This is a genomic window from Pedobacter nanyangensis (assembly GCF_003313505.1).
GTDB classification, from domain to species: domain Bacteria; phylum Bacteroidota; class Bacteroidia; order Sphingobacteriales; family Sphingobacteriaceae; genus Pedobacter; species Pedobacter nanyangensis.
The window spans coordinates 288,358-519,043 of the sequence record NZ_QMHO01000001.1 but is presented as its reverse complement, the minus strand read 5'-3'; the positions used below and the strand labels follow the sequence as shown (position 1 = coordinate 519,043).

The window sequence follows — 230,686 nt, the reverse complement described above, 5'->3', positions numbered from 1 at the left end:
CTATTTTACGATATTCATAGGCTTCTTTATTCTCCTGCACATTTTTCAGGTGCAGATCTAGCGGAGCTCCGCCAATATATAAGTTCCCGATGATCACCTTATAGCCTCCCGCCTTGGCCAATCCATAAAGATATTGCTCCAATGCGTCTTCAGAAAAGCTGTTGCCTATGGCCAAAATTCTAATCACACTATCCTTATTAGGCCGCTCTAGGCTTACATGCCCTAAATCATGGGCTTGTACGTATTGGCTACCAATGGTTAAAAAGCATATCGTTGCGAGAAAACAAACAAACTGCTTTTTGAAAAATCTAATATTCATCTTTTAAAATTTAGGGTTATCGCTAACTTATATATAAAATCGTTTACGGCCAATCTTTTCCAAAAAACAAGCTTCAAAGGATTAAAATTGCATCTCCTTTGGATAAAATAATATCTGGTTTCGCCAGCCATATTTTACCTGAGCTCGATTGATAACCACTTGTAGTTAACCTTCAAATCTGATGCTGCAATAAATTAACTCCGTTAAGCATGCCAAGGTTCGGTTTGCTTCGCCGCTACTTCGTGGTCAACATGTACAGAACGTTGATTTAGCGTCTTCCCGATTTTATTTCGGGATTAGCCATATAATAATCGAACTCAGATTATATTATTTCTTTAACGTACTTTCGAACAGCTTGAATATCCGCTTGTACTCATCTGTCCAGCTGCTGGGCTCTACAAAGCCATGGTCTTCTACCGGATATACGGCCAATTCCCAGTTATCTTTTCCCAGCTCGATCAACCGCTGGCTTAAGCGTACAATATCCTGGAAATGCACATTCACGTCAACCATACCGTGCAGCATTACCAAATCGCCTTTAAGTTTGTTGGCGAAATAAATTGGTGAGCTTTTTTTATAGGCCTCGGGATCATTAAATGGTTCGTTAAGAATGTTTGAGGTATAGCCGTGGTTATAATGCGCCCAATCCGTTACCGATCGGAGCGCCGCTCCCGCCCTAAAGGTATCTGATTCGTTGAAAAGTGCCATTAGGGTGATAAAGCCACCATAAGATCCGCCGTATAAACCTACGTTTTTAGGATTAACCCCATATTTTTCTACCAACATTTTCACGCCGTCTACCTGATCGGTCAAATCTTTTCCGCCCATGTGGCGATAAATTCCAGTGCGGTGGTTACGCCCATAGCCTGAGCTTGCCGTGTAGTCAATATCAATCACGGTATAGCCATTATCGGCCAGCAGGTTATTGAACATGTATTCCCTGAAATATTGGCTCCACCAGTAGTGCACATTTTGCAGGTAGCCCGCTCCGTGCACAAATACCACCGCAGGCTTATTGGGATGCGGGTTTTTAGCAGGGTAAACCCGGGCATACACTTCATCGCCGTAGCGGTTTTTAAATGATACCAGATCAGGCTGACGCCATTGGTAGCTGTCAAATTCTGCTGAAGTAGATTGGGTTACTTTTACGGCTTTTGCTCCGGGTTTGTTGGCTTGGATATAGAGCTCCCAAGGTTTATCCATGTACGAATAATTGATGGCCAACCATTTCTCATCAGGTGACAGGGTTACTTCGTTACCGCCTTTCATACTGGTAATTTGCACCAAATCGCCTCCGTTTACCCCAATTTTGTAGAAATGGGTAATGCCGGGATGCGCTTTGTTCCCGCTGATGTAAAAAGTGCTTTTATCTTTAGAGAGCTGCACTTGCTGAACTTCCCATTTTCCCGAGGTCAGTTGTTTTTTTTCTCCAGTATTCACATTGTAGGTGTATAGATGCGAGTAGCCCGTGGCTTCACTTTGGAAATAGAACCGCTGATTGTCGATCCATCTTACCTCTCTGCTGATGCCTGGGCCACCTACCCAAGCTTCGTCACGCTGGCGATCAATTAATGTTAGTTTGCCCGTTGAGGGATCCAATTTCAAGATCCAGAAATCTTTATTGTCCTGTGCCCGGCCGGTCACTACCGCAAAAGAACCACTTTCATTCCAGTTCACTACGCTCAGGTTTACCTTTCTATCTTCGTTCTTTTTGGTTCTTTCCTCCAATTGTTTGGGATAATCTTTTACATAGTCTGGCAAATCTTTAATGCCCGGAATTTGTGAAACATTTACAGCATAAACTGAATCTTTATCCAAGTCCAAAACATAGGTAATACTGGTAGACAACGTTTCTCCTACTTTGGTACGGCCGTTAATATCTTCGGTATAGCCCGAAGCGGTTACATAATTGGGCACAATGGTGTTTTTGTTTCCAACGGCTTGCTTGATCAATCGATAGCTTACAAATTTACCGTTTGGGCTAACGGTTAAGCCCGCCATAAAATCTTCTTCTAAATAAATAGGTTTAATGGTTCTGGCTGGCGCCGAGCTGGCTGTAGGAGCGCCAAAACGTCTTCCACCACCGGCACCTCTGTTTGTGCCTTCGGCATTTCGCTTTTTGATAATATCGAACAATGCGGTTTGGTCGTTCCTTAGCCAAGTATCTTGCTGCGAACCGCCTGTTGAACGGGCTGGGCCTTTACCCAAGGGCATGCCAAAACCTTCTTGTTTTCCTTTGATGAAATTGGTCAGTTGTTTTAGTTCGCCGGTAGACAAGTTCAACTGATACACATTTTCTGAGCGTTGAAAAACGATGTCGTTGTTGTACAAAAACCTGGCGTTGCTTTCCCGCTCCATGGTATTGGTAAGACGGGTTTCTTTTTTGGCTTTGAAGTTTGAAAGGTAAAGATCACCTCCTTTTTCCATCAGGCCCAGGGATTTGTCTTTATTGTAGGCGTAGTTGAGCACCGCATTTTTATCTGCTTCTTCATTTTCCGCTTTATCTATCTTTAAGCTCGCTACATTTACTTTGTAGGGCTGTGCCTTATCTTTATTTTCAGGGTTCCAGTTAAAGAAAACCGTTTTACTATCTGCTGACCAGCGATAGGCTTCGGGCGAAGTTCCCATCCACTTGGGGTCACGCATAATTTTTTGAACGGTTAATGGCGCCAGTTGCTGTGCCGATGCACCTAGCCACATAGAGAGGGTTAAAAATGCAATATATCTTTTCATGATGCTGTATTTCTAGTTTGATTTACTTGCTAATCCGCCTTTTTTGCTATTCACGTTCACGGTGAATTTAGCTCCGCCTTTTACCAGCCATCTTACGGTTACATAAGAGTTGCCTGGGATATTTTCTACCCTGATATTGGTTGGGTCTAACTTTTGCTCGGTCGTAATCCCCAAATCACGGTTATTCACTACCATTCCCGCAACCACAGTTCCACCGGTTAGCGAAATGATATCCGGGATTTCAATATTGTTTTTAATGTCTTGGCTGGAGTGGGTTGGGATCATCCGTAAATTACTAACTACTGCGGTAACCTGTTTTAGTCCTGCTCCAATTTCTTTCACCTCAATTTCGTCAACACTCAATTTTGGTGTATTGTAGGCGTGGAAGACACTAAAAGCCATGTTTCGGTGTGCGTCGCTTTCCAGCAAAAAGCCTGGATGTAAGCGGGTGTAAGTTTTTTTGAAACCTCCTATCTCAATATCTCCGTATTGGGGGTGTTTATAGGGTTTCCAGTCTACAAAAGCATCTTTCATTAGCAAATCCTTGTCGAAACTGTAGAGCTGATCCTGGGTGTTATCTGCGCCTGCCTTATTGTACATGGCATAGCCGGTCCAAAGTTCATTGGAGAAGGTGTAAATTCCCCGTCCGCCGTAAAACCAATCCAACTCCCCACCAAAAACCGAATACAGATCTTTATAAACCACTAAGTAACGATAACCTGGTAACAATTCTTCGCCTTTTTTACCAAGGGCATCATATACCCGCACATCTTGTGCGTTGTAGGTATCCACATCTTCTGCCGCTCCTGGGCCACGCAAAATCATGCCGCCATTGTTGTGGTAAGATTGTGCCGCAGCAATGTTGGGGTGTTTCATCACGAAATCTACCACCGCACGGTTCTCGGGAATAGAGAAAGGATATTTATAGGCGCCACCTTGAATGTAGTTCGGCTGCCAGTTCCAGCCCCAATCGCGGTTAGGGTCATAGGCGCCTTCACCATCCTCGTTCACCAGGCCATCGCCATCATTATCAATCCCTTCGGAACCCAAAAGCTCATATTCTCCTTTTTCATCGTAGCCTACCACAATCATTCTTCGTGGATCGCTTGGGTCTACCTTATAACGGCCGTTCGGATTTTTACGGCGCATCATGGTGATGTGCCCATCGCCATCCAGGTCGTCAAAACCATCTTCATTATCTGCGCCATCCCTATCGTTGTCAATAGGAATTAAACCTGTGCGTGGGGAATGTGCGGTGTTGGCTTTATGGATAAAACTATCCCTGGCGTCAGGGTTGATGGTGGGCACGATGTAAAAGGTTTTATCGGCTAAAAGCGACTGCACCATTTGGTTGTTGGCCGCAAACATTTCTACCAAATACCAAGCCGTGTACAGCGCAAATTCACTTCCCTGTATCTCATTAGAGTGGATATTCCCGTCAATGTACATGGCCGGTTTTTGATCGGCATTGCCCACCTTATGGTCGCTGATGCTCATGACCCAAAGATCTTTGCCCTGGTAAGATTTCCCGATGGTTTCTAACTTGATCAGGTTGGGGTGGGCTGCTGCCAGCTTTTTACAGATTTCCGTAATGGCCGCATAATCGTGATACCGGTTCCAGCTGATGGGCACTTTTGGGTTTGGTGGCGTACCTACTGCCGCTAATATATTTTCTGGTTTTTGAGCTTTTAAGGTTACGGCACACAAAATCACCGCAGCCATTAGCATGTATTTCTTCATCGTCATCTGTTCTGTTCGATTAAAGTGTAACCTCTATTGATTTGTTTCCTGTGGTTGGACAACCTGCATCAATGGTAATTTTTCCATTGCCCTTGATCAGCCAGGTTAATTCTCTAAACTCCTTGCCCTGCAAACTGTCGATGGTTTGGCTCTTACGGCCACTTACCACTTCTTGCCCATTTTTGGCGTTCACTTTTACGGCAATCTTTTTAAGAAAATAACTACGGTCGCCTATTTTGGTATAGGTAGACAGATCACCGGCATTAAGCAGCTGCAGTGTTACCCGTGTTAGCCCATCGGCTACTTTCTCGGTTTTGAGGTTCACAAATTCAATTTGAGGTGCCATGGCAGCAAGGGCTACCAAAAAATCGGTATGCTTGGCTACAATATTGTCTACCAACTTGTACGGCGGGTTGTTAAGCACGAAAGGATCTATCCCGCCTATTTCAACGGTTTTTCCGTTAAAATCTGGGTGCGAAACCGCTTTCCACGGGGTGTAGGTATCGGTAATTCCTTCCTTAGCCGCCCAACGTAAATAGGCTGCCACAGGATCATCATTGGTAAATTTCCTTTCTTTCTTCGCCGAATCTGGCGCTACTTTTGGCACCCACCATCCCGGAGTACTGAAACTCAAACGGCCATAATGAAAATAAGCCCACTGCGAAAAATCACCCGGTTCTGCCTGTGTTTTGGGAGCCTCTTTGGTTTTAGTGATTTTATTGTAACGTTCAGAAACCAACGCATTAGATTTTACATCGGCTTCAAACCAACTGGTGATTACTCTCTTACTCAAACCCGCTGGATTAAATGCCACAGGCGATGAAAGGTTGTTCATTGGTCCGAAGGTGACTACGGCATATACATTGAAGGCATCAAAAAGAAAGTCGAACAACGCCCTGTTCTCTTTTTCAGAAACCGCATACTCTCCTGCTCCGGGAACAAAATTCTTATAATTAAAGCTTGCGTTTTTATTGAAATTCACCCCGCCTTCTCCATCTTCGTTAAACAGTCCGTCTTTATCGTTATCCGTTCCTTCCTGCAAAAGAAGATATGCGCCATTTTCGCCTTTGGCAGCATCGGCCAAAATCAGCGAACGGGGATCGTCTGGGTTCAATTTGTATTTTCCTGTGGCATCTTTCACGCGCATCCAGGTAATTTTACCGTTGCCATCTAAATCGTCAAACCCGTCTTCGTTCATCCTGCCGTCACGGTCATCATCGGTTTTGGTAGCATTGCCACTGCGTTCGTATTTCAGCTTTGCAAAATACTGCTCGGTAGCATCGGGGCTCATGTTTGGAAATACGTAAAAGGTTTGTTTGTTCAACAGGTTTTTAACGCTATCGGTGTTTGAGCTTGCCAATAGTTTTTCGGCAAAGCCGATGGCCATTTCTACACCTAAAAGATGTTTGCCATCGACCCCGCCAACCACAGCAATAGCCGGTTTCTGATCAGCGTTTTGAGCGCCCAGGGTGAGCATCCAAATGTCTTTTCCACCAAGCGTTTGGGTAAGTGTTCTTGATTTGATTAAGCTGGGATATTTGCTGGTCAACGTTTTGATCCGCTGGGCCAAGCTGGCGCTGTTGCTATAGTTTTGCGTTGATTGGGCAAAGGAACTAAGCGTAACAGCCCAAAAAAATAATTGGGATAGGTAAAGCTTTTTCTTCATTTTGGTTACGGTTATGCATGCAAGTTATGCAAAAAAGTGCTGGGCTAGCGCAGCCCAAAACAAGATGTTACAAATGTTACAGACGGCAAGGAGCTACCTGATGATTTTGCCTGCTTTATCTATCGTTACGTTAAATGGAGGCATATAATCCTGCAGCAACACGGCGAGTTCGCGTCGCGAAATTTGTCGCCCCAGCTCAAATTTTGAAGTAAAACCATAAGTTGTCTTCCATTTTTTCTCCACCTCTTTAAGTGTACTTTCCGCGGCTTTGTTCCCTACATAACAAATCATATCCAGGGCATTTCCAAGGGTAATGATCTCGCTTTTATGGTCATCAAACCAAATTTGGGCCTTGTAGTAATGCTCTTTGATAGGCTCCTTAATTTCAGCGGTGCTCACCAGTTTTTCGCCATTAAAAAGCAGTTTGCCGTTGGTTTCATCGGCCTTGATCACCCCGGAAACACCTACCATTTGGATAGATTTCCAATTGGCATCTTTTATGCCCACATCCACAAAAGGCATCAGGTTACTGTTATGGGCAATCAGCTCGCCCTGTATTTTCTTCAGGTTTGATTCGGAGGTTCTTAGATCAAAAAATCCAGCGTAGGCCGCTACCGCACCTGCCGCCTGGCCCAACAACATGCTTGAGGCATCGCTCACGTAAACCAAATTCTCCTGCGTAGGCATTAATAACTGGTACAATGAAAAAAAGGTGCTCGTACTGCCGCTAATTTGCTTACCTACCGCAACATTGGTTTTGTAGATGGGGTTTTGATAGCTGAGCTTTTCCCAAGTTCCCCCTGCCGAGGCATCAATTTTTAGGGCGGCGTTCAGTTTTTGATCAGCCACGTTTATGAAAATCTCGGGCCTAATGGTTTTACCGTCCGACAATTTAAACACCCAGCCCTTGCCCGATCTGTCTGCCTTTATCCACTGCACATTTTTGATGACCGTTAGGTTTTTAATGCTGTCCGTCCATTGAGTTAACACTTGATTGGCCGTTTGCTTATCAAACTGTACTTCGCCAATACTATCGTTCAACGGTTTAAGCTTCTTCACCTTACTTAAAAAAGTAGCCTGCACGCCAGAGTGCAGATCTTTCCCTATGGGCTCAATATCAAAGCCCCCTGCCTGCAACAACAATATTGTTTTAACATTAGATTGCGCTGCCTGTATGGCTGCCGCTACGGCAGCATTGCTATTTCCAATCACAAAAACATCTGGTTTGATGGTTTGCGCCCTTAGCTGAAACGACAGGAAGAATACGGAAAATAGAAACAGATACTTTTTCATGGTGTTATAACATGTGGTACTACGCTACTAATTTGCCGATAATTATAAGAAGTTTTATCGGGGTTTAACTATATTTAACAATTATTCTTCCACTTTGTGAGCTATGAACAGGATTGGCTGCGTTTTTAAAAATCAGCAGGCGCATCATTTTGCGCTAAGGCAAACTAATGCCGCAGAGCGAATTGAACAGCTCCGGAAGCTTAAGGCGGCGATAGCAGAAAATGAAGACGACATTTTCTTGGCCCTGTACAAAGACTTGGCCAAGAACCGTTTTGAAGCCGCCGTTACCGAGGTTTTTTTCATTTATGGGGAGATTGATTTCGCCATTAAAAACCTTAGTAGCTGGATGGCGCCCAAGCGCATGGGCAAAACGCTGAGCAATCCTTTGGCGAAAAACAGAATCTACTACGAACCGAAAGGCATTTGCTTGATTATCGCCCCGTGGAACTATCCTTTTCAGCTGGTAATGTCACCGTTGATTTCGGCCATTGCCGCAGGAAACTGTGTAATGCTGAAACCTTCGGAACTTAGCCCTGCAACCAGCAAAATCATCAGTAAAATTATACTGAATACTTTTGAGGAAGAACAAATTGCCTGTATTGAAGGCAATGCCGAGATTGCAAAGCAGCTTTTAGAGCTCCCATTTGACCATATTTTTTTTACGGGAAGTACTGAAATTGGTAAAGTAGTGATGAGCGCTGCGGCCAAGAATCTTACCTCGGTAACGCTTGAATTAGGCGGAAAGTCTCCAACCATTATTGATAAGGACGTGAATTTAGCCAAAGCGGCACAAAAAATTGCTTGGGGCAAGCTGGTTAATGCAGGCCAAACCTGCATCGCTCCGGATTATATTTTAATCCACCAGGATTTAGTTGATGAGTTTGTGGGTTTGTTTAAGCGATTTGCCAGCGAAATGTATTTTAAGGCAAAGGAGGAAATTGACCCAAAGGTTTATGGTAAAATCATCAACAAAAGGCACTTTGATAGACTGGAAAATTTGGTGAGCGATGCAATGGAAAAGGGGGCAAGGATCAATTGGGGCGGCAAGTCTGACGAAAAGATGCAGCGCATTTATCCCGTCATCTTAACACAGGTGCCATTAGAAGCACAAGTGATGAACGAAGAAATCTTCGGCCCCATTTTACCGATCATTCCTTACCACAATTTAAGCGAAGCCATTGATTTTGTGAACCGAAAAACCAAACCTTTGGCCCTGTATATTTTTAGCAAAAACGATAAGAACATCAAGAAAATCATTAAATCAACCAGCGCTGGTGGCACCTGCGTTAACGATGTTTTGGTACATATTGCCAATCCAAAACTTCCTTTTGGCGGCGTAAACCATAGCGGAACAGGCAGTAGCCATGGGTTTTTCGGGTTTAAAAATTTCTCGCACGAACGTAGCGTAGTGGCACAACGATCGCTTGATTTTAACCGCCTGGTTTATCCTCCTTACACCACCAAACAGTGGGTACTCAAACTATTGAGAAAAATCATGTAACTTCAAACCAAACAGATCATGAAGAAATTACTCTTTGGCTTCATCCTTTTTACCCTGGCCGCTGCTGCTTCGGCACAAAAACCAAGCCTGAAATCTTTCGATTTTTTGCTCGGAAGATGGGAAATGAAAACCAAAAATGGAAAGATTGTGGAACGCTGGCAATTGCACAAAGATAGCCTTACAGGCCAATCCCATCGGTTTAAAGACACCGGTGATAGCATTTTAACGGAATCTATTGTGCTCAAAAAAATCAAAGGCGAATGGACTTTCTGCGTAACGGGCTACGAGAAAAACAATGAGGGCATTACCCATTTCAAATTAATAAACAATCAAAACAACACCTTCACCTTCGAGAACAAACAGCATGATTTCCCGCAACAAATTGTTTATCAAAATAAAGGAAAAGCAGAGCTACTCGCTTGGATTGAGGGAGATATGGGCGGAAAGCGCAGAAAAATAGCGTTCCCTTATAAAAAAGTGAACTAAGTTTTTCCAGATGTAACCAAACAGGTTCCGATTTCAGTAGAACCTGGAGAATTGCTAAGGCCGGAGATAATGAAAAACAACAAAACGCTTTTTCCGAACTTCCGTTAAACTAAGCCACCTTCACTGAGGTCATGGTCAACGAGCCGCCCACGGCTTTGTCGTTAAATAAAAACGCCTGTTCCCCCTGCTGCTGTAAGCCTAAGGTATACATTAAAGGTAAATAGTGCTCGGGCGTAGGCACTGCCAAACGTACGTCGCTGCCCATTTGTTCAAACTTAATAAGTGCTTGATGATCATGATTGAGAATGGCTGCTTTGAATTTTTCACTGGCTTCCAACGCCCAATCATAGCCCCCGCCATTAATCATTTCCCAGCTTAGCATGCGCAGGTTGTGCACCATGTTACCACTTCCCAAAATCAAAACCCCTTTTCTTCGCAGGGCGGATAATTCCCTGGCCAAATCGTAATGATATTGCGCACCCTTGCTAAAATCAATACTGAGCTGTAGCACGGGGATATCGGCATTGGGATACATATGCCTAATGACGGTCCAAGCCCCATGATCCAAGCCCCAGTCATGATCTAAAGCTACAGAGCTAGCAGTAATTAAGCCCGCAGTTTCTTTTGCCAATTCGGGATTGCCTGGCGCTGGATATTGCACATCAAACAACGCTTGCGGGAAGCCTCCAAAATCATGAATGGTTGGTGGAAAATCCATTGCGGTAATTTTAGTGCCCAACGTAAACCAATGAGCCGAAACCACTAAAACCGCAGCAGGCCGTGGAATGGACTTGGCCATATTTGCCCAGCCGTTACTAAATTCGTTTACCTCAATACCATTCATTGGTGAACCGTGCCCCATGAAAAGTACAGGCATTAAATCGCTTTGCGCTAAATTAGAGGTAAATGTTTTGAATTGATTTAGTGTGTCCATTGCTTTCGCTTTAACCGCAGATGTTCGCAAAAAAATTACAGATCTTAAGGGTTAACTTTGATTTACCTTATCTGCGAACATCTGTGGGAAAATATTCTATTGCTTCGCTTGTGCAAACTGCAAATTCAAGACAATGTTTACATCTTTTGCAACACCTGCACCAGTTGGGTCGTATTTGATATTGTAGTCTAACCGGTTGATGGTTGTAGAAGCAGAAAATCCAACTTTGGCATTTCCTTTTTGGTCTTTTGCGGCGCCGCCATAAACTACGGTAAAAGTAACATCTTTAGTGACGTCGCGGATGGTTAATTTACCAGTAAGCGCATAGGTATTACCTTTCACTTTCTTGAATGCAGTACTTACAAAAGTCATTTTAGGGAACTTTTCTGCATTAAAGAAGTCGTCTGACTTCAAGTGATTATCACGCATATCTACGCTAGTGTTAATACTTGCTACATCTACAGAAAAATTGATCTTCGCATCGGTAAAATCAGCTTTCGAGGAAGTAAATTCGCCCGTAAATTTTTTGAAAGCACCGTCTACAAGTGAAATTCCAGAATGTTTAACCGAGAAATTCACAAAGGAGTGCATCGGATCAACTTTCCATTGAGTTTGGGCAAACGTCGCTACGCTTAAGCTCGTCGCCAATAAAAATAAGAATAATCGCTTCATGGCTATTGTCTTTTTGTTAATGAACACAAAGCTACAACAGCAAATTCATGAAAAGGTTGATGTATGATAAGAAAGTAACTTAGACCTGATCCAGCGTTTTTCGCTTCAAATCTTGCTTGAACTCAGACGGTGTTATCCCTGTTTCCTTTTTAAACTGTGCCGACAAATGGGCAACACTGCTATAATTTAACTGGAAGGCAATTTCGCTCAAGGTCAGTTCACCATAGCTCAAAAGCTCCTTCACCCTTTCTATTTTTTGTTGAATGTAGTAATGTTCAATGGTATTCTTTTCTTCGGCAGAAAAAACACTGCTCAAACTAGAATAATCCGTATTTAATTTGCTGGCCAGAAAATCAGAAAGGTTCACTTTCAGTGATTCCTTGGTGTGGTGTACCAAGTCTACCACCGCTCCCTTGATTTGTGCAACCAGCATCTTCCTTTTGTCTTCCAACAATTCAAAACCAAGGTTTTCCAAAGCTAGCTTCACACGCTGATACTGTTCGTTGCTGAGCTCCTTTTCATCCAACTCCACCTCTCCCAGGGTGATGGTTTTTGTTTTAAGGCCCAGCTTTTCGAAAACATCACTTACCGCCATATTACAGCGGTTGCATACCATATTTTTAATGTAAAGCTTCATTAATCACTAAAGTAGATAATAAATTCTACAGCTTAAAATCGGGAAGAATAATTCAACTTTACTTAGACAATGATTTGCTTTTTAAATAACTTAGCACCAAACCAATTCTCATGAAAAAACTGTTGCTATTTTGTGCAGTGTTACTTTGCCAAGTAACTTTTGCCGCAAAGCCTAAATATCAATATATTAAAATTAGTACTGGCAAAGGCGAGTGTATTGTAAGGCTTTATAACGAAACCCCATTGCACCGCGATAATTTTTTGAAGCTCGCTAAAGAGGGCTACTATAATGGCACTATTTTCCATCGGGTAATCAAAGATTTTATGATTCAGGGCGGTGATCCCGATTCGAAAAATGCCACACCCGAAGCTACCCTGGGCAATGGAGGCCCGGAATACAAAATTCCGGCAGAGTTTCGCGATAGTATCTTTCACAAAAAAGGCGTTTTGGCCGCGGCAAGGGACAACAATCCCGAAAAAGCATCAAGCGGGAGCCAGTTTTATCTGGTACAGGGCAAAGTTTTAACCGACGAGCAACTGAACAACATTGAAAAGAACCGGTTAAAACATCAAATTCCCGCTTATCAAAGGGAAATTTACAAAACCATTGGCGGCACGCCACATCTGGACAGAAACTACACCGCTTATGGCGAAGTAGTTAAGGGAATAGAAATGATAGATGCCATTGCCAGCGTAGAAACTGGAGAGGCCAACCGCCCCAAAGAAGATGTGAAAATGACCGTTACCGTTCTTAAAAAGCGGGAAGCGAGAAAACTGGAAAAGGAATTAAAAAAGGCAGAAGCTAAGAAATAATGGAACCATCAGGGTTTTTCAAACCACAACGTGGTACGAACAAACATGGTCGGCTTCATCACCATTGAAAAATTTTTATAGAGATGAAAATAATATCATATAATGTTAACGGCATTCGTGCAGCGGCCACCAAAGGACTTTTTACTTGGCTACAAGCTACCGATGCAGATATGGTTTGCCTACAGGAAGTAAAAGCGCTTAAGGAACAAATTCCCGATATTTTGGCGCTTATTGAGCAATTGGGCTATCACCACTACTGGTTTCCGGCCGAGAAAAAAGGATATAGTGGCGTAGCCATCCTTACCAAGATAAAGCCTAACCACGTAGAATATGGTTGCGGTGAACAGTGGATTGATGCGGAAGGCAGGGTGTTAAGGGCCGATTTTGATGGCTTTTCGTTAATGAGCTTATACATGCCTTCGGGTTCAAGCGGCGACGAAAGACAAGCGAAGAAATATGAGTTCATGGCTTTCTTTAATGGCTATATCGACGAACTGAGGAGGACCCATCCAAACTTGATCATTTCTGGAGACTATAATATTTGCCACAAGGCGATAGACATTCACAACCCGAAATCCAATGCCAATTCCTCTGGGTTTTTACCCGAAGAAAGGGAATGGATGGAGCTTTTCATTAATAATGGCTTTATTGATTCTTTCCGTCATTTTAACCAAGATCCGCACCACTATACCTGGTGGAGCTACCGTGCCGGTGCCAGGGGCAAGAACTTGGGTTGGCGTATCGATTATCATTTAACCACCAAAGCATTGGAAAACCGCTTGAAAAATGTACGCATTTTACCTGATGCCTTGCATAGCGACCATTGCCCTATTTTACTGGAGTTAGCGTAAAAGGTTAATTGGTTAGGCGTTGAAACTGTTTAACAATTAACCAATTTTACAATTCAAACAATTAACCAATGTTAATCACCAATATCAAAGCCCTTGTTGGCGTACATCCAAAGGAAACAAGTTTTCTTCGCGGCAGCAAATTAAACCAGCTTCCTGTTCTAGAAAACGCCTGGCTGTTGTTAGAGAATGGCTTAATCAAGGATTTTGGGCCAATGGAGAGCGTTCCTTCTTCAGGTGCAAAATTTGAAACGCTAAATGCCAAAGGTCGTTTTGTATTCCCTTCCTGGTGCGACAGCCACACGCATATTGTGTTTGCAGCCCCTCGCGAAGAAGAATTTGCCCTAAAAATTGCAGGTAAAACCTACGAGGAAATTGCCGCAGCCGGTGGAGGCATTCTAAACTCGGCCAACAAATTACAGCAAGCTACCGAGGATGAACTATTTGAAAGCGCCAGCGTCCGTTTAAGCGACATGATTAAACAGGGCACAGGCGCCTTGGAAATCAAGAGTGGTTATGGTTTAACGGTAGAAAGCGAGCTGAAAATGCTTCGTGTAATTCAGCGCCTTAAGGCTGCATTTCCGATTCCCATTAAAGCAAGCTTGTTGGCGGCTCATGCCTATCCAGCAGAGTTTAAAGAGAACCACAAAGGCTATATTGATCTAATCATCAATGAGTTGATTCCGCAGGTAGCCCACGAAAACCTGGCGGATTATATCGACGCTTTTTGCGAAAAAGGCTTCTTCTCGTTAGAAGAAACGGCCCTCATTTTAGAAGCCGCAGCAAAATATGGCCTTAAACCTAAAATCCACGCCAATCAACTTTCGGTTTCTGGCGCCGTACAATTGGGCGTTAAGCACCAGGCCATTTCTGTTGACCATTTGGAAGAAACCGATGAAGAAGTACTCACAGCATTAAGCAAAAGCAACACCATTGCCACGCTTTTGCCTTCTTGCTCATTTTACATCAATATTCCTTTTGCCAACGCCAAGGGGCTCATTGAACACAATGCCATTGTTGCGCTAGCAAGCGACTATAATCCTGGCTCAACACCTTCTGGCAATATGAATTTTGTGGTTTCTTTAGGCTGCATTAAGCTAAAAATGACTCCTGAACAAGCCATTAATGCTGCTACCATTAACGGTGCTGCGGCAATGGAATTGAGCGAACAGGTGGGCAGTATCGCCATTGGCAAAAAAGCAAACCTGATGATCACCAGACCGATGACTTCATTGGCATATTTACCTTATAGTTTTGGTCAAAGCCAAATAGAAACGGTAATTTTAAATGGGAAAATTTACCATGACTAGTTTCAAAATATTTTCGCAAAGCGACATTCTAAACCTGGTGAATACCCGCAAGGGAGAAACCAAGCTTGGCGAAAGGGTAGCGTGCCTTGGGGAGCGGAAGGCCATCTCTACAGTTTCTTTGAAAAGATCTTCTGCCAAATTTGTGCTTTTAGGCATTCCCGAGGATATTGGCGTAAGGGCTAATTATGGAATTGGTGGCGCAGATACCGCATGGAAACCTGCTTTGAAAGCGTTTTTAAACCTGCAACAAAACCCTTTCCTAAGGGGCGAAGATGTTTTGGTACTAGGCGAGTTTGAAATTTCAGAAAATTCCTCTACCGATGTTGTTGTACTAAGAAATTCAGTAAAGGAAATTGATGATTTGGTGTTTCCCATTATTCAAACCATTGTACTAGCGGGAAAAACCCCTATTGTGGTTGGGGGAGGGCACAACAATTGCTATCCCATTCTTAAAGGGGCCTCTTTAGCAAAAGGAGGAGCAATAAACGTGCTCAATATTGATGCGCATACCGATTTGCGTGACCCCGGCGAGGGCAGACATAGCGGGAACGGCTTTAGTACGGCAGTGATGGATGGCTTTTTGGAGCAGTATCGGATCTTTGGCTTGCATCAAAACTATGTGGGCGAATCCCAGTTGGATTTTATTGCAGCAAATGGCAACATTAAGGCCGCATATTTCGACGATTTACTGTCCAGCGGAGAAGAACCCGCATCAGCCCTACAAACACTCTTAAATGGCGTAAAATTGCCTTTGGGCCTAGAGATTGATTTGGACAGCATCATCGGGATGCTTTCCAGTGCAGCCACCCCTACGGGTTTTTCCCTAAATGAAGTCCGTAATTTGATATTAACCGCCCGAAAAGAATTTTGCTACTTACATCTCTGCGAAGGTGCAGTGCAATTAAAAGACGGCAGAAGTGAAGCAACCACAGGCAAAGCCATGGCCTACTTGATCAGTGATTTCATTAAAGCTCTTCGTCCTCGTAACGCTGGGCAGCCTTCATCATAATTTCCATCTCCGCCAGTTGCGATTTGGTCAAAGGCTCTTCCTGCTCCTGCATTTCAAAAATAGCAATCATCGTTTCTTCGTATTGCTTTGCGGTCGTTATTCTAAGATCCTTTTCCATAACAAAGTTGAGAAATGAACTCAAAGGTATAAAAAAGATTTAAAGCTTCGTTATTTCAAGCTAATCCGCCGTATTGGGGGTTTTACCGCAAAGGAATAAGAAGACCCGCAAAGGACGCAAAGACAATAGGCCCTACCAATGGTAAATCTGTTTTGGCGTAATGCAAATGTCTAACGTGATGTCGTCCTGATGTACATCTGAGATTTCCTCAGGCAGCATACCAAATAGCGAAATGCCTACTTTTTTGGTTTTAATTTCCGACAGAAAGCGATCGTAAAACCCTTTTCCGTAACCTACGCGGTAACCTCTTTGGTCAAAGGCCAGCAATGGCACCAATACCATGTCTATTTCGCCTTTGAAAACCTCGGTGGTTTGTGGCTCGGGAATATGATAGTGATTTGCTTTTAAATCCTCTTTTTGATAGGGGTGATGGCTCATCGAATGGTCATTAAAGTTAGACCGAGAGACGACAATGCTCATTTTTGGATGATTTTCCTGCAACCAGTCAATCAAAAGAAACGTATCAGGTTCCCGCTTTTCCACAATGGGCAAGAAGACATGGATGCTGTTAATGCCAGAAAAATCGAGTGTTTTAAATTGCGCCAAAAGTAGTTGGTTCAACACCAAAAAATCCTCGTCCGTAAGTTCGGCTCGCCGTTTTAAGTTCTGTTTTCTAATGACAGCTTTAAGCATTGTGGTGTTTAATATCGATTAATTTTTCAATCCAAGTTTGGAAGCAAGAAGTTTATCGTGAATAGCTGAAAGATTGCTTCGAGCCTCGCAATGACGGGTTAACGTTGATGGCTAAGGTATAAAAAAAAGATGGCTTCGGGAACCACTCCGAAGCCACAATCAACCTAAACCTAAAACTAAACTATGAAAATTTATTTTACTCTTTCGATGTAATCCCCTGTTCTGGTATCAACCTTAACTTTATCGCCTTGGTTAATGAACATTGGTACACGTATTTCAACTCCAGTTTCAACCGTTGCATACTTTTGTGCGTTAGTTGAAGTATTGCCTTTTACTGCAGGCTCAGTGTAGGTAATTTCCAACTCTACGTTTTGAGGCAATTGAGCCATAATTGGTTCTTCGCTTTCGAAAGCTACAATTACGTTCATTCCTTCTTTTAAGAACTTAACACCTTCGCCAAATAAAAACTTAGGTACGTTATATTGTTCGTATGTAGTGTTGTCCATAATTACCAAGAAAGTACCATCTTCGTACAAATATTGATAATCGTTGGTTTCTACACGGCAAATTTCTACCTCTTCATCAACGCGGAAACGGTACTCAACCAGTTTACCAGTTTTTACGTTACGCATTTTTGCCTGATAGAAAGCTCTTAAATTTCCTGGCGTACGGTGAATAAACTCTTCTACCTGTACCAAATCTCCGTTGAAGCGAAGAATATTTCCATTTTTAATATCAGATGCTTTTGCCATTTTCTTTTGAAATTTACGCCTATCTTTTAGGCCTCATTTCGTGCCGCAAAGGTATAGACTATTTTTTAATTAAACAATAGTGATTTTAAAATATTTTTTTAAAGTGCTTTTAAGTCGTTTATAGCCAGTTTTGCGCACTTTTATCATATTAATTTTACTTTTTATAATCTAAAATATTGAGCTGATGCTTACAAAATTCGTACTCATAAGCTTGGTTAGAGCCTACCAAAACCATTCTGTTCTTGGTCCATTTCTCGATCAGGCCTAAATACCAATCGGTTCCCTGGGCATCTAAATTAGAGGTGGGTTCATCCAGCACCAAAATAGGTGTATCTGCACATACCGCCAAGGCCAATTTTGTTCTTTGCTTCATCCCAGAGGAAAAATATTTCAAAGGTTTATCTTGCGCTTTGCTTAGAGCGAGTATTTCGAGTACTGCGGCTGCATCAAATCCCTTTTGATAGTTTTTAAACTTAAAGTGAAAGTCTATCGTCTCCTGTAAGGTAAATTCCTCCACTAAATCCAGGTAAGGCGCTGCCAGGCTGATATGACTAAAAATATGCTCCGGGAGGATTTCCTGGTCTTCGGCATAGGTGATTTTGCCCTCTGAAGGGGTCAGGCTTCCCAAAAGAACGCTCAATAAGGTAGATTTTCCTGAGCCGTTTGGGCCCAAGATGGCATATCGCTGTCCCTGGGCAAAAGTATAGCTGATTTCTCTAAAGATCCACTCTTTATTAAACCTCCTACCTAAATGCTCAAGGGTAATACGCATGCCTATTAGTTTCCTGAGCCGAAACCCCTCATTACGCCGCGGTTAGAGTTGCGGATGAAATCAACGATCTCGTCACGAATTTCAGTAGGTTGAAATTCTGCCTCAATCATGTCCAATGCTTTGGTTACGTTGTTGTTTTTCACAAAAAGTACACGATAAATCTCTTGGATTTCATTGATCTGCTCTGAAGAAAATCCTCTGCGGCGCAGCCCTACGGAGTTGATTCCCACATAGGAAAGTGGTTCACGGGCAGCTTTTACATAAGGTGGAACATCTTTACGTACCAAAGAACCTCCGGTAACAAAAGCATGCGAGCCTACTTTAACAAACTGATGGATAGCCACCAGGCCTGCCAAAACCACATAATCGCCAATGGTAATATGCCCTGCAAGGGTGGTGCTGTTTGAAAATATACAGTTATTTCCTACGTAGCAATCATGGGCGATGTGTGAGTAGGCCTGTATCAAGCAGTTGCTGCCCACTACGGTACGCCATTTATCTTTGGTGCCCCTGTTAATGGTTACGCATTCCCTAATCGTGGTGTTGTCGCCAATTTCGGCGGTGGTAATTTCTCCCGCAAATTTTAAGTCCTGAGGAATTCCGGAAATGACCGAGCCTGGAAAAATACGGCAATTTTTGCCAATTCGGGCGCCATCCATAATCACGACGTTGGATCCAATCCAAGTGCCTTCTCCAATCTCTACATCCTTATGTATCACTGCGAAAGGTTCTACGACTACGTTGTCGGCAATTTTTGCCTGCGGATGTATATATGCTAGGGGTTGTATCATTTTGCGGTTTCGCTATCTTTTACTTTAACTATTTGCGCCATCATTTCGGCTTCCACGGCTATTCTATCACCAACCATTCCCACTCCTTTCATTTGTGCAATTCCCCTACGGATAGGCTCTACCAGATCACACCTGAAAACGATGGTGTCTCCTGGGGTTACCTGTGACCTAAAGCGAACATTGTCGATTTTAAGGAAGTAGGTAAGGTAGTTTTCAGGGTCAGGAACGGTACTTAACACCAAAATTCCGCCGGTTTGAGCCATGGCTTCTACCTGCAATACTCCGGGGAATACCGGAGCGCCAGGAAAATGGCCTTTGAAAAACTCTTCGTTCATGGTCACGTTTTTAACGCCCACCACGTGGGTTTTCGAAAGCTCCATCACTTTGTCTAGAAACAAAAACGGCTGTCTGTGTGGTAAAATCTTCATGATATCCACCACATCAAAAAGCGGTTTAGCGTTTACATCGTATGCGGTTGTTTTCTTTTTACCTTTATCTTTTTTAATTGCGGCTTTAATTTTCTTGGCAAATGCCACATTAGCGGCATGGCCTGGTCTTGCAGCCATGATATGGCCTTTCAGGTGCACGCCTACCAAAGCCAGATCACCAATCATATCCAGTAGCTTATGGCGGGCTGGTTCATTTTGATAGCGAAGCTCCATATTGTTCAAAATACCTTGTGGCGCAACGTCAATTTCTTCTCTATTGAATATTTTTGCCAGGTGCCTCAATTCGTCTTGGGTAACTTCCTTATCTACAATAACGATGGCATTGTTTAAATCGCCGCCCTTAATAAGATTGTGTTGTAACTGGTATTCTAATTCATGCAGGAAACAAAAAGTACGGCAAGAAGCGATTTCTTTTTTGAACTCTCCAATACTGGTGATCCCGGCGTGCTGGCTGCCCAACACTGGGGAGTTGTAGTCAATCATGCAGGTAAAGCGGTAGTCGTCCAACGGCATCGCTACAATTTCTACACTCCGCTCTGGTTCAGCATAGGTGATGTTATGTGGAATGGTATAGTACTCTCTATCTGCATTTTGCAACGCAACCCCAACCTCCTCTAATACCTCAATAAATTTGATGGAGCTCCCATCCATAATGGGTGTTTCGGGGCCATTAACTTTGATCAGAACGTTATCCAGGTCCATTCCCACCAGGGAAGCCATAACGTGCTCTACGGTACTAACGCTAGCGCCGTTTTGCGAAATGGTGGTTCCTCTGGCTGTGTCGGTTACATTATCACAGTCTGCATCAATAACTGGTTCTCCGGGCAAATCCACACGCTGAAATTTAAAACCGTGGTTTTCTGGTGCCGGGCAAAAAGTCAAGGTTACATTTGCTCCGGTATGAAGTCCAACGCCTTTAACCGAGATTTCGCCTTTAATAGTTCTTTGCTTAACGTTCATTATCCTGTTTGTGTTGTTGTCAATTTCTCAATGATAGCAGTAAGATCTGCTATCTTAGCTTCTAGTTCTCTTACTCTTTTGTCAACTTCTGGCAGTTTTTTAAATATCACGGTTGAGCGCATCCATTCCTTTAAAGGTTGGGCCGGACTTCCATGCCATTGCTTGTTTTCTTCGGTATCAAAATTTATCCCTGCCTGCGCACCCACTTGGGTTCTTTTGCCCAAATTAAGGTGTCCAGCAATGCCAACCTGCCCACCAATTACTGAGTTTTCTCCCAATTTGGTGCTGCCGGAAATTCCGCTCTGCGCCGCCACTACCGAGTTTGCGCCTACCTCAACGTTGTGCGCAATTTGGATCAGGTTATCTAGCTTAACGCCCTTGCGTACGTAGGTAGATCCCATTGTTGCCCGGTCGATAGTTGTATTTGCACCAATTTCTACATCATCTTCTATCACCACATTTCCTATTTGGGCTATTTTATTATAGGAGCCATCAGCTTGAGGCGCAAAGCCAAAGCCATCGCTTCCTACCACTGCATTTGCATGGATAATTACCCTATTGCCTACCACGGTGTGCTTATAAAGCTTAACCCCCGGAAAAATGATCCCATCAGTGCCCACCTTAGTATCGGCGCCGATGTAGGTTTGAGCATATATTTTGGTATTGTCTCCAATCTCTACATTGCTATCAATACAACAAAACGGCCCCACGTATACATTTTGGCCAATTTTTGCCGAGGGATGGACATAGGATGAATTGTGTATCCCAACCTCATCCTGGCTCATGTTAACCACTTCGTTGTATTTGTCTAACAAAACGGAAAAAGCGCTGTAAGGGTCTTTTACCTTAACCAAGGTACTTTTTACGGGTTGCACCGGCACAAAGTCTTGGGAAACAATGACCACAGATGCTTCTGTTTTATAGAGATAATTCTCGTATTTGGGGTTGGATAAAAAGCAAAGGGAGCCAGCAGCGCCATCCTCTATTTTAGAAAGCGTACTCACTTGAGCGTTTTCATCGCCTTCTATGGTTCCATTTAAAAATTCGCCTATCTGCTTGGCAGTAAATTGCATCCTACAAAGTTAAATGTTAAATTGATATGAACAAATTGTCACGCTTCAATATTGATGAGTTCAAATAACGAGAAAATTAGCTCGTTATTTTGTTAAAAAAAGCTAAATATCTCTTACGTAGCACAGTATATATTTTTTAACCGTTCTATCCAATGATTCTAAATTAGACAAATCTGAGGCTTTTGCGATATCAGACAGTGTCCCATTTTTCATTAAAATGTTAATATTGCTGCTCTCGGCGTTATAAGCCCTATTGGTAATAGTATCTGTAAAAACAAAGTATGAAAGATCATCTTCTCCTACATCCAAAGCCTGGGCGGTTCTAAGCGCTAATTTTTCTACTCTTTCCGGATCTGGCGGTTCGTTGCTAATTTCAACCTTGTAAAGCTGGCGGGCGCTAAGCATTCTGCATAACTTGGCCAGGATGTGATCGTCATTATCGGCCCAAACCTTGATAGAGGCATAAATATCCTGATCATCCAGTTTCGCAAATTGTGCCAAATGGAGGTCTTCCTCAAAAAAATTAGCGCTGCTAACATCATTCTGAAGGAAATGCTGAAGTGCGGGCGTAGCAAAAAGTACCTGCCCCCTTGAGGTAAGCGCTTTGGCCCTTTCCAAAATCTTCACCAGAAGCTGTTCTCCGGCAATTACGGTTTTATGGAGATACACCTGCCAGTACATCAATCTTCGGGCTATCAAAAATTTTTCTACGGAATAAATTCCTTTCTCCTCTACCACCAATTGGTCATCAACCACATTAAACATTTTGATGATGCGGTCAAAACTAATTACTCCCTCGCTTACCCCGGTGTAAAAACTGTCGCGGTTAAGATAATCCATCCGGTCAAGATCAACCTGCCCGGAAATGAGCTGGCAGAAAAATTTCCGTGGGTATTGCCCTTTAAATATGCTGATGGCCTTATTTAACCGTCCGCCAAATTGTTCATTCAGCTTGTTCATCATCAACAACGAGATGTCTTCGTGCTTAATTCCCTGGGCCAAAGTGTGCTCTAAGGCGTGCGAAAAAGGGCCATGGCCAATATCGTGCAATAAAATAGCAATGTTTGCTGCCTCTTCTTCGTCGGGGCTAATGTCATGTCCCTTACTTTTGAGCACTTCAAGTGCCAGGCTCATCAGGTGCATCGCTCCTAGGGCATGGTGAAATCTGGTGTTCAATGCCCCTGGATAAACAATATGCGTCATGGCCAACTGCTTAATATACCTTAAGCGCTGAAAGTAGGGATGCGAAATGAGGTCAAAAACAAGTTCCGAGGGTATGGTAATGAAACCGTAAACGGGGTCGTTGATGATTTTCTTTTTATTCATTCTTTAATTTGTTGGAACGTTGAAAAAGTTAGGAGGTTGGAACGTTGTCAACCGCAAACTAAAAACTGCCAACTTTATTTATTGCGGTACAAAAATTGCTATTTTTATCGACAGTAAAAAAGCCTAACGCTTTTTAATCTTTTAATTTACAAAAAAAGGATACAACATGCAGGAAACCAAGATATTATGGGCAGATGACGAAATTAACCTACTGAAACCGCATATTTTGTTGCTGAACGAAAAAGGCTACGCCGTGAGCACTTTCACCAACGGCAACGATGCGTTAGAAGCATTTGCAAAAGAACATTTTGACTTGGTTTTTTTGGATGAGAATATGCCTGGCCTTACAGGATTAGAAACGCTTTCGGCCATTAAAAACATTCGGTCTGATGTGCCCGTGGTGCTGATTACCAAAAGTGAAGAGGAGAATTTGATGGAAGATGCCATCGGTTCAAAAATAGACGACTACCTGATCAAGCCCGTAAATCCCAAGCAGGTACTGCTGACCATTAAGAAATTGATTGACAATAAAAGGTTGGTAAGTGCCAAAACATCTTCCGCATATCAGCAAGATTTTAGGCGACTGGGGATGACCCTGAATGATAAATTAAGCTACGATGAGTGGGTGGATGTGTACAAAAAACTGGTTTTTTGGGAACTGGAACTGGAGAAATTGGATGACCCCCAAATGCACGAAATATTAACCATGCAAAAGGCAGAGGCCAACATGCAATTCTCTAAATTTGTAGAAAACCACTACCTGGACTGGATTAACGGCAGCGCCGATGCGCCTTTGTTCTCACATGAATTATTGAAGAAAAAGGTATTTCCGCTAATCAACAATACCAGTCCCGTGTTTTTTATCTTAATCGATAATTTAAGATATGACCAGTGGAAAATCATCAACCCATTAATCAGCGAGTATTTCCGTTTAGAGGAAGAAGATACTTATTCTAGTATTTTACCTACGGCAACGCAATATGCCAGAAATGCCATCTTCTCGGGGCTTACCCCCTTGGATATGGAAAAAAGATTTCCTTCCTTATGGCAAAATGACGATGATGAGGGCGGTAAAAACCTACACGAAGAAACGTTTTTAGAGGATCAGATTAAACGCTCGTTAAGGAAGGACTGTAAATTTAGCTATCACAAAATACTTACTTTTGACCAAGGAAAAGATCTTGTAGATCAGGTGAACAATTTGATGCATAACGACTTTAATGCGATTGTTTTCAATTTTGTGGATATGCTTTCCCATGCCCGAACCGATATGCAGATGATTAGGGAACTTGCCAATGACGATGCGGCCTACAGATCGTTAACCCTATCGTGGTTTGAACACTCGCCCTTACTGGACCTGATCAAGAAACTTTCGCAAAAAAGGGTTAAATTAGTGATCACCACTGACCACGGCACCATCCGCGTAAAAACACCGAGCAAGGTAATTGGCGACAGAAGCACCAACACCAATTTGCGCTACAAACAGGGTAAAAACCTAAATTATAACCCTAAGGAAGTATTTTTGATTAAAAACCCGCATGAGGCCAAATTACCCAAAATAAATATCAGCTCTAATTATATCTTTGCCAAAGAAGACCAATACTTTGTTTACCAGAACAATTACAACCAGTTTGTGAATTATTATAACGAAACTTTCCAACATGGCGGTATTTCGATGGAAGAAATGATTATCCCCATTGTAACTTATAGTGCCAGATAAATGCAGCTAACCATTAATACTCCCGGCGAACTACCCAAAGTAGCCCAAGCGCTTGTTAATTATGCCAACGGTCAAAAATTTTTCGTTTTTGAAGGAGAAATGGCCGCGGGAAAAACCACCTTTATTAAAGCTTTTTGTGAAGCTTTGGGCGTTAGCGATGTGGTGAGCAGCCCTACTTTTTCTATTGTTAACGAATATGAAAGTAATCAAGGGCCGGTGTACCATTTTGATTTTTACAGGCTTAAAAACCTGCAAGAGGCTTACGACATTGGCTACGAGGAATATTTTTATAGCGACAGCTATTGTTTGATAGAATGGCCGTCGAAAGTAGACGCGTTACTTCCCGAAGAATATATTAAAGTTCAAATAACGGTTACCGACCATGAACAACGGTTATTTGAATTTTCAAAAGTGGTAGAATAGTTCCTCTTTTTCGGTTTTAATCATAATTATCCTTTCACTTCGGTAGTAAGCATCGAAAGGAAACACACACAGGTCCCCCTTTGGCTATCAAGTAAGTTGTGCTGTTCCGCAAAACACTGCCTACAAAATATTTATTTTTAAAACAGCTTCAGTAAAACAACTATTTTTTATGATACATAATTGGTTGAGACGACCAAAGGAAGGGAATAAGCCCACCAGGCAAATGTTGAATAAAGATGTTACTGTCAATAACTTTTTGTATCTTCAATGCTCAAAACCACACCATAAATAATGGCTACAGGACTTCGCGACGAAATGGCGGCCATTGCTCAAAGAGGGTTATTGCAAACCCAAGAAGCAATGCTAGAAACCGGAAAGAAAAGCAACAGTTTGTTTATTGGCATTCCAAAAGAAAAATCCTACCAGGAGTGTAGGATTGCCTTAACTCCGCTATCCGTTGCGCTTTTGGTAAATAATGGCCACAAGGTTGTTTTAGAAGCCGGTGCGGGAGATGGCGCAAATTTCAGCGACAAAGATTACAGCGAGCAGGGCGCTCAAATTTCTTTCAACAAAAAAGATGTTTGGGCGGCAGATATTATCGTTAAAATTGCCCCGCCAACACTAGAGGAAATTGGCCTAATGCACAAAGGCCAAACCCTGATTTCGGCCCTGCAAATTGGCACCCTAAAAGCCGAGGTGCTTAAAGGTTTGCTGAACAAGAAAATTAATGCCCTCTGTTTTGAGAACATCCGCGATGAGGGGAATGTACTTACCGTGGTACGGGCCATGAGCGAAATTGTTGGGGCAACCTCTATTTTTATTGCAGCCGAGTACTTAAGCAGCGCCTTTGGCGGAAAAGGCTTGATGCTAGGAGGGTTTACGGGCGTGCCCCCTACCGAAATTGTAATTTTAGGAGCAGGTACCGTAGGCGAGTACGCAGCCCGAACAGCCCTTTCCCTGGGCGCCGAAGTAAAGGTTTTTGACAGTTCGATATTTAAGCTGAGAAGGCTACAGAATAATCTGGGAAGTAGGGTTTTTACCTCGGTAATGCAGCCCATTGTATTGGCTAAAGCCATTACCACCTGCGATGTAGTGATTGGGGCCATCAGATCTGACCACGGCCGAAGCCCCTGTGTAGTAATGGAAGAAACTGTAGCCAAAATGAAACCACACTCGGTGGTTGTTGATGTGAGCATTGACCAGGGCGGTTGTTTTGAAACCTCAGAAGTGACCAACCATAAAGATCCTATTTTTGTGAAGCATGATGTAATCCATTACTGCGTGCCAAATATTGCCTCAAGGGTGCCGCGTACCGCTTCATACGCCTTAACGAACATCTTTGCCCCTATTTTGGTGGATATTGGCGATATGGGCGGACTAATGAACATGGTTTGGAGCAAACCAGGAATTAGAGAGGGCCTATATTGTTACCAAGGGCATTTAACCAATAAAGATTTGGCAACCATGTATAACCTGCCTTATAAAGATTTAGAATTATTGGTACTTTCCAATCAATAGGCCATGAAAAAAAATCTGCTATTTGTCCTTTTCCTTAGCCTTAGTTTAAGTGCCTGTGCGCAAAAAAACGGCCAAAATAAATATGGCCTCAAAATCATCAGTGATTTTAAAACCTACCAGGCCCAGGTGGCCAAAAACCCTAATTTGGAGCTGGTTGAGATTAAAAAAGCCATTCCCGATGTAGTTCTGGATATTCGCTATGCAACCAAAAACAACTTCATGGGCCAAACCATGTACAAACAGGCCCGGGCTTTTGCACGCAGGCCGGTGGTTGAAAAACTAAAGCTGATCCAGATCGAGCTAAAGAAAAAGGGCTACGGACTTAAAATATACGACGGTTATCGCCCTTATGCCGTAACGGTATCGTTTTACGAAAAAGCTAGCGACAAAAATTTTGTGGCCAATCCAGCCAAAGGCTCCAAACATAATAGGGGTTGTGCCGTGGATTTGAGCATTATTGATTTAAAAACGGGCAAGGATGTTCCCATGCCAACTCCTTATGATAGCTTTGAGCCCGCCGCAGCTCCTCATTACAATGAGCTGCCTGCTCCTATCATCAAAAACCGCGATTTCTTGATCAACACCATGCAAGCCCATGGCTTTAAGGTAATTTACAACGAGTGGTGGCACTTCGATTTCCTTGGCTGGCAGGATTATGACCTAATGGATATCCCTTTCGAAAAACTATAGCTGCTCTTGCTTGCTTTTTGCGCCGTACTTTTCGGTTTTTACTTCCGCCTTATCTCCCTTAATGGTTAAAGAAAACAGATAGTCGTACTCGTCATCTGCGATAGAAGGCACGGGGCGTTTTGCTCCAAAAGCTTCTATCAGTTCCAAAACCGTATTAGAATGTCCCACAATCAATATTTTTTTGCCTGCGGCGTTAGCTTTTAGCGATTTAACCAATTGCGCTCCTTTAGCCGGGTCATAGGTTTGAATACTGATGCCCGTAATATCTGCCAAAGGAAAACCGGTCAGTTTGGTTCGTTTGTAATCGGTAGAATAAATCGTATCCAACCGTTGGCTTTTTAGCACTTTTTTTAGTGCCTCTGCACGCTGAGCCCCTGCATCAGACAGTTCGGGGTCTTTATCCTTAGGATCTGAAGTGTCTTTTTCGGCGTGCCTAACAATCCAAACTTTCAGTGTTTTTTGAGCATGGGCCATTTGCTGCAACCCAAACAACAAAACAAATGCAAATATCAATTTCTTCATTTCCAATTAATTTAAAGCCCTAATCCTTACGCCTGTGTTTACAAAGCCGAAATCAATTTTAAAATATCGGGATCATTATGCCAGCTCGACAGTACAATCCGATTTAAAATTTTTCCGTTCTTATCAGGATATGGGAAAGACGAAATTAAAATTTTTTCTTCCAACAATTGCCGTTCTACATGGTCCTGTTTACATAAAAATACCGGAAATTTATCCACAAAGTGCCATAAGGATTGATTAGGCAATAGTTCAGCAAATTTTTTTACGTTATGCTGAAGTTTTTCATAGGCTTTTTGGTAAATCTCATCTGCCCTGATCAATGCGTATAGACCCGCCGCTGCTGGCGGTGAAGCGCCATAAAATTCATCGCTTTGTTTGAGTTCCTGAATGGCTTGTTTTGAGCCCAAAACCACGCCGGCATCTAGTCCGAGCGCCTTGGCCATTGATGCCACAACAACCAGCTCAACGTGCCCAAGTTTGGGAACACCTGTAAACACTCCGGTTCCCGCATTAAGGATGCCGATACCGTGCGAATCGTCGATGATTAAAACAATTTTTTTATCTGGATTGATGTTCGATATAAAACTGAAATCATAAATTTCTGGGTAAAGATTGTTCATCGAATTGCTCAATAAAACCCATTTTTCAGCTTTGCTGGAATTGATTTCCTCAACTATTTGCCTGCTCCAATCTTCAAATTCCAGCCTGTTTTCGGGATCTCCATGCAACCAAATAGCGGGGTGGCTGTTGGGCGCATACCTGATGTTGCCAAAAGCGGCATAGTGTTGCACGACCAGCTTTGCGGCCAAATATCCGCTGGAGCTGATCAGGGCTGCTTGAGCGCCAAATTTTTGCGCAGCAAACGCTTCGGCTTCATCATATATCCCCAATTGTACGTTGTTGCCCCTGCTTGTTCCGTTGTTAAGGCCATAACGCGATATGCCCTCCATGTATCGTTTGATAAATTCCTGATTTTGGGGAATCCCCAGATAGGCTGTTCCGCCAAAATAAAGGTACTTGCTTTCGTTAACGGCAATTGTTGCAGATAACTTTTGGTCTAGTTGGTTAAATGGTTGCTTAAAATTCATCAATCGTTTCGGCTCGGTTTATAGTTTGTTACTTTGATATTGGCTCATCAGGCTATCCGCCAAAACCATTTATTAAATCAAAATAATCGTGTTTCCATGGCTTGTAATTTGGCGCTTAGCAGTATAAAGGATCCTAAGCAACTCATACTCAAAGCTAAAAAATCTTTTTTAAAAGCGATCATGTACAAATGTCATAATCCTAACCATTTCTTTTCTTACCTCGGCGGTTGGTTGCACGTAATTGTTGTTCATAAAAGAATAATACAACAACTTGCCTTTTTTGGTAATCAGATATCCGCTTTGATTATGTACTCCAGAGAGCGTGCCTGTTTTGCCGTACACAAACGGCGTATCGGTTTTGGCGTAAGCGTTTCTCAATGTTCCGCTTTTGCCTCCGGCCGGCAGCATGCTGAAAAGCCTTTGTTGGTTGTTCACTTCATGGTAAATCATATCCAAAAGTTTGATGATAGATCTTGGTGTAAACAAATTGCCCCTTGATAGTCCAGAGCCGTCTACCCATTTGGGCTGATCGGGCAGGTCTTTGAGGTATCGTTCCTTAACTAAAGCAATTACCTTGGAAGCATTCATTTCTATCCCCAGCTGATCGGCATAGGTAAGCAATAGTTGCTCCGCCACAAAATTGTCGGAAGGCAGCATCAGTTGCCTAAAAACATCGTCGCTCTTGGCGCTATAAACCGTTTTTGCGTTGGCAGGAAGGGTTTCGCTAATTACCTGGACCTCCTTTTTCAGCGTATCTGCAAGCAGGGCCAAAGTGATATTGGTTCCCGTTTTAAAGGGTATTTGCTGCTCGTAACTTGCAGAAATTTTTACTGGCGGAAAATGAAATTTATTGCTTAGGAACTCTCGCTTAACCTCAAATCTTGTCGCCTTGCTGCTACTGTCAATCACAAAGCAAGCATTAAAAATGGCGGGCGAAACCTTCATTTCTCCTGCCTGTTTTGAAGTAATCAGCACCACATTGTCAAACAAGGGAAGTTCGGTAATTTCTGGCTGGTAGTAATCGTTGTAATCATCCCAGCTCCAGCCGTTTCCAAAAAAATTCCCGGTATATCGTCCTGCGGCGAAAAACAACTTTTTATGGGTGTTTTTTAGTAATTGAATTGCTTTTGTGCCTTTCACCACGGTATGCAACAGCGAAGGATCACCGGTTCCCCAAAAGATGAGCGAATCGCCACGTTCCACATATCTTAATGAGGGGATAGAATCGGGGGTGATTTTTAGCCCGGCATAAAAGGTAAATAGCTTGGTATTAGAGGCGGGCGTAAAATACTTGTCGGCATCTTTTTCCAAAACCATCTCCTTTGTGGCGGGATCATACAAAGCAAATCCAACTTGATATTTACCCAGCATTTGGGAGTTTTTGATCTCCTTTGAAACCTTTTTGGAGATTATTTGATTGGGTTTACATGAGTAAACTAAAGAAACAACAACAAGCAGCCCATTAATTATTACGCTTTTTAGTTTGATTTTATCCATAAGAAATTTGCAACCTGCACACTACCGCAACAGCAATAGTTTGGTTGATTTTACTTTTAAAATTTATACAAGTGTACACTAATTTATTAATTTAGTTTCATGAACCATGGCAAACCAAAAATACATTTCCACTTTTTAAGTGCTTTTTTGGTATCGTTATGCCTCTTTTTAAGTCCCTGGAGAGTTAATGGGCAAGAATTTAAATTTACCACCGACCGAAAACAACAGACCATCAGTTTCAGTCTCATCAAAAATCTTATTATTATTCCAATTTATATTAACGGAAAAGGTCCTTTTGATTTTGTTTTGGATACTGGTGTAAATCCCATGCTGGTTACCGATTCTACTTTAAAAGAAAGTTTAAAAGTGCCATACGTACGCAACGTTAAAATTGGCGGTTATGGAAATTTTGATGGTGTAGACGCTTTTTTGGGTGCTACCAATGTAACTATAGGCGAAGCAGAAGGAGAAAACATTCCGACGGTTTTCCTTAAAAACGACGTGTTGTCCTTAAGCGGCCATGTAGGCAAAAAAATATACGGGCTAATTGGCTTTAACTTTTTCAACAGTTTTGTGGTAAAGATTAACTATAGCTATAAATCTTTGAGGTTTACCTCTCCCGAAAAAAAAACCAAGCCCAAGGGGGAAAAAATCCCCATAGAGCTTTTTGAAAACAAGCCCTACGTGAAACTGGATATCGTTCAGGCAGGTTTGGGCACAAGAACGATAAGAACTTTGGTTGATTGCGGGGCCAGCCATCCTATTTCCCTAGAATCGTTGGCCTTAAAGCCATTTCCGCTACCAAAGTTCACGATACAGGCCAATTTGGGGAATGGATTGACCGGCCCCATAAATGGCAGAATGGGGAGAATTGAGCATTTGAAATTAGGCAGTTTCGTTTTAAACGACGTATTGGCCAATTATCCGGAATATCGAATTGACTCTGTTGCAAAACAGGAAAGAAATGCCAATTTGGGCGCCGAAATCCTTGGAAGGTTCAATATCACCTACGATTACCGAAATTTGTGCATGTACCTAAAAAAAAATGAGCGGTTTAACCATCCTTTTGAACATGACATGGCCGGTATTGAGCTCTATACTGAAAGTGGTCCTCCGTCGCGAACCATAATTTCCGCGATTGAACCCGACTCGCCTGCCGAGCAAATAGGCTTAAAAGAGGGCGATGAAATTTTGACCATCAACTTTAAAAAGATAGATGACTATCCAATGGGGGAAGTTGGCAATATCCTTAAGGCCAAAAATGGCTATAGTGTAATTATTGAAATTTGGAGGGACAAATCCTTTATGATCAAATTATTAAAACTTAAAAAACGCATATAAACCCAAAGATGAAAGCTATTTTCCGTGTGTTCCTATTAACGCTCATTTCGTGCCACGTTTATGCCCAAAATGCGGATTCGCTTAACTTTTCAAAAGCCAAATGGCAAAAAACTTCCGTTGCAAGGAAAACCAAACTTTTCACCCATCAATTTGCAGACAGCAGTTTATTTGCGGCCAATCAGTACATCAGCTTTGTAGAAATTAAAAACCACAAAAAAGCTCCTGGTTTTTTTATTGGCCATGATAAAAAAGAACTGATCAAAACCTCTGCATTTGCACAAAAATATCAAGCCATCGCTGTAATAAACGGCACTTTTTTCGATATCAAAAATGGTGGCTCAGTTGATTTTCTGAAAGTAAACGATACCATCATCAATCAAAACAGAGAAGAAAAAAACAAGGTCCGTGCCCTGCACCAACGTGCCGCCATTGTAATCAACAACCATTTGCTCCACATCAAAAAGTGGGACAGCACAAACACTTGGGAAAATAATCTCACCGACAAAAATATCATGCTCAGCGGGCCGCTCCTGATCCTCAACCACGAGCAAGAGAAGCTAGATTCGGTTCCGTTCAACAAACTGCGCCATCCACGTACAGCTTTGGGCATTAAACCCAATGGTACGGTACTAATGCTCACCGTTGATGGCAGGCAGCAAAATTCGGCCGGCATGAGCCTTTTTGAGCTCGCCAAAATCATGAAGTGGTTGGGTTGCAGCAGCGCCATCAATTTGGACGGAGGCGGATCAACCACCCTCTGGGTAAAAGGATATGGCGAAAATGGCGTGGTAAACCATCCGTCTGACAACAAAAAATGGGATCATGAAGGCGAAAGAAAAGTTGCCAACGTTATTTATATCAAAGCCAAACCATAACTTTGTGCCGCTATTTATTCCCTTTATTTGCAAATGAGCTTTAAACAATCCTTTTTTATTGCCGCTTTACTTTCCCTTGCCCTATACGCCTGCAACAGTAAACCCGAAAAGAAGACCACAGAAAAAAACAGCTCCGCTTCCGCAGAAAGCCTTACTTTTAGAGATGTGGATGGTGTTCGTTTTTATGAAGTAAAACGAAGGTTTAGCAATGGCCTTTCTTTCAATAAAGATGGCTTTATGCTGGTTCCTACCTGGATTTTAGAATACAAAGCGCCGGACACCATGCTGGCCTACAGCCCCGAAAAAAGGGGAATGGAAGCCTTTTACCTACAATTTGATCATGGCAGAGTGTACAATTTTGCCAGAGAGTTTTTCAGGGTAAAAATGATTGCCAAGGACAGCTTGGTATTACAACGTTTACAGGTAGACGCCCGGGTAATTTCCAAGGGAGAAGTGTCTGATGTGAACTGTACCTATTATACCAGGGACTACATAGAGAAAGTACTGAAAACAACCATTGGCGAGCTACAAAGGCCCAGCAAAGCCGATACCGCCTTTATCAAAAAGCTATCCGCCGCCACCTACAGGCATCCCGCAAATCCGGATACGGCTTTTGCGGCAACCGAACCGGTAGTTTTTGAACCCAACAGCAAAAATGTAAAAGTGGAAAAGCTTGCCTACGCAGACAGTGCCCAGGCCAAAAAATCATACGCCTATATGTATCCCGAGTACCGGATCGAAATCAACAAATCCTACAAGGCTTTTCGCTACCGTTTTTCGATGGTGGTTGATATCAAAGGCAACTTACATGTCAATAGAATTGAAGGTGTTTTGCCCGAAGACATGGCCGCTCGAAAGAAGTTGATACAAGGCATTGCCGATGTTTATTTGAAGAACCTGCTTCATATCAAACCGGGCACTACCATGGGCATTCCGCATTCTAGTGAGGTGACAATCAACCTAGTGGGTAACCTATAAATAAAATACTCACAAAAAATTAACGGTACATTTTGCGGTTATCCCGAATTTAATCTGTACCTTGCCAACTTACTTAATTAAAATAATAATGCAAGAAGGAACAGTAAAATTCTTTAATGTAACCAAAGGTTTCGGTTTCATTATCCCTTCAAATGGAGATGCCGAAATTTTTGTACATTCAACAGGCCTTATCGATGAAATTCGTGAAAACGATAAAGTTCAGTACGATGTTGAAAACGGTAGAAAAGGCTTGAACGCCGTTAATGTGAAAGTAATCTAATTATTATCATATTTACCAAAAAAAGTCCCGCAAAATGCGGGACTTTTTTATTTCAAAAGAAATCAAGAGATATTCCCTATTTCTTGATTTTGGTGAACAGCAATTCTGGTTCGTTGGTGGTCATGTAATCAACTTTTTGTTCCAACAACCAATCCATATCCTTGGCGGCATTTACTGTCCAAACGTTAACTATTAACCCTGCGGCTTTCGCTTGTGCAATCCAATCAGGGTTTTTCTTGAACACCCCCTGGTTATAATCCAAACCATAAAAGCCTTGCTCCTTTAATTTTGCGGGCTCAATTTCCCCATTTAAGTAAGAAACCCTTGCTCCCGGTACGTTGGCAATCAAATATTTACAGATATAATGACTAAAGCTAATGTACTCGATCCAAGGCCCTGCCTTAAGCTCATTTACCATGGCAATTATTTTTTTGGTAAGCTCCTCTTCCCTTTCTTGGGTTTTCTGAGGCTTAACTTCCAAAATCAGTTTAGTCTTTTTCTGCTTCATGCCAGCTTTCAAGTACGCTTCCAAGGTTGGAATACTCTCGCCGTTACTCAATTTTTTGTATTCTACCAACTCCTGGTAGGTGCTCGTTGCGATATCCTTTCCTAAAAAATCAGCATTATGGTTAACCACAGGAACTCCATCAGCGGTAAGCTGAACATCAAACTCACTTCCAAAACACCCAATACGGATGGCTTCATTTAAAGAAGCAATAGAGTTTTCAGGAAGGCCCTGGGCCTTAAATGCTCCACGATGGGCAATTACCAAGTTTTTATTCCACGATTTAAATTGCTTTTGTGCGAAGGCTGTTCCGGTAGTCATCAGTGCTAAAATAGCCACAAAAATTTTTCTGTTCATGTGTATAAGTATTTTTTTGAATGGGTTGAATGCTGCAATATACAGCCTTTGGTGTTATTTTTTGTTTTTATTGATTATATTTTATTTCTAATTTACAGCTAAAAGGTTTGTTTTAAAAACAAATTGAAAGCTTAGGATAAAATTTGTCCAATTTTAATTTAAGCGCACATTTTTTATCTTTATTGTCGTTTAAATTAAAAGATGGGCAATAACTATAACTTACTGATCGCTAAAATCAACGAGTTCACCCGAAAGTTTTATCTAAATAAACTTTTAAGAGGGAGTATATATGCCGCTGCGCTTATTTTAAGCCTCTATCTTTGTCTTTTCGTTTACATTTTCTACACCTATCCGAGCATCTCTACCAAAACCCTGCTTTTCTTCTCGTTTGTTGGCATTTCGCTATTGGCCATTTGCCTTTGGATTGTCAAACCAGCGCTCTCCTATTTCAAGTTAAGCAAAACCATTGGCCTCGAAGATGCCGCAAATTTAATCGGAAACCATTTCTTTAATGTTAAGGATAGGTTACTGAATACTTTACAGCTAAAAGATCTGGCCAATAGCTCGCCACAAAATAGCGCACTTATTCTTGCTGGCATCGACCAAAAAATCAACGAACTAAAACCGATCCCTTTTTCGAGCGCCGTTAACCTTGGCGACAATAAGAAACACCTCAAGTACATTGCGCTTCCCTTAGCCATCATTTTGTTGATCGGCATTTTGGCCCCAGCCATTTTGAGAGAAGGTACCAGCAGCTTTATCCGCTACAACCAGGAGGTATTGCCACAAGCCCCTTTCCAATTTTTAATAGAAAACCAGCATTTAAATGTTACGCAGGGCGATGACTTAACCATTAAAGTTAAGCTTACCGGCAACGAATTCCCCCAGGATATTTATGTAGAAGATGGGGTGAACAATTATAAACTGGAGAAGCAGGATATCAGCCACTTTAGCCATACCTTCAAGAATATTCAGCAAGATAAAGCAATCCGTTTTTCGGGCGGCGGATTTAGCTCAGCCAGCCACACCATCAGCGTAAAACCACGCCCATCCCTCCTAAACCTCAGCGCAACCTTAATTTACCCTGCCTATCTTCACCGAAAACCCGAAGAGGTGCCCAACGTTGGCGATTTACTTATCCCCGAAGGGACAAGGATAACCTGGAAACTAAAAACCGAAAACAGTGAAGAAATTAGTTTTATCCTTCAGCAGAAAGCCCATCAGCTTTTGGTGGAAGGCAACCAAGCAAGTTTTAGCGCAACAATTAGGACAAACGGCAATTACCAAATCGTCCCAAAAAACAAATATGTAAGCCTCCAAGATTCGCTGAGCCATCAGCTCAACGTTATTGTAGACCAATACCCCACCATCTCGGTTACCGAAACTCCCGATAGTTTAAGCAGCAAAGCCCTTTATTTTAATGGGGTGGTGACTGATGATTATGGCTTTTCGTCCTTAAAATTCAAATATCAAATTAAAGAACAAAACAAGCTTATCGCCCAAGGCTCAAAGGCCATTGCGATTAAAAACAATCAAACCGAAAACAACTTCTTCCATTTTTGGAACCTAAACGAACTTCAAGCCAAACCAGGGCAAATTATTGAATATTTTTTTGAAATAGCTGATAACGATGGTGTAAACGGAGCAAAAATAGCCCGATCGGAAACTAAAACCTACCAGGCCCCTACACCACAACAAATTGCCGAAAAATTGGCAGAAGGAAGCCAATCGCTGAAACAGAAAATGGAGCAGACCATTAAACTGGCCAGCACCATAGAAAAGGAAAGTAAGAAATTAAGCGAAAATCTGTTAGAGAAAAAGCAGCTTAACTTTGAAGATAAAAAGCAGATTGAGCAGCTACTGGACAAACAAAAACAACTGGAAGAGGCAGTAAAGGAGATCAAAGCCCAGAACGAAAAAAACAATTTCGACAAGCAGGAAAACAATGCCCTTACCGAAGAGCTCAAGGAAAAACAGAAAAAAATTGATGAGCTGTTCAACAATGTCCTTGATGAAAAAACCAAGGAGCTTTTGCAAAAACTACAACAGTTGATGGATAAAAACAATAAAGAGCAAACCCGCAACGAACTGTCGAAAATGCAAATGGATAATAAGTCGGTTAAAAATGAGCTCGACCGCATCCTTGAACTTTACAAACAATTGGAGTTTGAACAAAACCTGCAGAACAAAATTGACCGCTTGAACGAAATGGCCAAGCAGCAAAAAGACCTGGCAGACCAAAGCAAGGACAAAAGCTCCTCGGCGCAGGACCTTAAAGAGAAACAAGATCAACTCAATAAAGATTTTAAGGACTTGAAAAAGGAACTTCAGGACCTGGATCAAAAAAACCAGGCTCTTGAGCGCCCAAATGAATATAAAAATCCTGAAAAGGAAACCAACCAGATCGCAAAAAACCAACAGGACAGTAAAGATCAGCTGAACCAGAACAACAAGCAAAAGGCTTCTGAAAAACAGCAGCAGGCCGGCCAGCAAATGCAGCAACTGGCCCAACAAATGCAGGAGCAGCAGCAAGAAGGCGCCGAGCAAGAGAACAAGGTAAATGCACAAGAGCTCCGCAAGCTGCTCGAAAATTTGCTGAGTACTTCCTTTGAACAGGAAAAGGTAATGGAAACTTTCCGCAAAATGAACTCCTCAGATCCTGCCTATGTGCAACAGGCACAAAAACAGAACATGATAAGGGATAACATGAAAACCATTGCCGATAGTCTCTTTTCATTAAGCAAACGGGTACCACAGATAGAAAGCACTGTCAATACGGAAGTGGATAAAATCAACTTCAACATTGGCAAAGCCATTGATTTTTTGGGAGACAGAAGAACCGGAGAGGCCAACCGTTCGCAGCAGTTTGCCATGACCTCCTTAAATAATTTGGCTTTAATGCTTAACGAAGCTTTGGAGCAACTGCAAAACGCCATGAAAAATGCCAAAAGCGGAAAGGGCAAACAGAAACAGGGCATGCAACAATTGCAGCAAATGCAGGAGCAACTGAATAAAAACATGCAGCAAGCCAAGGAGAAGATGGAACGAGAAGGCAACCAGGGCACCGTGCCCAAGGGCCAAATGAGCCAAGAATTTGCAAAAATGGCCCAACAGCAGCAAATGATTAGGGAAGCCCTGGAAAAAATCAACAAAGAAGATAACAAAGATGGAAAGGGATCCATGGGCAATTTGAACCAGGCCATTCAGGAAATGAAACAATCTGAGTTGGACTTGGTGAACAAACGTATTTCCCAAGAAACCATCAACAGGCAAAAAAACCTGATGGTTAAATTATTGGATGCAGAAAAAGCCCAACGAGAACAGGATCAGGATTCGAAAAGAGAAAGTAATGCCGCCAAGCAATTCCCTCCTTCATATCAGCAAATGCTAGACAAATTCAAAAAAAGCATGCAAAGCGAAAGTGAACTGATCCAAAAGCTGCCGCCAAACCTTAACTACTATTACAAAAGCAAAGTGGCAGAATATTTTAGATTGCTAAACGCTCCCAAAAAGTAATTTCCCAATCATTTGCTCCCTACTTGGCAAGGGCAGCAAGTTATTCTTTGGGCCTTAATTCAACAACTATCCGTTCTGAATTTTTACTTTTGCCTTTTATTTCATCCCCATGTCAAAAATCAATTTCTTTACTGAAGACACCAATTACGCCCTAAAAGGAAAAACCTCCATTAGGAAATGGATTAGTGAAACAATTGCACACGAAGGTTATGTGCTCAATGAACTCAACTTCATTTTTTGCTCCGACGAATATTTACTGCGCGTAAACCAAGATTTCCTTCAACACGACTACTATACCGACGTAATCACTTTTGACAACTCAGAGGAGCTTAAAATGATTTTAGGGGATATTTTTATCAGCATTGACAGAGTGAGGGATAATGCCAAACAACATAATGCCACTATTCACGATGAGTTATGCCGCATCATGATCCACGGTACGCTGCATTTGTTGGGCTACAGAGATAAAACCAAAAAAGCCAAGCTGGAGATGACCGCCAAGGAAGATTTTTATTTGAACAGACGTTAGTTTGGGCATTCACATCGCCAAATATTTTGTGCGGCTGTAAACATTCTGCAATTAAATTAGGTTTTGTGCGGCATTTTTTCTAAAATAGCTTGATTTACAAAACATTGTTGCGAATTTCTGCCGTTTTGCAAATTAAACCTAAACCAAACAATAATGATGATGATCTCGCTTGGAGAAAAGGCCAAGTTTTGCCTTGTGCTTTCCCTGTTTATTGCTGTTTTGGCTTCCTGTTCCAAAAAAAATGATCCCGTTCCAGGCAATCCTCCAAATGCCACAGCGGCTTCTGCCGCTAAGGAAATCATCAACATCAGTATTTTAAAAGCTGAAAATGCCAATCTCACCGGCAACGGGTACTACTTCAAAAGCGCCTCTAAAATTTACATCACAATCCCGCTAAATTCTAATTTAAATAACGTAAAGGTCAACTTTACGCTATCTAGCAAAGCGACCATCAAAGTAGATGGCATAATGCTTGCCAACAACACCGGAAACTTAGATTTAAGCAAAACGCTTACCGCAGTAGTTACGGCCGAAAATGGCGATGTAGCCACCTATACCATTTTGGCGCAAATTGGCATCAAGGAAATTGATGAGATGATATATCCTTTCATCGAAAAATACAATATCCCCGCGGCCTCATATGCCATTGGCAAAAACAGCGTCGAAGATATCATTTACAAAAATGCTTGTGGTTTTGCCAACGTAGATGCCAAAGAACGTGCCCAGCCCGATTATGAGTTCAGGTTGGCCTCTATGACCAAGCAACATACATCGATAGCCGTGATGACCCTGGTACAACAAGGTAAAATTGGGCTTAATGACCTGGTTTTTGGCCCTACGGGGATATTAAAAGCTTCTTTCCCAACGGTAGGTCCAAAATCTGCCAAGGTTACCGTAAAACATCTCCTGGAACATACCGCGGGATATTACCTAGGCGACCCCATGTTCAGCAGCAGCGCCGGAACAACCCTAGATCAAAAAATTCAAACCATGCTAGGCTCAGCGCAAAATGAGCCGGGCACTTCCTATTACTATTACAATATGGGCTATGGTGTGCTCGGCAAAATTATCGAGCTCGTATCAGGCAAAGAATACGGCGCTTATTTGAAAGAGATTTATACGCCAGCGGGTGTTGCTGTTAACCTTACCTCATCTTCGCCCACTTCCAGGCGAGCCAAAGAAGCCATCTGTTATCCTCAGGGAAGCGCCAATGCCTACGGCAATGATGTCCAGATCTATAAGGCCGCCGGTGGGGTATCCATCAATGTAGATAACCTTTTTAAAGTATTGTATGCGGTTGATGGTGGCGCCATAAAACCAGATATCTTAAATGCCGCTACCCGAACGCTGATGTTCACCAAATCGCCTGTGGCCAATTATACCTTAGGCTGGCGCACTGGCCACTCTTTATTTGAAGGATTTTACCATGGCGGAAATTTGATAGGTACCGCTACTTTTTGGATCTATGGCCCCGAGTATAGTGTGGCTATTCTTTTAAACTCAAGAAGCACGGAAAATAGTTTTGATACCGATTTGATTGTGCTTACCAATAATGTGATGAGAAAAGCCAAGGATCTGAATCTATAGGATCAGCTTTTATGCCAGCGGAACAAAGAGTCCATATTTTTCTTTCGCCCTTACGGAGTTTTTGAAAACTCGTAAGTCTTTAAATTTCCTTAAGGCACAAAAACCAAATAAATCAGATAGCTTAAAACCAGCCCTAAAACAGCCGTCACAATTCCTGAAATCCGTTTCTTTTTGATAAACAGCAACAAAATCAATCCACTTAAAGAAATGATGAGGAGAAAAATAGCGGAAACATCAATAACCCAACTCCATCGCTTTCCTGAATCTCTGCCTTTGTGCAAATCGTTCCAAATGGCCACCATTCCCTTTTTGATTTCGGTAACCTCATAATCCCCTTTTTCTCGGTCGATAAAAACATCAGCCGAGTATGCCGGGCCTCTGAAAGAGATGCTTAACTCATAATCGTCCATCCTGAAATCGCTAACGGCTCCTTTTAGCTGGTATTTGCTGCGTAAAAACTCCACGATTTCTAATTTTGCTACCTTATTGGTGTCCGGATGATCTACCCATTTTATATTTAATTTCCCCTTGTACTTTTCCTCTAGCTGTTCTTCGGCCCCAAACCACTTCGGATGGTTAAGTGTTAAGCCCGTAAACGAAAAGAACAAAACAATGGCAAAACTCACCATGGAAAGATAAATATGTAACCATCGTGATAATTTGGCAACGCCTCTTTTGGCGTCCCCCCTTTTTTTCTTTTTCGTGCTCAATCTGTTATTTCCTTTTTCCAAATTCGAAATTTACCGCTGCAACCTCTACATTGCCGGCGCTTACTGCTTTAATGGGGGTCTTTTTTAATTCCAAAGCCTGGCGGATGATTTCATTGGTGCCGTGCTCCTTTGCCGTTTCAATAATTACGGTATATCTTCCCTGTGGCACGTAATTTCCTTTATCATCCTTACCGTCCCATTTTAACGTATAACTCCCCGGATTTCGGGTGGCTCCAGTCACCGATGCGTAGTTGTCCTTATCGGCCTTAAAACGTTCGCCATGGATTCGATACCAGTTCCTCAAATCAGGGATCCAATTCGTTTTACGGTACCATAAAGCCAGGTTTCTAACGGATTCTCTTTTTTCATTTTCTACCCAAATGGCCGCATACGGACGGTGGCTGTTATCTTCAATTGCATTCAATCTGAAATTAATCGTTAGCTCAAATTTCGGGTCCCACATTTTTTGATTTTCAGCATACGTAGACCTGGCAACCACCGGCGTTTCCTCAACTTCGGCAGCAAGCACATATGCATCCCAATTTGCACTTTCAACAATTTTGCCTTCCCGGGTCACGATCAGATAAGCAGCCCCCGATTTTTCGGCCAAAAGTTTACTTTCTTGCAACGACAGTATATTAAAGGCAGTAGCCAAAGCACCTGCATCTATGGCATTTTCGGCAATTACCGTGGCGCTGATAATTTGCCCAACGGGCTTAGCGGTTCTAGGATCAATAATATGCGAATACCAGTTTTTCCCAATTTGTTGGCCCCTACGATAATTCCCACTGGTTGCCACGGCCTTGTTCATTACCGTAAGCTTCGCTAGCGGGGCATCATTCTCGGCGTTTTTCAATGGATTGGTTACATATACCAAATCCCTCTCGCCTCCCTTTGTCACCAAATCTCCACCTATATTCACCACTATATTCTCTATCTTTCCGGCGGCCAACGCTGCATCACAAGCTTTGTTGATAATGTAACTTTTGGCAAATGAATTCATAACCAAGGGAACCAAGTCTAATCTGGTTGCGGTAAGGTTGGTTAAATCTAATTGATAGTGCTTTGCCTGCATTTGAAATATCGCTTTTTGAACAGCTGATTTGGTGGGCAGGTTTTGGTTCAAAGCTGCTTCACGCCAAAGTTTTGAAGCTACCGCTACGGAGGGATCCAAAGCCCCGTTGGTTTGCCTTTTCCATTGTTCAAATAAACTCAACACCTCAAAAAGTTCCTTCGAAACCTTAACTGGCACATTCAGGCTACTTTTCATCCACCGGCTAAATTCACTATGACCATGGTAAGCGCTAAGGATGTTAGAAAGCCTATTAATTTCCTCAATTGCAGCTTGCTCAGCTTTGTACACCTCCGTTTCCGAGGTGCTGATGATTTTCAATTCCAACGACGTTCCCAATACCTGCTCATGGTTTAAAACATACAATTGGGACTTTAAGGGCTTCTCCTCTACATTAGGCTGAAGGCTAATTAAGGTTAAAGAAGTAAAAATGGTGGCTAGTATTTTCACTGTGATAATTTTTTGATTTTCAACCGACCAAAGTTAGGGGTTACAGTGACATTAACGGCAGTTTTCTCTTTTTTCTGCCCCTAAAAGCACAAATTTTACTTTTTGGCTTATCCCGTTGGTCGAAAAATTATCCCCGTTGGTCGAAACTTTATTCGTGATGGTATAAAACATCCCGCTGCCATGCAACCTTTTTAGGGTTTGGAGGTCTTATAGATGTAACAAGTTTACAAAAACAACAAAAATTAAAATAACGATATAAAAAACACACAATATGAAAACCGCTATTAAAAATCTATTCGCAGCCATCTTAACGATAGCAATTAGTGCAAGTGTTCCAGCTTTCGCAAATGCAAAGGAAGCTAAAAAAGTAACCGTATTAAACTCGGTAAAAAGCTTCAACAAACTAAGTGTTGCGGGCAACGTAGAAGTAATTTTGGTTCAAAGTGCCAACCCAAGCGTACAGGTATACGACAATTACTATGCAAAAAATGCCCTGGTTCAAGAAAGAAATGGCGAATTGAGAATTAGCTCTTTTGATAAAGAAACCTTAACTGTGGTAGTTTATGCTAGCCAATTAAATGAAATTACCGCTAGCGACAATGCGGTAGTAAAAACCAACGGCAAATTTAACACGCTTAGTTTGGAAATTAATTTGAAAGATCAAGCAAAAGCTAACCTAAATACCTATACCGTTGATTTATTTGCTAACGTAAACAACAAAGCAAGCTTAAATTTAAGCGGATCAACCACAGATTACAATGCGGTAATTGGTAGCCTTGCTTCTTTAAGCGCTGAAAAATTTACTGCCGAAAACAGCAGCATCCAAGCTAAAAATACGGCTGTAGCGCAAAAACAATCAACAGTAACAGGCTTGCCTACTGAAGATCTTTTGACCTTGTTTTAAAATTCATATACACACATATAAATTTAGTTTAGTTTTAGTTAATCAAGCGGGTGGATGCCCGCTTTTTCTTTTTCCGCGATTCTCCATTTCAATGCAATTCTACCAACTTGCCAACCCTAGCACCATAATGCTTTAAATAATCACTATATTGGGGGTTATTTTATTCCATCAAAGATGAAAATAGCCTATTCTCTAAAGCAAAAAACCAAAATTGCCATCCTCCTTTTTCTGATTATGGCCTGTACAATATTGATCAGGGTATTGGAAGACCGTAGTATTAAAAATATGGAAAAAGCGTTTTCATCGCTCTACAACGACAGGTTGGTTCCAGCAACGGATATTTTCTACATTTCAGAAAAGCTATACGCCAAGCGCTTTCTATTGGAAACTTTCGTTTATAGTGACAAAAACAAACTTAGCCCCCAACAGTTAAACAACAAATTAAAGGGACTAGATAGAGAAATTGATACGCTTTTGGCCAAGTACGAAAAAACGTTTTTGGTTAAAAACGAAAAAAATCATTTAACTGAATTAAAAGTTAAATTACTTGAAAATAAAGTATTGGAAAAAAATATTTTATTGAATGCCGAAACATTAGAGAAGGTCACTCTTAGAAGCCTATATGACAGCAGTGCAGAGCAATCTTTTAGCGGTATTTCCAGTTTGCTTTCCCAGCTTACCAAAATACAAACCGTAGTAGGCGAACAGCTTAAAGAAGAATCCCAAAAAATTGTGACGGGAACAAACCTCTATTCTACCCTTCAGCTCATCTTGGCCATCATTATCGGTGTGCTTATTGTTTCTATTATTTTTGCTTCAAACGTGATGAATATCAGGAACGATAAGTTCAATTTGAATTAAAACACCTCCGTTCCAAAATGTCCGAACGCATAAATTTCGAGATCCATCCAACCGGCATCATTTCTAAAAAGTTTCTGCTGCATAATATCCACACGTTTAGTGAAGCGGCAAATTTTGTCAGAAAACTCCGCTACAGCAGAAATAAAAATAAAGCTGATTTAAGCACTGTATTTGACGACAAATGCGGAACCTGCAGTACTAAACATGCCCTTTTAAAGCGGCTTTCCGAAGAAAACAACATCGTTGGTTTCAAACTGATGATTGGAATTTTCAAAATGAATGCAGCCAATACGCCAAAAATTGCCGCTACCTTAGCTAAAAATCAACTGCCTTACCTCCCCGAAGCACACACCTATCTGAAGTGGAAAAACGAAATCCTGGATTACACAAATGAACATTCAAAACCAAGTGATTTTGCAAATGACCTCTTGGAAGAAATAGAAATCCGCACCAATCAAATATCTAATTTTAAAGTTAGCTTTCACCAAAATTTTCTGGCCAATTGGCTCAAAACACAACAAAATCTAATGGTTTCAATGGAAGAACTTTGGCAAATAAGAGAGCAGTGTATTATTGCGCTCTCCTCCAATTAGCCAGAAACGTGTAACATCGTATCGTAATTATTTACCTTCAGGCGCACTAATCTGCTAGCCACAAAGCGTTAAGCAGTTTATAATCCGTACTTTTGCAACAATTTTTGATTATATAATTCGTTTCAAATCACCTTGAGTACACTAATTGCAGCAGAAGGGCTTGGCCATGCCTATCACGACGAATGGCTATTTAAAAACTTAACATTAGGAATTAATGCGGGGCAGCGTGTGGCGCTTGTTGGCGTAAATGGCGCTGGTAAAAGTACCCTCATGAAATTACTAGCTGAACGCTTTGCGCCCTTGGAAGGAAAAATCGTAAAGAACAAATCGGTAAGGATCGGTTTTCTTGACCAAGAGCCTTCCTTTCCAGATAACGCCAGTATTAGCGACTTCATTTTCTCCTCCGAAAACAAACAACAACAGTTGATTAGAGCATATGAAGAATTAGTTGAGCAAGAGCACCCTGATGAAAAGAAGCTCAACAGATTATATGAGGAATTAAGTGAACATAACGCTTGGGAATACGAACATCAAATTAAAACAATCCTCAGTAGAATGGGCATCAACCATCTACAGCAAAAAATACATACGCTATCTGGCGGCCAACGCAAAAGGCTGGCCTTAGCTAAACTTTTAATTGAAGATCCAGACATTTACGTACTAGATGAGCCAACCAATCATTTAGACATTGATACGATCGAATGGTTGGAAAAATTACTGACTTCAGGAAATAAAACCCTGTTACTGGTAACCCACGACAGGTATTTTCTGGATAACATCTGTAACACCATCGTAGAGCTAGAGCGAGGTAAAACATTTACTTACCATGGAAATTATGCATATTTTCTCGAAAAGAAAGCGGAAAGAGAAGCTCAGGACGATGCCACTTATCAAAAAAACAAAAACCTATTAAAAAAAGAACTAGAATGGATGCGCAGAATGCCGCAAGCTAGGGGAACCAAATCTCAAGCAAGAATAGATTCATTTTACGATCTAGAAGAAAAAACAAAACAGCGAGTAGATCATCAAAAAGTAACCTTAAACGTAAAAATGGCCAGGCAAGGAAATAAAATTCTGGAGCTGGAAAATATTAAACAGGCCTTTAATGATCAAAATATCATTGATAATTTTACTTACATATTTAAGAGAGGCGACAGAATTGGACTCGCCGGCAAGAACGGCACTGGAAAATCTACGTTACTAAACATTATTACAGGAAATTTAATCCCAGATAGTGGAAAGGTAGATTTAGGGGAAACGACAAAGTTTGGATATTACAAACAGGGTGGTTTAAATTTCAACGAAAAAGATAGGGTAATTGATATTGTAAAAGCCGATGCAGAATATATTAAAATGGCCGATGGGCAAACAATCTCCGCCTCTGCCCTATTAACTTTATTTTTATTTCCTCCAAAAAAACAACATGGTTTGGTAGAAAAACTAAGTGGTGGGGAGAAAAAACGCCTCCATTTAATGAAAGTTTTAATGCAAAATCCAAACTTTTTAATTTTAGATGAGCCAACCAATGATTTGGATATAGACACTTTAAATGTGTTGGAAGAATTTCTAGAAAATTTTCCAGGGGTATTGGTTTTGGTTTCACACGACAGATACTTGTTAGATAAAATGAGTGATCAGCTATTCATTATGGAAGGCAACGGAAAAGTTAAAATTTTTAACGGCAACTATTCAGAGCATAGAAATGCAATTGAACAAGAGAAAGAAGCAGCCACAAAAAAAGAAAAAACACAAGAGCAAAAATCAACATCCCCTTCAAGCAGTAATAAATTAAGTTTTAAAGAACAGCAAGAATTTAAAAAACTAGAAGAAGCTTTAGCAGAAAACGAAAACAAGATTAAAAAACTCACCCAAGAATTAAACAGTACAGATCCTTCAGACTATATCAAAATTCAAGATTTATCTGAATCGATAGAAAAAATCAACCAAACCATCGAAACAGATATGGAAAGATGGATGGAATTATCTGAAAAATAAATATCATTCTTCAATGTTCCACGTGGAACATTGAAGAATACCCTAATAAAAATTTAATGTTTCACGTGGAACATCATAAAATATATGTTTAAAGAATACGACGTAATTGTAGTTGGCGCTGGTCATGCTGGTTGCGAAGCTGCCGCTGCTGCTGCAAATCTGGGATCATCGGTTTTGTTGATCACAATGAATATGGAAACTATTGCCCAAATGAGCTGTAACCCAGCAATGGGCGGCGTGGCCAAAGGCCAAATTGTTAGAGAAATAGACGCTATGGGCGGATACTCGGGTATTATTGCCGATAAAACCACCATTCAATTTAGGATGTTAAATAAATCCAAAGGCCCTGCGATGTGGAGTCCCCGTACTCAAAATGATAGAAAAAGATTTGCGGAAGAATGGCGACTAGCCTTAGAAAGAACTCCAAATATTGATTTTTGGCAAGAAATGGTTAGTTCATTATTAATAAAAAACAATACTGTTATAGGAGTAAAAACTAATCTTGGGGTAGAAATAAAAGCAAAATCTGTAGTGCTTACCAATGGTACTTTCCTTAATGGAGTAATTCATATCGGTGAGAAAAAAATGGGTGGCGGCAGAACGGGAGAAAAATCGGCTACTGGTTTAACGGAACAATTGGTAGAATTAGGTTTTGAGGCAGGCCGCATGAAAACGGGCACCCCTCCCAGAATTGATGGTCGTTCGCTTAACTATTCCTTGATGGAAGAACAATGGGGAGACGAAGAAAGAGGCAGGTTTTCTTACACAAATGTAGCACTACCCACTGATCAGCGCTGCTGCTGGATTACCTATACCAATGATAAAGTTCACGAAACGCTAAAAGAAGGCTTCGAAAAATCTCCTATGTTTACGGGCAGAATCAAAGGATTAGGTCCTCGCTATTGCCCTTCTATCGAGGACAAAATCAATCGCTTTGCAGAAAGAGAACGTCATCAGATATTTGTAGAACCAGAAGGATGGAATACTTGTGAGATATATGTGAATGGATTTTCTACTTCGTTACCGGAAGATGTACAGTACAAAGCACTTACCCAAATTCCTGGGTTTGAAAATGCGAAGATGTTTAGGCCAGGATATGCGATTGAATACGATTACTTCCCCCCTACCCAGCTCTCCTTAACCTTGGAAACCAAACTGATCAGCAACTTGTTCTTTGCAGGCCAAATTAATGGTACTACTGGATATGAAGAAGCTGCTAGTCAAGGTTTTATCGCAGGAATTAATGCCCATCAGAAGGTATATGACAAACATGAGCTGATCATGAAACGTTCTGAGTCGTATATAGGTGTTTTGATAGATGATTTGGTAACAAAAGGTACAGAAGAACCTTACCGTATGTTTACCTCCAGAGCTGAACATCGTTTATTATTAAGACAAGACAATGCCGATATCCGCCTCACTCCTATTGCCCATGAACTAGGCTTGGTAAATGATGAGCGCTTAGACATTGTTAATCAAAAAATAAAAGACTCCGACGATATCGTTGCTTTCACAAAAAAACAAGGAATAGAAATGTCGGAAGCAAATGGGTTATTAGAAGAACTAGGAACTTCGGCTTTAACACAAAATGTAAAATTATTTAGCATATTAAGTAGGCCCCAAGTAAACATCAGTGACCTGCGAAAAGTGAGCGAACCTTTTAACGATATACTCAACCAATTTGAAAAGGAAACTATAGAGCAAGCTGAAATCAAAATCAAATACGAAAGCTATTTTGAAAAAGAACAGGAGATTGTTGCAAAAATGCAAAAGATGGAAGACAAAGCAATTAATCCGGATTTTGATTACAACACTTTAGTATCTTTATCAAAAGAAGCGAGAGAAAAATTATTGAAGATAAAACCTAGAACTTTGGGCCAGGCATCCCGAATTTCTGGGGTTTCGCCTTCAGATATTTCAGTTTTAATGGTTCATATAGCTAAATAACTGATTTACAGATATTTAATATATTAAAAATACAAATTAAAATAAAGCGTTATAAAAGCATAACTCAAAATTTTAATGTTATTGTTCCAAAAAAAGTAAAAATAGATTAAAACGCTTATAAATGGCAAAAAACAACAAAGACTCTTTTTACAGCATTTTTTTAGCGCTTTTGGCATTGGCTACGCTTATTTACGGTTGCGCCGCCATGCAAACACCACAAGGTGGACCAAAAGACACCACTCCGCCAAAAGTGCTAAAAATGATTCCAGAAAATTTGACCACAAATTTTAGCGCAAAAAAAATAGTCATAGAATTTGACGAGTACATTAAACTCAATAATGAATTTAAAGAATTTTCCATTTCTCCAGAACTGGAAAGAACGCCAGAACTAAAAGCCAAATTAAAAAGACTGGAAATAACGTTGCCAGACACTTTGGAAAAAAATACTACCTATACGCTAAATTTTGGAAAATCAATTGTGGACCTTAACGAGAGCAACGAACTTAAAAATTTCAGCTATGCTTTCTCAACAGGCCCAACCATAGATTCGTTAAGTATTAGTGGAAATGTTACCAATGCACTCACCCTGGAGCCAGAAATTGAAACGACGGTTTTTATCCTTCCCCTATCCAGAGACAGCCTTTTTGGAAAAAAACGTGCAGCTATTTTTACCCTAACAGATAGCAGTGGAAATTTCAAGCTTAACAATTTAAAAAAAGATACCTATAAGATTTATGCCTTAAAGGAAAAAGGCGGTGATAGGATCTATCAACAAGTAAGCGATGAAATTGGATTTATCAAGGAGCCTTTTTTATTAGACAAGAACATTGATAGCTTGCACCTGAATGTATTTAAAGAACTAGCCCCTGAGTTTAGAACTCTTGATAGAAAGCTAAATGCTGATGGAAGTATTTTCATGAATTTCAATCAAAAGTTGAAAAATCCCGATCTAACGGTGATATTTCCCAGCAATATTGATCAAGGAAAGCTACTGCAGTTCAGTAAAACAAAAGACAGCGTAACACTTTGGCTAAATGATTTGTCGTTCGACTCGGTAAAAGTAGCTATAAAAGATGACGGGAAAATATTAGATACCGTAAAGTTAACCAGATCAAAAAGAGATACCTACAATCGAATACTTAACATCTCTGACAACTTGGATGGCGGTACCTTAAATCCGTTTAAAGACTTGGTAATTAGCTTCAATTTTCCAATAAAGAATTTAGATGAAAGTAAAATATTGCTATTAGAAGATAGTATTCCAAGAAAATTCACGCTGGTAAAAGACAGCGCCAATTTGCTTAAATATCATATTAAGTATAAATGGCGTGCTAAAGAAGAATATATCTTATTGCTACGAGAAAACGCCGCTACAGCAATTTTTGATGCTAAAAACAAAGAATTAAAAAAGACATTTACATTGGGTGATGCCAACGACTATGGCACGTTAACACTTGCTATAGAACCTCCAGATACTACTAAAAGCTATATTCTTGAAATTGTGAACAAAGACAAGAATATCATTTCTAGTTTCCCAATTATTAAAAAAACATCTGTTAAACTGGATAAATATAAACAGGGGATATACTACGGCCGAATAGTTTACGATGAAAATAAAAATGGCATTTGGGATACCGGTAACTTGAAAAAAGGTTTACAACCAGAGGCTATTTGGTATGAACCTAAAGAGCTGTCTATCAGAGCAAATTGGGATAGAAATGAGATCATCAAAATTCCATTGGTTGCCCCACTCCCAAGCCCCAAACCTAAAGAGAAAAAAGAAGTAAAACCGCCCGTTATTCCTCAGGCTCAAAGGAGCAGGCCAGGAGGAAATTAAGGCTTAAACCAGTCTGAATACATGATATAATTATCAGGTAACTTGTTCAATAAAGCCCTTTGCTCGTCAGTAATGGGCTTTATTTTTTTGGCAGGGGCCCCGGCATAGATATAACCGCTCTCACAAACGGTATTCTCCAGTACTACAGAACCAGCGGCAATAATACAGTATTCGTCGATAATAGCGTGGTCCATTACAATGGCTCCCATGCCTATCAAAACATTATCTTTAACCGTGCAACCATGTACAATGGCATTATGCCCAACGTTTACCCTATTTCCAATAAAGGTGGCCGCTTTTAAATAGGTAGCATGAATTACCGCCCCATCCTGGATATTACTTTCGTTGCCAATGGTAATGCTGTTAACATCTCCCCTAACCACAGCATTAAACCAAATTGAACAGTTTTTTCCAATTTTAACATCACCCACAATAGTGGCATTTGGTGCGATGAAGCAATCACTTCCAAACGCTGGGCTAACTCCTTTTACTGGCAATATAATAGACATATAGATATTGAGACTAACGTATAATTACTTAAAACCTAAATTATTGTATCAATTAATTCTTTTGCATGTTTTGGATAATCCGTAGTATAATGCAATCCCCTACTTTCCTTGCGCTGCATAGCCGATTTTATTACCAGATAGGCCACCTGAATCACATTTCTTACTTCGCAGAGCTTTACCGAAACTTTATTATTCTTGTAAAATTCTTCTGTTTCTTCGTAAAGTAAATAAAGTCTGCGCATGGCTCTGTCCAATCTAAAATCGGACCGTACAATACCCACATAATCACTCATAATTTTTTGGGTTTCACGTAAATTATGCGTAACCAAAATATCTTCATTAGACTGTATCACGCCTTTATCATCCCATTCAGGGATATTCTCCGGAATAATATTTTGCTTATAGTTTTCGATAGCCGATAAAAATATACGGTGTGCAAAAACAGTTGCCTCCAACAATGAATTGGAAGCCAAACGATTGGCCCCATGCAAACCGGTAGAAGAAACCTCGCCGCAGGCATATAAATGATTAATAGATGACTTGCCATCTTCATCAACCATTACGCCGCCACACATATAATGACAGGCCGGCGTTACGGGAATAAAATCCTTCGTCATATCAATACCAATGGATAAACACTTGGCATAAATGTTAGGAAAATGTTTAAGGATATCGGCCTTGCTTCTCATGGTAATATCCAGATAAACAAAATCATCTCCTGATTTTTTCATCTCGTTATCGATGGCGCGTGCAACAATGTCACGAGAAGCGAGCGAACCTCTTTCATCATATTCATACATAAATTCCTCGCCAGTTCTCCTGCGAAGTACGCCGCCAAATCCCCGCACCGCTTCAGAAATCAAAAAAGAAGGATATTCACCAGGATGGTATAAAGCAGTGGGATGAAATTGGATAAATTCCATATTCCTGATCTTTCCCTTAGCACGATAAACCATGGCCATTCCGTCTCCGGTGGCAATTATAGGATTAGTAGTATTGGCATAAATGTGTCCTGCTCCGCCACTGGCCATTACGGTTACGTTTGCCAATATCTTTTCCACATTGTTACTTTCTGTGTTAAAGGCATATATGCCATAACAATTGATATCTTTACTACTCTTATCCACATGTTTTCCCAAGTGATGCTGCGTAATCAGCTCTAAACAAAAGTAATGTGTTAATATCTCTATGTTCTCATTCTGATGAATTTGCTTCAACAAAACGCTTTCGATTTCGTAACCCGTAATATCCTTATAATGAAGCACTCGGTGTTCTGAGTGGCCTCCTTCTTTGGCCAAATCAAATACGCCGGCAGGGTTTTTATCGAAGTTAATTCCGTAGTCGATAATCTCCTGTATACGCTCAGGCCCTTCTTTCACCACAATTTCCACAATGCTTTCGTCACACAGGCCATCCCCTGCTATCAGGGTATCCTGAATGTGTTTTTCAAAGGAATCTGATTTATCTACAACTACAGCTACGCCACCTTGGGCATACTTCGTATTTGATTCGTCTTCGTTAGACTTGGTCACTATCAACACTTTACCAAACTTGGCGGCTTTAAGTGCAAAACTTAAGCCTGCAATTCCAGATCCTATGACTAAAAAATCGACCTTTCTCATTAATTTAAACCTATAGTAACAAGTATGTGGATAAAGTTCACAAGCTTGTGAATTGCGTGTATAAATTATCCTAACAAATAAATTTGAATGTTTAAAGCTAAGGTAAAAAGCCAAATTTGGAACAATCTTTTACATAATTTTTAAGCAGCTTTACCCAGGTTATCCACTTTTCATCACACTACTAACAATACACATTTCTATATTGATAATTTAATGAAGTAAAAACTATAACATTGAAAATCAACGGAAGTTTAAAATAAAAAATCGTAAAAATTGTTGGTAACTATGGGAAAACTCATTTAACAACATTTTTTGTTAGAATATTTCTAACAGTTTCAACACACTAATAAAGAATAAGAATCTATTTATTTAATTAAATTATATTTTGTTTGAGGCGTTGATAAAGTTGAAAGCTCTGTATCTTTACAAAAAAAATTAAAAGGCGATTAATAGCTAATAGGCATATCGATGGAAATTTTAGAAGAACTTCATAGAAAAGGTTACGTAGAAGAAAAAATAGATCCAACACTGGATTTGTTTGTAGAAATAGAGAAGCTAAAAAAGGAAAAGAATGCAATTATTTTGGCGCATTATTACCAAGATCCTGATATACAAGATATTGCAGATTATATAGGGGATAGTTTAGGTTTATCTCAGGAAGCTGCAAAAACGGAAGCAGACGTTATTGTATTTGCTGGTGTGCATTTTATGGCCGAAACAGCCAAGATTTTATCCCCACAAAAGAAGGTTTTATTACCAGATTTAAAGGCGGGATGCTCTTTGGCGGATAGTTGTCCACCACATTTGTTCAAAAAATTTAAGGAAAAATATCCTGATCATTTGGTCATCACTTATGTAAACTGTACCGCAGAGCTAAAAGCTTTAAGTGATATTGTTTGTACGTCAACAAATGCGGTACAGATTGTGGAAAGTTTGCCTAAAGATCAGAAAATCATTTTTGGTCCTGACAAAAACTTGGGTGCTTGGGTAGCCAAAAAAACTGGTAGGGACCTGGTTTTATGGAATGGTGCCTGTATGGTACACGAAATTTTCTCGAGGGAAAAAATTACCAAATTAAAGGAACGCCATCCAAATGCCAAGTTCATTGCGCATCCTGAATGCGAAGAAGCTGTGTTGAAAATGGCCGATTATATTGGTTCTACCACCGGATTACTGAAATATACCATCAATAGTGAAGCTAAGGAGTTTATTGTAGCTACGGAAAGTGGTATTATCCACCAAATGGAAAAAGCTAATCCAGATAAAACTTTCATTCCGGCACCTCCTACCAATGCTTGTGCCTGTAATGATTGCCCTTACATGAAGAGAAATACTTTGGAAAAACTCTATCTATGTATGAAAAATGGAATGCCAGAGGTAACCGTACCTGAAAATATCATTGTAGAAGCCAAGAAACCTATCGAAAGAATGCTGGAGATTTCGGCAAAATTAGGTTTATAACATGTTGAAAAGGCGATTTTTTGCACATGTGTTGTTGATGAGTACCGTTTTTTTAGGTGCTTGCTCCTCTGTAAAGGATTATAATTATGCCATTACGGAGAAAAAACACCGTGCAGAAGCGTTAAAACAAGACGTGGATCTTTCTTACCAAATCCTTAAAGAAGGGCATCCGGGCTTATACTGGTATATCTCAAAAAAGGCGCTCGACGATAAATTTGATAGTTTAAAAAAGGCGATTGACGAACCACTAACCACGGCACAATTCTATCAGAAGCTTTCGCCGGTAATTGCTGCCATTAGATGTGGACATACGGCTTTAAGATATCCCTCAGTAATAGAAAAAGATAAACATGAGCGGGAAAGGATAAAAAATAAGATTTATCCGCTGCAGCAGTTTACCTATGCAGTAGTTGATGATAAACTTATCGTGATCAACAATAAGAGTAAAGATAAAACGATTAAAACCGGTACTGAGATTTTGGAAATAGATGGTTTAGCGCCCAAGGAGATTTTCAATATTATTTCCACAGGTTTTAGTTATGACGGTTTTAATTCGCAGTCTCGCAACAAACGAATAGAACGTAGTTTTCCGCAGCTGTACAAAATATATTTTTCGGAACAGGATAGTTTGTACATAAAATTTAAAAAAGACAGTGTAGTTACCAGTAGCTATATATCGTTTTACGACAAAAAGAAAGCGGAAGAACTGAAGAAAAAGACAGATACCGGTAAAACAATTGAAAAAGCGGCCACCAAGAAAATACCTGGTTCCATCAAATATCGGGGCAAGAAAGTGAATGATGAATATCAGTTAGATTTCAGGTTCCTAGATCAGGAAAAGCAGATAGCATATCTTAAAATAAAGAGTTTTTCGGTACCAACAGCTAATTTTCCACTTTTTTATAAACAATGTTTTGACAGTATTGCGCTGTCCAGAACCAAAAACCTGGTTATTGATATCAGGAATAATCCGGGTGGTACCTTAAGCGCCAGTTTGGCCTTGTTTGCCTATTTAACCGATAAGGATTTTGTTTATTTGGATAAGCCCATTAATAATGGCCATTTTAGTGCCAACAAATATGGAAATGGCTTGCAAAAACTCACTTATTACCTTACCGGTTTAAACGATGACAGCAGGCTTTATGAAGATGATCAAGGTAATTTCTTTTCTTTTATGAAAGGATATAGCCCGCAAAAAGCACAAAAAAACAATTATAAGGGCAAGGTTTATGTATTGATCAATGAGTTTAGCTTTTCGGCATCTTCGTTGTTAAGTGCCAACTTAAAGGCCATTAACAGAGCAACATTTGTGGGAACAGAAACAGGTGGTGGCGCAAACCAGTGTACCGCTGGCAGAATACCAATTGTTACCTTGAAAAACAGTAAATTAGGTTTGCGTTTTGGCTTAAACAGGATGGCGCCAGTTTATCAACAAAAAGAAGTGGGTAGAGGGGTGTTTCCGGACGTGGAAATACAATCGGACCTAAAAGATAGAATAAGCAACTATGACAGGGAGTTGCAATGGGTTTTAACAGATATAAAAGAAAAAAATAATGTTCGAAAATAAAGAGCGTACTTCGCTAGAGGAATTGGGAGAATTTGGCCTGATCAAGCACCTCACTGAAAATTTCCAGTTAAGGCACGACAGCTCGATAAAAGGTATTGGAGATGACGCAGCCGTACTTGACTTTAAAGACAAACAAGCTTTAATTTCTACAGATCTTTTATTGGAAGGCATTCATTTTGACCTATCTTATGTGCCTTTAATGCATTTGGGCTATAAAGCGGTACAAGTAAATTTGAGCGATATCTACGCTATGAATGGTGTGGCTACACAAATTACGGTTTCGCTAGGTGTTTCCAGTAAATTTCCGTTGGAAGCCGTGGAAGAAATTTATAAAGGAATTGAATTGGCCTGCAATAAATTCAATATTGATTTAATTGGTGGAGATACTTCGGCAAGCAGGCAGGGCTTAGTTATCAGCGTAACTAGCATCGGCTATGCTGCCAAAGAAGATGTTACCTATAGAAATGGTGCTCAGGAAGGCGATTTGCTGTGTGTTTCGGGCGATTTGGGAGGCGCTTATGTAGGCTTGCAGATTTTGGAGCGTGAAAAGCAGATTTTTTTGGAAAACCCGCAAATACAACCTGACCTGGAAGGAAAAGATTATATCATAGAACGCCAATTGAAGCCCGAAGGACGTAGGGATGTAGTGGATTTATTGGCCCAATTGAAGATAAAACCTACCGCTATGATTGATGTTTCTGACGGTTTGGCCTCTGAAATTCTGCATATCACCACCCAAAGTGATAAAGGTTGCACCATTTATGAGGACAAACTTCCCATAGACCCGGTAACCTATGAAACCGCCAGGGAACTAGGCTTAGACCCATCAGTTTGTGCACTTAACGGTGGTGAAGATTATGAACTGCTTTTTACAATTAAACAGGCTGATTATGAGAAAATTAAAAATGATGTAGACATCAGTATTATTGGACATATCACCGATAAAAACTCGGGCGTAAAAATGATTTCAAAGTCTGATGTTGTTCACGAATTGACCGCCCAAGGCTGGAATGCTTTTAAAAAGTAGTTGTGATTAATCAATTTTATTTGATAAAATCATTCCATATTCAATATATTGGCTGCATAAACAAACCATAACTATTGAAGAGAATATTTGTATTTTCTTATCATGGTAGGGAAACCTACCAAACTGGATTTAACAGGCTATTAAGTATTTCCGAAGCGCTCTCCCAGGCTTACGAAGTGCACTTTGTTTATGGAAACAAAAATAAAGTAAAAAAGCCCATAAAAATTAAAGGTACCCTTATTGAAATACCCTTAAGTTATACCCCTGGTTTTTTCCACAATTTTTATAAAAGCCTGTTGGAAAATGGCAGGCGGGGTTTTTCTAAATTATTGTTGATTACCTATTACTTTTTTACGGGGAAAGAAATTTTTGATTTGGGTAGGGAATTTGCCAAGTACAAAAGGAAAACCAATATCAATATTACCCCAAATGATGTTATTTTTGCTTCATTTCCTTCTATCGCAATCCATAATTTAGGAAATGCGCTCAAGCAGGAATTTGGATGCAAGCTGGTATTGGATTTTAGAGACCCGGGGGTTTTTGGCTATCCATCTATCGAAGACAGCAAACTATTGTCATTTCTGAGGAAATTTTTCCTGAAAAGAAGAGAAATGCGAAACCTGAAAAATGCAGACCTGATCGTAACCATCTCCGAGTCTATCCGCAGGCTTTTTCCGGAGAAATATCGAGATCAGGTACAGGTCATCAGGAATGGATATGATCTTAAGAAAATTGATTTTAAGAAGATAAAAGACCATCCCTATACTTTCAAATTAGTTTACCTGGGCTCTGTTTATAATGACCAGTTACAGGATACCACGTTTTTTAAAGCCGTAAGAAAGTTTATTGATCAGTTCACGATCCAGCCCCAGTATTTCCAGATCAGGTTTGTGGGAACGGATGAATCCATCAGGCTTAAGGAGCTAATTAGGAACTATAACCTGGAGCCCTATACCTCCATCAGTGCAAAAATGCCAATTGAGGAAGTATATACCGAGCTATATAGTGCAGCAATGTTTTTTCACCTGAAATATGGAGATCGGCGAGAGATTATTACGACCAAGCAATACGAATACTTGGCTTTCCAAAAACCTATCCTATTGCCTATAAATGACCATGGCGATTTAGCGGAAAGTATCCAAAAGAACAATGCTGGCTTTATATGCCATAACGAACAAGAGATCGTAAACTTATTAAAGGAATCGTTAGATAAACATTTTAACGGGCAGCCGCAACGCATAAACCGCACCAATGAAGAACTTTATGAGTTTAGCAGGCAGTTTCAGGAAGAAAAATTGATAAAGCTGATTGCGGCACTATAATTCTTCGTTGTCCAGAAACTTGGTATCGATATGTTTATTTGATTTTGTTTTTGCGCCCAACTTCTTGATTTTTTCAACCTTTCCGATCAAATTGCCACTGCCATACTGTAATTTTTTGAAAGCATCGTCGTGCGCTTTTTGGGTTTGTTCAATATGCTTTCCTATTTTCTCCATATCATTCAAAAAACCTACAAACTTATCATACAAGGCACCTGCTTCTTCGGCTATTTCAAAAACGTTTTTATTTTGCCTGTCTACTTTCCAAATACTGGCAATGGTACGTAAAGTGGCCAACAGGGTAGTTGGGCTTACCAAAACCACTTTTTTGTTCCAAGCATAGTTGAAAAGTTCTGTATCAGCCTGCACAGTAACGCTAAATGAAGCTTCTATGGGTAAAAATAAAAGAACAAAATCCGGGGAGCTGATCTCATACAAATGCTGATAGTTTTTAGCAGACAAACCGTCAATATGATTTTTGATAGCGAGAAGATGTTGTTTAAGATAGATCACTTTTTCGGCTTCGTCTTCCGCATTTACCATTCTTTCATAAGCAACCAACGAAATTTTAGCGTCTACAATCAAGTTTTTTTCGTCAGGCAGGTTAATAATCACATCTGGTTGCAAACGGGCGCCTTCGGCGTTATTTAAGCTTCTTTGGATACTATATTCTCTATCCTTCACAAGGCCCGAAGTTTCCAGCACACGCTCCAATACGATTTCGCCCCAAGTGCCCTGCTTTTTGTTATCGCCCTTTAAAGCCTTGGTTAGGTTATTTGCATCCGTTTGGATTTGTTTGCTTTGGTCCATTAATTGGAAAATCACGCCTTTTAACTGGCTTCTTTCTGCGGCTTCTGTTTGATAAACCTTTTCTACTTTTTCTTCAAAAGACTTGATATTTGCTTTTAGTGGATTAAGAATTTGATCTAAGTTACTTTGGTTCTGTGCAGTAAACTTCGCCGATTTTTCATCCAATAATTTGTTGGCAATGTTAGCAAATTCCAAGGTGAACCGTTGTTGCAACTCCTCCAGATTTTGCTGTTGCTTTTGTGAAATTTCGCGTTGTGCCTTCAAATTTTCTTCGGCCCGGGTAGCACGGTTATTTTCGTTGATGTAATTGGCCCGCAATTGCACCAGTTCTTGTTGTAGTTTTTGATTTTCATCCTTTAAAAAGTTAACCGAAAAAAGATCCTGCTCAGCGGGTTTATTGGGCTTTCTACTGATTAATACCACCAAGAAAATCAACACAATAACTAATAAGGCAACAATAGCAATTTCCATAAAAATTTATTTAAAGCATAGAGAAATAGCTTATAAAAACGATGTGTCTATGAGGTTTATTTGAACAATAAGAATACAAAGTAACGAAATTAACGTGGTGGTCTATATTTGATTTTACTTAAATCCTAATATTTAGTTCATGAATAAACTTTTAGTTTTAATACAATGTAAAGATGAAGTTGGTTTAGTGGCAAATATCACCCATATTTTAGCTAACCATCAGCTTAACATTATTGCCATGCGTAAGTTTATAGACGAAGAAGAAAAGCGATTTTTTGCAAGAATATCGTGCAGCAATAGTTTAAAAATACAGAGGAACTGAGGTTATATTGGAGCAACAGCTCATTTTGTAACGGATGATTTGGACGAAGGACCAATTATCAATCAGCAAACTATTCACATAAACCATATACGGCGCCAAACAGGTGGCTATTGCAGGAAGGGAAATCGAAAAATAGGTACTGAGCAAGGCCTTGGAACTGGTATTTGACGACTGCGTTTTTGTGGTTGGAAACAAGACCATTGTTTTTGAGTGATGAATTAAAAGCTCCTCAGTACCAGCGCTGCCGCTTCTTGACCTGTTTGGCTGCCAATGGCAATGCCCATTCCGTTACAACGTACAGCGCAAAATATATTTGGGCTTACTTCTTTGATAATAGGAGAGAGCGTTGGTCCAAAAGCCATGATACCGCTCCATTTTTGTTCTATCTCAAAAGATTTTTCTGGTAAGATCACCGATCTCATTAAGTGCAAAAGGCTGTTTTGTACCAAAGGAGTTTCGCCAAATTGGTGGGTTTCCTCGGTAAAAAAATCAAGGTTTCTACCACCACCAAGCAATACCCTATTACCAACATTTCTAAAGTAATAGTAACCTTTGTTGTAGTGAAAAGTACCTTTCCAATTTAAGTTTTCAATAGGTTTGGTAATTAATACTTGTCCACGGCCTGGCTTTAATGCAAGCTGAGGAAATAATTGATTGGCAAAGGCATTGGTACAAAATAAGATTTTTTTTGCGTTAAAACTACCTTGATTGCTAAAAATAACCTGTTCGTTTTCCCTTTCTTCAAAACCTGTAACTTCACAACAGTTTAAGATGCAAATGCCAAGTGAGGCGGCTATTTCGCTCAGTGACCTGATCATTTTTCCAGGATCGAGCTGCCCTTCCAATTTGTTTGATATAAGGCAACCTATGTTTCCAAAGCCAAAGGATTTAAGCTTTTCGTTTGCCGTAGCAAATGCGTTGGTTTCTTGGGTAATGTCCTTTATCAAGTGGTTGTAATGCCCAATTTTCGATACACATTCTTCCGCTAGCGGTTCATCTTCTTTGTTGAAAAGCTCAAACCCGCCATTAATTTGTAGCTCAAGCTTAGGATCACCAACCAGGGAACGCAGTTTTTGAAGACCAAGCCAACGTTTTTTTACAAGCGTGTGTAAACCATCGGTACCACAAATTTTTTCCTGTTCAATCAGTTCTGAGATACTTCCAAAACAGGCAAAGCCAGCATTTTTGGTACTGGCTCCAGACGGCAGAAAACCCCTTTCCAATACGATTACGTGCGTATCTACCCGTTCTTTTTTGATGGCAATGGCTGCGCTTAATCCTACAATTCCGCTGCCCACAATAATAACATCGGCCCGGTAAAAATGGCGCTTTTCCCAATAGGATATGTTAGGCAATCGCATGAAAATTGTAAAAAATTTAAGTTTTTATAAAGATGGGAACACTTTTTGATTTAGCGAAACCGAATAACACAAACATTTGAAAAATGGAAACGTATTTAATTTTATTTATTCCGATACTTCTGCTTAGTATGTTTGTACAGTGGCGTTTCAGAAATAAATTCTCGAAATATGCAGAAATGCAGCTTAACTCAGGCTTTTCGGGAAAAGAGGTAGCAGAGAAGATGCTACACGACAATGGAATCTACAATGTGAAAGTGCTAAGTTCAGAAGGCCAGCTAACGGATCATTACAATCCGGCAGATATGACCGTAAATTTAAGCACCGATGTATATTATGGTAGAAGTGTTGCGGCAGCAGCGGTAGCGGCGCATGAGTGCGGGCATGCCATACAACACGCTAAAAGCTACAACTGGTTGCAGTTTCGATCTAATATGGTGCCTATTGTAAGCATTTCCTCAAATCTTTTGCAATGGGTACTGTTGATAGGGGTATTATTAATTGCTTTTAACGGCCCGCCAATTGTACTGGGCATTGGGGTAGTTGGCTTGGCCATTATTACTTTGTTCAGTATTGTTACACTACCAGTGGAATTTGATGCCAGTAACAGAGCCCTGCTCTGGCTGAAGAACAACCAGGGAGTAATGCGAACCTCCGAAGAAAATACACAGGCCAAAGATGCACTATGGTGGGCAGCTATGACTTATGTAGTTGCTGCATTGGGCGCATTGGCAAACCTGCTTTACTACGCTTCGATGCTGTTTGGCAGAAACCGAGAATAATGCTAAAAGTAAAAATTTAATTAAAAGCGATGGAATAACTCTATCGCTTTTTTTGATGCCTACTTACCCTGATACTGAAAATGCGGCACCCCTCGCCATTTGTGCTCTTTCTTTGCAAAATTTAAAAGGCGCAATGTTATTTTTCTATTTAAGAATGATAACTTAGCACTTAACGACTCGCAATATTCAGATGAAAAATATAATCAATCAGATTTTTGAAATAGAAAGCAAACTCAACACCCAGGAGAAAGGGAACCTACAGCGCAATTTTGAAAGGCTTTACTATGAACTGGAGCAAAAAGGATATAAAATCGTTAATCCAATTGGCCAAACATACGATGAAAGAGACCTATCAATAGAAGCTAACCTGCTCACCGAGAATGGCCGGCAAAAAATTACCAAGGTGTTGAAACCAGTTGTTTACCATAATGTAGATGGCGTTTATACGCTAATTCAAAAAGCGGTTGTAATAGTAGAGTAGTTATGGAAAATATTGATTTCGGGATAGATTTGGGAACGACCAACTCTGGAATTGGAAGATTTCAAAATGGAAAGGTTACTGTTTTTAAAAATCCGGTAGGCTTTAAGGAAACCCTGCCATCAGTGGTGGCTTACAGAAACGACAGGATTTTAATAGGGGATAAAGCAAGGGAGTTTACAAAAGTAAACCCCGAGCACGTTTTTTCTTCGTTCAAAAGGAAAATGGGCAGCGAGTTTATCTATAAAATACCAAACAGCAACGAGGAAAAAAGTGCCATAGATTTTTCTACGCTGATACTGAAGGAACTGGTTAATTTTGTGGGCGAAGAAAAGCCAAAAGGAGCGGTAATCACCATTCCCGCCTCATTTGATACCATTCAATCTAATGCAACGAAAACCGCAGGGCACCAAGCAGGTTTTCAAGAAGTAGTATTGTTACAAGAGCCCATTGCCGCTTGCCTAGCCTATGCAAATACTCAAAATATAGAAACAGCGGAAACCAAAAAGTGGCTGGTTTACGATTTTGGCGGCGGGACTTTTGACGTTGCCCTGGTGAAAATAAACGATAGGGAGCTCAAGGTGATAGACCACCAGGGCAATAACTTTTTAGGTGGGATAGATATTGATCAGCTCATGGTTGAACACCTCTTGTGCCCCAGTTTGGAGCCACTTTTAAACGAAGAAAAGCTTTGGAAAAAAATGGTTGGCGTTAACCAAACATCCTATAAAAAGCTACTTATAGAGCTGGTATATAAGGCCGAGGAAGCAAAAAAGGAGCTTTCCATCAATACATCTACCTTTATAGAAATTGAGGTTAATGGAAACTTTATTGAACTTGAAATAACAAGAGAACAATTTAACGAGCTTATTGCGCCTAAAGTAGCAGAAACCATAAAGCTCACCAAACTTCTATTGGAAAAAAATAATGTTAGCAATGCTGAAATAGACCGCATTATACTGGTAGGAGGCACTACTTACATTCCCTATATCAGAACCACGCTTTCCAAAAGTTTTGAATGTTACGTTGACTCTACCATAGACCCAACAACGGCTATTATTGTGGGTGCGGCCTACTTTGCGGGAACCAAAACGTTAAAGCCCGATAACCATGAACTTAAAAAGGAAATTCCGGTAGCCGCAAAAGAACCGCAACGAGCAGTAAAACTTGTGTATGAGGTTAATACACAAGATTCGGAAGAACTGTTAACAGGACTGGTAGAGGGAGATTTTTCTGGCTACTACAGGATTACGCGTTCAGATGGAGGATTTGATACCGGTTTAATGCCATTCCACTCCCGGTTTAATGAATTTTTAAAAGTACTGCCAAAAGCTACCAACTATTTTAACGTTAAGATTTTAGATAAATTTCAGAATATCGTTCACGAAAAAGACGCACTGGCAATTAACCACGGTATTTATAACATATCGGGCCAACCATTGCCCAATGATATCTGTATTGAGGTAGATGATACTTTGGGAACAACCTATCTGGAAAAAGTATTTAAAAAAAACGAGATACTTCCCTTATCAAAAAAAATCTACAAAACCATTTCAAAAACCATTTTGAAAGGAACTTCAGATAAATTGATCCTCAATGTTGTTGAGGGCAATGCGGCTACCTCGCCCGCAAGTAACCTTTGTATCGGCTATCTGGAAATTGATGCAAAAAACCTGGAATCTAATTTATTGAAAGGTACCGATATCGAAATCAATTTCGAAATCAGTGAATCGAGAGACTTGGCGATCGGTATTTACATTGATTCGATTGGTTTGGAGCAACGTGAAGTGTTCAACGCCTCATCTAGGAACATTTCCATAGAGAAAATGCGAAGCGAGCTTAACGGGGTGTTAAACGATATAGACGAGGAGATAGAAGGATATGCCTATAGCCAATCTGGCGATATGGTCGAAAACCTTAATGAAATCAGAATAGGGATCATAGAACTGCTTAGGGAATTGATAGAAGCGGAAGATGACGCCGTAACCGACAAAATATTCAATATCGACGAACGTAAAAGAAAGGTATTTCAGCAGTTTGACCAGTTGGTAAGGGAAAAGAATGTCCTGTTGGAAATTGAAGAATATCAAGCCTGCAAACAAGAAATAAGAGAGGAATTGTTGCACAAGCCCAACCTGAAAATCGAAAGAACCTTTGATAATCTGATCAAGAACGAAAACATTTTCATCAACTCTAATCAGTTATCTATCATTAGATCCAAAATTAAAGAGCTGAAGAAACTTTCGAGAGAATTGTATTATCAAAACGACGATGCTTATATAGAGCTGTTTTACGATTACAAGCACCTTGATGTGATGTTTTATGAAAATGCCGCCCAAGCTGAAAGTCTTTTTGAAAAAGGGGAGCAAGCTGCTGAAAAAAGGAATATATCAGAACTGAAATCAGTTATTTCGGCACTTTACAACTTGCTAAAAATAAAGCCTAAAGATTATTTTGAAGATCAAAACGGAACTTTAGGGTTAAGATAAGCTGGGGATGCTACTTTTTGAGTAGTGTAAAAGCCAATCTGCCCATAATAATGGAAATCCATGCTATGCCACCTATGTTGGTAGGCAGAAAAGCTAAAATTACAACGGCAATTAAAATAGCGATGACCAATGCAATAACATTGCTTGTGGGCCATATAACCGGTTTTTCACCACCAGGATATACCCAATCATGGGCAATACCCTGGTTGCTTTCCAAGGTTAATGCCAGTTCGCTGGAAAAAGCATTGTAGTAGCTCGCCGCATACAAAACTTTTCCAAGGGCAGCTTTATCGGCCATTTTATCTCGCTGCCTATCGGCGATGATATTATTGATCATAAGGATTTGATCGTCAAAAAAATACTCGTCTACTTCACTCAGCAAAGCAAAATAAGCGACATCCGAGGCATAAGCATGTTCAGCTACAAATAAAGGATAACCGTTTGTTTTAAGCGCGGCAATTATGGCTTGATTTTTCAGGTTAAATGCTTCAATAATTTCCTGTGAGATATAATCTGTCAGTAAAAAAGGATAGATTTTGAAGACACTTTTTATACTGACCCAGTTATTTTTGTTAACGCAGCTTTTGAGGTAGGCCAGGATATTTTCCTCAAAAACTTCGCGAAACTCCACCAACAGCAATTCGTCAAAAGTTCCTTCTTTAATTGGCGCAGGATTAATGTGATCTCCTTCTGCTTTTAAAATGGTGGCCATATTTTTATGCTTAAGCAGGGGAATAAATTTAGTTCCGTACGTGTTTAAAAATAAAATCAGCGCTTCAATGGCATTGATATTGAAATCAGGGTTGATTTTTGACTCGGCCTTAAGAATTTTTTCCAGCCTAATAATATCTTTTTTGCTGTCAAGATTTAGGGACGATAGTTGCTTTTCGGCAAATTCTAGGTAGTGGAGCTGTAACATTTAAACTTCTGGAAATGTGGCAATATGGCTCAAGATAAAAAAAACTAAATCAGAAAACAGGAACCAACGCACTATTTTTTGGAAACCAGGAAAATGATCTTCACCACTAGGATGACCACGATATAAACTCCCCTTGGAATATGCGAGCCTATGGTAAGAGCCAAAACACCAACTAGCAAAAAGAGCAAAATAAACAGCACAGTTTCTGCCATACGATTTTGGCGATGCACCGAGGTCTTCTGATGAATGTTCATCATGAAGTGGGCCGTTTTTTTATTGGCTCCCAATATCATGTTTAGTGCATCATCGTAAGCGTTGTAAAAGGTGAGGGCATAAATGATATTCCCAAGTACGGCGATTTCAACCATATTTTTATGGCAACCTGCCGCACTATTGTTGATATCCCTTAAATCTGCGTCAAAATACAAGTTGTCTATTGCGCTCAGCATCGAAAAATAACCTCCATCTGTTGCGTACGGATGTTGCTCAGCAAAAGGAGCGTGCTCCCCATTTCTCAAAGCCAGGCTCAGGGCTTGATTTTTTAAGTGTAAAGCCTCTAAGGTATCTAGTTTAACGGTTTCGGCTACAATAAACGGATAAACAATGAATAAACTTTTTAAATTGTTCCAATTGTTTAGCGCAATACTCTGTTTAATGTACTTTGATATGTTTTCACTAAATACCGCTTGAAACTCGTAGATGGTTTCTGCCGCAACTTCCTTATCCTTAAATGGAGAAAATGTTATCCTTTCGCCCTCGCCCCTTAAAATAACCGCTATATTTTTGTGACCTGTTAAGGCGTTAAATTTGTTTCCATGAACAGACAAAAAGTTAACCAAATCTTCTACATCTTGTGCAGAAATGCCGTCATTCAGTTTAATTTCCGCCTTAATAATTTTAGAAAGCTTGATAATACCATCTTTGGTGGCGATATCCAGTGCTGGAAATTGTTCCTTAACAATGTCAATTAGCTCGAGCCGAATCATAAAATTTAGATAATGGCGAAAATAGCAGAAAATAATTGAAAATAGTTCACCGTTACCCCACTAAGGCACAAAGGCAGCTAAGAAATCAAAAATAGGGTTACTGCTGTGGCGAATATTTTACGAGATCAATGCCAATCCCGTTGGGGTCTTGAATGGCAAAGTGTCTATCGCCCCAAGGCTCATCCCTTAACTCAATTTTAATGGCAACACCTTTTGCCTTGAGTTGGTGGTATAGGGCATCTACATCCTCCACTTCGATGGTAAGGTACATGCCCTGGCCTTTAAACGGTTGATGGAACAACAGCTGTTGAGTGGGGTGGTTGGGCAAAAGAAAACTGATTTCTGCGCTTTTGTTTGGCGTATGCAATAATAAGTAGAACTCGTTTTCGAAGGTAATTCCAAATCCTAAAACTTCCGTGTAGAATTTCTTTGTTTCTGCTAATTTCTCGGTGATTACACCTGCATTTAATTTCATCGCAATCTTGTTTTTAAAAGTTTGACCATAGGTACCCTTGGCAAGAAATAAGCCCATCAGCACCATCGTTATATATTTCGTTATTGACTTCATCAACACAAAATTGGCTAAACACTGGGGGCTAAAATTGTAAAAATCGGACAATTATCTGCCAAAAGCCTTACTTGGAGTTACCCCGTAAAAATGCTTAAAATCTTTAATAAAATGGGATTGATCGAAGAACCCGGAATCAAAAAACAATTTGTTCTGTCGTAAACTTTGGGTAGATGGTTTTGCCCTCAAAATGTTTTGAAAACGAACTACCTTGCTAAAGGTTTTCATGGAATCGCCGATATAGAAATCAAAAAGCCTCCGTAGCTGTCTGTGGCTAAGTCCGGTATCAATTTCAGTCATATCAACCACGCCGTAATTTTTCATAATTAACGCAATGGCGTTGTAAAGGCGAACGTCATTTTGAAAATTAGCCAAGGGTATAAGAGCTAAAAAGAACTCATTTAATAGAGAAATAATCCTGTCAATATTCAAATTGACACCTAAATGAGCTTGGATAAAAGCGGCAACTTTCGGCACCACCTCTTTTAATTCCACAGCCTTATTGCTAATGCTAGAAGCATCAACACCAAATAGTTGTGGGAACATAGAAGGAAGAAACCGAATGCCGATGTAATTAAACTCTTCGGCCAGATCAAACTCCGTATATTTTTTACAGAAGCCCATTACAAAATTTTCCTGAGGTTGATTGAGCTCGAAAAAAATATCGATGCAACCATCGGCGACTACACGATAAGTGAAAGGACTGTCGAGCTTTTGGTTGGTTTTTAACTGCCAATAGCAATAAATATAAGTTTGTAGTTGTTCATGAGGTAAAAACTCCTGATAGCTTACCGCGCCATAAGATTTTACAGTAGGTTGAACGGGAATATATAATTGCCTGATGAAGGAAACATCCATTTAACATTAAATTACTGACTTTTAAAGATCGTTAAATTTTACCAATTCAAATTGTGGACTGGTTTGAAATAGCCATTTAAGTATTGGAATATGTCCGGCACCAAAAATAACCAGTATTCTATCGTTTTCATCATGGGGGATATCTTTAATTTTTTTGAAAATCCTGAGATTTCTGTTCATCCAATGCATTGAAAGGGCATCTGGACCTTCAAATCTTTTAGATTCGAATTGACCCCCCGCGATACTGGCACCGAACATACGGTCTATCACCTTATCCGAATTGATATATCTAAAATTATCGAGCAATGTTCTTTTTACGGTCATGCTTTCACGATAATTATAAAACTCAGTATATCTTTTCGAAATCTCATCACTCCCACCAAAATAATGTCTTTTCAAGATTTCATCGGTATAAGTCTTTGGAAGTAGCGTATCTTTTTTGTCTCGCAGTTCTAGTAAAAGCGGGTAAGCATCTACCCCATAAATGGTATCTAAATTAAATCTATCTACCAATCTCATGCCTATCTGGCTTCTTTCGTTTGCATAAAGCTTTTCTTTTCCAGCTTTAAAACTTTTAAAATTATGAATAAGATAGCCCGTTATCGGACCAGACTCCACTGCTATTTTTGTTGGTTTGAATTTGCTGATATAGTCTAGCAGCTTTTTTAATTCTTTTTGACGCTGCTCGCTATAAATATTGATCTTATTTTCCTCTTTTGCTTTATGTGCATCAAGCCCTGGATAATTAAAATGCCAGCTTCCAACCAATAATACTTTTGGTGCTTTTTTATCTTTCACCAAAAATACATCAGGATCTAAAAATCCATTTTGAGCATTAAGCGTTTTTAGAAACACGATGGAAAAGATAGATAGGAGGATAATGAATTTACTTTTTAAATACATGGCTTTTGTTTTTATAAGATGAATAAATTTTAGTTAGTCATCTTATAAAAGACAAAAGAAAAAAAGTAACGTTGCATACTGGTTCCCATCTTTAAGAATAGGAATTAGATGCATGATTAAAAAAGAAGATTGTTTAAAACTAGGGTTAATTAAGTCTGAAAGGGACCACTAACTCAAATTCAGGAATTTCCACTAAAAACTCCGAATCATCTAAGGTGCGGCGCATCAAATATCTGCCACGCATGCTTCCAATATCTGTTTTTAGGTTGCAACCCGAAACATAGGAATAGCTATCGCCAGGTATAATAACCGGTTGAACACCTACAACACCTTCGCCCTCAACTTCTCTTGCGGTGCCGTTAGAGTCAAAAATGAACCACTGACGGCGCATCAACTGTATTTCAAAATCAGTAAGATTTTCAATGCTGATCCGATAGGCGAACATGAAATGGCCATTTTCAGGATTAGAATGTTCATCCTGATAAATGGTATCGACCGAAATTTTTATGCCTTCAGTAATTGCTGTAACCATAGCCGTAAATTTAACTGTTAAATGTACTCAATAATCACGCCATTTCGTTAACGGGCATTATATTGGCGTATTTGTCAGTAATTTCATCTAACAACGCATAGATCGTTTCGATGTTTTCCTCTTTAACTAATTGAGTACGATAATGTTTGAAATCTGGCAATCCTTTAAAATAATTGCTGTAATGACGTCGCATTTCAAACACGCCAACCTTTGGTCCTTTCCATTCCAACGATTTGGTAAAATGTGTGCGGCAAGCATCAACACGTTCTTCTAAAGTTGGCCCTGCCAAATGCTGTCCTGTAGCAAAAAAATGCTTTATTTCCCTGAAAATCCAAGGATAGCCAATGGCTGCTCTGCCAATCATCATCCCGTCTACCCCATATTCCAATCGCCAGTTGGCTGCTTTTTCGGGGCTATCAATATCGCCATTCCCAAAAATTGGGATTTTAATGCGAGGGTTACGCTTAATTTCTCTAATTAGGGTCCAATCTGCCTCGCCCTTGTATAATTGGGCTCTGGTACGGCCGTGAATGGTTAAAGCTTGAATGCCCACATCTTGTAAACGTTCGGCAACTTCTTCCACATTCTTGGTATTATCATCCCAGCCCAAGCGGGTTTTTACCGTTACGGGCAAATGGGTGGCTTTAACTACCGCCTCGGTCATCTTCACCATTTTATCGATATCTTGCAGCAATGCCGAACCAGCTCCCCTACAAGCAACGTTTTTAACGGGACAGCCGTAGTTAATATCCATCAGGTCGGGGCCGGCCAAGGTGGCAATTTCCGTAGCCTCACGCATACTTTCAATATCGCTTCCAAAAATTTGGATGCCTATTGGGCGCTCGTACTCAAAAATATCAAGCTTTTGCCTACTTTTTGCCGCAGAGCGAATTAATCCTTCAGAGGAAATAAACTCCGTATACATCATATCTGCTCCGCCTTGTTTGCACACATAACGGAAAGGCGGATCGCTCACATCTTCCATGGGTGCCAACAACAAAGGGAACTCTCCCAAATCAATATTTCCTATCTTTACAGACATTTTTCTATCTTCAAGCTAATTAAAACTTTGCAAAGTTACGCATAATTCATAAAATGTATCAAAAGCCCCTATTCAAGCCCGAAGACAGCCCCTTTTTCCAAATGCTGTATCTTTTATTATTCGCCATTGGCGGATTGATTGTATTTATGGTCATAGGATTTGTCATCGTATTTTTTACAGATGGATTGGCTGGAATAAAAGGGGCTGCTACAGGAAGCGATCAATACATTTCGCCATTGAAGATTTTATTGGTTGCCCAGCAGATCGGCCTGTTTCTTGCCCCTGCCATTCTGCTATCGGTAGTACAAGGCAAAAAACTGCCAAAATTTTACGGATTGAAAGCCCCCAAAGCAAGCCTATTGTTGTGGGTTGCCGTACTCTCCATTTGTTGGATGCCCCTGATGGGCTTGGCCAACGAGTGGAACCAAAAGATGGTTTTTCCGGAGTTTTTAAAGGGCATAGAAAAATGGATGCGAGAAATGGAAGATACGGCGGCTAAAACCACAGAGGCGATATTAAAAATGAAGGATGTTCCAACATTGCTGGTTAATTTATTGGTGATTGCCGTTACTCCAGCCATTTGCGAGGAGTTTATATTTAGGGGAGCCGTACAACGAACCATCTTCCGTATCAAATCCAATCCGCACGCAGCTATTTGGTTATCAGCTGCCATTTTTAGTACTATTCACTTTCAGTTTTACGGATTTTTGCCCCGTTTACTTTTAGGCGCAGCATTTGGTTATGTTTATTTTTGGACGGGCAGCATTTGGTATGCGGTATTTGCCCATTTTTTGAACAATGCCTATGCCGTTTGTGTGGCCTATTACTTACAGGCCAACAACCAATCATACACCAATGCCGAAGATATACCAATGCCTTGGTATGGATACTTGATAAGTATGATTTTAACCTTAGCTTTGTTCAAATTTTTGAAAGATAGAACAACACAAACTCAGGGAAATGAGGTAAGTGAGGAAAATCTTATTTCTTAAACCCTATACCTTTATATGAAGACCAGAGCCATTACCGCTTTCTTTTTTACCATTGTAATGTTAGGATCCATTTTATTGGGTGCCTATACTTTTTCGGGCTTTTATCTCTTATTGAGCTTGGTTGCTCTGTTAGAGTTTTATAAAATGATCAAAATAGGGGGGATCCGTCCACATCGTAATATTGGTGTAGTGGTAGCAGCACTTATTTACATTACCACGGCAGCTTATCATTTTCTACAGTTCGAGCTTAAATATCTATTGCTGATTATTCCATTGGTATTTTCCATATTTATTGCCGAACTGTATAAGAAAAACAAAATCCCGTTTGCCAATATTTCCTACACCTTTGTAGGTTTTGTATATGTAACCATTCCCTTCTGTTTCTTTTACTCGTTAGGGTTTTTGATGAATTTTGAGGAGTACAGCTTTCATTTCCCATTGGCGTTTTTACTGATGCTTTGGGCAAATGATACTGGAGCCTATTTGTTTGGAATGAAATTAGGCAAGCGTAAATTGTTTGAAAGACATTCTCCTAAAAAGTCGTGGGAAGGCTTTTTTGGAGGCGTTTTTACCTCTCTGGTGGTATCTATTGTCCTATCCTTTCAGTTTACGGAAGTAGAACCCGTTGTTTGGGCAGGAATGGCGGCCATTATTTCGTGCTTTGGCACCCTTGGCGATTTGGTAGAATCGATGTTAAAGCGCAGCCTTGAGGTGAAAGATTCAGGAAGCTTTTTGCCTGGGCATGGTGGCTTTCTGGACCGTTTTGACGGCTTATTGATTGCTGCGCCTATTGTGTATGTGTACCTTTATTTGCTGATCCACTAAGCCGTTTCTCGCTTTTTCAACTCATTGTTGACTTGTTTCAGCTGAATGGAAAAGATGATTAGCAAAGGCGTAAAAGCCACCGGGGTAACCGCTAAAGCACTAAAGCCTTTTTTCATAGAAACAATAATGCCGCAGATGAGCATAATTAACACTGAGAAGCCCATGAAAATGACAGCTAATTTCAATGTTTTTGCTTTTTTCTTTAATTCTTCGGTAGATAGCGCTGTAAATGGTTGTGGGTTCATCTATTTAATAAAGTTAACCACGTCTAAATTGAGCATGGAATTTCGTTGAGCTAAATTAGCAGGGATTATTGAATGCTCAAAATTTGTTTTTTCTAATTGACTAAATAGCCTTATTTACACGGTGGGATAGAAAGAAACGACAGGCTTTTTTCTTCGAGTTTAAAAATTTACCGCAAAGGAGTAATGAAGTTTCGCAAAGGGCGCAAAGTTTTCTGATCCTGTCTTAACATTATGCAAAAGGTCTGTTACGAACAATGAATGTTTTCTTTGCGTTCTTCGCGTGTCTTTTATTTTCTTCGCGGTTAAGTATTTTTTAACTTTCTTCGAGTTTAAAAATTTACCGCAAAGGAGTAATGAAGTTTCGCAAAGGGCGCAAAGTTTTCTGATCCTGTCTTAACATTATGCAAAAGGTCTGTTACGAACAATGAATGTTTTCTTTGCGTTCTTCGCGTGTCTTTTATTTTCTTCGCGGTTAAGTATTTACCGCAAAGGTGGAATGAAGTTTTCGCAAAGGACGCAAAGTATTACTAACCTCTATTTAATTACTGGCGTAGGTTTTTTATTTTCATCTAAAGCCACAAAAGTAAAATCGCCGTGAATGGCCAATTCCCTACCTTCTGCATACATTTGCTCAATATAAATTTCTACACTAACCCTTAAGCTGGTATTGCCAACGTAGGTTACCTTTCCTACAAGCTCCACAAATGTTCCAGCAGGAATAGGTTGCTTAAAGTCAATCCTGTCGCTACTTACGGTTACCATTCTTTGCCTGCTGAATCTGGTGGCCGTAATAAAGGCTACTTCATCCATCATGTGCATGGCAGTACCGCCAAATAAAGTGTCGTAATGGTTGGTAGTGCTCGGAAAAACAGCTTTGAAAATACTAGTTTGAGAGCGCTGTATCCTTTCTTCTAATGTCATGGTCAAAGATAAATTTAAAAGACTTGCGAAGCTTGAAAACTTCGCAAGTCTATGGTAAAAATTGTTAGTTGTTCCTCATGGTTTTGGCGGCTTCCACCATTTCCGTCAATGCTTTCTTGGTTTCATCCCAACCACGGGTTTTAAGCCCACAATCAGGGTTTACCCAAAGCTGTTCTTTTGGAATTACTAAAGCAGCCTTTTTTAATAATGATACCATTTCGTCCTTATTAGGTACTCTTGGCGAGTGAATATCGTAAACGCCAGGGCCAATTTCGTTTGGATATTTGAAGTCAGCAAAGGCATTCAGCAGTTCCATTTGCGAACGAGAGGTTTCAATGGTAATTACATCGGCATCCATGGCGGCAATGCTGTCAATAATATCATTAAACTCCGAGTAGCACATGTGGGTGTGGATTTGTGTTTCGTCCTGTACACCGCTTGCCGAAATACGGAAGGCTTTAACTGCCCAATCCAAATAAGTTTGCCATTCGGCTTTGCGCAAAGGTAAACCTTCCCTAATGGCAGGCTCATCAATTTGGATGATTTTAATCCCCGCTTGCTCTAAGTCTACCACTTCATCTCTAATGGCCAAGGCAATTTGGGTACAGGTGGTTGATCGTGGTTGATCGTTACGTACAAAAGACCATTGCAAAATGGTTACTGGCCCCGTAAGCATCCCTTTCATGTACTTTGAAGTTAAGGATTGCGCATACTCGGTCCATTTCAGGGTCATCGCCTCTGGCCGGTAAACATCGCCGTAAATGATGGGCGGTTTTACACAACGGGAGCCATAGCTTTGTACCCAGCCGTTTTGGGAGAAGGTAAAGCCGCTTAGCTGCTCGCCAAAATATTCCACCATGTCATTTCGTTCAAACTCACCATGCACCAAAACATCTAGGCCAATTTCTTCCTGCCAACGTACTGCCTTTTCAGTTTCAATGGCAATCAATTGGTCATATTGCGCCTGGTTCAAACTTCCCTTTTTGAGTTTTGCCCGCCAGCTCCTTACTTCGGTAGTTTGTGGGAAGGAGCCAATAGTAGTGGTGGCAAAGGAAGGAAGATTTAAGGCTTCCTGTTGTAAAATTCGCCTTTTGGCAAAAGCATTTGAGCGTTTACCGTGGCTTTCGCTAATGTTGGCAACCTTATTTTTCACCGCTTCATTGTGGATTAATGGTGAGGTTTTTCGGCTTTGCTGGGCTTTAACATTTTGCGCAAGCTTCTCTTTTGCCAAAGTAGCTTCCTCGTTATTGGTTAACTGCTTTAGGGTAGTAAGTTCGGCTACTTTTTGTTTGGCAAAGGCCATCCATTGCTTAATTTCGGCAGTTAATATCGCCTCGTTTTTTTCATGGTCTAAATCGCAGGGCGTGTGAAGCAATGAGCATGAAGTGCCCATCCAAACCCTTTCCTTACCAAGGGCTTTTGTTGCATGGTTGATGATGGAGATGGAGTTTTCAAAATCGTTCTTCCAGATATTTCGGCCATCAACCAATCCTAACGAAAGTGTTTTTTCTTGTGGCAATTTGTCAATCAGTTCCTCCAATTGTTGTGGAGCTCTTACCAAGTCAACATGTAAAGTGTTTACAGGTAGGCTGCAGGCCAGGTCTAAATTATCCTCTAGAGCGCCAAAGTAAGTGGTAAGGATCAAGTTTAATTCTGGGAAAGCTTTTCTGAGCTGTTGATAGGCGGTTTGGTAGGCTTGTTTCTCTTTTTCCGATAAATCCAGCACCAAAAAAGGTTCATCCAACTGGATGTGCGTTGCTCCCAAAGCTTTCAATCTGGTTAAAAGCTCGATGTAAACAGGAAGCAGGTTTTTAAGTAGATCGATCTTATCAAAACCGGCTTCTTTTTCTTTCCCTAAAAGCAGGTAACTTACCGGGCCAATCAATACAGGCTTGGTGATGATGCCCAGTTGTTTGGCTTCGTAAAATTCATCAATTACCTTGGTGGAAAACAGGTGGAAAGTTTGGTTTTTGTGAAATTCGGGAACAATGTAATGGTAATTGGTATCAAACCATTTGGTCATTTCCATCGCAATAATATCCAATCCATTTCGCTGATAACCTCTGGCCATCGCAAAATAAAGGTCTAGCTCTGCGTGGTTTGGCAGCACGGCCACCGCATTATAGCGTTGTGGAATAGCCCCAAACATTAAGGAGTGGTCCAGCACCTGATCGTAATAAGAAAAATCATTGCTGGGGATCAAATCTACGCCCAGGTTTTTTTGGAGTTCCCAGTTTTGCTGGCGGATGTTTTTGCCAACCTGAAGTACGTTTTTGTACCCCGATGTGCCTGCCCAATAGCTTTCGCAGGCCTTTTTCAATTCTCTTTGGCTACCAATTCGCGGATAGCCCAATACTTGAGTTTGCATTTTAAAAGGGTTTAAATGAAAATATTTAAGCCCTAACCCTAAATAATGTTTTTTTGGAAGAAATAAAGGGCGCATAGACAAGCATGGCCAACCAAACCGCTGAAAGTTTCTGGCATTACTCATCATACCTTGACCCCTTGTCCTATTCCGCGAAGACATTGTCAGTTCAATAAAGGCAGGTCTCCTGACTTATCCCCAGCACTATCGCCTTCCCATTCCAACCTTGTTGGCACAGTGGCATTTTGATAGCGCTGTTCTTTTTTGCAAAAGAGGACTTACAGTTGCGCGACAGCTCGTGATTTGCACACGATTCCCTATTAATCCCGATATTACTCGGGAACCGTTATCGGTTTGATTTGAGATAAAGTTAAGAACTTGTTACGGCGAAGTTATGCAATAGCGACGAGGAAAAGAAACTTGTAAAGGATATTATGTTCGTCGCAGAAATACCACTTACCAGATTGTCCTTATACGGTTTGTTAAATAATCGGATCAAAAAAAATATTTGTGCATCTGCGGCAGGCATAAATTAATCGTGTAACAAATTTAACGTGGTCCTACAAGGAGTTTTTATCTGTCCTATATTTGATTTAACCATCAAACAAAAAAGCAGGATGATAAAACGATACTTGATCAAGGGCGCCTGGATGTTCTTTTTGGTCAGCAGCCTTAGTGCGGTTGCCCAGGAGGTCCCAAGTCCGAAATCGCATTTTGGCTTTGCCATAGGCGATAATTACCAGTTGGCCAACTACACCCAAACCGAAGCTTATTTTAAGAAACTAGCCGCCAGCTCGAAAAGAGTAAAATTGGTAGATATTGGCAAAACAGAAGAAGGTAAAAGTCAGTACATGCTGATCATTACTTCTCCAGAAAACCATCAGAACTTGGCGAAATACAAATCGATTTCCCAAAAATTGGCCCGTGCCGAAGCGTTGACCGAGCAAGAAGCAAAAGGCTTGGCACAGCAAGGCAAAGCAGTGGTTTGGATTGATGGTGGATTACATGCCAACGAAACCGTTGGGGCTCATCAATTGATCCAAACGGCCTATAATTTGGCAAGCAGAACCGATGCCGAAACCACAAGGATTTTGGACGATGTGATTGTATTGATGACCCATGCCAATCCTGATGGGCAAGAATTACAGAGCAATTGGTACATGCGGGAAAAAATACCTGAGAAAAGATCTTTGGCAGGTTTGCCCGTGTTGTACCAAAAATATGCAGGACACGATAACAACCGCGATTTCTTTATGCTTAACCTAAAGGAAACGCAAAATATGGGCCGACAGTTGTTTATTGAGTGGAATCCACAAATCATGTACAACCACCACCAATCTGGCCCTGCGGGAACAGTAGTGGCTGGGCCTCCATTCCGTGATCCGCATAACTATGTTTTCGACCCTATTATCCTGACCAGTTTAGATGCTGTTGGTGCCGCCATGCACAATCGCTTAAACGTAGAGGATAAACCAGGCTATACCCAAAGAAATGGCTCTGTTTTTTCTACTTGGTATAATGGTGGGTTGAGAACGACCACTTATTTCCATAACATGATCGGATTGCTTACCGAAATTGTGGGCAGCCCAACGCCCATGGAAATTCCTTTGGTTCCTTCGAGGCTCTTGCCGAATAGCGATTCACCCAACCCTGTACTGCCTCAAAAATGGTTTTTTAAAAATGCCATCGATTATTCGGTGTCTATGAACTATGCGGTATTGAATTATGCACAACGTTATCACGATGAGTTGTTGTTCAATATGTATAAAATGGGCAAAAATTCTATCGAAAGGGGAGCTAAGGATACTTGGTCTTTCTCTCCTAAAAAAATAGAAGCCATTAACGCAGCGGCAAAGAAAGACAAATCGGACAATGCGGGCGGTAGAAGAAGCATGGATCCAAAATATTTGGATGAAGTGATGAAAGACCCAGCAAACCGAGATGCAAGAGGATACATCATTTCTGCCAACCAGCCCGATTTTACCACGGCCATTAGGTTTTTAAATGCGCTGATCAGAACAGGTGTAGAAGTGCAAAAAGCCACAGCAGCATTTACGGTGGAAGGCAAACAATATCCTGCTGGCTCTTATATCGTAAAAACGGATCAAGCATTTAGACCACACGTTTTGGATATGTTCGAACCACAAGATCATCCGAATGATTTTAAATACGAAGGCGGCCCTCCAGTGGCTCCTTATGATGCTGCGGGTTGGACCTTGGCTTATTTGATGAACGTGAAGTTTGACCGAGTATTAAATGCCTTTAATGGACCTTTCCAAAAAATGCCTCTTGGCGAATTGTTAAAGGCAACTCCACAAACTTTGCCAAGTGCTAGTGGCTTTGCGTTAAGCGCACAAGCTAACGAAAGCTATTTGGCCGTAAACGAATTGTTGAAAGCAAAAGTAGAAGTATTGCGTAACCCTGCGGATGGTTCTTTTTATGTTCCTGCAAGCGCAGCGGCAAAAGCAGCGCTAAGTAAAGCAGAGCATAATTTTGGAATGAAAGTGACTGCGGCTAGCAAACCAAAAGGAGCAGTAAAAGTTAGGCCATCTCGAATTGCTTTGTGGGATACTTATGGCGGGTCTATGCCCTCGGGATGGATGCGCTACATTATGGAGCAATATCACTATGACATTACAGTGCTTTATCCACCAGATATTGATGCGGGTAAACTTAAAGACAACTACGATGTACTGATTATGGTTGGAGGTTCGGTACCTGCATTGGCTAATGAAAGTGGCGGAAGAGGGTTTAATCCACCAGCCGTGGATAACATTCCAGATGAATTTAAGGGCAGGGTAGGTAGAATGACTGCCGAAAAATCAGTCCCTCAATTGAAAGCCTTTTTAGAGAACGGGGGGAACATTGTGGCCATTGGTTCGGCTACAAACTTGGCAGCGCACTTAGGGCTCCCTGTTAAAAACGCCCTACTTACCGCAGAAGGTAAACGGTTACCGAACGATAAATATTACGTGCCAGGAAGTGTACTGAGCGTTAAAACAGATGCTAAATTGGCGGCTAACTGGGGCTTGGATGAAAATACGGATGTGTATTTTGACAATAGCCCAGTGTTTAAAATTACCCAGAACGATGGCAAAATTAAACCTTTGGCATGGTTTGCCACAGATCAACCTTTGCGCAGTGGTTGGGCTTGGGGACAAGCTTATTTGAAAGATGGTGTTGCCGCTTTTGAAGCAGGCTACGGTAAAGGAAAGCTATTTGCCTTTGGACCAGAAATTACCTTTAGGGCGCAAACCCATGGAACATTTAAATGGCTGTTCAATCAGCTGTATAAATAAAAAGAAGCTATAAATTAAATTATAGTGTTTGATTTTCTCGGGCAGTTCTTCATTGGGCTGCCCATTTTTGTTTATTGAAATGGGCCATCCGTTTTTCCTGTCGTCATTGTGAGGAGGAGGAACGACCACGAAGCAATCTCAAAATACATAGGATGAAAACTTGGTCTATCACTTTAAGATTGCTTCGCTAAGCTCGCAATGACGAAGCTTTATTTTACCTTCCTTAGACCAAGGCTTTTGGCGAAGTGCCTACCTTTGCTCAATAAAACTTAAAGTGATGAAAATAGAAATATGGTCAGATGTGATGTGCCCCTTTTGCTACATTGGTAAAAGACACTTAGAGAAGGCCTTAGCCGAACTCCCTTTTGGCAAAGCAATAGCTGTTGATTGGAAAAGCTACCAGCTTAATCCAGACTATAAAAATGTAGATGGAGAAAACCTTTATCAATATTTGTCTACTAACAAGGGGATAAGCATTGCACAGGCTGAGCAAATGACTCAGCAAGTGTCGTCCATGGCCATCGAAGCGGGATTGGATATCGATTTCGGAAAAAGCATTCCTGCTAACTCTTTTAATGCCCATCGCTTAATCCATTTTGCAGCAAGTAAAGGTCAACAAGATTTAGCAGAAGAATACCTTTTTAAAGCGCATTTTACGGATGGAAAAGACATTGATAAGCTTGAAGTGTTGTTAGAAATTGCCGCTGGTTTAGGATTGGATCAAGCGGAAACCAAAACGGTATTGGAAGGAAATGCGTTTGAAGAAGAAGTGCGATATGATATTTACGAAAGCCAACAATTAGGCGTTAGGGGTGTTCCGTTTTTTGTGATGGACAGAAAGTATGCACTTTCGGGAGCACAGCCCGTAGAAGCGTTTAAACAAGCCCTTACCCAAAGCTATAACGAGTGGCAGGCTACGCAACAAACATCGCCGCTAAAAAACTTAAATGAAACTACGGGCAATGCCTGTGATGAAAACGGCTGTGAGGTTTAGGTCTTAAAAACATAGTTCGTCATTGCGAGGAACGAAGCAATCTTAAAGCTATTGATGGATTTTCATCTTATAGATTGCTTCGTTCCTCGCAATGACGTGATATTACTGTCACTGCAATGACGAGTATAGCCATAAAAAAAGCGAGAAGATATCTTCTCGCTTTTTTTATGGCCAAGGTTGGTTACTTATTAAGTATAGCCTTGTTATTGTTTTTGCTCAATTTTGTGCTTTCATTAAACTTCATGAAATCCACCATAATGTTCATGCTCTCATCCTCAATAAAATCTGAAGCTTCTTGTTTAGGTGTTTTTTCCCCTTTTTTCAATGGTGCTAAACCTTTTTCGGCTCTTACCTGATTTAATCTTGCTAACGATTTAGCTTCAAGCGCATCTCTTTCCGCTTTCAGTTTCGTCTCGTTAAGGGTAATAGAGGTTTCATTTTCTCTTTTCTTGCCTTCGGCAATATCTTCTTTTAACATTTTGTAATCTAAAGATTTAGACATACGCTTTTCGTGCAATTTCAGCAACGCAGCTTTTGCGGCATTCAAATCATACACAGTAGTATATGTAGATGGGTTAACCATATCAAAAGGCAGGGCCGAAGGTTCTGTATCCTCTCCAATTTTATCCAACGGATAAATAGAAGGGAAGTTGATATCGGGAATAACGCCTTTATGTTGAGTGCTGCTACCGCTTACACGATAAAACTTGGCCATGGTCAGGTTAATTTGCCCCAGCTGCGGCACGCCGTTCTTATCCACAATAGTTACCGTAGGTGAATTGGCGTCTTTGGTGTTAATGGTTTTCTTTTCGCCTTCGTTCTTTTTGAACAGTGCGGCTAGTTTTTGCAGCATTGAGGAGTTCATCAACGAGTTTAAATCTATGGATGATTGCACGGTTCCCTTGCCATAAGATTGGGTTCCCATCACAATTCCGCGGCCATAATCCTGTATCGCACCTGCAAAAATCTCAGATGCTGAGGCACTCAAGCGGTCAATCATTACGCCCATAGGACCGTCCCAAACAATATTGTTGTCCTCATCCTTGTAAACCTTTACACTGTTTCTATAATCTTTAACCTGTACTACCGGGCCTTTTCCAATAAACAAGCCCGAAAGTTCAATGGCTTCGTTTAATGAACCACCTCCGTTTGCTCTTAAATCAACCACAATAGCATCCACTTTATCCATGTTTTTTAAAGTGTCAATCAACAACCTCACATCTCTGGTGGTACTTTTATAGTTTGGATCCCCAGCGTTTGCCGCTTTAAAATCAGCGTAAAATGCAGGGATTTTGATCACACCAATTTTATAAGGTTTGCCATCGCTCTCTACAGTTTTCACGATTTTTTTGGCCGATTGATCTGCCAAGATAATTTTTTCCCTTACCAAGGTAATGATTTGTGGTTTCGACGAAAGCTCTTGCCCTACCGGAATAACTTTTAAACGAACGGTAGTGCCTTTTGGCCCTTTAATTTTTGACACGGCGTTATCAATTCTCCAGCCAATGATATCCTCAAACTCACCATCGGCACCTTGGGCAACGGCAATAATCTTATCGCCGGCATTTAATTTTTTGCTTTTGAACGCAGGCCCTCCAGGCATAATCGAAGCAATTTTGGTCACTTCATTTTCCGATTGCAGCACTGCCCCAATTCCTTCTAATGAACGCGACATTTCTTGGTTGAAAGCTTCGGCATTACGAGGGTTGAAATAATTGGTATGCGGATCAATGGCTTCGGTAAATGCATCCATTAAAATTTGGAAAACATCCTGGTTGTTGAATTTTGCTGCTTGTGATTTTAAACTGGTATAACGTTTGGTTAAAGTTTCCACGTTTTTGGCATCATCAGTACCTGCAATTTTTAAATTCACCAATTCGTATTTCACACGTTTTTTCCAGATATCGTCAAGCTCTGCAACGCTTTTTGCCCAAGGCAATTTTTCCCTGTCGTACACGTAAGTATCGTTCTGGTTAAAATCATATTTGTTTTTGATCTGCGAAATAGAGTAGTTCACACGCTCATTGTATCTTTTCAGGTAAACGTTAAAAATATAAAAAGGCGTGCTCAGATCTCCAATCCTAAAATCATCATCTAAGTTGTATCTGTTGGCTTCAAACTCCTTAATATCGCTTTCCAGAAAGTAATACCTAGAGGGGTCCAGCGCCTTGATATATCGATCAAAAACAATCGAGGAAATAGAATCGTTCAATTTGGGCTTCTTGTAATTATAGTTCTCTAGCAAGCCCACCACTTCCTTGGTTACCAAACTTTGTTGTTCGTCTGGTTTTATGTTCGGGATACCGTTCACCGGTTTTTGCGCCTTTGGAGAGGCTGTGCAGGCCAAAACTGCGGCGGCGAAGGTAACGGCAAATATTTTTCTCAGCATTTCTTTAACTGTTTTAAAGTCCATTCGTTATAAAATCATTATCCAATATGATACCAATTTCTTAAATAAACAAAAAAGATGCAGTTTTAGTCTGTATCTTTTTTGTAAAGTTTGTTAAAAATAGTTAAAACTATGGCACCAAGCCATTCTTTAAGGCCAAAACTACCAGCCCAACAACACTTTTTACCTTGGTTTTTTTAAAGATGTTTTTGCGGTGCGTTTCAACGGTTCTTTTACTAATGTCTAAATGTTTTGCAATATCTTGGTTATTGTACTCAAGGGTAATCAGCCGGATAATTTCCAGCTCGCGATTGCTCAAGAGAGCAGCAATGTTGGTTTTTGAAGTCATGGAGAGAGCGTATGGAGCGTATTCGCATTTAAAAAAACAAGTAATCGTTAGGCGCTTTGTACCGCCGTTATCCTTTTTTACTGATTGTTTTTTCCGCAATTAATGCCCTGTTGTTTTTGATGATTTGATTGTATTGAACGGTATTGGCATTTTTGGAAAGAAGTTCTACCGTATTAAGGTCTTTAGAAGCTAATAGGTAATCTTTCTTTTTGATTTTTACCGACACAATGCCCAAAACAGATTCGATGTAGGCATTTTTGTCCTGAAGCTGCTGGGCCAATATGCCATGTTGGGTGTAAAACCAAAGGGCCTGTGGCAATTTGTTGGCCGCCAAGTAAATTTTGCCCAATTGTTGATAGGCCGACATCTGTCCAGACTTGCTGCCCGTTCTGGCATAGTTTTTCAGCACCTGTTTCAGCACTACATGCTCTGCCTCGGTAAAGTTGGCTTGTGACAGATATACATTGCTCAGCCGAATAAGGGTGGTCCCGTATAAGTTATATTTCTTGTCCAGGCGGTACTCGTTGGCCGCTTTATTGAACATAAAAGCCGCACTGTCAAAATCCCCGAAACGTTCATAGCGTTCTCCTTCCTCGAACAAATTGTCGGCCGAGCTACGGGTATTATTGCTTAATACAGCCAAATTAACAGAAAACTGCGAATTAGTTTGATCAAAGCCTGGAGCTGTGTTTTGCGCTTTTACAGAAAATACAGCAGCACAGAGAAGCGTTATCAGGCAGAATTTTTTCATTTTATTGGATTTTCATTGTAGCCAAAGCTGTCACGTTTGGTTATCGTTAGACTAACTTTACATGCAAAGATAGATTTTTTTAAACAAAAAAGTTAAATTGCTGTTTTTCTTGTTTTTATAACCCGTTGAAAAAGAAAAGATAGTTAAAGAAAAATGTTAAATTAGTGTAACATCTTTACCATATCATCGTCGAAATAAAAAAACTTAAAAATATGTTAATAACCACCACAAATACTGTAGAAGGAAAGAAAGTTGTAAAATATATTGGCCTGGTAACTGGCGAAACCATTATTGGTGCAAATTTCTTTAAAGATATTTTGGCCGGCCTTAGGGATATTGTAGGCGGACGCTCAGGCTCCTATGAGCAAGTACTCCGCGAAGCCAAAAATACTGCCGTGAGCGAAATGCAGCAATATGCCGCGGCTATGGGCGCCAATGCCGTTATCGGTGTTGATTTAGACTATGAAACCGTTGGCAACGGCGGCAGCATGCTAATGGTAACCGCCAGCGGAACAGCGGTTGTTTTAGAAGATTAATCCTAAACCCTAAAAGAGCTTAGTATTGGCGTAAAAAAGCCCTAACATCTTTAAGATATTAGGGCTTTACTATTTAAGCCTCGCTTTAGGGAGGGTTGGAGGGTCTTATCTCTGCGGCATTTTTGGCATGTTGCGCATCATTTTTGCAGCAGCAGCAGGATTAGAGAATTGTTTCATCACCTTTCGCATATCCTCAAATTGCTTCAATAGCTTGGTCACATCTTCCAGCTTATTGCCCGATCCTTTGGCAATCCGCAACTTGCGGCTTTGCTGTATCGCATCTGGGTTTTCCCTTTCAAAAGGAGTCATCGACTGGATAATCGACTCTACGCCTTTAAAGGCATCGTCATCAATATCCACGTTTTTCATCATCTTGCCAACGCCCGGGATCATGCCCATCAAATCTTTCATGTTGCCCATTTTCTTGATTTGTTGGATCTGTCCGTAAAAGTCGTTGAAATCAAATTTGTTCTTACGGATTTTCTTCTGTAGTTCGGCAGCCTGCTTTTCGTCAAACTGTTGCTGGGCACGCTCTACCAGGGAAACCACGTCGCCCATGCCCAAAATACGCGAAGCCATCCTGTCTGGATAAAAAACATCCAAAGCTTCCATCTTCTCGCCCGTACCAATAAACTTAATCGGTTTATCAACCACAGATTTGATCGAAAGCGCTGCGCCACCACGGGTATCCCCATCTAATTTGGTTAAAACAACGCCCGTAAAATCAAGGCGGTCGTTAAATACTTTGGCCGTATTTACCGCATCCTGACCCGTCATCGAGTCAACCACAAATAAAATCTCGTGCGGTTTAGTTTGCGCTTTAACTTCCGAAATCTCGTTCATCAGGGCCTCGTCAATAGACAAACGCCCCGCCGTATCCACAATAATTACATTGTTGTTGTTCTTCTTGCCTTCGGCAATACCTTCAAGCGCAATAGCAACTGGGTCTTTCGATTCTTTGTTGGCATATACCGGCACACCAACCTGCTCACCTAGCACTTGCAACTGGTCAACAGCCGCCGGCCGGTAAACGTCGCCAGCAACCATTAAAGGTTTTTTGCCCTTGCTTTTAAGGTGTAGGGCCAATTTTCCAGTGAAGGTAGTTTTACCCGCACCGTTTAAACCTGCAATTAATATAATGGTCGGATTGTTCTTTAAATCAAGTTCCGTAGCCTCGCCGCCCATTAAAGCCGCAAGCTCGTCGTTCATAATTTTGGTAAGCAATTGGCCTGGCGAAATGCTGGTCAGTACGTTTGCCCCCAAAGCCTTTTCCTTCACCTGGTCGGTAAAAGATTTGGCTGTTTTATAATTTACGTCCGCATCTAACAAAGCCTTTCTGATTTCCTTCATGGTTTCGGCCACGTTGATTTCAGTAATGCTTCCCTGTCCTTTCAGAACCTTAAACGCCCTGTCTAACTTATCCTGTAAATTTTCAAACATTGTTGAATGCTTTTTATATTAAAATTTGTGAAACGCAAAGGTATTAATAATTTACGATTGTAGATTTACGAATTGCGATTTAATGGTAATATAGCCAACACTTTGCTAATTATTTTTAGAAAAGCAGGAACAGATCAAATAGGTACCAGCAGTCCCGCTTTACACTTTAGCCCTCGTACCTCGGGGCTGCCGTTGCAATCGGGTTTAGCAACCCAAGGCAGTTGCAAGCGCCGTTTCTGAAAACCCCGAGAGGTTTGCAAATAAAAGTTAGCGGAATGCTACCTCGGGAAGGTAAAACTTAATCCCAAAGCCAGTGCCTGGCTTTTCTGCACCTTCAGGTCCATATCCCTATCGTACAAAATTACCCCCGTTAACGACACGTTCATAAACCGGTTGATCCTTGAAGTAGCCACCATGTCCAGGCGATGGTCAATGTGGCCAAAATTATCATACGGAATAAACATGTTGTACTTCGCTTTTAACACCACGTTTTTAACCACCTCTTTTTCAAAATTGCTCACAATTTGGAATGCGAGCTCATTTTTGATCGTACTTCCTATAGGTACGCCAAAGTTTTTGGAGTTGGTTTTATAAATGTTGGTATCCAATACAAAAGTTTGGCGGGCCGTACCCGTACCAATACGGGTAGAGAAAACCGCACTTGGCTTATACTCAAAACCCAGCGACTCGGTAAAATAACCAGGCGACATAAATTTGGAAAGCAGTTTGGCTACTTCGTTCCCCTGCGCATCCTTGGAATAGGAGAAACCTTTGTCGAACTGCGATTCGAAACTTAGCGAAGCAAAGAAATACCAGTTTTTCGATAATTGCACCGCCGCCTTATTGTCCCAATAAATACGGTCGTTGGTTTTCTTTTGCAGTTGGTCTTTGTTTTTAACTTTTCCGTACTGTAAAATCACCTCAGTGGTATAGCTATAGCTCTCTTTGCTATACTCAGCCTTGTAATTAACCAAACCGCCCAGCGCAATGGAATTTACCCCGCCACCTTTCCAGTTATCGCTAAACGAAGCCTGGTTAGCATTAATGCTCACCGTACCTTTGGTTTTCCAGTAATTGATTTTTGCTTTTACCAAGGCCGGTTTCAGCTCCACCGGCTGGAAAGGAATAACCCCTGTTCTTGAAGGCAGTGGACTTCTTTTTAGCCTAATTTCCAGATCTTTTACCGGAATGGGCACCGTGTCTATTTCTTGGGCCGAAACAGCCCCACAAAGAGCCGATATAGTAGAAATGGTAAATACTAAACGCTTCATTCTTCACAAAGAAACGTAAAATTTTATAAAATGTTTATACCCATAACGGCTTTATGTAACGAAAATAGCAAGTTAACGGCGGGCATACTTTATCCACGAGAACAACTTTCTGCTATTTAAATAAGCAAGGTTATGTTGTTGGGCAAAAGCCTCTTTTTCAAATACGATATTTAAATAGGCAACATGGTGTTTCCTGTATTTCAATAAGTTGTACAGGTAATTGATCAGGTAAAAAAGGTAAAATGGAACAATGAGCAATTCCAGCTGTTGGCGGTGGTGTATTTTTTCGTGGTTAACCAAAATAGCCTCCGTTTTGTAGGCCGTTTTTTGCACCAAAATAAATGGATAAATGGCCATAGCTGATACTCGTAGCTTGGGCACTACAATAAACCAGGCCATCACATTTTATCGATACTTAGCTCAGGCAACTTAGGCAAACGGAACATTGATGGATTTCGTTTGTAGGAAGCATAGCTATTTTTTACAAATTGCACAAAAGCATATTCAGAAGCATTAAGCACAAACTGATAGGTAGGCCTGTACTGTGTCATAAAATCCTGTAGCTTATCTTCTTTGATATCAATAAGGCTCTTAACATAGGTGGGGTTATAACGGTAGTCTATGACCTGTTCTTTATAATCCTTTTCAAGTATTTGCTGTAAATGACGGGCATTTTTACCTTGCCTGCTCAGCAAATTATAAATGGCATCAATGCCTAGGCCAACGCCTCTTTGGCCCAAGTTAAGCAAGTCTTTGCTGCTGCCCTGGTCCAGTTTGTATTTAAACTCGTCCAGTTTTGATTTGTAAAGTTCCTGAGGAGTTTTGGCCTTTCCGTAAATGCTCACCTCCTTTAGCCTGATACCCATCGAGCGTAGCTGGAAAACAATGGCACTTTGTCCGCGGTAAACGATGGTATCCATGGCATGGCCGCTGAGTGCTGCAAACAATGTGTCGCCAAGTTTAACAGGCGCCACAAACTCACCTTTGGTGTTATTATAAAAACCTTCGTCTAAAGATGAGTTATAGATATAAACCTTGGCCAGCCTCAATTTAGTATCTTTATCAACCACAAAGCCCGGCACCGCTTTTTGTTGCGCAAATGCTGATATTGTGCCGAGGAAAAATATGCTGGCGAGTAGAAATTTCATTTTTATGAGCAAAGCTACAACTTAAACAGATTGATGCCTCTATCTTAACATTATTTAACCACTACCAGTTTTTGTCCAACTTTAATGTTGTTGTCTGGCAGTTGGTTGAGGGCCTTTAAATCATCAACCGAGATTTTATAAAGCTGGCTGATCCGGTAAAGGGTTTCTCCGGCTTGTACCACATGATATTTACCGTTTTCCAATGCTGCTGGCGGATCTTTTGGCGCAACGTTAACTGGAGTGTACAGTTTTTTCTCATTGGGGATGTTGGCATTGATCTCTTTGAACACCTTATCCTCTCGGGCCAGTTTTTCACGCTCGCTTTCTGATTGGTCATATTGATAGAGCTGGTATTTTTCGATCAGGTTAATGAGCAGGTCCGGATATTTGGGGTTGGTGGCATATCCCGCATTTTTAAGCCCAATGGCCCAATTGCGATAATCGTTTTTATCTAGCTCAAATAGTGCCGCATAGCGTTTTCGTTTTAAAAACTCCGAATGGTCTTTGTATGATTCGCGGGGATCTTTGTACACCCTGAAACAATCGTCCCTTTGGTCATCGTCCTTGTAATAAGCTTTTCCTTTCCAATCAGACGTACATTTGATGCCGAAATGGTTGTTGGCATATTTGGCCAGGTCGCTGCTGCCACTACCTGATTCCAAGATGCCCTGTGCCAGGGTAATGCTTGCCGGAATGCCAAACTTGTTCATCTCTTCGATGGCAATGGCTTTAAAAGCATCAATGTAGGATACCGTGGTATAGGAAACAGGGGAAGGATTGTCTTTTTTGGCGTTTTTTTCGATCTGTTTGTTGTTGCGGCTATACTGCCTGCTTTTACATGCACTTCCTAAAGCAAGTGCCAACATTAACAGAAGCAGCGATTTGTTTTTACTCATTTTCACTAAAGTTTCAGTTTTTGTCCAGGTTTAAGGGCGTTTGACTTGAGCCCGTTTTTACTTTTGATCGCCTTGACCGTTGTTTTATTTCGTTTGGCAATAATACCTAAATTATCGCCTTGTTTTACGGTGTAGGTGCGGGACGCTCTTTTTTTTGATGGATAAACAGGCTTGGGGTCAACAGGCTCTACATAATCTTCCGGACGGTTATCGTATTGGAACAGTTCATATTTCCGGATCAGTGCAATTACCTGTGAGGCCCAGGTGCGGCTGCGGGCGTAGCCCCCTCGCTGTATGCCCCTTGCCCAGGCTTTAAAGTCATATTGATCATACTTATCAAAAAGGACATTAAAATAACTGCGACTTTTTAAAAACGCAATAAAGTGATTGTAGGACGAATCTACCGTTGGAAAATCTTTATAAGATGACCGGATTTCGGTGTTGGAATTTTTGCCCTTAATGCCAAAGTGGTTGTTCAGGTATCGGGCAATTTTACTTTTGCCTGCCGCTGATTCGTGGATGGCCACGCCCAAAATAATGCTTGCCGGGATATGGTGTTCTTCCATCAGGTCCTGCGCTACATCAGCATATTCTTCAATATACTCTTGGGTGGTTTGAGCAAAGGCAAATATCGTTTTTGTACATAGGAAGAACAGAAATAGAATTTTCTTCATTGTTAAATTGTTTTATTGTAAATGTTAGCAAGCGCTAAATTTCAACTGACAATTGCCACCTGATTTATTTTTTTCTGATGACAAATAAGCCATCTCTAACGGGTAAAATCAATTTTTCTACCCGTTGGTCTTCGTTTATTTTATCGTTAAAAGAACTGATATTTTTAGTATCCTTGTCTTGGGCATTGTTTACAATTTTGCCACTCCAAAGCACATTGTCTACAATGATAAGTCCACCACTTCTTACATGGTCAAAAATCAGGTCGTAATACGTGCCGTTATTTTTTTTGTCGGCATCAATAAAAACCAGGTCAAAGGTTTCGTTGAGCCGGGCGATACTTTGTTGGGCATCGCCAAGGATATATTTTATTTTAGCACCTAAAGGAGATTTGGCAAAATTTTCCCTGACCATATCTTCTAACTCTTCGTTAATATCTAAGGTATAGATGATGCCGTCTTGGGCTAAGCCTTCGGCCAAACATAAAGTAGCGTATCCGGTAAAGGTGCCTATTTCTAAAATTCTTTTTGGGGAAATCATTTTGCTGAGCAAGCTCAATACCCGACCTTGGTAATGACCGCTGAGCATGCGGGGCATTAAAACTTTAAGGTTGGTTTCCCGGTCAATATGCTGTAGCAATTGGTCTTCGGGCTCGCAATATTTGAGCAAAAGCTGCTGTAGTTCTTCGCTGATCATTGTGCTTATAAACGGTTTTGTTCCATAAAATATTGCAGAATTATGGTTGCCGAGATGGTGTCCACTCTTTCTTTGTCTCTTCTGTCGCTCTTTTTGAGGCCGCTTTGCATAATGGTGGCATGTGCCATTTTAGAAGTAAAACGTTCGTCAACCCAATGCTGCGGAATACCAGGAAAGTTCTTTTTCAAAATGGTGGAAAAGCCTTTAACGTGCTGCGCATTTTCAGATGGGGAGCCGTCCATTTGTTTGGGATCGCCAAGCACAAAAGCTTCTACCTGCTCAGTTTGGAGATATTTCTTGATGAAATCTATGATATCCTTGGGGTGTATGGTATCAAGGCCTGTTGCAATAATCTGCAAAGGATCTGTAACCGCTATGCCAATACGTTTGGTGCCATAATCAAATGCCATGATGCGTGCCATGGTGCCAAAGATAGGATTATTTTTATTGATGGTTTTTTTGGTTGGTCGCGGTTAAGGTTCATTTCTACTTTGCGTCCTGCGGGTCTTTTATTTTTCTTAGCGGTTAAATATTTAACCTCAATCGTTATGTAAAGTCCATAGCATTAACGAAACGAGGATCTGGAATGTATCCCGAAATGTTGGACGGACGATTATATTTAAATACAACGATTTATCCGCTTTTCTCATTAAAAACAAGAAACAAAAAAATATTTTTGTAGCATGATGCAACGTTTTGAATTTCACGTTGTCTTTTGATCAGAACGCTTTAGAATTTGGAAACTGTTTACATAGACAAGCACACAGATTTAGTGACCGAATGCCGAAACGGCAGCAGGAAGGCCCAATTTGAGATATACAAGTTGTATGCTACGGCTATGTACAACGTGGCCCTGAGGATTGTTAATGATGATGCCGAGGCGGAAGATGTGTTGCAGGAGGCCTTTTTGGATGCTTTTAACCGCATTGCCGACTTTAGGCAGGAAACAACTTTTGGGCTTTGGTTAAAACAAATCGTGATTAATAGGTCTATCAATTATCTGCGCAAGCGAAAAATGGAAACCGTGAGCGTGGATGAGGTGGATGTGGCCGATGAGCAGGAGACAGATTTTGAAGAAACACATTTAAAGGTAGAGGCCATAAAAAGTGCAATGGCCGAACTGCCTGATGGTTATAGAGTGGTGTTAAGTTTATACTTGTTTGAAGGTTATGACCACGAGGAGATTGCACATATTTTAAAAATAACAGAAAACACGTCGCGCACCCAATACATGCGGGCTAAAAGAAAGTTGAATAGTTTATTAGCAACGAAAGGAGTAGTAAGATGAACAATAAATTAGAGGGGTTTGTAAGAGATAACAAAAAACAGTTTGAGGTTAAAGGTCCGTCGGATGCACTTTGGGGCAAAATAGCCGCAGAGCTGGATAAGAAACAACCTAAGCAAAAAACTTTTGGCCTTTACCAATGGATGAGTATCGCCGCCATGTTGATACTTACGGTAGGGGTGTACTTTGGTTACCAGTATAAAAAATCAGCTACTGAAATTTTAGTGGCAGATATTAACCCCGGTTTAGGTAAAAAAGAAGTAAGGTTTACCAACCTAATTGAAGAAAAGCGGGATAGTTTACAGGTTTTGGCCAATGCTGATCCGGAGCTTTATAAACAGTTTATTGCCGATATGGGCAAGCTAGACAAAGATTATCAGGAACTGAAGCAACAACTGCAAACCAGCCCTAACAAAGCCTTGGTTGGCAAGGCCATGATGAAAAACCTGGAGATACAATTACAGATGATCAGCCAACAGTTGTACATTATCAATCAAGTCAATCAATATAAAAAAGAGGAGAAAACGATTTAATACTTTATTTCTTTCGACGTCGGTTATAACGTATTTAAAACAGTTTTGCTCTGCCAAAAACAAGTTTTAAAGAAAATGAAAAATATCATATTTAGTATCTCGGCCTTGGTTTGGTCGGTACTACAAGCAAATGCACAGGTGGCCGTACCGCCTACGCCCCCAACTCCAGCCGCTCCTGCGGCCGAGTATAGCCAAAGCTCATCAACGTCTGTTTCCAGATCGTTAGTGGTTACCCGCCATAAAACGACAAAAGATGGGAAGGTCACCGAAACAACAGAAAGTTATAGCAACTACCAACAGGGCCAGTATGACGATCCGCAGAGGACCAAATCTTTTTCAAAGAGCTACAGCATTGGCCGTGGCGATAAGGTGAACGTTGCCAACATTTACGGGAACATTATTGTGAAAACCTGGGAAAAAAATGAAGTGAAGGTAGATGCCGATATCAGGGCTTTTGCAAACTCTGAAGATGAAGCACAGAAGCTAATTGACAACGTAACCATTAGCAGCTCCAAAAATGGAGATGAGGCCATGTTTAAAACCCAAATGGAAGACAGAAACGGCAACTGGGGAAATGGCAACAGAAACGGAAAGAGATGGCGCAGGGAGGTAAAAATTTTCATGACCGTTTATTTGCCCTCAAACGTTGCCCTTAGTGCTACGCAGCAATACGGCAACCTGGAAATCCCCGATTTTTCTGGGCCCACGGCACTTAAAGTACAATATGGAAAGCTAATTACCGGCGATTTGAGCAACGTGAACAATTTTATCTCGGCACAATATACCAGCGTTGATTTGAAAGATGTGAACAAGGCCACCATTAAGCAGCAATATGGCAGTGGCCTAACCATTGCTTCCATTGGCGATCTAAATCTTACTGCCCAATATGCGACCGTTCGCATTGGTGATATCAAGAGAAATGCCAGCATCAGACAGCAATATGGCAGCGGTTTGTCCATCGAATCGGTAGGCAACCTGGATCTGGATGCGCAGTATGCTTCGGTAAAAATTGGTACGGTAAGGGGCGAAGCGGGCATTAGGGTACAATACGGCAGTGGCCTATCCATTGAGCAGGTGGGCAACTTAAGCCTTACCTCCCAATATACCGCCGTGAGAGTAGGCAGGCTTACCGGAATTTTTACGGCCAAATCTCAATATGGCGGTAAATTGAATATCGAAAAAATAGAGGCCAGCAGCAAAACAATTAATGTTGATGCAGAGTATATAACCGTTACATTGGGCTTTGCCCCAAATTTTGGGGGTAACCTAAACGTTGATACACACTATGCATCCTTTAAATATGGCGAAAACGTAAATGCCAAAAGGGTAGGAGTTGATGAGGAAGAGCGAGGTTCCAGTTCAACCAAGGAGTACGCCGGAACCATTGGCAGGGGCGGCCCTTCTAATGTTAAGGCTACGGTAAGGTATAATTCAATTACCATCAGATAAAGGGGACAAACAAATGAAAAAGGGGCCATAGCCCCTTTTTTGTGTTTTAAGGTGCTTTTCTGGAGGAAATCCTGATGGCAAATCCACCGCCAGGCGCCATGTCTACTTTTAAAGTTCTGCGATCCGAAAGCTCCAGTGTTTTCCTTTTATAATCTCTGGCTACCCTATCGGCATTAATGCCATCAACAAAAAGCTCTGCATGCTTGGCATGTTGGTCTAAAAAAGACAGATCCAAATGGATACTTCTTTTGTTCCAGTTGTTTAATCCACCTATATACCAATCACCTCCCTTTTTTTTAGCAACCACGATATACTCCCCAATTTTACTGTCCAATGCAACGGTTTGGTCCCAATAGGAAGGGATTTTGGAGATGAAGGACATGCTTTCCTCCTCCTTTTCGTAGTTTACTGGATTATCGCATAGCATGGATAGGGGCGCATCGAAAACGATATACGATGCCAGCTGCCTGCATCTGGTGCCCTGGCTCATGGCTTCTTGGCTAATGGCCCTATAGTTGCTTTTAGAAGCATTTCTCATGGCTCCCTGTGTGTAGTCTACCGGGCCCGCAACCATTCTGATAAAAGGGAAAGTAACGTCATAAGTAACCTGATCAGTTTTGATATCTACCCATTTCATTTGTTCCATGCCGTGGATTCCTTCAAAATTAAGCACATTGGGATATGTTCTTTGTAGGCCAGTAGGCTTATACGCACCATGAAGGTTGAGGATGAGATGGTATTTTGCGGCGGTTTTAGCGGCTTTATAATAAAATTCGACCATAAGCTGGTCGTCCCTATCCATAAAATCTATTTTAAATCCCTTTACGCCGAGGGCCGAGTAGTGCCTGCAAACCTCTTCCATGTCTTTTTCAAAGGCATAGTATCCGGCCCATAAAATAATGCCTACATTTTTTTGCTTAGCGTAGTTGATCAGCTCGGGCAGGTTTACGGACGGAACCACTTGTTTAAGATCATATTTTAGGTTTACGGCCCAGCCTTCATCAATTACCACATAGGCCAAACCCGTTTTTGAAGCAAAATCGATATAATACTTGTAGGTTTCGGTATTAATTCCTGCCCTAAAATCTACCCCGTATAAGTTCCAGGCGTTCCACCAGTCCCAAGCGGCTTTTCCGGGTTTTATCCAAGAAATATCAGCTATTTTAGAAGGAGAGGCTAACTGATATACCATATCGTTTTCCAGAAGTTCGGCGTCTTTTTGGGCTACCGAAATGATTCGCCATGGGAAGTTTCTGGCCGAGGCTACTTTGGCGATATAGGGTTCTCGCTCTTTTACCAATAGTTGTAGTTTATTGTAGCCGCCATGCTCCAGCGTTTTAGGGTAGGGGGCAAAAACTGCGGATAGTTTGTTTTTGCCATTGCGGTTTCTTAGGTACATTCCGGGGTACGATTCTAGGTCTGCCTCCGTGATCAGCACTTTTTTGCTGGTTTGCGTCTCAACCAATAGGGGTAGAAAGGCCAATCGGTTGGTGTCCATGGCTGTTATTTTGCCATAAGTGTAGGTGTTTTCGAAAGAGTTGTTGAATTGCCTTTCTATGGTAAGCTCGGCCCCCCTCACTTTTACATATGGAACATAGGCATTGGCACTGTCTGGGAAGGTAAAATCAGCTGTTTCATGCTTAACCAAAAACGGATCCTTTAATGAACTGGAGAAATGATAGGCCATTCCTTGATTATAAGCCCTAAAGGTTACGCTATAATTTCCCTTAAAGTAAAGGCATATTTCATTGTAGATCCCAGTAATAAAGCCCTTCTTGTAAAAAGGGCTTTCTATTTTTTGTGTTCTGTTTGTAGAAACAATGCTTTTTGAAACGCTGGGATTAATCCCAAATGAGGGCTTGCCAACAATATCCATACCGATAATGGAAGGCTTTAGGATGGTGTCTTTTTCCTGAAGCACACAAATGCTAAGGCGGTTGTTGGTATTAATAATTGTTTGGAGCTTTCCATCTGGAGAAACCAGCGTGAAATGGCCCTTTTGTGCCCAGGCATTACTTCCAAAAAGAAAAATTATGAAAAAAACGGTTTGTTTCATATTGCCGGCACTGCTGCTTTTTCCAACGTATGATAAACTTGGTACAATGCCCTGGGGATATGGAAACAGCCTTTCCACTTGCCGCCCTTGGCTGCGATCGAAACTTCGCCCCTGCGGTTAAGATAACCATACCATTCACCACCGTTTTCGGTATCTCTAAAGTTTTTCCAGGTGTAGTTGTGCAGCTTTTCGAACCAAACCGCACATTTTTCGTTCTGGGTAATGGCATAGCCTTTGGCCATGGTTACCAGAGCCTCTACGTGTACCCACCAAAGTTTTTGGTCCCACTCTAGTTGTTGTACGGGATTTCCCTTGATATCCTTAAAGTACAAAATACCGTCGTATTGATCATCCCAGCCAAACTCTAAAGCGGTAAAAGCAATTTCGAGCGCTTTGTTGATCAGTTCGGTATCATTCTTTCTAACGGCTAAATCCATGATGAACCACATGGCCTCGATGATATGGCCTGGGTTAACTACCCTGCCTTCAAACGAATCGGAGAAGCTGCCGTCTTGATGCACATTTTCCAGGATCAAGCCAGATTGTGGCTGATAGAACACCGACATTACTTCGTGCAATACCTCGTCAATTAAACCATCGATGGTCGATTTATCCAACAAATGCGCTAACTCAAGCGAAAGATTGCAAAGAATCATCGGTAACGAGAAGTTTTTCAGATCTCTGGTACCTGGAAAGCCTTTGGTGTATTTTCCCTTTGGGTTATTTCTTCTTTCTAAAATACGGTTGAAGGTGCTTAGCGCAATGTCAGCATCCTCACTGCTGTGATTGATTTTGCACAAAGCCCCAAAGCCCAAAGCCGCAAAACAGTCGGAAAAAATATTGTAAGGCTGCACTAATGGCTTCCCTCTTTTGGTGAAGGAGAAATACCAATCGCCGTTTTCGTCCCTTCCGTGCTTTCTCATAAACGAGGCGCCCAGTTCAGAAATGTCTTTCCATTCTTGCTTAGCCTCAACCTTGTCAAAAAGCATCGCATAAGTCCAAATTTGGCGGCCCTGTAACCAGGCAAACTTATCGGTATCGTAAATATTTCCCCTGGCATCTAAGCAGGTAAAGTACCCTCCAGCATCTTTATCTAAAGAGTTTTTGCTCCAAAACGGGACAATTTCGTTTAGAAGCTCATTCTTGTATATCTCTATGTACTTGTTCATGTTATAAGTTCTTTGCGTATTCCTGATATCTGTTAAAAAGGTGATGTGCCTGTATATAGGCTGATTGTGGGCTCATGAAGTGGGAAAACTCGAAGGTGATGGCCTTGTCGTAGCCGGCCTTACGTGCTGCCTCCAGTTTTAGGCGCAGTTTCTCAAATTTGATGGGCAGAAATTTGATGGGCATATCGCGGTCGAAGCTTTCGGCGTTGGTCCAGCATTGTAGTCCAAACTGATCTGCCATTTTCTTGTTCACTTCAAAAAAGTCTTGCAGCTCGTGATAATCAACGTGGCCATCCTGGAAAGCAACCGCATCGATAGATCCTTTCAGCCCTGAGAATATTTCCGACCACTCGTCTTCGTGTTCTTTCAGGGATACCGCATTTTCCTTGGTTAAGGTTGCCTCGGCGGCCATTACCGCTTTCTTGCCATCAATCCATGGGGAGATAAAAGTAGGTAGGCCGTTGCTCACGCCTTTGCACTGTAGCCCCAAGGTATTAAAGGCCTCGGTAGCGCCTTTGGTACGGCGACTGATTTCCATGCTCAAATACCAGCCCCCAAAGCTTTTATAGTGGCCGTATTTGGCCCAAACTTCGTCAATCACATACCTATTGGCATCAATTTCGTGCTGTAGGTTTCCAGTGTCCCAATAGTGTCCGCTGTCGTATAAACCGAAATAAAATTTCATGCCGTTTTCCTCGGCCAACTGTAAATAGAGCTCAACCAAGTCTATTGGCGGCTCATAACAACCGAATTTATTTTGCAGGTAAACCGAAGGGAAGGTAATGAACCTTCTGTAGCCACTTCTAATGAGAATTACGGTGTCAATCCCCATTGCTTTCATGTGGGCAAAATCCTTGGCCCACTCTTCTCTTCCCCAGTTTTGGTGTGGGATATCGTGAGAAATCTCATCAATAAAAGTTCCCGTTATTCTCATTTTTTCTTCTTGATTATGTTGATGAAAGGTTAATTTTCCCAATCTTATAAGTACTTTTTATCTTTTAAAAATTTAACCCAGTTGATATAGGCTGCGGCTTTAAGGTGTACGCCATCCATGGTAAATTCTTTCTTTAATACACCATTTTCATCTTGAAATAAAGGACAGATATCGATGTAAGTAACACCTTCTTCCTCGGCTAATGCCTTTATTTTTTTATTCAGTTCAGGAACCAAAATGTTGCGGCCTTTGGTGTAGGTTTCCTTGGTCATTTCCTCGTTAATAGGCAGCGCACTTTCGATGTAAATCTTTGTTTTTGGCGATCGTTGTTTGATTTTTCTGATAATGCGACGGTAGTTGTTGACGCTCACCTCGTGGGGTAATTTCCTAAACTGGTCGTTAATCCCGTCCATTAAATAAATGGCTTTAGGTTTGGCGTTAACAATTTCATCCATTCTGGCTAAAATCCCAAAAGAGTTATCGCCGCCAATGCCCCTGTTGATGACTGGAGATTTGCTGTCGGCAAGTAACTCTTGCCATTCGGCCCTTTCGGTAATGCTGTTACCTAAAAAGATAATGGCATTTTTTGGAATAGGTGTTTTGGCAAAATATTCCATGCGCTGTTGGTAGTACCAGTTGGCATAGCTGCTGTCTATTTTAACGGTTTGTGCTTGGCTAGGGCTAAAAAATGCAGATACGATGAGGAGTAAACTTATATGGCTTGTCGTCATTGCGAGGCAGGAAGCAATCTTAAAGCCAGAAAAATTACCCATAGTTGTAGGCGTGCTTCGTGCCTCGCAATGACGAGTTGATTTTTTATTTTCTATTTTTTTCATTGTTAGATTACCTTTAATCTTTTTAGTTCGTTGGCCCATAACACGTAAGATGCTTGGCGTAAATGCAAGCCATCAATGCTCAGTTCTTTTTTAAGGCTTCCATTTTCATCGGCCAATGCCGGATGCAGGTTAATGTAGTTTACGCCCATTTCCTTACAAAGGGCCTCCAGTTTTTGGTTTAAATCGTTGATTTTACTGTTTTTTACCTGCGCATAAATGGCGGGCAACATGGCTTCGTTAACAGGTAAAACGCTTTGCATATAAAGCTTGGTTTTTGGCGATAGTGTTTTCACCATCACCATCATTCGCTTAAAGTTATTAAGGATCACTTCGTTTGGTGTGCCGCGTTTCATATCGTTAACCCCGCTTAACAAGAACACTTTTGCAGGCTTCGATTCAAGCACCTCATCTAAGCGGGCCAATATGCCATAGGTTACGTCGCCACTGATGCCCCGGTTAATGATATTCTTTTTTTGGAGGAGTTCCTGCCATTTTCCGCCTTCGGTAATGCTGTTGCCTACAAAAGCAATTTCGCCTTTGCGGTTGGGCATTTTTCTGAAAAAATCCAATCGTTGCGAGTAGTGGCTATTTAAATAACCACTATCTACCGCAACGGTTTCTTGCGCATTTACAAAATGGGCAGCAACGATTAAGCAAAAAGTATAAATCAATTTTTTCATGTTATGCTTTGGTCAGGTTTTCTTCTTTATCGGGTTGTGCTTCCAATTTCTTTAACGGAACAATCCATGTAGCGATAAAGGCGGGAATGGTGGCAATAAGCACCCAAACAAAAAAGTGTTTGTAGCCTAAATAATCGCTAATATAGCCGCTAATCATGCTGGCCAGGGTGTAGCCAAAGTAGGTAATGGCACTACCAAAGGCATAGTGCGCCATTTGATATTTGCCAGGGGCAATTTGTTGCATAATGAAAAGAATAATGCCTATAAATCCAAAACCGTAGCCGAAATGCTCGATCGCCACAGCACTTCCAATAATGAGCAGGTTAGAGGTTTGCGTAAAAGCCAGATAAGCATAGGTGATAAATGGCAGGTTAAAAAAAGCACAAAGCATTAATAATGTTTTGCGGGTTAGGCCTTTGTTTGATACGAAATATCCGGCGGCTAATGAGCCTAGCACAAAGGCGATAGTACCATAAATTCCTGTAAGCATCCCTAAAGTGGCTTCGCTCAGTTCCAGGCCGCCCACAGCTTTGGTAGCCTTAAAAAACAGGGGCATTATTTTAATGGCCTGACCTTCTGCAAAGCGATACAAAACGATGAATAAAATGCCAAGCCAAATATGTTTTTTCCTGAAAAAGCTGGCAATTACATCGGTTAAAGTTTGCCAAACCTGTGCCGTGGTTTGCACCTGTACCTGTGCTTGAGTTTGGGGCAAAAACTTTTTGTTGTACAAACCAAGTAAAAACATAACTGCGGCATACACTAGCAGAATAATGGCCCAAGCTTTGGTGTTGCCGTAAAGCGGGATAAGTACACCCACCAAAAAGACCATTCCCCCGTTGGAGAACAGCTTTGCGAAGTTGTAGAAAGTGCCTTGCCAGCCTACATATTGGGCTTGTTGTTTGTGGTTTAATGATTGTAGGTATAGGCCATCAGCGGCGATGTCTTGGGTGGCCCCCAGAAAAGCGATTAACAAAAAGACCACCACCGAAGCGGCGAAGAAATTGCTCAGGAACAATAAGCCTGCAGCAATGGCAAATAGGATGCCGCAGAGGATTTGGGCACCATAAATGTAAAACTTTTTGGTTTTGTATAGTTCCATAAATGGCCCCCACAGCGGCTTAAAGCTCCAGGGTAAAATAATGATGCCCGTGTACACCGTAATTTGGGTATCGGAAAACCCCATGTTTTTGTACAATAGTGAAAGCAAGGTTCCTCCCAATACCAGGTTGGGCAGGCCCATGGCAAACCATGTACTGGGTATCCATGAAATGGGATTGGTATTTTTATTTTTTGTTCGATCCACGGTGTGTTTGTAGTTTGTTTAGGTTTTCCAGAAAAATTTAATACGGGTAAAAAGAACGGTAATTAGCGCCACAATTCCGGTGAAAACGATTCCTCTTGCGGTGCCTATGATGGCACTGGTATTCATGGCGTCTAAATAGGTAGAGAGCATGGTTAATTTAAATAATGGGATTAGCAGCAAATTGCCTGCGGTGTAGGCAATCATGGGGTTTTTACCATTGTTGGCCAAAAAGTTGGTAACGGCTTTTAAATAACCCAGTTTTTCAATCAGGCTAAAAGCCAATAAGGTAAGGAATGATAAACCCGAGCAAACAAAATAGTAACTGTAGGTGGAAAAGTCTTTTTTGATCCCGCCTTCATAAGCCTCGAAAAATAAGCCCAACAATAAAAGATATACGCCAGCCCAGATCATGTGGTTAATTAAGGGGCTTTGCGTTACCTTTTTTGCCAACAACAACAGGCAGGCACAGGCAAGGAGGTTGAGCAATAAATTCAACTCCAACGATCTTGCAAACAATCCCCATAAATTTACAAAAACCAAAATACAGGCAATTACCGCAATAAGGAGCAGTGTTTTTTTAGAGGCAGTTTCTGTTTTTTCGTTTTTGGATTCTTTGATGAACCACTCTCCGGCAAACGTGCCAGGGATAATGATAAACAAATATTTGAGGTAGTAAAATTTGTAAAGCCAATTGGCGGGAGTCCAATTAAAAACCAACTGGTTAATGCTGGCTTCTTCTTTTGAGGCTAAAAATACCGCCATTACAAATGGAAGAATGGCTATGCGCCAGAGAGGGCGGTTACGCGTGGTGTACCAAATCAATCCGCCAAAAAAGGCCATGTTGGCCAGTACAATGATAATGATATCGCTCTTAGCCAAGCTAAAATCGCCGTAGGCAAAAGTGTAAAACGCTAAAAATGAAACGGCCAAAAGGATGCCCGTTACCTTTAAGCCCAGGGCAAGCTTGCTCTTTACAAAAGCCGACCAATTTCCGTAGATAAGAAATAGGCATGCAAATGCAGCAATGGAAAGGAGTTGGGTAATATTGCTTGGATTTTTCTCCATGACCCAAGCCCGTGCGTGAAAAGTGAAAATGGCGAAAAAGGCCAATAGCACCATTCTGCTAAAAAGTTGGGCAAATATTTTATGGAAAGGAAGTTCCTCCGCTTTTTTGTGTAGCGCTAAAGGAATAGCGGCTCCCATTGAAAACAGGAAAAAAGGGAACACCAAATCAACCCAGGTAATGCCGGGCAGGTTTGGGTTGAATGTGTGTGTAGGTGGTGGGGTTTGCGCATGGAACATCCACGCAGGCATTATTTCACCAAAAGCAATGCTGCTAGAGAGCACCATACAAAGTATGGCAAGCCCTCTAAAAGCATCGAGACTGTTTAAGCGTTTGTTCATTAACGAATAGCTAAGGCAATACTTTAATTTCTATTTCTTTAACCACTTCTTTTTGTCCGGTATAATTTACGTTTGAACCAACAAAGGTAACCTTGTATGTGCCAGGAGTGTTAAAAGCATATTTGTAACTTTCCCTGCGCTGGCTGTACTCTTTAATAGGAACCCCCTTGTCTGGCGAAATGCCGTCTGCAAGAAGCGCTTTGGTTACGTACCAACCTTCGGAGGCCAAAAGGCTCGAAGATGGGTCATAGTAAAACATGTTGCTGATATAGACCCATTTGCTGGTGCCATTGGTTTTAACGGCATCTTCAACATTGATGGGCTGCCACCCTCCGGTAGCACGTGTGGCAATGGCAGACACCGTGCCGTCGGGAAATGTGTTGTTGAGGTTAAATTCATAAATTCTCCAACCTCTTTGTGTAGTGGTGGTACCGCTTGTGGTTGCCTGTCCTTGATATTTAAAGGCAAAGAACAAGGGCTTTCCGCTTACAAAAAGATCTGACACATCAACTTTGTTGGAAACGGTTATTGGACCAAGCACTCCTGAAGGAGAAACGGAAAGCGTAAACTTGTCGGTAATATCCGTCCATTTGGCTGCTTTTAAAGCTTCGGGCGTATAGTTGCCGTCAAAATTAGCGGAGGCTAATAGCCTAAGGTTGTTGCTTTGGCTGCCATAGGTTACTTGCGTGCTAATGGTTAGCTCTTTTTTGCCTCCCGGTAATGTTGTTCTTTCCTTGTATTTGTATTCTCTGTTTTTTTCTCCGGAGTAGAATGTAATAACGTCTGGGCTTCCGGAAAAGGAGAAAGTGATCGAGTCGTTTATCTTCACCTCTTTTTTATCTACGATAACCTCAAAATCCGGGGCTACAACGTCGTCTTTGTTGCATGCTGAGCAAAGCAATATCAAGATGAATGCCCATAAATAAGTTAAATTTTTCATGATCTAATATTTTATTACCAACCTTTATTTTGAATGATTGCTTTGTTAAGCATAATTTCTCTAGAAGGAATAGGAACCAAGACATCTCTGCTGGTTACGTTAGCGGCACCGGTGGCGGCAAATTTATACGTGGACGGTGCTCCTAGCCTGATTTCGGTGGCTAAATTTTCCATGGTGCTAAGGTATTCACCCCACCTTACGAGATCAAATTTTCGAAGGCCCTCATAGCCCAGTTCTCTATTGCGCTCTGCTCTTATCAATTCTTTAAAAACTGGTTTGCTGATACTTCTGTCAATATTGGCATCGGTTAATTCGGTTAATACGGCTGTGGCAGCAGCTCCCGTTCCTGCGCCTCCGCTAAAGGTTATGGTAGGTACCGTGGTAAACTTGGCTCCGCGGGATATGATATTAATGGCGTTGACGCTGCCATTGCTGATGGTTGCAACAGCGGTTGCCCCGGTGCCGCCGCCACCAGAAATGTTAACCGTTGGAGCTGCGGTGTAACCAGAACCTCCGGCGCTGATGTTTATCGTTTTGATGATACGACCTTTTAAATCTATGGCGTAACCTCGCTTGCGAACCATCTCTACATAATCAATGGCTTCCTGGGTTGGGCCGTTCACTTCATTGTCGGCTTCGGCAAACATCAAAAGAACATCGGCATACCTTAAAATAGGGAAGTTTATGGGCGTAGTGCCCAGGTTTTTAGGCTGAGCCGTTTCATACTCTCTTCTCCATTTTGCAGAAAACCTGTTGTAGATTTGTGTTGGGCTAAAATATACTCTTGAATTGGCTACGCCATTTACCGTACCATAGCTATATGGGCCAATATTCCAGTCTCTTCTCGAATCGGTAGGTTCAAAAGAATCAAAGTATTTTTGAGTGACACGCGGAACGCCATAGCTATAGCCAAAGGTGCGGTCTGAATTCGCAATCCCGTTGATAGAGCCCACGGATCCCTCTTCTTCCTGGCCGCCGGTAGATATTTTGTTGAACTCTACTTCCCACATGCTTTCGCGATACTGGGTATCGTATTCGTCTCGGCACATCTTGATGAAGACATTCTCATAATCGGGATTTAGCTTATGCTTTCCGTCATCAATAACCATTTTAGCCCATTTTCTTGCTTCGGCATAACGTTCGGTTTTGTTTAAGGGAGCACCAGCCATTTTTAGGTTTACCCGGGCTAAAATTCCCCAAACAACGGTTTTGGTGATCCTGCTGTTGTAGCTGTATGCAGTGCTGATATCTACCAGATCGGCAGCTTTTTCCATTTCGGTGACAACAAAATCGTAAACTTGTGCCGATGGGGTGTTTTTGAAATTAACTTCCTTTGCGCTGGTTACAGAAGTGGTTCTTAAGGGAACATCGCCCCAATAGTTGCACAATAGGAAATAATAGTAGGCCCGTAAAAACATCGCTTCGCCTTTGGCAATGTTTTTCTTTCGTGTGTCTATCTCGGCCCGGTCTACGTTTTCAAGAAAGATGTTTGCTCTTTTTACACCGTCGTATAATAATTCCCAAGTAGTATTTACGGTTGCTTCCGATGTGGTGTAGTTGTTTACGGTCATTCCGGTAATGACAGTGCTCCTCGAATCAAACCACTGGTCGTTTAAATCAAATTCAACATAAAATGATCGTCCGTATGTGCCCGTTTTACCAAGAACGTCGTAAACGCCAGCTAATGCGGTATTGATATCGGTTTCGGTTTTAAAGTAGTTTCCAGGCGAAACAAAATCGGTTGGCTCTGTTTCCAAAAATTTCTTACAAGAAGAAAATAATAAGCCCAAAGACAATAATATATATAATTTCTTCATCATTACTTTTTTAAAAATTGACATTTAATCCTAGGGTTGCCACAAAAGATCTCGGATAGGCTGAATAATCGAATCCAGGCGTTAGGGCCGTTCTTCTAACCGAAACCTCTGGATCATATCCAGAATATTTGGACCAGGTAAGAATATTCTGAGCCGAAGTATATACCCGGGCGTTCTTTATTTTCAACTTGTTAAGAAGTGATTTTGGAATGGAATACGACAGCTGTACCGTTTTTAAACGTAAAAAGGACCCATCTTCTACTACTCGGGTAGAGTATGCGCTGGTTAAGGTACCCCTTATGCCTGGGATATTCGAAGTGGGGTTTTCTGGCGACCAACGGTTTGCATACGACGCAAACTGATTGACATTGAACCTGGAACCCGTTTCAAGCATTAACCGGTTGGCGTTGTAAATATCATTGCCATACGACCACTGCAGGAAAATATTGAGGTCGAAATTTTTATAGCTAAAATTGTTTGAAAAGCCGCCGGTGTGTACAGGAATAGGGTTTCCGATAACCACTCGGTCATTTTGGTCTACAACCAAATCTCCATTAACGTCTCTGTATTTGATATCGCCGGGCTTAATGTTTTCTCTTACGGTGCCGTTGGCGGTAATGTTGTCTTTTAGTTTATAGCTATTTGGCCCAAGCTTTATAAAGTCGTCATAATTGTAAACACCGTCCCATATATATCCATAAAACTGGGCCACCGGCTTGTTTACTTTGGCAATGTAGCCAGGAATGAGTGCCCAGTCGTCGCCCCAGTATTGCGTGGATAGCATAGAAAGTTCATTTTGCGCTAACTCCAGAACCTTGTTTCGGTTAAAGGCGATATTGAAGCTGCTATTCCATTTAAAATTGCCCTTGTTGAGCGGGGCGAAATTCAAGGTAAACTCCAAGCCTTGGTTGCGTACCCTGCCTACATTCATGAACTGTTTGGTATAGCCCGTACTTGCGGGCAAATTGGCATTTAACAAAAGGTCGTTGGTGGTTTTTCTGTAAGCATCTACCTCAAGTGTTAGCCGATCTTTGAAGAAACCTAAATTAAGGCCCAGGTCTATTTGCTGGGTAGTTTCCCATTTTAAATCGGAATTTCCGATACTTGAAGCATAGCTGCCGTTGATCAGCTGATTGCCAAAGGAATAACCGGCAGAAAGTGGTAGCACAAAACTTGGGAACGCCGAGAAGTTTCCAACTCCGTTATTTCCGGTGTAGCCAAAGCTTGTTCTTAATTTAGCCGAAGAAATAGCCCTGATTGGCTTCATGAACGGCTCTTCGCTGATTTTCCAGGCAAAGGCGGCCGAAGGGAAATACCCCCATTTGTTGTTGATGAACCTGGAAGAACCGTCAGCCCTGAAAGATGCCGTAAATAGGTATTTAGACTTATAATCGTAATTGATCCTGGTTAAAAACGACGCCAGCGTATAGTGTGACGTGCTAGAGGTGATCGATAGCGGAACCCCTTCATCTAAGCCACTTAGGCCCAAGCCCTCGTTGGGCATTAGTTTGGCGTAGGCTCCAAAAACCGATGAGGTGCCTTTTTGCGAGGTGAAACCGCCAACAACGTTGAATAAATGATCTTTGCCGATCTTTTTACGGTAACTGAGGGTGTTTTCGTTTAACCAGGTAGTAGAATTAAAGATGTTAATGCCGCCGTTGACCTTATTGTTGGTTTGTGGATTTCCCGAACGCGTAAGTGAATTGTTAAAAGTATCGTACTGGGTGGTACCCTTAGTGATGCCGCCAGAAATCCTAAGTTTTAGGTCTTTGATGATTTCGTACTCAACAAAAGCGTTCGCGATAAGGCTTTCGCCTCTATTTTCCCTCAATTCGTTTTTAGTGGTTAAAATTGGATTATACCTGAACTCAAATGCGCCCCCATCTAACTCTGGGTCTGTTGGTACTTCTATTAAATCAACCGTAGAATTTAGACGGGTAATGGGCCGGTATGACCACACGCTATAAAGCAAGTTAAGCTGGTTCTGGTAGGTTGACTGAGAAGGAGGTGTTCCAAAGTTTTTGGTACTAGAATAGTTTACATTCATGCCAAATTTTGCCTTATTGGAAATCTCCTGATCAAGCGTTACCCTTCCCTGAAGACGGTTAAAGCCTGAGTTGATGATCACGCCATCTTGGTCGAAATACGAAAGGGAGCCACTGTACTTGGTTTTTTGGGTACCGCCAGACATGCTCAGGTAATGGTTTTGCATTCCCGCCGTGCGCATAATCTGGTCCTCCCAGTTGATGCCTTTTACGCCCTTATAATAATCTAGCGGTATTATTGTGGTTTCGGTACCATTAACCTTGGTAAGGTAAATACTTTCGGTTGTTGCCGGATCAAGTTCTTGTTGTAGTTTAACAAATTCGTACGGGCTCAGTAACTCCATGCGTTTGTTGGTGTTCTGTAGCCCGAAATAGGTGTTGTAGGTAATGGTAGGGTTTCCAATCTTTCCCCTTTTGGTTGTAACAACCACCACACCGTTAGCCGCACGTGCGCCATATATGGCCGTAGCGGAGGCATCTTTTAAAACATCGATGGACTCGATGTCGTTAATATCGATAGCGCTTAAAGGGTTTGCCGCATTAAGCCCAGTGTTGTTAAGGTCTTCCATTGGAAAGCCGTCGATAACATATAACGGATAGTTGCTTTGCGTGATGGAGTTGCCGCCCCTGATTACAATATCTACTGAAGCTCCGGGGCCACCTTCCGACGAGGAAACCTGTACCCCGGCAACCCTGCCGGCCAGTGCTTCTTCCAAAGATCTTACCGGGGCCTTTTGCATGTCTGCAACACTTACGCTGCCCACTGATCCGGTCAAGTCTTTTCTGGCTACTGTTCCGTATCCCACAACAACCACGCTGTTTAGCGTAGATACGCTAGATTTAAGGCTTACTTTAATGTCGCCGCCGATAGCCGTAGCCTCTTTGGTTTCGTAGCCCAAATAGCTGAACACCAAGGTGGTTGAACCGGCTGGCAAGGTAATCTGGAATTTGCCGTCCTGGTTGGTGGTGGTGCTTATTTTGGTGCCTTTTACCAAAACACTTACCCCGGTAAGAATTTCTCCCTGATCGTCATTTACCGTTCCGCTCACCTTTGTTTGGGCCATTACGGACGTGGCAAATGTGAATAGCAATATCGCTAAAAGGCTGAGAAATCCTTCTTTTCTTACTGAAAATCGTTTCTTCATGGTTAATTATTAATTTGTTAGGTTGTTAGTTGCATTTTTTGTTTTGCCAGAGAAATCGATTTCCACTTTAAAAGGGTTTAGAAAGTGATCCAGCACATGGGCTACCATTCTCCTGGTCAGGGCGCTCTCGGCAGTTAGGCCGCCAAAGTTTTGCTCTTTTAAGTAGGATAGAATCTGCTCTGTTTTTACTTCTTTTTTGCCGAGGGCTTTCACCGCCTTGGCCAAATAATTGGCCGTGCTTAGGTTTCCCGAAGGGTGTATCTCCTCAAAAGGAGGATAAAAAGCTTTTAGACCGTTAACCAAATCCCACTCACTTAGGGGAAGCTCGGGGTAAAACCAGGTTTGGTTGGCCCATTTATAGGAAAGTCCTGTGCCCTTTAAAATACCCGTAGCACCTATTTTTTGAATCACTTTAAAAGATGGATCATGGGGCTTAACATCAATAAAAGGCATTAAATAAGCATTGCTTTCCAATAATGCACTTTGAACGGCTCTAATGTTGATGTTGGCCGGGTCGGTATTGTTCAGTACGGCGGTTGCAGCTAAAGCTCCTGCCGCCTGGCCAATGCCCAAAACCACCGGTTGTAGACGGCTGGCTCCAGCCACAATATTGCTTACGCTGATGCTTTTTTCCGCAACGATTAAGCCAGCCCCAGCTTTAGGAACCAAAGCACCAAGGGGGATGTTGTAAGAAGGGACTTTAATTTTCACAAAATCGATTTGTGGAGCATCCGGATTTTTTAAATGGTGATGGTCGATGGTATAATCGCCTACAGCAATCCCTGTTCTATACAATGCTGTTTGCTGGGTATATGGCGAAGTCACGTCGTTTAAGGTCAGAGTTACTTGGCCATCTAAACGGCGAGACTCCCTGTGGTAGGGAATCATCGGCAGCTTATCGGCCGTTGGAAATTCATCATCGGCAATACCCAAATTTTTAAAACCTAATTTAGTTTGCAGATGATAGATGAAGCGCAAACTGTGGAGTTTGGCTTTTTTCAAAGCCTCTTTGCGCTCAGCATCATTCATTTCGATAATGTTCAGGTAAATGTCGTTGCCACATTTTGGCCAGTTGATCATGTATTTGCCATTGGGCAATTTGCCGTAGGTAATCATTTGGCTGCAATCAATTTTTGGGGTGTTGTCATGTGAAGCAGGATCTTGAACATCACAGCAGCAATCAAATTCCTTTGGGTCGTAGCCTTCTGGTTTTCTGATGGTTTTATTGGCGTTAGGGCCAAAATCTTTCAAAACCACCACATAGGTTAGGTCTTGTATGATATTGTTGGCTTTTTCCGGAGCAAAGCTTTCTCCGGTATCATGGCGGCTGTCCATCCCCACACGATAAGGCACTTTTAGCTTGGCCATTACATCTCCCAGCTCTGTGGCGTCTATCACAATTTTAGCCTCAACAATTTGCTTTTTGCCCCTATTGCTAACCTCTGCCAGCCAAACCTGGCCGTTTTTGGAGATATTGTTCAAACGACTTTTGTACCAAATGCTCAGATTTTCATGCTGAGCCATTTTTTTTAGGGTGATGTTGCCAAAAGAAGGTTCGAAAAGGGTATTGCTCACCCATCCGGTTTCTACTGCTTTTGGGCCGCCGTAGTAATCATATAGGTGCTGCCTAAACTCGCCCCATAAGCCCGACGGCATGTTGTGATTGCCATCAATTGCCGAAACTCCCGCCGAAGTAAGCATACCTCCCAGCCATTCGGTTTCCTCCACCACCAATACTTTCACCCCCATGCGGGCCGATTGGATGGCCGCCGTTGTTCCACTGGCACCGCCCCCAATAATCAGTACGTCTGTTTTGTAGTTTACTTGTGCTAAAGCTTGTAAGCTTAGCAAGAGACTGAAAAAGAATAATTTGGTAAATTTTATATTCATATTTGGTTGTTTGCTTTTAAGAAAAGAGCGCTGTGAACAATGGACTTGTTTAGTGCGAAAGCAGTTGATGGTAAGGTTAGCCGGTTCATTAGGGTGCTTGTTGGTTGAACCGTAAATATAAATACTTTTTTAAAAAAATTAATAAGTGTAACATTATTTTTTTAATTTTTTAATTTCATAATGCTCGAAATGCGATAAAAAACTGGTGTTTATTAGGTTTAGTGAGATATTATTCTAATTTTGATTTTTAAAATTTATTAATAAAAATGACTTTTTTTAACGAACTCAGTGACGAGAACATTTCGGGAGTTGCCTATAAAAATGTAACCATTAAAAAGGCAATAGTGGCATATTTCAGTAAAAATGGCAATTCAACTATTGCTGATTTGTGCGGGGAGTTGGGACTGAGTACGCCTAAAATCAACAATGTTCTAAACGATTTAATTGCGGAAGGATTGGTGAAAGATTTTGGGAAATTACAGTCGCGAGGCGGTAGAAAGCCCAATATTTATGGCCTTGTGATGGAGTCGGGCTATTTTTTGGGCGTCGATGTAAAGAAGTCGCACATCAACATCGGGTTAACCGATTTGCAAAAGAACCTGGTGCACGTAAAGGAGAATATTCCCTATAGCTTAAACAATAGCGAAGAATCCCTGAATCAGCTTTGCGAGCTTATTAATAATTTTATAAAAGAAGCCCCGGTAAAACGAGAAAAAATATTAGGTGCAGGTCTCAATTTATCTGGTAGGATTAATTATTCTACAGGGTATAGCTATAGTTTTTTCCATTTCAACGAGGAACCTTTAAGCAAGGTTATCGAAAGAAATATTGGCCTAAGGATATTTTTGGAAAATGATTCGAGGGCGATGGCTTTCGGAGAGTTTTCTGCAGGAGCGGTACACGAGGAGGAGAACGTGCTTTTCCTGAACATGGATTACGGCATGGGTATCGGGATCATGATCAATAGCCAGCTTTACTATGGAAAATCGGGCTTTGCGGGCGAATTTGGACATATTCCTTTTTTTAACAATGAGATCATTTGCAGTTGTGGTAAAAAGGGCTGTCTGGAAACGGAGGTTTCTGGATGGGCATTAGTTCGGAAATTCAAGGAAAAGCTGGCCGAAGGCTCTACCTCCATTTTATCGGGAAAGCCTGTCGAGGAGATCAAGCTGAACGATATCATTGATGCCGCCATTAAGGACGATGTGCTGGCCATTGAGCTAGTGGCCGAAGTAGGTGAAAAACTAGGTAAAGGTATTGCGGTACTGATCAATATTTTTAACCCCGAAATGGTGATTTTGGGCGGAAGTTTAGCCGAAACGGGTGAATATATCCGTTTGCCTATTAAAAGCGCATTGAATAAGTATTCCTTAAGTTTGGTAAATAACGATACGCAGTTAAAAATGTCGAAACTTGGGGAGAAAGCAGGCGTCATTGGAGCTTGTTTGCTCGTCAGGAACCGCCTGCTGGGTTTAGTTTAAAGCTTTGCCCTCCTCTTTAGCTCTGCAATAGGCAGGCGTACAATCCTGCTTTTTGGTACCGAGCCTTTGTAACTGACTGCCCTAATGGTTTTTGCCCCTTTGGGAATGGCAAGTGCCGCACCGCCGTATTTGGGGTAAAATTGGTCAGGATCTGTATCATCAAAAGAATAGTAAACGGTTAGTCCAGGAATTTCTGTGTCAATGTTTAGCACAACTTCGTCGTTTTGGCCTTTTTTAGCGCTAATGATTGCGTCATAAAAGTAGTTGCTAAAGTTAGTGCTGTCGGCCGTAAGGATAGGCAGGTGCGCTTCTATTTTTTTTGAGAAATCCGTCCAACTTAATTTGGGTGCTTTTGACCAAAGGTTTTCTGATAGGGTGAAACCCCTGGGCCAGGTCATAAACTGTAGCTTGCGCTCGTTGGGCACCTGCTCGGTCCATAAGCTTCCTTGGCCCCCTATTACGTTTTGGACATTTATTCCGGCGGGCAGTGGATCAAATTTATAGCTGTTGCTGAGCCTGTTAACCGTAAACGGCGCATTTTCCAAATACGGATCTCCTTGATAAAAATCCAGATAGGTCAAAAAAGCAGGCGTTAATATGACCTTTTTCCCTTCGTTTGAAGATTTAATGGCCCCTTTTTCGTCCTTCCAGCTCATTTGAACAATGTTACTGTCCAGTCCTTTTTCGAGGGTTTCATACCATCCTATGGGTGTTTTCCCTTTTTCGAGGACTATTTTGGCTACTTGGTTAACGAAATAGCTTTGCAGCTCGTCTACATTTCTTAGGCCCTCTTTCGCAATGCGATTTTGGCAAACGGAACAATTGCTCCAGTAGTTCCTGGTTACTTCGTCGCCCCCAATGTGGATATACTTTGAAGGGAAAATAGCGGCGATCTCTGTGATGATCTGATCAATTTTTGTATAGGTAGAATCGTTGCCCACACAAACAACATTTGTTCTTTTAGGATTCCAAGGGTCGCCAGCAAGTACCTGTTGCGGGGTTTTGGTACATGAAATTTCTGGGTAGGAAGCCACAAAGGCCAAGCTATGTCCCGGCAAATCTATTTCTGGGACAATGTCTACAAAGCGTTGTTTGGCGTAGGCTACCAGCTCTTTGATATCTTCTTGCGAATAATAGCCACCATAAGAGGCTTTTTCTCCGGGCTCTGGCGCAGGCATTCCGCTCCAATAGCCGGTTCTGGGTACTCTCCATGCCCCCACGCTGGTTAGTTTGGGAAGCTGTTTGATTTCCAAACGCCATCCTTGGTTGTCGGTAAGATGGAGATGCAATACGTTGAACTTGTATTTCGCCATCTGGTCGATATATCTTTTTATCACATCCTTATTAAAGAAATGCCTGCTTACGTCAAGCATCAGGCCTCGCCAACCAAATTTAGGTTCATCTTTAATGCTTACTTCTTTCAAAATGGGTTCTTTTCCATTTTCTAATTTTAGGCGGAGCAACTGAATAAAGGTTTGCCATCCGTAAAACCAGCCAGAAGGATCGGAAGCACTAATTGATACGTTGTTTTTCGTAATATCCAGGTGATAGGCTTCCTTGGCCAGATCTTTTTTTACGTAAAACGAAATGCTGCTTTTGGTGCGATTGCTGGTAGTGGTTTTAATGTCGGCATTTAGTATCGCAGAAAGTTGTTCTCTAAAATGTTCCACTAATGGCTGGTGTTCTTTTTCTTTCGGAAGCACCATGTTCGTTAGCGCATTGATTTTTACGGAAGCGGTTCCTACAACCAGATGAGAGGGCTGCGGAATTAAAAGGAACTCTTTTTCTTGAGCTTTGGCGTTATAGGCTAAAAAAGCACATGCTAACGCTAAAAATAGATTTTTCATTTTTGGTTTTTAAGATGTTCGGCAAAGAACTCAAAATGTTTGGGAATGGTTTTGCTCCAATATCCACCGGTGTGGCCTCCAGGCTGAGCAATATAGGTGGCTTTAATCTTAAGGTCGTCACATTTTTGCCTAAACTGTTTGCTGGTAATGTATAAGTAGTCTTCGGTTCCGGTGTCAAAAATAAGGGCCTTGTTTTGTCCCTGTAATGCCGAGAGTCTGTTGACTGGCGAAAACTCGTCATAAAGCGGGTTTTTGTCGTCGTAGGTACCCAAAAGGTAGGCTATGGTGGTTTTCCTAAATGCAGAATAACGCAGGTTCAATACTCCCGAAGTGCTGCCGGCGCCAGCAAATAGATGCGGATATTTTGTCATCAGCCACATGGCTCCAAAACCACCCATACTAGCCCCGGTAACAAAAACACGCTGCGTATCCACCGGATATTTTTTGTTGATGGCCGGCATGAGCTCCTCTAGAAAGAAACGCTCATATTGCGTGCTATCCGGATTGGGAGAATTGAGGTACCAACTCTTTTTAAGGCCATCAGGGCAAACAATAATGAAGTGATATTGATTTGCCAGCGCTTGGAGATCTGCCAGCTTGCTCCAGCTCCTATAATTTGCGTTATGGCCATGTAGCAAATAAACCAAGGGTGTTTGCCCCGAAATTTGTTTGGGCTTAAAAACCAGTACCGAGTCCGTTTGCTTTAGGTTTTTTGGAGAGTGGATGGTTAAGATTTCTTGGGCAAACAATGAAGGTGCGCCCAAGAAAAACAGGAGTAAAATGCGCTGGACTAATCTCGTCATTATGGCTTTAAATCAATGGGAACCAAAATTAAAGGCGTAGGCAAGCAAGATGCCCCAGGGGGAGAATAGGTTAATTTGATTGTTTGCTCCCCGCCCTTGCCAGATGGTTTGAAAATTTGGATCAGTACGGCTTCTGGCGCCGCTTTGGTAACCAGTTCATCTTTTGGAAGCTGGATAATCCCTTCTTTAAATTTTCCTTCACTTACCTTCATGGCGGCAGCCATACCGCTGCACCATTTGTTGTCTGCAGAGCGGGAGTTCCAGGTAATCAGGGCAAGGCCTTTACCGTCTGTACTTTTCCATTTCAGCTCAATATCATACATTACGCCATAATTTCCGGCAAGTTTTGCTTGTTGTCCCGTGGTTCCCTCTCGGCCAATAATCCAAGGGTCATTTATGCCATCAGCAACCACAAGGGCAGCAGTGCCATTTTTAGTGTCGATTACATCAGTATTGTTAACGTGATAATTGCTTACCCCATACAAACCTCTTCCCGCACCGCTTTTGGTTTTGGGCGGTAAAACATTGGTAATGCGCTTTAAAGCATCTTTGCCGCTGGTTTTAAGATCGGTTTGCAACACGGTGATTTCCGCAGGTTGATCTATTACAAATTCGTAGAAACCGTGAACGAGCTCATCGTACTTTACCACGTATTGTTCCAACTTATCGTCAATGGGTACGGCATCGCCAGGTTTTACGGTGCGGATTTCCTCGCTAGGTTGGGCCGCAAAAAAAGCGGCCAATCCCTCTTTACCCAGCTTAAAGTAATTGGTGCTGGGCTTTTGGGTTACGTATTTCAACATCTTGATTCGCATTGGGGCCTTACCGGTATTTTTAATCATGGCAATGATTTTCCGGTCCATTTTCTGCGGTTCTACCACGCCGTTCACATTGTACAGGTAAAACCGAACTGACCCCGGAACCACACTTTCTTTTAGGGCAATGGCTTCGGGTACTCGTATATATTCCGGATCGTCGGAGATAAGGTATTGAGGCCCTGGCGTGGGATATTTTTGGAAAGGAATTTGGGCGGTTTTTTCGGTTAAAAAGCCTTCTAGCTTTACAATAGCACCTTGATTGGCATTAAGGAGGGCCTGGTTTTGCGCCGCGTTAAGCTGTTGGGCATAGGCTTTTGTGCCAAATATGCCAATGGCGGCAAGCAAAAAGGTTGTTCTGTTCAGTTTCATGATTGATTAGGTTTCATTTGTTTATACAGTGAAGATAGCTCAAAAATTTAATAATTAAAAAAATTTAATAATTAAATCTTTGTTTGTTAAAAATATTACAAATGAAGTTGAGCATAAAAAATAAGCCCCGCATGTGCGGGGCTTTCAATCAATCAATATTAAAAAGGAGAACCTTTCTAATTACTTTAAAATTACGGCGCCTTTCGCTTCAAAAACGATTTCTTTCTTAGGCTGGGTAATTTTTGCTATTTCTTCAGGTGATTTTTTGGCATCTTCCGCATAGTGCTTTAAATCTTCAACGGAAGTTGTTTTTCGCTCTGCGAAACCATCTATAACCACTTTTGTTCCTGCCGGCAAGTCTTTTGGCATAAAAAAGCCATAGTCCTTAAATTTAACAAACATCGTTTCCTTGTCAGAGATTTTAACTGTCATGAAGCAGCCCTTTTTCTTACAAACGGTCACTACTTCACCCTCTACTTTCATGTCGGCCTTGGTCTCTTTTCCTAATTTGGCATCCACTTGTGTAGCCGGGATAATGTTGCCCTTTTTAACGCCTTCGCCAAAAGCTTGGCCATCTACATTTTCCTGAGCGAAAGCAAAGCTTGCTAATGCACAAAAAACTAAGCTTAAGATTAATTTTTTCATTGCTGTTTTTTTAAGTTTTAGTTAAGATTGGAGACAAAGATATTTAAAATCTTTCCAACATGGGTATGCGGATGTCACCTTCCTCGCCAAAGCTCGTCGTAAAAACGAGTAAACTATAATTTTATTGCATAAGCTTGATAAAAATAGTCAACTAAATAAAAGATCATCCAAACAGTGCAGCGAAAACTTCTTCTATTTTGGAAACGGTCACCAATTCGATCTTGAATTTTTCCTGGTTAAAACCTTTTAGGTTATAACTGGAGATAAATATCTTTTCAAACCCCAATTTTTCTGCTTCTGATATTCTTTGTGCTATTCTATTTACTGCCCTTATTTCTCCCGAAAGGCCAACTTCGGCAGCAAAACATATTTTGGAGGATATGGGAATGTCTTCATGGGATGAGATAATGGCCGCAATAATGGAAAGATCTATGGCGGGGTCTTCTACTTTGATGCCCCCGGCAATATTAAGAAAAACATCTTTGGCGCTCAACCTAAACCCGCATCTTTTTTCAAGTACGGCTAACAACATGTTCATGCGCTTGGTATCAAATCCGGTAGCCGAGCGTTGCGGAGTACCATAGGCCGAGGCGCTAACCAGTGCCTGTGTTTCAATGACCATGGGCCTTGCCCCCTCAATAGTGGCACCTATGGTAATCCCGCTAAGTTCTTCATCACGTTGTGAGAGCAGTACTTCCGAAGGGTTGGATACTTCTCTCAGGCCATTGCCGTGCATGGCATAAATCCCCAGTTCGGCGGCGGCTCCAAAACGGTTTTTAATAGCGCGTAAAATGCGGTAGATATGGTGCCTGTCGCCTTCAAACTGTAAAACGGTGTCTACCATATGCTCCAGTATCTTAGGCCCAGCAATGGCGCCATCTTTAGTGATGTGTCCAATCAGGAAAACAGGGGTGGCGGTCTCTTTCGCAAATCTCAGCAGCTCGGCGGTACATTCCCGTACCTGGGAAACACTGCCCGGCGTGGATTCGATGTGTGCCGAATGTAGGGTCTGTATCGAATCGACCACCAAAATCTCTGGCTGTAGTTGCTCTAGTTGCTTGAAAATATTTTGCGTTGAGGTTTCCGTAAGGATAAAACAATTGGCCTTGGGGGTTTTGTTAATGCGTTCGGCCCGCATTTTAATCTGTTGCTCACTCTCTTCTCCCGAAACATACAGCACTCTTTTTTGATTAATGTTGAGCGCCAGCTGAAGCATGAGGGTTGACTTGCCAATGCCCGGTTCGCCACCAATTAGGGTTACCGAGCCAGGAACCAATCCGCCGCCCAAAACCCTGTCTAGTTCTGCGTCGCCAGTAAGCAGCCTTTCTTCTGTTGCACTGGTAATGTCTTCGAGCTTGCTGGGTTTGGCTACTCTTTGTTGTCCTGTGGTGGTTTTCCATATGGCTGATGCCGCAGAAGGCTTCTCTACTACTTCTTCTACAAAGGTATTCCACTGCTGGCACGAAGGGCATTTGCCCAGCCATTTGGCGGATTCGTAGCCGCAGCTCTGACAGAAATATGCTGATTTAATCTTGGCCAATTGTTTAGATTTTAGATCGACGATTTGCCGCCGCATGATATGCTACGAATTTAGACTTAATCGTTTGGAAATGCTAGCAAGTTTTAAACAAAAAAGTCCCGATGAAAATCGGGACTTTTATTTAATTCCTTTTAAAGGAGCCTAAAGTTTGATTTCTTCATCTTTGGAAGACAAGAAGTGGAATTCGGTTAAGTGATAAGAAGATATCGCCTTAATCTTTACCCATTGCCCAAATTTGAAGAACCATTTCCACTGTAGGGAAACCAGGCCCTTTTTAATGAACGCCGCAATGTACGGGTGTACGTTCAGTGTAATATTTTTTTCGTTCTGCTCACGCAGGATGTAGGTCAAGTTGCTTTCAATGTCATCCATCAACACAATACTTGCCTTTATTTCCCCGGTGCCATCACAGGTTGGACATTTTTCCACCGTTACAATGTTCATCTCCGGTCGTACCCTTTGACGAGTGATTTGTACCAAGCCAAATTTGCTAGGAGGTAAAATGGTATGTTTTGCCCTGTCCTGAAGCATCAGTTCCCTCAGGTGGTCAAACAGCACTTTTCTGTTAGCGGGTTTGTGCATATCGATAAAATCAATCACCACAATGCCTCCCATATCTCTTAGCCTCAATTGGCGGGCAATTTCTTTTGCCGCTTCTTTATTGACCTGGAGTGCGTTTTCTTCCTGGTTCTCTTTGCTGGCAGTTCTATTACCGCTATTTACGTCTATTACGTGCAAAGCTTCGGTGTGCTCAACCACAAGGTAGGCGCCTCCGGCCAAGTTTACAGTTTTTCCAAAACCGTTCTTAATTTGTTTTTCAACCCCAAAGTGGTCAAAAATAGGCTCTTTATGCCTATAGTGCTTTACAATGCGCTCCATCTCGGGCGAAATTTCGTGCACGTATGAGCGAATGTCTTCAAATAATGCTTGGTCGTTTACATAAACATTGGCGAAATCGGTATTTAAAATATCCCGGATAAGCGTTGATGTCCTATCCATTTCGCCCCAAACACGCTTAGATGGCTCTGTTTCGGGCAGCTTCTTCATAAAGCTCTCCCATTTAGAAATAGAGTCCAGTAAGTCTTTTTGTAATTCCGTAACGCCTTTACCCTCCGAAACCGTTCTGATGATCACTCCAAAGTTTTTAGGCTTTATACTTTCAATAATCTTTTTCAGGCGACTACGTTCAGTATTGCTTTTTATCTTTTTTGAAATGGAGATCACATTCGAAAAAGGAACTAGGACAGTATATCTTCCAGCAATGGAAAGATCTGAGCTTAGCCTAGGGCCTTTTGTGGAAATGGGTTCTTTAGCTATCTGTACTGGTACCAGTAAATTTTTGCTGACCACCTCTGAGATTTTCCCAGCCTTGTCTATATCAGCTTCCAATTTAAAGTTATCCAATAAAGTGCCCGGTGTTCCGTTACGTCTAATCTTCGTTAGCTTTATCAGAGATTGTACCTGTGGGCCTAAATCAAAGTAGTGCAAAAATGCATCTTTTTCGTACCCAACATCTACAAATGCGGCATTTAGACCGGGCATAATCTTTTTAATGCGGCCTAAATAAATATCACCTACAGCGTAGTTGTTGTTAACGTGTTCTTTGTGAAGCTCAACAAGTTGCTTGTCTTCTATTAAAGCTATGGTTACTCCCGTGGGAGTAGAATCTATTATTAATTCCTTTACCAAAGCTACGGATTTTAAGGCTTTGAAACCTTATTAACACATGGACCAAAAAACTTAGAAAACCAAAAACAAATGCCTTGGAAAAAGCATTTATCTTTGGCCATACATCAAGAAAAATTATTTTTTCTTGTGTCTGTTTTTTCTTAAACGTTTTTTGCGTTTGTGGGTAGCCATTTTATGTCTTTTTCTTTTTTTACCGCTTGGCATAATTTTTAATTTTAAATGTTTTTATTAATTCTTTTATCTTTTCAACTCAGCTACCTTTTTATCTACGAAACTAGATAAAGTGGGGTTGGCTGCCAGTTTTTTACTTTGCAGGTAGGCATCAATTGCCTCTTGGTTCTTCCCTAAACTTTCGTAGGCGAAAGCCAGGTTAAAATAAGCATCGGGAGTTGCTTTGATGTTTTTGATAATGTCCTGAAAACGAGTAATCGCTTTGTCAAATTGACCGGACTTTATCGCAAACATGCCTAAATTCATATTGGCCTTAAAGTTTTTAGGGTCTTTTTTAACTACATCTAGCAACATGGTAATGCCCGCCATTGGGGCGCCACTGCCGTTAACCATTGTAATTCCCATGCCTGTTTTGGCATCTAAGTTGGTAGAATCGATCGCAATGGCTTTTTCATAGGCATGGTTTGCCTTCTGCAATACAATAGGTTTAACCAAACTATCTCTAGTGAGATCAAATACTTCTAGAAACTTATCTCCCGCTTTTAGCCAATTTTTCAAAGAAGACTCACCCTGAGCAGCGTCTTCTAGGTAGAATGCGCTAGGTATAGATTGACCTAAATCATCCCATTTTTGGGCTAAAATTTTTGCTTGGCTCACTTTTTCTTCGCCTTGAACTTTCTGATAGGCGGCTTCTAACGAAGTAATTTCTTTAGATGCAGCGTTACTGATCAGGTTTTTGGCAGTCGCCGAAACTTCAGCTAAGCTTAAGCTGGGCGCCTGGGCTTCCTGTGGCATAGCCTCAGCTACACTTTCCTTTGGTTTTACAAGCCCCTTAATATCTTGGCTAAACAAAAAGCCCACAAGCAATACAATGCCTGCAATAATCACAATCTGTACGGTACGTGGGCTTTTCATTATTGTCAAATATTAAGCTTCCGCTTTAAGTTTTTTAGTGCTGTTTTTTACTTTGTCAACAAATACTTTTGCTGGTTTAAAGCTAGGAACAAAATGCTCTGGAATAATGATTGCGGTGTTTTTAGAGATATTTCTAGCAGTTTTTTGAGCTCTTTTCTTCACTACAAAACTGCCAAAACCTCTTACGTAAACATTTTCGCCATTAATCATATTGTTTTTGATTACCTTGAAGAACGCCTCTACTGTTTCTTGCACGTCAACTTTCTCAATCCCTGTCTTAGTTGATATTTCAGCAATAATATCTGCCTTAGTCATATTTCTAAAATTAATTAATTATTGTGTGTGTTTTTTAATTACATCTGATTTGGGGTTGCAAAAGTATTGCTTTTTAATGAGATAGGAAAATAAAAGATGATTTATTTATACTGGTAACCATCATGGCATTGCAACTTTTACGGTTTTAATGGCTTTTATTGTATTTTTGTTACAATGTCTTTTCAGTCTGAAATTGTTCAATGGTACCTTAAAAACAAGCGTGATCTTCCTTGGCGGAATACCACTGATCCTTATGTCATCTGGCTCTCTGAGATCATCTTACAGCAAACAAGAGTTGAGCAGGGCCTGCCTTATTTTCTCAAGTTTTTAGAGAATTTTCCAACCGTGGCCCATTTCGCCGCCGCATCAGAGGAGCGTGTGCTAAAACTTTGGCAGGGCTTGGGCTATTACTCCAGGGGCCGGAATATGCTGCATACTGCTAAATATGTGATGGATGAATTTGGCGGTACTTTTCCTACTTCCTACCAGCATTTAGTGAAGCTGAAAGGAGTGGGCAGTTATACCGCTGCGGCAATATCCTCTTTCTCTAGCAATGAAAGGCAGGCCGTTGTTGACGGCAATGTTTACCGCGTGCTGGCCAGGTATTTTGGCGTTGAAGAACCCATTAATTCACCAAAGGGCCAAAAACTGTTCGCAGGTTTAGCGCAGGAGCTGATTCAAGACCAGCAGCCCTCGGTATATAACCAGGCCATGATGGAATTTGGAGCCTTGCATTGTAAACCCAAACTGCCGCTTTGCGCAACTTGTCCGATACAAGCAGGTTGTTACGCCTACAAACATCAAAAAGTTGCGCTGCTTCCTTTAAAGCTTAAAGCGGTTAAGGCCAGGAAGAGATGGTTCAATTATTTTGTTGGTATTACTGATGATGAGATACTGGCCAAGCAACGTAAGCCCGGCGATGTGTGGCAGCAGCTCTACGATTTCCCCCTGATAGAGATGTCGCAGGAATGTGCGGTTGATGATGCAGCCTTATTGGCCAAAGTAAAAGAAATGTTTGGAAATGCCGTAGCGCTAAAGGTTTTAGAAAGCAGAAAGCATGCACTTACACACCAAACAATATATGTTCAATTTTTTGCAATAGATAATTATATTGTTAACTTTAATGAACACGCAGAAATTAAATCGGTTAAAATAACAGCATTTAAACAATTACCGCACCCTAAAATTATTGGGGACTTTATTGAAAAACATATAGACTAATCAAATATATTTATGTCAGGTATTAACAAAGTAATCTTAGTGGGGCACTTGGGAAAGGACCCCGAAGTTAGACATTTGGAAGGCGGCGTTACTGTAGCTAGTTTCCCTTTGGCCACTTCAGAGACATTTAACAAAGACGGAAAAAGAGTTGAACAAACCGAATGGCACAATATCGTGCTGTGGAGAGGCTTGGCCGAGGTAGCTTCCAAATACCTTCAGAAAGGAAAGCTGGTTTACATAGAGGGTAAGCTAAGGACACGCTCTTTTGAAGATAAGGAAAAAGTAAAAAAATACGTTACCGAAGTGGTGGCCGAGAACTTTACCATGTTGGGCCGAAAAAGTGATTTTGAGCCGAGTGCCCCTAATGGGAATAACGGTGGAAGTAAAATAGAAGATGATTTTTCCACGTCTATAGACGAGTCAGGAGATTTACCTTTTTAAACCCATAACTAACTAACCAAAAATTATAAAGACATTAAAAAGTCCCGCACGTGCGGGACTTTTTTTTATTCAACGGTAACGGATTTGGCTAGGTTTCTGGGCTGGTCAACATTACAGCCTCTCATCACTGCAATGTGATATGAAAGCAATTGCAATGGTATTGTTGCCAATAACGGAAGAAAGGCTTCGCTGGCATCAGGAATTTCAATGCAATAGTCGGCCATTTTTTTCACCTCTACGTCGCCTTCGGTCACAATAGCAATCACTTTGCCTTTTCGAGCTTTAACCTCTTGGATGTTGCTGATCACTTTCTCGTACGAGGAATTTTTGGTAGCGATAAATACCACGGGCATTTCTTCATCTATCAAGGCAATTGGTCCGTGCTTCATCTCGGCCGCAGGATAACCTTCGGCATGGATGTAGGAAATCTCTTTCAGTTTTAATGCTCCCTCTAAAGCCACGGGGAAGCCGCTGCCCCTGCCCAAAAACAAGCAGTTCCTGGCGTCTTTAATTTTGGCTGAAATCTCTTGGATCAAATCATTGGAAAGCAATGCGGTTTGTATCTTTTCTGGAATGCAGTCAAGCTCGGTCAGCAATTCCCTCAATTTTGAACTGCTAAGCGTACCTTTTTGCTGGGCCATATAAAAGGCCATTAAGGTAAGCACCGTTACCTGTGCGGTAAATGCCTTGGTAGATGCTACGCCAATCTCTGGCCCGGCGTGCGTATATACACCTGCGTGGGTAATACGCGGGATAGAGGCGCCCACAACGTTACAGATCCCGAAAATGGTCGCTCCTTTTTCCTTGGCCATTTCTATGGCGGCCATGGTATCGGCCGTTTCGCCCGATTGTGAAATGGCAACTACCACGTCTTTTTCGGTGATGATGGGGTTTCTGTACCTAAATTCCGAGGCATATTCCACTTCAACCGGGATCCGTGCGTATTCTTCAATGAGGTATTCGCCTACCAGGCCTGCATGCCACGAGGTGCCGCATGCTACAATGATAATGCGGTCTATGTTTTTCAGTTTGTCGGCAAATTCCTTGATGCCTCCCAGTTGTACTTTGCCTTCTTCGGGATAAATACGGCCCCTCATACAGTCGCGGATTGATCTGGGCTGCTCGTATATTTCCTTCAGCATGAAATGTTCGTAGCCGCCCTTTTCTAGCATTTCGAGCTTAAGCTCCAGCGCTTGTATGTATGGGGTTTGCACCACATTGTCCAGGCGTTTAATCTCCAGCTCATCGCGCTTCAGAAAAGCAATTTCGTTATCATTTAAATAGATTACATTTTTGGTGTACTCTACAATAGGGGTGGCATCAGAAGCAATGAAGTACTCTCCTTGGCCAACGCCAATTACCATGGGGCTGCCTTTTCTTGCGGCAATTAGCTGGTTTGGGTTTTCTTCGTCCATAATCACGATGGCGTAGGCTCCGGTAACTTCATTTAGTGCCAGGCGCACGGCCTCGGTCAGATCAACATTGTTGTTTTGATAGATGTCTTCGATCAGATGAATCAGTACTTCCGTGTCGGTGTCGCTGTTAAAAGAATGTCCTCTTGAAATCAGTTCTTCTTTTAGGGTTGCATAGTTTTCAATGATGCCGTTATGAATGATGCTGAGGTTCCCCTTTTGCGAAGTATGAGGATGTGAATTTCTATCAGAAGGGGCGCCGTGGGTGGCCCAACGCGTATGTCCCATCCCTATCGAACCCGAAAGGTTTTTCCCCGAGGCAAAATCTTCCAGCTCTTTCACCTTTCCTGCCTTCTTGTAAATGTTCAAGCTTTCATGGTCTATCAAGGCAATTCCTGCGCTGTCATAACCTCTATACTCGAGTCTTTTCAGACCTTTTAAAACGATTGGCCAAGCCTCTCTGAAGCCTATATAGCCTACAATTCCACACATGTTTTTTTGGGGGGTTAAAATATAAATCCCCCTAAAGTATTCCTTTAGGGGGATTTTATCAAACGTTTGTGTAATTTTTTTGTTAGTTTGATTTCGTGTAGTAGATATTGAGTTTAATCAGGTTGTCGCCGGCTGCGGGAACCTTCGAGAAGCTGCCGATTATTGCCCGTGCACCTACCCCAAATGAAGGATTAAAATCAAATGTTGAAGTGGGGGTAACTGCTAAGTAAGTCCCATAATCTTCGGTTTTGCCATCTATCAAGTCCTGCATATAGGCCGTAATGGAAAACACATATCTTTTTTTGGTCGAGTCAAAATAACCCCCAAAGGTAGCTGTATTTGCTCTAAAGTCGCCAGGGGTTGTGCTGGTGCCTACATCATTATCGGGCAGGTTTGTCCTTTGGCCCGCAATGTCTGTTCGGTATAGGGCAAGTCTTGGAGCCGCCCTAAAAGGAGCTACATCTGTTCCGCTGCTAAGGTCAATAATCAGCTCTGCTTTGTTCACCACTATTTTGCCGCCAATTTCATTTTTCATCTTTTTAAGATATGGGAAAGCCAGTTTGGTTCTTAGGCCGCCCAAAGGCTTTAAAAAGGTTGTAGAGAATTGTTGCTTCGGATCTGCATCTAGTTGGCTTTGCACATCAGTTGAATAGGTATGTGATACACTTGCGGCATTGAAAGCCCTGCCGGTACTTATGGGGAAGTTTACAGAAACGGTATCCGTTAAGGTAGCTGTGGAGGTGTTCTGTTTCCTGTAGTACAGCATAATGCCAGAGGTAGAGTTGGTGGTTAAATCAAAAAACATGATGCCGCCATTGCCCATGCTGCCTTGCGCTGAAGGTTTAACTTGTACATAAAGCCCTTTAAATGCTTCTTGAAAATACGAGTTGTACTTTAAGGACGTTTCCGATAGGCCTACGATATTGGACGTAATAAAGCTGTTGTTTAATTTGATGCGAAGCTGGGGCGTATTGGTTTTAATGGTGTCCTTGGCTCCGGTGAGTACATCTGTAACCTTAATTGGCGTAGTTGGAAAAACCTTGCCAGTATAGTTGGCCAAAACAGTGCTGTTAAATGCGTAAGTTCTGTTACTAAGGAAAGAGGTTTCTTTAGCCAGGTTGTTGTTAAGTTGATGCACATCAATATTGTAATTGACCGTGCTGTCCCCGTAAAATTCACCAGCGTAGTTTAACACCAAAACGGCCGAGTCCAGCACCGCATTGGTGCCAAAGCTATAGGCATCGTTGGGAACATTTACCGAAAGGGCCAAGCTCGAAGTTGTGGTTCCCAGGGCTTGATCGTTAAGAAACCCCAAAGGATACCTGGCTAGGGAACTGGTATTGCCCGCCTCTTCTTTCATTGTTCTGGAGCGGATAGTGGCCGTATCAATCAAATTACCCTGTATAGCGTTGGTAGGGTCTACTTCCAAGCCAATGGTAGCGGCACGTTCGCATGATGCGAAAAGAAAAAGACTTATCAACAAGGTCAATAAGTCTAATTTTATAAATCTCATATTTATTATCAAATAAAGCCTTTTGTTATGCTAAAGAAACCAATTCGTCGCTGGCAACTTCTTCATAAAAAGTGTAGAAGTTGTCATAATTTTCGGTTAAATTAAAAGCTAAAGTCGGCTTATTAGAATCTTTAACAAATTTTAACACCACCTCATCAATCTTCTCGTCAGCTAAAACTACTGCATCAGCGTGTGTTATGGCTCCAATATGCAAGCTGTTAGCGTCACCATCGGCAAAAGCTTTGGTATCATCTGCACTCATGTGGTTCATAACGGCTTTTTTATGGAAATCCGCATTTAGTTTTTCATCAAAGCAGTTTTCATATACCGAGTAAACAACCTTTGCATTTTTAAAAGTTGGATCGTTTTTGTAAGTGGTTTTGATATAGGCCGGAACCAAAGAGGTCATCCAGCCATGGCAGTGCACCACATCAGGCGACCAGCCCAGTTTTTTCACAGTTTCTAATGCCCCTTTACAGAAAAAGATAGTTCTTTCATCATTATCTGCATAGAACTTGTTCTCTTTATCCCTAAACACGTACTTTCTTTGGAAATAATCTTCGTTGTCCAAGAAATACACTTGCATACGAGCCGCTGGTATTGACGCCACTTTTATAATTAAAGGGTTGTCATTGTCATCAATAATGATGTTCATCCCTGATAATCGGATCACCTCGTGCAACCTATTTCTTCTTTCATTAATGTTGCCAAATTTGGGCATCAGGATGCGGATTTCAAATCCTTTTTCCTGCATGGCCTGCGGTAACTGGCGGGTAATTTCTGAAATTTTGGTGAGTTCGAGGAAAGGCGACATCTCATGGGTAATAATCAGTAGCTTCGTTTTTGCCATCTCCATATATTATTAAATTACTGTTAATTTAAAGATTATCAAGGGGCAAAGGTACGGAAAATATTAATATTTATCAATATCTTGCTATTCCCGCTTTGTAAGTTTTACAGAAATGCCCAATTTAGCGGGCTCAAAACAAAACGTAATATTGAAAGTAATAGCAACCCTAGCTGAACTTCAGAGCTCGCTAAAACCTTTGAAAACAAGTGGCTTGAAAATAGCATTGGTGCCTACTATGGGCGCTTTGCACCAAGGCCATCTTTCACTAATTGCCGAGGCACAGAAACTAGCCGAAGTAGTGGTGTGCAGTATTTTTGTGAACCCTACTCAGTTTACCGATCCTAAAGACCTCGAAAAATATCCACGCCCTTTGGAGCACGATATTAAAATGCTTAACGAAGCGGGGTGCAATTTTGTGTTTATGCCTTCGGTGAAAGAAATGTACCCTGGATATCCGAAGCCCGAAAGCTGGAAAATAGATTTGGGAGAAGCCGAGTTTGTGCTGGAAGGCGAGTTTAGAAAGGGACATTACCAAGGAGTTACACAAATTGTATATAAGCTTTTTGATGCGGTAAAGCCTGACGTGGCGATGTTTGGTCAAAAGGATTTTCAGCAGGTGCTGATGATCAAGAACATGGTTGAGGCGCTCGGTTTGGATGTGCAAATTGCCGTTTGTCCGATTATCAGGGAAGCCGATGGGCTGGCAATGAGCTCCAGGAATATCCACTTGAGCCAAGCTGACCGGGAACATGCGCTAGCATTGAGCAAAGCTTTGTTCTATATCGAAGCAAATTATAAACGCTTGGACCTTAGCCAACTTTTGGAAAATGCCAAAGCAATGATTAACCAAATGCCCGGCGTAGAATTAGACTATTTGACCATTGCCAACGGCGATACCCTGCGGCCTATTACAGAAAAAACACATCAAAATACTGTTGCTTTGGTTGCCGCTAAGGTTGGACAGACTCGGTTAATCGACAATGTAATCATTAAATAGTTTTTTAACCACCCTTGGTAAACCTAAGGCTTAAATGTGCTGTGGTGCTTTAGGTGGTCAATAACTTAGTTCTATATTGATGTTGGCTTTTTGACTTTAAACTGAAAACTGTTCGATGCAAACTCTAAAACTTAATTCCTAACTTTGCCAAATGATTATCGAGATTCTAAAATCGAAAATACACCGTGTTAGGGTAACCCAGGCTGAGCTTAACTATGTTGGAAGCATTACCATTGATGAAGATTTGATGGATGCGGCCAATATCATTGCCAACGAAAAAGTGCAGATTGTGAACAACAACAATGGCGAACGTTTTGAAACTTATGTTATCAAAGGTGAGCGGGGTACGGGCACGATATGCTTAAACGGCGCTGCGGCAAGAAGAGTGCAGGTTGGCGACATCCTTATCATTATATCCTATGGTTCTCTGCCTATCGAAGAAGCGAAAAAATACCAACCAATTTTAGTTTTCCCCGACGATAACAACCGTTTGCTGAAATAACGGGCGTTAACTCGAGATGTTTTCATCATCATTCCGTTTGTTCTTCCTCGACCTGTAGGTTGCCTGCGCCAAAACTCTAGCGACGGGCCCAATAACTCATGGAGCATGGTTTTTCCCAAAAAGTAAGGCCGCACTTTGAGCTCGCCCACAGGAAATAAATGCTATGTTTGCATAGTATTGTTTGGAAAGTGCTATCTTTGAAATCTAACCAATTTACCTTTTTATGCATTTTGAACTAAGCGAAGAGCAGCAGATGATTAGGCAGGCCGCCAGAGATTTTGCCCAAAATGAATTAAAACCCGGCGTAATAGACCGAGATGAACATCAAAAATTTCCGGCTGAACAAGTTAAAAAGCTTGGCGAGCTCGGATTTCTTGGGATGATGGTTGATCCAAAGTACAATGGCGGAGGTATGGACAGCGTTTCCTATGCCCTGGTGATGGAAGAACTCTCCAAGATAGACGCCTCTGCTTCTGTAGTGGTTTCCGTAAACAACTCCCTGGTTTGTTATGGATTGGAAAAATACGGCACCGAAGCGCAGAAAGAAAAATATCTGAAGCCCTTGGCTGCCGGAACCCAGATAGGCGCCTTTTGCCTTTCGGAACCCGAAGCGGGATCTGATGCCACCTCACAGCAAACTACGGCCGAAGACAAGGGCGATCATTACCTTTTGAACGGAACCAAAAACTGGATTACCAATGGCGGTACCGCTAGTACTTACCTGGTAATTGCCCAAACCCATAAAGAATTAAAACATAAGGGCATCAATGCCTTTATTGTAGAGAAAGGAACTCCCGGCTTTACCGTAGGCCCCAAAGAAAACAAATTGGGCATTCGTGGTTCTGATACCCATTCGTTAATGTTTAATGACGTAAAGGTCCCTAAAGAGAACCGCATTGGTGAAGATGGTTTCGGGTTTAAGTTTGCCATGAAAACCTTGGAAGGCGGACGTATTGGCATTGCTGCGCAGGCTTTGGGCATTGCCGCAGGGGCTTATGAGCTGGCGTTGGCCTATTCCAAAGAACGCAAAGCTTTTGGAAAGCCCATTGCCGACCACCAGGCCATTGCGTTTAAACTTGCGGATATGGCTACTCAGATAGAAGCCGCCAGATTGTTGGTGTACCGTGCCGCTTGGCTAAAAGACCAAGGACTGCCATATACACTGGAAGGATCGATGGCCAAATTATATGCCAGCAAAGTGGCCATGGACGTAACCGTCGAAGCCGTACAAATCCATGGAGGCTATGGCTTTGTAAAAGAATATCACGTAGAGCGATTGATGCGCGACGCCAAGATTACACAAATCTATGAGGGCACTTCCGAAATACAGAAAGTGGTAATCAGCAGGAGTGTACTGGGCTAATTTGCGCTAAAGCTGTTTTGCTGTATTTAATCCGGCCCTTCTTCGGCTTTTCTAGCCAAAGAAGGGCTCTGGTTACGACTCGGCCGTGCCAAAAGCGGCATCCAAAATCATTTTGATTACCGTAACCGCAATGGCTAAGATAGCGGCCGAGAAAAAACCCGAAGTGTTAAATCCCGTCATCCAGCTATCAACCAACAAGATCATCAGCACTGAAATGATGAATGATACCAGGCCCAAGGTTAAAAAGTTTAACACAAAAGTAAACACCCGCAATACCAAACCTATGGTAGCGTTAGCTGCGGCAATTAAAAGAGCGGCAATAATGGCGCTTCCATAGCCATCTACACTAACGCCCGGTACTAAATAAGCCCCAATTAATACGGCAAGGCCCATCAATAGTACTTCTAAAATTAGTTTAATCATAGTAACTTCGTTAAATGTTCAGCAAAATAACACTAATTATTGCATGTTGTTTAATTTTTAGCGCTTGTTTTTTCAAGGGAGATAAAAAATTAGACATCCATTTTTCGGCCGATAGTAGCCAGATTGAGCTTAGCGGGATAGAAGATGCCAACCTTTTCCAGCTCCATAAATACGTAGCCGATACTGCTTTTGCCAAAACTCTACTGAATGTTGTGGTGCAAGATGACGGCCGGGAATTAAAAGATCGTATGGTGACGGGAAGTTTGCAGGTCCAAAACAAGGTACTTGTGTTTAAACCCCACCAACCATTTTCAAAAGGCACCACTTATGTGGTACAAACGGTATTGAACTCAAGCTTCGGAAAAACCAGAGATATCCTTCGCGCTGATTTGGGGCATAACCCTAAAATGCAGGAGAAAAGATTGAGCCGATAGCGGCAGGTCTATTTTGAACATTAGTTAGTGAAGATTGCTATCTTTGGCGGCTAAAGCCCTCCCATGTCTGAACAAAAAACAAGTACCTTCACCAGCTATCAGAAATTAGTGATTTTTTTACTGGCGGTAACGCAATTTACCGTTATTCTTGATTTTATGGTGATGTCGCCATTGGGCGATATTTTGATGAAGTCGCTGAGCCTCAGTCCTAAGGAGTTTGCTGTGGTGGTTTCGGCCTATGCGTTAAGTGCCGGTGTTTCGGGTTTGCTCACAGCGGGTTTTGCCGATCAGTTTGACCGAAAAAAACTGTTATTGTTCTTTTATGCTGGCTTTATATTGGGGACTGTTTTTTGTGGCCTGGCTCATACCTACGCACAATTGGTGGCCGCCCGCATCATCACAGGGATTTTTGGAGGAGTGATCAGCTCAATAGGCATGGCCATTATAACCGACTTGTTTAGCTTGCAGCAGCGGGGCCGGGTAATGGGCTTTGTACAAATGGCGTTTGGGGCCAGTCAGGTGCTAGGAGTTCCTATTGGGCTTTATTTGGCAAATTTATGGGGATGGGAAGCGCCGTTTTGGTTGGTCGTAGCTTTGGCCATTGTTGCTGGTGTTTTTATTGCCATCAAGCTGAGGCCCGTAACCGAACATCTTTTCCTTAAAAAAGAAAAAACAGCCCTCGCCCATTTGTGGCACACCATCAAACAAAAGAAACATCGCATAGGATTTACTTCAACCGCCCTACTTTCCATTGGCGGCTTTATGATGATGCCCTTTGGGAGTGCCTTTGCCATCAATAACCTTGGCATTACCGAAAACCAGCTGCCCATGCTCTTTATGGTAGCGGGCTTGAGTTCGCTCATTATCCTGCCCATGATTGGAAAATTGAGCGACAAGATCAGCAAGATGAAGATCTTTACCTTGGCCTCCATTTGGATGATGGTAATGTGTGTAATTTATACCAATCTTTCGGTTACGCCATTTTTGGTGGTGGTGCTAATCAACGTGTTGATGATGATGGGCGTGATGAGCCGCATGATTCCTTCGCAGGCCCTAACCTCTGCCATTCCAGAACCCCAGGATCGGGGCGCTTTCATGAGCATTAATACCTCCCTGCAGCAAATTGCTGGCGGAGTGGCGTCTATTGCTGCGGGTCTTATCGTAACCTCAAAAGGCAAAGGACAGCCTTTGGAGCATTATGATATGGTGGCCTATGTAATTGTGGTGATTGGCATCATCAGTATCTGGTTAATGAGCAGGGTGAATAAAATTGTGGAGGCCAAAATGGCTAAAATGCCAAACAGTTCTCCTGTGGTTGAGCATTAACTTCTTTGGTGGAAACAATTTTACTATCTTCAGCCAATAAAAACCAAGACAAAAAACTTATTCATTTTATGAAGAAATTATTCGCCGTTTTATTAACGGTATGGGCCTTTAACGCCAGCGCTCAACAAACAGCTTCTACAGCTTTAAATGTCCAACGTTTTCGCATCGCCTTCAATGGCGGATTTAGCCAAATGCTGGCCAAAACATCTTCGGAAGTTCCCGCCGAGGATCGAGACTATGTTGGAGCATTAAAATCGGGATACCACTACGGTATTGATGCCACCTATTTTGTAAAATCATGGGGGCTTGGACTTAAATTTAACCAGTTTAAAAGCTCAAACAGCGGGTTTTCAACATTTGAAGATGCCAGGGTATCGATCAGTGACCACCTGACCACCACTTTTGTTGGCCCAAGTTTTTCGGCCAAAAAATCCAGTGCAAGTAATGTTCACACTTTTGTGTTTGGTTTGGGAATGGGTTACCTGGGCCATCGTGATAACTCCTCTATAGGAAATATACCAGTTAAGTTAACGGGGAGCACATTTGGGGCGGCAATAGATGCCGCTTATGATGTGAAGGTTACTAAATATTTGGCTTTGGGAGCGCAACTGTCAATGGTTGGGGGCTCTTTGAGCAAAATTACCGTAGAAGGCATGGGGGTATCGGAGGTTCGAAAACTGGAAGATAACCAACGGGAAAATTTGAGCAGACTAGATGTTTCCCTGGGTGCCAGATTTAATTTTTAGCGGCTGCAAACAGCGCATTTACCTGCGCTAAATCTCTCTATTTGTTCTATATAAGTGGACAAGGCTTTGTGGCTTTAAAATATTTTTGTATCTTTGCAGAGCAAAACAAGAAAAGAGGGGACGAGTGTCCCCTCTTTTTATTTAGCAAAAAATAACAAAATGCAAGTAGAAAAGAGAGTTGCTGAACTGGTAGAAGAGAAAATTGCGGATAGGCCAGATTTGTTTTTGGTGGAGGTTAAAATGCTTCCAAACAACAAGTTGGTTATTCACGTTGACGGCGACCAAGGCATTAGCATACAGGATTGTGTGGCTATTAGCAGGCATGTAGGCTTCCATTTGGAGGAAGAAAATGCGATTGAAACAGCCTATAATTTAGAAGTTTCTTCTCCCGGCGTGGGCGAAGCCCTAAAACTACATCGGCAATATGTGAAAAATATTGGCCGCGAACTTGGGCTTAAACTGGCCAATGGCGATAAGAAAGAGGGAAAACTGGTAGCGGTGAACGAAAGCGCCATCACCATAGAGGAGAAGATCAAAGAAAAAGGAAAAAAAATACAATTGGTCAACAGCCAAATTGCATTGAACGATATAACAGAAACAAAGGTTTTAATTTCATTTAAGTAAAAATGAACAATATTAATTTAATCGATTCTTTTCAGGAGTTTAAAGACTTCAAGAATATCGACCGCCCTACAGTAATTAGCGTATTGGAAGAGGTGTTTCGCAGTATGTTGCGTAAAAAGTACGGAACTGATGAAAACTGCGACGTAATTGTGAACCCAGATAACGGAGACTTAGAGATCTGGAGAACCAGAAAGGTAATGGAAGACGGTTTTTCTGAAGATGATGATTTGGAAATCGAGCTTGCAGAAGTTCACCAATACGATCCGGATTTAGAAGTGGGCGATGATTACATCGAGCAGATTACCTTAGAAAGCTTTGGCCGTAGAGCAATTTTAGCTGCCCGTCAAACGCTTGTATCTAAAGTATTGGAGCTGGAAAAGGATGAAATCTTCAAGAAATATAAAGATAGGGTAGGCGAGATTGTGACGGGCGAAGTTTACCAAGTTTGGAAAAAAGAAACCTTGGTACTTGATGACGAGGGCAACGAATTATTGATGCCTAAAACAGAACAAATTCCTGCCGATTATTTCAAAAAGGGAGATTCTGTAAAAGCCGTGATCGCTAAGGTGGATATGGTAAACGCTACCCCTAAAATCATCATCTCGAGGGTTGCCCCTGAGTTCCTGCAACGTTTGTTCGAACTTGAAGTGCCAGAGATTTTTGACGGACTGATCACCATCAAAAAAATTGTCCGTGAACCAGGAGAGCGTGCCAAAGTTGCCGTAGAATCCTATGATGACAGGATTGATCCGGTAGGCGCTTGTGTGGGCATGAAAGGATCCCGTATCCACGGTATCGTAAGAGAGCTGAAAAACGAAAATATCGATGTCATCAACTTTACCAACAATATTTCGTTATATATACAACGTGCATTAAGCCCTGCCAAAATCACTTCTATTAAATTAGACGATGAAACGAAACACGCTTCAGTGTACCTAAAGCCAGACCAAGTGTCGTTGGCTATAGGACGTGGAGGCCACAATATTAAACTTGCGGGCAAGTTAACCGGCTATGAAATAGATGTATATCGCGAAGCCGATGAAGAAGACGAGGATGTGGACATTGAAGAATTCTCGGATGAAATTGATAGTTGGATCATTGATGAGTTGAAAGCGATAGGCCTTGATACCGCAAAAAGTGTATTAGCTTTATCTGTGGACGAACTGGTAAAACGTACCGACTTAGAAGAAGAAACCATTAAGGAAGTAGTTGCTATTCTAAAATCAGAATTTGAATAAACACCAGATACTTGAATTAATAAGAATAAACGTTACTTTTGTATAATTAGTAAAAAAAACAGGATAATAAATGTCAGACGACAAAACAATAATGTTATTAAAAGCAGCAAAAGAGCTTAACATAGGATTAGCTACCGCGGTAGAATTCCTTGGGAAGAAGGGCTATGCTGTGGATAATAAGCCCAATACTAAGCTTTCTGGAGAGATGTACAATGTCTTGTTGAGAGAGTTTCAGGGAGATAAAATAGTTAAAGAGGAGGCTAACCAAATAGTTATTGGCAAAATTCGTCGTGATGAACCTGAAGTAACAACAGAGAAAGCTCCTGAACCTGCAAAAAGAAATCAGGATTTTGAAAATGAAGGTGTATTAATTAAAAATCTTCATCAATATACGCCGCCAGTAGAGAAACCTGCGGCCGAAAAACCTGCTGAACCTGAAAAAGAAGCCGCAAAACCTGTAGAGAGCAAGCCCGTTGAAAATGCGGATGATTCTTCATTGCCGGGCGTGAAAGTGATAGGAAAGATTGATCTTAACAATCTGAATCCTAAAAATCGTCAGCCTAAAAAGGAAGAGCCAGTAGCGCCGGCAGCCAAAGAGGAAAAGCCGGTGGAACCGCCAAAGGTTGAAGAAAAACCAGCTGCCCCAGTGGTTAAAGCTGAGGAACCTGTTGCAGCAAAGCCTGAGCCAGTAAAACCTGTTGAGGAAAAACCAGTGCCGGCACCAGCGCCATCGCCAGCAAAACCAGAAGCGCCAAAGGACGAAGTGATTAAAGCCAGATCGGTAAAATTATCTGGGCCAAACATCATTGGTAAAATTGAATTGCCAACTACGCCAGATCGTAGAAATCAGCCTGTGGCTTCTTCGTCTAGCGATAGTGAGGCTGCCAGACGTAAACGTAAGCGTAAAAAAACACCAGGAGCTCCAGGAACCGGCCATCAACAAGGCCAGCAAAGTACAGGCACACCCGGAGGTAATCAGCAAGGCGGTGGTCAAAGACCTCCTTATCAAGGCGGCAATAACCGCCCCGGCGGCGGCCAGGGTGGCGGCTACCAAGGAAACAGAAATAATAGCCGCCCAGGTTATCAAGGAAATAGAAACGCTGCTGCGGGAAATACTCCAAAAGAGGAGCCAACCGAGAAAGAAATACAAGATCAAATTAAGGCAACCCTTGCCCGTTTAAGCGGTGCAGGTAAGTCGGGTAAATTTGCCCAAAGAGCCAAGCTTCGTCGTCAAAAAAGAGACGATGTGGCGCTTTCAGCGGAAGAGGCAGCTTTAGAGGAAGAATTGCAATCAAAAGTGTTGAAAGTAACGGAGTTTGTTACCGCCAACGAATTGGCAAACATGATAGACGTACCGGTAACCAAAGTTATTGGAACCTGTATGAGCCTAGGGATGTTTGTTTCGATTAACCAACGCTTAGATGCCGAAACCTTAACGATTGTTGCCGATGAGTTTGGCTACGAAGTTCAGTTCGTAAAACCAGACGAAGAGGAAGACATCAACATTGAAGAGCTAGATGCAGAAGAGGATCTGGTTCCTCGTGTACCTGTGGTAACCATTATGGGACACGTGGATCACGGTAAAACCTCATTGCTGGATTATATCCGTAAGGCAAATGTAGTTGCTGGTGAAGCCGGTGGTATTACACAGCACATTGGTGCCTATAAAGTAACTACGAGTGCCGGTAAAGAAATTACGTTCTTGGATACACCTGGCCACGAAGCCTTTACTGCCATGCGTGCACGTGGTGCTAAAGTAGCAGATATTGCCATTATTGTGGTAGCTGCCGACGATGCCGTGATGCCCCAAACCAAAGAGGCCATTAACCATGCCCAGGCTGCGGGCGTACCTTTGGTATTTGCATTCACCAAAATTGATAAGCCAGGCGCCAACTCAGACCGAATCCGCGAACAGTTATCAACCATGAATATTTTGGTTGAGGATTGGGGCGGTAAATACCAATCGCAGGAAATTTCAAGTAAAAGCGGTTTAAATGTTGACCTGCTATTGGATAAAGTACTGCTCGAGGCCGAATTATTGGAATTAAAAGCAAACCCCGATAAGCGAGCCACAGGAACTGTTATTGAAGCTACGCTTGATAAAGGACGCGGTATTGTGACAACTGTTTTGGTACAAGGCGGTACTTTAAAAGTTGGAGATCCAATTTTGGCGGGCAGCTACAGCGGAAGGGTAAAAGCATTGTTCAACGAGCGTGGCGCTAAAGTAAGTGAAGCAGGGCCTTCGGTACCAGTTCAGGTATTAGGGATGTCGGGTGCACCAACTGCGGGTGATAGGTTTAACGCCTTGGAAAGCGAAACCGAAGCCAGGGACATTGCCAACAAACGCTTACAGTTAATGCGTGAACAAGGCTTACGTACACAGAAACATATTACCTTGGCAGAAATTGGCCGTCGTTTAGCAATTGGCAACTTCAAGGAGCTTAACTTGATCATCAAAGGTGACGTGGATGGTTCTATCGAAGCGCTGGCCGATTCGTTGCTAAAACTTTCTACCGAGGAAATCCAGATCAATATCATCAGCAAAGGTGTAGGACAGATTTCAGAATCCGACGTATTGTTAGCCTCAGCTTCTGATGCGATCATCGTAGGTTTCCAGGTTCGCCCTTCGGCAGGTGCGCGTAAATTGGCAGAGCAAGAGCAGATCGATATCCGCCTGTACTCGATCATCTACGATGCCATCAACGAAATTAAAACCGCCATGGAAGGTATGTTGGCACCAGAGTTTGAAGAGAAGATTGTGGCTAACGTAGAAATCAGGGAAACCTTTAAAATCTCTAAAGTGGGTACCATTGCAGGATGTATGGTGTTGGATGGTAAGATTACCAGAAACAGCAAAATCCGTATCGTACGTGATGGGGTGGTAATTTACACTGGCGAGCTAGCTTCATTGAAACGCTTTAAAGACGATGTGAAAGAAGTTTCTAAAGGTTACGAATGTGGCTTGAATATCCAAAACTTTAATAATATTGAAGTAGGGGATATTGTGGAAGCTTACGAACAAGTAGAAGTAAAACGTAAACTGTAAGGTTTACCAAATTATAAACATAAAAGGGGACGAATATTCGTCCCCTTTTATGTTTAGGTATCAGAGACCTTTTCATATAAAAGCAAATTCGGGCTTAAATACTTCCCCAGCATCGGACAGAGAGCAATCATGTATTCTCCTTTTTTGTTTTAATTACAGGCCTTTCTATCTTTAAATTTTCGATATTTGTGGACATAAAATAAAGAAGAAACCATAAAATAGTTAGCTCCAATCCCTTTATGAAAAAATTACTTAAGAGGATCTTTAAAATTAAAGAGCGTAATATTGCCGAATTCAAGAAGTCTTATTCCCAAGACGGAGAAGATATGCTAATAAGCGCATTTTTTGATGATATGGGAGGTAGGCCAAATGGGTTCTTTGTAGATATTGGAGCTTTACATCCTTTTAGGTTCTCAAACACTGCTCATTTTTACGAACGAGGTTGGCGCGGAATTAATATTGAGCCAACGCCAGATGCAATGGATCTTTTCGAAAAACATAGAACAAGAGATATCAACCTTAATATTGGGATCGGTGAAAGTTATAGTGAGCTTAGTTTCTATTGCTTTTATGAGCCTGCATTAAATAGTTTTTCAAAGGAATTATCGGAAGAAAGGCATCATACCACGCAATATAAAATTAAAGAAGTTAAGCAGATTGCAATTTACCCTTTGGCCGAGGTATTGGATAAATATCTTCCCGAAAATCAACATATTGATTTTATGACCATAGATGTAGAGGGGTTGGATTTGCAGGTGCTTAAATCTAATAATTGGGACAAATACCAACCAGATTTTATATTCGCCGAAGATATCATACCGTTTTCACAAATTACTAGCTCAGAGGTTTATAAGTTTTTGATAAATAAGGGATATGAACTTGTTGCAAAAACACATAGAACCATGCTGTTTAGACGTAATTAACGCCAATTCATGGACAAAAAATAAGTTATCTGGAAACAATTAGCTTTTTTGTAGCGTTGTAAAGCCCAGAAGTGGAAGTGATTTTATAGATATAAATACCATTGGGAAATTGACTTAAATCTAGCTTTACTACGTGTTTCCCTGTATTTAGATATTCATTTATTGGAGTAGCCATCAGTTTGCCCTGTACAGAATAGATCCTAAGCTCTATCTTATCCGACTCGGGCATTACCACATCAATAGAAGCATACCCACTTGCCGCGGGATTTGGATAGTTTTGTGATACCGTAAACTGCAAAAACCGCTCTGCAATTATCTTGTTTATGGTGTCAAAAATTACAAAGCCAATTATTCTATAGCCCCTGGCATTAGGATGTATATTATCTTGATAAAGCGCAAAATCACGCCTAAATACCCTGTTGATGTCTGCCAGATAAATCCCGTTTTCTTTGACTATTTTCCTATAAAGCGTATTGATTTGAGTAATAACCCCGTTTATACGCCTTGCTCTTGGATCATTTCTATCATCAAAAAACTGGAGAGTAGAAATTACGGGGATTAATTTTTGGTTTAAAACAATTTTAATGATTTGCCTCATATTGGCCTCCGTTTCATCAATGGATTGCCTTCCTGCTTCTATTCTTATGGCGTCATTTACACCCACCATTATGTTGATAAAGCCGGTCTTTCCAAAAATTGCAGCGTTTAATCTAAGTAGGCTTTGGCCAGTGGTTTCGCCTCCTATACCGTATTTTTCTACTTTAATTACTTTGTTAAGGTAGCACTTGGTGAAGTTTTGTGTAAGATAAGATTGAAATTCTAGCCCATTTACACCCTCTACAGTACTTGCTCCAAAAGTGATAACATTAATACTGTCTTTTGAATAATATTGCGCAGACTCTGGACAACTTACCGCTTGGGTCTGGGCCTCCGCATCAAAACATATACCTATAAAAAAGATATAGACGAGAGCGGATATTAATAACTTCATTTTATGTAATGATAGAAAAATATAGAATTACAAATATATGTAATATTTTAGATAGGTCATATGCGTTAACCATAGGATTGTTTTCTTCCTTTTACGCTGTGCATCCTTATTAAGTAATTGATTTACATTGTTGTATGATTTTAGGTTGGCAAAATAAGTAGCCTGTGCTTTTGGGCAAAACTTAGTTTTGTGGCGTTAAATTTTGTTAAATGACCTTTGAATAATATTTCAAAATGCTTTTTTTGCGGAAACTGAAATGATGGGAAATGTAACTGTAGGAAACGAAACGAAGAATTTTGATTTTGTTGATACCATTAGGTGTATCGCAATGATGGGTATTGTATTTGAGCACAGCGTTCATAACGGCACTTACATTTTCAATGATTTTTCTTTCAAGCATTTACTCTATATATGCCTTGGGCAATTGGGTAAATTTGGGACCATCAGCTTTTTTGTGCTGGCAGGTTTTTTATTGGGGAGCAAGTTCACAACCTATTCTTCTTGGGAATATTTTAAGAGAAGGCTAAAAGTTATATTTGTACCGTGGGTAATTTGGTCTCTAATTTATATCCTATGCTGTTTGATACAACAAAAAGTACAACAAAGAAATAACTTTAACCTTACGGCAGAAGTTGTAGATAGATTTAAGGTTACTTATTTGTACACAAATTATTGGTTTATCATTAACTTCCTATTTTGTATCGGTTTGTTACTGATTTTTAAGAAATATCTGTACAGTTGGTGGTTGGGCGGTGTACTTTTTATTTTTACTGCTATCTACAACGTAAATGTTTATACAGAATGGTTTCTTCCTTCCCATACCATTGCCATTTTCGGGTTTGTTTTCTATTTATGGCTTGGCGCTATGGCCAACAAATATTGGCTTGTTATAGAAAGTGTGATTAAAAAAACGCCATACATCATAATAATATCAATAGTTTTGCTCACCTATTTATGGTCGGTTTTTGACGTTGTTCACCTGATTAAAGTGAAGAGCGTTGATCCTTATAATACGTTGAGGATAAGTAACTCATTTTACTCTATCGCCGTTTTAATTTTACTGTTTAAAATTAAAAACTTCAAATTTGTAAATTATCTTAAACCACGTGAAACTACATTTGGTATTTATTTGATACACTATATTTTTGTAGTTATTCTTTTACCAGAAGTATATAGGCCGTTTCACTTGCCTCTTGTTCAAGATATGACTAGTTTAGGGATGATCTTTTTTGTGGTATCAAGATTTGTGGTAGTTTATGGCAGCGCAATGCTGGTGATTTACTTGATATCTAAAACAAAATTGAAATGGATAATTGGACGATAACTATTGAGCAAAGATGTTGAAGTTTGACAAAACAACACCAGTTTTATTTCTGGTTTTTAACAGGCCCGAAACTACAGCGGTTGTATTTGAGGAAATAAGAAAAGCACAACCTTTATATCTATATGTTGCGGCAGATGGGGCTAGAAGTCCAGAAGAGCAATTAAAAGTAGAACAGGTAAGGGATATTGTTCAAAAAGTAGATTGGGACTGTGAAGTTAAAACTCTTTTTAGGGCGCAAAATTTGGGCTGTAGAAAAGCCGTAAGTACTGCTATTGATTGGTTTTTTAGCCATGTAGAAGAAGGGATTATCTTGGAGGACGATTTTGTTTACCGTCCGAGAGCTTTTTTGCGTTTTGTAGCCATCTTTTAGCAGAATATAGGAATGATGATCGTATTGGGCATATCGGCGGAAGTAATTTCCAGATGGGAAAAACGATAGGAGATGGTTCTTATTATTTTTCAAGGTTAACGCACGTTTGGGGCTGGGCTAGTTGGCGTAGGGTATGGAATACTTATGACGTGGACATGAAAAGCTTTGAACAGTTCACCGTTAATCATTTAGAAAACTTAGCCAGCCATGCAGCTTATCGTAATATATGGTACAGAAATCTTTCGGCAACGTTTCATCAAAACATCAATACTTGGGATTATCAATATGCTTATTGTAACCTAATCAATAATAGGCTAAGTATTATCCCCAATAGCAATATGATTAAAAATATTGGTTTTGGAGAAGATGCAACCCATACCTTTGGCGACCACCCACATGCAAATTTACCTACTCATGAAATTACGGAAATAATAGCTCCCAGCTTTTTTATCCCCGATGCCCAAGCTGATCTTTTTACTCAAAGCGTGGAGCATCCAATAGTGCCCGAAAGGCGCAAAGGGCTATTGTCAAGAACTTGGAAGTCTGTTAAACAAAAACTAAAGGATAAGGGAAACTAGGATTCCTTTTCCAGGCAACAGGCTATACCTGAATACCTAGATTAAAGATCGATAGATGTTTAGGGTTTTCGCAACGCATTTTTCTATGGTATAGCGGGCAAGCTCTTTTTTGCCATCTTCCTTTAACTGGCTGGCTAATTTCCGGTCGTTAATGAGTAAATCAAGTTTAGCGATCAATGAATCTAGGTTGTCTTTTTCGAAAAATAGTGCGCTCTGCGCTGTAGCAATTTCTTCAAAGCAGCTACTGCGGTTAAGAATTACCGGACAGTCATTTTTAAAAGCCTCTAATATAGGAAGGCCAAATCCTTCGTAGCTTGACGGATATACAAAGCAAATTGCGTTTCTGTAAAGCGTATTCAATTGCTCGTCGGTTGCGGAAATTTGTTGTATTTTATCTGTAAGACCATTTCTTATCAGATATTCTGTTTCTCCATAAGCCAACGGCCCGCCTCCGGCGAGTACAAGCTTTACATCAGGATATTTTTTGGAAATTACCTTGTAGGCCTCAGCAAGCATATAAAAGTTCTTGTAGCTCCATCGGCCACCTACAAATAGGATATAGTTTTCTGGCAGCTTCTCTACGGGGGTGTATAGGTTTGGGGCTAAATCAATACCATGGTGCACCACTTCTATCTTTTCCGCTTTTATGTTACTGTACTTTAGAATATCATTTTTGGTGTGTTCAGATATTGCAATGATTTTATCCGCACGTTCCATCATAACTCTTTTGTAATATGGAAGAGGATCTGTTGCCGGGAACATTTCTGGCAGGGCCTCATAGGTCATGTCATGTACCGTTAAAACCATAGGCCTTTTAAGGTTCTTCAGCACGTAGGGATTAAAGTATGTAGGATGTAATATCGAAAAATCGCCTTTCTTGATCAAGTATTTACAATAGGAGTTATTACGTATTTGTAGCCGCTGTGGTGTTTTGAACAAGGAGTTATAAATTTTATGACGTAAAACCTGATGTTCATTCCTGATATAGTAGTTGTTTGAGCGTAATACACCAAGTTTATAATCTATGTCTTCCGTATCCTTAATGCCATCAATAATATATTTAAAGTACCTTGATATACCGCCATAAATTTGATCAGTAAATGTTTGATGGTCGAAAAGGATTTTCATAGCGGTTGGGTTATTGCGTTTTTGAATTGTATTTAGGCAAGAATAAAAGGATAACTTTCATAAAGGCCTTTAAAAATGCGTATGCAACTTTGTGTTTTTTGATGTGCATAAACTGTTGCAACTTTTTAAATTCCAGCTCTTTTAAATAATTGTAATCAGCAATAAACTCAGGGAAAAGCTTGTTTAAAGAGGCTTCTCTTTCGGCGTACATTGCAGGATGGTTATCTGTATTTGAAGACAGGCCCGTAGCTTCATAAACCGTTACAATTATAGGCAAATGTTTATAGGACGCTTCTTTTTTGCAAATGGCATAGGCAAAAAATTCCCAATCCGAAACTATTTTAAAATTCTCGTTATAATAGAAAATAGAATCGAATAAATCTTTTTTGATAAAAGAGGCCTGGTGAGAAATGTTGTGGTTGTAAAAGAACTTAAAAGTTAGTTTGTCTGGAAATGTGCGATGTTCTTTCTTAAAACCTTCATCATAAATAATATCGCCATAATAAATATCCAGGTCTTCGCTAAATTCTTTGATAATAGTTTGTATCGTCGTTTTTTCGTACAAACAATCTCCACTGTTTAAAAAAAGCAGGTAAGTGCCTTTAGACATTTTTATGCCTTTGTTCATGGCATTATATATGCCTTTGTCAGGCTCACTTAACCACTTGTCAATTTTATTGGAGTTTTCTTGTATTAAATCACTACTTCCGTCCGTACTATTTCCATCAATAACGATATACTCGAATTGTTCACGAGATTGTTGCGTGAACACGGAATCCATCGTTTGTTTAAGCCCCTTGAGGTTGTTGTAGTTGATGGTTATGATTGACAAAATCGGATTCATCGGGAATTTAGAGATTTTAGAAGCATATTAATTTTGACTGATACGGCTTCGGGCGTAAAGGGAAGCAAGGCCTCAATGGAATTTTTCCTGATCTTTTCCCAAAGATATTGATCATTATATAATGTTAAGATCTTTTGGGCGAAAAGAAGATTTTCATTTGCGGTCAGTACCTGTTCGCCGTCAACAAGGTTCATCCCCTCTACTCCTATATCGGTAGAAACTATCGGTAAGCCAAACTCTAAGCTTTGTCCAATTTTACCTTTCATGCCGGCGCCATAACGTAAGGGAGCTACAAATATCCTGTTGTTGTTAAAATACTCGCTTACGTCTTCAACGTAACCTGGTACAATAACTTTTTCTGAGGCCAACTCGAGTACCTCCGCGGGCGGATTGCTTCCCAACAAGGTTACTACCATCGCAGGATCTTTTTCCCAAACAGTAGGCATAATGTGATGAATAAGCCATTTGGCCGCATCTACATTGGGTTTATGTGCGTAGCCGCCAATAAAAAGCAGTCCCTTTCTTTCGTTGAAAGGCCTGGCCTCATTTGAATTGGAAAGAATATGGATATTGGGAACTACTTCCACATGTTTTATACCTTCTTTTATCAACGATTCCTTCTCATCCTGGGTTACCGTTAGTGTTAAGTCAGATTTTTTAGCAAAGGAAAGCTCTTGGTCTTTTAATGAATTAGCCTCACTTTGCAATTCCGCAGAGTTTAGCAGTTTTGCCTCCCTGCCAATCCTCACATAGTGAAGATCCACAGTGTCATAAACAATTTTCTGTTTATCGGTAAAGTAACCCTGTAAGGAAGCATAGTTGTGAGGTTTGCAAACCCAGATCAGATTGATATCTGCCAATTGTTGCTGTAGCAGCTGGAGCATCCCATTTCTGTTGGGAAACCTATAAAGCACCTGAACACCTTTGGCCGCAAGTTTTTCGAAGTACCTGCTATTCTTTATACCCGTGTTGGGAAGAAATGTTACGTGATTTCCCAGGGAAAGGAGTATCTGAATAATCTGATTAAGCCTTACCGAGCCTGAGTCTTTGTCGGGTTCGGGAATATTGTCGTCTATCATGATAATTCGATGGCCGAAGTATTTCGATACAGCAGCTTTTACGTCATTCGGTTTAGGGTATAAATTCAAATCTACCCCAATATTTTCGCTCAACTTTTCTATCGCTTGTCTATCCTGTTGAATTGCCGAAAAATCCTTATAGCAAACAACTTTAGATAGCGCTTGGTAAACTACTTTCTTTTTTAGTCCATGTCTAACGGCAAAAGAAAGTTCGACATCAGAATAATCCCTTAAGTCAAATTTCGCCACATCATCGAAATCTTTTTTGCGAAGTAGCATGCAAGCAGTGGCGCAATAATCTGCTTCTCTGGCATAATTGTAAATAGGGTTGTTAATATCCTCAAATTTGCCATAGCTGGTTACGCTTGCGTCTGAGAAAATGATCCCTCCTGCTTGTTGGAGTATTCCGTTGGTATAAATTAACTGACTACCAGCTAGGCCAACATTTTTATCCTGTAGGGTTTCTAGCAAGCTAGACAGCCAGTTTTTTTTAACTTGAACATGGTTGTTTAACAGGCAAATAAACTCGCCTTTGGCAAAACCCGAGGCTTTACCATAGCAAGCCGAAAGGCCTAGAGCCTTTTCATTGGTAATATATGTAATCTCCTTGATTTGGCTTTGAAAGAAGCTTTTGCTGAAATCTGTGGGGCAGTCATCAACGATGATGATTTGAAAAGGAATTTCCCTTGCGGTGTTTTCGGAAATGGACCGCAGGCAGTTATAAGTGAAGGCTAAATCATCTCCCGCAGGGATGACTATACTCACGGTTGGATTTTCGTGATTTGGAAAATCCAAGGACACCTGTTTTAACGATTTGATATTTAACAGCGGCAATAATCTTGGTTCCAAAAAAAATCGATAACCAAATAATGTAGCTATAATATCTTTGAACTTTGATATAAAAGGATTGGTCTTTTTTGGTGATTCTATAAAAGAAAAAGGCGTGTTAATCAGTTGTGCAAAAGAATGGTATGCTGATTTTTTGAATAATATGATGGAAAAAAAAACAAGTGTTAACCTCAATAAATACTTTGGCCATAACAATGGGTGCAAACAAAATAGCTTTGATTTTCCATTTTGCTTAGCGAGGCTATATTCCCTTATTATTTTGAAGGAATTTTTGTAGTTGTATTTATCTATCCAGCGGTATGCCTTCATTTATTTAGTTTGAAACCCAGAGGAATATTAAATATGGAATTAGGCCTTTTTAATTTTAGCTCCCCAAATATGCTTAAAAATAAAATTGAATTTGCTTAAAGCCCCTTTTTTGGAGATGTATAGCAGCAATTTGTAATTGGCAAACATCAGTAAAACCAACCTGATAGATAGGTAGCTATCCAGTCTGCTTCTTTGGTATTTTAAAAGTTTTTCGATAAACTCTTTATCCTTGAGCTTTGTAAAACTGCTGAAAATCTCCATCTCTTTTATTGCAGCAACAATTTTGGCCCTGCCAATGGTTACCGGCCTGTTTTTGTCACGCTTTATTTTTAAAATGTTGGTGTCGGAGTTTTCGTGTTGCCTATATTTTACCAGTTTTTGATCTATGTATGAGATGGAACCTAGGTTGGCTGCTACAAAAGCCATCCATCTATCGTGGAACATGCCCTTTGGGAAAGGAAGACAATGGTTGGTAAGTTCTCGTTTGAAAAGGCTAGCGTGGCCAGAAACGCAATTATAGAATAAAAAAGGTTGAGGGCTATTGCCTTGGTACATGTTCAGAATTTGAGAAATAGAAGAATGAAGCGGATCCCCGTTTTGATCTATAAACTCAGAATCATGATAAATGAGCATGTTATCGCCAATGGCTTCTAATTGCAGGGCTATTTTATTGGCGGCCCAAATATCGTCTTGGTCACACAGGGCAATATAATCCCCATTGCATAAAGAAATAGCCTTCTCAAAATTCTTGATATACCCTAAATTTTGATCGTTATAATATACGCTAAAGTTCGGATGCTTTTCCTCGTATTGTTTAAGCAGGTTAACTGTGCCGTCTTTTGAACAGTCGTCCACCACAACAATTTCTAGAGGTCCGTAAGTTTGAGCGATAACTGAATCGAGCTGTTCTTGTAGGAAACGCTCACCATTGTAGGTGCAAACCGCAATTGAAACTAAGGGTTGTTTATTGTTCATGAAAAGCCTGCATTTCAATTAAACGATGATAAAGCCCTTTTTGGGCAAGTAGTTCGTTATGGTTGCCTTGTTCAACAATTTGTCCTTTGTCAATCACCACAATTTTATCGGCATGTTGTATGGTGCTTAAACGGTGTGCAATTACCACCGAAGTACGGTTTTGCATCAGGTTGTTTAAAGCTTCCTGCACCAGTTTTTCTGACTCGGTATCCAATGCCGAGGTGGCTTCATCCAACAGCATAATTGGAGGGTTGGCCAACACGGCACGGGCAATACAAACCCTTTGCCGCTGCCCTCCAGAGAGTTTGTTGCCACGATCACCGACAGTAGTGTGATAACCATTTTCCGTATTTAGGATAAAGTCGTGGGCATTGGCAATTTTTGCCGCGGCAATAACTTCCTCTTCGGTAGCATCTGGTTTGCCAAAGGCGATGTTATTGAATATCGAATCGTTAAAAAGAAAGGATTCCTGATTAACAATCCCCATTTTAGACCTGATGCTTTCAACAGTCACATCTTCATAGTCATGTCCATCAATAAGGATACTTCCTTCTTTTGGTGCGTAAAAACGAGGAATTAAATCCATCAGCGTACTTTTTCCGCCACCAGAAGGGCCAACCAAGGCAAAGGTTTTCCCTTTTTCGATTTTTAGGTTAATGTTTTTTAAGATTTCTTTTTCGCCATACGAGAAGCTTACATTTTTCAGCTCCAAAGCCTGGTTAAAGCTCTCTAGGTTTTTCGCATCAGCTTTGTTAGTGAGCTCAGGCTTGGTATCAATCAGTCCAAGCACCCTTTCGCCGGCGGCAATGCCCGAGTGTATGCCGCTAAACGAATCGGTTAAGGATTTGGCCGGGCGCATCACCTGCGAAAAAATAGCGATGTAAGCAATGAAATCCGAAGGAGCCAAAGCATCCTGCTCATTGTGCAAAATCAAAGTGCCGCCGTACCAAACAATAATGGCCACCATAAGTACGCCCAAAAATTCTGACACCGGAGAGCCCAACTGTTGCCTTCTTACCATTTTACGGGTAAGGTTTGAGTAGAAGATGTTTTCTTGGTTGAACTTCTCTTTGATCCGGTTTGATGCGTTAAAGGCCTTGATGATTTTGATGCCGCCCAAAGCTTCGTCCAAAAAGCCAATCATTTTGGCAAATGACTCATGCGCTTCTTTGGCCTGTTGTTTAAGCCGCTTTACAATTTTACTGATAATGAACGCCGACACCGGAATAACCAACAAAGAAAACAGCGTTAGCTTTACGGAAATCAGCAACAGCATAACAATGTACACAATGAGCGTAACGGGTTCCTTAAAAACTACCTGTAGGGTGTTGGTTACCGTAAACTGTACCACCTGTACGTCTGAAGCTACTTTGGAAATGATGTCGCCTTTTCTTTCGTTACTAAAATAACCAACATGCAAATTCATCACGTTGTTAAAAACCGTTCTCCTGAAATTCAACAGGGTGTGCACCCTTAGGTCTTCCATTACCCTTTGCGAAAAGTATTTGAAAAGGTTGGAAAGCAATACCGAGCAAACAATAACGATACAGACATAGGCTAAGGTTTTTTCGGCCCCAACGGCATTGATGGAGTCGTTAACGAATTGCCTAAACTGGCCAAGGATATCAAAATCAGAAGAGGGTTGTTTTGAGGAGCCTGGAGCACTTATGGTAGCTTTATTTGCTTGGAGCAAGGTCTCAAAAAGAGGAGATAACAGCGCAAGATTTAAAGTGCCAAACAAAATCGAAAGCATGGTTGCAATCACATAGGGGATTGCGAACTTCTCGATGGGTTTGGCAAAGGATAATAACCTGAAATATATTTTCATCTAAAGTCTATAAAAAGAAAACAAAGTTAAGGTTTTTAAGAAATCTTCTGTCATTGCATTATATTTACTCCTTTCAACCAAAGTTTTAAATTTATGGTGTTTCTTTGTTGATATGGATGCTGCACAGGTTTATTTGGATCAGTTGGTTAGCAAAATAGCCGGAGGGGATTTTATTGCGCTGGCCAGGGCATTAACCTTGGTAGAGAATGATATTGCCCCGGCGGCCGACCTGTTAAAGTCGCTTTCGATAAACAGAAAGATTCCCGTGGTGGGTATTACCGGGCCACCTGGTGCAGGCAAAAGTACCTTGGTTAGCGCCATCACCGAAGAGTTTTGTCGGTTAGATAAGCGGGTGGCCATCCTTGCTGTAGACCCATCGTCACCTTTTAACTATGGCTCCCTATTGGGCGATAGGATCAGGATGTCAAAACATTTTAACCACCCCAATGTATTTATCCGCTCGGTAGCCACAAGAGGCTCGCTAGGCGGAATTTCCGCGAAAACTATTGAAATGGTTGATGTGCTAAGATCAAGCCATTTTGATTTGATTATTATTGAAACAGTAGGCGTTGGGCAGTCGGAAATAGAAATTGCAGGCTTGGCCGATCAAACGGTTTTGGTGTTGGTGCCCGAGGCAGGAGATGAAATACAGCATATTAAATCAGGGCTGATGGAGGTTGCCCAGGCCTTTGTGGTAAACAAGGCAGATCGGGATGGCGCAGATACATTTGCCAACAATCTTCAAAAGATGGTCCGGGAACAACATCAACAGGTTCCTGTATTTAAAACCGTTGCCGACAAAAACATTGGAGTAGGCGCTTTGTGCAACTGGATTTTAAATGCCGAGTATGGCGACGGCTCCAAGATCACATACCTTTTGGCCGATCAGGCCTTTAAGCTTATCCAAAGCAAGCGCATGAAGGACATTGACCGCGGCAGGCTTCATGACCTTATTAAATTGGAACTGGCGGATGGTAGGTTTAATATGTACAGGTTTGTAGAGCGGCTAATATAGCTGTGTAGAGGTTTGTATATAATTTAGGACTGATTGTACACCACGGTGCGAAGTGTGCTTTACGCCGTACAAACCACTTTTTTTTGTTAAACTTCGTTAAATCTGCCACAACAAGTTGGAAATCAATATAAAATTTTAATTTTTTGTGTGGTTTTTATCCATATTGCATATTTGGAACGGAGTTTGTGTATGGTTTTGAGATTATAAAAATTTGTTTAATTTTGTGTTGCAAAAAATTATACAATAAATATTTTGTTTAACCTTAAAAAGAAAATTATGAATTATTCTACTTTAAAAAAGGGCGTAGCAGCTTCTTTAGTAGCTTTAGTAGGAGTTTCTTCTCTTGCTAGTGCTCAGGATGCTCCTGCAACTTCCTCTTCTGCCAAGGTATTTGGTGGTAGGGCACAGTACAGAACATGGTCTTTAGGTATTAACGGTGGTGTTTTGGCACCAGTTGTTCTAACCGGTGGATCAAACGATTTTACTAACTGGGATGTAAACTTAGGTTACGGAATTTCATTGCGTAAACAATTAGGTCATGCTTTTGGCTTAGAAGGTAACATCTTCCGTGGTAAACTTTCTGGTACTAATAAAGATGCCGCTGGCGGTGCTGTTGGTGGTGTTAGAGAGTTTGAAACTGATATCCAGTATTCAGCTGACTTAAGAGGTGTTGTTAACGTAGCAACTGTTGACTTCTTACGTCGTGAAAACTCAGTAAACTTCTTCGTAACCGCTGGTTATGGTGTTATTGCTTACAACCCAAAAGTTAACGGTGTTGATAGAAAAGGTCAATTTGGTTCAGATAGCGATAAAGACTTCATCAAAGAAGCTTATATCCCTGTAGGTGCTGGTATCAAGTTTAAAGTTTCTGATCGCGTATCTTTCAACTTAGCTTATACCATGAACTTTGTTGATGGTGATAACCTTGATGGAGTTTATGCAAAATCTATCTCTAAAGATAAATTCTCTTACGGATCAGCTGGTCTTGAATTCTCATTAGGCTCTAAATCTAAACCAAACTTGGATTGGGTTAATCCTTTGGCTATGATGTATGATGAATTGAAAGATCCTTCATTACGTCAAGAAGTTGAAGCGTTGAAAAACCGTGTTGCTAACGTAGAAAAATCTGTTGAAGATTTGAAAAAAGATAGCGATGGTGACGGTGTAGCTGATATGTTCGATAAAGAACCTAATTCAGCTCCAGGTGCTGTGGTTGACGGTTCAGGTCGTACAATTAAATTCCCTGAGCAAACTCAAACAGTAGCTCCTAGCACTGGTGTAACTGGTTTCGAAACTATCCAATTTGAGTTCAATAGCTCAGTGTTGAAAACTGAATCTTACCCAACTTTAGATAAATTATCTTCTATCTTGCGTGAAAACGGTGGTAAAGTGACTGTAGCTGGTCACGCTTCTAGCGAAGGTACTGCTGCATACAACATGAAGTTATCTAAAGACAGAGCTAACTCTGTTAAAACTTACTTAGTAAACTCAGGCGTTAACGCTAGCAACGTTGTTGTTAAAGGTTACGGCGAGAGCAGACCAATTGCTTCTAACGATACAGAAGAAGGTCGTATTCAAAACCGTCGTGTTGAGTCTTCAAGAAACTAATATTTCTTAGTAAGAACATTATAAAAAAGGGCCTCGAAATTTTCGAGGCCCTTTTTTTATGCCTAAATTTGTATATGCCAAAACTTAAAAGCCCAAGCAAAAACGTAAGGATTATGCGTGTAATCAATTACATTGCCATCACGGTGTTTGTTGTGGGTATTTTGTACAAGCTTATTGAAACCTTATTCTAAAACCATAGCGCTCCGTCATTTTGAAATTGATTGTATGGCGGCGTTACCCAACAGTTTAAAATTAACAGATGAAAAAGATCGTTTATACCACCAATGCACCGGCCCCAATTGGCCCATATAGCCAAGCAATTATTGCCAATGGCTTTTTGTTTGCTTCGGGCCAAATTGCCATCAACCCTGAAAACAACGAACTCAACAATCCTTCCCTAGAAGAAGAAACCCACCAGGTAATGCGTAACATTAAAGCGTTATTGATTGAAGCGGAATATGAGTTTGAGCACATCATTAAAACCACTATATTCCTTTCTGATATGTCTTTGTTTGCCCAAGTAAACGAGATTTATGGTTCTTATTTCAAAAGTGATTTTCCTGCAAGGGAAACCGTGGCAGTTAAGGGCTTGCCCAAAGGGGTAAATGTTGAAATCTCCATCACTGCATACAAAGCATAACCTTGACCCCAAATAAATCAAAGTATCTTTTTTCTGGAGTACTATCCGCCGTGATTTGGGGTTTCTTTGCCATTCCGCTAAGAAACCTTAAATCTTATCCATCAGAGCAGATTTTATATTATCGCATATTTACCTCATTGGTGGTAATATGGCTGGCTATCTTTTTGTTCAGAAGGAAGGAGCTTCACAAAGACATTGGTTACTTTAAACTGTGCAGCTCCAAAGAAAAAAGAACCATTTGGTTGCAGGTGGTTGGCGCTACCATACTTTTGGTGCTCAATTGGTACACATTTATTTATGCCATTAACAACGTGAGCATAAAATCGGGGGCATTTGCCTACATGGTTTGCCCATTGATTACTGCCTTTGGCGGTTTTGTGATCCTTAAGGAGCATTTATACAAAATTCAGATCATTGCGCTGTTGTTGGCCACATCCAGTATCCTGATGCTGGCAACAGGGTCTTTGATTGAGGTGGCGTGGTCGGTAGTTATTGCTGCACTATATGCCTTTTACCTGATCATACAGCGTAAAATGCAGGGGCTTGACAAGTTGAATGTGCTTGCCGTTCAAATCACCATTGCAGTGTTTTTAATGCTGCCTTTTTACCTTTACCACCATACCGCCTTGCCTGCCGAGCCTGGCTTTTGGTTAAATGTATTGCTAATTGCTGTACTATTTACGGTGTTGCCGCTTTTCCTTAGTCTTTTTGCGCTGGTGGGCATTCCATCATCAACCCTGGGCATTATAATTTATATCAATCCAATTATCGCTTTTACGGTAGCTATCCTATACTTTAACGAAAAGATAGACCCGCATCAGCTGATGGCTTATTTGCTGTTGCTATTTGCCGTTTTCCTATTTAATTGGAACATGATTAAAGATATGCTTACCTTTAAAAGAAAACACTAGATTTTGTTTGCGTCAAATTTAGAAACCCCTTTGGCTTACCTTAAAGGTGTTGGGCCTAAACGTGCTGAGTTGCTCCAAAAGGAACTAGGGTTTTCTACTTACGAGCAGCTCTTGCATCATTATCCATTTAGGTACATAGATCGGACCCGTTTTTATAAGATAGGCGAGCTTAATATGGATATGCCATTGGTGCAGGTGATTGGTAAGGTGGTGAGCAAGGAAACCGTTGGAGAAAAACAGAAGAAGCGAATGGTCCTTAAGTTTGAGGATGAAACGGGAAGGATGGAGCTGGTTTGGTTTCAAAGTTTAAAGTGGGTGGAGGAAAATGTTTATAGAGGCAATACCTATATCGCCTTTGGCAAGCCCAGCTTTTTTAACGGTAGCTTCAGTATTTCGCATCCCGACCTGGAAAACTACCCAAGGCAGCAAGCGGGAGTAGCGGGAAATATTACCCTGCAACCGATCTACAGTTCTACCGAAAAACTGAAGAAAGCCTTCCTGGATAGCAAGGGTATCCAGAAACTCATTTACCAATTGCTAGAACTGCACGCTAATGAAATACGGGAAACCCTGCCCAGATATATCCTGGAAAAGTACAAGCTGATTGGGAAAAGGGATGCGATTATCAGCATTCATTTCCCCGCCAATGCGAATATGCTGCAACAGGCAGAGCGTAGACTAAAGTTTGAAGAGCTTTTCTTTATACAACTGCAATTGCTACATAATAAGCATTTAAGAAGCTTAAAGTTTAAAGGGGCCTTGTTTGATAATGTTGGGGAACGGGTCAATAAATTTTATCATGAAATCATCCCGTTTGGTCTTACTAATGCTCAAAAACGGGTAATTAAGGAAATTAGGACAGATACCCAGCGGGGAACACAAATGAACAGACTGGTTCAAGGCGATGTAGGAAGCGGGAAAACAGTGGTTGCACTAATGAGCATGTTGCTGGCTAATGATAATGGCTACCAGGCCTGTATGATGGCTCCTACGGAGATTTTGGCCCGTCAGCATTACGAGTCGCTTGTGGGGATGCTTAAGGGGCAATTGGCCAAGGTGGCAATTTTAACCGGAACCACCACCAAAAAGCAAAGAGCCGTTTTACATGGGCAGTTGGAAAATGGGGAAATAGCTATTTTGGTAGGCACCCATGCGCTTATTGAAGATAAGGTGAAGTTTAAAAACCTGGGCTTGGTGGTTATTGACGAGCAACATCGTTTTGGGGTAGAGCAACGTGCAAAGCTTTGGAGAAAGAACAGTATTCCCCCGCACATTTTGGTCATGACCGCAACGCCAATTCCGAGAACTTTAGCCATGACTTTATATGGTGATTTGGATGTTTCGGTGATTGATGAATTGCCTGCGGGCAGAAAGCCCATCGAAACCCGGCATTTGTTGGAAAGCCAGCGTATGCGCATGTTTGGCTTTATGAAACAGGAGATAGCCAAAGGCCGGCAGGTTTATGTGGTGTATCCGCTGATTAAGGAAAGCGAGAAGCTGGATCTGCTGCACCTGGAAGCGGGCATTGAGCAACTTAGCTATCAGTTTCCGTTGCCGCAGTATCAAATCAGTATTGTACATGGCAAACTAAACAATGTAGATAAGCAGTTTGAGATGCAACGGTTTATTGATGGCAAAACACAGATTATGGTAGCCACTACCGTGATTGAAGTGGGGGTAAATGTGCCCAACGCTTCGGTAATGGTGATTGAAAATGCCGAGCGGTTTGGCCTTTCGCAACTGCACCAGTTGCGCGGAAGGGTTGGCCGAGGTGCAGAGCAGTCTTTCTGTATATTGATGTCGGGAAATAAGCTTAATCCCGTCTCTAAGAAACGATTGGAAACCATGGTACGTACCAATAATGGCTTTGAAATATCAGAAATAGATTTGGAGCTACGTGGTCCGGGTGATATTACCGGAACACAGCAGAGCGGAACGGTTGAGTTAAAAGTAGCAGACTTGGTAAAGGACCAAGCCATCCTTAAAGAAGCCCGAAATACGGTTATAGCGCTTTTTGACCAAGATCCCAACTTGGAAAATCCGGACAATAGTTTGTTGAAGAGCTTTTTAGCAAAGAAAAATGTTGGGATTAGTTTCGATAAGATCTCGTAGTTAGCGCCTAATTAGACTTACGAAGTTTTCAAAACTTCGTAAGTCTCCATAACAAATGGAAAAAATACTCAGATTAGCTTTTAGGAGCTTTAAGAACTTTGGAACTTTCAATTATCCGATGGCTTTTTATGAATTCTTCTAGCCCTCCAAACCAATCTAATACTTCTTCTCTTTTTAGAGAGGAATTCTGGTGTGGAAATAAATATGCGGAGTAAGATGAGAACTTGTAGTTTTCTAATTTGTCGGTTAGTTTCGACGCAAGTGGATTTTGATGGATGTAAGTTATAATTCTTGTAAAGTAAGAATCGGAGGTTATTTCAGAAGTTTTATAGCGGCCTTGGAACAAACTGCCAACTCTACCGTATTTTTTGTTAATGGCCTTTGAATATGAAATGAAAAAGTTCTTAATGCTTTTTTCGAAATGTATTGAATCAATGATTCTGCAGAAAAAATGAAAATGATTCGGCATTAAACAATAAGCGAAGATATCAGCATAAGGGAGGACATAAGCTTTAAATTTGTCCAGAAAGAAAAAATAATTTTCTGTATCGAAAAAGATATTCTCCTTATTGTTTCCTCTGTTATAAATAGGGTAATATTTTCCTTCTTCTGTTTTCATAGATAATTAAAACTAAGGAAAATAATTTTGAAAAAAGCTTGTGCTTGTGCTATAGTAAGACTTACGAAGTTTTTAAAACTTCGTAAGTCTGAAAATAATCTCACTCACTCAAACAAACTCAACTGGCCGCCGGGCCTTTTTGCTTTGCCAAAAACCGTTCTGCCGCCGTACTTCCAGGAGTTTGCACGTTCTTGAGCAATTACGGCATCCAAGTTTCCGTTGGGAATAAAATCCCTTTCAACACGGGCTGCAATTTGGGAAAGCGATCTAATCGCTTCTGCTTTGTCTGCGTTCCCTATTTTCGATTTTTTGATGGCATCATTGAGCGTTTTGATGGTTTCGTCGTACACGTTGACAGGAACTGGAAACGGGTGGCCATCTTTACCGCCGTTGGCAAAGGAAAACCTGGCGGGATCTTTAAAGCGCGAGGGGTTTCCATAAATTACTTCGCTTACCAGGGCAAGTGATTGCAGCGTTCGCGGTCCCAGCCCTTCCAAAAGGAGCAACTCCTCAAAGTTGGAAATGTTGTTGTTTTGGGCCAGCCATAGGATGGAGCCCAGGCGTTTGAGATCAACGTCTTTGGCCTGCACCTCATGATGTTTGGGCATCACCAGTTTGCTGATTTCTGCCAACATTTTTTTTGGGGGTTCTGCCATCATTTCCAGCATCGACTTTTTAAGGGGCTGTGCTTTCTTATCGGTTAGGTTTAATATTTTCCCCTGGTTTTCGCCGTAAATAAACGTGTGTGGCGTTTCGGTAAAGGATTGGATATTGGCCGAGTGCCAATGGTAGCGCCTAGCGGTAGAGGTTGTATCGCTCATGCCCTGTTGTACTACTGTCCAGTTTCCTTCGGTGCTTACCACAAAGTGATGTTGGTACAGTTGGAAACCGTCCTGAATGGCGGTATTGTCTACCTTTGCCGAAAGCTTGCTGCTGCGTACCAGGTTGTCGCCATCTAATCCGTTAAGCTGTGCAAACTTGGCAAGTTCTGTGGGCGTTTCTCTGGAAAACTTTCCTTTGCCCCCGCAAACATATAGGCCAAAGGTGGCTGCATTTGGATTGATGGCTTTTTTAAGAGCGCCCATTACCGAAGTAGTGATGCCTGATGAATGCCAGTCCATGCCCATTACGGCACCAAGGCTTTGAAACCAGAAGGGGCTGCTCATTCGGCTCAGGAAGTCGTCTTTACCTTTATTGGCTAAAATTTGTTCGGTAATGGCCAGCCCCAATTTGGCCATACGCTCCGCTAACCATGGCGGAACGGCCCCGTAATGTAAAGGTAAATCGGCAGTGCCCGTTCTTTTCATTTACTAACAAATTTAGCAAAAAAAGCCGAACGTAATTAATTATTTCCTTTTAAATAAATTCTGGAATAAAAGGCGCAACGTGTTTTTTGGCTTAGCGGCCGAACTATTGAAGATATAATGGGTTTTGGTTGTTTTTAAATAGTTGAGCTTTTCGCCGTTATAGCTGGGAACAACTCTTTCGCCTGTAGCGATATTGGTTAACTTGTTTCTTAGGTTGAGCTCATCTGTTACCATGTTGCTTAACATTGGCGTATAATAATAACAATCTTTAAAGAAGTAATGCGTAACCTGAGACCATCTGGTTGAACCTTCCTTTAGCACAGGAGAGCCTCCGTGCAAGATATTGCTAGACCAAATTAATGCGTCGCCTTTTTTGGCGTAGAAAGATTTTTTTTCGAAGGAACTGAATTTGACAATCTCTTCGATAAAGTCTTCGTACTCTGGATAATCAAGATAGGATGTGGTTTTTGCGCTTTCTTTAATTTGGGAAAAATCGTATTCGGGTAGTCGATGTGAGCCTGGGTAATAAAATAAAGGGCCGTTTTCTTCGGTAATGTCTTCCAATGCAACCCATACGCCACACATAAATTTAGCGGGTAGCGAACTGAAATGGATCGTATCTGAATGTGCCCTTTGTTGGCTTCCAACTTTAAAGTTTAGGGTTTGAAAAGGAAATGCTTCTCTTCCATAGAGCATAGATAAGGTTTCTAGGATAGGTTTATAGGCTGCCAATTCCTTGCAGGCTTGCGAAGCTTTCCAAAAATCCTGTACTCTTTTGTCATCTCTATAGGTTTTGATTTCGAAATTGGGGTTGAAACCTTTCTCTTGGGTGTCTTTTTGAACTTTTTCGATCAGTTCGGCGGGGAAAAAGTTAGGTAAAAGAACAAAGCCGTCTCTATGATAATCTTCTGCTAACTTTTTTTGTTCGTTGCTTAGGTTTTTTTCTTTAATGATTTCCGAAAAGAAAGGGGATTCAACCCAAGGGAAATTTGATCTAATCATTGCTGTATAGAAAATGATTTAACATGAGGTAAAAACAAGGGCAAATATAGCGATTATCGCTTAATCTTCGTCGCTGCCCGGAGCAGAGCCTGAGCCGGTGTAGGCGCCTTTGCGGATGATTGGCATTTTCAGGTATTTGTACAACTCATCCAGGTGCATTAGGCTGGCGTTGGTAAGGTTGCCCAAAAAGATCACCACAATGTCCTTGTCGAGGTTACGTACGTAAATATGGCGGAAACCATGCCACCAACCGGTATGGTAAACTACTTTGTCCATGCCCTTGCCGTCAAACATGCGCCAGCCGTAGCCGTAATTGAAATGGCCATTTACGGGCTTGTTGCGGCCTATGTAAGCCGAATCGAGGGAACTGTTTTTAAGTAGGCGCTCATTGCGCAGGTACTTGTCGTAAAGCACCAAGTCGTGGAGGGTGCTGTAAATGCCTTTGTCGCCCACGGGGCCGTCCAAAAAGTTTTGTACCACCGAGTACCTGAAGCTGTTGCGGTCGTGTCCAACCACGTCTACCGGAATTTTATCATATTCAGCTTTGGAGTAAACATGGGTGTTTTTCATGCCGGCTGGTTTAAAAATATGTTCCATCATGTATTGGGAGTAGCGCATGCCACTAACTTTTTCGATGATGGCCCCCAATACCATGTAATTGGAATTGTTGTAGTGGAAAACCTTATCGGGCTTGGTATAGGGATTAGGTTTTTTTTCGGCAATAACCTGCATAACCTGCTGGTTGGTGATGCCCTTTTTCATGTCGCGTTTTTCCTTGCGCCAAATATCGTCGATGAAATAAACGTAGTTCATCATGCCGCTGCGGTGTGGCAGCAAAAGCCTTACGGTAATGCCGTCGTAGGGGAAATTGGGGAAGAACTTTTTAACGTTATCGTCCAGGCTTAGCTTGCCGGTTTCTACCAGCTGCATAATGGCTGTACCGGTAAAGGTTTTGGTGATGGATGCCAGTTCGAACTCTGAATTGATCTTTAGGCTATCGCGATGGAGATAATCTGCCCAGCCTTTGGCGCCCTGATAAATGATTTTTCCTTTTTTGGCCACCAATACGTTTCCGTTAAACGAATATTTTTTATGGAGGTTGTTTACAAAGTCGGCAATCCAGCGGTCTTCTTTGTTTTTGTCGTACACCAAAAGGAGGCTATCGGCCTTATCGTCTTCCGGTTTCCTTATTTTTTTGTTTTCTGCGGTTTTCTTTTCTTTTTCTTCTTTGCTGGTGCAGGCATTTAGGGTAAAAACAGATAAAGTTACGGCGGCTAGTAGTATTTTAAATTTCATTGAGGTGTGGCAAGTGATCTTAAAAGCTGGAAAATTAAGCATTCTTAAAAACTTAACGGTAAAAGAGTTTTAAACATTGTTTTTGCTTGGGTATTTTAAGCTGCGGGCGCACAAATTTTTTTTCTTTCTTTAAAAAGGGGTGCCCGATGGAGGTTGATGGCGTTGGTGTAGTGTAAGTTGTTAGATAAACCCGATGGCAGCGGAAATACTTTTTGTTTTTGGTAAAACCCCATAGGTTTATAAACGACATGCAAGTAAACCTATGGGGTTTGTGTTGTGGCCAGCAAAAAGATTGTAGCGAACAGCGGGGCTGTAGGGTGCCAAAAGCCTGTTCCAATGTTTTTCTAATGTTGGTGTAACGTTTCTAAATAAATTTCCTTTAAGGTTCAAAAAGGTTAAATTTGGGGCAAAAATAATTTTGTATTACCATGAGTTTTAGAATAGAACACGATACCATGGGCGAGGTACAGGTACCTGCCGATAAATATTGGGGCGCACAAACTGAACGCTCCAGGAACAATTTCAAAATTGGACCTGAGGCTTCGATGCCGAAAGAAATTATCCATGCTTTTGGTTACCTGAAAAAGGCGGCGGCTTTGGCTAACCAGGAGTTGGGCGTGCTTTCTGCCGAAAAAGCCGAACTGATTGCCAAAGCTTGCGACGAGGTAATTGCCGGTAAGCTAGATGACCAGTTTCCATTGGTGATTTGGCAAACGGGCTCTGGTACGCAAAGTAACATGAACGGCAACGAGGTAATTGCTAACCGTGGCCACGTGATTGGGGGTGGCAATTTGTTAGATGAATCAAAAGTGTTGCACCCTAATGACGATGTGAACAAATCGCAATCATCAAACGATACTTACCCAACGGCCATGCACATTGCGGCTTACAAGCAGGCGGTTGAGGTAACGGTTCCGGGCATTGAGCAATTGCGTGATACCCTTGCTGCAAAGGCCGAAGCGTGGGGCGATATCGTGAAAACTGGCCGTACGCACTTTATGGATGCTACGCCCTTAACGTTAAAGCAGGAGTTTTCGGGATATGTGCAACAATTGAACAATGGTTTAAGGGCCATTAAAAATGCCCTGGAAATGATTGCCGAGTTAGCGCTTGGCGGTACTGCGGTAGGTACGGGCCTAAATACGCCTAAAGGCTACGATGTATTGGTGGCCAAAAAAATTGCTGATTTAACCGGTTTGCCTTTTGTAACTGCGCCTAATAAATTTGAGGCCTTGGCGGCCCATGATGCCATGGTAGAACTTTCGGGCGCTTATAAGCGTGTAGCGGTTTCGTTGATGAAAATTGCGAACGATATCAGGATGTTAAGTTCTGGCCCTCGTTGCGGTATTGGTGAAATTATTATTCCTGATAATGAGCCGGGATCGTCGATTATGCCGGGCAAGGTTAATCCTACGCAGCCAGAAGCTTTGACCATGGTGTGTGCACAGGTTATGGGCAATGATGTTGCCGTGAGCGTTGGTGCTAGCAACGGGCATTTTGAACTGAACGTTTTTAAACCCGTAATTGCAGCAAACGTATTGCAAAGCGGGCGTTTAATTGGCGATGCCTGCGTTTCTTTCAATGATAAATGTGCCCAGGGCATTGAACCTAACCGTCCGGTAATTAAACAGCACATGGAAAATTCATTGATGTTGGTTACGGCTTTGAACCCTCATATTGGCTACGAAAACGCAGCTAAAATTGCCAAAAAGGCGCATAAAGAAAACAAGACCCTAAGAGAAGCCGCCATTGAGCTTGGTTTGTTAACCGATGAGCAGTTTACCGCTTGGGTTAAGCCCCAGGACATGGTGGGTAGTTTAAAATAATTTTTGGCGTTGAAAGTTAAAAAGTTTAATGTTGATGCAATGATGAATAGAAAAGGCCTTTACTTTTTACTTTTTACTTTCAGCTTTTTACTTCTTGTGCTCTCCTGCTCCCGTTTGCCCAATGTGCAGGGCAAGGGCGAAACTTTTCTTCAGGGGGTTTGGGGCCAAGATAGCATTGCCAATAAAGCGCAATTGCAGGCTTATACCGAGCACAGGTTTAAATTTACCTGCGATTCGTTTTACGTTGACCTTACCACCCACGCCAAGGTAAATTACTATGAGGCGGATTGTTTTAACCACGGCGAGTGGAAAGAATATGCAAAGGGAACTTATGAGCTGCGCCATGATACCCTGATATTGGTTGGCGATTTTACCAAGGCAAACTACAAGCAAAAGGTTTCGGGCTGTTACCGTAATGGAAGATATTTAACTAACTTTAAGGTAAAGTTATGGAATGCCGAGCAATTGCAGCTGGAAAACCTGAACGACCAAACAGAAGTAAAACTTAAATTAAAAGCAAAAATAACCTGCGTCCAAAAGGCGCTTTAAAGTTTTCGTCATTGCGAGGAACGAAGCAATCCTAAAGCGGATGTGCTTTTGTATGCGTAAGGTTGCTTCGTTCCTCGCAATGATGATTTAGAAAATCAACATGAAAAATTTAAAAAGATTGATCTTAGCATTTGCCCTGAGCTATGCTCCCATTGCCGCCAGTGCCTGGGGAGTTTTGGGGCATCGTATTGTAGGCGAAGTTGCCGACAGCTATTTGAGCGCCAGCGCACGCCAGGCGATTAAACAGATTTTGGGAAATGAAACCCTGGCCATGAGCGCCAACTGGGCAGATTTCATCAAATCGGACTCCAGCTACAGGTATTTGAGCAGCTGGCATTATGTAAACCTGCCCGAAGGTTTGGACAGGAGCGGCATGAGCAATTACCTGGACGGCTTTAAGGATGCAAACATCTATAACAAAACCAACGAGATGATTGCCCTGCTCAAAAACCCTAAAACATCGGCAGAGAAAAAAGTATTTGCCATGCGCTTATTGGTTCACTTAATTGGCGACATGCACCAGCCCATGCACACTGCCCGAAAAGAAGATTTGGGCGGCAACAGGATTTCGGTGATGTGGTTTGGCACCAAATCTAACCTGCACAGGGTTTGGGACGAGCAGCTGATTGATTTCCAGCAATTGAGCTATACCGAGTATGCCAAGGCCATTAACTTTGCCACGCCGCAGCAATTAACGGAGTGGAACAAGGCCAGCCTGAAAGACTGCATCTTCGAATCGTACCAGGTGTGCAATAAAATTTACGCCACGGGCATTAAAAATGACGACAAGCTAAGCTATAAATACAACTTTGACTGGATTGAAACCGTAAACCAACAATTGTTGAAAGGCGGCGTGCGTTTGGCCAACATTTTAAACGAAATCTATCAATAGTTTTATGGTTTGAAGACCATAAGCCCGAGGGCCAAGAGCTTAAGAGCGATCTCATCGGACTTGCGGGCTCTAAACTTTCCAGCTTCAAATAAATGAAAATATTAATGGTTTGTTTGGGCAATATCTGCCGTTCGCCTTTGGCGCATGGCATATTGCAGCACTTGGCAGATAAAGAAAATTTGGGCTGGCAAGTGCATAGCGCCGGAACCGGCGGCTGGCATGTGGGCAGCCCGCCTGACCGAAGAAGCGTACTTGCGGCCCGAAACCTGGGCTACGATATTTCGGCCCAGCGGGCAAGGCATTTTAACGAAAGTTTTTTTGAAGCGTACGACCATATTTTGGTGATGGACAGGAACAACCTAAGGGATGTGCTGCAACTTGCCAAAACCGAAGCATACCGGCAAAAAGTAAGGCTTTTTTTGCCCGATGGCGAAGTTACCGACCCCTATTACGACAATGATTTGTTTGGGCCGGTAAGCCTGGAGGTTGAGCAGCGCTGCAAAGAATTATTAAAGGAGCTACGTGGTTAGCTCCTTTTTATTTTGGGTAAGATAAATATAATTGAACATGCAAAACGTGGCTACTGCCCCAAAGCTGTGCCACAAAAAATGTGTGCCCACGCTTAGCCAGGCCCATTTATCGGCAATGCGGAAAGTAAGCGCCAGGGCAAAGGACAGCAGGGCGTAGGCCACCCACTTTCCTGCTTTCCAGTTGGTATAAACCAGGTACTTTAGCACGGGAAGCAACACCAGCGATGCCATTAGGGCATAGTTAAGGTTTACAAAAAGATGGATATTGCCGGGATTTATCCAGTTCCGGATGCAAAACTGTAGGCCAACATAGCCCAGCACCATCAGCACGGCGTAATACCACCGGCTGCTTTGCGCCAAAAAATACACCCCTGCCGAAACGCACAGCAGCATAATGGGCATCCAGTCCATCATGATAAAAACGCTCCATTGTCGTAGCGCATGGTACACCGTGCCACCAATTCCGCCAATGTATAATAGCACCAGGCAATAGGTAAGGAACGGATTTGATTTGAATTTGCCCATCATTTTAACCGTCCAGTAGAGGGCAATGGCCAAAAAGAACCCCGAGGTAATGGCATTAAGTGGCTCCGGAAAAAGCTGGGCCATGTTGGTTTCGGTATAAAGCATGCCGCCATCTGGCGGAAGTTGGTTAACAGGCATGTTATGGTTGTTTTTTTTTGAATAACGTGAAGATAATTGTTTTTGTTTTAGCTTAACTTTATGCTTTTATTAAGACAAGCTTTTTACCCCCTTAAACTTGATGGATACACCAAAACTATTTATGCTTTTACTGGGCTGCAAGCCTCCGGGCAGGCACACCGAGCAGCACGATATCTTTTTCGGCATTGCCAACCATTTAAAGGAACTGGTGCCCGCCATAAAACAGTTTTGGCCCGAGGCCAACGGGAAGATACACCTGGATGCCTACCGTATAGTAAACCATGTAGAGGGCTACAAAGTAACGGTAGTAGAAAAAACAGGATCAAACCAGGCAGGGCAAAGGCTGTTCTTTTTAAATTTGGGCGGCTACCAAAGTAATGTGTTCGAAGAAATACACTACAAAATGCTGATGGTATCGCCCAACAAGGCAACGGCAACCGCCCAAGCTAAAAGCAGTGCGTTCTTTGCGCAATATTTCAGTCCGCACGTTGATGATAAGTACGGCGTAGATGTGGATGAGGTTTTTGATATTGAAGAAGTGCTGCCACAGGCGATGAAAGCAAAGTTTGCAATACAATTTGCCCCGGCAAAAGGGCTTCCGGCCGACGAAGTTGTGCTAGGTTACATGCCGGTAGATAAGCTTTAGCCAAAATTAGGGCAAGGTTTGGGCGATACCGTTGGATTGCCCCCGGTGCAGCGCTAAGCCTGTTCCTTGCAGGGCTGGTCCTTAGGTTTTCAGGGCAGGTTTAAAGGTTTTCCGTATGGCTCCGCAGGGTTTCTGTATAAAACTTTAGCCTTGCTGTATGGAATTTGTTCCTTTCCGCATAAAACTTTCGGTTTGCTGTACAGCAATCGGGAGGTTTTATATGAACTTTTTGCTTTTCTATATAGCAATCCGCAAGTTTTGTATGAACTTTTCACTTTTCCATATAGCAATTGTCGTTTTCTGTATAGCGCCTCAGCAAAGTTATACAGCAATTTTGCATTGCTGTACAGAAAACCTGACCGGCAGCGTTAAGCCCGGGCTTTGCCATGCTAAAAACTTGGGCCCTAACGCGTAAACCCTGCCATGCCATACTGCTGGTAGGATTTTTTGGTGTGGGCTCTTGCCAAAGCTTGCCTACATTCCGGTGTTCACCAGCGGCGGGCCTACGCATCGGCACGTTCGGCCAAGCAATCAAGCTGCCAGGGCGCACCAATTGATTTCCCGGGCGCAGGACGGGTATGTTTAAGGACACGGGCAGGGGCCTACAGCAAAGCCCTGGCTTTGGCCCAAATTTGTCAGCCAAGGTTCACAACTTCAATAAGCCAAGATAATTGCTGGTAATCTTGCTAAATTGCATTTAAAAGCAAGTATATGTCCAAGTTATTTTCGCCCCTAAAAATTAAGAACCTAACCCTTAAAAACCGTATAGTAGTTTCGCCCATGTGCCAATATTCATCGGTAGATGGCTTTGCCAACAACTGGCATTTGGTACACCTGGGCAGCAGGGCGGTTGGGGGCGCGGCGCTAATCATTACAGAAGCTACGGCAGTATCGGCCGAAGGCCGTATTTCCATTGCCGACCTCGGGATCTGGAAAGATGAACATCAGGAAAAACTAAAGGAAGTGGTTGATTTTGTGCATGCCAATGGCGCCGCTATGGGCGTACAGCTGGCCCATGCCGGCCGCAAGGCCAGTTTTGACGTGCCCTGGGAAAATCCTGCGCAGGTGAGCGAAGAAAATGGCGGATGGGACACCCTTGCGCCAAGTGCCATCCAATTTAACCCAAAGGATAAAATGCCCATTGCCCTGGATATGCCGGGCATTGAAAAGGTAAAGGCCGATTTTAGGGCCGCCGCCCTAAGAGCTTTGCAGGTGGGCTTTGATGTGGTAGAAATACATGCCGCCCATGGTTATTTACTGCACCAGTTCCTGTCGCCGCTGAGCAACCAGCGTACGGATCAATATGGCGGCAGCTTTGAAAACCGGATAAGGCTGTTGCAGGAGGTGGTAGCTGCCGTGCAGGAGGTATGGCCAGCAGAAAATCCCCTGTTTGTACGTATATCGGCCACTGATTGGGTGCCGGGCGGCTGGGACGAGGACCAGTCCGTGCAACTGTCGGAATTGTTAAAGGCACAAGGCGTTGATGTGGTAGATACCTCTACCGGGGGCCTTTCCAGGGAACAGCAAATTCCCGTGGAAGCGGGCTATCAGGTTCGCTTTGCGGAAAAAATCAAACAGCAAACCGGCATCATTACCGGCGCCGTGGGCCTCATTACCACTGCCCAGCAAAGCGAAGCTATTTTGCAGGACGGAAAAGCTGACCTGATCTTTATGGCCCGGGAACTGCTCAGGGACCCTTACTTCCCATTGCGTGGCGCAAAAGAACTGGGAGATGACCTGCAATGGCCTTCGCAGTACCAAAGGGCCAAATAACCGGGCGCTGAAAACCCGGAAGCCATAAAAGCCTGGTTTTTATATAGCGCGAAGTTTTTCTATCTTTATACGGCCAAATGTTAAACGTCTATGGAAAACAGAGGGTTTATATTGATCCTATTTTCGCTTTTTGTTCTTACCGGGAATGCCTTTGCGCAAAAAACAAAAACAACCAGCTTTTTCTTTAAAACAGACTTAAGCGTTTTAGATGATCAGCAAACGGAGAGCTTCTCCCAGTTTATTAGCGAGCTTGATTCTACGGACATGCTTTCCATTGCTATTTTGGGTTATTGCGATGACCGAGGCCGGATTGGCTACAATGATACGCTTTCTATCAAAAGGGCTAACCACATCAAAGAGCTTTTGTTGGCCAGGGGAGTTGGCTTGGGAAAGATCAGGCTTTTAACCGGCCACGGAAAGGTTGATCTCTCGCAGCGCAGCAATGTGGCGCAACAACGTACCTACAACAGACGCGTAGATGTGGTAATCAGCTATGCTAAACGTAATTTGGTAGCAGACAATTCTATCTTATCGGATACCTTAAAGGTGGGCGATAAAATTGTGCTGGAGAATATCCTGTTTGAAAATAGCCGCTCCGTGCTTTTAGAGGAATCGATACCCGTACTCGAAAAAATCACCAAAACCATTAAGGAAAAACCGCAGTACAATATTGCCATACTGGGGCATATTTGCTGCAACCCACCAAATAGAGATGTAAAGGATTTTGAAACCGGGGAGTATAACCTTTCCCAAGCGAGGGCCAAGATCATTTACGATTATCTGATATACCGAGGCGTTGACCCCAAAAGACTTGCCTATAAAGGGATGATGGCCAACTATCCTTTAGGCAAAGGAGAGAAATACGATAGAAGGGTTGAGTTGCAAATCACGGGGATTAATAAGGCGGGTAATTAGGCTTTAAGCAATTAAAGGGATTAAAAAATAAACCACTCAAGACATCTTAGTTCAGCTAAGCGCTTTGCAAAAAAAACGGAAATGTTCTTAAGCGGCTAAAGGGGTTAAAATCCATCGTTCAAAAAAACAAACACTAAAAAATTAAAACCTTATCATAAGCGTTGCCGTTTAACTTGCAGGTTTTTTGCTAATTTTAGGCTTCAATAAATAAAAGCACATGTTTGATAAATTAATGGCCGCACAAGGCAAGGCCGAAGAAATAAAGAAAAGATTGGATGGCGTTTCGGTATTTGGCGAAGTAGAAGGTGGCGCCATCAAAGTTACTGCAACCGCAAACAAAGCCATTACCGGCATTAGCATTAGCGATGAATTTTACGAGCAGGCAGATAAGGAAGAACTGGAAGAACTTTTACAGGCTGCGGTAAACAAGGCTTTGGCACAAGCTGATCAGGTGAGCGCCGCAGAAATGCAGGCAGCCACCAAAGAAATGCTGGGCGGTTTTGGAGGTTTATTTGGACAATAATCGATAAGTTATGAAGTACACGTATTACGGGCAATCTTGCTTCCTGCTGGAAACATCTTCGGCAAAGCTGCTATTTGATCCCTTCATTAGTGGCAATCCCTTGGCCAAGCACATTAAGGTAGCGGAAATTGCCGCCGACTATATTTTGGTGAGCCACGGCCATGGGGATCATGTGGCCGATTTGGTTGATATTGCCAAAAGAACCAACGCCAAAGTGATTTGTATGCCCGAAATTGCTGGCTGGTTGCAAAAGCAAGGGGTGAGCAATATACACGACATGAACATAGGCAAGTTTAAGTTCGATTTTGGAACGGTGCGCATGGTATCGGCTACACACTCCAGCAGTCTTCCTGATGGCTCTTACGGTGGAAACCCCGCAGGTTATGTTTTGGACGTAGATGGTATGCAGATTTATTTTGCTGGTGATACGGGCTTAACGCTTGAAATGAAATTGCTGGCCGAACTATACCAATTGGAATACGCCATTTTGCCTATTGGGGGCAACTACACCATGGACCCAGATGATGCCGTAATTGCTGCGGGATATGTAAACTGCAACAAAGTAATTGGGGTACACTATGATTCGTTTCCGGTCATTACCATTGATAAGAATTTTGCAGTGGAAAGTTTTAGGAGAGCTCAAAAAACATTGTTGTTGCCAAATATTGGCCAAACGGTGGAGTTATAGGGAATATATTGCAAACTTACGAAGTTTAAAAAAACTTCGTAAGTTTTTAAGCTGGCCTGCTCAAGCTTAAAGCCATTGCTAGTTTTTCTTTTTGGCGGCTTCCTTGTTTACTTTGTACCTCATATCGGCGGTACCATCTTTTTTCTTAGGGCCTGCGGTAACTACCTTGGCCGCTTTATTCTCTTTGTAGCGCATATCCGGTGTACCATCGGCCTTTAATTTGGTCGCCGTGCTTGTCGCTTTCTTTTCTGCTTTCTTCGTTTCGGTTTTAACAACAGTAGCCGCTTTTTTAGGCGCTTGTTTAACGGTTGTAGCAGTTTGTGCAAACGAGGTGCTGAAGCCAAATAGGGCAACAGCAACTAAGGTTAAGATTTTTTTCATGGTTTACTATTTGATTTAGTAGTTTAATATTAACCTAATTTACAGAATATTATTTCTTTAAAGAAAACTTAACCGGAATAGCATACCTGGTTTCCATTACTTCTCCAAACATCTTGCCCGGGGTCCAGTCGGGGGCTAGCGCTAAAACCCTTATGGCTTCATTGGCCAGTTCGTTATTGGGTGCCGATAAAATCTCGACGTTTTCAATGCTTCCATTTTTTTTGACAACAAAGCTCAGCTTTACCGTTCCCTCTATTTTTTGCTTTAATGACTGTGCCGGATATTTCATTTCTGTAGCCAAGTACTTATAAAACTCTTTTAGGCCGCCCTCGTAGCTTGGGGGCGCAAACAAATCTTCATATTTTACCGGAGCGCCTTCTTTGCTGTAATAGCTGCCTTCTATTTTTTTGCCCATGTCATCGTATGTCTCGCTTCCCGCAGGCTTTCCGTCTTTGTAGGTAAACTTCCAAATGCCGGTTTTTAGGCCATTAAGGTAGTTCCCTTCTTCTTTATTTCCGTTCCAGTATTCTACATACTTCCCATCTAATTTGCCATGGGCAAAGTTTCCTACTTTTTTCGGTGTTTTGCCATCGCTGTTATAGGTGGTCCACTCTCCATTTTTATGGCCTTTATCATAAGTGCCCTGCTCTTTCAGTATTCCTTTTTGGTACCTAAGATATGGCCCTTTCCTAACGGTTAAATCTTTGTCTTCGAAACTGATGACCTCTTGGGTCACGTCTTTCCTGTCGTAAAAAGTAACCTGATAAAGTTGTCCAACTTGTTTTACCACAGGCTTCCATTTCGAACGAATAGGATCTTTGGTGTACATCGGGCTGTTATAAATCAGGGTAGTGTCCTGTTGGGCGAAACCCATTTTTGCAATGGCTATAAAAAGGATAAACGTTAGTTTTTTCATGTTAGGGGTTCTTTGGCGTTCTTGTTGATTTGTTGTTTGGTTTGGGCTTCCGTCATGGCGAGGGTACGAAGCAATCTATTTAGGTGTAGGCATACGCTTTTAGATTGCTTCGTACGCACAATAACTAGGCATTTAATGTGCTTCCAGCCAGTTTAATCCTTCGCCAATCTCAATTTCAATTGGTACATGAGTTTTTATGGCCGTTTTCATCCTATGGGTAATAATTTCTTTCACCTGTTCCTTTTCATCCCTAACCACATCAAAAACCAACTCGTCATGCACCTGCATGGTCATTTTTGATTGTAGCCTTTGCGCCACCATATCCTTATGGATGTTGATCATCGCAATTTTGATCATATCTGCGGCCGAACCTTGTATGGGCGCATTAATGGCATTCCGCTCGGCGTAGCCCCTTACGGTCATGTTTGCCGAGTTAATGTCCCTCAAATACCTGCGGCGGCCCATAATGGTTTCTACATAGCCGTTTTCGCGGGCAAAGTTCATGGTGTCGCTCATGTAGTTTTTGATCCCCGGATACTGGAGAAAATACTGATCGATGATTTCTGCCGCCTCCTTGCGTGGAATGTTCAGGTTTTGCGACAAACCAAAGGCCGATTGGCCATAGATGATCCCAAAATTTACCGCCTTGGCATTTCTGCGCTGGGTAGAAGTTACCTCGGCCACCGCAATCCCGTAAACTTTGGCCGCGGTAGCCGTGTGGATATCAATGCCGTTTAAAAAGGCGTCCAGCATGTTCTGCTCTTTGCTGATTTCGGCAATAATCCTCAATTCTATCTGCGAATAATCGGCAGATAGCAAGATATGGTTTTCGTCTCTGGCAATAAAAGCCTTGCGCACTTCCCTGCCCCGCTCTGTTTTAATAGGGATATTCTGTAGGTTGGGGTTGTTGGAGCTTAAGCGCCCCGTTGCTGCTACGGCCTGGTTGTAGCTGGTATGGACCCGCCCGGTACGTGGGTTTACCAATAGCGGCAAAGCATCTACATAGGTAGATTTTAGCTTCTGCATTTGGCGGAAATCCAAGATATCTTGCACAATGTCACTTTTGGCAGCCAATGCGGTTAACACGTCTTCGCCAGTTTGGTACTGCCCTGTTTTGGTTTTCTTTGCCTTTGGATCTAGCTTTAGGTGATCAAAAAGTACTTCGCCCAGTTGTTTGGGCGAGGCCAGGTTAAATTTAAGCCCGGCTTTTTCATATACGTTAAGTTCGGCTTTGGTTATTTCTTCCTGTAACTGTGCAGAGTAGGCGCTTAACGTATCAATATCTATCCTAACCCCTTCTTTTTCCATATCAGCCAGTACATAAATCAACGGATTTTCTATTTCGGAAGCTAGTTTTTGGGCGTTTCTTTCCTGTAACATGGGCTCAAAAACGTTGGCCAGCTGCAAGGTAACATCGGCGTCCTCGGCGGCGTAATCCACTACCTTCTCTACCGGCACATCTTTCATGTTCAACTGTCCTTTTCCCTTGGCGCCAATTAATGATGTGATGGAAATGGGCGTGTAGCCCAAATAGTTTTCAGACAGGACATCCATGTTATGTCTGGTGTCAGGATCAATCAGGTAATGGGCCAGCATGGTGTCAAACAATTGTCCCTTAAGCCCAAAGCCGTACCATTTCAGCACCAATAGATCGTATTTAATATTCTGTCCTATTTTAATGATGCGTTCGTCCTCAAAAACAGGCCTAAAATCTTCTAAAATGGCCAGGGTTTCTTCTTTGTTTTGCGGTGTTGGAATGTAGTAGCCCTTTCCCGCTTCTATCGAAAACGATAAACCTACCAAGTCTACCAAATTGGCATCTATTCCGGTGGTTTCCGTATCAAAAGAAATTTTCGGCTGTTGTAGCAGTAAGCTGGCCAGCGCTTTTCGTTTTTCCGCCGTATCAATAAGCTGATAATCGTGTGGTGTGTTTTCGATATTTTTGGCATCAATAGGGGTGTCAAACAGCGAAGGCTGATTTTCGATTTCTTTGGCAGCGGGCAAGGCTACAGCATTGCCAAATAAATCTTGCTGTACCGGGCCTTTGCCTTCATTAACGGTAAAACTATCGCCAAATACGCGTTTGCCGATGGTTCTAAATTCCAGTTCGGCAAAAAGCGGTTCTAAAAGCTCCTTGCTTGGTTCTTCTACCAACAGTTGCTGTTCATTAAATTCAATCGGAACATTTAAAATAATGGTGGCCAGTTTCTTGGAAATCAATCCCTGTTCCACATGGTTCTCGATGTTCTCTTTCTGCTTTCCCTTTAGTTCGTGCGTGTTGGCAAAAATGTTTTCCATGCTGCCATATTGCTTGATCAGTGCCTTGGCTGTTTTTTCGCCAATGCCCGGAATACCCGGGATGTTATCTACCGCATCTCCCCACAGGCCTAGGATATCAATCACTTGGTCAACTCTTTCAATTTCCCATTTGGCCAGTACTTCTTTTACGCCCAAAATCTCCATTTCATTACCCATACGGGCAGGTTTGTAGATGAAAATATTATCGGTTACCAATTGGGCAAAGTCCTTGTCGGGGGTCATACAATAAACCTGAAAACCAGCATTTTCGCCTTCCTTGGCCAAGGTGCCTATAATGTCGTCGGCTTCGTAACCGTCTTTGGTAATTACGGGGATGTTAAAGCCTTCAATCAACCTAAAGATATACGGGATAGCTTTTGACAGGTCTTCGGGCATGGCCTCCCGATGGGCTTTGTAGGCCTCAAACGCAGTATGCCTTTCCGTAGGCGCCTCCGTGTCGAAAACTACCGCAAGGTGTGTAGGCTTCTCCTTTTTGAGCACTTCCAAAAGGGTATTGGTAAAGCCCATTACGGCCGAGGTGTTTATCCCCGTGGAAGTAAATCGTGGGTTTTTACTAAGGGCAAAATGTGCACGGTAAATAAGTGCCATCCCATCTAAAAGGAAAAGTTTTTTGTTGCTCATTGGGTGTATATTGAGTGGATAGAAATCTTTACCTTGTAAAGTTATAGAATAAGCGCAAAGCTGAGGTATATAATTTATCTTTTAAATGCTTATGTATTTTCGATACTTTGATCATCCATAGATTAAAAACAAGTTATGAAATATCTTTTCTCTTTGCTCAGCTTCTTGCTTCTCGCAAACTGTTCCCAGGCACAGTATCGTAAAGTGCTTGCTGTTTTACAGTTCGAAAACCTCGTTAATGAAGTGAAGCCCAAATATGGTACATTGGAGCAACCTTTGGAAAGCGGGGCTTTTATCCATTTGATGAACCCGCAATTAAGGAACGCTGGTTTTATACGCCTGTTCAACGCTTACCGTTGGCCAAATGGGCAAAAGATAGATTTCTCGAAAAGAGGAAGTACTAAAGGTGGTAGCAAGGGGATTGTAGATCGATATGTTTTGGTGAACCCAGAAACGGGTGATACGGTGTTGTTGTATGTAGATCCGTATAAAACATCAGACCAATATTATGTACCCAAGGGGATGATCGCATTGACCCCAGCGCTTCTTAAAGCGGAGATTGAACCTGTGCTAAAACAAATTGAGGAAATTAATCAAGCCGAAGAAGGTTCTAAGCTGATTTTACATGCGGAAGAGGTGATGCGCTATGTTTCTGTCAATTTTGATCAAAACAAATTGATAGACAATGACAAAGTGAAGCCGCTGTTGGAAGATAAGGAGGTAGATAAAATGTTGGTAGGCTATTTAATGAGAACCTACATTTTTAGCAAATATTATGCTTTGGCAAAAGATATTGAAAACGAAGCAGATTATGCTTTTGGGCAAATGAAAACCAACTTTAAAAAGTATATGATGTTAAATCCCGAAACCAATACGGGAAAATTAGGGGAGTATCTGAAGTAGGGGGGCATGATTTCGTCTTTGCGTTCTTCGCGATACTTTTATTTTTCTTTGCGGTTAGAGATTTAACGCAAAGGCTAAAAATGAATACTTGATAACGCCAGTCTTTGCGTTCTTTGCGATGCTCTTATTTTCTTCGCGGTTAACTCGCCAGCTATACTGTGATTGTTAATAAATGTTATCATGATAACAACACTACATTATTTTGCGTTAATTTGAATATGAAAGTTTTAAAGCTTATTGTAGTTTTCTGTTTGCTGGGGTTAGGTGCTACAGCACAGGATGCCGTGCTCATTAGCGAGGGTAATTTTGTGAAGGGAGAAATTAAGGGGACCGACTTCGAATCTGTTTTTATACAGCTGGAAGACCAGGGCGTTAAAGAGTATAAGGCCAAGGATATCAAGTCTTTTTTATGGAATGGCGACACCTACGAAAGTAAGCCAATCATCATTGGCAAAAAAGCAACGATTAAATTTTTTAAGCTGATAGAAGGTGGTAAGGTTAATTTATATGCCTATGGAAGTACCTCTGGCGTTGAAGAGCCAGTAAAACAATCAAGGGTAAAAGCCCGTCCTTCGGTAGGCATTGGTATGGGAACTGGTGGTATTGGCGGTGGATTGGGTGGTGGCGTAAGCATTAACTTAGGTGGTCGTAGATCGGCCCCTGAACAACCTGCCGGAGCCCCGCCAAAAGCTAAAGTTTTCTATTTTATTGAAAAACCTGGAACAGGGCCCATACAAGAAATAGCCGCAGATGGGTCTAGAACTGCCGCGACCAAAGCCTTATTGCTGCAAAAGCTTACAGGTGATGAAGGGCTAACGGAAAGTATCAAAGCTACCGAGGTTTTTGATGAAAAAATGATTATTGCCTTGGTGAAATCGTACAACGAATCAGTGAAGTAAACTAAGGCCTATCCGAATGTCCCAAAGATTTTCCGGGGCAGGCAATATCCCTAACAAGCTGCTTCAGTTCCTTAATCTCCGGGAATCGTCCTTTAGTTTTGCGATCAAAAATTAAATCGTGGTTAACAGAAATAATAAATGTTCCACTAGTTTCGCTTGGCTTTAATGTAACACCACCAAGTTCTTCAGAAAAAGTAGTAAGCAGTTCTTGTGCAAAATAAGCTGAACGTAACATCCAGCCACATTTTGGGCAATATTCGATGGTGACAATGGGCTTTTGCATCAGAAATATTTTATAGATATGGGACTTAAACCTTTGCGCCACTTTGCGAAAACTTCTATAACCTTTGCATTAAATCTCTAACCGCAAAGAAACCAAGCTATTCGATAAGAACGCAAAGATTAAAAACTATTGGTGCAAATCATCCCAAAACTCTACGGCTCTGCGGTAGTGCGGGATCACAATGGAACCACCAACCAAATTGGCAATCATGAAAACTTCATTCATTTCTTCGTTGGTTACTCCTTCATGGTAGCATTTTTCCAAATGATATTTAATGCAATCATCGCATCTTAAAACCATTGAAGCTACCAGGCCTAACATCTCTTTTGTTTTTACGTTTAATGCGCCATCTGCATAAGCGGTAGTATCCAGGGCAAAGAAACGTTTGATATTGGTATTGGCCGTTTCCATGACCCTATCGTTCATTTTGGTGCGATAGCTGTTAAATTCTTCTACTAACTTTCCCATGTTATAATGTTGAATAATTGAGTTTTGAATGATTAGATATGCGGTATTGTTTTCCAACACCGTACCTCAGGCTTGCCAACCTACAACTCCAGTAAAGGATCCCAAAACACTTTCTTAAAATGCTTTACCTTATCGTTTGCTACGGTTATACCTTCCTTTTCCAGTAACTCCTGCATCAGGGTTGGTGGTGAAAAATGAAACCGTCCGGTAAGGAGTCCGCTACTGTTTACTACCCGGTGGGCCGGCACCTTGGGGCTTGCCGAGCCGGCATAAGCCATGGCATGGCCTACCATTCTTGAGGATTTGGCGGCTCCCAAGGCTTTAGCAATTGCACCATAGGAGGTAACTCTTCCCTTGGGAATTAACCTTACTACTTCGTAAACTTGCTCGTAGAAATTGGCTTCCATTTTTTGTAAAAGTTTAAACCCGGCGTACCGTTATTTTGATTATCAGAAAGAAATCTAACAAGGTGCTATTTTAAAAGCCATTCGTTGGATTTTCCCTCATATTCTTCCTCCCGTTTATCATCCTTAATTTACTTTCAGGCTCTCCTATCGTTGATACAAAAGGGGACGTATGGTAAGCCAGGTTGTTAATGAAAAGAAAACTGAATATAGTTAATGTTCTTGTCCTTTTTAAGATAGATGTTTTCGTAATGTGTTTTGATGGAAAGCACCTCATCTACAAGGTCAGATTGATACAAATGATCAGTGTCTTTATGAGTCAGTAATTCCAGTTCAGCCACTTTTTCTTTGGTGTAGTTGTACAATCCGTCGTTGTCAGTTTTAAGGTTGATTTTTCCGCCTTCTCGAAGTAGGACCTTGTATTTAGCCAAAAAGAACGGCGAGGTTAAGCGTTTACGTTCTCTACTGATTTGTGGCTGCGGATCAGCGAAAGTGATCCAAATTTCGTCAATCTCCTTTTCGCCAAAATAGTCCAGTAAATCCTCAATTTGTATGCGCAGAAAAGCTAAGTTGCCAATGCCTTCCTCTACGCCGGTTTTTGCGCCACGCCAAATCCTGTTGCCCTTTAGGTCAACGCCGATGAAGTTTTTTTCTGGAAACAACTTGGCAAGGTTAACGGCATATTCGCCTTTTCCACACGCCAGCTCCAATATTACGGGCTGGTTGTTTTTGAAATGATCTTTGGCCCATTTACCTTTTAAAACTTTGCCTGCTTCTAACTGATATACGTTTGGAAAGGTGTTGATTTCAGCAAACTTCCTTAATTTATCTTTTCCCACTTTTAAAAATTAATGCACAAAAGTAAGATTTAATTATCTAATTCGTTCTCAAGGTGGCGTAACTATTAAGGTTAATACGGGTCTTATAAGAAATTTAACGTTTTGTTAAGATTTACTTGCCGACAAACAATTTAACTTGCGAAAAAAATTAATGATTGCATAGGGGTATGTACAGTTCTTGCTGTCATATCATTAAAAACCATTAATTAACCACAAATCACACACATAAATGACCTCGAAAACTTTTAAACTCCTTGTTCCGCTGCTCTTTACCTGCTTTTTATCCTTCGCCCAGCAAACTTTCAAAATTTCTGGTCGTGTAAAATCCTCCGACGGAGCCATCGAGGCCGCAACCATTCACATTGTAGAAGAAAAACGAAATGTAATGGCTGATAGCCTAGGTTACTACGAGGTAGAGCTTAAGGCCGGAAATTATACTTTTGTAGTTAGTGCCGTGGGCATGAATACTCTTAGAAAATCTGTAAAGGCAAATAAAAACCATAGCATTGATTTTGCTATGGAAGACAGCGCCAATAAGCTCGACGAAATTGTGATCTCTACTGCAAGAGACGATAGGAGTTTGGCCAGTCCGCAAATGGGCGCTGAGCGTTTGACCATGAAAGCCATCAAAAATATTCCACTTATTTTTGGTGAACGAGATGTGATGAAGGCTATCCAATTATTGCCAGGAATCAAATCGGCGGGCGAAGGCGGTGCTGGGATTTACGTGCGTGGCGGCTCTGCAGACCAAAACCTGGTACTGATGGACGATGTGCCTGTTTACAATGCAGCGCACCTACTTGGATTTTTCTCCACTTTTAACCCCGATGCGGTAGAAGATATCACGGTTTACAAAACGGGTATGCCGTCGCAATACGGCGGCCGTTTATCTTCGGTGCTTGATATTAAAATGCGACAAGGTGATGCAGAAAAATTTTCGGCTTCAGGAGGCATCGGTTTAATTTCTTCGAAGCTAACCCTTGAAGGCCCCATCAAAAAAGAAAAATCCTCTTTCTTGGTCTCTGCCAGAAGAACTTATGTAGACGCCCTTTTGAAACTATCGCCAGATAGCACCATTAACCAGAACACCATGTACTTTTACGATGTAAATGGTAGAGCCGATTTCCAACTGGGAGAAAATGATAAGCTAACTTTCAGTGGCTATTTAGGCAGTGATAAGCTTGGCATAGCCAAAACCTTTGGGTTAAGCTGGGGAAACGCCATTGCCAGCGCACAATGGAAACACCTATACTCTTCTAAACTAAATTCAACCACTACGGCATCTTTTACCCGTTATCAAAACAAGATCGAAATCAATACAGGCATTGATAACGTACAGATTTATTCCCAATTAAACGACTGGTCCCTAAAACACAACTTCTTTTGGCAAGCTTCTGATAAAAACCTGATCAAGTTTGGCTTTAATTCCATTTATCACAAGGTGACCCCGGGAGAGATCAGTTCTGAAGGGGTATCAAGCTACAACCCCGTGAATTATCAGGAAAGATTTTCGTTGGAAAATGCCGTTTTTGCGTCGAGCGATTGGCAGGCTACCGAGAAATTCAACATTGGCTTTGGCCTGCGTTTAACCGGATTTAGCGTACTAGGTGGGGGTGATTTCCTGACCGTTGATCCTCAGGGCAAGGTAACCAATACCACCTATTATAAAAAAGGGGAATTTGTAAAAACCTATCTTAACCTGGAGCCGCGTTTGTCCCTAAGCTATTTGCTCAATGCACAAAGTTCCCTAAAGGCATCGTACGTTAGAAACGTACAGAACATGCACATGATTTCTAATTCCACCTCCAGTAGGCCAAGCGACAAATGGTTGCCAAGCTCTTTAATGGTAAAGCCAGAAGTTTCGGATCAATTTGCAGTGGGGTACTACAGAAATTTATTTGACAATGCCTTTGAACTTAACGTAGAGAGTTACTATAAAACCATGGACAACCAGATCGATTATCGTGATGGTGCTGAAACCTTTAACTCCGATAATATCGAAACACAATTGTTGTACGGCATTGGCAGGGCTTATGGCTTAGAGGTTCTGTTTAAAAAGAAAAAAGGTGATTTTACGGGCTGGTTAAGCTACACGCTTTCCAAAACCGAAAGACAGATTGATGGAATTAACGGCGGTAATTGGTATAACGCCCGCCAGGATCGTACCCATGAGCTGGCTTTGGTGGGCTCGTATCAGTTGAACAAAAAATGGAGCCTGTCGGCCTCGTGGATTTATTACACTGGCGATGCCATTACTTTCCCGACCGGAAAATATAACATGGACGGACAGGTATTCTTTTATTATACCGACAGGAACACCTACCGCATGCCTTCTTACCACCGTTTAGATTTGGGCGCCAACCTTCAATTGAAAAAAAGGAAAAACTTTAGTTCAGAGCTGTCATTCAGTTTGTACAACGCCTACGGAAGAAAAAATGCCTATATGATCAATTTCCGCGAGGCAGAAAACGATCCTTCGAAAACAGAGGTAGTGCGCACTACTTTGTTCCAATTCCTTCCTTCAATATCTTATAATTTCAAATTTTAAACTCTCCTGAAATGAATAACTTGAAATACATCCTTTCCCTAATTGCGGTAGTTTTTTGTCTTTCTTCATGTGAAGATGTGATTGAACTTGATTTGGACACTGCCTCTGAAAAATATGTAATTGAAGCCAATTTGACCGATCAGGCCAATGGCGCAAAAATACTCCTTAGCAAAACCAAAAGCTTTAAAAGTTCCAATGATTTTGTGGGCGTTTCTGGTGCGGTAGTCGAAATCGAAGACCAACAGGGCAACGTTACCCGAATTACCGAGAGCACCAATAAAGGTATTTATACCCACAGTACTTTAAAGGGCATTCCTACGCAAACCTATAAGCTCAAAATCACGGTGGGCGCCGAAGTGTTTACTTCTACTTGCGTAATGCCGGCAGTAGTACCCCTCGAAGACGTTTACCAGTACGAGCTGAGCTTGTTTGATGGCCCCAGGATATTTACCCACGTCAAATACACCGACCCTATCGGCGTGAAAAACTTCTATCGCTTTATCGAGTACAAGAACAATGTATATACCAAATCTATCATGGCTTCAACTGATGAATTTACGGATGGCAAACAGGTAAACCAAACCATCTTCCCTTATGAGTTTACCGACGAAACCAAACTTAAAAAAGGAGATAAAATCAAACTGGAGTTTTTAACCATCGACGAGCCTGTGTACAAATACTGGTTCAGTGTAGATAATGGTGCTCAGGGAACAGGCGATAGTGCGGCACCAGTTAACCCGGTAACCAACATTAAAGGCGGAGCTGTAGGTTATTTTAGTGCACACACTATACAAAGCAAAGAATACACCGTTAAATAGGCCAGCTTTTTAGGAGCAGGCTATTTCGCACCATTCCAAATGTCCACGGGGATTGCATCTTCGCAAGGGCATTTGGTTTTGTTAACGGCTATTAACTTGATAGATGAAGCAACTTGAGTGGCATATTCCTTAAATCCTTCGTTGTTCATACTGCTGCGTGCCATTGCTGCCGCAGCACAAAAAGACCACAATTGTGCATCCTTTTTATCGCTCAACATTTTAGCCTTGTACTTTTCGGCAAGCGCAAAATAAGTGTTGAACTGCTCGTTAGATGCTGTCGCATCCTTGCTGCTGAGCCTAAGCGTATAGCGGTTGCTACCTGCTGCCGGCTTAAAGGTCTGTATCGTTGTGGGGCTGGTCACCGCTATCCGGTAGTCGATTTTATTCGTTGGGTGGATAAACTGAAACACGTTCCCTTCAAGTTTGTGGTACACCGAGGTACGATTGGGTTCAATTAAGGTAAGCTCCTTGTCCGTAAAATTAATCGTAACGGTATAATAACCGTCTTCTGTGGTATATTGCCCAGAAGTGAGCTTAATTTGTGCGGCAACATTACTTCCAATAAAGCAAAGTAATGCCAGGGTTAAAAATCTTAAGGACATTGTGCCTTTCTTCTATTTGCTTCCGGAAAATTATCGGCATCATTACAGCCATAGGTACGGGCGTAGTACTCCCAATTGGCCTTACAGGTGGCAGACAAACGATTGGGAATTTGAATGGTGTTTTTTTTGCCCGTAGGACAGGTATAGGTGTAAGTGTAGGTAGAGTTGTCTGTTTTCTTTTCCTCTTCGGGTTCTTCCTCCAATAGTTCGCAGCCAAAGGCAAAGAAGCAGCCAGCCGCCAATAGAAATAATTTTTTACTTGCTTTCATGTTTATAAGATTTATTGATATCTCAAAGCTATGGTTAGCAATGTTTTAATGAAATACTTAAAAATGAGTATTTTACAGTGTTTGCTCTGGTGCGCTAATAAAATGTTTTTTTGTAAAATTTGGCAGAAAGCCTGTTCTTTTGGGCTGTTTTTTGCTAAATATTCCATAAATTTATAACTCAATAAATACAATATCAATTTTGACTATATGACACTCGTTCAACTCGAATATATCGTAGCCGTAGATACTTATAGAAGCTTTGTAAGTGCAGCGGAAAAATGTTTCGTGACTCAGCCCACCCTAAGTATGCAAATACAAAAGCTGGAAGAGTTTCTCAATGTCAAAATCTTTGATCGCAGCAAACAACCTGTAACACCCACCGAAATAGGCTCGCAAATCATCGAGCAGGCCAGGATAGTGCTTCAGGAAAATAGTAAGATCAAGGAAATCATCAGCAACCAGCAACAGGATATTACAGGCGAGCTCAAAATTGGAATTATCCCAACCATTGCACCATACCTGTTGCCAGAAGTTATTGCGGCCATGCTGGAGAAATACCCCGAACTCAAATTGATGATCTGGGAATATACTACCGAAGATATTATCCATCATTTAAAAACCGGTGTAATAGACTGCGGTATTTTGGCCACCCCTTTAATAGACGCCAATATTTTGGAACAGCCCCTATACTACGAAACTTTTGTAGGCTACGTTAGCAAAAACAGCAAGTTGTTTAAGAAAAAAGCCATTGATGCGGCTGATTTTGAAGAAGAAAATATTTGGCTGTTAAACGAAGGACATTGCATGCGCTCCCAGGTGTTGAACATCTGCCGTTCTACAAAAAACAACAAACTACAGGCCCTAACCTACAATACCGGCAGTGTTGAAACACTGATAAGAATGGTAGACGTTAACGATGGAACCACCCTGCTCCCAGAACTATCTTTACATGATTTAAACAGCAAGCAACTGAACAAGGTGCGCTATTTTAGATCGCCGGAACCCGTAAGGGAAATTAGCCTGGTTACCCATAAAAGCTTTGTGAAAAAGAAAATGCTGGCCGCCTTAAAAGAAGAGATTTTGGCCTTAATTCCCAAGGGGATGAAAAACAGAAAGAAAAAAGACGTGGTGGGTATTTAGCACCCACATCAAATCCAAATATATTTTGCTGGTGATGCTTGGCCTGTTGCTAACCTTGGCCTAACATGCTGTCCGGTATTTTTTACCTGAACTTTAAGCAGCCTTTCAGGTTTTGCAAAACCTGAAAGGCCAGCAGACAAAAAAGAACACCCGATAAGTTAATGGCAAAAAAATCACCCGTTTGGGGTTATTTTATACCGTATAAATATTTTTAATTTGCCTCCCAATCTCTGGGGGGCTTTTTTTATGGAATACGTTTCCCCGAAAAAACAATAGATAAGACTTTGCATTAACGGCGATAATTTCCCCAGGCTGATTAAACGCAGGAGCTCTTTGACAACTTAAATTCTAACATTACTATCCTAAATATCTACCAAATGTTTACGAAAAACAAGCCAAGAATCTTGATCATCGACGAAGATGAAATATGGCGCAAGGGCTGTGAGATCATGCTGTCTGAAATAGAAGACTTTTTAGTGGTAGGCAGCTACAGCTCGCTGGGTTCATCTAAGCGGGGCATGCGCCTGAGGTATCCCCACCTTATTCTTTTGGGGCTAAATTCGCCCGATATCGATAACACCAAAATCGTTTCCGAAATCAAGAAATTGCATCCACACATTGAAATTATTGTTTTAACCATGCACAACCATGCCGAAGTCATTTTTGAGTCGTTTAGAATGGGGGTTGCAGGCTACCTCTCTAAGAACTTGGGCATAGAAAAGCTGGCTGATGCCATCAGGGACGTGCTAAAGGGTGGAGCGGTGATGAGTGCAATTGCCGCCAGAATCGTGATAAGTTTCTTCCAAAAAAATAAGGACTCGCCACTTACCAACAGAGAAACCCAGATCATGCAGCGGATGGCCGAAGGCAGGACCAAGGCGCAAATTGCTTCGGATCTTTTTATCAACCAAAATACCGTGCGCAGTCATGTTAAAAACATCTATATCAAGCTGAATGTCAATTCGAAGTCGGAAGCCATAAAAAGGGTAAAAGAGATGCGCTTTATTTAATGTGGCAAAAAAATCACCCCTTTCGGGGGATACACCAACCCTGTTGATGCTGGTAAATTTGTAATATCTATCATCCTTACTTATGAGAAAACTGACTACAACGCATCTGTATGTCAAAGTGAGCAGTTTAGTAAACGCTATCACCTTTTTCAGCGAGCAGCTAAACCTCCAGGTAAAACATACTTCGTTGCGCCATTTTAGTGGCGCCGTAGCACTTTACGATGCTACTACCAGTATTTTCCTTTCCGAAAAAACTTATCCCGGGCAAACTACAGAAATATGGCTTAACACCCACGACTGCCTTGAACAATATTGTCGATTAAAATCCAATGGCGTTTGGTTCAAAGCGCAGCCGCATTATATGTCGGCAGGTTTGCTGGCCGAGTTTGTGGATGCCGATGGAAACAGTTATTTCATCCTCGAACGGCGTAACTATCAAGACTGACCGGCCATGCGTGTAGTCAAAGAATTGAGCAATCAAAACCGGATTGTGTATGAACGTACCTGTGGTATGGTATCGAAGGTACAAAAGGAAGCGGCTTACGTTATTAAATTTGTATTGTTCGGGATGGAGAAATGCGTGGTGAACAATCGGGCCATTAGCATATTCCCAGATAGCTTTACGGTGCTCAACGTGGAAACCGATCATTATCGCGTGATCGATTCGGCCACTCCAGTGGATAGCTTATCGCTCTACCTGGATGCGAATTTCGTAACAGACCTTAACAAAACATTCTTTTTAGATCAGGAGCAGCTGCTTGACGGCGTGGAGCTTAAAAGTACGCCACATTTTATAGAAACCTTATACCCGCTTACCGTAGACCTGAAATGCAATATAAACCATTTGAAACATCAACTACTCGAGGGAATAGATAATGAGGCCCTGTTTAATGAATATTTACACCATTGTTTATGGGGGTACTACAAAGTGTCCCATCAGGAAATTACGGAGAAGTTCCAGAGTTTGGATTTCCTGAAGGCGAAGACCAAAAAGGAAGTGTTTAGGCGGTTGCTGTTGGCCAAAGAGTTTTTGAACAGCAACTCCGATAAGGAGGTAATACTCGAAGACGTGGCCAATTATTGTTGTCTTTCCGTAAACCATTTATTGAGGACTTTTAAGAGCGCCTATGGCGTAAGCCCGCACCAATACTTGATTCAGCTTAGGTTAAATAGGGCAAAATTGCTGCTGAAAACAACAAGGTACCCTTTAAGTGAAATATTGTGTTTGGTAGGTTTTGAAAATGCCAGTTCTTTTGTAAGGTTATTTAAGGCCAATGTAGGAACAACACCTTTAAAGTATAGAAAAGCCTTGGTTCAACATTATTTTTTTGCCAGTTATAAGTAGTTGTTTTACAGTAGTTCAGTGCTTAAAAAAAGGTGATTTTCGCATATTTTTTTAACATAGACTACTGTACTTTTGGCACTGTAACGAGCAAATTTTGTAGAAGTTTGGCCGTTTAGTTAATAATTAATTTAGGAAAAGCAAACACCAGGATTGGGTTTGCTTTTCTATTTCTAGTCTGTTTCAAAAAAGGTGATTTTCGCACATTTTTTGGCAGCACTACTCCATTTATTTGTGTTGAGCGCCCCGCCTACATGGGGCCAAGCTAACTTATTAATTAACTAAATTAAAATTTGTATGAAACAAAAATTACTATTAATGGTAATTGCCATTTTGTGCTGTTTTGTAGCTTTTGCTCAAAATAGAACAATAACGGGTAAAGTCACTACTAAGGAAGATGGCCAGCCACTGCCCGGGGTGAGCGTTAAAGTAACTGGAACCAAAATTGGGACAACGACTTTGGCCGACGGTAGTTTTACCTTATCAGTTCCTCCTAACGCACGCTCCTTGGAGATCAGCTATATTGGTTATGCGACTCAAACAATAGAAATAGGCTCGGGAAGTGTAATGAATGTGTCGTTGTCTGAAGATTCGAAAGCTTTAAGTGAGGTTGTTGTGGTAGGTTATGGAACACAGAATAAAACGTTAAGTACGCAATCAACAGGTGTGGTAAAGGCAGATTCCTTCAAGAATATGCCTATTCAAACGCCACAACAGGCACTTCAAGGGCAGATTGCGGGTGTAAATATGGTGAATTCATCAGGTGTACTTGGGGCTGAAGCTCAAATTACAGTTCGTGGAGGTTCATCGCTTAGTGCAGGTGGTAGGCCGCTTTATGTGATTGATGGTGTGCCTCTAAATTCTTCAGGTGCCGATTATACCCAAACGCAGGGAGGATCTTCAGCGCTGAATCCTTTATTAAATATTAGTGCGAATGATATTGAATCTATGACGGTTCTGAAGGACGCCTCAGCTGTAGCGATATATGGTTCTAGAGGGTCGAATGGAGTTATTCTAATTACCACAAAAAAAGGGGCTTCGGGCAAAACGAAAATAAACGCTGACTTTTTTACTGGGTTTTCTGAGCCTACAGTATTGGAAGAAATGATGACTGCAGATCAATTCCGTCAATTTAGGTCTGATTATTTACGGGCTAATGGTGCGGCGGTACCGAATTATCCGACTAGTAGTTATAATTGGATCGATGCTGTGGTTAGAACAGGAAATATGAACACCGCCAATTTAAGTGCTTCAGGTGGAGATGCTAAAACTCAATTTTATGTTGGGGGTACCTTTTCGGACGAGAGTAGTTATACGCTTGGAAATGATTTGGAACGATTGTCTGGTCGATTTAGCTTAAATCACAAACTGTCTGATAAAATATCGGTTGGGCTTAATTACAACCTATCACGTGTTAATATGAACCGGATAAATACTGAAAATAGTACTGCTGCTCCCTTATCTGCTGCTTACCTGCAACTGCCGTATGTAACTCCCTACGGATCAGATGGAAAATACGTTAACACTGGCTTCATTGCAAATGTCCTAGCAATTGAAGCTACAGGGATAAATAAAAATTATTCCAATAGAAGTACGGGCAATGCTTTCGCAGAATGGACAATAATAGAAAATCTTAAGTTTAAAACGGATTGGGGTATAGACAATTATGGGATAGATGAAAAATATCGAGAGGCGGACATAACCACGCCAGGGGGATATGGATATAGAACTCATAATGTCGATAATAAGTGGCTTACTACTAACACTTTAAGTTATAGTAAAACCTTGAATAAGCACAATTTGAAGGGAATGTTGGGGTATAGTTTTGAAACCTCCATACTTACTCAAATCACGGTAGAGGGGACTGGTTTTGTTAGTGATGACCTTCCAAATATCGGATCTGCATCAACTCCCACTACTGCTTCAGAAGAAATATTTGATTGGGCATTAGAATCTCAATTTGCACGCTTAAATTATGATTACGACAACCGATATCTGTTTGAAGGATCTTTTAGAAGAGATGGCTCATCGAGATTTGGAGAGAATAAAAAGTATGGTAATTTTTATGCATTGTCTGGAGGGTGGATAATTTCAAATGAGAAGTTCTTTAATAAAAGTAACAATTATGTACAATCACTTAAGTTAACAGCAAGTTACGGTACGGCGGGTAATGATAACATCGGCTATTACGGTTTTATGGGCACATTTGCTTCTGGAGCTAATTATTTGGGCCAAGCAGGTTTAACGCCAAGTGTTGTCCCTAATCCAGATTTGAGTTGGGAAGAAACCGCCCAATTTGATATTGGTATATCCGCAAGAATTTTTAAAGCAGTAGATCTACAATTAAACTACTATAATAAAAATACAACAGGACTATTAGTGAATGCTCCATATCCATTTACTACCGGATTTGATTCTGCCGCAAAAAATGTAGGAACTTTGCGAAATAGGGGATTCGAAATTTCGATCAACTCTGAAAATATAAAGAATACTAACTTTAGCTGGAATACGGCTTTTAACATCGCTTTTAACAAAAACAAAGTAATGTCATTGCCAACCAACCCGGATGAAGAAGGCCGTAATTTCTTGACAGGGGGAAGCAGTGTACAGAGAGCTATAGTAGGGTACTCTAAAAATTCTTTTTATTTGATTAGATATAAAGGCATAAACCCACAAACAGGGAACGCCGAATGGTTGAGGAAAGATGGTACAGCCACAACGAGTCCAACAGCTGCCGACCGAGTAATTGCCGGAAAAGCTGATCCTGATTTTCAGGGGGGGATAACCAACTCTTTTAAGTATAAGAACTTCGATTTATCTGCATTTTTCAATTATTCTTACGGAAATGATGTGTATGTTGATGGCCTAACATTTACAGATAATTTTAGTTCTGGTTCTTTTAACAAAAGTCCAGAGCTGTTAAACTATTGGAAGCAAGCAGGGGACAATGCTTTTGCACCTGCTTTAAATAGCCCAACTAGAACAACTTATCATCAAGCTTCTACAAAGCAACTGCTTGACGGATCATATCTAAGACTTAAATCGTTAACCTTAGGTTATAATCTTCCAGCAGGCTTGTTGCAGAGAACAAAGCTATTTTCTAGCGTTCGATTTTACTTCTTAGCTCAAAATATTTGGACGATCAAGGACAAGGACTTCCGCGGAGACCCAGAAATATCTGCCAATGGCGCGAGCAATCTAGTAGTGGGTCAAAGTTTCTTTGCTTTGCCACAGGCAAAGTCTTACACTTTTGGAGTGAATATTGGCTTTTAAAAACAAAAGATATGAAATTTAAATATTATATTATAGCTTCTCTAATTGCCTTAGCATTCTTTGGTTGTGAGAAAAAACTAGACTTAAAAAACCAGCAATCATTATCAAATGAGGATGTTTTCAAAAGTCCATCAACAGCTTTAGGAGCATTGCTTGGTGTGTATAGCACTGCCCAAACGCTTGATTTTTATGGTAGTCTACCGCAAGTGATAGCTGATTATATGGGAAACAATGTCGATTTTGTAGGAACTTTTCCAACATTACAAGATTTGAATAATTTTTCTGCAGTAGCTACCAATAGTAATGTGTCAACACTATGGCAAGTGCATTATCAAGTCATTAATAGGGCAAATTCAATTATTGCCAATATCAATAGTGTGGATGGGCTGTCTGCTCAAGATAAGGCGCAATATATAGGGGAAGCAAAATTTTTAAGGGCTTTAGCCTATTTTCAGTTAGCAAATCTATTTGCACAACCTTATCAGGTTAATAACGGAACTAATTTATGTGTTCCTTTAGTGTTAGATGAATTTACTGGGGCGATCACCTATCCATCCAGATCGACCTTAAATCAAATACATACTCAAATTATTAATGACTTAAATGATGCTGTGGCAGTTTTACCTGTATCTTATAGTAGCGCTGCTGACACGCGTGGTAGAGCTACAAAAGGAGCGGCATATGGTCTTTTATCGCGTTTATATTTATATCGTGAAGAATGGCCAAAAGCAGAAGCTGCCGCAAGAAGTACCTTAGCCCAAGGTATTTATAATACTGCTGCCGATTATACATTTTATAGTGGAAATACAGAAGAAGATGTCTTTACGATCCAAAATAGTGCCATAGATAATGGTAAGACAGGTTCTGGTGGTTGGGCATCATTTTATAACCCAGCGGCTCTTGGGGGGAGAGGAGACGCTCCATTTTCACAAAGTTTAATTGATGCTTACAATTCAGAGGCTGGAGATAAAAGATTTAACTTGAAAATAACTGGAATAGCAACTGATGGCCTTTCCCGTTTCTTTACCAGTAAATTCCCAGATGCAACAAATAATTCAGATAATTCCCCTGTGATACGCACTACTGAAATCTATTTGAATTTAGCTGAGTCATTGGCTCGCCAAAATTTAACTCCTAACGTTGAAGCAATTACTATTTTAAATAGTCGTATTAGACTAAGAGCAGGATTGGGACCAAAAGCAGTGGCAACGCAGCAAGCATTGATTGATGCCCTTTTAATTGAAAGAAGAAAAGAACTGGCTTTTGAAGGGCATAGTAGAATGGATTTGTTACGCAATAGACAGAGCCTTAGGGCTGGAAATACAGCAGCTGCTTTTGGAGCACCCAAAACGATTTTGCCAATCCCACAAAGGGAGATAGATAATAACAAGGGTTTGCAAGGGCAACAAAACCCAAGTTATTAGAGATTACTTCACAGGAATAAGGTGCTAAAAAATTTTTTAAAAAGCCGCTATTTTATAGCGGCTTTTTAACTCATCAAAAACAAGAATATTCAGGAAAAGGATTTCGCATAAATTTCTATTTCAAGTAGCTATAGCTTGAGTAAAAACAACTTAACCATGAAAAACAAAATCCTAACTATTTTTATGCTCTTAATATTGGTAGCCAATAAAAGTAGTGCAACAGAAAATCCTAAAAATGAATATCAAGAAGTAATAGAAGCCTACCAATACTGTTTCTTAAATACCGACTATACAAAAATCAAAAAGATCTTAAGCCCAAATCTGGTATATTCCTATGGTAGAGGTGAGAAGATGATGAAACATAGTGCACGGGCATTTTTAGACAATATGTATAAAAACCAGGGAATGGTACATCAGGGATGCGAAGCCAAGGCTACGGTAATTGCCGCTTCCTTGTCGCAAGCGATAGCGCAGATAGATATCAATTACCTATTTTTTAACAACAGACAGAAGCATGTAATCACCATAGAAAAAGATGAGGAGAAAAAATGGAAAATAACCAGTATTTCCAAATACTTTTTCGATCAGGAATGATTAACGGCTTGCCTTTTCGTAAAGAAATTAACCTTTAAAGAACAAAGAATGGCAATGAGGAAGGAAACCAATGTAATAATATCCACGGCGGTATCAGGAATGTTTTTCCCAGTTAGCCAATCCAAATGATATTTAACAAACGAATTGGGTAAGTTGGTTTCGCCCAGTTGTGTTTTTATCTGCCATTGCCAATCGGTAATTGGGCAGTAGCCAATGCCATACCACATGCCAAGAATAAGCCAGCAAGCCAGCGTAATACCTACAAGGTATAAATGTAGTTTTCTGGTTTTTGGCCAAATCCAAGCAAATAGGTTAAGGCCAATAATAACAAGATGTAAAACGGTTAAAAAATAGTCGAGTGTTTGTAAGCTCACGGCGTTCCGCTGCCCAATTTAAGGCCTTCAATGCCAACTACTTTCTCCTCTTCCTCCCCTTTTTTCTTTTTCTTTTTTTTCTTGGTTGGATCTACACCGTTCAAGCGATCTTCAATCACCTTGTCAAACTCCACAATCTGCTCAGGTTTCAATACCGCTTTAATGTTTTTGTTGGTTTCGTTGTTCAAACGGTACAACTTCGACATTTCCTCGTCATTGTAGCCAGAAGCCTGTTGTTTTTTGCCCAAGGCAATCTGCTCTTTAGCCAGGTTATAGGCATAGTTATAAATTACGCTTTTTTGAGTAGGGCTAAGCTTTAAGCGCGTTTCCAGTTCCTCTACGTTCTTTCTCGCTAACTCTTCTGGGGTTGGCATTTTAGGGGGTTGCTGCGCAATAGCGGCTACTGCCGTTATGATAAAAAGAAGAAGAGCGGATAAAAACTTTTTCATGGTGCCTAACTATAGTTTAATGCTGCAATTTAAGAAATTTTTAGGAAAGCGCCCACGGATTAAAATACCTGGCTTAGATAAGATAAGGGAACTTTGTAAATAAACCCGATTGAGGTGGAAATGCTTTTTGTTTAAGCTGCCATTCCGAGGCACGAAGAATCTCTCCGCACATTGTTGTAAACGAACATCTCCTAAACAGGCACAGGATTGAAATGACAGAAAGATTCCAACAAAAAGCGGGACGTCGATTACGACCGTCCCGCTTTCATTGATTTTCTAAAAATAGAAAAATGGGTTATTTCCCCAGTGCTTTTTTATAGCGTTCAGCTACTGCATCCCAGTTTACCACGTTCCAAATTGCCGCCAGGTAATCAGGGCGTTTGTTTTGGTATTTTAGGTAGTAAGCATGCTCCCAAACATCGATGCCGAAAATAGGGGTACCTTTTTGCTCGGCAATATCCATCAATGGATTGTCTTGGTTAGGCGTAGAAGACACAAACAACTTGCCATCGGCACCTACAGATAGCCATGCCCAGCCCGAACCAAAGCGGGTTGCACCAGCATCTTGCAGTTTAGTTTTTAGTTCAGCAAACGAACCGAAAGTATCGTTAATCGCTTTCGCTAAATCACCAGTTGGCTCACCGCCTTTATTTGGGCCTAAAACAGTCCAAAATAAAGAGTGGTTGTAGTGGCCACCACCATTGTTGCGTACAGCCGCAGGATATTTAGAAATGTTTTTGATGATGTCATCCAAATTGGCATTTGCTTCTGGTTTGCCTTCTAAAGCCTTGTTTAAGTTGGTAACATAAGCTTGATGGTGCTTTCCATGGTGAATTTCCATGGTTGCTTTGTCAATATGTGGTTCTAAAGCGTCGGTTGCGTATGCTAACGCAGGTAATTCAAAAGCCATAATATTTATTTTTAAGGTTATTTAAATGTTATCTCTACAAATATAGCAGAGAAAGGTTAAGTTTTATTCAATTGTTTGTCAAGATTACTTGCGTTTGTTGACAAAAAAGGCCGACATCAGGCTGCCGCATTCCTCGGCCAAAACACCTCCTTTTAACAACGTTTTGGGATGCAAAAGGTTTTGGCTAATCCTGGTAAAGCCCCGTTTTTCTTCTTTGGCACCATAAACAATCCTGCTGATTTGTGTCCAGTAACTGGCACCTGCGCACATAACGCAAGGTTCAATGGTAACGTACAGGGTGCAGTCTTTAAGATATTTTCCGCCAAGGGTTTGTGCTGCAGCGGTAAAAGCCTGCATTTCGGCATGCGCTGTTACATCATTCAATTGCTCGGTAAGGTTGTATCCCCTGCCAATGATCTTGCCTTTGCAAACCACTACGGCCCCTATGGGGATTTCCTGCGCATCATAGGCTTTTTTAGCTTCATTAAGGGCTAAGCGCATGAAATGTTCGTCTTCCTGTTGCGGATTGGTGCTTTCTTCGAAGTTATAGAAGGACATTGAGTTAATTGTTTAAAGTTGGGATTGTTTTTCGTTTGAATAAAGAATAAGGAGCAAAGAATAAAGATATTGGTTGCCATTCTTGTCTTTTATCTTTGCTCTTTCATCCTTATTCTAGCGTTGGAAAGTTGAAAGGTTTGGTGGGCGTGGCGTCTAAATACTAACTACTAAATACTTCTTTTTCTAATCTAAATCAGCTTACTGCCGTTTGGTACTCTTCTCTCTACACTGCTTAATACAATATCGCCATTTTCATCGGCAAAGCCGGTCACTAAAAATTCACTCATAAACTTGCCGATTTGTTTTTTTGGAAAATTGATGACCCCAATAATCTGACGACCAACCAAATCTTGCAGGGTGTAATGTTTGGTAATTTGTGCACTGCTCATTTTAATGCCAAGCTCGCCAAAATCAACCTTTACTTTGTAAGCAGGCTTACGCGCTTCGGGATATTCAAAGGCCTCTATAATGGTGCCCACCCTCAATTCAACTTTTTCAAAATCGGTCCAATTAATTTCTTCCATAATCCAAAAATAGCGTTTTGGATGGTTAGATCACTGAAAACTGCTTTCTGATCACTGAAAACTTTTTCCATATCTTTGCAAAATGATAGAAATCAAGCTGAAAAAAGGAAAAGAAAAAGCCGTATACCAACGACATCCCTGGGTGTTTTCTGGTGCTTTAGATAAGATAAAAGGAAAGCCTGAAAACGGGGAGGTGGTAAAGGTGTTGGATAACCAGGGTGATTTCTTGGCCTATGGCTACTATAACGATCAATCTCGAGTGGCCGTTAGGTTGTTGGAATGGGACGAGAACGTGGATATTGACGAAGCTTGGTATGCACAAAAAATTGATACCGCCATTGCGGGCCGGGCGCATTTACTGGCTAGCGAAGAAACTACCGCTTCCCGTTTGATCTTTAGCGAAGCTGATTTTTTACCAGGATTGATTGTAGATCGTTATGCGGATTTTCTTTCGGTGCAGATCCTAAGTTCAGGTATCGAGAAAGCCAAAGAGACCATCATTAAAGTGCTGGTAGAACGCTTACAACCCAAAGGGATTTTTGATAGGAGCGATGCCACAGCCCGGACACACGAAGGAATTGCGGCCGAAAATGGCCTGCTTTGGGGCGAAAACCCTGCCGAATTTATTGAAGTAAAAGAGAACGGCATTAAATACCATATCAATATCGCCGAAGGGCAGAAATCAGGGTTTTATTGTGATCAACGTGACAATAGGAACATTCTGGCTTCTTACAGCAAGGGGAAAACAGTATTGGATTGTTTCAGTTACAGTGGTGGTTTTAGTCTCAATGCTTTTGCGCAGGGAGCTGCACAAGTAACCAGTGTGGATAGCTCGCCTTTGGCCATTGAAACGTTGAAACAGAATATGGCGTTGAACCAGTTTGACTCTTCGAGGCATATTGCCATCCAAAGTGACGTGAACAAGCAGTTACGCCAATTTAACGACGAAGGCAAAAAGTTTGATGTGGTAGTGTTGGATCCTCCAAAATATGCCCCTTCACGGTCGGCGCTGGACCGGGCGGCAAGGGCCTACAAGGATTTAAACCGTAGGGGTTTAATGCTTTTGGAAAGTGGCGGCTTGCTGGCTACATTTTCTTGTTCTGGCGCTGTGGATATTGAAACTTTTAAGCAGATTATTGCTTGGGCGGCATTGGATGCAGGCAGGGAAGTGCAGGTTATCAAACAATTTTGCCAACCCGAAGATCATCCCGTACGGTTATCTTTTCCTGAAGGCGAATATCTGAAAGGCCTATTGCTGAGGGTGGTTTAGTATCTTGCCGGTATAAGGCCGCCCAGTGGCGCTCCGCCAAACCTACCTGCAAAATACATGGGCTATTTTTTAAATAATTTGTAACTATTTTTCTAATTTGTTGTTAACAAACCAACAAACAGAAAAAACCTATGCTTCTTGTTAAAAATATTAGGCTAAGTCGAATTATCATTAATACTTGGCATGTAGATTTAATTATGATTGCGTCTTGCATGGGCGCTTATTTTATCCGCGAATACCTTATCGCCTATCATTTTTCCATTCCAACCATTATTCCCACGGTACTGGGCACGGCCATTGCTTTTTTTATCGGTTTTAACAATAACCAAGCTTATGACCGTTGGTGGGAAGCCAGAAAAGTTTGGGGAGGCTTAGTGAACGATTCGCGTTCATTTGCGCGTAGCTTGCTCAGTTATGTACCGCAAAGCGATGAAAACGATGCAGTTGTACACCGAATGGTTCGTCGGCACATTGCCTTTTTATACGCCTTAAAAGCTAACCTGCGTGGAACGGTAGATTTAATTTATGTGAAATACTTGGACAATGCCGAGCGAATTGAAATTGATAAGCATAAAAACCTGCATAATGCTATCCTCTTGAAACAATCGGAAGATCTGGAAAAGTTGTCTCGTAGCGGTCAGGTAGATGGTTTTAAGTTTATCCAAATTAATGAAATGTTGGTAAGGTTCAGCGATCAGATGGGCATGAGCGAAAGAATTAAGAATACCGTTTTTCCTACCACCTACAGCTATTTAACCAAAGTTTTTATATGGCTTTTTGTAGTTACTTTTACCTTAGTGATTAGCCAGGAAATGGGTGTTTGGTCTATTTTTATGGGCTGGATGATTGGTTTTGTATTCGTTTCTACCCAAATCAACGGAATGAACTTGGTTGATCCGTTTGAAAATAATGTGGCGGGTATTCCTTTAAATCAGATTACCAGGACTATCGAAATTAATTTGTTGCAGATGATGGGCGAAGAAGATGTTCCACCGCCAATTTTGCCGATCAATGACGAGTATGTACTCTAGTTGCTTTTGCGGTCTTAGCGGTTAAATTTTTACCGCAAAGGGTTTTATTAAGATACGCAAAGGACGCAAAGTTTTATTTACGTTAGCATGTTTTTTCTCGTCTTTTAGTTTTAGATGTCACCCTTTCAGGGTTTTTGTTTGTCGCTTGATATCTTAGCATAATTTTACCACTTCGTGGTTGTTAACCAGGGGGTTCTAAACTTGTATGAATTGTATTTGGCCTAAACAATATTTAAGTCCGAAGGACTGACATTATTCTAGAAAATATAGGTTTAACCCATAAATCACGAGTGGTGAAATTTTATTTGTTTGAATAGTTGGTTAATGCAGGAGGCGTTTATTTTTTAAGATTGCTTTGCGTTCTTTGCGTGTCTTACCTATTCTTTGCGGTTAAATTTTACAACAAAGGATGCAAAGTTGTCCCAAAAAAGCCCAACGAAAACTAATCCGCTGGGCTTTCAAATAGTGTTGATTGGTTTTAAAGTTCTTCTGAATTGGTGGGCAAATCGTCAAACTCGCCTGCCAGTGCATATTTCCCAAAAATGACTAAGCCTGCCGCAATTGGAATAAAAATAAGCAAGATAATTCCCCACTGCAGCGCAGTGTTGGTTTGGTCAATTCCTGCGGCCGCCGAGCTAATTTTGTCCCAAGCCTGCCAAAACATAAATATGGTTGAAAGTGGACCTAAAAGGATCCATACAATGCCTAAAGTTCTTTTTAATGCTTTCATGGTTTAGTCGTTTACGTTTTCGTCTCTTTTATTAGATAAATAAATAGTGCCTATTACAAAACAAAGCGCTGCTATGCCAATAGGGTACCAAAGGCCGGATAGCGGGGTAGAACCTTTAAAACTGGCAATTAAGGTGGCCACAAATGGTACCAAGCCCCCAAACACACCATTTCCAATGTGATAAGGCAGCGACATGGAAGTGTAACGGATTTTGGTTGGGAAAAGTTCTACCAAAAATGCGGCAATTGGCCCGTATACCATGGTTACCAATAATACTTGGAAGAAAATTAATCCTACAAATACCCAGAAATCGTTAGAAGCCAGTTTTTTGTCTTTGTAAAGCACTGGCGCATGTCCAATGGCCTTGCTGGCATCCGCATAAAGCGTGTCTACCTGTACTTTATGAAAAGAAGAACCATCCAACAAACTCACCATAGTTGTGGTGGTTACTAAGCTATCGCCGCTTTCATGTTTGGCTGTTCTTACTGCAGTGGATGCGTTATGTAAGTCTACAGTGTGAGTTGCGTCATGTATCGCCGTGCGTAAAATAATTGGTGCAGAAACTTCTTTGATTTCGCTGGGCGTAACATTGCTCACATCCGTTCTGTTTAAAAACTCTTGGTAAATGGGGCGATAGCAAATGACACCCAATAACATTCCTGTAAGCATGATCCATTTACGGCCAATTTTATCACTCCAAGCACCAAATATTACAAAGAATGGCGTGGCAAAGGCAATGCCCCAAAGCAGGATGTATCTCGAATCGTTAAAATCTACTTTACACGTATTTTCGATGAAGGATTGTGCATAAAATTGCCCCGTGTACCAAACCACCCCCTGGCCCATGGCTGCACCAAATAGTGCTAGTAACACCATTTTAAAGTTCGATTTTTTGCTAAAGCTTTCTTTCAGTGGGTTTTTAGAGATGTTTCCTTCGCTTTTAAGTTTGCTGAACAGAGGCGATTCGTGCATTTTCATGCGGATGTAAACCGATACCAAAATCAACACAATAGAAAGCAAAAAGGGAACTCTCCAGCCCCAGTCGGCAAACTGCTCGGCACCAATGATGTTTTTGGTGATTACAATTACGCCAAGCGAGAGAAATAAGCCCAAGGTTGCAGTGGTTTGTATCCAACTGGTAAAGAAACCGCGTTTACCTTTGGGAGCGTGTTCGGCAACATACGTGGCTGCTCCGCCATACTCGCCGCCCAGGGCCAAGCCTTGGATCAATCTTAAAATTAAAACTAAAATAGGGGCGGCATAGCCGATGCTTTGATAGGAAGGGATTAGGCCAATTAAAAAGGTGGAGCCACCCATCAATACCAAAGTGAGCAAAAAGGTGTATTTGCGGCCAATTAAATCGCCTAAGCGACCAAAAACTAATGCCCCAAAAGGCCTTACAATAAAACCTGCGGCAAAAATGGCCAGGGTGTTGATCAGGGCTGATGCGCCCGCGTCAGAAGGAAAAAGCTGAGCGCCGATAATGGTGGCCAAACTACCAAAGATGTAGAAATCGTACCATTCAATGAGCGTCCCCAGTGAGGACGCTCCAATTACTTTGAAAATGTTGTTGGTTTTGGGTTCGTGGTTCATATAAAGGTTAGGTTCAAAATACTAAAACTAAACCTTTAAACTCTAAATAGCAACATTTTACTGAAAATATGCTAAGATACTACAGGTTCATTCCGCCTGATACTTCTAGCCTTTGGGCATTTACCCAACGTGCTTCTTCAGCACATAGGAAAGCAACCACGCCGCCAATGTCATCAGGTAGGCCTACTCTTCCTAAGGCTGTGTTGGCAGCAATCACTTTGTTCACTTGTTCGTTATCTCTCACTACACCACCACCAAAATCAGTTTCAATGGCCCCTGGTGCAATGGTATTTACGGCAATTCCTCTTGCGCCCAGCTCTTTCGCCAGGTATTTGGTAAGCACTTCAATAGCTCCTTTTAACGAGGCGTAAACACTATAACCAGGCATGGCGAAACGAGTTAAACCCGTAGATACGGTAATAATCCGGCCGCCATCAGCAATTAAAGGCAACAATTTTTGGGTAAGAAAGTACACTCCCTTGAAGTGGATATTGGTAAGCAAGTCAAATTGTTCCTCGGTGGTTTCGGCAAATGGCGTGTTGATCCCAATACCTGCATTGTTCACTAAAAAATGGAAGTTTGTGCTATTCCATTTTTCTTTTAAAACCCTGCTTAACTGCGAAGAAAAATCTGTAAAGGTTTTAGCTTCTCCTACGTTTAACGGTATGGCGGCTGCTTTTCTGCCCAAAAATTCAATGGTACTTACCACTTCCTCTGCTTCTTCTTTTTTACTGTTGTAGGTGATGATGACATCATTTCCCTTTTGTGCCAAAGCAATGGCCATGTTTTTGCCTAAACCGCGACTTGCGCCGGTAACTAATGCTATTTTTGAGGTTTCCATGCTGTTTGTTATTTTTTATAGTTTCAATACAAATATCAGCACTGTAGGTTCGGTAAAAATGGTGACAGTTTAAGTATTTTCAATCAACTGTTTTCGGTATTGCCTAGGTGTAATTCCTGCAAAGGATTTAAAAAACTTGGTAAAGTTGGTGGGATCGGTAAAGGTAAGCTTAAAGCTGATTTCGTTGATGGGCTTATCCGTTTGGCTCAGCATTTTCTTCGCTTCTGCCATCACTCGCTGCTCGGCAAAATGGCAGGGCGAATAGCCCGTGGTTAATTTAATGGTATTGCTAAAATGAGTAGGATGTATAAATAATTTTGCCGCAAAATCTTTGATATGATACATTTGCTCGGTTTTCCCAAGTAAAATATCATCAATATGGGTATCAAGCAAACTAAAGAAATCTTTGGTAATTTCCTCTTTGCGGCTCAACAGTTTTTTTGGAATTGGCATGCACTAATTTAATTATGGCGTAGCCATTATTTCATAAACAAACTGTCATAAAATTTTATTGTTCTTCTTTAAAATAGAGTTTGTAGCAGTTCATTCCCTTTTCTGCATCGTAGTCTTTCTCTATCATATCCTTGTTCCCATGGATATAAACATGGAAATTCTTGTCAAGTTTTAGGATACTTTTAAAATCCTTGGCCTGTTTTTTTACGGCTGCCGTAGAGATATCAAAACTGTCGGCAATTTGGGTGTCAAATTCTTCCTCATAAGATTGCTTGTAGTTCTTAAAGAGCTCAATTCCCTCTTCGTTGGCAATTACCTCATTGGCAAATTCGTCCATGTCAAAGGTTTCTTTCTCTTTAAAATATTTCATCGATCGGTTAAGTAAGTCGATTTTGTCGGTTTTCTCTACATCAAATTCCTGGTCTAATTTCTCGGTAACGAAGTTTTTGTAAACGTCCATGACATTTTGGGTTTGGTTAAAGTTATCGTTCCTCACTTTTAACATCAGGAACTGATCTTTCCAGTAAGCAGCCTCCGAGGTGCGGCTGGTGGGATCAATTACCACTACTTTATAGCCTTCTTCGGCTTCCGTTTTGAAGATTAAACAACCTTTGTCCAGTTTATTGATGTTGATGCCTTGTTGTTCGTAGCTAAGCCCAAACCCGCCATTTTCTGGATAAACCTTGATGTAGCTTTCTTTGTTTTCAGAACGGAAAATGCCAATGGCGTCGTGCAAATCACCTTCAATTTGTATATTTTCAAAATATCCTACATATAGCTCTCCTCCTTTAACTTTTGGATGGTCTGCTACTTCAAACAGGTAAGTGGCAATGTGCTTACTGTTTTCGTGAAATAAGCCGCCGTCGGCAAATATTTCTGTGGCAAGGCGGTAAATTTCGTTCGAATTTAAATCATTGCTGTGCTGCGTAAAACGATAAACTTCGTTAACCTTTTGAAAAGGAGAAAGAAAATACTGTTTTAACAGCTGGTTGAGCATTTCATCCGCGATGTGCATTGAGCTATCGGAAAGCGAATAATATTCATCGTTTGTTTTATTGCCCACGTGGTGCACAGAAAGCTCTGCTAAATTCGACTCGAAAAAAGATACCATAAATTTGAATTGAGGAGCAAAGGTATTAAAAAGTAGGCAGTACCGAAGATGGAAAAATAAAGCAGCGTTGTTCTTGATATAAAGAGTTTAGCAACGTCTTTAATTGACCATTTGGTTCATAAAAAAAGGGCTTCGGTTTCCGAAGCCCTTGTGATATTTTTTCAAAGAAAACTATTTTTTTTCTTCCTCTACGGGGGTGTTGCGCAATTTAACAGGTTTTGATGAATTCTTTTTCATCCTTAAGTTCAACATTTCTACCAAAACAGAGAATGCCATGGCAAAATAAACATAACCTTTAGGAATATGTTGATCCAGACCTTCTGCCAATAAGGAAACCCCAATTAACAATAAGAATGATAAGGCAAGCATTTTTACCGTTGGGTGCTTGTTCACAAAATTACTGATGGCGCCTGCAGATATCATCATGATGATTACGGCAATCACTACAGCGGCAATCATGATTTCGATATGATCAGCCATCCCTACGGCGGTAATTACCGAGTCGAGTGAGAAAACAATATCCAAAATCAAGATCTGGATAATGGTGCCTGTAAATGAATGTGGCTTTACATTGCCTTCACTTTCATGCTCACCTTCCAGCTTGTTGTGGATTTCGTGCGTGCTTTTGTAGATCAGGAATAAACCGCCTATCAGTAAAATCAGGTCTCTGCCAGAAATGGCCAGTTTTTCGAGCCAAACGGGATCGCTTATGCCCAGCCACTCGCCAATGTTGAACAACGGCGTGGTAAGTCTCATGATCCAGCTTAGAGACATTAGCAATAGCACACGGGTAATCATGGCTAAGGCCAGGCCCAACTGGCGAGCTTTTTTTTGTTGGTGTTGTGGGAGTTTCCCGGCCAAAATGGAAATAAAGACAATATTGTCTATCCCTAATACAATTTCTAAGACAGTTAGTGTGAGTAGTGATATCCAGGCTTCTGGACTACTTAAAAATTCCATAAATGATTTTTAAAAATATATGCTCGAAGATAAAACAAAAAAGGGAAGCTTTTGCTTCCCTTCAAGTGAATTTATTTTTAACCTCTTCCAGGTCTGCCGCCGCTATTTTCGCTTCGGTTAGGTCTTCCTGAGTTTGATGACCCAGATGATCTGTTGTTTGATCCTGAGGATTGTTGAGTTCTTTCTACTCTTTCCATCCTTTGTGGTTGGGAACGCTCCATTCTTTCTGGGCGTTCTGCGCTTCTTTGTGGAGGAGCGGTTTGTTCGCTTCTTCGTTCATATGATGAAGAACGAGAAGGGAAGGTAGGTCTGCTGCGTTCAGCTTCACGATTATTTTGTTCTGTAGGAATTGCGGCTTCTCTTTCTCTAGACCTTCCAAAAACGCTACTTCTATCGTTTCCACGTCCGTTGTTATCATCAACCCTGCTTTCTCTAGTAGGGGCATTGGCATTGCCGCGTTCTCTGGAGATATTGTTATCAAAGTTGCGGCTATTATTTCTGTCGCCTCTGTTGGTATAAACATCATCTGCGCCTCCACGGCCAGGCCTGCTCACGGTTCCGCTCCTTTCAATTCTATCTCTGGTTACGCTAGCATCTACTACTTGTCTTGGAGCTGCTTTAGCATTGTCGCTACCTCTGCTCGGACGTGGAGCATAAATGTTTACGGTGTTGTTCTCAATCCTGTTTCCGCCAGATCTACTTACTCTTGAAACATTATATACGGTTACATCACGATTGGTTGCTCTCCTGATATCGTCTGCTCTCGGCCCAGTGTAATAAGTCCTGTTGTTGCGTACGTAGGTGTTGTTAATGATCACCGTATTTTGGATGTAAACTCTGTTTCTTCCGCTATAATATCTAGGATAGCTGTTGTAGTAGATATTCCTTTCTGGAATGAAGTTCCAGCAAAAATCAGGCACAATGTAACGACGTCCGATATTGATGTTGATACTGATGCTAGGACCTAAAGGCGCCCATCCATAATAACCGCCACCACTTCTCCAACTTACCCAGGCTGGTCCCCAAACGGTGTCAGGAATCCATACCCATCTGTTGTACCTGTTGTATATCCAACGGCCGTAGTGGAACGGAGCCCAGCCCCAGTCGTAATTGGATACCCAGGTGTTGCCGTATTCGGTCATAGCCCAGCGGCCGTTGGTATAATATGGCCTAAATTCATCTTGGTCTACATCTGGTCGCCAAACGTAGCCATACTCTGGATCATTGATCCAGGTTCCATAAGGAGAAAGCTCATCGTAAAATGTTTGCAGGGAAACATCGTCATATTGAGCTTTTGCCTCTTGTGTGGTCCCGGTGAGGAGCAAAAGTCCTAGCACCACTGCCGGGAATTTGATCAAGCTTTTCATGTCTGTGTGTTTTAAATATTTTAATTAATTAACCTAACGGTTAGTGAATATCAATTTGAGAACCAAAGCATGTTAAAAACCGTTAAAGCAACAAGAAAGTTGCGGGTTTGTGATATTTAACGTATGTTTCAGCCCTTTAAGTGTGCGTTGCTGTCTTAAAATTATGTCATTTATGGTTTGGCGTAGAACTAAATTTGATACAGAAAGGACCTAGCAAAACACCTGTTGGCGCTTTGTTGTTTTTTAAAATTTTAATTTTGCCATAAAATCCAATCCATATCAATGAAAAAAGGTACGCTGTTTTTAATTCCCGTTCCCCTGGCAGATCATGCCGCTCACAAATCTTTTACACCGTTTTTGGTAGATACTGTCAATAGCATCAACACCTATATTGTAGAAAATGAAAAAACAGCACGTAGGTTTTTAAAGGAAGCGGGATTAAAAACGCCGCAAAGTGAGTTGCTTATCCATGATTATGGCAAGCATAAAAGAGGCAGTTCTTTAGTGCCTTTTTTTAAAGAACTTAATGAAGGGGCTAGCGTGGGCCTGATGAGCGAGGCGGGTTGCCCGGGAGTTGCCGATCCGGGAGCGGATATTGTTGCCGAAGCGCACCGGAGGAACATTAAAGTAGTGCCTTTAGTTGGTCCAAATGCCATGCTGCAAGCACTGATGGCTTCGGGTTTTAGTGGACAGAGCTACGCTTTTACTGGCTACCTGCCTATTGATAAAGGCGATAGGAGCAAGCGAATAAAAGATCTGGAACAATTGTCGCAACGCTATCGGCAAACACAACTGTTTATGGAAACGCCTTTCAGAAATAATCAGCTGTTGGAAGAAGTGCTGAAAAACTGCCAGCCTAATACGTTGCTGTGCATTGCCAGCAATATCAATGGCGAGGATGAGTTTATTAAAACATTGCCCGTGGGCTTATGGCGCAAAGAAAAGGTAGACCTTCATAAAAAGCCTACAGTATTTCTAATTTATAAGGGGAACTGATTTTTAAGGTTAATAGGTTTCGCTATCTGGAGGGATCCCATAATCAACAAAATTCACTTCGTCTTTTTTCCTTTTGGAGGTAAATAGCGATTTCACTTTGTTGAAAAGGCCTGTTAGGCTTTCGGCATCCAAGGATTTACCAATTTTGCCAGAAACCAAAGCAGCGATGCCCTTGGTTAAAAATCCAGAGCCTCTAAAAACCGTTTTGTTTAAAAATAGGGGAAGTATTAACGACATGATGCTGCCGCTCAAATTGGTTTTTTCATCCAACTTCAACAAGCTTTGCGGATTAAAGAAATCTTTGATCAGGTTTAAGGGAGAAAACTGCTTAATATAAGTTTTAGTATCCGCCTTTAGCTGGTCTTCTTTTGCCAGATATTCGCTCTTTACACGACTAATTTCAAGCTGTAATTCAGCTAAGGACCCTATATCTCTACGCTTCTTCATCTTTATCTGCTATTTTGTCAAAGTATTTTTTAATAAACATGTTCACCAAAAGTCTTTCGATGAATTTATCCTTGGTTAGGAAAACGATAATGGATAAAAGCAAATAGATGCCCGCTACGCAGCCAAATCCGGCAACATAACTGCCAAACACCTCTGCCAAATATAAGGCTAAGGTTATGGTGCCAAGTATAAAGGCCAGCAGGAAGCATACCACTACTACGGTATTGGTAATGAGATCTGAAAATAGCTTGGAACCTTTTTCTACCGATTTTAAGTGGATATACTCCAATCGGGTATCTACGTAACTTTTGGCATCAGATACAAGTTCCTCAATATTCTTTTCTTTTTTTTCTTCCATTATCGTTTATCAAAGGTGTTTATACTTTATACGTGCTCTACTTCGTCTGAGTATTCTTGCTCCACATCACGAAGTTTGCCTTTTATAGAATTAACTACTTTGTCTTTTAAGCTGCTCAAGTTATTGATTTCGTCAGCTGCTCTTTCTTTGATAGAATCACCAAAATCTTTCAGTGATTGACCCAGTTTGTCGCGTGTATCACTGCCTTTGTCCGGAGCAAAAAGTATTCCTAGGGCTGCTCCTGCAGCTAGTCCTGCTAACAAGGCTACTACTACTTTTGAATTGTCGCTCATGTTTTTATAGTTTTAATGTTAAAAAATGAAAAATTATCTCAACCTACGTTAATTAAACTTCGTACAAATACAAATTGTTTTAAGTATTTGAATTTATGTGATAGCAAAATCTGTGCCTGTTGAGTATCCTAATATAAACAAAAAAATGCCTCAGGCAAGCCAAAAGGGATATTTTTACGCAATTGTTGCCCAATGCTTTTATTGGATAGGCAGTTGCATCACAAACAGGCTGCCATGGTGCTGAGGTTTGAAAACCAGGCGGCCATTATGCGCTAAAACAGAGCGTTCAGCCTCGGTAAGCCCAAGTCCTTCGGCTTCTTTTTTTGTAGTGAAAAAAGGTTCAAATATCTGGTGTTCCAACTCGGGGTCAATCCCTTTTCCATTATCTTCTATCAGGATAGAGTACATTCCGCTATCGTTGATGGTGCTGATATTTAGGATTTTCGGATAGCTTTCCATGCTTTCAACGGCATTGTTCAGCAGGTTTACCAAGGCCGTTTTAATTTGTTTGGCATCAATGGAAAGATAAGTTTCTGAAGGCAGTAGGTGCTTTTCCAAGATGATGCGATGGCCTAAAACAAGATCGTTAATTTCGGCTAGGGCTTCTTCAATTAATGCGTTGATGCCTGTTTTTTGCTTTTGTACGGGCTTGTTTTCGGTACTTGCGATAAAGTTTTTGGTCAACTGGTTAATGTTGTCCAAATTGGTTTTGATAATGTCCAGATTGTTCTGCAAAGTCTCGTTATAGGCCAATGCATCATCAGAGGTAAGTTCGTGCAGCACCAAATTGATGGTAGAAAGCGGATTTCTAATCTCCTCGATAAAGCCCTTTGCAATGTGCTCCGAAATGGAAAATTTACTTTCGTGGATGAACTTGGTTTCTTGGTGTTTCCTATAGGTAAGGTCGTGGATGATGGTGTGGTAAACCTCCACCATGTTCTGCGGGTCTATCTGTAAAAATGAGGAAAGACTGCAATAGTACACCTGACCTTTGCTCGAAACCATTTGGCATTCAAAGTCGCTTACTGCACCCTTGGTTTCCAATTCCTGGATAAAATTTTCGCGATCTTCTGGTGTGTAAAACAGGGTACGGTCGTTAGTTTCCAACATTTCTTTAATGTGGTAACCAAAGAAGTTTAGCCCGGCTTTGTTGATATCCCTAATCTTTCCGGTATAATCTGAAATGAGGATAGGCTCCTTGGCCTTGTCAAAAATGATCTTGAATTTATGTTCGCTTTCTTTAAGTGCGCTTAGGGTTTCACTCTGTTTTAGTGCATAGCGAAGGCTTCTGTCTAAGGTGTCGGGCTCAATTTTATCCTTTACCAAATAATCTGCGGCTCCCACGTTCATGGCTTCTTCATCTATTTTATAGTCGCCCTTTCCGGTAAGGATAATGATAGGTTCCTTAATGCCCGAAAGCACGGCTTCGTTCACTAAATCTACACCGGTGTATTTGCCCAGTCGGTAGTCTACCAGGTAAATGTCGTAGTGGCGTTTCAATACAGCGTTTATCCCTTTCTCAAAAGTGTCTATCCAGGTTAATTCATATCTGTCAGCCTGATTGATACGGCTGAAAATCTCTTTCGTGATAATGAAGTCATCTTCATCATCATCAATTAACAAAACCCTCACTTTGTTCATAGTTCATGTTTAGGTATTAAGCCATTTGTTGGCAATGGTATTGGTAATGCCTACCAGATCGCTGAAAGAGGCTGGCTTGGTAAAAAACTCGCTGGCCCCTAAGGCCATCACCGAATCGATATCTTCCTTGTTTTTGGTGGTAGAAAGCACCACCAAAGGGATGTTTTTGGTCTCAGTGTTTTTCTGTAGTTCTTTAATTACGCCTCTGCCATCTAAAACAGGCATATTTAAGTCTATAACGATTAAATTAGGCAGTTTATTGGTTAATAAAAGTTGTTGTATATGTTCTATCAATAGTTTTCCATTGTTTAAAAAGGTTACCATGTTTTGGTTGATTTCCGAAAAAGCGTCTTTAAGCATGAGCGCATCGTCAGGGTCATCCTCGGCAATTAAAATGAGTGGGTTGTGCATAGTGGTCATTTAAGCGGCGTTAGATTTAAGGGGTAAAACGATGAAAAAAGAAGCTCCTTCACCTTCGATACTCTTGGCAAAGATAAATCCAGCGTGGTTTTCAACAATTTTTTTGCATATCGCTAGCCCAATTCCCGTTCCTTTATATTCTGTTCTAGAATGTAGGCGCTGAAAAAGGTCGAAGATTTTACCTGCATAGCTCTCGTCAAACCCTATTCCATTATCAGTAATTTTGATGATGCAATAAGGGATATGGGCTATTGCTCCAGTTACGGGAACGTTACTGCCCATAAGCGTTTGAGAGGTTATATCAATTTGGGGGTGCGTATCTGGTTTGAAAAATTTAAGGGAATTGCTAATAATGTTCTGAAAAACCTGTGCCAGCTGGGGGGCAATGCCTTCCACTTTTTCATGAACGGAAAGAGATATTTTGGCATGGGTGTTTTCAATGGTATAATCCAAATCATGAAGTACTTTGGAAATGAGCTGGTTCAGGTCTACCGGTTCAAAAGCCTTTGTTTGACGGGTAACCTTAGAAAAAGCCAAGAGGTCGTCAATTAAAGTCTGCATGCGCTCTGCGGCATTTTGCATCCTGTTGATGTAATCTTTGCCCTCCTCATCAATCTGCTCGGTAAACCTGCTTTTTAATCGATCGCCGAAAGCTCGTATCTTCCTGAGCGGTTCCTGCAGGTCATGTGAGGCAACGTAAGCAAATTGCTCCAAGTCTTTATTGGAAACGTTAAGTTCGTTAATTTTCTCTTCCAGTTTCCGTTGGGTTTCCTTGAGTTGTGTTACATCTTGGGTATTGCCCAAATAAGCATAGCCGTTGCCCACTTCGTCTGCCTTGAACTTGGCTGTGGTAGACATGTACCTGACCTCGCCATTGGGCCTTACAATGCGATAGCTGGCCTTAAAGGAGGTTTTGTTTTTCCTTGATTCCGCAAAAATTTTCCTTAGCCCCTGTGCATCTTCAGGATGTATAAAATTAAAGTAGGAACTAAGGGAAACAATCGTGGAGTGGGGTAGGTAGCCATGGATATTGAACATTTCATCGGACCAAAAAATGTGTTCTTGGTTGGAATGCCATTCCCAGCTGCCGTTATGAGATACTGCTTCGCCCTCACGTAGTAGGGTTTCGTTTTTTCGGAGCTTTAGGGTTGCTTCTTTGAGCTCGGTAATGTCTTGTATGGTGCCAATTAGTTTGTTTTCTTTCCCTGAAAAATAACCTTGGTTAAGGACATAGCGCTTAGCTCCGTCAGGCTGTACAATTTGGTACTCGGCAGCAAAAGAAGTTTTGTTTTTTACGGCGTTTGAAAGTTCCTTGTTTAGTTTTTTACTGTATTCTGCAGCCACTACCTGCTGTGCAATGGCATGTGTTGGTTGAAAAGAATTGCCCTCAAAGCCGTAAATTCGATAAAGCTCGTCAGACCATTTATAAGCGTTGGTCCTGATATCAAGCTCCCAGCTGCCCAGCTTTGAGATTTTTTCGGCATTTGCCAGTAAACCTTCCCGCTCCAATAAATTAGCGGTCAAAGCTTGTTTTTCCTTTACTTCCACATCCAGCTTGGCAATCATCCGCTGCTCATTCCTAACGGTTTCTACATAGTTAAGGATAATACCCGCCAAGGGAACGAGGTAGCTGATAAAGCGCAGATAGTGGGCAGCGTTAAAATACGTGTCGAAAGCCGTAGTGCTTAACGCCATGAACAACTGCGCTAAAAAAAGTGGCGCAATGCTTAAAATCAGGAGCTTTGAAAAAATACCCTGGAAACGATGCATAAATTTGGGCAGGTAAAATACGGCCCAAATAAAGAGAAAGATAAGTGGCAGAAACGAAAGCAGGTCAATTTGTGCCATTTGGTCCAGAACTAATTTCCGCTGAAGTATGGTGTGGGTGTTGGCCATGATGAATACGCAGGTGAGCCCCGCAATTACACTGGTAACGGCCGTGCGCCAAATAATCCTGCTCTTTTGTTCGGGCAATCTCAGGTTGCGCGATTTTATCCTCAAATAAACGGCCGTTCCAACCAGTAAGGTTAAAGAATAGAACAGCCTGTTGACCCACCAGATAAAGTATAGGGTTTCAGAAATGCCCTGCTGAGCATTGGCGGAGTTTTCATGCAAAATCAGCAGGTAATAAACATCTAAAATGGCAGAGATAAAAAGTGTAATACCAAAGAGGGTGATGGTAAGCTCTTTCCTGATGGTATAGTCAATCATGGCTAAAATGCCTGTAAACAAGGCTGCTGCGATGCCAAAGGTAGTCCAAATGCTGGTGTAAAAATTTGGCTTTACATTAAAAAACAGCACCTCTTGGGAAGCTTTGCCAATCAATATAGATAATATTACGGATAGTAGCGGTGCGATACACAGCAGCATAACTATCCACAATATTTTTTTGGAAATATTGTAGCGGTTTTCGAACCTAGGAGCGCCAGATTTTTTAAAAAGACTAAACACTGTTATTTGTCGAGGTCAATTGCTTTCATCTTGTTGTATAGCGTTTTCCTGTCGATGTTCAAGATCTTTGCGGCTTTTGTTTTGTTGAAGTTCACTTCCCTCAGTACTTTTAATATGGTTTCATACTCCGCTTCGAGGGCAGCATTCTTTAAATCTCGAGGTTTGTTGCGTTCTGTGTTTTCTGCGCCGTTGTGGGAGGCAAGCATTGGCGCTTTGGCATAAGTTGAAATTTCCAAAGGCAGGGCCTTTAGCTGAATTTCATCAGTTTCGGTTAGCAAGGTTGCCCTACGTACCACATTTTTTAATTCTCTGACATTGCCTGGCCAATTGTAGGTTAAAAAGCAATCAATTACTTCTTCTGAAAAACCTTTAATGTTTTTGTTCAGTTCCTGGTTGGCTAACAGCAAAAAGCTTTCGGCAAAGGCTAAAATATCTTTTCCGCGTTGGCTAATGGGCGGCAGGTTAATGGAGAATTCATTAAAGCGGTGATAAAGATCCTCCCTGAATTTTCCTTTTGAAATGGCGTCCTGCAAGTTTTCGTTGGTCGCTACAATGATTCTTACATCCAGATCGATCTCTTTGGTACTGCCAATGCGCTTGATTTTTCTTTCTTGTACTGTTCTAAGCAGTGCAGCCTGAATGTCGTAGGATAGATTGCCTACCTCGTCTAAAAACAGCGTGCCGCCATTGGCCATTTCAAAGTGGCCAATTTTAGTGTACAAAGCGCCGGTGAAAGAGCCTTTTTCATGGCCAAAAAACTCGCTGCCTGCAAGCTCTTTAGTCAATGAACCACAATCCATGGCTACAAAAGGCTTGTCTTTTCTTGGGCTGTTGAGGTGAATTGCCTTGGCTACAGATTCCTTGCCTGTGCCACTATCTCCCATTAAAATCACACTATAGGCTGTTGGGGCTACCAACAAAATCTGCTTCATTAATTCTTTTGAGGCGCCGCTTTGTCCTATAACGAATTCATCCGTTAAAATGTAAGTGTTTTTGCTTGCCTTTGTTTTTTCCTGCTCTTGGGGGCTTTCTGTTTCTGGCAAACTGGCGTTTAACGCAATCTGCGTTTCAATAGCCTTGTTAATGGTATTGAGGATTTCATCTGGGTACAACGGTTTGGTGATATAGTCATAGGCGCCTAGTTTGATCAGCTCCACAGCCAGCTTAATATCGGAATATCCAGTGATAATGATTACACCTGTTTTGGGGTAGCTTTCCTTGATTTTGATCAACATTTCCTTGCCATCGGTATCCTCTAGGCGATAATCACAGAGCACGAGGTCGTAACTATCTTTGGCAAGATATTCCATAGCAGAATTTCCGCTGGTTGCGCTGGTTACATCAAAAGAATTTCTGGTTAAAAATTTCGAGAGCAGTAGCCCGATATTTACCTCATCATCAACAATTAATATTTTCTTCATACACTTAAAGAGATAGGGTAGACTAATATTTTAGCTAAAATATAGAAAAAAAAGCACGTGGGAAATATTTTCTACACTTTTTAGGAGATAAATAACGAGCACTTAAGTGGTTATTTGCCCTTAAAGTTTGCTTTTCTTTTATCCAGAAACGCCGATACTCCCTCCTTGAAGTCTTGGGTGTCAAAACAGTTTCCAAATTCGGCAATTTCTACATCGTAGCCATTTAACTGAGAATTAAAACCAGCATTAACGGCTTTTACCGCACTTGCCAATGCAAGCGGGGCCCTAAGGTTAATTTTTCCCAAAATTTCGTTGGCCTTTTCCAAGAGGTTGCCCAATGGTACAACATGGTTTACCAATCCCAGCTGAAGAGCTTCCTGTGCCGGAATCATGTCAGCGGTAAAAATCAGCTCAAATGCCTTTCCTTTGCCTACCAGCTGAGCCAATCGTTGGGTGCCACCGTAGCCGGGAATTAGGCCCAGGGTTACTTCCGGAAGGCCTAGTTTGGCATTTTCACTGGCAATCCTAAGATGACAGGCCATGGCCAGCTCCAAGCCACCGCCCAAAGCGAAACCATTGATGGCTGCAATAACCGGTTTTGCTGAGTTTTCGATGGCATTAAAAACAGTTTCCTGCCCATTTTTGGCCAATAGTTTCCCTTCTTCAAGGGTGTAGTTTTGAAACTCGGCAATATCGGCACCCGCCACAAATGCTTTTTCTCCAGCGCCTGTAATTAAAATGGCCTTAACCTCTTGATTGTTTTGGGCATTTGCAACGGCCGTAGAAAGTTCTGCTAAAACCTCTTTATTTAGTGCGTTAAGTTTTTGCGGCCGGTTGATGGTGATGTATAGGATGTTATTGTTGGTTTCTACTATTAATTGTTGATAATCCATAACTTAAAAATTTCGGTGTTCTGCAACCCAGTTTTCAATATAGTCTACAATGTCTTTCATGGCGGTACCCGGTGCAAAAAGCTCGCCTACACCAATTTGCTGTAGTTTTTTCATGTCCCCTTCGGGAATAATCCCGCCACCGGTTACCAATACATCATTCAGTTGTTTTTGCTTCATGATATCCATTACTTTTGGGAAAACAGTCATGTGTGCGCCCGAAAGGATAGAAATCCCAATGGCGTCTACATCTTCCTGTATGGCGGTGTTCACTACCATTTCTGGGGTTTGCCTCAGGCCTGTGTAAATAACTTCCATCCCAGCATCGCGGAGCGATGTAGCAATTACCTTTGCGCCACGATCATGGCCATCCAAACCCACCTTGGCTACCAGGACCCTAATGGGCCTATTTAACATTTTTTTCATATTTGGTTTCTTGATGTAGGTAAATGTAATGAAATAGTTGTTTGGTTGGTTGTTTATTTGGTTTTTTGGTGTTCTTTTAGGATTAAAATGTACGACCTTGGAAGTCTTTATTCTTTGCTCCTCGTTCTTTATTCCGTACATCTTCCCCTTTAAAATACCCTAAATTTGGTTAACTTTGGAGCTTAAACACAGATTTATATGAGCGAGGAAAAATCATTAAACTTTATAGAAGAGATTATAGAGAATGATTTAAAAAGCGGAAAGTACGAAACACTAGTCACACGTTTCCCCCCAGAACCAAATGGTTATTTACATATCGGCCATGCCAAGGCAATATGCTTAAATTTTGGATTGACTCAGAAATACGGGGGTTACACTAATCTTAGATTTGATGATACCAATCCGGTTACTGAAAAAACGGAATATGTAAACAGTCAGCAGGAAGATATCCAATGGTTGGGTTTTCAGTGGAAAAACGAACTTTATGCTTCTGACTATTTTGACCAGTTGTATAGCTATGCCGTACAATTGATTGAAAAAGGACTTGCTTACGTAGATGAAAGTACTGCCGAAGAAATTGCCGCACAAAAAGGAACACCTACAGAACCTGGAACCCCTAACCAATACAGAGAGCGAAGCATCGAAGAAAATTTGGAGCTTTTCACTAGAATGAAAAATGGGGAGTTTGAGGATGGTGCTTGTATTTTAAGGGCTAAAATTGACATGGCCAGCACTAACATGCTCATGCGTGACCCAATTATCTATCGCATTAAACATGCTCACCATCACCGTACCGGCGATGCTTGGTGCATTTATCCGATGTATGATTTTGCGCACGGACAAAGCGACAGTATCGAGAACATTACCCACTCCATCTGTACCTTGGAATATGTCTCTCACCGAGAATTATATGATTGGTTTATCGCCCAGTTGGGTATTTTCCCGTCAAAACAATATGAGTTTGCTCGTTTAAATCTTACCTACACGGTAATGAGTAAGCGTAAGCTGTTACAATTGGTGAACGAAGGCCATGTAAGCGGCTGGGATGACCCAAGGATGCCTACCGTTAGCGGTTTGAGGAGAAGAGGTTATACGCCGGAAAGTATTAGGGAGTTTTGCGAGCGTATAGGTATTGCCAAAAGAGAAAACCTGATTGAGCTAAGCTTATTGGAGTTCTGTATCCGTGAGGATTTGAATAAAAAAGCGACCAGAGCCATGGCCGTTTTAGATCCAATAAAATTGGTGATTACCAATTACGAAGGCGATGGCGAAATCCTGATTGGAGAAAACAACCCTGAAGCCGAAGATAAGGGCGGTACCAGGGAAATCCCTTTCAGTAAAGAACTTTGGATTGAACGCGAAGACTTTATGGAAGAACCTGCTAAAAAATGGTTCAGATTGGCTCCAGGGGCAATGGTACGTTTGAAGTTTGCCTACATTGTGAAGTGCGATAGCTTTGTGAAAGATGCTGATGGAAACGTTACGGAGGTTCATTGTACTTATATTCCCGAATCGAAAAGTGGTAACGATACCAGCGGCATTCACGTAAAGGGAACTATACATTGGGTAAGCACCGCACATGCCAAAACCGCAGAAGTAAGATTATACGACAGGTTGTTTAGCGTAGTTTCTCCTGATGCCGAGGAAGGTGATTTTAAAGATTACCTTAACCCAAATAGCAAGGAAGTGCTAAGCAGCGTATATATCGAGCCGGCATTGGCCAATGCAACGTTAGGCACTGGTTACCAGTTTATTCGTAAAGGTTATTTTTGCTTAGATAAAGATTCTACTCCTGATCATTTAGTGTTTAACCGAGTGGTTTCGTTAAAAGATAGCTGGAAAGGATAATAACCCCAACCCCTAAAGGGGAGTACATCCAAAGTCTCCCTTAGGGAGCTTTAGAGGGTTTTGTATAGGCTTTTCCGGTCCATAAAATCAATTACAGCATCCGGCACCAAAAACTGGATGCTTTTTTCTTGCTTGATCGCCTGGCGGATAAAAGTAGAGGATATGTCCATTTGCGGGGTTTCCGTAATCACAATCGATGGATGGTTTTCCCACTCGCTAATGTCAGCGTTTGGACGGGGGTAAACGAAAACTTGGTGGTTTTGGAGGAGTACTTCGTAGTTTTTCCACTTTTTAAGCGACACCAGATTGTCGGCGCCCATGATCAAGGCAAATTGCTTTCCTGGGTGTTTTTCTTTCAGATGTGCCATGGTGTCAACCGTGTAAGAGGGTTGAGGAAGCTTAAACTCAATATCGCTCACCTTTAAATGCGTTGCATTTTCTGTAGCTAAGCGGGCCATTTCTAGCCTGTCGTACATGTCTGCCAAGCCTGCTTTTTGTTTTAACGGATTATGCGGAGAAACCACAAACCATACTTCTTTCAAGTCGGTATAATTGGCCATGTAATTGGCAATTACCAAATGCCCAAGGTGAATGGGATTAAACGAACCGAAGAATAGACCAATCATTTTTTCTTTGTCTATGCCGTCATTGCGAGGCACGAAGCAATCTCTATTGTCATCATTCCGACGTTAGGAAGAATCTGTTAGCTGAGTATTACTTACTTACAGATTCTTCGCTGCGCTCAGAATGACAGAGCGCATTAAAATTGCTTCGTACCTCGCAATAACGATTTATTTAAGTTACCGTTAGCTCTTTAAGAAATCCCCAACCAACTGCTCCGCCTCTGCGCAGGCAGTTCCCAATTCATAATTCTTAAGGATGACATCAAATTTTTCAGCATAAGCCAATTCCTTCTCCGCTTTGGCGTAACGTTCCTGTAATTTTTCTTCGCTATCGGTACCCCGGCCAGCTAAACGTTCTTTTAGCACTTCCAGCGATGGAGGCTGAACAAAAATGGCCAAAGCATCGTTTTCAAACTTTCTCTTTAAACGCAGGCCACCTTCCACGTCGATATCAAAAATAACATGCTTGCCTTCGTCCCAAATGCGCTGTATTTCCGAGCGTAAAGTTCCATAAAAGGTGCCACTGTACACTTCTTCAAACTCTACAAACTCTTGGTGGGCAACCTTATGCAAAAACTCTTCCTTGCTGATAAAATAATAGTCCTTGCTGTTGATTTCGTCGCCACGTAGTTCTCTGGTCGTTGCCGAAATTGAAAAGCTCAGGTTACTGAATTTTTTTAATAGATGCTTTACAATGGTGGTTTTGCCAGCGCCCGACGGGGCAGAAAATATAATAAGTTTGCCTTGCATTCTTTAAAAAGGTTGGAGGGTTGGAAGGTTTGAAAGTTTCAACGTTGCAACATTACAACATTTCAACTCCCACAACATTACAACACATTCAATAATTGTTCTTTAATTTTTTCTAATTCTTCTTTCATGCCTACCACCAACTGTTGTATCTGTGCGTCGTTGGCTTTGGCACCCATGGTATTAATTTCTCGGCCAATCTCCTGCGAAATAAAACCCAGTTTTTTACCATTGGCATCTTTATCATTTAACGTGGCGATAAAATAATCGCAGTGGCTTTTTAAGCGGGTTTGCTCTTCGGTAATATCTAATTTGTCGATATAGTAAATCAGCTCCTGCTCAAAGCGGTTTTGATCGTAGTTTACTTTGCCAACCGTATCTTCCAAAAATTGCGTTAAACGGGCTTTAATATTCGGAATTCTTAGGGGTGCCAAGGTTTCCACTTCGGCAAAAAAGCCCAGGATATTTTTGATACGAAGCTCCAGGTCGGCCTTCAACACCTTGCCTTCATCTATCCTAAACTGCGTGAAACTTTTGAGCGCTTTGCCAAAGGTTGCTTCCAATATTTCCCATTCACTATCGCTGGCCTCTTCCTCCGAGTAGGTAATAACTTCGGGTAAATTAAGTACAGCGGGCAATATTGTTGATAAATCGGCATCAATCTCTTTGTTGATCTCTAAGAGTTGGGCATAGTATTTTTTCAATAATACCTGATTAATAGAAGCGCCTTTTTGTGCTTCTTCGCTACGCTCAACCGTAATGGCAATGCTTACCTTGCCTCGCTCTATCTCTTTATTGCAAACATTGCGCAGGTGGAGTTCTTTATCAGAAAATGCTTTTGGAATTTTGAGGCCAAGCTCAAGAAACTTCGAATTTAGCGATTTTATCTCTACTGAAAACTTTACACTTTCATGGTCCGTAGATGCCAAGCCAAAGCCGGTCATTGATTTTATCATGTGCAAAGATAGTAAAAAGGATTTGAGCTGGAAGTAAGTAAGGCCTAAGGTTTTAGTGGTGGGCCATAATTAATTTGAAAAGGTAAGGCCGTGCTTCATCTGTTTGGCCAATCCTGCTGTACGCTACTATCTTTTGGGGAACGCAAATGCAAATCAAAACGTTGTAAGTTTTAAAACTTACAACGTTTAAAGGCCCAATCAACCAAAAGGATATGCGCTTCCATCAGGTTTAATTAACCACAGTTAGTGCTAAAAGGCAACCGTGTTAACCGTACTAATGCCTTAAGATAGCCTCTTCCATTAAATCATAAACTTTCTTTTTTAGCGTGGGCACATCTTCCAAGCACAATCCAATCACACTAATCTCGGGCAGTAAAATGGTGGTAATCATGCCTGGCCTGGCTTTTAACGGATGCTTTCTCGGGAGCAGTTTCCTGTTGTTGAGCATCACAAAAGGGATAATGGGGGTTTGGGTCTCTATTGCTATCCGAAACGCACCATCATAAAAGTCGGTTAGGGGCTTTTCGGTTTGGTTCATGGTCCCTTCTGCAAAAATAAGGACAGATTGCCCATGTACAATGTCTTTCTTTAAGGCGGCTACAGATCGCTCTCGGCTTTCTTTGCTACCTCGGTCTATCAATACCACAATCCGTTTATAAATTAGTCCAAAAACAGGCACCCGGGTAATTTCTACCTTGCCCAATGCACTAAAATATTGCGGAATACTTAGGCAAACGGCCACCGCATCCAGATATGATCCATGATTGCCTACATAAATGTGGGATTTGCTAAGGTCAACGGTATTCCTGTTTTTGGTGCTTACCCAAAATAAACTCAGTACACTGAATAGCCATGCCCAAGTTCGTAAAACTGCCAAAATTGCCCGTTTTCCACTGCGCAATGGTAAAACGGCCGAGCAAAGCAGCACAAATGGTAAAGCTACAAACATCAGCGTAATAAAGATGGTTGCCGCATAAATCAAAAAGATCAAAGAAAGTGCTTTGCGCATGAATTAACCTTTTTTAACGTGGTTTGAAGCCAAACATTTACTAAGTTTACAAAATAAAAAGGATAACGCGGTAATGCTAAGTAAAGTTAGGCTCAAAATATATTTATTGCTTATGCTCTGCATGGGCAAAATTTATAATGGCTTTGCCCAACAAGATTTTATGCTTACCGGAGTGCTTTTTGAGCGTGGGGCCAATGTACGTATTGCCTTGGCCGAGGTAAAAAACAAGCGCTCTGGTTTCTCCGCCGGCAGTAACGATATGGGGATCTTTTCCATCAAGGCCAACATTGGTGATACGCTATTGGTCATGAAACGTAATTTTAACGATTTAGAGATCGTTGTTCGCAGCAATAAAGATTTGGTGTTGTATCTGAACCGGGGGACTACCTTAAATGAAGTGGTGGTTACCGGGCAAACCAAAAAACAAGCGCTGGAAGAGCTGAAGAAAGATTTTAAGGATAAAGGTTCTTTTTACGGAGGAAAGCCACCATTTCTTTCTTTTTTGGCCTCTCCATTTACAGCCTTGTACGAACTATTTGGTAAAACCCCTAAACAGGCCAGAAGGTTTAATCGGATGTATCAAACCGAGATGCAGGATAATGTTGTAGATCAGTTTTTCAATAAAACCACTATTAGTGAGCATACCGGCCTAACAGGTAAAGTACTGGAAAATTTCATGGTTGATTACAGGCCAAGTTATGAAAAGGCTAAAAACTGGACTAATTATGATGCCGTTAAGTGGATCAATGATTCCTTCAAAAAGTATCGCGATACGGCCGGAAAGGCTAAAAAGCAGGACTAAAAAACTGTTTTTTTTTGACTGGGATAATCGAATTAACCAATAACCTGATTAAATAGCCAAAGCTTCACAAGCTTTTTCCGCTGCCAGTTTTTCTGCATTCTTTTTATTGTAGTCTCTGCCAATGCCATAATTTTCATTCTCGATCATCACTTGTACGGTAAATAGTTTGGCACTTTCTCCCTCGCCATTTTCAATCACATCAAAAGAGATATCTTTACCTTGTCGTTGGCACCATTCAATTAAACGACTTTTGAAGTTCGTTTCCGTAATTTCTAAGTGGTGAACATCTACGTAAGGCTTGATGATGCGCTTAAGGATCAGGTTTTTGGTGAAATTATAGCCTTTGTCCAAATAGATGGCCCCAATAAGCGCCTCAAAGGCATCGCCGTACATGGAATGGTGCTTAGATTGGAAGTTCACCGTTTTCTGATCAAAAACAATCAGTTCATCAAAACCCATTTTACGGGCTAATTGATTCAGGTTGGCCCTATTTACAATCTTAGAGCGCATTTCGGTTAAAAATCCCTCTTCCTTATAGGGATAAACTTTAAATAGCATTTCGGCAACTACAGCGCCCAATATGGCATCGCCCAAAAACTCCAGGCGTTCATTGCTGCTCCTGCTGCCATTTTTTAATATTTTGGCCACAGAGCGATGCCTAAACGCCATTTTATAAAGCGAAATGTTGCCTGGTACAAAACCAAGCACGTTCTTTAGCTTCTTTATGAACTGCTTATTTGGCGAGAAATATACTTTATAAATGCTAAGCAAAGACATCAACTAGCAACACAAAATTTAATTATAGAAAAAGCATTTGCATAAATATACAATACAATCGCTTTTAAACCATAAACTTTTTGGCTTATTCTTCGTATTTCTTGAAAACTACCGAAGCATTGTGGCCTCCAAAACCAAAAGTGTTACTTATTGCAGCCCTAACTTCGCGTTTTTGAGCTTTGTTAAAAGTAAAGTTTAGTTTTGGATCAAACTCTGGGTCATCCGTAAAGTGGTTAATGGTTGGGGGAATGGTGCTGTTCTTGATGGCAAGAATGGCGGCCAAAGCTTCCACAGCGCCAGCGGCGCCCAGTAAATGGCCTGTCATAGATTTGGTGGAGCTAATGTTTAGCTTGTAAGCATCTTCTCCAAATAAATCCACAATAGCTTTTGCTTCCTGTACATCGCCAAGCGGAGTAGAAGTACCGTGTACGTTGATGTAATCGATCTGGTTGGTCTCCAGCTTAGCATCTGCTAGTGCTTTGGTCATTACCATTTTGGCACCAAGTCCTTCAGGATGGGGAGCGGTGATATGATGGGCATCTGCACTCATGCCTCCACCAACAATTTCAGCGTAGATTTTGGCGCCACGAGCTTTTGCGTGTTCCAGTTCTTCTAAAATAATGGTGCCGGCGCCTTCTCCAGCTACAAAGCCATCGCGGTCTTTGTCAAACGGGCGAGAAGCCGTTGCAGGATCATCGTTACGGGTAGATAAAGCATGCATTGCGTTAAAACCTCCCATGCCCGCTTCGTTAATAATCGCTTCTGAACCACCGCTGATAATGATATCGGCCATGCCCAAGCGGATATAGTTAAAGGCATCAATCATCGCATTGGTTGATGATGCGCATGCAGAAACGGTGGCAAAGTTTGGTCCACGCAATCCATACTTCATCGAGATATGCCCTGGGGCAATATCAATAATCATTTTAGGGATAAAGAAAGGGTTGTATCTGGGTGTGCCATCTCCTTTGGCGAAGTTGGAAACCTCGTCCAAGAAAGTTTTTAGACCTCCAATTCCAGCGCCCCAGATCACACCAATTCGGTTCGTGTCAAGTTTGGAGAAATCATATCCTCCGTCTTTAACGGCCTCTTCGGTGGATACCAGTGCATACTGCACAAACGGATCCAATTTGCGGGCTTCTTTTTTATCCAAATAATCTTCTGGATTAAAATTCTTTACCTCGCAGGCGAATTTTGTTTTGAATTTTTCGGTATTGAAACTCTTGATAGGCGCTGCGCCGCTCACACCATTTACCAGTGCCTCCCAAAACTCGGGAACGCTATTCCCGATAGGAGTGAGCGCACCCAACCCAGTAACTACTACTCTTTTTAATCCCATTTATAAGTATTGTACAGAAAAAGTATTTCTACTTAACGTTTTTTTCTAAATAAGCAATTGCTTGACCCACAGTGCCGATAGTTTCAGCTTGGTCATCTGGAATAGCTACATTGAATTCTTTTTCAAACTCCATGATTAGCTCAACAGTGTCTAGTGAATCTGCACCTAAGTCATTTGTGAAAGACGCTTCTGGCGTAACTTCACTTTCATCAACACCTAGTTTTTCTACGATAATAGCCTTTACTCTTGAAGCAATATCAGACATAATATTATAATTTAATGGTTAAATAATTCTGTGCAAAGAAAAATAAATTCTAACACATTTCAAATGTTTTTATTTCTCTGTCAATTTTAATGGGTTTAAAACCCAAAGTAAAATTAGTTTTATAATTTCGTAATTCTAACAAAAAAATACATTTTGAACAAAACTTATTTAAAACTATCGCTCGATCTGGATTTCGTCCTTATCGCTATCACGGCTTCGTTAAAAGACTATGTTTTGTGCCATAAGATAAACACAAATCTCAACCTAGAGTTTTACAAAATAGAGGATCACGAGGTCTATTTCAATACTGATGAGGCTCCGTTGGCGTTTTCCAAATATTATTTTTTTGTGGAAGAGGGGGAAAGGGAATATTTTTTAGTGAACAACAGAAACAGCGAAGGATTTCTGGTGCCAGAAATGAACAAGGTAGATTTTTTCATGGTAATCCACCAGTTTATTGACAAGGAAGATCTCAATTTTATCCTCAGCAACTTAAACAAAATGCCTGATATTCAGGTTGCTGCGCAAATAGATGTGCGCAAATTGAAGTCAAAGGAAAATTTGGTAATGTAAATTTTATATTGTTAGTGTAGTAAATACACTATATTTGAATCTTAAATCAAACTGAAATAATATAATTAAAGCTCAAACAAGTTGCGCCTTTTAAGCACTGTTTGGGTGGTAATAACAAGATAATTTTAATGAAACCTTTTCATTCCAGAACCAAAATTGTGGCTACTTTGGGCCCAGCATCAGCTAAACCAGAGGTGTTGTATAGTATGTTTAATGCGGGTTTAGATGTATGTAGGCTAAACTTTTCACACGGTTCGCAGGCCGATCACCAAAAAGTGATAGATACCATTCGGGAGATCAATCAAAAGCACAAGTATAATGTAGGTATTTTGGCCGATCTACAGGGGCCAAAAATTAGAATTGGAATGGTGAAAGACGGGGGAATCAACCTTGTTAACGGAAGTAAAACCACCATCACCACTCAAGAGTGCGTGGGCAACGAAGAGCGTATTTACATTACTTACGAGAACTTTCCCCAGGATGTAAAAGCTGGCGAAATTATACTTTTGGATGATGGTAAACTACAAATGCGGGTATTGGAAACCAACTATAAGGATGAGGTGATTTGTGAGGTGGTACACGGCGGGATCTTAACTTCCAGAAAAGGGGTGAATTTGCCCAACACCAAAGTCTCTATCCCTTCTTTAACGGCTGAAGACAAGAAAAACCTGGATTTTGTACTGGAAAGTGATGTTGAGTGGGTTGGCCTGTCTTTTGTACGTAATGCCGCAGATATTGTTGAGCTAAAAGATATTATCAAAGAAAAAGGCAAAACGGCCAGGGTAGTTGCAAAAATTGAGAAGCCAGAGGCCATTGCCAATATAGATGAAATTATTGCCGTAACAGATGCGGTGATGGTTGCCCGTGGCGACTTAGGGGTTGAGATGCCAATGGAAGAAGTGCCTTTGTTGCAAAAAATGATTGTGAACAAATGTAGGGCCGCTTCTAAGCCGGTAATTATTGCTACACAGATGTTGGAAAGCATGATTACTACACCCCGTCCAACCAGAGCGGAGGTAAATGACGTAGCCAATTCAGTACTTGACGGTGCTGATGCGGTAATGCTTAGCGGCGAAACCTCTGTAGGAGAGTTTCCTTTAATTGTAATTGAAACGATGCAGAAGATCGTTAACAACATTGAGGAGAACAACTATCCGTATTACGCAGAGAAGTTTCTAAAGCCAAAAACCGATAGCTTTTTGGGAGATGCGGTATGTGACTCGGCTTGTTTCTTAGCTAAACAGACTGATGCCGTGGGTATCGTAACCATGACTTCGAGTGGTTATACGGCCTTCGAGGTAGCTAGCCATCGCCCGCAGGCACCTATTTTTACGTTTACCAGTAACGAAAGCCTGCTCAATACCCTAAGCTTGGTTTGGGGGGTTAGAGGTTTCTTCTACGATAAATTTGAAAGTACAGACAAAACCATCGAAGAGGTGAACGATCTGTTGAAAAAGAAAAAATTGGTTAAAAAAGGCGACGTGGTGATCAATACTGCTGCAGTGCCACTGGAAAAAAGAAGCAGGACCAATATGGTGAAGGTTTCTGTGGTTGAATAATCCAATGCGATGATAAAAAAAAGCCTCGGTCAAACCGACTGGGGCTTTTTTGTTGCGTTAAAAATCTTATTTTTGCCATCCTTAAGGAGAAGTGTCCGAGTGGTCGAAGGAGCACGCCTGGAAAGTGTGTATGCCCCAAAAGGGTATCGAGGGTTCGAATCCCTCTTTCTCCGCTTAAAGTAAAACCGCTGTTTTTGGCGGTTTTACTAGGTTGAAAAGCCTGTCTAGCCAGTTTGGGTTTCAATTTTGGCCAAGAGCAAGTGTTGGCAAGCTTTATGTTTTAGGCTGGTGTTTGTATTTATGATTGTTAAATGATTAAATTACACATCTAACCACTTAAAATATAGCCATGAATGTTAAAACGCCTCTGCTATTGCTTTGCCTGCTTTGTTTTTTCTCCTGTAATCCTGTTAAAACAAAGAACACAGTTAAACTTATAGGGACATGGCAGCTGTTATCGGCAACCACGGTTGAAAATGGGAAGACTACCGAAACAGATTATACCAAAGGCAGGCGCATGATCAAGATCATTAACGATACGCATTTTGCTTTCCTAAATCACCAGCTCAATATGCCAAAAGACAGCAGCAATCATTTCGATGGTGGCGGCGGCAGGTACTTGTTAAAAGGGGATGCGTATACCGAGTTTTTAGACTTTTATAAGGATAGAAACTGGGAGGGGAAAAGCTTCAACTTTAAGGTAAGTATCAAAAACGATACCTTGATCCAAACTGGGGTGGAAAAAGTAGAAGGCGCTGGAATAGATCGGATCATCACTGAAAAGTATATCAGGATAAAATCAAATTGATGCGTTTAGTATTAATGAGCAGGTTTAAAAATTAGTCAGTTTCAATGTTAAGCCTATCAATGATACGGTTGGATATCTCGTTCAATTTTTGTTGAGAGTCGGCAGTTACCACGTTAGTGACGATAAAAATTCCTACTTTTTGGTTGGGGTAAAGCGCTATCCATGAAGAATGACCAAAACTGCTTCCATTGTGATAGAGCATCTTTTTAGGAGTGTTGTACGCATAGGTGTTCCAAGCATAGGCTCTTCCGTGCAACATATCGCCAGCCAGTTGGCTCATCGTTTGTTTTACTACCACGTTGTTACTTTCCAGGTACATTTTGATGTAGTTTAACATGGAAGTTGCCGATGCCTTCATGCTTCCCGAGTAGTCGTAAAATCCATTGATGAGCGGCACAGGCTTACCTTCACTGTTTCTGCCCATGGAAACGTTAGGGTTTTCATACTGTTTCAATGTTAGATAGGTCTGTTTCTCGGTTGAGCGAGAGAAAACATATTTCTGGAGCAGCTCTTTATGGCTCATGCGGTAAGCTTGTTCTAAGATATAGCCCACTAGTTGGGTCCCTACGCCTGAATAATGATAGTTTTCCCCCGATTTATCACTCGGCTGTACCGTTTTTAATGCCTTGAAGAAATCTTCTTTTCGGAATTTTTCAAAACAATCGATTTGTGCCTTTACATTTTGAGTGTGTTCGTCGCAGTTCATCACAAGCGGTAAACCCGAAGTATGTGTAATCAGGTGCCTGATGGTAATTGGTCCATTGTCCAGGGTAAGATTTGAGTATTTGCCATCTAAGTATTTTCTAACGTCATCATCTAAGCCTATTTTTCGATCGTGAACAGCTTGGGAGAGCAGCAACCCAGTGTACGTTTTGGTGATGGAACCTATTTCGTATATCGTATTGTTATTTGGTTGTTGCCCGTTACTGAGTTTTCCATAATTGAAATAATAGGCTTTTCCTTTGATGTAAATCACTCCAGACACGGCCTTGTAACTAGGTGACTTCATCAGTTTTGCCGTTTCCTCTGCGATAATTCTTTCTACTGAATCTTGAGCCTTAGTCGCTTTTACGATGGTCCGAAAAGAGATGGTGAAGCTAAGAAGGACTAAAGCAAACATCAATTTTTTTATTAAGCCGTTGATACTGCCAACTTTTTTGATCCGATTTAAGTGCATGATTATAGTATTTGCAACAAATATATAAAAATAAAGTCAACTATATAGTTAACTTTATTTTGTGTTCGCTATTTAACTCTTACAGGATTTTGGCTATTTCATTTGTTTTTTATTATTGAAAATATCGATTTAGTCCGTTTTAAGTAGGAATGATATATTGTAACTGTTCCGCATTCAATTGAAAGGGCACAATGTAACCTGAAAAGATTGGTTAATCGCTTCTGCAATTTGAGGAATATCGATATCAGCTAAAGTCTTTACCGTTATGTCATGCAATTTATTTCAAATTAAGGAATTTTATTTGGGCTTGCCAATCTAATTTAACGTGGAGCCTTTGCAAATCTCCTCGTGCCCGCAACACACAGAATGACGCCAACGGTAACGGCAAGCATGCCCAAACTTACTTGTTCATGCAGTAACGAAGCCGCCAAGGCCAAACCAAAAAAAGGCTGTAATAATTGGAGTTGACCTATGGTTGCTGTACCACCTTGGGCCAAGCCGCGGTACCAAAAAATAAAGCCAATAAACATACTGAACAATGATACATAGGCCAAACTGCCCCATGCTCCCACGCTAATGCCCTCAAAAGAAACGGGTAGATAGAAAAAACTAAGGGGCAACATGATGGGTAAAGAAATTACCAAAGCCCAAGAAATGACCTGCCAACCACCCAAAGTTTTGGTGAGTTTTGCACCCTCTGCGTAGCCCAGTCCACAAAGAATCACCGCCAATAACATTAAAATATCCCCAATGGGAGAAGCACTAAGTCCCTGAGCAAAGGCATAGCCGACCACCAATAGGCTGCCCATCAATGAAAATAGCCAAAAGATAGGCCTTGGGCGTTCGCCACCACGGAGAATCCCAAAAATGGCGGTAGCCAAAGGTAAAATGCCTACAAAAACAATGGAATGGGCCGAACTCACATATTGCAAAGCCAAGGCGCTGAGTAAAGGGAAGCCTAGTACCACGCCCAAAGCCACAATGGACAAAGGGAAAAGCTGTTTCTTGCCCGGTCTTTTTTCTTTAAAAACCAATAAAGCAATTAGGGCAAGTATGCCCGCAATGGAAGCTCTGGCCAAAGTCACAAATACTGGATTAAATTCTAAAACCGCCATCCTTGTAGCTGGCAGCGACCCGCTAAATAATATCACGCCGATAAAGCCATTCACCCAAGCCTGGGTGGTATCTTCTTTTACTTTATGAATGCTGATTTCTGTCATATGCTAAAATATTTTGATACAAAGCTCCGCATAGGACACGAACAAACACAGTCACAGTTTTTGATTTTACAATGGATACAGTTAGTTTTGTGAAGTGAAGAAAGATTTCATCTATAATGAAATAGCGGATAACATTGCCTGCAAAATTAAAACGGGTGTTTTGCAGGCCGGCGAACGTTTGGCCTCGGTGAGGATGTTGAGTAGGGAACACGGCATTAGCATCAATACCGCCAAAAGAGTGTTTCTTGAGTTGGAGGCCCAATCGTTGGTACAATCAAGGCCGCAATCGGGGTACTTTGTAAGTCCGCTTCATTACCTCAAACTTCCTTTGCCACAAGCCAGTCAGCCTTTGCCTACGGCGAATATTACCGAGCCAAATGAATTGATTGACAGCGTGTATTCCAATATGGGAAACAAGGAATTGACCCTTCTTTCCATTGGTGTGCCTTCAGGTAATTTGTTGCCCTTGGCCAAATTGAAAAAGGAAGTGGTATTGGCAACCAGGGCATTGAAAGAAGGCGGTACGGAATATGAGCCTTTACAGGGTAATGTAAAACTGAGAAGAATGATTGCCGCTCGTTCCTTGGCTTGGGAAGGGCATTTAAAGGAGAGTGATGTGGTAACCACGGCAGGTTGTATGAATGCTTTAACTTTATGCCTGATGGCGCTGACAAAGCCGGGTGACACGGTAGCCATGGAGAGCCCCTGCTATCCGGGTATTCTGCAACTGGCATTGAGTTTACGGTTAAAGGTTTTGGAAATAGCTACAGATCCGGTGAAGGGGGTTGACATTGATGCGCTAAAAGCCCTGCTGCCCCAAATTAATGTATGTTTATTGGTGCCTAATTTTAACACGCCTTTGGGCTATTGTATGCCCGACGAACAAAAGAAGGAAGTGGTAAGTCTTTTGGAAAAACACGATATTCCCTTAATTGAAGACGATACTTACGGCGACCTTCATTTTGGAGCCGAACGTCCAAAGTGTTGCAAGTCTTTTGATACCAACGGAAATGTGTTGTACTGCGGTTCCGTTTCTAAAACCTTAGCACCTGGTTACCGAGTAGGCTGGGTTGCCCCAGGCAAGTATAAGGAGCAAATTATGAGGTTGAAAATGATTCATGCTTTATCTTCTACCTCTGTGATCAATGAAGCGGTGGGCAATTTCCTGATGACAGGCCGCTATGAAAACCACCTGCGCCATCTGCGTAAGACATTACAGGAAAACTATCAACGTTATGCGTTGGCCATTGCAGAGTTTTTTCCTTCCGGAACAAAAATCAGTAGGCCGCAGGGAGGACTTGCTTTATGGGTAGAATTTCCCGAAGGCATAGACACGGCAACCCTGTACAACTATGCCATGAAGAAACAAATTAGCATTGCACCTGGTCGTATGTTTACCCTGCAAGAACAGTTTCACAACTGTATGCGCCTCTGCATTGGTTTGCCTTGGACAGCCGATTTGCGATTGGCCCTGAAACAAGTTGGCCATTTAGCCAAATGGGTGATGGCTAAGGCTTAGTGGCTGCTTTTGTTTGCTGTTCTGCCCATTCCAGATAGGCGCCTGGAGCTTCAAATGTTTCGTGTTGTACCATATGGATAGGCATCGTTTCCTTTTTACTTGTTTTCATTCCAGTAATAACTGTCAGGTGTGGGTCTTGTGCCAAAAATAGCAGTACCTATCCTCACGATGGTGGCGCCTTCGGCAATTGCGGCTTCTAAATCGCTGCTCATGCCCATAGATAATTCTTTCATCTCAACGCCGGGCAACCCCAGGGCAATAATTTGCTGTTGGATGGTTTTGAGCAACCGAAAACACTGGCGTACTTTTTCGGGCTCCGCACTTAACAATCCTATCGTCATTAAGCCTTTTATTTTTAGGGTAGATAGTTGCGCCACTTGTTGGGTTAACGTAATGGCCCCCTCTGGAGCTACTCCAAATTTGCTTTGTTCGAATGAGGTATTCACTTGGATTAAAACCTCCATAGTTTTATTTTCAAGGCGCAAACGTTGGTGCAGCTTTTCGGCCAAATCAAAACGGTCTAATGACTGGATGCAGGAAACATTGTATTTCAAAAGGTCCTTAATCTTATTGGTTTGCAGGTGCCCAATAAAATGATTAGCATGAGGAATTTCACTTAAAGCCTCATATTTTTCCTTAAGTTCCTGTACTTTGTTTTCGGCGATAAGGGTTTGCCCCGTTTCAAGGGCAATTTTTATGCGCTCGGCAGGAACCGTTTTGGTGGCCAACAACAGTTTTACCTCAGTTTTATCCCTGTCATTTAAAGCACAGGCGTTATCTATCCTTTGTAAAATGGTATTAATGTTCCGGATTATTTCCTCACTCATGTTTTTCCATTTGGTGTTTTTCTGCCAGCGTTTTAATTAATTTGTTTTTCACGAGTGTAAACGTAAGATCTTTAGCTTCGGCAAATGAAATGTTGTATTGGCGTGCTATATTTTGAAGGTGTTGCGGAAACCGAGCTAATAATTGATCGTAATAATTATCCAGAATCTGCGCAGTGGGCATGCTAAAACCTATCCTTAACTGAAAGCGCCTAATTATGGCCGTATCAATAATTTCAAGATGGTTGGTGGCACAAATCAACAGCGCATCTTCAGGGTAATAGTCAATCAGCTGTATCAAGGTATTCACCAACCTCCGCATCTCGCCCACGTCCTTATCGTCGTTTCCCCTGGCCTTGGCAATTTGATCAAACTCATCTAAAAAAAGAACTGCTTTTTCTCTGGCGGCTTTTTCAAATACCATTTTGATATTTTGGGAAGTTTCGCCAATTTTTGAACAGATGATGTTACTTAGGTTAAGGATCAAGATGTTTTTCCCTAAGGCGCTGGCGATGGCTTTGGCGGTCATGGTTTTGCCACAGCCAGAGCTGCCATAAAGCAAAATTTTGTTGTTCACAGGTAGCCCGTACTGGTGCAGTTCCTCTAGGTAGTTATGCTCCTGTAATAGCTGCATGAGCTCGTGCCTATTGTTTTTTGCTAAAAAGACATCATCCAAAGACACCTTCTCCCTGTCATTTATAATCAGATCTACGATATTCATTTGCCAAAGATAGTTTACTTGTTCCAATGCACCACAGCAACAGTTCTGGGATTATTGATCGTTTATGATTGCCACCAATGGTAGTAGTTGTGCAGGCCATCGTACTCAAATCCGCAACGAGGATAAAGCTTGTTGCCAATGGCATTTGTTTTTTCTGTCTCGAGCATCAAACCACAGGCCCCTGTTTCTTTGCACCATTGTTTACTACGCGCTATCAAGGCTACTGAAAGCCCATGGCCTCTATAATCAGGATGTACGAACAAATCGCTTAACAACCACTGCTTTTGTAGTTTGGTGTAGTGGAACAGTTTATAGAGCTGTACAAAGCCCACGGCTTTTCCATCTATCACGGCCAGAAAAATATCTGATTCGTTGTTCAGCAGCCTCTCTTTTAAAAAGGCCTTTCCTCGCTCCAGGTCTGATTCTTGGCGATAGAAAATGCGGTAAAGATTAAATAATTCGGCAGCTTGATCTAACTCTTCAAGGCTTGCTTTTTTGATGTGAAAATTTGCTTGTTCCATTTTTAAATGTTTTTCTATTTTATTTTGTGAGGCAAAATTAGGTTATCTTTGGATGGTCTTACTGGTGCAGTTTTTATAAAAATAACTAGTCCAATGTTGCGATCATGGAAATTTGAAGTACAGCTAGATAAGCAGGCCAATAAAGCCATTTATCTGCAAATTGCCGATGCGATAATCAGGGATATCCAATCTGGCAGATTAAAAACAGGCGAGGCTTTGCCCGGAAGCCGATATTTGGCTCAGTTTCTCCAAGTAAATAGAAATACCGTAGTTGAAGCTCTTCAGGTATTAATTGCCGAAGGTTGGCTGGTTCCTAAAGAAAGGAAGGGAACTTTTGTAGCCGGAAACATTCCGGTGCGGCCAAGAACTAAAAATGATAGGCCGCAAAATTTTGGGGCAAAGGAGCTACTGGAAAAACCGTTCCATATTCAGTTTGATGATGGGCATCCCAATGCTAAAATTGCTCCTATTGCCGAGTTGGCCAGGGCATACCGACAAATTTTTAGCCTAAAAACCAAATGGCAGTTGATGAGCTACGAAGGAAATGCTTTAGGCGATATGGCATTTAGGACTGAAATGGCTCAAATGCTAAACCACCAGCGAGGAATGCAAGTACGCGAACAGAACCTGTGCATTACCCGGGGCAGCCAAATGGCGATGTACCTGGCAGCACAATGCCTATTTAAAAATGGTGACGAAGTGCTGGTAGAAAACCCAGGCTATAAGCCCGCATGGAAGGCTTTTGAACATGCAGGAGCTACGCTTCTTCCGGTAGGCGTTGATCAGGAAGGCTTGGTGACCGCAGAAGTATTGCAATATCTAAAATCGAGGAAAAAAATCAAAGCGGTTTATGTTACGCCCCACCATCAATATCCTACTACGGTAACCCTAAGCCTTAAAAGACGCCTGGAATTGATCAGGCTATCCAACGAATACGGCTTTACGATCATTGAAGATGATTACGACAATGAGTTTCACTTCGGTTATCGGCCAGTGTTGCCCTTGTCGAGTTTTCCGGAGCTCCGGAACTACATCTATATTGGAACCATGAGCAAAGTGGTTTCTCCTATTTTACGCATAGGTTATTTAACCAGTAGTGATGACATGCTGATTGAGAAAGTAGGACAATTACGTAAAATGATTGACGTAAACGGCGACAGTATTATGGAGCAGGCTGTTTTACAGTTGATTAAGGATGGCGCAATTAAGCGGCATATCAAAAAGGCAACTCATTACTATAAAAGCAAGAAAGATTTTACGGCATCACTTTTAAAAAAGCACCTCGGCAATAAGGCAACTTATCATATCCCTGATGGTGGCTTAGCGTTTTGGATTGCCATGAAACAGCCAATGGATTGGGAGAAACTCTCTAAAAAAATGCTCAACAAGGGCATCAAAATTACCAATCCCGATGCTTATGGTTTGGATTACGCTGCAAATGGATTGAGATTGGGCTATGGTGCTTTAACCGAAAAGGAATTGGAAGAAGGCATTCTTGCCTTGAGCAGTTGTTTGTAAATATGGATTGAAAAAAACTGTATCATTATTAATACCTTGATTTGTAAATGGCCAAACCCTCCTATTTTAGTTTTTTATTCCTCTTTAAAAATGAAAAAACATATACTAAGTATTGGTGCAATTTTATCCGTTTTTACTTTGAAGGCTCAAAATAAACCATTAACCGAGCAAGACTATGCAAGGGCAGAACAATTTTTAAGCTACAATATCGAGCCCTTGGTAGACGGCATTGCTACACGCCCAAACTGGCTAACGGGAGAGCAGTTGATTTATTTGGCCGCAACCAAAAATGGCCATGAATTTTTGTTGCTCAATCCTGCCAAGAAAACCAAAGTACCTGCTTTTGATCATCAGAAATTGGCAGAAGCCTTGAGCAAAGCCACCGGCAAAGCTTATCAGGCCTATCAACTTCCTTTTCAAACCATTGCGCTATCAAGCGATCAGAAGAGCTTCCAATTTTTTGCCGATGAAAAATCGTGGACTTATGATATGGGCAAAAATGAGCTAAGTGGAGGCCGGGCAGGTGCCGCGGCAAGGCCATTTGGGGCCGAAAGGGCAGGAGGTGCTCCCAGCTCAATATCGCCTGATGGCAAAAAAGCGGTATTTATTAAAGACTGGAACTTATGGGTAAGGGACGTGGTTTCCAAAAAAGAAACCCAACTTACTTTTGACGGTGTAAAAGACTATGGCTATGCCACAGATAACGCCGGCTGGAAATCCAGTGATAGGCCAATTGTACGCTGGTCGCCAGATTCAAAAAAACTGGCCACTTTCCAGCAAGACCAACGCCATTTAAAAGACATGTATTTGGTGACCACCAATGTGGGCTCGCCAACGTTAAAAGCTTGGAAATATCCCTTGCCCGGGGATAAGGAAATCGCGAAGTTGCGCAGGGTAGTGATTGACGTAGAAAACCCAAAAATCATCAGCTTGCAAATGCCCTTGGACGAGCACAGAAGCTCATTAAGCGATGACATTGTTGATGGCGGGCAACTGGCAGATATTGATTGGAACGCAGATGGCAGCGAGTTTGCCTTTTTATCGACCTCCCGTGACCACAAAATCTCTAAACTGCAAATTGCCAATGCAAGTACAGGCGCTGTTAGAGAAGTGTTTACCGAAACAGTTAAAACACAGTTTGAATCAGGAGTAAACGCCATTAATTGGCGCTACTTGCCTAAAACCAATGAAATTTTATGGTATTCGGAACGTGATAACTGGGGCCATTTATATTTGTATGATGCCAAAACCGGGAAGCTGAAAAACCAAATTACCAAGGGTAACTGGTTGGTGGGCAAGGTTTTGCGTGTAGATGAAACAACTAGAACCCTATGGTTTACAGGTCATGGTCGTGAAAAAGGGAATCCGTACTTTGCCTACTTGTACCGT

General features: G+C 41.5%; 214 protein-coding genes, 1 tRNA gene and 1 riboswitch (2 of these 216 running past the window's edge). Of the genes, 92 read left to right on the top strand and 123 right to left on the bottom strand.

The genetic code is table 11. From position 1 onward, the window contains the following. From DUT71_RS02415 to DUT71_RS02395, 5 genes are all read right to left on the bottom strand, one after another. On the bottom strand, positions 1–319 hold the beginning of the coding sequence (locus DUT71_RS02415; RefSeq protein ID WP_113660913.1) for a DUF4886 domain-containing protein. It extends 581 nt beyond the left edge of the window; only the first 319 of its 900 coding nucleotides appear in the window; the start codon lies at positions 317–319; its stop codon lies beyond the left edge, outside the window. 327 nt (positions 320–646) lie between these two features. Further along, the gene (locus tag DUT71_RS02410; protein ID WP_240186830.1) at positions 647–3,052 is read right to left on the bottom strand and encodes a S9 family peptidase; all 2,406 of its coding nucleotides are present in this window, start codon (positions 3,050–3,052) and stop codon (positions 647–649) included. 12 nt (positions 3,053–3,064) lie between these two features. Then, positions 3,065–4,798 carry a M14 family metallopeptidase gene (locus DUT71_RS02405; RefSeq protein ID WP_205313817.1) on the bottom strand — a complete coding sequence of 578 codons (1,734 nt, stop codon included), beginning with the start codon at positions 4,796–4,798 and terminating at the stop codon, positions 3,065–3,067. Between the two features lie 13 nt (positions 4,799–4,811). After that, complete coding sequence (locus DUT71_RS02400) at positions 4,812–6,458, bottom strand: M14 family metallopeptidase (protein ID WP_113660911.1); 1,647 nt, start codon at positions 6,456–6,458, stop codon at positions 4,812–4,814. A 93-nt stretch (positions 6,459–6,551) separates the two neighbouring features. After that, the gene (locus DUT71_RS02395; RefSeq protein ID WP_113660910.1) at positions 6,552–7,751 is read right to left on the bottom strand and encodes an FAD-dependent oxidoreductase; all 1,200 of its coding nucleotides are present in this window, start codon (positions 7,749–7,751) and stop codon (positions 6,552–6,554) included. Between the two features lie 103 nt (positions 7,752–7,854). On the opposite strand from DUT71_RS02395, the gene DUT71_RS02390 reads away from it, so the two are divergent. Together DUT71_RS02390 and DUT71_RS02385 are read left to right on the top strand one after the other, a co-directional pair. Beyond that, the gene (locus DUT71_RS02390; protein ID WP_113660909.1) at positions 7,855–9,252 is read left to right on the top strand and encodes an aldehyde dehydrogenase family protein; all 1,398 of its coding nucleotides are present in this window, start codon (positions 7,855–7,857) and stop codon (positions 9,250–9,252) included. Between the two features lie 18 nt (positions 9,253–9,270). Beyond that, positions 9,271–9,738: a DUF6265 family protein gene (locus tag DUT71_RS02385; RefSeq protein ID WP_113660908.1), complete on the top strand. Its 468-nt coding sequence runs from the start codon at positions 9,271–9,273 to the stop codon at positions 9,736–9,738. Positions 9,739–9,847: 109 nt separating this feature from the next. On the opposite strand, the gene ygiD is transcribed toward DUT71_RS02385, so the two are convergent. The 3 genes from ygiD to DUT71_RS02370 form a co-directional block, all read right to left on the bottom strand. After that, positions 9,848–10,672 (bottom strand): 4,5-DOPA-extradiol-dioxygenase, encoded by an 825-nt coding sequence (gene ygiD / locus DUT71_RS02380; protein WP_113660907.1) that lies wholly within the window; start codon positions 10,670–10,672, stop codon positions 9,848–9,850. Positions 10,673–10,768: 96 nt separating this feature from the next. Continuing rightward, the gene (locus tag DUT71_RS02375) at positions 10,769–11,344 is read right to left on the bottom strand and encodes a YceI family protein (protein ID WP_113660906.1); all 576 of its coding nucleotides are present in this window, start codon (positions 11,342–11,344) and stop codon (positions 10,769–10,771) included. 79 nt (positions 11,345–11,423) lie between these two features. After that, complete coding sequence (locus DUT71_RS02370; RefSeq protein WP_113660905.1) at positions 11,424–11,981, bottom strand: helix-turn-helix domain-containing protein; 558 nt, start codon at positions 11,979–11,981, stop codon at positions 11,424–11,426. A gap of 110 nt (positions 11,982–12,091) precedes the next feature. Between DUT71_RS02370 and DUT71_RS02365 the strand changes: the two genes are divergently transcribed. The 4 genes from DUT71_RS02365 (at position 12,092) to DUT71_RS02350 (ending at position 15,960) form a co-directional block, all read left to right on the top strand. After that, positions 12,092–12,793, top strand: a complete 702-nt coding sequence (locus tag DUT71_RS02365) for a peptidylprolyl isomerase (RefSeq protein ID WP_113660904.1) — start codon at positions 12,092–12,094, stop codon at positions 12,791–12,793. An 83-nt stretch (positions 12,794–12,876) separates the two neighbouring features. Then, positions 12,877–13,644, top strand: coding sequence for an exodeoxyribonuclease III (locus DUT71_RS02360; protein WP_113660903.1), 768 nt, complete (start codon positions 12,877–12,879; stop codon positions 13,642–13,644). A 68-nt stretch (positions 13,645–13,712) separates the two neighbouring features. After that, entirely contained in the window at positions 13,713–14,951 is a 1,239-nt protein-coding gene (gene hutI, locus DUT71_RS02355) for an imidazolonepropionase (protein ID WP_113660902.1), read from the top strand. Next, entirely contained in the window at positions 14,944–15,960 is a 1,017-nt protein-coding gene (locus tag DUT71_RS02350; protein ID WP_113661092.1) for a formimidoylglutamase, read from the top strand. The genes hutI and DUT71_RS02350 overlap by 8 nt, the downstream gene beginning before the upstream one ends. Here the strand turns inward: DUT71_RS02350 and DUT71_RS20145 are convergent. The 8 genes from DUT71_RS20145 to DUT71_RS02315 all read right to left on the bottom strand — a co-directional run bounded on the left by DUT71_RS20145 (position 15,917) and on the right by DUT71_RS02315 (position 22,894). Beyond that, positions 15,917–16,078: a hypothetical protein gene (locus tag DUT71_RS20145; protein WP_162795916.1), complete on the bottom strand. Its 162-nt coding sequence runs from the start codon at positions 16,076–16,078 to the stop codon at positions 15,917–15,919. The genes DUT71_RS02350 and DUT71_RS20145 overlap by 44 nt on opposite strands. Before the next feature lie 132 nt (positions 16,079–16,210). Continuing rightward, entirely contained in the window at positions 16,211–16,771 is a 561-nt protein-coding gene (locus tag DUT71_RS02345) for a 5-formyltetrahydrofolate cyclo-ligase (protein ID WP_113660901.1), read from the bottom strand. A 191-nt stretch (positions 16,772–16,962) separates the two neighbouring features. After that, positions 16,963–17,523 (bottom strand): elongation factor P, encoded by a 561-nt coding sequence (efp, locus tag DUT71_RS02340; protein WP_113660900.1) that lies wholly within the window; start codon positions 17,521–17,523, stop codon positions 16,963–16,965. Between the two features lie 154 nt (positions 17,524–17,677). Then, positions 17,678–18,295 (bottom strand): ABC transporter ATP-binding protein, encoded by a 618-nt coding sequence (locus tag DUT71_RS02335; RefSeq protein WP_113660899.1) that lies wholly within the window; start codon positions 18,293–18,295, stop codon positions 17,678–17,680. A gap of 5 nt (positions 18,296–18,300) precedes the next feature. Continuing rightward, positions 18,301–19,086 (bottom strand): acyl-ACP--UDP-N-acetylglucosamine O-acyltransferase, encoded by a 786-nt coding sequence (lpxA, locus tag DUT71_RS02330; protein ID WP_113660898.1) that lies wholly within the window; start codon positions 19,084–19,086, stop codon positions 18,301–18,303. Next, positions 19,083–20,495 (bottom strand): bifunctional UDP-3-O-[3-hydroxymyristoyl] N-acetylglucosamine deacetylase/3-hydroxyacyl-ACP dehydratase, encoded by a 1,413-nt coding sequence (locus tag DUT71_RS02325; RefSeq protein ID WP_113660897.1) that lies wholly within the window; start codon positions 20,493–20,495, stop codon positions 19,083–19,085. Before DUT71_RS02325 ends, lpxA begins: the two co-directional genes overlap by 4 nt. Continuing rightward, a complete protein-coding gene (lpxD, locus tag DUT71_RS02320) occupies positions 20,495–21,568 on the bottom strand; it encodes a UDP-3-O-(3-hydroxymyristoyl)glucosamine N-acyltransferase (protein ID WP_113660896.1) in 1,074 nt (357 codons plus the stop codon). The genes DUT71_RS02325 and lpxD overlap by 1 nt, the downstream gene beginning before the upstream one ends. Positions 21,569–21,670: 102 nt before the next feature. Next, positions 21,671–22,894 (bottom strand): HD domain-containing protein, encoded by a 1,224-nt coding sequence (locus DUT71_RS02315; protein ID WP_113660895.1) that lies wholly within the window; start codon positions 22,892–22,894, stop codon positions 21,671–21,673. Positions 22,895–23,060: 166 nt separating this feature from the next. Here DUT71_RS02315 and porX point away from each other — a divergent pair, with 166 nt between their 5' ends. The 4 genes from porX (at position 23,061) to DUT71_RS02295 (ending at position 27,245) form a co-directional block, all read left to right on the top strand. Then, positions 23,061–24,614: a T9SS response regulator signal transducer PorX gene (gene porX / locus DUT71_RS02310; protein ID WP_113660894.1), complete on the top strand. Its 1,554-nt coding sequence runs from the start codon at positions 23,061–23,063 to the stop codon at positions 24,612–24,614. Continuing rightward, on the top strand, positions 24,615–25,037 hold the full coding sequence (tsaE, locus tag DUT71_RS02305) for a tRNA (adenosine(37)-N6)-threonylcarbamoyltransferase complex ATPase subunit type 1 TsaE (RefSeq protein WP_113660893.1): 423 nt from the start codon (positions 24,615–24,617) through the stop codon (positions 25,035–25,037). Between the two features lie 291 nt (positions 25,038–25,328). Then, positions 25,329–26,555 carry an alanine dehydrogenase gene (locus DUT71_RS02300; protein WP_113660892.1) on the top strand — a complete coding sequence of 409 codons (1,227 nt, stop codon included), beginning with the start codon at positions 25,329–25,331 and terminating at the stop codon, positions 26,553–26,555. A 3-nt stretch (positions 26,556–26,558) separates the two neighbouring features. Next, complete coding sequence (locus DUT71_RS02295; protein ID WP_113660891.1) at positions 26,559–27,245, top strand: M15 family metallopeptidase; 687 nt, start codon at positions 26,559–26,561, stop codon at positions 27,243–27,245. Here DUT71_RS02295 and DUT71_RS02290 read toward each other — a convergent pair. The 3 genes from DUT71_RS02290 to DUT71_RS02280 form a co-directional block, all read right to left on the bottom strand. Then, positions 27,240–27,767 (bottom strand): SixA phosphatase family protein, encoded by a 528-nt coding sequence (locus DUT71_RS02290; protein ID WP_162795915.1) that lies wholly within the window; start codon positions 27,765–27,767, stop codon positions 27,240–27,242. The two genes, DUT71_RS02295 and DUT71_RS02290, sit on opposite strands and share 6 nt — an antisense overlap. Positions 27,768–27,805: 38 nt before the next feature. Further along, a complete protein-coding gene (locus DUT71_RS02285; protein ID WP_113660889.1) occupies positions 27,806–28,855 on the bottom strand; it encodes an aminotransferase class I/II-fold pyridoxal phosphate-dependent enzyme in 1,050 nt (349 codons plus the stop codon). 168 nt (positions 28,856–29,023) lie between these two features. Then, on the bottom strand, positions 29,024–30,352 hold the full coding sequence (locus DUT71_RS02280; protein WP_113660888.1) for a D-alanyl-D-alanine carboxypeptidase/D-alanyl-D-alanine-endopeptidase: 1,329 nt from the start codon (positions 30,350–30,352) through the stop codon (positions 29,024–29,026). 99 nt (positions 30,353–30,451) lie between these two features. Between DUT71_RS02280 and DUT71_RS02275 the strand changes: the two genes are divergently transcribed. From DUT71_RS02275 to DUT71_RS02260, 4 genes are all read left to right on the top strand, one after another. Next, complete coding sequence (locus DUT71_RS02275; RefSeq protein WP_113660887.1) at positions 30,452–31,693, top strand: aspartyl protease family protein; 1,242 nt, start codon at positions 30,452–30,454, stop codon at positions 31,691–31,693. A gap of 8 nt (positions 31,694–31,701) precedes the next feature. After that, positions 31,702–32,568: a phosphodiester glycosidase family protein gene (locus DUT71_RS02270; RefSeq protein WP_113660886.1), complete on the top strand. Its 867-nt coding sequence runs from the start codon at positions 31,702–31,704 to the stop codon at positions 32,566–32,568. 33 nt (positions 32,569–32,601) lie between these two features. Continuing rightward, a complete protein-coding gene (locus DUT71_RS02265; RefSeq protein WP_113660885.1) occupies positions 32,602–33,546 on the top strand; it encodes a hypothetical protein in 945 nt (314 codons plus the stop codon). Positions 33,547–33,634: 88 nt separating this feature from the next. Continuing rightward, on the top strand, positions 33,635–33,826 hold the full coding sequence (locus DUT71_RS02260; RefSeq protein ID WP_113647558.1) for a cold-shock protein: 192 nt from the start codon (positions 33,635–33,637) through the stop codon (positions 33,824–33,826). Between the two features lie 76 nt (positions 33,827–33,902). On the opposite strand, the gene DUT71_RS02255 is transcribed toward DUT71_RS02260, so the two are convergent. Continuing rightward, complete coding sequence (locus tag DUT71_RS02255; RefSeq protein ID WP_113660884.1) at positions 33,903–34,688, bottom strand: glycerophosphodiester phosphodiesterase; 786 nt, start codon at positions 34,686–34,688, stop codon at positions 33,903–33,905. Positions 34,689–34,889: 201 nt separating this feature from the next. Between DUT71_RS02255 and DUT71_RS02250 the strand changes: the two genes are divergently transcribed. The 3 genes from DUT71_RS02250 (at position 34,890) to DUT71_RS02240 (ending at position 40,320) form a co-directional block, all read left to right on the top strand. Further along, positions 34,890–38,204: a DUF4175 family protein gene (locus DUT71_RS02250; protein WP_113660883.1), complete on the top strand. Its 3,315-nt coding sequence runs from the start codon at positions 34,890–34,892 to the stop codon at positions 38,202–38,204. 109 nt (positions 38,205–38,313) lie between these two features. Then, positions 38,314–38,733: an rRNA maturation RNase YbeY gene (gene ybeY / locus DUT71_RS02245; RefSeq protein WP_113660882.1), complete on the top strand. Its 420-nt coding sequence runs from the start codon at positions 38,314–38,316 to the stop codon at positions 38,731–38,733. A gap of 153 nt (positions 38,734–38,886) precedes the next feature. Beyond that, the gene (locus DUT71_RS02240; protein WP_113660881.1) at positions 38,887–40,320 is read left to right on the top strand and encodes a serine hydrolase domain-containing protein; all 1,434 of its coding nucleotides are present in this window, start codon (positions 38,887–38,889) and stop codon (positions 40,318–40,320) included. Positions 40,321–40,409: 89 nt separating this feature from the next. Here DUT71_RS02240 and DUT71_RS02235 read toward each other — a convergent pair whose 3' ends face one another. After that, entirely contained in the window at positions 40,410–41,051 is a 642-nt protein-coding gene (locus DUT71_RS02235) for a PepSY-associated TM helix domain-containing protein (protein WP_205313816.1), read from the bottom strand. Continuing rightward, on the bottom strand, positions 41,035–42,552 hold the full coding sequence (locus DUT71_RS02230; RefSeq protein ID WP_113660880.1) for a DUF2271 domain-containing protein: 1,518 nt from the start codon (positions 42,550–42,552) through the stop codon (positions 41,035–41,037). Before DUT71_RS02230 ends, DUT71_RS02235 begins: the two co-directional genes overlap by 17 nt. Before the next feature lie 271 nt (positions 42,553–42,823). Here DUT71_RS02230 and DUT71_RS02225 point away from each other — a divergent pair, with 271 nt between their 5' ends. The 6 genes from DUT71_RS02225 to DUT71_RS02200 all read left to right on the top strand — a co-directional run bounded on the left by DUT71_RS02225 (position 42,824) and on the right by DUT71_RS02200 (position 50,689). After that, complete coding sequence (locus DUT71_RS02225; protein ID WP_113660879.1) at positions 42,824–43,456, top strand: GIN domain-containing protein; 633 nt, start codon at positions 42,824–42,826, stop codon at positions 43,454–43,456. 174 nt (positions 43,457–43,630) lie between these two features. Beyond that, a complete protein-coding gene (locus DUT71_RS02220) occupies positions 43,631–44,317 on the top strand; it encodes an MCP four helix bundle domain-containing protein (protein WP_113660878.1) in 687 nt (228 codons plus the stop codon). Between the two features lie 17 nt (positions 44,318–44,334). Then, positions 44,335–44,910, top strand: a complete 576-nt coding sequence (locus DUT71_RS02215) for a hypothetical protein (RefSeq protein WP_113660877.1) — start codon at positions 44,335–44,337, stop codon at positions 44,908–44,910. Positions 44,911–45,042: 132 nt separating this feature from the next. Continuing rightward, entirely contained in the window at positions 45,043–46,905 is a 1,863-nt protein-coding gene (abc-f, locus tag DUT71_RS02210) for a ribosomal protection-like ABC-F family protein (protein ID WP_113660876.1), read from the top strand. Positions 46,906–46,989: 84 nt separating this feature from the next. After that, positions 46,990–48,852 (top strand): tRNA uridine-5-carboxymethylaminomethyl(34) synthesis enzyme MnmG, encoded by a 1,863-nt coding sequence (gene mnmG, locus DUT71_RS02205; RefSeq protein WP_113660875.1) that lies wholly within the window; start codon positions 46,990–46,992, stop codon positions 48,850–48,852. 121 nt (positions 48,853–48,973) lie between these two features. Beyond that, positions 48,974–50,689, top strand: a complete 1,716-nt coding sequence (locus DUT71_RS02200) for an Ig-like domain-containing domain (RefSeq protein ID WP_113660874.1) — start codon at positions 48,974–48,976, stop codon at positions 50,687–50,689. Here DUT71_RS02200 and DUT71_RS02195 read toward each other — a convergent pair. Then, the gene (locus DUT71_RS02195) at positions 50,686–51,198 is read right to left on the bottom strand and encodes a gamma carbonic anhydrase family protein (RefSeq protein ID WP_113660873.1); all 513 of its coding nucleotides are present in this window, start codon (positions 51,196–51,198) and stop codon (positions 50,686–50,688) included. The genes DUT71_RS02200 and DUT71_RS02195 overlap by 4 nt on opposite strands. A gap of 35 nt (positions 51,199–51,233) precedes the next feature. After that, positions 51,234–52,820, bottom strand: a complete 1,587-nt coding sequence (gene nadB, locus DUT71_RS02190) for an L-aspartate oxidase (protein ID WP_113660872.1) — start codon at positions 52,818–52,820, stop codon at positions 51,234–51,236. A 468-nt stretch (positions 52,821–53,288) separates the two neighbouring features. Here nadB and nadA point away from each other — a divergent pair, with 468 nt between their 5' ends. From nadA to DUT71_RS02170, 4 genes are all read left to right on the top strand, one after another. Then, complete coding sequence (gene nadA, locus DUT71_RS02185) at positions 53,289–54,281, top strand: quinolinate synthase NadA (RefSeq protein WP_113660871.1); 993 nt, start codon at positions 53,289–53,291, stop codon at positions 54,279–54,281. Between the two features lie 37 nt (positions 54,282–54,318). Further along, positions 54,319–55,848 (top strand): S41 family peptidase, encoded by a 1,530-nt coding sequence (locus DUT71_RS02180; RefSeq protein WP_162795914.1) that lies wholly within the window; start codon positions 54,319–54,321, stop codon positions 55,846–55,848. Further along, positions 55,835–56,875 (top strand): thiamine-phosphate kinase, encoded by a 1,041-nt coding sequence (gene thiL / locus DUT71_RS02175; RefSeq protein ID WP_113660869.1) that lies wholly within the window; start codon positions 55,835–55,837, stop codon positions 56,873–56,875. The genes DUT71_RS02180 and thiL overlap by 14 nt, the downstream gene beginning before the upstream one ends. 74 nt (positions 56,876–56,949) lie before the next feature. Further along, a complete protein-coding gene (locus DUT71_RS02170) occupies positions 56,950–58,197 on the top strand; it encodes a glycosyltransferase family protein (protein ID WP_113660868.1) in 1,248 nt (415 codons plus the stop codon). Here DUT71_RS02170 and DUT71_RS02165 read toward each other — a convergent pair. Then, the gene (locus DUT71_RS02165; RefSeq protein WP_113660867.1) at positions 58,192–59,475 is read right to left on the bottom strand and encodes a DNA recombination protein RmuC; all 1,284 of its coding nucleotides are present in this window, start codon (positions 59,473–59,475) and stop codon (positions 58,192–58,194) included. The two genes, DUT71_RS02170 and DUT71_RS02165, sit on opposite strands and share 6 nt — an antisense overlap. A gap of 139 nt (positions 59,476–59,614) precedes the next feature. Here DUT71_RS02165 and DUT71_RS20435 point away from each other — a divergent pair, with 139 nt between their 5' ends. Further along, on the top strand, positions 59,615–59,797 hold the full coding sequence (locus tag DUT71_RS20435) for an ACT domain-containing protein (RefSeq protein WP_240186828.1): 183 nt from the start codon (positions 59,615–59,617) through the stop codon (positions 59,795–59,797). 218 nt (positions 59,798–60,015) lie between these two features. Here the strand turns inward: DUT71_RS20435 and DUT71_RS02155 are convergent, their stop codons facing one another. Beyond that, positions 60,016–61,158 (bottom strand): NAD(P)/FAD-dependent oxidoreductase, encoded by a 1,143-nt coding sequence (locus DUT71_RS02155; RefSeq protein ID WP_113660866.1) that lies wholly within the window; start codon positions 61,156–61,158, stop codon positions 60,016–60,018. Positions 61,159–61,241: 83 nt separating this feature from the next. Between DUT71_RS02155 and DUT71_RS02150 the strand changes: the two genes are divergently transcribed. The 3 genes from DUT71_RS02150 to DUT71_RS02135 all read left to right on the top strand — a co-directional run bounded on the left by DUT71_RS02150 (position 61,242) and on the right by DUT71_RS02135 (position 64,904). Continuing rightward, positions 61,242–61,937 carry a zinc metallopeptidase gene (locus DUT71_RS02150; RefSeq protein ID WP_113660865.1) on the top strand — a complete coding sequence of 232 codons (696 nt, stop codon included), beginning with the start codon at positions 61,242–61,244 and terminating at the stop codon, positions 61,935–61,937. A gap of 190 nt (positions 61,938–62,127) precedes the next feature. Beyond that, positions 62,128–62,418, top strand: coding sequence for a hypothetical protein (locus tag DUT71_RS02140; RefSeq protein ID WP_113660863.1), 291 nt, complete (start codon positions 62,128–62,130; stop codon positions 62,416–62,418). Positions 62,419–62,420: 2 nt separating this feature from the next. Beyond that, complete coding sequence (locus DUT71_RS02135) at positions 62,421–64,904, top strand: Hsp70 family protein (RefSeq protein ID WP_113660862.1); 2,484 nt, start codon at positions 62,421–62,423, stop codon at positions 64,902–64,904. A 10-nt stretch (positions 64,905–64,914) separates the two neighbouring features. On the opposite strand, the gene DUT71_RS02130 is transcribed toward DUT71_RS02135, so the two are convergent. From DUT71_RS02130 to dusB, 7 genes are all read right to left on the bottom strand, one after another. Beyond that, on the bottom strand, positions 64,915–65,823 hold the full coding sequence (locus tag DUT71_RS02130; RefSeq protein WP_113660861.1) for a hypothetical protein: 909 nt from the start codon (positions 65,821–65,823) through the stop codon (positions 64,915–64,917). Positions 65,824–65,894: 71 nt separating this feature from the next. Further along, complete coding sequence (locus DUT71_RS02125) at positions 65,895–66,809, bottom strand: hypothetical protein (protein ID WP_113660860.1); 915 nt, start codon at positions 66,807–66,809, stop codon at positions 65,895–65,897. A 97-nt stretch (positions 66,810–66,906) separates the two neighbouring features. Then, the gene (locus tag DUT71_RS02120) at positions 66,907–67,377 is read right to left on the bottom strand and encodes a VOC family protein (RefSeq protein ID WP_240186827.1); all 471 of its coding nucleotides are present in this window, start codon (positions 67,375–67,377) and stop codon (positions 66,907–66,909) included. A gap of 51 nt (positions 67,378–67,428) precedes the next feature. Then, a complete protein-coding gene (locus DUT71_RS02115; RefSeq protein ID WP_113660859.1) occupies positions 67,429–68,235 on the bottom strand; it encodes an AraC family transcriptional regulator in 807 nt (268 codons plus the stop codon). A 21-nt stretch (positions 68,236–68,256) separates the two neighbouring features. Beyond that, positions 68,257–69,138, bottom strand: a complete 882-nt coding sequence (locus DUT71_RS02110; protein ID WP_113660858.1) for a DUF5694 domain-containing protein — start codon at positions 69,136–69,138, stop codon at positions 68,257–68,259. 145 nt (positions 69,139–69,283) lie between these two features. Then, the gene (apaG, locus tag DUT71_RS02105; protein ID WP_113660857.1) at positions 69,284–69,670 is read right to left on the bottom strand and encodes a Co2+/Mg2+ efflux protein ApaG; all 387 of its coding nucleotides are present in this window, start codon (positions 69,668–69,670) and stop codon (positions 69,284–69,286) included. 34 nt (positions 69,671–69,704) lie between these two features. Next, entirely contained in the window at positions 69,705–70,712 is a 1,008-nt protein-coding gene (gene dusB, locus DUT71_RS02100; protein ID WP_113660856.1) for a tRNA dihydrouridine synthase DusB, read from the bottom strand. Positions 70,713–70,765: 53 nt separating this feature from the next. On the opposite strand from dusB, the gene DUT71_RS02095 reads away from it, so the two are divergent. Then, positions 70,766–71,704: a type II CAAX endopeptidase family protein gene (locus tag DUT71_RS02095; protein ID WP_113660855.1), complete on the top strand. Its 939-nt coding sequence runs from the start codon at positions 70,766–70,768 to the stop codon at positions 71,702–71,704. Between the two features lie 15 nt (positions 71,705–71,719). Beyond that, positions 71,720–72,529: a phosphatidate cytidylyltransferase gene (locus DUT71_RS02090; RefSeq protein ID WP_113660854.1), complete on the top strand. Its 810-nt coding sequence runs from the start codon at positions 71,720–71,722 to the stop codon at positions 72,527–72,529. Here DUT71_RS02090 and DUT71_RS02085 read toward each other — a convergent pair. From DUT71_RS02085 to metE, 3 genes are all read right to left on the bottom strand, one after another. Next, positions 72,526–72,774, bottom strand: coding sequence for a hypothetical protein (locus tag DUT71_RS02085; RefSeq protein ID WP_113660853.1), 249 nt, complete (start codon positions 72,772–72,774; stop codon positions 72,526–72,528). The genes DUT71_RS02090 and DUT71_RS02085 overlap by 4 nt on opposite strands. 534 nt (positions 72,775–73,308) lie before the next feature. Continuing rightward, a complete protein-coding gene (locus tag DUT71_RS02080) occupies positions 73,309–73,695 on the bottom strand; it encodes an acyl-CoA thioesterase (protein ID WP_113660852.1) in 387 nt (128 codons plus the stop codon). A gap of 64 nt (positions 73,696–73,759) precedes the next feature. Next, positions 73,760–76,063 carry a 5-methyltetrahydropteroyltriglutamate--homocysteine S-methyltransferase gene (gene metE / locus DUT71_RS02075; RefSeq protein WP_113661089.1) on the bottom strand — a complete coding sequence of 768 codons (2,304 nt, stop codon included), beginning with the start codon at positions 76,061–76,063 and terminating at the stop codon, positions 73,760–73,762. Between the two features lie 157 nt (positions 76,064–76,220). Continuing rightward, positions 76,221–76,423: riboswitch (cobalamin riboswitch) on the bottom strand. Positions 76,424–76,677: 254 nt separating this feature from the next. Here metE and DUT71_RS02070 point away from each other — a divergent pair. Further along, positions 76,678–79,359 carry a M14 family metallopeptidase gene (locus DUT71_RS02070; protein ID WP_113660851.1) on the top strand — a complete coding sequence of 894 codons (2,682 nt, stop codon included), beginning with the start codon at positions 76,678–76,680 and terminating at the stop codon, positions 79,357–79,359. Positions 79,360–79,636: 277 nt separating this feature from the next. Then, the gene (locus tag DUT71_RS02065) at positions 79,637–80,353 is read left to right on the top strand and encodes a DsbA family oxidoreductase (protein WP_113660850.1); all 717 of its coding nucleotides are present in this window, start codon (positions 79,637–79,639) and stop codon (positions 80,351–80,353) included. 181 nt (positions 80,354–80,534) lie between these two features. Here DUT71_RS02065 and DUT71_RS02060 read toward each other — a convergent pair whose 3' ends face one another. From DUT71_RS02060 to DUT71_RS02050, 3 genes are all read right to left on the bottom strand, one after another. Then, a complete protein-coding gene (locus DUT71_RS02060) occupies positions 80,535–82,742 on the bottom strand; it encodes a carboxy terminal-processing peptidase (RefSeq protein WP_240186826.1) in 2,208 nt (735 codons plus the stop codon). A gap of 130 nt (positions 82,743–82,872) precedes the next feature. Further along, positions 82,873–83,091 carry a response regulator transcription factor gene (locus DUT71_RS02055; RefSeq protein WP_113660848.1) on the bottom strand — a complete coding sequence of 73 codons (219 nt, stop codon included), beginning with the start codon at positions 83,089–83,091 and terminating at the stop codon, positions 82,873–82,875. Positions 83,092–83,158: 67 nt separating this feature from the next. Beyond that, entirely contained in the window at positions 83,159–83,842 is a 684-nt protein-coding gene (locus DUT71_RS02050) for a tetratricopeptide repeat protein (RefSeq protein WP_113660847.1), read from the bottom strand. A gap of 212 nt (positions 83,843–84,054) precedes the next feature. On the opposite strand from DUT71_RS02050, the gene DUT71_RS02045 reads away from it, so the two are divergent. Further along, entirely contained in the window at positions 84,055–84,378 is a 324-nt protein-coding gene (locus DUT71_RS02045; protein WP_113660846.1) for a YbjQ family protein, read from the top strand. Between the two features lie 105 nt (positions 84,379–84,483). Here the strand turns inward: DUT71_RS02045 and ffh are convergent, their stop codons facing one another. The 8 genes from ffh to ruvX all read right to left on the bottom strand — a co-directional run bounded on the left by ffh (position 84,484) and on the right by ruvX (position 90,923). Further along, positions 84,484–85,818 (bottom strand): signal recognition particle protein, encoded by a 1,335-nt coding sequence (gene ffh, locus DUT71_RS02040; RefSeq protein ID WP_113660845.1) that lies wholly within the window; start codon positions 85,816–85,818, stop codon positions 84,484–84,486. A gap of 278 nt (positions 85,819–86,096) precedes the next feature. Next, a complete protein-coding gene (locus DUT71_RS02035; RefSeq protein ID WP_113660844.1) occupies positions 86,097–87,089 on the bottom strand; it encodes a DUF3078 domain-containing protein in 993 nt (330 codons plus the stop codon). 72 nt (positions 87,090–87,161) lie between these two features. Then, positions 87,162–87,488, bottom strand: coding sequence for a hypothetical protein (locus DUT71_RS02030; protein WP_113660843.1), 327 nt, complete (start codon positions 87,486–87,488; stop codon positions 87,162–87,164). Next, positions 87,488–88,237, bottom strand: coding sequence for a hypothetical protein (locus DUT71_RS02025; RefSeq protein ID WP_113660842.1), 750 nt, complete (start codon positions 88,235–88,237; stop codon positions 87,488–87,490). The genes DUT71_RS02030 and DUT71_RS02025 overlap by 1 nt, the downstream gene beginning before the upstream one ends. 50 nt (positions 88,238–88,287) lie before the next feature. Further along, positions 88,288–89,133 carry a glucosaminidase domain-containing protein gene (locus tag DUT71_RS02020; protein WP_113660841.1) on the bottom strand — a complete coding sequence of 282 codons (846 nt, stop codon included), beginning with the start codon at positions 89,131–89,133 and terminating at the stop codon, positions 88,288–88,290. A gap of 5 nt (positions 89,134–89,138) precedes the next feature. Next, entirely contained in the window at positions 89,139–89,807 is a 669-nt protein-coding gene (locus DUT71_RS02015) for a glucosaminidase domain and LysM peptidoglycan-binding domain-containing protein (protein WP_113660840.1), read from the bottom strand. 64 nt (positions 89,808–89,871) lie between these two features. Then, the gene (locus DUT71_RS02010) at positions 89,872–90,501 is read right to left on the bottom strand and encodes an O-methyltransferase (protein ID WP_113660839.1); all 630 of its coding nucleotides are present in this window, start codon (positions 90,499–90,501) and stop codon (positions 89,872–89,874) included. 5 nt (positions 90,502–90,506) lie between these two features. Next, the gene (ruvX, locus tag DUT71_RS02005) at positions 90,507–90,923 is read right to left on the bottom strand and encodes a Holliday junction resolvase RuvX (RefSeq protein WP_113660838.1); all 417 of its coding nucleotides are present in this window, start codon (positions 90,921–90,923) and stop codon (positions 90,507–90,509) included. Positions 90,924–91,237: 314 nt separating this feature from the next. Between ruvX and DUT71_RS02000 the strand changes: the two genes are divergently transcribed. The 3 genes from DUT71_RS02000 to DUT71_RS01990 all read left to right on the top strand — a co-directional run bounded on the left by DUT71_RS02000 (position 91,238) and on the right by DUT71_RS01990 (position 93,768). Then, positions 91,238–91,789 (top strand): RNA polymerase sigma factor, encoded by a 552-nt coding sequence (locus DUT71_RS02000; RefSeq protein WP_113660837.1) that lies wholly within the window; start codon positions 91,238–91,240, stop codon positions 91,787–91,789. Beyond that, positions 91,786–92,319 (top strand): hypothetical protein, encoded by a 534-nt coding sequence (locus tag DUT71_RS01995; RefSeq protein WP_113660836.1) that lies wholly within the window; start codon positions 91,786–91,788, stop codon positions 92,317–92,319. Before DUT71_RS02000 ends, DUT71_RS01995 begins: the two co-directional genes overlap by 4 nt. A 75-nt stretch (positions 92,320–92,394) precedes the next feature. Further along, a complete protein-coding gene (locus DUT71_RS01990; RefSeq protein WP_113660835.1) occupies positions 92,395–93,768 on the top strand; it encodes a hypothetical protein in 1,374 nt (457 codons plus the stop codon). A gap of 46 nt (positions 93,769–93,814) precedes the next feature. Here the strand turns inward: DUT71_RS01990 and DUT71_RS01985 are convergent, their stop codons facing one another. From DUT71_RS01985 to DUT71_RS01935, 11 genes are read right to left on the bottom strand one after another with little or no spacing between them, the layout of a single operon-like run. Then, on the bottom strand, positions 93,815–95,824 hold the full coding sequence (locus tag DUT71_RS01985; protein ID WP_113660834.1) for a glycoside hydrolase family 97 protein: 2,010 nt from the start codon (positions 95,822–95,824) through the stop codon (positions 93,815–93,817). After that, a complete protein-coding gene (locus DUT71_RS01980; RefSeq protein WP_113660833.1) occupies positions 95,821–96,993 on the bottom strand; it encodes an AGE family epimerase/isomerase in 1,173 nt (390 codons plus the stop codon). Before DUT71_RS01980 ends, DUT71_RS01985 begins: the two co-directional genes overlap by 4 nt. Position 96,994: 1 nt before the next feature. Then, complete coding sequence (locus DUT71_RS01975) at positions 96,995–97,927, bottom strand: DUF4434 domain-containing protein (RefSeq protein ID WP_113661088.1); 933 nt, start codon at positions 97,925–97,927, stop codon at positions 96,995–96,997. A gap of 44 nt (positions 97,928–97,971) precedes the next feature. Then, positions 97,972–98,763 (bottom strand): GDSL-type esterase/lipase family protein, encoded by a 792-nt coding sequence (locus DUT71_RS01970; protein WP_240186825.1) that lies wholly within the window; start codon positions 98,761–98,763, stop codon positions 97,972–97,974. A 2-nt stretch (positions 98,764–98,765) separates the two neighbouring features. Continuing rightward, positions 98,766–99,443, bottom strand: coding sequence for a GDSL-type esterase/lipase family protein (locus DUT71_RS01965; RefSeq protein ID WP_113660832.1), 678 nt, complete (start codon positions 99,441–99,443; stop codon positions 98,766–98,768). A 1-nt stretch (position 99,444) separates the two neighbouring features. Further along, on the bottom strand, positions 99,445–100,749 hold the full coding sequence (locus DUT71_RS01960) for an MFS transporter (RefSeq protein WP_240186824.1): 1,305 nt from the start codon (positions 100,747–100,749) through the stop codon (positions 99,445–99,447). 18 nt (positions 100,750–100,767) lie between these two features. Further along, entirely contained in the window at positions 100,768–102,153 is a 1,386-nt protein-coding gene (locus tag DUT71_RS01955; RefSeq protein WP_113660831.1) for a DUF5009 domain-containing protein, read from the bottom strand. Positions 102,154–102,163: 10 nt separating this feature from the next. After that, positions 102,164–103,093, bottom strand: coding sequence for a DUF5017 domain-containing protein (locus DUT71_RS01950; RefSeq protein WP_113660830.1), 930 nt, complete (start codon positions 103,091–103,093; stop codon positions 102,164–102,166). Positions 103,094–103,107: 14 nt separating this feature from the next. Next, positions 103,108–104,913 carry a RagB/SusD family nutrient uptake outer membrane protein gene (locus tag DUT71_RS01945; protein ID WP_240186823.1) on the bottom strand — a complete coding sequence of 602 codons (1,806 nt, stop codon included), beginning with the start codon at positions 104,911–104,913 and terminating at the stop codon, positions 103,108–103,110. Between the two features lie 7 nt (positions 104,914–104,920). Then, positions 104,921–108,100 carry a SusC/RagA family TonB-linked outer membrane protein gene (locus DUT71_RS01940; RefSeq protein ID WP_113660829.1) on the bottom strand — a complete coding sequence of 1,060 codons (3,180 nt, stop codon included), beginning with the start codon at positions 108,098–108,100 and terminating at the stop codon, positions 104,921–104,923. 9 nt (positions 108,101–108,109) lie between these two features. Next, the gene (locus DUT71_RS01935) at positions 108,110–109,990 is read right to left on the bottom strand and encodes an FAD-dependent oxidoreductase (RefSeq protein WP_113660828.1); all 1,881 of its coding nucleotides are present in this window, start codon (positions 109,988–109,990) and stop codon (positions 108,110–108,112) included. A gap of 266 nt (positions 109,991–110,256) precedes the next feature. Between DUT71_RS01935 and DUT71_RS01930 the strand changes: the two genes are divergently transcribed. Beyond that, complete coding sequence (locus tag DUT71_RS01930) at positions 110,257–111,471, top strand: ROK family transcriptional regulator (protein ID WP_113660827.1); 1,215 nt, start codon at positions 110,257–110,259, stop codon at positions 111,469–111,471. On the opposite strand, the gene DUT71_RS01925 is transcribed toward DUT71_RS01930, so the two are convergent. The 8 genes from DUT71_RS01925 to DUT71_RS01890 form a co-directional block, all read right to left on the bottom strand. Continuing rightward, positions 111,468–113,318: a beta-N-acetylhexosaminidase gene (locus DUT71_RS01925; RefSeq protein ID WP_113660826.1), complete on the bottom strand. Its 1,851-nt coding sequence runs from the start codon at positions 113,316–113,318 to the stop codon at positions 111,468–111,470. The two genes, DUT71_RS01930 and DUT71_RS01925, sit on opposite strands and share 4 nt — an antisense overlap. Further along, positions 113,315–114,121, bottom strand: coding sequence for an alpha/beta hydrolase (locus DUT71_RS01920; protein ID WP_113660825.1), 807 nt, complete (start codon positions 114,119–114,121; stop codon positions 113,315–113,317). The genes DUT71_RS01925 and DUT71_RS01920 overlap by 4 nt, the downstream gene beginning before the upstream one ends. Continuing rightward, positions 114,121–115,308, bottom strand: coding sequence for a copper amine oxidase (locus tag DUT71_RS01915; protein WP_113660824.1), 1,188 nt, complete (start codon positions 115,306–115,308; stop codon positions 114,121–114,123). Before DUT71_RS01915 ends, DUT71_RS01920 begins: the two co-directional genes overlap by 1 nt. A gap of 180 nt (positions 115,309–115,488) precedes the next feature. Further along, on the bottom strand, positions 115,489–115,953 hold the full coding sequence (locus DUT71_RS01910) for a DUF4920 domain-containing protein (RefSeq protein WP_113660823.1): 465 nt from the start codon (positions 115,951–115,953) through the stop codon (positions 115,489–115,491). Positions 115,954–116,116: 163 nt separating this feature from the next. Further along, complete coding sequence (gene radA / locus DUT71_RS01905) at positions 116,117–117,493, bottom strand: DNA repair protein RadA (protein WP_113661084.1); 1,377 nt, start codon at positions 117,491–117,493, stop codon at positions 116,117–116,119. Between the two features lie 141 nt (positions 117,494–117,634). Next, positions 117,635–119,182, bottom strand: coding sequence for an Rne/Rng family ribonuclease (locus DUT71_RS01900; RefSeq protein ID WP_113660822.1), 1,548 nt, complete (start codon positions 119,180–119,182; stop codon positions 117,635–117,637). Positions 119,183–119,419: 237 nt separating this feature from the next. Beyond that, positions 119,420–120,268: a tetratricopeptide repeat protein gene (locus DUT71_RS01895; RefSeq protein WP_240186822.1), complete on the bottom strand. Its 849-nt coding sequence runs from the start codon at positions 120,266–120,268 to the stop codon at positions 119,420–119,422. Positions 120,269–120,280: 12 nt separating this feature from the next. Next, positions 120,281–120,583 (bottom strand): HU family DNA-binding protein, encoded by a 303-nt coding sequence (locus DUT71_RS01890; RefSeq protein WP_113647492.1) that lies wholly within the window; start codon positions 120,581–120,583, stop codon positions 120,281–120,283. A 174-nt stretch (positions 120,584–120,757) separates the two neighbouring features. Between DUT71_RS01890 and mutY the strand changes: the two genes are divergently transcribed. Further along, a complete protein-coding gene (gene mutY, locus DUT71_RS01885) occupies positions 120,758–121,804 on the top strand; it encodes an A/G-specific adenine glycosylase (RefSeq protein ID WP_113660821.1) in 1,047 nt (348 codons plus the stop codon). Positions 121,805–121,816: 12 nt separating this feature from the next. Further along, positions 121,817–122,245, top strand: coding sequence for a single-stranded DNA-binding protein (locus tag DUT71_RS01880; protein WP_113660820.1), 429 nt, complete (start codon positions 121,817–121,819; stop codon positions 122,243–122,245). Between the two features lie 65 nt (positions 122,246–122,310). Here the strand turns inward: DUT71_RS01880 and glmS are convergent, their stop codons facing one another. The 3 genes from glmS to DUT71_RS01865 form a co-directional block, all read right to left on the bottom strand. Beyond that, complete coding sequence (gene glmS, locus DUT71_RS01875; RefSeq protein ID WP_113660819.1) at positions 122,311–124,149, bottom strand: glutamine--fructose-6-phosphate transaminase (isomerizing); 1,839 nt, start codon at positions 124,147–124,149, stop codon at positions 122,311–122,313. An 82-nt stretch (positions 124,150–124,231) separates the two neighbouring features. Continuing rightward, the gene (locus DUT71_RS01870; protein ID WP_113660818.1) at positions 124,232–125,662 is read right to left on the bottom strand and encodes a DUF4270 family protein; all 1,431 of its coding nucleotides are present in this window, start codon (positions 125,660–125,662) and stop codon (positions 124,232–124,234) included. A gap of 25 nt (positions 125,663–125,687) precedes the next feature. Next, positions 125,688–126,512, bottom strand: a complete 825-nt coding sequence (locus tag DUT71_RS01865; protein WP_113661082.1) for a glycogen/starch synthase — start codon at positions 126,510–126,512, stop codon at positions 125,688–125,690. A gap of 148 nt (positions 126,513–126,660) precedes the next feature. Here DUT71_RS01865 and panC point away from each other — a divergent pair, with 148 nt between their 5' ends. The 3 genes from panC (at position 126,661) to DUT71_RS01850 (ending at position 129,374) form a co-directional block, all read left to right on the top strand. Then, positions 126,661–127,509 carry a pantoate--beta-alanine ligase gene (panC, locus tag DUT71_RS01860; RefSeq protein ID WP_113661081.1) on the top strand — a complete coding sequence of 283 codons (849 nt, stop codon included), beginning with the start codon at positions 126,661–126,663 and terminating at the stop codon, positions 127,507–127,509. A gap of 151 nt (positions 127,510–127,660) precedes the next feature. After that, positions 127,661–128,011 (top strand): aspartate 1-decarboxylase, encoded by a 351-nt coding sequence (panD, locus tag DUT71_RS01855; RefSeq protein WP_113660817.1) that lies wholly within the window; start codon positions 127,661–127,663, stop codon positions 128,009–128,011. A gap of 223 nt (positions 128,012–128,234) precedes the next feature. Beyond that, the gene (locus DUT71_RS01850; RefSeq protein WP_113660816.1) at positions 128,235–129,374 is read left to right on the top strand and encodes an acyl-CoA dehydrogenase; all 1,140 of its coding nucleotides are present in this window, start codon (positions 128,235–128,237) and stop codon (positions 129,372–129,374) included. 72 nt (positions 129,375–129,446) lie between these two features. Here DUT71_RS01850 and DUT71_RS01845 read toward each other — a convergent pair whose 3' ends face one another. Next, the gene (locus tag DUT71_RS01845) at positions 129,447–129,794 is read right to left on the bottom strand and encodes a phage holin family protein (protein WP_113661080.1); all 348 of its coding nucleotides are present in this window, start codon (positions 129,792–129,794) and stop codon (positions 129,447–129,449) included. Between the two features lie 17 nt (positions 129,795–129,811). On the opposite strand from DUT71_RS01845, the gene DUT71_RS01840 reads away from it, so the two are divergent. The 7 genes from DUT71_RS01840 to DUT71_RS01810 all read left to right on the top strand — a co-directional run bounded on the left by DUT71_RS01840 (position 129,812) and on the right by DUT71_RS01810 (position 138,134). Further along, complete coding sequence (locus DUT71_RS01840) at positions 129,812–130,231, top strand: Ig-like domain-containing protein (protein WP_113660815.1); 420 nt, start codon at positions 129,812–129,814, stop codon at positions 130,229–130,231. 63 nt (positions 130,232–130,294) lie between these two features. After that, positions 130,295–131,557 carry an MFS transporter gene (locus tag DUT71_RS01835; RefSeq protein WP_113660814.1) on the top strand — a complete coding sequence of 421 codons (1,263 nt, stop codon included), beginning with the start codon at positions 130,295–130,297 and terminating at the stop codon, positions 131,555–131,557. 68 nt (positions 131,558–131,625) lie between these two features. After that, positions 131,626–132,303 carry a hypothetical protein gene (locus DUT71_RS01830; RefSeq protein ID WP_162795913.1) on the top strand — a complete coding sequence of 226 codons (678 nt, stop codon included), beginning with the start codon at positions 131,626–131,628 and terminating at the stop codon, positions 132,301–132,303. A 159-nt stretch (positions 132,304–132,462) separates the two neighbouring features. Further along, the gene (rimP, locus tag DUT71_RS01825) at positions 132,463–132,927 is read left to right on the top strand and encodes a ribosome assembly cofactor RimP (RefSeq protein ID WP_113660812.1); all 465 of its coding nucleotides are present in this window, start codon (positions 132,463–132,465) and stop codon (positions 132,925–132,927) included. Positions 132,928–132,929: 2 nt separating this feature from the next. After that, positions 132,930–134,165, top strand: a complete 1,236-nt coding sequence (nusA, locus tag DUT71_RS01820; protein WP_113660811.1) for a transcription termination factor NusA — start codon at positions 132,930–132,932, stop codon at positions 134,163–134,165. A gap of 70 nt (positions 134,166–134,235) precedes the next feature. Then, a complete protein-coding gene (gene infB / locus DUT71_RS01815; protein WP_113660810.1) occupies positions 134,236–137,211 on the top strand; it encodes a translation initiation factor IF-2 in 2,976 nt (991 codons plus the stop codon). A gap of 239 nt (positions 137,212–137,450) precedes the next feature. Continuing rightward, positions 137,451–138,134: an FkbM family methyltransferase gene (locus DUT71_RS01810; protein ID WP_113660809.1), complete on the top strand. Its 684-nt coding sequence runs from the start codon at positions 137,451–137,453 to the stop codon at positions 138,132–138,134. A 25-nt stretch (positions 138,135–138,159) separates the two neighbouring features. Here DUT71_RS01810 and DUT71_RS01805 read toward each other — a convergent pair whose 3' ends face one another. Continuing rightward, on the bottom strand, positions 138,160–139,125 hold the full coding sequence (locus DUT71_RS01805; protein WP_113660808.1) for a GDSL-type esterase/lipase family protein: 966 nt from the start codon (positions 139,123–139,125) through the stop codon (positions 138,160–138,162). A gap of 256 nt (positions 139,126–139,381) precedes the next feature. On the opposite strand from DUT71_RS01805, the gene DUT71_RS01800 reads away from it, so the two are divergent. From DUT71_RS01800 to DUT71_RS20320, 3 genes are read left to right on the top strand one after another with little or no spacing between them, the layout of a single operon-like run. Further along, positions 139,382–140,449: an acyltransferase family protein gene (locus DUT71_RS01800; protein ID WP_113660807.1), complete on the top strand. Its 1,068-nt coding sequence runs from the start codon at positions 139,382–139,384 to the stop codon at positions 140,447–140,449. A gap of 13 nt (positions 140,450–140,462) precedes the next feature. Further along, positions 140,463–140,819 (top strand): hypothetical protein, encoded by a 357-nt coding sequence (locus DUT71_RS20325; protein WP_205313814.1) that lies wholly within the window; start codon positions 140,463–140,465, stop codon positions 140,817–140,819. A gap of 53 nt (positions 140,820–140,872) precedes the next feature. Continuing rightward, positions 140,873–141,397, top strand: a complete 525-nt coding sequence (locus DUT71_RS20320) for a hypothetical protein (RefSeq protein WP_205313812.1) — start codon at positions 140,873–140,875, stop codon at positions 141,395–141,397. Between the two features lie 36 nt (positions 141,398–141,433). On the opposite strand, the gene DUT71_RS01790 is transcribed toward DUT71_RS20320, so the two are convergent. From DUT71_RS01790 to DUT71_RS01770, 5 genes are all read right to left on the bottom strand, one after another. Continuing rightward, the gene (locus DUT71_RS01790; protein WP_113660806.1) at positions 141,434–142,525 is read right to left on the bottom strand and encodes a glycosyltransferase family 4 protein; all 1,092 of its coding nucleotides are present in this window, start codon (positions 142,523–142,525) and stop codon (positions 141,434–141,436) included. Between the two features lie 10 nt (positions 142,526–142,535). Continuing rightward, complete coding sequence (locus DUT71_RS01785; protein ID WP_113660805.1) at positions 142,536–143,369, bottom strand: glycosyltransferase family 2 protein; 834 nt, start codon at positions 143,367–143,369, stop codon at positions 142,536–142,538. After that, positions 143,366–145,297, bottom strand: coding sequence for a glycosyltransferase (locus DUT71_RS01780; protein WP_162795912.1), 1,932 nt, complete (start codon positions 145,295–145,297; stop codon positions 143,366–143,368). Before DUT71_RS01780 ends, DUT71_RS01785 begins: the two co-directional genes overlap by 4 nt. A gap of 348 nt (positions 145,298–145,645) precedes the next feature. Then, the gene (locus DUT71_RS01775; protein WP_113660803.1) at positions 145,646–146,581 is read right to left on the bottom strand and encodes a glycosyltransferase family 2 protein; all 936 of its coding nucleotides are present in this window, start codon (positions 146,579–146,581) and stop codon (positions 145,646–145,648) included. Further along, positions 146,571–148,409 carry an ABC transporter ATP-binding protein gene (locus DUT71_RS01770; RefSeq protein WP_113660802.1) on the bottom strand — a complete coding sequence of 613 codons (1,839 nt, stop codon included), beginning with the start codon at positions 148,407–148,409 and terminating at the stop codon, positions 146,571–146,573. The genes DUT71_RS01775 and DUT71_RS01770 overlap by 11 nt, the downstream gene beginning before the upstream one ends. A gap of 112 nt (positions 148,410–148,521) precedes the next feature. On the opposite strand from DUT71_RS01770, the gene meaB reads away from it, so the two are divergent. The 5 genes from meaB to recG all read left to right on the top strand — a co-directional run bounded on the left by meaB (position 148,522) and on the right by recG (position 154,695). Next, positions 148,522–149,424, top strand: coding sequence for a methylmalonyl Co-A mutase-associated GTPase MeaB (gene meaB / locus DUT71_RS01765; protein WP_113660801.1), 903 nt, complete (start codon positions 148,522–148,524; stop codon positions 149,422–149,424). A 276-nt stretch (positions 149,425–149,700) separates the two neighbouring features. After that, positions 149,701–151,032 (top strand): OmpA family protein, encoded by a 1,332-nt coding sequence (locus tag DUT71_RS01760; RefSeq protein WP_113660800.1) that lies wholly within the window; start codon positions 149,701–149,703, stop codon positions 151,030–151,032. 259 nt (positions 151,033–151,291) lie between these two features. Next, entirely contained in the window at positions 151,292–151,672 is a 381-nt protein-coding gene (locus tag DUT71_RS01755) for a Rid family detoxifying hydrolase (RefSeq protein WP_113660799.1), read from the top strand. 2 nt (positions 151,673–151,674) lie between these two features. Further along, entirely contained in the window at positions 151,675–152,583 is a 909-nt protein-coding gene (locus DUT71_RS01750) for an EamA family transporter (RefSeq protein WP_113660798.1), read from the top strand. A 3-nt stretch (positions 152,584–152,586) separates the two neighbouring features. Beyond that, positions 152,587–154,695, top strand: a complete 2,109-nt coding sequence (recG, locus tag DUT71_RS01745) for an ATP-dependent DNA helicase RecG (protein WP_113660797.1) — start codon at positions 152,587–152,589, stop codon at positions 154,693–154,695. Between the two features lie 73 nt (positions 154,696–154,768). Here recG and DUT71_RS01740 read toward each other — a convergent pair whose 3' ends face one another. From DUT71_RS01740 to DUT71_RS01725, 4 genes are all read right to left on the bottom strand, one after another. Beyond that, positions 154,769–155,314 carry a transposase gene (locus tag DUT71_RS01740; RefSeq protein ID WP_113660796.1) on the bottom strand — a complete coding sequence of 182 codons (546 nt, stop codon included), beginning with the start codon at positions 155,312–155,314 and terminating at the stop codon, positions 154,769–154,771. 104 nt (positions 155,315–155,418) lie between these two features. Then, complete coding sequence (locus tag DUT71_RS01735; RefSeq protein ID WP_113660795.1) at positions 155,419–156,621, bottom strand: DUF763 domain-containing protein; 1,203 nt, start codon at positions 156,619–156,621, stop codon at positions 155,419–155,421. Between the two features lie 39 nt (positions 156,622–156,660). Then, positions 156,661–157,623, bottom strand: a complete 963-nt coding sequence (locus DUT71_RS01730) for a phytanoyl-CoA dioxygenase family protein (protein ID WP_113660794.1) — start codon at positions 157,621–157,623, stop codon at positions 156,661–156,663. A 60-nt stretch (positions 157,624–157,683) separates the two neighbouring features. Next, positions 157,684–158,919 (bottom strand): serine hydrolase domain-containing protein, encoded by a 1,236-nt coding sequence (locus DUT71_RS01725; protein WP_113661079.1) that lies wholly within the window; start codon positions 158,917–158,919, stop codon positions 157,684–157,686. Between the two features lie 428 nt (positions 158,920–159,347). Between DUT71_RS01725 and fumC the strand changes: the two genes are divergently transcribed. From fumC to DUT71_RS01705, 4 genes are all read left to right on the top strand, one after another. Beyond that, on the top strand, positions 159,348–160,745 hold the full coding sequence (gene fumC, locus DUT71_RS01720; protein WP_113660793.1) for a class II fumarate hydratase: 1,398 nt from the start codon (positions 159,348–159,350) through the stop codon (positions 160,743–160,745). A 39-nt stretch (positions 160,746–160,784) separates the two neighbouring features. Further along, positions 160,785–161,294 (top strand): fumarate hydratase, encoded by a 510-nt coding sequence (locus DUT71_RS01715; protein WP_113661078.1) that lies wholly within the window; start codon positions 160,785–160,787, stop codon positions 161,292–161,294. Between the two features lie 100 nt (positions 161,295–161,394). After that, complete coding sequence (locus DUT71_RS01710) at positions 161,395–162,186, top strand: S1/P1 nuclease (RefSeq protein WP_113660792.1); 792 nt, start codon at positions 161,395–161,397, stop codon at positions 162,184–162,186. A 92-nt stretch (positions 162,187–162,278) separates the two neighbouring features. After that, complete coding sequence (locus tag DUT71_RS01705; RefSeq protein ID WP_113660791.1) at positions 162,279–162,716, top strand: low molecular weight protein-tyrosine-phosphatase; 438 nt, start codon at positions 162,279–162,281, stop codon at positions 162,714–162,716. Here DUT71_RS01705 and DUT71_RS01700 read toward each other — a convergent pair. Then, positions 162,705–163,379: a hypothetical protein gene (locus tag DUT71_RS01700; RefSeq protein ID WP_113660790.1), complete on the bottom strand. Its 675-nt coding sequence runs from the start codon at positions 163,377–163,379 to the stop codon at positions 162,705–162,707. The genes DUT71_RS01705 and DUT71_RS01700 overlap by 12 nt on opposite strands. 100 nt (positions 163,380–163,479) lie before the next feature. Here DUT71_RS01700 and DUT71_RS01695 point away from each other — a divergent pair, with 100 nt between their 5' ends. The 5 genes from DUT71_RS01695 to DUT71_RS01665 all read left to right on the top strand — a co-directional run bounded on the left by DUT71_RS01695 (position 163,480) and on the right by DUT71_RS01665 (position 167,924). Further along, entirely contained in the window at positions 163,480–164,025 is a 546-nt protein-coding gene (locus DUT71_RS01695; RefSeq protein ID WP_113660789.1) for a DUF1543 domain-containing protein, read from the top strand. 711 nt (positions 164,026–164,736) lie between these two features. After that, complete coding sequence (gene namA, locus DUT71_RS01680; protein WP_113660786.1) at positions 164,737–165,798, top strand: NADPH dehydrogenase NamA; 1,062 nt, start codon at positions 164,737–164,739, stop codon at positions 165,796–165,798. Positions 165,799–165,888: 90 nt separating this feature from the next. After that, positions 165,889–166,713, top strand: coding sequence for an OmpA family protein (locus DUT71_RS01675; protein ID WP_113660785.1), 825 nt, complete (start codon positions 165,889–165,891; stop codon positions 166,711–166,713). Between the two features lie 217 nt (positions 166,714–166,930). After that, a complete protein-coding gene (locus tag DUT71_RS01670; RefSeq protein WP_113660784.1) occupies positions 166,931–167,236 on the top strand; it encodes a YbaB/EbfC family nucleoid-associated protein in 306 nt (101 codons plus the stop codon). Between the two features lie 10 nt (positions 167,237–167,246). Continuing rightward, complete coding sequence (locus tag DUT71_RS01665) at positions 167,247–167,924, top strand: metal-dependent hydrolase (RefSeq protein ID WP_113660783.1); 678 nt, start codon at positions 167,247–167,249, stop codon at positions 167,922–167,924. A 78-nt stretch (positions 167,925–168,002) separates the two neighbouring features. Here the strand turns inward: DUT71_RS01665 and DUT71_RS01660 are convergent, their stop codons facing one another. The 3 genes from DUT71_RS01660 to polA all read right to left on the bottom strand — a co-directional run bounded on the left by DUT71_RS01660 (position 168,003) and on the right by polA (position 172,161). Next, positions 168,003–168,305, bottom strand: coding sequence for a hypothetical protein (locus DUT71_RS01660; RefSeq protein ID WP_113660782.1), 303 nt, complete (start codon positions 168,303–168,305; stop codon positions 168,003–168,005). A gap of 49 nt (positions 168,306–168,354) precedes the next feature. After that, entirely contained in the window at positions 168,355–169,221 is an 867-nt protein-coding gene (locus tag DUT71_RS01655; protein ID WP_113660781.1) for an energy transducer TonB, read from the bottom strand. A gap of 132 nt (positions 169,222–169,353) precedes the next feature. After that, the gene (polA, locus tag DUT71_RS01650) at positions 169,354–172,161 is read right to left on the bottom strand and encodes a DNA polymerase I (RefSeq protein ID WP_113660780.1); all 2,808 of its coding nucleotides are present in this window, start codon (positions 172,159–172,161) and stop codon (positions 169,354–169,356) included. Positions 172,162–172,296: 135 nt separating this feature from the next. On the opposite strand from polA, the gene DUT71_RS01645 reads away from it, so the two are divergent. Together DUT71_RS01645 and DUT71_RS01640 are read left to right on the top strand one after the other, a co-directional pair. Next, on the top strand, positions 172,297–173,064 hold the full coding sequence (locus DUT71_RS01645) for a hypothetical protein (protein ID WP_113660779.1): 768 nt from the start codon (positions 172,297–172,299) through the stop codon (positions 173,062–173,064). A 218-nt stretch (positions 173,065–173,282) separates the two neighbouring features. Then, the gene (locus DUT71_RS01640; RefSeq protein WP_113660778.1) at positions 173,283–173,963 is read left to right on the top strand and encodes a hypothetical protein; all 681 of its coding nucleotides are present in this window, start codon (positions 173,283–173,285) and stop codon (positions 173,961–173,963) included. A gap of 1 nt (position 173,964) precedes the next feature. On the opposite strand, the gene DUT71_RS01635 is transcribed toward DUT71_RS01640, so the two are convergent. The 4 genes from DUT71_RS01635 to trmB form a co-directional block, all read right to left on the bottom strand. Beyond that, complete coding sequence (locus DUT71_RS01635; RefSeq protein WP_113660777.1) at positions 173,965–174,246, bottom strand: SelT/SelW/SelH family protein; 282 nt, start codon at positions 174,244–174,246, stop codon at positions 173,965–173,967. Positions 174,247–174,372: 126 nt separating this feature from the next. Then, positions 174,373–174,714, bottom strand: a complete 342-nt coding sequence (locus DUT71_RS01630) for a carboxymuconolactone decarboxylase family protein (RefSeq protein WP_113661077.1) — start codon at positions 174,712–174,714, stop codon at positions 174,373–174,375. An 80-nt stretch (positions 174,715–174,794) separates the two neighbouring features. Next, positions 174,795–175,121: an MGMT family protein gene (locus tag DUT71_RS01625; protein ID WP_113660776.1), complete on the bottom strand. Its 327-nt coding sequence runs from the start codon at positions 175,119–175,121 to the stop codon at positions 174,795–174,797. A 185-nt stretch (positions 175,122–175,306) separates the two neighbouring features. Further along, positions 175,307–175,957 (bottom strand): tRNA (guanosine(46)-N7)-methyltransferase TrmB, encoded by a 651-nt coding sequence (gene trmB / locus DUT71_RS01620; RefSeq protein ID WP_113660775.1) that lies wholly within the window; start codon positions 175,955–175,957, stop codon positions 175,307–175,309. A gap of 229 nt (positions 175,958–176,186) precedes the next feature. Between trmB and DUT71_RS01615 the strand changes: the two genes are divergently transcribed. Together DUT71_RS01615 and DUT71_RS01610 are read left to right on the top strand one after the other, a co-directional pair. Next, a complete protein-coding gene (locus tag DUT71_RS01615; RefSeq protein WP_113660774.1) occupies positions 176,187–178,505 on the top strand; it encodes a TonB-dependent receptor in 2,319 nt (772 codons plus the stop codon). A gap of 11 nt (positions 178,506–178,516) precedes the next feature. After that, complete coding sequence (locus tag DUT71_RS01610) at positions 178,517–179,323, top strand: DUF4249 domain-containing protein (protein ID WP_113660773.1); 807 nt, start codon at positions 178,517–178,519, stop codon at positions 179,321–179,323. A 20-nt stretch (positions 179,324–179,343) separates the two neighbouring features. Here the strand turns inward: DUT71_RS01610 and DUT71_RS01605 are convergent, their stop codons facing one another. Together DUT71_RS01605 and DUT71_RS01600 are read right to left on the bottom strand one after the other, a co-directional pair. Continuing rightward, positions 179,344–179,925 carry a hypothetical protein gene (locus tag DUT71_RS01605; protein WP_113660772.1) on the bottom strand — a complete coding sequence of 194 codons (582 nt, stop codon included), beginning with the start codon at positions 179,923–179,925 and terminating at the stop codon, positions 179,344–179,346. Next, positions 179,916–180,194: a hypothetical protein gene (locus DUT71_RS01600; RefSeq protein WP_113660771.1), complete on the bottom strand. Its 279-nt coding sequence runs from the start codon at positions 180,192–180,194 to the stop codon at positions 179,916–179,918. The genes DUT71_RS01605 and DUT71_RS01600 overlap by 10 nt, the downstream gene beginning before the upstream one ends. A 207-nt stretch (positions 180,195–180,401) precedes the next feature. Here DUT71_RS01600 and DUT71_RS01595 point away from each other — a divergent pair, with 207 nt between their 5' ends. The 7 genes from DUT71_RS01595 to DUT71_RS01565 all read left to right on the top strand — a co-directional run bounded on the left by DUT71_RS01595 (position 180,402) and on the right by DUT71_RS01565 (position 188,977). After that, on the top strand, positions 180,402–181,334 hold the full coding sequence (locus DUT71_RS01595) for a hydrogen peroxide-inducible genes activator (protein WP_113660770.1): 933 nt from the start codon (positions 180,402–180,404) through the stop codon (positions 181,332–181,334). A gap of 377 nt (positions 181,335–181,711) precedes the next feature. After that, positions 181,712–182,344, top strand: coding sequence for a LuxR C-terminal-related transcriptional regulator (locus tag DUT71_RS01590; RefSeq protein ID WP_113660769.1), 633 nt, complete (start codon positions 181,712–181,714; stop codon positions 182,342–182,344). Between the two features lie 82 nt (positions 182,345–182,426). Further along, a complete protein-coding gene (locus tag DUT71_RS01585) occupies positions 182,427–182,789 on the top strand; it encodes a VOC family protein (RefSeq protein WP_113660768.1) in 363 nt (120 codons plus the stop codon). 6 nt (positions 182,790–182,795) lie between these two features. Next, positions 182,796–183,689 carry a helix-turn-helix domain-containing protein gene (locus DUT71_RS01580; protein ID WP_113660767.1) on the top strand — a complete coding sequence of 298 codons (894 nt, stop codon included), beginning with the start codon at positions 182,796–182,798 and terminating at the stop codon, positions 183,687–183,689. A 294-nt stretch (positions 183,690–183,983) separates the two neighbouring features. Next, positions 183,984–186,959, top strand: coding sequence for a SusC/RagA family TonB-linked outer membrane protein (locus DUT71_RS01575; RefSeq protein WP_113660766.1), 2,976 nt, complete (start codon positions 183,984–183,986; stop codon positions 186,957–186,959). Between the two features lie 11 nt (positions 186,960–186,970). Next, positions 186,971–188,383 carry a RagB/SusD family nutrient uptake outer membrane protein gene (locus tag DUT71_RS01570; protein ID WP_113660765.1) on the top strand — a complete coding sequence of 471 codons (1,413 nt, stop codon included), beginning with the start codon at positions 186,971–186,973 and terminating at the stop codon, positions 188,381–188,383. Between the two features lie 156 nt (positions 188,384–188,539). Further along, positions 188,540–188,977, top strand: coding sequence for a hypothetical protein (locus DUT71_RS01565; protein WP_162795911.1), 438 nt, complete (start codon positions 188,540–188,542; stop codon positions 188,975–188,977). Here DUT71_RS01565 and DUT71_RS01560 read toward each other — a convergent pair. The 5 genes from DUT71_RS01560 to DUT71_RS01540 form a co-directional block, all read right to left on the bottom strand. Continuing rightward, positions 188,968–189,351 (bottom strand): DUF2784 domain-containing protein, encoded by a 384-nt coding sequence (locus DUT71_RS01560; protein WP_113660763.1) that lies wholly within the window; start codon positions 189,349–189,351, stop codon positions 188,968–188,970. The two genes, DUT71_RS01565 and DUT71_RS01560, sit on opposite strands and share 10 nt — an antisense overlap. Continuing rightward, positions 189,348–189,800, bottom strand: a complete 453-nt coding sequence (locus tag DUT71_RS01555) for a hypothetical protein (protein WP_113660762.1) — start codon at positions 189,798–189,800, stop codon at positions 189,348–189,350. Before DUT71_RS01555 ends, DUT71_RS01560 begins: the two co-directional genes overlap by 4 nt. Before the next feature lie 295 nt (positions 189,801–190,095). Beyond that, positions 190,096–190,710 carry a superoxide dismutase gene (locus DUT71_RS01550; RefSeq protein ID WP_113660761.1) on the bottom strand — a complete coding sequence of 205 codons (615 nt, stop codon included), beginning with the start codon at positions 190,708–190,710 and terminating at the stop codon, positions 190,096–190,098. Between the two features lie 84 nt (positions 190,711–190,794). Next, positions 190,795–191,268, bottom strand: a complete 474-nt coding sequence (locus tag DUT71_RS01545; protein WP_113660760.1) for a nucleoside deaminase — start codon at positions 191,266–191,268, stop codon at positions 190,795–190,797. Between the two features lie 188 nt (positions 191,269–191,456). After that, positions 191,457–191,792, bottom strand: a complete 336-nt coding sequence (locus DUT71_RS01540) for a tRNA-binding protein (protein WP_113660759.1) — start codon at positions 191,790–191,792, stop codon at positions 191,457–191,459. A gap of 82 nt (positions 191,793–191,874) precedes the next feature. Here DUT71_RS01540 and DUT71_RS01535 point away from each other — a divergent pair, with 82 nt between their 5' ends. Together DUT71_RS01535 and DUT71_RS01530 are read left to right on the top strand one after the other, a co-directional pair. Then, positions 191,875–193,062: a class I SAM-dependent rRNA methyltransferase gene (locus DUT71_RS01535; protein ID WP_113660758.1), complete on the top strand. Its 1,188-nt coding sequence runs from the start codon at positions 191,875–191,877 to the stop codon at positions 193,060–193,062. Between the two features lie 131 nt (positions 193,063–193,193). Next, positions 193,194–194,093: a bestrophin family protein gene (locus DUT71_RS01530; RefSeq protein WP_113660757.1), complete on the top strand. Its 900-nt coding sequence runs from the start codon at positions 193,194–193,196 to the stop codon at positions 194,091–194,093. Between the two features lie 478 nt (positions 194,094–194,571). Here DUT71_RS01530 and DUT71_RS01525 read toward each other — a convergent pair whose 3' ends face one another. From DUT71_RS01525 to DUT71_RS01495, 7 genes are all read right to left on the bottom strand, one after another. After that, positions 194,572–194,823, bottom strand: coding sequence for a DUF6814 family protein (locus tag DUT71_RS01525; protein WP_113660756.1), 252 nt, complete (start codon positions 194,821–194,823; stop codon positions 194,572–194,574). A 3-nt stretch (positions 194,824–194,826) separates the two neighbouring features. Further along, positions 194,827–196,416, bottom strand: a complete 1,590-nt coding sequence (locus DUT71_RS01520) for an MFS transporter (protein WP_113660755.1) — start codon at positions 196,414–196,416, stop codon at positions 194,827–194,829. A gap of 79 nt (positions 196,417–196,495) precedes the next feature. Then, positions 196,496–197,257: an SDR family NAD(P)-dependent oxidoreductase gene (locus DUT71_RS01515; protein ID WP_113660754.1), complete on the bottom strand. Its 762-nt coding sequence runs from the start codon at positions 197,255–197,257 to the stop codon at positions 196,496–196,498. Between the two features lie 69 nt (positions 197,258–197,326). Then, positions 197,327–197,710 (bottom strand): helix-turn-helix domain-containing protein, encoded by a 384-nt coding sequence (locus DUT71_RS01510; RefSeq protein WP_113660753.1) that lies wholly within the window; start codon positions 197,708–197,710, stop codon positions 197,327–197,329. Positions 197,711–197,765: 55 nt separating this feature from the next. After that, positions 197,766–198,821 carry a nucleoid-associated protein gene (locus tag DUT71_RS01505; protein ID WP_113660752.1) on the bottom strand — a complete coding sequence of 352 codons (1,056 nt, stop codon included), beginning with the start codon at positions 198,819–198,821 and terminating at the stop codon, positions 197,766–197,768. Between the two features lie 171 nt (positions 198,822–198,992). After that, positions 198,993–199,781 (bottom strand): TerC family protein, encoded by a 789-nt coding sequence (locus DUT71_RS01500; protein ID WP_113660751.1) that lies wholly within the window; start codon positions 199,779–199,781, stop codon positions 198,993–198,995. 77 nt (positions 199,782–199,858) lie between these two features. Then, positions 199,859–201,148: a DUF6600 domain-containing protein gene (locus DUT71_RS01495; protein WP_113660750.1), complete on the bottom strand. Its 1,290-nt coding sequence runs from the start codon at positions 201,146–201,148 to the stop codon at positions 199,859–199,861. 282 nt (positions 201,149–201,430) lie between these two features. Here DUT71_RS01495 and DUT71_RS01490 point away from each other — a divergent pair, with 282 nt between their 5' ends. After that, a complete protein-coding gene (locus tag DUT71_RS01490; protein WP_113660749.1) occupies positions 201,431–202,144 on the top strand; it encodes an SAM-dependent methyltransferase in 714 nt (237 codons plus the stop codon). Positions 202,145–202,153: 9 nt separating this feature from the next. On the opposite strand, the gene DUT71_RS01485 is transcribed toward DUT71_RS01490, so the two are convergent. The 9 genes from DUT71_RS01485 to DUT71_RS01445 form a co-directional block, all read right to left on the bottom strand. Further along, positions 202,154–202,591, bottom strand: coding sequence for a hypothetical protein (locus DUT71_RS01485; protein ID WP_113660748.1), 438 nt, complete (start codon positions 202,589–202,591; stop codon positions 202,154–202,156). Next, on the bottom strand, positions 202,578–202,949 hold the full coding sequence (locus DUT71_RS01480) for a phage holin family protein (protein WP_162926612.1): 372 nt from the start codon (positions 202,947–202,949) through the stop codon (positions 202,578–202,580). Before DUT71_RS01480 ends, DUT71_RS01485 begins: the two co-directional genes overlap by 14 nt. A 26-nt stretch (positions 202,950–202,975) precedes the next feature. Beyond that, positions 202,976–203,242 (bottom strand): YtxH domain-containing protein, encoded by a 267-nt coding sequence (locus tag DUT71_RS01475; protein WP_113638336.1) that lies wholly within the window; start codon positions 203,240–203,242, stop codon positions 202,976–202,978. A 198-nt stretch (positions 203,243–203,440) separates the two neighbouring features. Next, a complete protein-coding gene (locus DUT71_RS01470; RefSeq protein WP_113660747.1) occupies positions 203,441–204,883 on the bottom strand; it encodes a hybrid sensor histidine kinase/response regulator in 1,443 nt (480 codons plus the stop codon). A 9-nt stretch (positions 204,884–204,892) separates the two neighbouring features. Continuing rightward, positions 204,893–205,303, bottom strand: a complete 411-nt coding sequence (locus DUT71_RS01465) for a response regulator (protein WP_113660746.1) — start codon at positions 205,301–205,303, stop codon at positions 204,893–204,895. Next, on the bottom strand, positions 205,304–207,673 hold the full coding sequence (locus tag DUT71_RS01460) for a PAS domain-containing protein (RefSeq protein ID WP_162795910.1): 2,370 nt from the start codon (positions 207,671–207,673) through the stop codon (positions 205,304–205,306). A gap of 83 nt (positions 207,674–207,756) precedes the next feature. Beyond that, on the bottom strand, positions 207,757–209,175 hold the full coding sequence (locus DUT71_RS01455; protein WP_113660744.1) for a sigma-54-dependent transcriptional regulator: 1,419 nt from the start codon (positions 209,173–209,175) through the stop codon (positions 207,757–207,759). 110 nt (positions 209,176–209,285) lie between these two features. Continuing rightward, positions 209,286–210,068, bottom strand: a complete 783-nt coding sequence (locus tag DUT71_RS01450; RefSeq protein WP_113660743.1) for an enoyl-CoA hydratase/isomerase family protein — start codon at positions 210,066–210,068, stop codon at positions 209,286–209,288. Positions 210,069–210,071: 3 nt separating this feature from the next. Then, positions 210,072–210,632, bottom strand: coding sequence for a cobalamin B12-binding domain-containing protein (locus tag DUT71_RS01445; RefSeq protein ID WP_240186820.1), 561 nt, complete (start codon positions 210,630–210,632; stop codon positions 210,072–210,074). A 57-nt stretch (positions 210,633–210,689) separates the two neighbouring features. Here DUT71_RS01445 and DUT71_RS01440 point away from each other — a divergent pair, with 57 nt between their 5' ends. After that, positions 210,690–212,339 (top strand): glutamine--tRNA ligase/YqeY domain fusion protein, encoded by a 1,650-nt coding sequence (locus DUT71_RS01440; RefSeq protein ID WP_113660742.1) that lies wholly within the window; start codon positions 210,690–210,692, stop codon positions 212,337–212,339. Positions 212,340–212,389: 50 nt separating this feature from the next. On the opposite strand, the gene nadD is transcribed toward DUT71_RS01440, so the two are convergent. From nadD to DUT71_RS01420, 4 genes are all read right to left on the bottom strand, one after another. Continuing rightward, on the bottom strand, positions 212,390–212,965 hold the full coding sequence (gene nadD / locus DUT71_RS01435) for a nicotinate (nicotinamide) nucleotide adenylyltransferase (protein ID WP_113660741.1): 576 nt from the start codon (positions 212,963–212,965) through the stop codon (positions 212,390–212,392). 180 nt (positions 212,966–213,145) lie between these two features. Further along, complete coding sequence (gmk, locus tag DUT71_RS01430; protein WP_113660740.1) at positions 213,146–213,712, bottom strand: guanylate kinase; 567 nt, start codon at positions 213,710–213,712, stop codon at positions 213,146–213,148. A 77-nt stretch (positions 213,713–213,789) separates the two neighbouring features. Then, complete coding sequence (locus DUT71_RS01425) at positions 213,790–214,653, bottom strand: YicC/YloC family endoribonuclease (RefSeq protein ID WP_113660739.1); 864 nt, start codon at positions 214,651–214,653, stop codon at positions 213,790–213,792. Between the two features lie 286 nt (positions 214,654–214,939). Then, positions 214,940–215,674 (bottom strand): lysophospholipid acyltransferase family protein, encoded by a 735-nt coding sequence (locus DUT71_RS01420; RefSeq protein ID WP_113660738.1) that lies wholly within the window; start codon positions 215,672–215,674, stop codon positions 214,940–214,942. A 121-nt stretch (positions 215,675–215,795) separates the two neighbouring features. On the opposite strand from DUT71_RS01420, the gene DUT71_RS01415 reads away from it, so the two are divergent. Continuing rightward, positions 215,796–216,476, top strand: coding sequence for a hypothetical protein (locus tag DUT71_RS01415; protein WP_113660737.1), 681 nt, complete (start codon positions 215,796–215,798; stop codon positions 216,474–216,476). A 48-nt stretch (positions 216,477–216,524) separates the two neighbouring features. Here DUT71_RS01415 and rnc read toward each other — a convergent pair whose 3' ends face one another. The 3 genes from rnc to DUT71_RS01400 form a co-directional block, all read right to left on the bottom strand. After that, positions 216,525–217,253: a ribonuclease III gene (gene rnc, locus DUT71_RS01410; RefSeq protein ID WP_205313811.1), complete on the bottom strand. Its 729-nt coding sequence runs from the start codon at positions 217,251–217,253 to the stop codon at positions 216,525–216,527. Between the two features lie 85 nt (positions 217,254–217,338). Further along, complete coding sequence (gene fabF / locus DUT71_RS01405; RefSeq protein ID WP_113660736.1) at positions 217,339–218,592, bottom strand: beta-ketoacyl-ACP synthase II; 1,254 nt, start codon at positions 218,590–218,592, stop codon at positions 217,339–217,341. A gap of 28 nt (positions 218,593–218,620) precedes the next feature. Then, complete coding sequence (locus DUT71_RS01400; protein ID WP_008508386.1) at positions 218,621–218,857, bottom strand: acyl carrier protein; 237 nt, start codon at positions 218,855–218,857, stop codon at positions 218,621–218,623. Between the two features lie 153 nt (positions 218,858–219,010). On the opposite strand from DUT71_RS01400, the gene DUT71_RS01395 reads away from it, so the two are divergent. The 4 genes from DUT71_RS01395 to DUT71_RS01380 all read left to right on the top strand — a co-directional run bounded on the left by DUT71_RS01395 (position 219,011) and on the right by DUT71_RS01380 (position 221,797). Continuing rightward, positions 219,011–219,430 carry an IPExxxVDY family protein gene (locus DUT71_RS01395; protein WP_113660735.1) on the top strand — a complete coding sequence of 140 codons (420 nt, stop codon included), beginning with the start codon at positions 219,011–219,013 and terminating at the stop codon, positions 219,428–219,430. 128 nt (positions 219,431–219,558) lie between these two features. Beyond that, positions 219,559–220,989, top strand: a complete 1,431-nt coding sequence (gene pyk / locus DUT71_RS01390; protein ID WP_113660734.1) for a pyruvate kinase — start codon at positions 219,559–219,561, stop codon at positions 220,987–220,989. Positions 220,990–221,074: 85 nt separating this feature from the next. Next, a tRNA-Ser gene (locus DUT71_RS01385) sits at positions 221,075–221,162 on the top strand. A 176-nt stretch (positions 221,163–221,338) separates the two neighbouring features. Further along, positions 221,339–221,797: a hypothetical protein gene (locus DUT71_RS01380; protein ID WP_113660733.1), complete on the top strand. Its 459-nt coding sequence runs from the start codon at positions 221,339–221,341 to the stop codon at positions 221,795–221,797. A 31-nt stretch (positions 221,798–221,828) separates the two neighbouring features. Here the strand turns inward: DUT71_RS01380 and DUT71_RS01375 are convergent, their stop codons facing one another. Together DUT71_RS01375 and DUT71_RS01370 are read right to left on the bottom strand one after the other, a co-directional pair. After that, a complete protein-coding gene (locus DUT71_RS01375) occupies positions 221,829–222,806 on the bottom strand; it encodes a serine hydrolase domain-containing protein (RefSeq protein ID WP_162795909.1) in 978 nt (325 codons plus the stop codon). A gap of 488 nt (positions 222,807–223,294) precedes the next feature. Continuing rightward, positions 223,295–224,194 (bottom strand): DMT family transporter, encoded by a 900-nt coding sequence (locus DUT71_RS01370; protein ID WP_113660731.1) that lies wholly within the window; start codon positions 224,192–224,194, stop codon positions 223,295–223,297. A 94-nt stretch (positions 224,195–224,288) separates the two neighbouring features. Here DUT71_RS01370 and DUT71_RS01365 point away from each other — a divergent pair, with 94 nt between their 5' ends. Beyond that, entirely contained in the window at positions 224,289–225,713 is a 1,425-nt protein-coding gene (locus DUT71_RS01365; protein WP_113660730.1) for an aminotransferase-like domain-containing protein, read from the top strand. 95 nt (positions 225,714–225,808) lie between these two features. On the opposite strand, the gene DUT71_RS01360 is transcribed toward DUT71_RS01365, so the two are convergent. The 3 genes from DUT71_RS01360 to DUT71_RS01350 form a co-directional block, all read right to left on the bottom strand. After that, positions 225,809–226,540, bottom strand: coding sequence for a YggS family pyridoxal phosphate-dependent enzyme (locus DUT71_RS01360; protein ID WP_113660729.1), 732 nt, complete (start codon positions 226,538–226,540; stop codon positions 225,809–225,811). Beyond that, on the bottom strand, positions 226,533–227,258 hold the full coding sequence (locus tag DUT71_RS01355) for an AAA family ATPase (protein ID WP_113660728.1): 726 nt from the start codon (positions 227,256–227,258) through the stop codon (positions 226,533–226,535). Before DUT71_RS01355 ends, DUT71_RS01360 begins: the two co-directional genes overlap by 8 nt. Positions 227,259–227,320: 62 nt before the next feature. After that, complete coding sequence (locus DUT71_RS01350; protein ID WP_113660727.1) at positions 227,321–227,779, bottom strand: GNAT family N-acetyltransferase; 459 nt, start codon at positions 227,777–227,779, stop codon at positions 227,321–227,323. Positions 227,780–227,872: 93 nt separating this feature from the next. On the opposite strand from DUT71_RS01350, the gene pdxR reads away from it, so the two are divergent. After that, positions 227,873–229,297, top strand: a complete 1,425-nt coding sequence (gene pdxR / locus DUT71_RS01345; protein WP_113660726.1) for a MocR-like pyridoxine biosynthesis transcription factor PdxR — start codon at positions 227,873–227,875, stop codon at positions 229,295–229,297. A 90-nt stretch (positions 229,298–229,387) separates the two neighbouring features. Beyond that, on the top strand, positions 229,388–230,686 hold the 5' portion of the coding sequence (locus DUT71_RS01340) for a S9 family peptidase (RefSeq protein ID WP_113660725.1). 1,017 nt of this gene lie beyond the right edge of the window; only the first 1,299 of its 2,316 coding nucleotides appear in the window; it begins with the start codon at positions 229,388–229,390; the stop codon falls past the right edge of the window.

What these genes read in the sequence shown, in the direction of transcription:
- DUT71_RS02410 (WP_240186830.1), bottom strand. Translation starts at nt 3,052, where the DNA reads ATGAAAAGATATATTGCATTTTTAACCCTCTCTATGTGGCTAGGTGCA.
- DUT71_RS02405 (WP_205313817.1), bottom strand. Translation starts at nt 4,798, where the DNA reads ATGACGATGAAGAAATACATGCTAATGGCTGCGGTGATTTTGTGTGCC.
- DUT71_RS02400 (WP_113660911.1), bottom strand. Translation starts at nt 6,458, where the DNA reads ATGAAGAAAAAGCTTTACCTATCCCAATTATTTTTTTGGGCTGTTACG.
- DUT71_RS02395 (WP_113660910.1), bottom strand. Translation starts at nt 7,751, where the DNA reads ATGAAAAAGTATCTGTTTCTATTTTCCGTATTCTTCCTGTCGTTTCAG.
- DUT71_RS02390 (WP_113660909.1), top strand. Translation starts at nt 7,855, where the DNA reads ATGAACAGGATTGGCTGCGTTTTTAAAAATCAGCAGGCGCATCATTTT.
- DUT71_RS02385 (WP_113660908.1), top strand. Translation starts at nt 9,271, where the DNA reads ATGAAGAAATTACTCTTTGGCTTCATCCTTTTTACCCTGGCCGCTGCT.
- ygiD (WP_113660907.1), bottom strand. Translation starts at nt 10,672, where the DNA reads ATGGACACACTAAATCAATTCAAAACATTTACCTCTAATTTAGCGCAA.
- DUT71_RS02375 (WP_113660906.1), bottom strand. Translation starts at nt 11,344, where the DNA reads ATGAAGCGATTATTCTTATTTTTATTGGCGACGAGCTTAAGCGTAGCG.
- DUT71_RS02370 (WP_113660905.1), bottom strand. Translation starts at nt 11,981, where the DNA reads ATGAAGCTTTACATTAAAAATATGGTATGCAACCGCTGTAATATGGCG.
- DUT71_RS02365 (WP_113660904.1), top strand. Translation starts at nt 12,092, where the DNA reads ATGAAAAAACTGTTGCTATTTTGTGCAGTGTTACTTTGCCAAGTAACT.
- DUT71_RS02360 (WP_113660903.1), top strand. Translation starts at nt 12,877, where the DNA reads ATGAAAATAATATCATATAATGTTAACGGCATTCGTGCAGCGGCCACC.
- hutI (WP_113660902.1), top strand. Translation starts at nt 13,713, where the DNA reads ATGTTAATCACCAATATCAAAGCCCTTGTTGGCGTACATCCAAAGGAA.
- DUT71_RS02350 (WP_113661092.1), top strand. Translation starts at nt 14,944, where the DNA reads ATGACTAGTTTCAAAATATTTTCGCAAAGCGACATTCTAAACCTGGTG.
- DUT71_RS20145 (WP_162795916.1), bottom strand. Translation starts at nt 16,078, where the DNA reads ATGGAAAAGGATCTTAGAATAACGACCGCAAAGCAATACGAAGAAACG.
- DUT71_RS02345 (WP_113660901.1), bottom strand. Translation starts at nt 16,771, where the DNA reads ATGCTTAAAGCTGTCATTAGAAAACAGAACTTAAAACGGCGAGCCGAA.
- efp (WP_113660900.1), bottom strand. Translation starts at nt 17,523, where the DNA reads ATGGCAAAAGCATCTGATATTAAAAATGGAAATATTCTTCGCTTCAAC.
- DUT71_RS02335 (WP_113660899.1), bottom strand. Translation starts at nt 18,295, where the DNA reads ATGCGTATTACCCTTGAGCATTTAGGTAGGAGGTTTAATAAAGAGTGG.
- lpxA (WP_113660898.1), bottom strand. Translation starts at nt 19,086, where the DNA reads ATGATACAACCCCTAGCATATATACATCCGCAGGCAAAAATTGCCGAC.
- DUT71_RS02325 (WP_113660897.1), bottom strand. Translation starts at nt 20,495, where the DNA reads ATGAACGTTAAGCAAAGAACTATTAAAGGCGAAATCTCGGTTAAAGGC.
- lpxD (WP_113660896.1), bottom strand. Translation starts at nt 21,568, where the DNA reads ATGCAATTTACTGCCAAGCAGATAGGCGAATTTTTAAATGGAACCATA.
- DUT71_RS02315 (WP_113660895.1), bottom strand. Translation starts at nt 22,894, where the DNA reads ATGAATAAAAAGAAAATCATCAACGACCCCGTTTACGGTTTCATTACC.
- porX (WP_113660894.1), top strand. Translation starts at nt 23,061, where the DNA reads ATGCAGGAAACCAAGATATTATGGGCAGATGACGAAATTAACCTACTG.
- tsaE (WP_113660893.1), top strand. Translation starts at nt 24,615, where the DNA reads ATGCAGCTAACCATTAATACTCCCGGCGAACTACCCAAAGTAGCCCAA.
- DUT71_RS02300 (WP_113660892.1), top strand. Translation starts at nt 25,329, where the DNA reads ATGGCTACAGGACTTCGCGACGAAATGGCGGCCATTGCTCAAAGAGGG.
- DUT71_RS02295 (WP_113660891.1), top strand. Translation starts at nt 26,559, where the DNA reads ATGAAAAAAAATCTGCTATTTGTCCTTTTCCTTAGCCTTAGTTTAAGT.
- DUT71_RS02290 (WP_162795915.1), bottom strand. Translation starts at nt 27,767, where the DNA reads ATGAAGAAATTGATATTTGCATTTGTTTTGTTGTTTGGGTTGCAGCAA.
- DUT71_RS02285 (WP_113660889.1), bottom strand. Translation starts at nt 28,855, where the DNA reads ATGAATTTTAAGCAACCATTTAACCAACTAGACCAAAAGTTATCTGCA.
- DUT71_RS02280 (WP_113660888.1), bottom strand. Translation starts at nt 30,352, where the DNA reads ATGGATAAAATCAAACTAAAAAGCGTAATAATTAATGGGCTGCTTGTT.
- DUT71_RS02275 (WP_113660887.1), top strand. Translation starts at nt 30,452, where the DNA reads ATGAACCATGGCAAACCAAAAATACATTTCCACTTTTTAAGTGCTTTT.
- DUT71_RS02270 (WP_113660886.1), top strand. Translation starts at nt 31,702, where the DNA reads ATGAAAGCTATTTTCCGTGTGTTCCTATTAACGCTCATTTCGTGCCAC.
- DUT71_RS02265 (WP_113660885.1), top strand. Translation starts at nt 32,602, where the DNA reads ATGAGCTTTAAACAATCCTTTTTTATTGCCGCTTTACTTTCCCTTGCC.
- DUT71_RS02260 (WP_113647558.1), top strand. Translation starts at nt 33,635, where the DNA reads ATGCAAGAAGGAACAGTAAAATTCTTTAATGTAACCAAAGGTTTCGGT.
- DUT71_RS02255 (WP_113660884.1), bottom strand. Translation starts at nt 34,688, where the DNA reads ATGAACAGAAAAATTTTTGTGGCTATTTTAGCACTGATGACTACCGGA.
- DUT71_RS02250 (WP_113660883.1), top strand. Translation starts at nt 34,890, where the DNA reads ATGGGCAATAACTATAACTTACTGATCGCTAAAATCAACGAGTTCACC.
- ybeY (WP_113660882.1), top strand. Translation starts at nt 38,314, where the DNA reads ATGTCAAAAATCAATTTCTTTACTGAAGACACCAATTACGCCCTAAAA.
- DUT71_RS02240 (WP_113660881.1), top strand. Translation starts at nt 38,887, where the DNA reads ATGATGATGATCTCGCTTGGAGAAAAGGCCAAGTTTTGCCTTGTGCTT.
- DUT71_RS02225 (WP_113660879.1), top strand. Translation starts at nt 42,824, where the DNA reads ATGAAAACCGCTATTAAAAATCTATTCGCAGCCATCTTAACGATAGCA.
- DUT71_RS02220 (WP_113660878.1), top strand. Translation starts at nt 43,631, where the DNA reads ATGAAAATAGCCTATTCTCTAAAGCAAAAAACCAAAATTGCCATCCTC.
- DUT71_RS02215 (WP_113660877.1), top strand. Translation starts at nt 44,335, where the DNA reads ATGTCCGAACGCATAAATTTCGAGATCCATCCAACCGGCATCATTTCT.
- mnmG (WP_113660875.1), top strand. Translation starts at nt 46,990, where the DNA reads ATGTTTAAAGAATACGACGTAATTGTAGTTGGCGCTGGTCATGCTGGT.
- DUT71_RS02200 (WP_113660874.1), top strand. Translation starts at nt 48,974, where the DNA reads ATGGCAAAAAACAACAAAGACTCTTTTTACAGCATTTTTTTAGCGCTT.
- DUT71_RS02195 (WP_113660873.1), bottom strand. Translation starts at nt 51,198, where the DNA reads ATGTCTATTATATTGCCAGTAAAAGGAGTTAGCCCAGCGTTTGGAAGT.
- nadB (WP_113660872.1), bottom strand. Translation starts at nt 52,820, where the DNA reads ATGAGAAAGGTCGATTTTTTAGTCATAGGATCTGGAATTGCAGGCTTA.
- nadA (WP_113660871.1), top strand. Translation starts at nt 53,289, where the DNA reads ATGGAAATTTTAGAAGAACTTCATAGAAAAGGTTACGTAGAAGAAAAA.
- DUT71_RS02180 (WP_162795914.1), top strand. Translation starts at nt 54,319, where the DNA reads ATGAGTACCGTTTTTTTAGGTGCTTGCTCCTCTGTAAAGGATTATAAT.
- thiL (WP_113660869.1), top strand. Translation starts at nt 55,835, where the DNA reads ATGTTCGAAAATAAAGAGCGTACTTCGCTAGAGGAATTGGGAGAATTT.
- DUT71_RS02165 (WP_113660867.1), bottom strand. Translation starts at nt 59,475, where the DNA reads ATGGAAATTGCTATTGTTGCCTTATTAGTTATTGTGTTGATTTTCTTG.
- DUT71_RS20435 (WP_240186828.1), top strand. Translation starts at nt 59,615, where the DNA reads ATGAATAAACTTTTAGTTTTAATACAATGTAAAGATGAAGTTGGTTTA.
- DUT71_RS02155 (WP_113660866.1), bottom strand. Translation starts at nt 61,158, where the DNA reads ATGCGATTGCCTAACATATCCTATTGGGAAAAGCGCCATTTTTACCGG.
- DUT71_RS02150 (WP_113660865.1), top strand. Translation starts at nt 61,242, where the DNA reads ATGGAAACGTATTTAATTTTATTTATTCCGATACTTCTGCTTAGTATG.
- DUT71_RS02140 (WP_113660863.1), top strand. Translation starts at nt 62,128, where the DNA reads ATGAAAAATATAATCAATCAGATTTTTGAAATAGAAAGCAAACTCAAC.
- DUT71_RS02135 (WP_113660862.1), top strand. Translation starts at nt 62,421, where the DNA reads ATGGAAAATATTGATTTCGGGATAGATTTGGGAACGACCAACTCTGGA.
- DUT71_RS02130 (WP_113660861.1), bottom strand. Translation starts at nt 65,823, where the DNA reads ATGTTACAGCTCCACTACCTAGAATTTGCCGAAAAGCAACTATCGTCC.
- DUT71_RS02125 (WP_113660860.1), bottom strand. Translation starts at nt 66,809, where the DNA reads ATGATTCGGCTCGAGCTAATTGACATTGTTAAGGAACAATTTCCAGCA.
- DUT71_RS02120 (WP_240186827.1), bottom strand. Translation starts at nt 67,377, where the DNA reads ATGAAGTCAATAACGAAATATATAACGATGGTGCTGATGGGCTTATTT.
- DUT71_RS02115 (WP_113660859.1), bottom strand. Translation starts at nt 68,235, where the DNA reads ATGGATGTTTCCTTCATCAGGCAATTATATATTCCCGTTCAACCTACT.
- DUT71_RS02110 (WP_113660858.1), bottom strand. Translation starts at nt 69,138, where the DNA reads ATGTATTTAAAAAGTAAATTCATTATCCTCCTATCTATCTTTTCCATC.
- apaG (WP_113660857.1), bottom strand. Translation starts at nt 69,670, where the DNA reads ATGGTTACAGCAATTACTGAAGGCATAAAAATTTCGGTCGATACCATT.
- dusB (WP_113660856.1), bottom strand. Translation starts at nt 70,712, where the DNA reads ATGTCTGTAAAGATAGGAAATATTGATTTGGGAGAGTTCCCTTTGTTG.
- DUT71_RS02095 (WP_113660855.1), top strand. Translation starts at nt 70,766, where the DNA reads ATGTATCAAAAGCCCCTATTCAAGCCCGAAGACAGCCCCTTTTTCCAA.
- DUT71_RS02090 (WP_113660854.1), top strand. Translation starts at nt 71,720, where the DNA reads ATGAAGACCAGAGCCATTACCGCTTTCTTTTTTACCATTGTAATGTTA.
- DUT71_RS02085 (WP_113660853.1), bottom strand. Translation starts at nt 72,774, where the DNA reads ATGAACCCACAACCATTTACAGCGCTATCTACCGAAGAATTAAAGAAA.
- DUT71_RS02080 (WP_113660852.1), bottom strand. Translation starts at nt 73,695, where the DNA reads ATGACATTAGAAGAAAGGATACAGCGCTCTCAAACTAGTATTTTCAAA.
- metE (WP_113661089.1), bottom strand. Translation starts at nt 76,063, where the DNA reads ATGCAAACTCAAGTATTGGGCTATCCGCGAATTGGTAGCCAAAGAGAA.
- DUT71_RS02070 (WP_113660851.1), top strand. Translation starts at nt 76,678, where the DNA reads ATGATAAAACGATACTTGATCAAGGGCGCCTGGATGTTCTTTTTGGTC.
- DUT71_RS02065 (WP_113660850.1), top strand. Translation starts at nt 79,637, where the DNA reads ATGAAAATAGAAATATGGTCAGATGTGATGTGCCCCTTTTGCTACATT.
- DUT71_RS02060 (WP_240186826.1), bottom strand. Translation starts at nt 82,742, where the DNA reads ATGCTGAGAAAAATATTTGCCGTTACCTTCGCCGCCGCAGTTTTGGCC.
- DUT71_RS02055 (WP_113660848.1), bottom strand. Translation starts at nt 83,091, where the DNA reads ATGACTTCAAAAACCAACATTGCTGCTCTCTTGAGCAATCGCGAGCTG.
- DUT71_RS02050 (WP_113660847.1), bottom strand. Translation starts at nt 83,842, where the DNA reads ATGAAAAAATTCTGCCTGATAACGCTTCTCTGTGCTGCTGTATTTTCT.
- DUT71_RS02045 (WP_113660846.1), top strand. Translation starts at nt 84,055, where the DNA reads ATGTTAATAACCACCACAAATACTGTAGAAGGAAAGAAAGTTGTAAAA.
- ffh (WP_113660845.1), bottom strand. Translation starts at nt 85,818, where the DNA reads ATGTTTGAAAATTTACAGGATAAGTTAGACAGGGCGTTTAAGGTTCTG.
- DUT71_RS02035 (WP_113660844.1), bottom strand. Translation starts at nt 87,089, where the DNA reads ATGAAGCGTTTAGTATTTACCATTTCTACTATATCGGCTCTTTGTGGG.
- DUT71_RS02030 (WP_113660843.1), bottom strand. Translation starts at nt 87,488, where the DNA reads ATGGCCTGGTTTATTGTAGTGCCCAAGCTACGAGTATCAGCTATGGCC.
- DUT71_RS02025 (WP_113660842.1), bottom strand. Translation starts at nt 88,237, where the DNA reads ATGAAATTTCTACTCGCCAGCATATTTTTCCTCGGCACAATATCAGCA.
- DUT71_RS02020 (WP_113660841.1), bottom strand. Translation starts at nt 89,133, where the DNA reads ATGAGTAAAAACAAATCGCTGCTTCTGTTAATGTTGGCACTTGCTTTA.
- DUT71_RS02015 (WP_113660840.1), bottom strand. Translation starts at nt 89,807, where the DNA reads ATGAAGAAAATTCTATTTCTGTTCTTCCTATGTACAAAAACGATATTT.
- DUT71_RS02010 (WP_113660839.1), bottom strand. Translation starts at nt 90,501, where the DNA reads ATGATCAGCGAAGAACTACAGCAGCTTTTGCTCAAATATTGCGAGCCC.
- ruvX (WP_113660838.1), bottom strand. Translation starts at nt 90,923, where the DNA reads ATGGCACGCATCATGGCATTTGATTATGGCACCAAACGTATTGGCATA.
- DUT71_RS01995 (WP_113660836.1), top strand. Translation starts at nt 91,786, where the DNA reads ATGAACAATAAATTAGAGGGGTTTGTAAGAGATAACAAAAAACAGTTT.
- DUT71_RS01990 (WP_113660835.1), top strand. Translation starts at nt 92,395, where the DNA reads ATGAAAAATATCATATTTAGTATCTCGGCCTTGGTTTGGTCGGTACTA.
- DUT71_RS01985 (WP_113660834.1), bottom strand. Translation starts at nt 95,824, where the DNA reads ATGAAACAAACCGTTTTTTTCATAATTTTTCTTTTTGGAAGTAATGCC.
- DUT71_RS01980 (WP_113660833.1), bottom strand. Translation starts at nt 96,993, where the DNA reads ATGAACAAGTACATAGAGATATACAAGAATGAGCTTCTAAACGAAATT.
- DUT71_RS01975 (WP_113661088.1), bottom strand. Translation starts at nt 97,927, where the DNA reads ATGAGAATAACGGGAACTTTTATTGATGAGATTTCTCACGATATCCCA.
- DUT71_RS01970 (WP_240186825.1), bottom strand. Translation starts at nt 98,763, where the DNA reads ATGAAAAAAATAGAAAATAAAAAATCAACTCGTCATTGCGAGGCACGA.
- DUT71_RS01965 (WP_113660832.1), bottom strand. Translation starts at nt 99,443, where the DNA reads ATGAAAAAATTGATTTATACTTTTTGCTTAATCGTTGCTGCCCATTTT.
- DUT71_RS01955 (WP_113660831.1), bottom strand. Translation starts at nt 102,153, where the DNA reads ATGAACAAACGCTTAAACAGTCTCGATGCTTTTAGAGGGCTTGCCATA.
- DUT71_RS01950 (WP_113660830.1), bottom strand. Translation starts at nt 103,093, where the DNA reads ATGAAAAATTTAACTTATTTATGGGCATTCATCTTGATATTGCTTTGC.
- DUT71_RS01945 (WP_240186823.1), bottom strand. Translation starts at nt 104,913, where the DNA reads ATGATGAAGAAATTATATATATTATTGTCTTTGGGCTTATTATTTTCT.
- DUT71_RS01940 (WP_113660829.1), bottom strand. Translation starts at nt 108,100, where the DNA reads ATGAAGAAACGATTTTCAGTAAGAAAAGAAGGATTTCTCAGCCTTTTA.
- DUT71_RS01935 (WP_113660828.1), bottom strand. Translation starts at nt 109,990, where the DNA reads ATGAATATAAAATTTACCAAATTATTCTTTTTCAGTCTCTTGCTAAGC.
- DUT71_RS01930 (WP_113660827.1), top strand. Translation starts at nt 110,257, where the DNA reads ATGACTTTTTTTAACGAACTCAGTGACGAGAACATTTCGGGAGTTGCC.
- DUT71_RS01925 (WP_113660826.1), bottom strand. Translation starts at nt 113,318, where the DNA reads ATGAAAAATCTATTTTTAGCGTTAGCATGTGCTTTTTTAGCCTATAAC.
- DUT71_RS01920 (WP_113660825.1), bottom strand. Translation starts at nt 114,121, where the DNA reads ATGACGAGATTAGTCCAGCGCATTTTACTCCTGTTTTTCTTGGGCGCA.
- DUT71_RS01915 (WP_113660824.1), bottom strand. Translation starts at nt 115,308, where the DNA reads ATGAAACTGAACAGAACAACCTTTTTGCTTGCCGCCATTGGCATATTT.
- DUT71_RS01910 (WP_113660823.1), bottom strand. Translation starts at nt 115,953, where the DNA reads ATGAAAAAATTAATCTTAAGCTTAGTTTTTTGTGCATTAGCAAGCTTT.
- DUT71_RS01895 (WP_240186822.1), bottom strand. Translation starts at nt 120,268, where the DNA reads ATGAAAAGCCCACGTACCGTACAGATTGTGATTATTGCAGGCATTGTA.
- DUT71_RS01890 (WP_113647492.1), bottom strand. Translation starts at nt 120,583, where the DNA reads ATGACTAAGGCAGATATTATTGCTGAAATATCAACTAAGACAGGGATT.
- mutY (WP_113660821.1), top strand. Translation starts at nt 120,758, where the DNA reads ATGTCTTTTCAGTCTGAAATTGTTCAATGGTACCTTAAAAACAAGCGT.
- DUT71_RS01880 (WP_113660820.1), top strand. Translation starts at nt 121,817, where the DNA reads ATGTCAGGTATTAACAAAGTAATCTTAGTGGGGCACTTGGGAAAGGAC.
- glmS (WP_113660819.1), bottom strand. Translation starts at nt 124,149, where the DNA reads ATGTGTGGAATTGTAGGCTATATAGGCTTCAGAGAGGCTTGGCCAATC.
- DUT71_RS01870 (WP_113660818.1), bottom strand. Translation starts at nt 125,662, where the DNA reads ATGAGATTTATAAAATTAGACTTATTGACCTTGTTGATAAGTCTTTTT.
- DUT71_RS01865 (WP_113661082.1), bottom strand. Translation starts at nt 126,512, where the DNA reads ATGGCAAAAACGAAGCTACTGATTATTACCCATGAGATGTCGCCTTTC.
- panD (WP_113660817.1), top strand. Translation starts at nt 127,661, where the DNA reads ATGATTATCGAGATTCTAAAATCGAAAATACACCGTGTTAGGGTAACC.
- DUT71_RS01850 (WP_113660816.1), top strand. Translation starts at nt 128,235, where the DNA reads ATGCATTTTGAACTAAGCGAAGAGCAGCAGATGATTAGGCAGGCCGCC.
- DUT71_RS01840 (WP_113660815.1), top strand. Translation starts at nt 129,812, where the DNA reads ATGTTCAGCAAAATAACACTAATTATTGCATGTTGTTTAATTTTTAGC.
- DUT71_RS01835 (WP_113660814.1), top strand. Translation starts at nt 130,295, where the DNA reads ATGTCTGAACAAAAAACAAGTACCTTCACCAGCTATCAGAAATTAGTG.
- DUT71_RS01830 (WP_162795913.1), top strand. Translation starts at nt 131,626, where the DNA reads ATGAAGAAATTATTCGCCGTTTTATTAACGGTATGGGCCTTTAACGCC.
- rimP (WP_113660812.1), top strand. Translation starts at nt 132,463, where the DNA reads ATGCAAGTAGAAAAGAGAGTTGCTGAACTGGTAGAAGAGAAAATTGCG.
- nusA (WP_113660811.1), top strand. Translation starts at nt 132,930, where the DNA reads ATGAACAATATTAATTTAATCGATTCTTTTCAGGAGTTTAAAGACTTC.
- infB (WP_113660810.1), top strand. Translation starts at nt 134,236, where the DNA reads ATGTCAGACGACAAAACAATAATGTTATTAAAAGCAGCAAAAGAGCTT.
- DUT71_RS01810 (WP_113660809.1), top strand. Translation starts at nt 137,451, where the DNA reads ATGAAAAAATTACTTAAGAGGATCTTTAAAATTAAAGAGCGTAATATT.
- DUT71_RS01805 (WP_113660808.1), bottom strand. Translation starts at nt 139,125, where the DNA reads ATGAAGTTATTAATATCCGCTCTCGTCTATATCTTTTTTATAGGTATA.
- DUT71_RS01800 (WP_113660807.1), top strand. Translation starts at nt 139,382, where the DNA reads ATGATGGGAAATGTAACTGTAGGAAACGAAACGAAGAATTTTGATTTT.
- DUT71_RS20325 (WP_205313814.1), top strand. Translation starts at nt 140,463, where the DNA reads ATGTTGAAGTTTGACAAAACAACACCAGTTTTATTTCTGGTTTTTAAC.
- DUT71_RS20320 (WP_205313812.1), top strand. Translation starts at nt 140,873, where the DNA reads ATGGGAAAAACGATAGGAGATGGTTCTTATTATTTTTCAAGGTTAACG.
- DUT71_RS01790 (WP_113660806.1), bottom strand. Translation starts at nt 142,525, where the DNA reads ATGAAAATCCTTTTCGACCATCAAACATTTACTGATCAAATTTATGGC.
- DUT71_RS01785 (WP_113660805.1), bottom strand. Translation starts at nt 143,369, where the DNA reads ATGAATCCGATTTTGTCAATCATAACCATCAACTACAACAACCTCAAG.
- DUT71_RS01775 (WP_113660803.1), bottom strand. Translation starts at nt 146,581, where the DNA reads ATGAACAATAAACAACCCTTAGTTTCAATTGCGGTTTGCACCTACAAT.
- DUT71_RS01770 (WP_113660802.1), bottom strand. Translation starts at nt 148,409, where the DNA reads ATGAAAATATATTTCAGGTTATTATCCTTTGCCAAACCCATCGAGAAG.
- meaB (WP_113660801.1), top strand. Translation starts at nt 148,522, where the DNA reads ATGGATGCTGCACAGGTTTATTTGGATCAGTTGGTTAGCAAAATAGCC.
- DUT71_RS01760 (WP_113660800.1), top strand. Translation starts at nt 149,701, where the DNA reads ATGAATTATTCTACTTTAAAAAAGGGCGTAGCAGCTTCTTTAGTAGCT.
- DUT71_RS01755 (WP_113660799.1), top strand. Translation starts at nt 151,292, where the DNA reads ATGAAAAAGATCGTTTATACCACCAATGCACCGGCCCCAATTGGCCCA.
- DUT71_RS01740 (WP_113660796.1), bottom strand. Translation starts at nt 155,314, where the DNA reads ATGAAAACAGAAGAAGGAAAATATTACCCTATTTATAACAGAGGAAAC.
- DUT71_RS01735 (WP_113660795.1), bottom strand. Translation starts at nt 156,621, where the DNA reads ATGAAAAGAACGGGCACTGCCGATTTACCTTTACATTACGGGGCCGTT.
- DUT71_RS01730 (WP_113660794.1), bottom strand. Translation starts at nt 157,623, where the DNA reads ATGATTAGATCAAATTTCCCTTGGGTTGAATCCCCTTTCTTTTCGGAA.
- DUT71_RS01725 (WP_113661079.1), bottom strand. Translation starts at nt 158,919, where the DNA reads ATGAAATTTAAAATACTACTAGCCGCCGTAACTTTATCTGTTTTTACC.
- fumC (WP_113660793.1), top strand. Translation starts at nt 159,348, where the DNA reads ATGAGTTTTAGAATAGAACACGATACCATGGGCGAGGTACAGGTACCT.
- DUT71_RS01715 (WP_113661078.1), top strand. Translation starts at nt 160,785, where the DNA reads ATGATGAATAGAAAAGGCCTTTACTTTTTACTTTTTACTTTCAGCTTT.
- DUT71_RS01710 (WP_113660792.1), top strand. Translation starts at nt 161,395, where the DNA reads ATGAAAAATTTAAAAAGATTGATCTTAGCATTTGCCCTGAGCTATGCT.
- DUT71_RS01705 (WP_113660791.1), top strand. Translation starts at nt 162,279, where the DNA reads ATGAAAATATTAATGGTTTGTTTGGGCAATATCTGCCGTTCGCCTTTG.
- DUT71_RS01700 (WP_113660790.1), bottom strand. Translation starts at nt 163,379, where the DNA reads ATGCCTGTTAACCAACTTCCGCCAGATGGCGGCATGCTTTATACCGAA.
- DUT71_RS01695 (WP_113660789.1), top strand. Translation starts at nt 163,480, where the DNA reads ATGGATACACCAAAACTATTTATGCTTTTACTGGGCTGCAAGCCTCCG.
- namA (WP_113660786.1), top strand. Translation starts at nt 164,737, where the DNA reads ATGTCCAAGTTATTTTCGCCCCTAAAAATTAAGAACCTAACCCTTAAA.
- DUT71_RS01675 (WP_113660785.1), top strand. Translation starts at nt 165,889, where the DNA reads ATGGAAAACAGAGGGTTTATATTGATCCTATTTTCGCTTTTTGTTCTT.
- DUT71_RS01670 (WP_113660784.1), top strand. Translation starts at nt 166,931, where the DNA reads ATGTTTGATAAATTAATGGCCGCACAAGGCAAGGCCGAAGAAATAAAG.
- DUT71_RS01665 (WP_113660783.1), top strand. Translation starts at nt 167,247, where the DNA reads ATGAAGTACACGTATTACGGGCAATCTTGCTTCCTGCTGGAAACATCT.
- DUT71_RS01660 (WP_113660782.1), bottom strand. Translation starts at nt 168,305, where the DNA reads ATGAAAAAAATCTTAACCTTAGTTGCTGTTGCCCTATTTGGCTTCAGC.
- DUT71_RS01655 (WP_113660781.1), bottom strand. Translation starts at nt 169,221, where the DNA reads ATGAAAAAACTAACGTTTATCCTTTTTATAGCCATTGCAAAAATGGGT.
- polA (WP_113660780.1), bottom strand. Translation starts at nt 172,161, where the DNA reads ATGAGCAACAAAAAACTTTTCCTTTTAGATGGGATGGCACTTATTTAC.
- DUT71_RS01645 (WP_113660779.1), top strand. Translation starts at nt 172,297, where the DNA reads ATGAAATATCTTTTCTCTTTGCTCAGCTTCTTGCTTCTCGCAAACTGT.
- DUT71_RS01640 (WP_113660778.1), top strand. Translation starts at nt 173,283, where the DNA reads ATGAAAGTTTTAAAGCTTATTGTAGTTTTCTGTTTGCTGGGGTTAGGT.
- DUT71_RS01635 (WP_113660777.1), bottom strand. Translation starts at nt 174,246, where the DNA reads ATGCAAAAGCCCATTGTCACCATCGAATATTGCCCAAAATGTGGCTGG.
- DUT71_RS01630 (WP_113661077.1), bottom strand. Translation starts at nt 174,714, where the DNA reads ATGGGAAAGTTAGTAGAAGAATTTAACAGCTATCGCACCAAAATGAAC.
- DUT71_RS01625 (WP_113660776.1), bottom strand. Translation starts at nt 175,121, where the DNA reads ATGGAAGCCAATTTCTACGAGCAAGTTTACGAAGTAGTAAGGTTAATT.
- DUT71_RS01615 (WP_113660774.1), top strand. Translation starts at nt 176,187, where the DNA reads ATGACCTCGAAAACTTTTAAACTCCTTGTTCCGCTGCTCTTTACCTGC.
- DUT71_RS01610 (WP_113660773.1), top strand. Translation starts at nt 178,517, where the DNA reads ATGAATAACTTGAAATACATCCTTTCCCTAATTGCGGTAGTTTTTTGT.
- DUT71_RS01605 (WP_113660772.1), bottom strand. Translation starts at nt 179,925, where the DNA reads ATGTCCTTAAGATTTTTAACCCTGGCATTACTTTGCTTTATTGGAAGT.
- DUT71_RS01600 (WP_113660771.1), bottom strand. Translation starts at nt 180,194, where the DNA reads ATGAAAGCAAGTAAAAAATTATTTCTATTGGCGGCTGGCTGCTTCTTT.
- DUT71_RS01595 (WP_113660770.1), top strand. Translation starts at nt 180,402, where the DNA reads ATGACACTCGTTCAACTCGAATATATCGTAGCCGTAGATACTTATAGA.
- DUT71_RS01590 (WP_113660769.1), top strand. Translation starts at nt 181,712, where the DNA reads ATGTTTACGAAAAACAAGCCAAGAATCTTGATCATCGACGAAGATGAA.
- DUT71_RS01585 (WP_113660768.1), top strand. Translation starts at nt 182,427, where the DNA reads ATGAGAAAACTGACTACAACGCATCTGTATGTCAAAGTGAGCAGTTTA.
- DUT71_RS01580 (WP_113660767.1), top strand. Translation starts at nt 182,796, where the DNA reads ATGCGTGTAGTCAAAGAATTGAGCAATCAAAACCGGATTGTGTATGAA.
- DUT71_RS01575 (WP_113660766.1), top strand. Translation starts at nt 183,984, where the DNA reads ATGAAACAAAAATTACTATTAATGGTAATTGCCATTTTGTGCTGTTTT.
- DUT71_RS01570 (WP_113660765.1), top strand. Translation starts at nt 186,971, where the DNA reads ATGAAATTTAAATATTATATTATAGCTTCTCTAATTGCCTTAGCATTC.
- DUT71_RS01565 (WP_162795911.1), top strand. Translation starts at nt 188,540, where the DNA reads ATGAAAAACAAAATCCTAACTATTTTTATGCTCTTAATATTGGTAGCC.
- DUT71_RS01555 (WP_113660762.1), bottom strand. Translation starts at nt 189,800, where the DNA reads ATGAAAAAGTTTTTATCCGCTCTTCTTCTTTTTATCATAACGGCAGTA.
- DUT71_RS01550 (WP_113660761.1), bottom strand. Translation starts at nt 190,710, where the DNA reads ATGGCTTTTGAATTACCTGCGTTAGCATACGCAACCGACGCTTTAGAA.
- DUT71_RS01545 (WP_113660760.1), bottom strand. Translation starts at nt 191,268, where the DNA reads ATGTCCTTCTATAACTTCGAAGAAAGCACCAATCCGCAACAGGAAGAC.
- DUT71_RS01540 (WP_113660759.1), bottom strand. Translation starts at nt 191,792, where the DNA reads ATGGAAGAAATTAATTGGACCGATTTTGAAAAAGTTGAATTGAGGGTG.
- DUT71_RS01535 (WP_113660758.1), top strand. Translation starts at nt 191,875, where the DNA reads ATGATAGAAATCAAGCTGAAAAAAGGAAAAGAAAAAGCCGTATACCAA.
- DUT71_RS01530 (WP_113660757.1), top strand. Translation starts at nt 193,194, where the DNA reads ATGCTTCTTGTTAAAAATATTAGGCTAAGTCGAATTATCATTAATACT.
- DUT71_RS01525 (WP_113660756.1), bottom strand. Translation starts at nt 194,823, where the DNA reads ATGAAAGCATTAAAAAGAACTTTAGGCATTGTATGGATCCTTTTAGGT.
- DUT71_RS01520 (WP_113660755.1), bottom strand. Translation starts at nt 196,416, where the DNA reads ATGAACCACGAACCCAAAACCAACAACATTTTCAAAGTAATTGGAGCG.
- DUT71_RS01515 (WP_113660754.1), bottom strand. Translation starts at nt 197,257, where the DNA reads ATGGAAACCTCAAAAATAGCATTAGTTACCGGCGCAAGTCGCGGTTTA.
- DUT71_RS01510 (WP_113660753.1), bottom strand. Translation starts at nt 197,710, where the DNA reads ATGCCAATTCCAAAAAAACTGTTGAGCCGCAAAGAGGAAATTACCAAA.
- DUT71_RS01505 (WP_113660752.1), bottom strand. Translation starts at nt 198,821, where the DNA reads ATGGTATCTTTTTTCGAGTCGAATTTAGCAGAGCTTTCTGTGCACCAC.
- DUT71_RS01500 (WP_113660751.1), bottom strand. Translation starts at nt 199,781, where the DNA reads ATGGAATTTTTAAGTAGTCCAGAAGCCTGGATATCACTACTCACACTA.
- DUT71_RS01495 (WP_113660750.1), bottom strand. Translation starts at nt 201,148, where the DNA reads ATGAAAAGCTTGATCAAATTCCCGGCAGTGGTGCTAGGACTTTTGCTC.
- DUT71_RS01490 (WP_113660749.1), top strand. Translation starts at nt 201,431, where the DNA reads ATGAAAAAAGGTACGCTGTTTTTAATTCCCGTTCCCCTGGCAGATCAT.
- DUT71_RS01485 (WP_113660748.1), bottom strand. Translation starts at nt 202,591, where the DNA reads ATGAAGAAGCGTAGAGATATAGGGTCCTTAGCTGAATTACAGCTTGAA.
- DUT71_RS01480 (WP_162926612.1), bottom strand. Translation starts at nt 202,949, where the DNA reads ATGGAAGAAAAAAAAGAAAAGAATATTGAGGAACTTGTATCTGATGCC.
- DUT71_RS01475 (WP_113638336.1), bottom strand. Translation starts at nt 203,242, where the DNA reads ATGAGCGACAATTCAAAAGTAGTAGTAGCCTTGTTAGCAGGACTAGCT.
- DUT71_RS01470 (WP_113660747.1), bottom strand. Translation starts at nt 204,883, where the DNA reads ATGAACAAAGTGAGGGTTTTGTTAATTGATGATGATGAAGATGACTTC.
- DUT71_RS01465 (WP_113660746.1), bottom strand. Translation starts at nt 205,303, where the DNA reads ATGACCACTATGCACAACCCACTCATTTTAATTGCCGAGGATGACCCT.
- DUT71_RS01460 (WP_162795910.1), bottom strand. Translation starts at nt 207,673, where the DNA reads ATGCTGCTGTGTATCGCACCGCTACTATCCGTAATATTATCTATATTG.
- DUT71_RS01455 (WP_113660744.1), bottom strand. Translation starts at nt 209,175, where the DNA reads ATGAAGAAAATATTAATTGTTGATGATGAGGTAAATATCGGGCTACTG.
- DUT71_RS01450 (WP_113660743.1), bottom strand. Translation starts at nt 210,068, where the DNA reads ATGGATTATCAACAATTAATAGTAGAAACCAACAATAACATCCTATAC.
- DUT71_RS01445 (WP_240186820.1), bottom strand. Translation starts at nt 210,632, where the DNA reads ATGTACGGAATAAAGAACGAGGAGCAAAGAATAAAGACTTCCAAGGTC.
- DUT71_RS01440 (WP_113660742.1), top strand. Translation starts at nt 210,690, where the DNA reads ATGAGCGAGGAAAAATCATTAAACTTTATAGAAGAGATTATAGAGAAT.
- nadD (WP_113660741.1), bottom strand. Translation starts at nt 212,965, where the DNA reads ATGATTGGTCTATTCTTCGGTTCGTTTAATCCCATTCACCTTGGGCAT.
- gmk (WP_113660740.1), bottom strand. Translation starts at nt 213,712, where the DNA reads ATGCAAGGCAAACTTATTATATTTTCTGCCCCGTCGGGCGCTGGCAAA.
- DUT71_RS01425 (WP_113660739.1), bottom strand. Translation starts at nt 214,653, where the DNA reads ATGACCGGCTTTGGCTTGGCATCTACGGACCATGAAAGTGTAAAGTTT.
- DUT71_RS01420 (WP_113660738.1), bottom strand. Translation starts at nt 215,674, where the DNA reads ATGCGCAAAGCACTTTCTTTGATCTTTTTGATTTATGCGGCAACCATC.
- DUT71_RS01415 (WP_113660737.1), top strand. Translation starts at nt 215,796, where the DNA reads ATGGGCAAAATTTATAATGGCTTTGCCCAACAAGATTTTATGCTTACC.
- rnc (WP_205313811.1), bottom strand. Translation starts at nt 217,253, where the DNA reads ATGTCTTTGCTTAGCATTTATAAAGTATATTTCTCGCCAAATAAGCAG.
- fabF (WP_113660736.1), bottom strand. Translation starts at nt 218,592, where the DNA reads ATGGGATTAAAAAGAGTAGTAGTTACTGGGTTGGGTGCGCTCACTCCT.
- DUT71_RS01400 (WP_008508386.1), bottom strand. Translation starts at nt 218,857, where the DNA reads ATGTCTGATATTGCTTCAAGAGTAAAGGCTATTATCGTAGAAAAACTA.
- pyk (WP_113660734.1), top strand. Translation starts at nt 219,559, where the DNA reads ATGAAACCTTTTCATTCCAGAACCAAAATTGTGGCTACTTTGGGCCCA.
- DUT71_RS01380 (WP_113660733.1), top strand. Translation starts at nt 221,339, where the DNA reads ATGAATGTTAAAACGCCTCTGCTATTGCTTTGCCTGCTTTGTTTTTTC.
- DUT71_RS01375 (WP_162795909.1), bottom strand. Translation starts at nt 222,806, where the DNA reads ATGAAGTCACCTAGTTACAAGGCCGTGTCTGGAGTGATTTACATCAAA.
- DUT71_RS01370 (WP_113660731.1), bottom strand. Translation starts at nt 224,194, where the DNA reads ATGACAGAAATCAGCATTCATAAAGTAAAAGAAGATACCACCCAGGCT.
- DUT71_RS01360 (WP_113660729.1), bottom strand. Translation starts at nt 226,540, where the DNA reads ATGAGTGAGGAAATAATCCGGAACATTAATACCATTTTACAAAGGATA.
- DUT71_RS01355 (WP_113660728.1), bottom strand. Translation starts at nt 227,258, where the DNA reads ATGAATATCGTAGATCTGATTATAAATGACAGGGAGAAGGTGTCTTTG.
- DUT71_RS01350 (WP_113660727.1), bottom strand. Translation starts at nt 227,779, where the DNA reads ATGGAACAAGCAAATTTTCACATCAAAAAAGCAAGCCTTGAAGAGTTA.
- pdxR (WP_113660726.1), top strand. Translation starts at nt 227,873, where the DNA reads ATGTTGCGATCATGGAAATTTGAAGTACAGCTAGATAAGCAGGCCAAT.